The sequence below is a fragment of the Neorhizobium alkalisoli genome (assembly GCF_007829835.1).
Taxonomy (GTDB): domain Bacteria; phylum Pseudomonadota; class Alphaproteobacteria; order Rhizobiales; family Rhizobiaceae; genus Neorhizobium.
On record NZ_VIWP01000003.1, the window covers coordinates 677583 to 904475 of the forward strand.

The 226893-nt window shown below is 60.6% G+C and carries 217 protein-coding genes, 2 tRNA genes and 1 pseudogene (2 of these 220 running past the window's edge); 94 read left to right on the forward strand and 126 right to left on the reverse strand.

Going from position 1 to position 226893, the window contains the following annotated elements; genetic code table 11:
* Nucleotides 1-413 carry the end of a transglutaminase family protein gene (locus FHW37_RS14150; RefSeq protein WP_145637542.1) on the forward strand. Its footprint begins 415 nt before the window's first position, so the window shows 413 of its 828 coding nt (coding positions 416-828); its start codon lies beyond the left edge, outside the window; it ends in the stop codon at nt 411-413.
* A gap of 288 nt (nt 414-701) precedes the next feature.
* Nucleotides 702-1175, forward strand: a complete 474-nt coding sequence (locus FHW37_RS14160) for a hypothetical protein (protein WP_145637544.1) — start codon at nt 702-704, stop codon at nt 1173-1175.
* Between the two features lie 20 nt (nt 1176-1195).
* On the opposite strand, the gene FHW37_RS14165 is transcribed toward FHW37_RS14160, so the two are convergent.
* Together FHW37_RS14165 and FHW37_RS14170 are read right to left on the reverse strand one after the other, a co-directional pair.
* Nucleotides 1196-1405 (reverse strand): DUF3329 domain-containing protein, encoded by a 210-nt coding sequence (locus tag FHW37_RS14165; RefSeq protein ID WP_145637546.1) that lies wholly within the window; start codon nt 1403-1405, stop codon nt 1196-1198.
* Between the two features lie 4 nt (nt 1406-1409).
* Nucleotides 1410-2681: an ROK family protein gene (locus FHW37_RS14170; RefSeq protein ID WP_246690772.1), complete on the reverse strand. Its 1272-nt coding sequence runs from the start codon at nt 2679-2681 to the stop codon at nt 1410-1412.
* 221 nt (nt 2682-2902) lie between these two features.
* On the opposite strand from FHW37_RS14170, the gene xylF reads away from it, so the two are divergent.
* From xylF to FHW37_RS14195, 5 genes are all read left to right on the forward strand, one after another.
* Nucleotides 2903-3943 (forward strand): D-xylose ABC transporter substrate-binding protein, encoded by a 1041-nt coding sequence (gene xylF, locus FHW37_RS14175; RefSeq protein WP_145637548.1) that lies wholly within the window; start codon nt 2903-2905, stop codon nt 3941-3943.
* A gap of 128 nt (nt 3944-4071) precedes the next feature.
* Nucleotides 4072-5397, forward strand: a complete 1326-nt coding sequence (locus FHW37_RS14180) for a sugar ABC transporter permease (RefSeq protein ID WP_145637550.1) — start codon at nt 4072-4074, stop codon at nt 5395-5397.
* 17 nt (nt 5398-5414) lie between these two features.
* Nucleotides 5415-6200 (forward strand): ATP-binding cassette domain-containing protein, encoded by a 786-nt coding sequence (locus FHW37_RS14185; RefSeq protein WP_145637552.1) that lies wholly within the window; start codon nt 5415-5417, stop codon nt 6198-6200.
* A gap of 120 nt (nt 6201-6320) precedes the next feature.
* A tRNA-Arg gene (locus FHW37_RS14190) sits at nt 6321-6397 on the forward strand.
* A gap of 188 nt (nt 6398-6585) precedes the next feature.
* Nucleotides 6586-6891 carry a hypothetical protein gene (locus tag FHW37_RS14195; protein ID WP_145637554.1) on the forward strand — a complete coding sequence of 102 codons (306 nt, stop codon included), beginning with the start codon at nt 6586-6588 and terminating at the stop codon, nt 6889-6891.
* 68 nt (nt 6892-6959) lie between these two features.
* Here the strand turns inward: FHW37_RS14195 and FHW37_RS14200 are convergent, their stop codons facing one another.
* From FHW37_RS14200 to FHW37_RS14210, 3 genes are all read right to left on the reverse strand, one after another.
* Nucleotides 6960-7439 (reverse strand): ribonuclease H family protein, encoded by a 480-nt coding sequence (locus FHW37_RS14200; RefSeq protein WP_145637556.1) that lies wholly within the window; start codon nt 7437-7439, stop codon nt 6960-6962.
* A 70-nt stretch (nt 7440-7509) separates the two neighbouring features.
* Entirely contained in the window at nt 7510-8094 is a 585-nt protein-coding gene (gene recX / locus FHW37_RS14205) for a recombination regulator RecX (protein WP_281407253.1), read from the reverse strand.
* A 100-nt stretch (nt 8095-8194) separates the two neighbouring features.
* On the reverse strand, nt 8195-9100 hold the full coding sequence (locus FHW37_RS14210) for a LysR family transcriptional regulator (protein WP_145637558.1): 906 nt from the start codon (nt 9098-9100) through the stop codon (nt 8195-8197).
* Between the two features lie 220 nt (nt 9101-9320).
* On the opposite strand from FHW37_RS14210, the gene dctA reads away from it, so the two are divergent.
* The 3 genes from dctA to FHW37_RS14225 all read left to right on the forward strand — a co-directional run bounded on the left by dctA (nt 9321) and on the right by FHW37_RS14225 (nt 13017).
* Entirely contained in the window at nt 9321-10628 is a 1308-nt protein-coding gene (dctA, locus tag FHW37_RS14215) for a C4-dicarboxylate transporter DctA (protein WP_145637560.1), read from the forward strand.
* 34 nt (nt 10629-10662) lie between these two features.
* Nucleotides 10663-11826, forward strand: a complete 1164-nt coding sequence (locus FHW37_RS14220) for a mandelate racemase/muconate lactonizing enzyme family protein (RefSeq protein WP_145637562.1) — start codon at nt 10663-10665, stop codon at nt 11824-11826.
* A 144-nt stretch (nt 11827-11970) separates the two neighbouring features.
* Nucleotides 11971-13017 carry a tartrate dehydrogenase gene (locus FHW37_RS14225; RefSeq protein WP_145637564.1) on the forward strand — a complete coding sequence of 349 codons (1047 nt, stop codon included), beginning with the start codon at nt 11971-11973 and terminating at the stop codon, nt 13015-13017.
* Between the two features lie 10 nt (nt 13018-13027).
* Here FHW37_RS14225 and FHW37_RS14230 read toward each other — a convergent pair whose 3' ends face one another.
* Nucleotides 13028-13255, reverse strand: coding sequence for a hypothetical protein (locus FHW37_RS14230; protein ID WP_145637566.1), 228 nt, complete (start codon nt 13253-13255; stop codon nt 13028-13030).
* Between the two features lie 218 nt (nt 13256-13473).
* Between FHW37_RS14230 and FHW37_RS14235 the strand changes: the two genes are divergently transcribed.
* The 3 genes from FHW37_RS14235 (at nt 13474) to FHW37_RS14245 (ending at nt 14562) form a co-directional block, all read left to right on the forward strand.
* Nucleotides 13474-13671, forward strand: coding sequence for a hypothetical protein (locus tag FHW37_RS14235; protein WP_145637568.1), 198 nt, complete (start codon nt 13474-13476; stop codon nt 13669-13671).
* A gap of 125 nt (nt 13672-13796) precedes the next feature.
* Nucleotides 13797-14186 (forward strand): group II truncated hemoglobin, encoded by a 390-nt coding sequence (locus FHW37_RS14240; protein WP_145637570.1) that lies wholly within the window; start codon nt 13797-13799, stop codon nt 14184-14186.
* A gap of 55 nt (nt 14187-14241) precedes the next feature.
* Nucleotides 14242-14562 (forward strand): DUF423 domain-containing protein, encoded by a 321-nt coding sequence (locus FHW37_RS14245; RefSeq protein WP_145638058.1) that lies wholly within the window; start codon nt 14242-14244, stop codon nt 14560-14562.
* A 25-nt stretch (nt 14563-14587) separates the two neighbouring features.
* Here FHW37_RS14245 and FHW37_RS14250 read toward each other — a convergent pair whose 3' ends face one another.
* The 4 genes from FHW37_RS14250 to FHW37_RS14265 all read right to left on the reverse strand — a co-directional run bounded on the left by FHW37_RS14250 (nt 14588) and on the right by FHW37_RS14265 (nt 16424).
* Nucleotides 14588-14803: a hypothetical protein gene (locus tag FHW37_RS14250; protein WP_210249290.1), complete on the reverse strand. Its 216-nt coding sequence runs from the start codon at nt 14801-14803 to the stop codon at nt 14588-14590.
* Nucleotides 14784-15191, reverse strand: a complete 408-nt coding sequence (locus tag FHW37_RS14255) for a DUF2325 domain-containing protein (RefSeq protein ID WP_145637574.1) — start codon at nt 15189-15191, stop codon at nt 14784-14786. The genes FHW37_RS14250 and FHW37_RS14255 overlap by 20 nt, the downstream gene beginning before the upstream one ends.
* A 234-nt stretch (nt 15192-15425) precedes the next feature.
* Nucleotides 15426-15758, reverse strand: a complete 333-nt coding sequence (locus FHW37_RS14260) for a FliM/FliN family flagellar motor switch protein (RefSeq protein ID WP_145637576.1) — start codon at nt 15756-15758, stop codon at nt 15426-15428.
* A gap of 237 nt (nt 15759-15995) precedes the next feature.
* Nucleotides 15996-16424: a hypothetical protein gene (locus FHW37_RS14265; RefSeq protein WP_145637578.1), complete on the reverse strand. Its 429-nt coding sequence runs from the start codon at nt 16422-16424 to the stop codon at nt 15996-15998.
* A gap of 204 nt (nt 16425-16628) precedes the next feature.
* Here FHW37_RS14265 and FHW37_RS14270 point away from each other — a divergent pair, with 204 nt between their 5' ends.
* Nucleotides 16629-17993 (forward strand): NAD(P)-dependent oxidoreductase, encoded by a 1365-nt coding sequence (locus FHW37_RS14270; RefSeq protein WP_145637580.1) that lies wholly within the window; start codon nt 16629-16631, stop codon nt 17991-17993.
* 12 nt (nt 17994-18005) lie between these two features.
* The gene (gene preA, locus FHW37_RS14275) at nt 18006-19319 is read left to right on the forward strand and encodes an NAD-dependent dihydropyrimidine dehydrogenase subunit PreA (protein ID WP_145637582.1); all 1314 of its coding nucleotides are present in this window, start codon (nt 18006-18008) and stop codon (nt 19317-19319) included.
* A 15-nt stretch (nt 19320-19334) separates the two neighbouring features.
* Here the strand turns inward: preA and ftrA are convergent, their stop codons facing one another.
* On the reverse strand, nt 19335-20345 hold the full coding sequence (gene ftrA, locus FHW37_RS14280) for a transcriptional regulator FtrA (protein ID WP_145637584.1): 1011 nt from the start codon (nt 20343-20345) through the stop codon (nt 19335-19337).
* An 84-nt stretch (nt 20346-20429) separates the two neighbouring features.
* Here ftrA and FHW37_RS14285 point away from each other — a divergent pair, with 84 nt between their 5' ends.
* Together FHW37_RS14285 and FHW37_RS14290 are read left to right on the forward strand one after the other, a co-directional pair.
* Entirely contained in the window at nt 20430-20831 is a 402-nt protein-coding gene (locus FHW37_RS14285; RefSeq protein WP_145637585.1) for a rhodanese-like domain-containing protein, read from the forward strand.
* 398 nt (nt 20832-21229) lie between these two features.
* Nucleotides 21230-23134, forward strand: a complete 1905-nt coding sequence (locus FHW37_RS14290; protein WP_145637587.1) for a HAMP domain-containing methyl-accepting chemotaxis protein — start codon at nt 21230-21232, stop codon at nt 23132-23134.
* Between the two features lie 114 nt (nt 23135-23248).
* Here FHW37_RS14290 and FHW37_RS14295 read toward each other — a convergent pair whose 3' ends face one another.
* Nucleotides 23249-24130 carry a LysR substrate-binding domain-containing protein gene (locus FHW37_RS14295; RefSeq protein WP_145637589.1) on the reverse strand — a complete coding sequence of 294 codons (882 nt, stop codon included), beginning with the start codon at nt 24128-24130 and terminating at the stop codon, nt 23249-23251.
* Between the two features lie 348 nt (nt 24131-24478).
* Here FHW37_RS14295 and FHW37_RS14300 point away from each other — a divergent pair, with 348 nt between their 5' ends.
* Both FHW37_RS14300 and FHW37_RS14305 read left to right on the forward strand, forming a co-directional pair.
* Complete coding sequence (locus FHW37_RS14300; RefSeq protein WP_348642841.1) at nt 24479-24730, forward strand: hypothetical protein; 252 nt, start codon at nt 24479-24481, stop codon at nt 24728-24730.
* 156 nt (nt 24731-24886) lie between these two features.
* Nucleotides 24887-25933 carry a YeiH family protein gene (locus FHW37_RS14305; RefSeq protein ID WP_145637591.1) on the forward strand — a complete coding sequence of 349 codons (1047 nt, stop codon included), beginning with the start codon at nt 24887-24889 and terminating at the stop codon, nt 25931-25933.
* Nucleotides 25934-26037: 104 nt separating this feature from the next.
* On the opposite strand, the gene FHW37_RS14310 is transcribed toward FHW37_RS14305, so the two are convergent.
* Nucleotides 26038-26232 carry a DUF2735 domain-containing protein gene (locus tag FHW37_RS14310; RefSeq protein WP_145637593.1) on the reverse strand — a complete coding sequence of 65 codons (195 nt, stop codon included), beginning with the start codon at nt 26230-26232 and terminating at the stop codon, nt 26038-26040.
* Nucleotides 26233-26700: 468 nt separating this feature from the next.
* Here FHW37_RS14310 and FHW37_RS14315 point away from each other — a divergent pair, with 468 nt between their 5' ends.
* Nucleotides 26701-27741, forward strand: coding sequence for a glutamine synthetase beta-grasp domain-containing protein (locus tag FHW37_RS14315; RefSeq protein ID WP_145637595.1), 1041 nt, complete (start codon nt 26701-26703; stop codon nt 27739-27741).
* A 78-nt stretch (nt 27742-27819) separates the two neighbouring features.
* Here the strand turns inward: FHW37_RS14315 and FHW37_RS14320 are convergent, their stop codons facing one another.
* Entirely contained in the window at nt 27820-28458 is a 639-nt protein-coding gene (locus tag FHW37_RS14320) for a TetR family transcriptional regulator C-terminal domain-containing protein (protein WP_145637596.1), read from the reverse strand.
* 286 nt (nt 28459-28744) lie between these two features.
* On the opposite strand from FHW37_RS14320, the gene FHW37_RS14325 reads away from it, so the two are divergent.
* From FHW37_RS14325 to hydA, 5 genes are all read left to right on the forward strand, one after another.
* The gene (locus FHW37_RS14325) at nt 28745-29995 is read left to right on the forward strand and encodes a Zn-dependent hydrolase (protein ID WP_186458275.1); all 1251 of its coding nucleotides are present in this window, start codon (nt 28745-28747) and stop codon (nt 29993-29995) included.
* Nucleotides 29996-30044: 49 nt separating this feature from the next.
* Nucleotides 30045-30248, forward strand: coding sequence for a hypothetical protein (locus FHW37_RS14330; RefSeq protein ID WP_145637599.1), 204 nt, complete (start codon nt 30045-30047; stop codon nt 30246-30248).
* Between the two features lie 24 nt (nt 30249-30272).
* Complete coding sequence (locus tag FHW37_RS14335) at nt 30273-30497, forward strand: hypothetical protein (RefSeq protein ID WP_145637601.1); 225 nt, start codon at nt 30273-30275, stop codon at nt 30495-30497.
* A 60-nt stretch (nt 30498-30557) separates the two neighbouring features.
* Nucleotides 30558-31319, forward strand: coding sequence for a class II aldolase and adducin N-terminal domain-containing protein (locus FHW37_RS14340; RefSeq protein ID WP_145637603.1), 762 nt, complete (start codon nt 30558-30560; stop codon nt 31317-31319).
* 69 nt (nt 31320-31388) lie between these two features.
* Nucleotides 31389-32843, forward strand: a complete 1455-nt coding sequence (gene hydA / locus FHW37_RS14345; protein ID WP_145637604.1) for a dihydropyrimidinase — start codon at nt 31389-31391, stop codon at nt 32841-32843.
* Nucleotides 32844-32881: 38 nt separating this feature from the next.
* On the opposite strand, the gene FHW37_RS14350 is transcribed toward hydA, so the two are convergent.
* Nucleotides 32882-33295 carry a cupin domain-containing protein gene (locus FHW37_RS14350; RefSeq protein ID WP_145637606.1) on the reverse strand — a complete coding sequence of 138 codons (414 nt, stop codon included), beginning with the start codon at nt 33293-33295 and terminating at the stop codon, nt 32882-32884.
* Here FHW37_RS14350 and FHW37_RS14355 point away from each other — a divergent pair.
* The 9 genes from FHW37_RS14355 (at nt 33283) to FHW37_RS14405 (ending at nt 43946) form a co-directional block, all read left to right on the forward strand.
* A complete protein-coding gene (locus FHW37_RS14355; RefSeq protein WP_145637608.1) occupies nt 33283-33744 on the forward strand; it encodes a hypothetical protein in 462 nt (153 codons plus the stop codon). The two genes, FHW37_RS14350 and FHW37_RS14355, sit on opposite strands and share 13 nt — an antisense overlap.
* Nucleotides 33735-34532, forward strand: a complete 798-nt coding sequence (locus tag FHW37_RS14360) for an ABC transporter ATP-binding protein (protein WP_432442851.1) — start codon at nt 33735-33737, stop codon at nt 34530-34532. Before FHW37_RS14355 ends, FHW37_RS14360 begins: the two co-directional genes overlap by 10 nt.
* 198 nt (nt 34533-34730) lie before the next feature.
* Complete coding sequence (locus tag FHW37_RS14370; protein WP_145637611.1) at nt 34731-35066, forward strand: hypothetical protein; 336 nt, start codon at nt 34731-34733, stop codon at nt 35064-35066.
* A gap of 50 nt (nt 35067-35116) precedes the next feature.
* On the forward strand, nt 35117-35953 hold the full coding sequence (locus FHW37_RS14375) for an ABC transporter permease (RefSeq protein WP_432442860.1): 837 nt from the start codon (nt 35117-35119) through the stop codon (nt 35951-35953).
* Nucleotides 35950-37098, forward strand: a complete 1149-nt coding sequence (locus FHW37_RS14380) for an ABC transporter permease (RefSeq protein WP_246690773.1) — start codon at nt 35950-35952, stop codon at nt 37096-37098. The genes FHW37_RS14375 and FHW37_RS14380 overlap by 4 nt, the downstream gene beginning before the upstream one ends.
* A 53-nt stretch (nt 37099-37151) precedes the next feature.
* The gene (locus tag FHW37_RS14385) at nt 37152-38135 is read left to right on the forward strand and encodes an ABC transporter substrate-binding protein (RefSeq protein ID WP_145637614.1); all 984 of its coding nucleotides are present in this window, start codon (nt 37152-37154) and stop codon (nt 38133-38135) included.
* Nucleotides 38136-38538: 403 nt separating this feature from the next.
* Nucleotides 38539-39735, forward strand: a complete 1197-nt coding sequence (locus FHW37_RS14395) for an efflux RND transporter periplasmic adaptor subunit (protein ID WP_145637617.1) — start codon at nt 38539-38541, stop codon at nt 39733-39735.
* Between the two features lie 10 nt (nt 39736-39745).
* The gene (locus tag FHW37_RS14400) at nt 39746-43075 is read left to right on the forward strand and encodes an efflux RND transporter permease subunit (RefSeq protein ID WP_145637618.1); all 3330 of its coding nucleotides are present in this window, start codon (nt 39746-39748) and stop codon (nt 43073-43075) included.
* Nucleotides 43076-43241: 166 nt separating this feature from the next.
* Complete coding sequence (locus FHW37_RS14405) at nt 43242-43946, forward strand: Crp/Fnr family transcriptional regulator (RefSeq protein WP_145637619.1); 705 nt, start codon at nt 43242-43244, stop codon at nt 43944-43946.
* Between the two features lie 300 nt (nt 43947-44246).
* On the opposite strand, the gene ureG is transcribed toward FHW37_RS14405, so the two are convergent.
* From ureG to urtA, 16 genes are all read right to left on the reverse strand, one after another.
* Nucleotides 44247-44864 carry an urease accessory protein UreG gene (ureG, locus tag FHW37_RS14410; protein WP_145637621.1) on the reverse strand — a complete coding sequence of 206 codons (618 nt, stop codon included), beginning with the start codon at nt 44862-44864 and terminating at the stop codon, nt 44247-44249.
* A 41-nt stretch (nt 44865-44905) separates the two neighbouring features.
* Nucleotides 44906-45577 carry an urease accessory protein UreF gene (locus FHW37_RS14415; protein ID WP_145638063.1) on the reverse strand — a complete coding sequence of 224 codons (672 nt, stop codon included), beginning with the start codon at nt 45575-45577 and terminating at the stop codon, nt 44906-44908.
* Nucleotides 45578-45604: 27 nt separating this feature from the next.
* The gene (ureE, locus tag FHW37_RS14420; protein ID WP_145637623.1) at nt 45605-46111 is read right to left on the reverse strand and encodes an urease accessory protein UreE; all 507 of its coding nucleotides are present in this window, start codon (nt 46109-46111) and stop codon (nt 45605-45607) included.
* 11 nt (nt 46112-46122) lie between these two features.
* Nucleotides 46123-47832, reverse strand: a complete 1710-nt coding sequence (gene ureC / locus FHW37_RS14425; protein WP_145637624.1) for an urease subunit alpha — start codon at nt 47830-47832, stop codon at nt 46123-46125.
* Nucleotides 47833-47900: 68 nt separating this feature from the next.
* Nucleotides 47901-48323 carry a lysozyme inhibitor LprI family protein gene (locus tag FHW37_RS14430; protein ID WP_246690775.1) on the reverse strand — a complete coding sequence of 141 codons (423 nt, stop codon included), beginning with the start codon at nt 48321-48323 and terminating at the stop codon, nt 47901-47903.
* Nucleotides 48324-48364: 41 nt separating this feature from the next.
* The gene (locus tag FHW37_RS14435) at nt 48365-48724 is read right to left on the reverse strand and encodes a GFA family protein (protein WP_145637626.1); all 360 of its coding nucleotides are present in this window, start codon (nt 48722-48724) and stop codon (nt 48365-48367) included.
* A 2-nt stretch (nt 48725-48726) separates the two neighbouring features.
* Entirely contained in the window at nt 48727-49032 is a 306-nt protein-coding gene (locus tag FHW37_RS14440; RefSeq protein WP_145637627.1) for an urease subunit beta, read from the reverse strand.
* An 11-nt stretch (nt 49033-49043) separates the two neighbouring features.
* Entirely contained in the window at nt 49044-49295 is a 252-nt protein-coding gene (locus FHW37_RS14445) for a DUF1272 domain-containing protein (RefSeq protein ID WP_145637628.1), read from the reverse strand.
* Between the two features lie 9 nt (nt 49296-49304).
* The gene (locus tag FHW37_RS14450; protein ID WP_145637630.1) at nt 49305-49607 is read right to left on the reverse strand and encodes an urease subunit gamma; all 303 of its coding nucleotides are present in this window, start codon (nt 49605-49607) and stop codon (nt 49305-49307) included.
* A gap of 28 nt (nt 49608-49635) precedes the next feature.
* A complete protein-coding gene (locus tag FHW37_RS14455) occupies nt 49636-50460 on the reverse strand; it encodes an urease accessory protein UreD (RefSeq protein WP_145637631.1) in 825 nt (274 codons plus the stop codon).
* Nucleotides 50397-51653: an alpha/beta hydrolase family esterase gene (locus FHW37_RS14460; protein WP_210249291.1), complete on the reverse strand. Its 1257-nt coding sequence runs from the start codon at nt 51651-51653 to the stop codon at nt 50397-50399. Before FHW37_RS14460 ends, FHW37_RS14455 begins: the two co-directional genes overlap by 64 nt.
* Nucleotides 51654-51798: 145 nt before the next feature.
* Nucleotides 51799-52494, reverse strand: a complete 696-nt coding sequence (urtE, locus tag FHW37_RS14465) for an urea ABC transporter ATP-binding subunit UrtE (protein ID WP_145637634.1) — start codon at nt 52492-52494, stop codon at nt 51799-51801.
* A gap of 3 nt (nt 52495-52497) precedes the next feature.
* Nucleotides 52498-53259, reverse strand: coding sequence for an urea ABC transporter ATP-binding protein UrtD (urtD, locus tag FHW37_RS14470; RefSeq protein WP_145637636.1), 762 nt, complete (start codon nt 53257-53259; stop codon nt 52498-52500).
* A 4-nt stretch (nt 53260-53263) separates the two neighbouring features.
* Entirely contained in the window at nt 53264-54439 is a 1176-nt protein-coding gene (gene urtC, locus FHW37_RS14475) for an urea ABC transporter permease subunit UrtC (protein ID WP_145637637.1), read from the reverse strand.
* Nucleotides 54436-56046 (reverse strand): urea ABC transporter permease subunit UrtB, encoded by a 1611-nt coding sequence (urtB, locus tag FHW37_RS14480; protein WP_145637639.1) that lies wholly within the window; start codon nt 56044-56046, stop codon nt 54436-54438. The genes urtC and urtB overlap by 4 nt, the downstream gene beginning before the upstream one ends.
* Nucleotides 56047-56248: 202 nt before the next feature.
* Nucleotides 56249-57550, reverse strand: coding sequence for an urea ABC transporter substrate-binding protein (gene urtA / locus FHW37_RS14490; protein ID WP_145637641.1), 1302 nt, complete (start codon nt 57548-57550; stop codon nt 56249-56251).
* A 245-nt stretch (nt 57551-57795) separates the two neighbouring features.
* Between urtA and FHW37_RS14495 the strand changes: the two genes are divergently transcribed.
* Entirely contained in the window at nt 57796-58383 is a 588-nt protein-coding gene (locus FHW37_RS14495; RefSeq protein ID WP_145637642.1) for a dual specificity protein phosphatase family protein, read from the forward strand.
* A 55-nt stretch (nt 58384-58438) separates the two neighbouring features.
* Here FHW37_RS14495 and FHW37_RS14500 read toward each other — a convergent pair whose 3' ends face one another.
* The 3 genes from FHW37_RS14500 to FHW37_RS14505 form a co-directional block, all read right to left on the reverse strand.
* A complete protein-coding gene (locus tag FHW37_RS14500) occupies nt 58439-59170 on the reverse strand; it encodes a phosphatase PAP2 family protein (RefSeq protein WP_145637643.1) in 732 nt (243 codons plus the stop codon).
* A 94-nt stretch (nt 59171-59264) separates the two neighbouring features.
* The gene (locus FHW37_RS33560; RefSeq protein WP_186458256.1) at nt 59265-59408 is read right to left on the reverse strand and encodes a hypothetical protein; all 144 of its coding nucleotides are present in this window, start codon (nt 59406-59408) and stop codon (nt 59265-59267) included.
* A gap of 186 nt (nt 59409-59594) precedes the next feature.
* Entirely contained in the window at nt 59595-60350 is a 756-nt protein-coding gene (locus tag FHW37_RS14505) for an aspartyl/asparaginyl beta-hydroxylase domain-containing protein (RefSeq protein ID WP_432442852.1), read from the reverse strand.
* A gap of 401 nt (nt 60351-60751) precedes the next feature.
* Between FHW37_RS14505 and FHW37_RS14510 the strand changes: the two genes are divergently transcribed.
* The 4 genes from FHW37_RS14510 (at nt 60752) to FHW37_RS14525 (ending at nt 67114) form a co-directional block, all read left to right on the forward strand.
* Complete coding sequence (locus FHW37_RS14510) at nt 60752-64150, forward strand: hybrid sensor histidine kinase/response regulator (RefSeq protein WP_145637645.1); 3399 nt, start codon at nt 60752-60754, stop codon at nt 64148-64150.
* Nucleotides 64140-65063: a response regulator transcription factor gene (locus tag FHW37_RS14515; RefSeq protein WP_145637646.1), complete on the forward strand. Its 924-nt coding sequence runs from the start codon at nt 64140-64142 to the stop codon at nt 65061-65063. The genes FHW37_RS14510 and FHW37_RS14515 overlap by 11 nt, the downstream gene beginning before the upstream one ends.
* A 150-nt stretch (nt 65064-65213) precedes the next feature.
* The gene (locus tag FHW37_RS14520) at nt 65214-66419 is read left to right on the forward strand and encodes a hypothetical protein (RefSeq protein ID WP_145637647.1); all 1206 of its coding nucleotides are present in this window, start codon (nt 65214-65216) and stop codon (nt 66417-66419) included.
* 212 nt (nt 66420-66631) lie between these two features.
* Complete coding sequence (locus FHW37_RS14525) at nt 66632-67114, forward strand: chemotaxis protein CheD (protein WP_210249292.1); 483 nt, start codon at nt 66632-66634, stop codon at nt 67112-67114.
* A 48-nt stretch (nt 67115-67162) separates the two neighbouring features.
* Here the strand turns inward: FHW37_RS14525 and FHW37_RS14530 are convergent, their stop codons facing one another.
* From FHW37_RS14530 to FHW37_RS14565, 8 genes are all read right to left on the reverse strand, one after another.
* The gene (locus FHW37_RS14530) at nt 67163-67702 is read right to left on the reverse strand and encodes an MOSC domain-containing protein (protein WP_145637650.1); all 540 of its coding nucleotides are present in this window, start codon (nt 67700-67702) and stop codon (nt 67163-67165) included.
* A gap of 150 nt (nt 67703-67852) precedes the next feature.
* Nucleotides 67853-68974 (reverse strand): branched-chain amino acid ABC transporter substrate-binding protein, encoded by a 1122-nt coding sequence (locus FHW37_RS14535; RefSeq protein WP_145637651.1) that lies wholly within the window; start codon nt 68972-68974, stop codon nt 67853-67855.
* A 137-nt stretch (nt 68975-69111) separates the two neighbouring features.
* Nucleotides 69112-69465, reverse strand: a complete 354-nt coding sequence (locus FHW37_RS14540) for a DUF6867 family protein (RefSeq protein WP_145637652.1) — start codon at nt 69463-69465, stop codon at nt 69112-69114.
* Nucleotides 69466-69504: 39 nt separating this feature from the next.
* Complete coding sequence (locus tag FHW37_RS14545) at nt 69505-70233, reverse strand: ABC transporter ATP-binding protein (protein ID WP_145637653.1); 729 nt, start codon at nt 70231-70233, stop codon at nt 69505-69507.
* Nucleotides 70233-71096, reverse strand: coding sequence for an ABC transporter ATP-binding protein (locus tag FHW37_RS14550; RefSeq protein ID WP_145637655.1), 864 nt, complete (start codon nt 71094-71096; stop codon nt 70233-70235). The genes FHW37_RS14545 and FHW37_RS14550 overlap by 1 nt, the downstream gene beginning before the upstream one ends.
* Nucleotides 71096-72448, reverse strand: coding sequence for a high-affinity branched-chain amino acid ABC transporter permease LivM (livM, locus tag FHW37_RS14555; protein WP_432442861.1), 1353 nt, complete (start codon nt 72446-72448; stop codon nt 71096-71098). The genes FHW37_RS14550 and livM overlap by 1 nt, the downstream gene beginning before the upstream one ends.
* 35 nt (nt 72449-72483) lie before the next feature.
* Nucleotides 72484-73386 carry a branched-chain amino acid ABC transporter permease gene (locus FHW37_RS14560; RefSeq protein WP_145637658.1) on the reverse strand — a complete coding sequence of 301 codons (903 nt, stop codon included), beginning with the start codon at nt 73384-73386 and terminating at the stop codon, nt 72484-72486.
* 272 nt (nt 73387-73658) lie between these two features.
* Nucleotides 73659-76085 (reverse strand): GcvT family protein, encoded by a 2427-nt coding sequence (locus tag FHW37_RS14565; protein ID WP_145637660.1) that lies wholly within the window; start codon nt 76083-76085, stop codon nt 73659-73661.
* A 206-nt stretch (nt 76086-76291) separates the two neighbouring features.
* Between FHW37_RS14565 and FHW37_RS14570 the strand changes: the two genes are divergently transcribed.
* Entirely contained in the window at nt 76292-76558 is a 267-nt protein-coding gene (locus FHW37_RS14570) for a hypothetical protein (protein WP_210249293.1), read from the forward strand.
* Nucleotides 76559-76562: 4 nt separating this feature from the next.
* Here FHW37_RS14570 and FHW37_RS14575 read toward each other — a convergent pair whose 3' ends face one another.
* From FHW37_RS14575 to FHW37_RS14590, 4 genes are read right to left on the reverse strand one after another with little or no spacing between them, the layout of a single operon-like run.
* Nucleotides 76563-77114 (reverse strand): sarcosine oxidase subunit gamma, encoded by a 552-nt coding sequence (locus FHW37_RS14575; RefSeq protein ID WP_145637663.1) that lies wholly within the window; start codon nt 77112-77114, stop codon nt 76563-76565.
* 10 nt (nt 77115-77124) lie between these two features.
* Nucleotides 77125-80082, reverse strand: a complete 2958-nt coding sequence (locus tag FHW37_RS14580) for a sarcosine oxidase subunit alpha family protein (protein ID WP_145637665.1) — start codon at nt 80080-80082, stop codon at nt 77125-77127.
* Nucleotides 80079-80360 carry a sarcosine oxidase subunit delta gene (locus FHW37_RS14585; protein ID WP_145637666.1) on the reverse strand — a complete coding sequence of 94 codons (282 nt, stop codon included), beginning with the start codon at nt 80358-80360 and terminating at the stop codon, nt 80079-80081. The genes FHW37_RS14580 and FHW37_RS14585 overlap by 4 nt, the downstream gene beginning before the upstream one ends.
* 8 nt (nt 80361-80368) lie before the next feature.
* Nucleotides 80369-81619: a sarcosine oxidase subunit beta family protein gene (locus FHW37_RS14590; protein WP_145637667.1), complete on the reverse strand. Its 1251-nt coding sequence runs from the start codon at nt 81617-81619 to the stop codon at nt 80369-80371.
* A 297-nt stretch (nt 81620-81916) separates the two neighbouring features.
* On the opposite strand from FHW37_RS14590, the gene FHW37_RS14595 reads away from it, so the two are divergent.
* Together FHW37_RS14595 and FHW37_RS14600 are read left to right on the forward strand one after the other, a co-directional pair.
* The gene (locus FHW37_RS14595) at nt 81917-82945 is read left to right on the forward strand and encodes a DUF2793 domain-containing protein (protein WP_145637668.1); all 1029 of its coding nucleotides are present in this window, start codon (nt 81917-81919) and stop codon (nt 82943-82945) included.
* Nucleotides 82946-83210: 265 nt separating this feature from the next.
* Nucleotides 83211-83486 (forward strand): DUF1153 domain-containing protein, encoded by a 276-nt coding sequence (locus tag FHW37_RS14600; RefSeq protein WP_145637669.1) that lies wholly within the window; start codon nt 83211-83213, stop codon nt 83484-83486.
* A 90-nt stretch (nt 83487-83576) separates the two neighbouring features.
* On the opposite strand, the gene FHW37_RS14605 is transcribed toward FHW37_RS14600, so the two are convergent.
* On the reverse strand, nt 83577-84023 hold the full coding sequence (locus FHW37_RS14605; RefSeq protein ID WP_145637670.1) for a paraquat-inducible protein A: 447 nt from the start codon (nt 84021-84023) through the stop codon (nt 83577-83579).
* A 133-nt stretch (nt 84024-84156) separates the two neighbouring features.
* Here FHW37_RS14605 and FHW37_RS14610 point away from each other — a divergent pair, with 133 nt between their 5' ends.
* A complete protein-coding gene (locus tag FHW37_RS14610) occupies nt 84157-84438 on the forward strand; it encodes a GNAT family N-acetyltransferase (protein WP_145638066.1) in 282 nt (93 codons plus the stop codon).
* A 125-nt stretch (nt 84439-84563) separates the two neighbouring features.
* Here FHW37_RS14610 and FHW37_RS14615 read toward each other — a convergent pair whose 3' ends face one another.
* Nucleotides 84564-84914, reverse strand: coding sequence for a flagellar export protein FliJ (locus FHW37_RS14615; protein WP_145637672.1), 351 nt, complete (start codon nt 84912-84914; stop codon nt 84564-84566).
* Between the two features lie 420 nt (nt 84915-85334).
* Here FHW37_RS14615 and ctrA point away from each other — a divergent pair, with 420 nt between their 5' ends.
* Complete coding sequence (gene ctrA, locus FHW37_RS14620) at nt 85335-86033, forward strand: response regulator transcription factor CtrA (RefSeq protein ID WP_145637674.1); 699 nt, start codon at nt 85335-85337, stop codon at nt 86031-86033.
* 148 nt (nt 86034-86181) lie between these two features.
* On the opposite strand, the gene FHW37_RS14625 is transcribed toward ctrA, so the two are convergent.
* The 3 genes from FHW37_RS14625 to FHW37_RS14635 form a co-directional block, all read right to left on the reverse strand.
* Nucleotides 86182-86544: a response regulator gene (locus FHW37_RS14625; protein WP_145637676.1), complete on the reverse strand. Its 363-nt coding sequence runs from the start codon at nt 86542-86544 to the stop codon at nt 86182-86184.
* 148 nt (nt 86545-86692) lie between these two features.
* On the reverse strand, nt 86693-87340 hold the full coding sequence (gene chpT / locus FHW37_RS14630; protein WP_145637678.1) for a histidine phosphotransferase ChpT: 648 nt from the start codon (nt 87338-87340) through the stop codon (nt 86693-86695).
* 360 nt (nt 87341-87700) lie between these two features.
* The gene (locus FHW37_RS14635; protein ID WP_145637680.1) at nt 87701-88132 is read right to left on the reverse strand and encodes a hypothetical protein; all 432 of its coding nucleotides are present in this window, start codon (nt 88130-88132) and stop codon (nt 87701-87703) included.
* Nucleotides 88133-88613: 481 nt separating this feature from the next.
* Here FHW37_RS14635 and FHW37_RS14640 point away from each other — a divergent pair, with 481 nt between their 5' ends.
* The 3 genes from FHW37_RS14640 (at nt 88614) to FHW37_RS14650 (ending at nt 91328) form a co-directional block, all read left to right on the forward strand.
* A complete protein-coding gene (locus tag FHW37_RS14640; protein ID WP_145637681.1) occupies nt 88614-89204 on the forward strand; it encodes a DUF1134 domain-containing protein in 591 nt (196 codons plus the stop codon).
* A 178-nt stretch (nt 89205-89382) separates the two neighbouring features.
* Complete coding sequence (locus FHW37_RS14645) at nt 89383-90618, forward strand: hypothetical protein (RefSeq protein ID WP_145637683.1); 1236 nt, start codon at nt 89383-89385, stop codon at nt 90616-90618.
* A gap of 59 nt (nt 90619-90677) precedes the next feature.
* On the forward strand, nt 90678-91328 hold the full coding sequence (locus FHW37_RS14650) for a DUF938 domain-containing protein (protein WP_145637685.1): 651 nt from the start codon (nt 90678-90680) through the stop codon (nt 91326-91328).
* Nucleotides 91329-91343: 15 nt separating this feature from the next.
* Here FHW37_RS14650 and FHW37_RS14655 read toward each other — a convergent pair whose 3' ends face one another.
* Together FHW37_RS14655 and FHW37_RS14660 are read right to left on the reverse strand one after the other, a co-directional pair.
* Nucleotides 91344-92168 (reverse strand): TrmH family RNA methyltransferase, encoded by an 825-nt coding sequence (locus tag FHW37_RS14655; RefSeq protein ID WP_145637687.1) that lies wholly within the window; start codon nt 92166-92168, stop codon nt 91344-91346.
* Nucleotides 92169-92179: 11 nt separating this feature from the next.
* Nucleotides 92180-92569 carry a hypothetical protein gene (locus tag FHW37_RS14660; protein WP_145637689.1) on the reverse strand — a complete coding sequence of 130 codons (390 nt, stop codon included), beginning with the start codon at nt 92567-92569 and terminating at the stop codon, nt 92180-92182.
* A 32-nt stretch (nt 92570-92601) separates the two neighbouring features.
* Here FHW37_RS14660 and FHW37_RS14665 point away from each other — a divergent pair, with 32 nt between their 5' ends.
* Nucleotides 92602-93627, forward strand: a complete 1026-nt coding sequence (locus tag FHW37_RS14665) for an RluA family pseudouridine synthase (RefSeq protein WP_145637690.1) — start codon at nt 92602-92604, stop codon at nt 93625-93627.
* Here FHW37_RS14665 and FHW37_RS14670 read toward each other — a convergent pair.
* Nucleotides 93616-94506, reverse strand: coding sequence for a DMT family transporter (locus FHW37_RS14670; protein ID WP_145637691.1), 891 nt, complete (start codon nt 94504-94506; stop codon nt 93616-93618). The genes FHW37_RS14665 and FHW37_RS14670 overlap by 12 nt on opposite strands.
* Nucleotides 94507-94606: 100 nt before the next feature.
* Here FHW37_RS14670 and FHW37_RS14675 point away from each other — a divergent pair, with 100 nt between their 5' ends.
* The 7 genes from FHW37_RS14675 to FHW37_RS14700 all read left to right on the forward strand — a co-directional run bounded on the left by FHW37_RS14675 (nt 94607) and on the right by FHW37_RS14700 (nt 100279).
* Nucleotides 94607-95305 carry a helix-turn-helix transcriptional regulator gene (locus FHW37_RS14675; RefSeq protein WP_145637692.1) on the forward strand — a complete coding sequence of 233 codons (699 nt, stop codon included), beginning with the start codon at nt 94607-94609 and terminating at the stop codon, nt 95303-95305.
* Nucleotides 95306-95350: 45 nt separating this feature from the next.
* Nucleotides 95351-96181: a helix-turn-helix transcriptional regulator gene (locus tag FHW37_RS14680; protein WP_145637693.1), complete on the forward strand. Its 831-nt coding sequence runs from the start codon at nt 95351-95353 to the stop codon at nt 96179-96181.
* Nucleotides 96182-96275: 94 nt separating this feature from the next.
* Entirely contained in the window at nt 96276-96452 is a 177-nt protein-coding gene (locus FHW37_RS33565) for a hypothetical protein (RefSeq protein WP_186458257.1), read from the forward strand.
* Nucleotides 96453-96544: 92 nt separating this feature from the next.
* Nucleotides 96545-96886: a DUF1127 domain-containing protein gene (locus tag FHW37_RS34605; protein WP_348642842.1), complete on the forward strand. Its 342-nt coding sequence runs from the start codon at nt 96545-96547 to the stop codon at nt 96884-96886.
* A 235-nt stretch (nt 96887-97121) separates the two neighbouring features.
* On the forward strand, nt 97122-97907 hold the full coding sequence (locus FHW37_RS14690) for a class I SAM-dependent methyltransferase (protein WP_145637695.1): 786 nt from the start codon (nt 97122-97124) through the stop codon (nt 97905-97907).
* A gap of 218 nt (nt 97908-98125) precedes the next feature.
* On the forward strand, nt 98126-99028 hold the full coding sequence (gene rpoH / locus FHW37_RS14695; RefSeq protein ID WP_145637696.1) for an RNA polymerase sigma factor RpoH: 903 nt from the start codon (nt 98126-98128) through the stop codon (nt 99026-99028).
* Between the two features lie 195 nt (nt 99029-99223).
* The gene (locus FHW37_RS14700; RefSeq protein ID WP_145637697.1) at nt 99224-100279 is read left to right on the forward strand and encodes a 2,3-butanediol dehydrogenase; all 1056 of its coding nucleotides are present in this window, start codon (nt 99224-99226) and stop codon (nt 100277-100279) included.
* A gap of 66 nt (nt 100280-100345) precedes the next feature.
* Here the strand turns inward: FHW37_RS14700 and FHW37_RS14705 are convergent, their stop codons facing one another.
* From FHW37_RS14705 to FHW37_RS14720, 4 genes are all read right to left on the reverse strand, one after another.
* Entirely contained in the window at nt 100346-101758 is a 1413-nt protein-coding gene (locus tag FHW37_RS14705) for a PepSY-associated TM helix domain-containing protein (RefSeq protein ID WP_145637698.1), read from the reverse strand.
* Between the two features lie 160 nt (nt 101759-101918).
* A complete protein-coding gene (locus FHW37_RS14710) occupies nt 101919-102311 on the reverse strand; it encodes a hypothetical protein (protein ID WP_145637699.1) in 393 nt (130 codons plus the stop codon).
* Nucleotides 102312-102444: 133 nt separating this feature from the next.
* Nucleotides 102445-104982, reverse strand: a complete 2538-nt coding sequence (locus tag FHW37_RS14715; protein WP_145637701.1) for a hypothetical protein — start codon at nt 104980-104982, stop codon at nt 102445-102447.
* 58 nt (nt 104983-105040) lie between these two features.
* Complete coding sequence (locus FHW37_RS14720) at nt 105041-106336, reverse strand: adenylosuccinate synthase (RefSeq protein ID WP_145637703.1); 1296 nt, start codon at nt 106334-106336, stop codon at nt 105041-105043.
* 303 nt (nt 106337-106639) lie between these two features.
* On the opposite strand from FHW37_RS14720, the gene FHW37_RS14725 reads away from it, so the two are divergent.
* Nucleotides 106640-107527 (forward strand): DMT family transporter, encoded by an 888-nt coding sequence (locus FHW37_RS14725; protein ID WP_145637704.1) that lies wholly within the window; start codon nt 106640-106642, stop codon nt 107525-107527.
* A 52-nt stretch (nt 107528-107579) separates the two neighbouring features.
* Here the strand turns inward: FHW37_RS14725 and FHW37_RS14730 are convergent, their stop codons facing one another.
* Nucleotides 107580-108110 (reverse strand): transglutaminase-like cysteine peptidase, encoded by a 531-nt coding sequence (locus FHW37_RS14730; RefSeq protein ID WP_145637706.1) that lies wholly within the window; start codon nt 108108-108110, stop codon nt 107580-107582.
* Between the two features lie 275 nt (nt 108111-108385).
* On the opposite strand from FHW37_RS14730, the gene FHW37_RS14735 reads away from it, so the two are divergent.
* Nucleotides 108386-109174: a creatininase family protein gene (locus FHW37_RS14735; RefSeq protein WP_145637708.1), complete on the forward strand. Its 789-nt coding sequence runs from the start codon at nt 108386-108388 to the stop codon at nt 109172-109174.
* Between the two features lie 4 nt (nt 109175-109178).
* Here the strand turns inward: FHW37_RS14735 and FHW37_RS14740 are convergent, their stop codons facing one another.
* Together FHW37_RS14740 and FHW37_RS14745 are read right to left on the reverse strand one after the other, a co-directional pair.
* Complete coding sequence (locus tag FHW37_RS14740; protein ID WP_145637710.1) at nt 109179-109439, reverse strand: hypothetical protein; 261 nt, start codon at nt 109437-109439, stop codon at nt 109179-109181.
* Nucleotides 109440-109535: 96 nt separating this feature from the next.
* A complete protein-coding gene (locus FHW37_RS14745; protein ID WP_145637712.1) occupies nt 109536-110480 on the reverse strand; it encodes a LysR family transcriptional regulator in 945 nt (314 codons plus the stop codon).
* Nucleotides 110481-110669: 189 nt separating this feature from the next.
* Here FHW37_RS14745 and FHW37_RS14750 point away from each other — a divergent pair, with 189 nt between their 5' ends.
* The 6 genes from FHW37_RS14750 to FHW37_RS14775 all read left to right on the forward strand — a co-directional run bounded on the left by FHW37_RS14750 (nt 110670) and on the right by FHW37_RS14775 (nt 116832).
* Complete coding sequence (locus tag FHW37_RS14750; RefSeq protein WP_145637713.1) at nt 110670-111686, forward strand: ABC transporter substrate-binding protein; 1017 nt, start codon at nt 110670-110672, stop codon at nt 111684-111686.
* 191 nt (nt 111687-111877) lie between these two features.
* A complete protein-coding gene (locus tag FHW37_RS14755) occupies nt 111878-112702 on the forward strand; it encodes an ABC transporter ATP-binding protein (RefSeq protein WP_145637715.1) in 825 nt (274 codons plus the stop codon).
* A complete protein-coding gene (locus FHW37_RS14760) occupies nt 112702-113520 on the forward strand; it encodes an ABC transporter permease (RefSeq protein WP_145637716.1) in 819 nt (272 codons plus the stop codon). The genes FHW37_RS14755 and FHW37_RS14760 overlap by 1 nt, the downstream gene beginning before the upstream one ends.
* Nucleotides 113520-114833 carry a cytosine deaminase gene (locus FHW37_RS14765; RefSeq protein ID WP_145637718.1) on the forward strand — a complete coding sequence of 438 codons (1314 nt, stop codon included), beginning with the start codon at nt 113520-113522 and terminating at the stop codon, nt 114831-114833. Before FHW37_RS14760 ends, FHW37_RS14765 begins: the two co-directional genes overlap by 1 nt.
* A gap of 2 nt (nt 114834-114835) precedes the next feature.
* Nucleotides 114836-116242: an FAD-binding oxidoreductase gene (locus FHW37_RS14770; protein ID WP_145637720.1), complete on the forward strand. Its 1407-nt coding sequence runs from the start codon at nt 114836-114838 to the stop codon at nt 116240-116242.
* Entirely contained in the window at nt 116242-116832 is a 591-nt protein-coding gene (locus FHW37_RS14775) for an NAD(P)H-dependent oxidoreductase (RefSeq protein WP_145637722.1), read from the forward strand. The genes FHW37_RS14770 and FHW37_RS14775 overlap by 1 nt, the downstream gene beginning before the upstream one ends.
* A 6-nt stretch (nt 116833-116838) precedes the next feature.
* Here the strand turns inward: FHW37_RS14775 and FHW37_RS14780 are convergent, their stop codons facing one another.
* Nucleotides 116839-118137 carry a DUF3422 family protein gene (locus FHW37_RS14780; RefSeq protein ID WP_145637724.1) on the reverse strand — a complete coding sequence of 433 codons (1299 nt, stop codon included), beginning with the start codon at nt 118135-118137 and terminating at the stop codon, nt 116839-116841.
* A gap of 257 nt (nt 118138-118394) precedes the next feature.
* Here FHW37_RS14780 and FHW37_RS14785 point away from each other — a divergent pair, with 257 nt between their 5' ends.
* The gene (locus tag FHW37_RS14785; protein ID WP_145637726.1) at nt 118395-118970 is read left to right on the forward strand and encodes a transglycosylase SLT domain-containing protein; all 576 of its coding nucleotides are present in this window, start codon (nt 118395-118397) and stop codon (nt 118968-118970) included.
* A gap of 17 nt (nt 118971-118987) precedes the next feature.
* On the opposite strand, the gene FHW37_RS14790 is transcribed toward FHW37_RS14785, so the two are convergent.
* The 8 genes from FHW37_RS14790 to FHW37_RS14825 form a co-directional block, all read right to left on the reverse strand.
* Complete coding sequence (locus FHW37_RS14790) at nt 118988-119605, reverse strand: YceI family protein (RefSeq protein ID WP_145637728.1); 618 nt, start codon at nt 119603-119605, stop codon at nt 118988-118990.
* Between the two features lie 126 nt (nt 119606-119731).
* Nucleotides 119732-120160, reverse strand: a complete 429-nt coding sequence (locus tag FHW37_RS14795; protein WP_145637729.1) for a L,D-transpeptidase — start codon at nt 120158-120160, stop codon at nt 119732-119734.
* A 144-nt stretch (nt 120161-120304) separates the two neighbouring features.
* On the reverse strand, nt 120305-122197 hold the full coding sequence (locus FHW37_RS14800) for a diguanylate cyclase (protein ID WP_186458258.1): 1893 nt from the start codon (nt 122195-122197) through the stop codon (nt 120305-120307).
* A gap of 139 nt (nt 122198-122336) precedes the next feature.
* Nucleotides 122337-122729, reverse strand: a complete 393-nt coding sequence (locus FHW37_RS14805) for a RidA family protein (RefSeq protein WP_145637732.1) — start codon at nt 122727-122729, stop codon at nt 122337-122339.
* A complete protein-coding gene (locus tag FHW37_RS14810) occupies nt 122719-124143 on the reverse strand; it encodes an aldehyde dehydrogenase family protein (protein WP_145637733.1) in 1425 nt (474 codons plus the stop codon). Before FHW37_RS14810 ends, FHW37_RS14805 begins: the two co-directional genes overlap by 11 nt.
* Nucleotides 124144-124232: 89 nt before the next feature.
* Entirely contained in the window at nt 124233-125774 is a 1542-nt protein-coding gene (locus FHW37_RS14815; RefSeq protein ID WP_145637734.1) for a DHA2 family efflux MFS transporter permease subunit, read from the reverse strand.
* Between the two features lie 19 nt (nt 125775-125793).
* A complete protein-coding gene (locus tag FHW37_RS14820) occupies nt 125794-126957 on the reverse strand; it encodes an HlyD family secretion protein (RefSeq protein WP_145637735.1) in 1164 nt (387 codons plus the stop codon).
* Nucleotides 126954-127415, reverse strand: coding sequence for a MarR family winged helix-turn-helix transcriptional regulator (locus tag FHW37_RS14825; protein WP_145637737.1), 462 nt, complete (start codon nt 127413-127415; stop codon nt 126954-126956). The genes FHW37_RS14820 and FHW37_RS14825 overlap by 4 nt, the downstream gene beginning before the upstream one ends.
* A gap of 232 nt (nt 127416-127647) precedes the next feature.
* On the opposite strand from FHW37_RS14825, the gene FHW37_RS14830 reads away from it, so the two are divergent.
* Nucleotides 127648-128772, forward strand: coding sequence for a metallophosphoesterase (locus FHW37_RS14830; protein ID WP_145637739.1), 1125 nt, complete (start codon nt 127648-127650; stop codon nt 128770-128772).
* A gap of 32 nt (nt 128773-128804) precedes the next feature.
* Here FHW37_RS14830 and FHW37_RS14835 read toward each other — a convergent pair whose 3' ends face one another.
* The 5 genes from FHW37_RS14835 to galE form a co-directional block, all read right to left on the reverse strand.
* A complete protein-coding gene (locus tag FHW37_RS14835; RefSeq protein WP_145637740.1) occupies nt 128805-129428 on the reverse strand; it encodes an alpha/beta hydrolase in 624 nt (207 codons plus the stop codon).
* Between the two features lie 65 nt (nt 129429-129493).
* On the reverse strand, nt 129494-130423 hold the full coding sequence (locus FHW37_RS14840; RefSeq protein WP_145637742.1) for a VOC family protein: 930 nt from the start codon (nt 130421-130423) through the stop codon (nt 129494-129496).
* Nucleotides 130424-130568: 145 nt separating this feature from the next.
* Entirely contained in the window at nt 130569-131261 is a 693-nt protein-coding gene (ung, locus tag FHW37_RS14845; protein WP_145637744.1) for a uracil-DNA glycosylase, read from the reverse strand.
* Between the two features lie 11 nt (nt 131262-131272).
* Nucleotides 131273-131668, reverse strand: a complete 396-nt coding sequence (locus tag FHW37_RS14850; RefSeq protein WP_145637746.1) for a VOC family protein — start codon at nt 131666-131668, stop codon at nt 131273-131275.
* Between the two features lie 28 nt (nt 131669-131696).
* Nucleotides 131697-132686 carry a UDP-glucose 4-epimerase GalE gene (galE, locus tag FHW37_RS14855; protein WP_145637747.1) on the reverse strand — a complete coding sequence of 330 codons (990 nt, stop codon included), beginning with the start codon at nt 132684-132686 and terminating at the stop codon, nt 131697-131699.
* Nucleotides 132687-132803: 117 nt separating this feature from the next.
* On the opposite strand from galE, the pseudogene FHW37_RS14860 reads away from it, so the two are divergent.
* From FHW37_RS14860 to FHW37_RS14870, 3 genes and pseudogenes are all read left to right on the forward strand, one after another.
* Nucleotides 132804-133163: pseudogene (locus tag FHW37_RS14860) on the forward strand (type II toxin-antitoxin system RelE/ParE family toxin).
* Nucleotides 133153-133476 carry a helix-turn-helix domain-containing protein gene (locus FHW37_RS14865; RefSeq protein ID WP_145637749.1) on the forward strand — a complete coding sequence of 108 codons (324 nt, stop codon included), beginning with the start codon at nt 133153-133155 and terminating at the stop codon, nt 133474-133476. The pseudogene FHW37_RS14860 and the gene FHW37_RS14865 overlap by 11 nt, the downstream one beginning before the upstream one ends.
* Nucleotides 133477-133496: 20 nt before the next feature.
* Entirely contained in the window at nt 133497-133853 is a 357-nt protein-coding gene (locus FHW37_RS14870) for a YbaN family protein (protein WP_145637751.1), read from the forward strand.
* A 12-nt stretch (nt 133854-133865) separates the two neighbouring features.
* Here FHW37_RS14870 and FHW37_RS14875 read toward each other — a convergent pair whose 3' ends face one another.
* Genes FHW37_RS14875 through FHW37_RS14885 form a run of 3 tightly spaced genes read right to left on the reverse strand, consistent with a single transcriptional unit; the run spans nt 133866 to nt 136646 of the window.
* Nucleotides 133866-134648, reverse strand: a complete 783-nt coding sequence (locus FHW37_RS14875; RefSeq protein ID WP_145637753.1) for a heme ABC transporter ATP-binding protein — start codon at nt 134646-134648, stop codon at nt 133866-133868.
* A gap of 25 nt (nt 134649-134673) precedes the next feature.
* Entirely contained in the window at nt 134674-135759 is a 1086-nt protein-coding gene (locus FHW37_RS14880; protein WP_145637755.1) for a FecCD family ABC transporter permease, read from the reverse strand.
* The gene (locus FHW37_RS14885; RefSeq protein ID WP_432442862.1) at nt 135759-136646 is read right to left on the reverse strand and encodes a heme/hemin ABC transporter substrate-binding protein; all 888 of its coding nucleotides are present in this window, start codon (nt 136644-136646) and stop codon (nt 135759-135761) included. Before FHW37_RS14885 ends, FHW37_RS14880 begins: the two co-directional genes overlap by 1 nt.
* A 158-nt stretch (nt 136647-136804) precedes the next feature.
* On the opposite strand from FHW37_RS14885, the gene FHW37_RS14890 reads away from it, so the two are divergent.
* Together FHW37_RS14890 and hutX are read left to right on the forward strand one after the other, a co-directional pair.
* The gene (locus tag FHW37_RS14890; protein WP_145637758.1) at nt 136805-137152 is read left to right on the forward strand and encodes an antibiotic biosynthesis monooxygenase family protein; all 348 of its coding nucleotides are present in this window, start codon (nt 136805-136807) and stop codon (nt 137150-137152) included.
* A gap of 9 nt (nt 137153-137161) precedes the next feature.
* Nucleotides 137162-137692, forward strand: coding sequence for a heme utilization cystosolic carrier protein HutX (gene hutX, locus FHW37_RS14895; protein ID WP_145637760.1), 531 nt, complete (start codon nt 137162-137164; stop codon nt 137690-137692).
* A 288-nt stretch (nt 137693-137980) separates the two neighbouring features.
* Here the strand turns inward: hutX and FHW37_RS14900 are convergent, their stop codons facing one another.
* On the reverse strand, nt 137981-138169 hold the full coding sequence (locus FHW37_RS14900) for a DUF3008 family protein (RefSeq protein ID WP_145637762.1): 189 nt from the start codon (nt 138167-138169) through the stop codon (nt 137981-137983).
* Between the two features lie 159 nt (nt 138170-138328).
* Between FHW37_RS14900 and FHW37_RS14905 the strand changes: the two genes are divergently transcribed.
* The 5 genes from FHW37_RS14905 to treY all read left to right on the forward strand — a co-directional run bounded on the left by FHW37_RS14905 (nt 138329) and on the right by treY (nt 144869).
* Nucleotides 138329-138580, forward strand: a complete 252-nt coding sequence (locus FHW37_RS14905; protein ID WP_145637764.1) for a hypothetical protein — start codon at nt 138329-138331, stop codon at nt 138578-138580.
* 165 nt (nt 138581-138745) lie between these two features.
* The gene (locus FHW37_RS14910; protein ID WP_145638069.1) at nt 138746-139585 is read left to right on the forward strand and encodes a nucleotidyltransferase family protein; all 840 of its coding nucleotides are present in this window, start codon (nt 138746-138748) and stop codon (nt 139583-139585) included.
* A 68-nt stretch (nt 139586-139653) separates the two neighbouring features.
* Nucleotides 139654-140340, forward strand: coding sequence for a metallophosphoesterase family protein (locus FHW37_RS14915; protein ID WP_145638071.1), 687 nt, complete (start codon nt 139654-139656; stop codon nt 140338-140340).
* A 138-nt stretch (nt 140341-140478) separates the two neighbouring features.
* A complete protein-coding gene (gene treZ, locus FHW37_RS14920; protein WP_145637766.1) occupies nt 140479-142329 on the forward strand; it encodes a malto-oligosyltrehalose trehalohydrolase in 1851 nt (616 codons plus the stop codon).
* The gene (gene treY, locus FHW37_RS14925; protein ID WP_145637768.1) at nt 142326-144869 is read left to right on the forward strand and encodes a malto-oligosyltrehalose synthase; all 2544 of its coding nucleotides are present in this window, start codon (nt 142326-142328) and stop codon (nt 144867-144869) included. Before treZ ends, treY begins: the two co-directional genes overlap by 4 nt.
* 345 nt (nt 144870-145214) lie before the next feature.
* On the opposite strand, the gene FHW37_RS14930 is transcribed toward treY, so the two are convergent.
* Together FHW37_RS14930 and FHW37_RS14935 are read right to left on the reverse strand one after the other, a co-directional pair.
* Complete coding sequence (locus FHW37_RS14930) at nt 145215-145463, reverse strand: hypothetical protein (RefSeq protein ID WP_145637769.1); 249 nt, start codon at nt 145461-145463, stop codon at nt 145215-145217.
* A gap of 106 nt (nt 145464-145569) precedes the next feature.
* Nucleotides 145570-145968: a DUF983 domain-containing protein gene (locus FHW37_RS14935; protein ID WP_145637771.1), complete on the reverse strand. Its 399-nt coding sequence runs from the start codon at nt 145966-145968 to the stop codon at nt 145570-145572.
* A gap of 200 nt (nt 145969-146168) precedes the next feature.
* Between FHW37_RS14935 and FHW37_RS14940 the strand changes: the two genes are divergently transcribed.
* Nucleotides 146169-147062 carry a glycerophosphodiester phosphodiesterase gene (locus FHW37_RS14940; protein ID WP_145637772.1) on the forward strand — a complete coding sequence of 298 codons (894 nt, stop codon included), beginning with the start codon at nt 146169-146171 and terminating at the stop codon, nt 147060-147062.
* Here the strand turns inward: FHW37_RS14940 and FHW37_RS14945 are convergent.
* Nucleotides 147032-147310: a hypothetical protein gene (locus FHW37_RS14945; RefSeq protein WP_145637773.1), complete on the reverse strand. Its 279-nt coding sequence runs from the start codon at nt 147308-147310 to the stop codon at nt 147032-147034. The two genes, FHW37_RS14940 and FHW37_RS14945, sit on opposite strands and share 31 nt — an antisense overlap.
* Before the next feature lie 208 nt (nt 147311-147518).
* Here FHW37_RS14945 and FHW37_RS14950 point away from each other — a divergent pair, with 208 nt between their 5' ends.
* Nucleotides 147519-148859, forward strand: coding sequence for an amidase (locus FHW37_RS14950; protein WP_145638073.1), 1341 nt, complete (start codon nt 147519-147521; stop codon nt 148857-148859).
* Between the two features lie 91 nt (nt 148860-148950).
* Here FHW37_RS14950 and FHW37_RS14955 read toward each other — a convergent pair whose 3' ends face one another.
* Nucleotides 148951-150138, reverse strand: a complete 1188-nt coding sequence (locus FHW37_RS14955) for an ABC transporter substrate-binding protein (protein WP_145637774.1) — start codon at nt 150136-150138, stop codon at nt 148951-148953.
* Between the two features lie 226 nt (nt 150139-150364).
* Here FHW37_RS14955 and FHW37_RS14960 point away from each other — a divergent pair, with 226 nt between their 5' ends.
* Nucleotides 150365-151402 carry a transglutaminase-like cysteine peptidase gene (locus FHW37_RS14960; RefSeq protein ID WP_246690776.1) on the forward strand — a complete coding sequence of 346 codons (1038 nt, stop codon included), beginning with the start codon at nt 150365-150367 and terminating at the stop codon, nt 151400-151402.
* A gap of 49 nt (nt 151403-151451) precedes the next feature.
* Here FHW37_RS14960 and FHW37_RS14965 read toward each other — a convergent pair whose 3' ends face one another.
* On the reverse strand, nt 151452-152342 hold the full coding sequence (locus FHW37_RS14965; RefSeq protein WP_145637775.1) for a LysR family transcriptional regulator: 891 nt from the start codon (nt 152340-152342) through the stop codon (nt 151452-151454).
* A gap of 172 nt (nt 152343-152514) precedes the next feature.
* Between FHW37_RS14965 and FHW37_RS14970 the strand changes: the two genes are divergently transcribed.
* Nucleotides 152515-153411, forward strand: a complete 897-nt coding sequence (locus tag FHW37_RS14970; RefSeq protein ID WP_145637776.1) for a DMT family transporter — start codon at nt 152515-152517, stop codon at nt 153409-153411.
* Nucleotides 153412-153456: 45 nt separating this feature from the next.
* Here FHW37_RS14970 and FHW37_RS14975 read toward each other — a convergent pair whose 3' ends face one another.
* The 5 genes from FHW37_RS14975 to FHW37_RS34485 form a co-directional block, all read right to left on the reverse strand.
* A complete protein-coding gene (locus FHW37_RS14975) occupies nt 153457-154107 on the reverse strand; it encodes a ribbon-helix-helix domain-containing protein (protein ID WP_145637778.1) in 651 nt (216 codons plus the stop codon).
* Between the two features lie 10 nt (nt 154108-154117).
* Entirely contained in the window at nt 154118-155410 is a 1293-nt protein-coding gene (locus tag FHW37_RS14980; protein ID WP_145637780.1) for an HlyD family type I secretion periplasmic adaptor subunit, read from the reverse strand.
* On the reverse strand, nt 155407-157560 hold the full coding sequence (locus FHW37_RS14985; RefSeq protein WP_145638076.1) for a type I secretion system permease/ATPase: 2154 nt from the start codon (nt 157558-157560) through the stop codon (nt 155407-155409). The genes FHW37_RS14980 and FHW37_RS14985 overlap by 4 nt, the downstream gene beginning before the upstream one ends.
* Nucleotides 157561-157686: 126 nt before the next feature.
* The gene (locus tag FHW37_RS14990; RefSeq protein WP_145637782.1) at nt 157687-159042 is read right to left on the reverse strand and encodes a TolC family outer membrane protein; all 1356 of its coding nucleotides are present in this window, start codon (nt 159040-159042) and stop codon (nt 157687-157689) included.
* A 649-nt stretch (nt 159043-159691) separates the two neighbouring features.
* Nucleotides 159692-177898 (reverse strand): beta strand repeat-containing protein, encoded by an 18207-nt coding sequence (locus FHW37_RS34485; RefSeq protein ID WP_210249294.1) that lies wholly within the window; start codon nt 177896-177898, stop codon nt 159692-159694.
* 473 nt (nt 177899-178371) lie between these two features.
* On the opposite strand from FHW37_RS34485, the gene FHW37_RS15070 reads away from it, so the two are divergent.
* The 4 genes from FHW37_RS15070 (at nt 178372) to FHW37_RS34490 (ending at nt 179891) form a co-directional block, all read left to right on the forward strand.
* Entirely contained in the window at nt 178372-178587 is a 216-nt protein-coding gene (locus FHW37_RS15070) for a hypothetical protein (RefSeq protein WP_145637784.1), read from the forward strand.
* Nucleotides 178588-178747: 160 nt separating this feature from the next.
* The gene (locus FHW37_RS15075) at nt 178748-179215 is read left to right on the forward strand and encodes a hypothetical protein (protein WP_145637786.1); all 468 of its coding nucleotides are present in this window, start codon (nt 178748-178750) and stop codon (nt 179213-179215) included.
* Nucleotides 179216-179344: 129 nt separating this feature from the next.
* Nucleotides 179345-179581 carry a DUF4189 domain-containing protein gene (locus FHW37_RS15080; protein ID WP_186458260.1) on the forward strand — a complete coding sequence of 79 codons (237 nt, stop codon included), beginning with the start codon at nt 179345-179347 and terminating at the stop codon, nt 179579-179581.
* 178 nt (nt 179582-179759) lie between these two features.
* Entirely contained in the window at nt 179760-179891 is a 132-nt protein-coding gene (locus tag FHW37_RS34490; protein WP_281407254.1) for a hypothetical protein, read from the forward strand.
* A gap of 112 nt (nt 179892-180003) precedes the next feature.
* Here FHW37_RS34490 and FHW37_RS15085 read toward each other — a convergent pair.
* The 3 genes from FHW37_RS15085 to FHW37_RS15095 all read right to left on the reverse strand — a co-directional run bounded on the left by FHW37_RS15085 (nt 180004) and on the right by FHW37_RS15095 (nt 182957).
* A tRNA-Met gene (locus FHW37_RS15085) sits at nt 180004-180080 on the reverse strand.
* Nucleotides 180081-180226: 146 nt separating this feature from the next.
* Nucleotides 180227-181423: a tRNA 2-thiouridine(34) synthase MnmA gene (gene mnmA, locus FHW37_RS15090; protein ID WP_145637790.1), complete on the reverse strand. Its 1197-nt coding sequence runs from the start codon at nt 181421-181423 to the stop codon at nt 180227-180229.
* 415 nt (nt 181424-181838) lie between these two features.
* Complete coding sequence (locus tag FHW37_RS15095) at nt 181839-182957, reverse strand: mechanosensitive ion channel family protein (RefSeq protein ID WP_145637792.1); 1119 nt, start codon at nt 182955-182957, stop codon at nt 181839-181841.
* Between the two features lie 138 nt (nt 182958-183095).
* On the opposite strand from FHW37_RS15095, the gene FHW37_RS15100 reads away from it, so the two are divergent.
* The gene (locus FHW37_RS15100; protein ID WP_246690795.1) at nt 183096-183497 is read left to right on the forward strand and encodes a DUF1810 domain-containing protein; all 402 of its coding nucleotides are present in this window, start codon (nt 183096-183098) and stop codon (nt 183495-183497) included.
* Here FHW37_RS15100 and FHW37_RS15105 read toward each other — a convergent pair whose 3' ends face one another.
* The 3 genes from FHW37_RS15105 to FHW37_RS15115 form a co-directional block, all read right to left on the reverse strand.
* Entirely contained in the window at nt 183498-184559 is a 1062-nt protein-coding gene (locus tag FHW37_RS15105; protein WP_145637794.1) for a Tim44 domain-containing protein, read from the reverse strand.
* Between the two features lie 255 nt (nt 184560-184814).
* Nucleotides 184815-186410: a phosphoglycerate dehydrogenase gene (gene serA, locus FHW37_RS15110; protein ID WP_145637796.1), complete on the reverse strand. Its 1596-nt coding sequence runs from the start codon at nt 186408-186410 to the stop codon at nt 184815-184817.
* Nucleotides 186411-186497: 87 nt separating this feature from the next.
* Nucleotides 186498-187676: a phosphoserine transaminase gene (locus FHW37_RS15115; protein WP_145637798.1), complete on the reverse strand. Its 1179-nt coding sequence runs from the start codon at nt 187674-187676 to the stop codon at nt 186498-186500.
* Between the two features lie 325 nt (nt 187677-188001).
* On the opposite strand from FHW37_RS15115, the gene FHW37_RS15120 reads away from it, so the two are divergent.
* A complete protein-coding gene (locus FHW37_RS15120; RefSeq protein ID WP_145637800.1) occupies nt 188002-188739 on the forward strand; it encodes a hypothetical protein in 738 nt (245 codons plus the stop codon).
* Nucleotides 188740-188853: 114 nt separating this feature from the next.
* On the opposite strand, the gene FHW37_RS15125 is transcribed toward FHW37_RS15120, so the two are convergent.
* Both FHW37_RS15125 and FHW37_RS15130 read right to left on the reverse strand, forming a co-directional pair.
* On the reverse strand, nt 188854-189678 hold the full coding sequence (locus FHW37_RS15125) for an outer membrane protein (RefSeq protein ID WP_145637801.1): 825 nt from the start codon (nt 189676-189678) through the stop codon (nt 188854-188856).
* 196 nt (nt 189679-189874) lie between these two features.
* Nucleotides 189875-190774, reverse strand: a complete 900-nt coding sequence (locus tag FHW37_RS15130) for a LysR family transcriptional regulator (RefSeq protein ID WP_145637803.1) — start codon at nt 190772-190774, stop codon at nt 189875-189877.
* 264 nt (nt 190775-191038) lie between these two features.
* Between FHW37_RS15130 and FHW37_RS15135 the strand changes: the two genes are divergently transcribed.
* From FHW37_RS15135 to FHW37_RS15150, 4 genes are all read left to right on the forward strand, one after another.
* Entirely contained in the window at nt 191039-192541 is a 1503-nt protein-coding gene (locus FHW37_RS15135; RefSeq protein ID WP_246690777.1) for a c-type cytochrome, read from the forward strand.
* A 46-nt stretch (nt 192542-192587) separates the two neighbouring features.
* Nucleotides 192588-193115, forward strand: a complete 528-nt coding sequence (locus FHW37_RS15140) for a sugar dehydrogenase complex small subunit (protein WP_145637804.1) — start codon at nt 192588-192590, stop codon at nt 193113-193115.
* A gap of 13 nt (nt 193116-193128) precedes the next feature.
* Nucleotides 193129-194763 carry a GMC family oxidoreductase gene (locus tag FHW37_RS15145; protein WP_145637806.1) on the forward strand — a complete coding sequence of 545 codons (1635 nt, stop codon included), beginning with the start codon at nt 193129-193131 and terminating at the stop codon, nt 194761-194763.
* A 111-nt stretch (nt 194764-194874) separates the two neighbouring features.
* Nucleotides 194875-196710: a glycoside hydrolase family 15 protein gene (locus FHW37_RS15150; protein WP_246690778.1), complete on the forward strand. Its 1836-nt coding sequence runs from the start codon at nt 194875-194877 to the stop codon at nt 196708-196710.
* A gap of 171 nt (nt 196711-196881) precedes the next feature.
* On the opposite strand, the gene glmM is transcribed toward FHW37_RS15150, so the two are convergent.
* The 21 genes from glmM to ruvC form a co-directional block, all read right to left on the reverse strand.
* A complete protein-coding gene (glmM, locus tag FHW37_RS15155; RefSeq protein ID WP_145637808.1) occupies nt 196882-198237 on the reverse strand; it encodes a phosphoglucosamine mutase in 1356 nt (451 codons plus the stop codon).
* A 264-nt stretch (nt 198238-198501) separates the two neighbouring features.
* A complete protein-coding gene (ftsH, locus tag FHW37_RS15160; RefSeq protein WP_145637809.1) occupies nt 198502-200436 on the reverse strand; it encodes an ATP-dependent zinc metalloprotease FtsH in 1935 nt (644 codons plus the stop codon).
* Nucleotides 200437-200538: 102 nt separating this feature from the next.
* Nucleotides 200539-201927 carry a tRNA lysidine(34) synthetase TilS gene (gene tilS, locus FHW37_RS15165; RefSeq protein WP_145637811.1) on the reverse strand — a complete coding sequence of 463 codons (1389 nt, stop codon included), beginning with the start codon at nt 201925-201927 and terminating at the stop codon, nt 200539-200541.
* Nucleotides 201928-201946: 19 nt separating this feature from the next.
* Nucleotides 201947-203005 (reverse strand): tol-pal system protein YbgF, encoded by a 1059-nt coding sequence (gene ybgF, locus FHW37_RS15170; RefSeq protein ID WP_145637813.1) that lies wholly within the window; start codon nt 203003-203005, stop codon nt 201947-201949.
* A gap of 185 nt (nt 203006-203190) precedes the next feature.
* On the reverse strand, nt 203191-203721 hold the full coding sequence (gene pal / locus FHW37_RS15175; RefSeq protein ID WP_145637814.1) for a peptidoglycan-associated lipoprotein Pal: 531 nt from the start codon (nt 203719-203721) through the stop codon (nt 203191-203193).
* Nucleotides 203722-203895: 174 nt separating this feature from the next.
* Nucleotides 203896-205173, reverse strand: coding sequence for a Tol-Pal system beta propeller repeat protein TolB (gene tolB, locus FHW37_RS15180; RefSeq protein WP_432442863.1), 1278 nt, complete (start codon nt 205171-205173; stop codon nt 203896-203898).
* A 58-nt stretch (nt 205174-205231) separates the two neighbouring features.
* Nucleotides 205232-206452, reverse strand: a complete 1221-nt coding sequence (locus tag FHW37_RS15185; RefSeq protein WP_145637818.1) for a hypothetical protein — start codon at nt 206450-206452, stop codon at nt 205232-205234.
* 9 nt (nt 206453-206461) lie between these two features.
* Nucleotides 206462-206917: a protein TolR gene (gene tolR, locus FHW37_RS15190; protein WP_145637820.1), complete on the reverse strand. Its 456-nt coding sequence runs from the start codon at nt 206915-206917 to the stop codon at nt 206462-206464.
* A 27-nt stretch (nt 206918-206944) separates the two neighbouring features.
* Complete coding sequence (gene tolQ, locus FHW37_RS15195; RefSeq protein ID WP_145637822.1) at nt 206945-207664, reverse strand: protein TolQ; 720 nt, start codon at nt 207662-207664, stop codon at nt 206945-206947.
* Between the two features lie 297 nt (nt 207665-207961).
* Entirely contained in the window at nt 207962-208762 is an 801-nt protein-coding gene (locus FHW37_RS15200; RefSeq protein ID WP_145637824.1) for an endonuclease/exonuclease/phosphatase family protein, read from the reverse strand.
* A gap of 33 nt (nt 208763-208795) precedes the next feature.
* Entirely contained in the window at nt 208796-209245 is a 450-nt protein-coding gene (gene ybgC / locus FHW37_RS15205) for a tol-pal system-associated acyl-CoA thioesterase (RefSeq protein ID WP_145637826.1), read from the reverse strand.
* Between the two features lie 306 nt (nt 209246-209551).
* Nucleotides 209552-209992 (reverse strand): hypothetical protein, encoded by a 441-nt coding sequence (locus tag FHW37_RS15210; RefSeq protein ID WP_348642843.1) that lies wholly within the window; start codon nt 209990-209992, stop codon nt 209552-209554.
* Nucleotides 209985-210206, reverse strand: coding sequence for a DUF2945 domain-containing protein (locus tag FHW37_RS15215; RefSeq protein ID WP_145637828.1), 222 nt, complete (start codon nt 210204-210206; stop codon nt 209985-209987). Before FHW37_RS15215 ends, FHW37_RS15210 begins: the two co-directional genes overlap by 8 nt.
* A 75-nt stretch (nt 210207-210281) precedes the next feature.
* A complete protein-coding gene (locus FHW37_RS15220) occupies nt 210282-210809 on the reverse strand; it encodes an NUDIX hydrolase (protein ID WP_145637830.1) in 528 nt (175 codons plus the stop codon).
* Nucleotides 210802-211839 carry a Holliday junction branch migration DNA helicase RuvB gene (ruvB, locus tag FHW37_RS15225; RefSeq protein WP_145637832.1) on the reverse strand — a complete coding sequence of 346 codons (1038 nt, stop codon included), beginning with the start codon at nt 211837-211839 and terminating at the stop codon, nt 210802-210804. Before ruvB ends, FHW37_RS15220 begins: the two co-directional genes overlap by 8 nt.
* A complete protein-coding gene (locus tag FHW37_RS15230) occupies nt 211836-212240 on the reverse strand; it encodes a PIN domain-containing protein (RefSeq protein ID WP_145637834.1) in 405 nt (134 codons plus the stop codon). Before FHW37_RS15230 ends, ruvB begins: the two co-directional genes overlap by 4 nt.
* Nucleotides 212237-212524 carry an AbrB/MazE/SpoVT family DNA-binding domain-containing protein gene (locus FHW37_RS15235; RefSeq protein ID WP_145637835.1) on the reverse strand — a complete coding sequence of 96 codons (288 nt, stop codon included), beginning with the start codon at nt 212522-212524 and terminating at the stop codon, nt 212237-212239. Before FHW37_RS15235 ends, FHW37_RS15230 begins: the two co-directional genes overlap by 4 nt.
* A gap of 68 nt (nt 212525-212592) precedes the next feature.
* Nucleotides 212593-213207, reverse strand: coding sequence for a Holliday junction branch migration protein RuvA (gene ruvA / locus FHW37_RS15240; RefSeq protein ID WP_145637837.1), 615 nt, complete (start codon nt 213205-213207; stop codon nt 212593-212595).
* Nucleotides 213208-213229: 22 nt separating this feature from the next.
* Nucleotides 213230-213646 (reverse strand): type II toxin-antitoxin system VapC family toxin, encoded by a 417-nt coding sequence (locus FHW37_RS15245; protein ID WP_145637839.1) that lies wholly within the window; start codon nt 213644-213646, stop codon nt 213230-213232.
* Nucleotides 213647-213650: 4 nt separating this feature from the next.
* Nucleotides 213651-213899, reverse strand: coding sequence for an AbrB/MazE/SpoVT family DNA-binding domain-containing protein (locus FHW37_RS15250; RefSeq protein ID WP_145637841.1), 249 nt, complete (start codon nt 213897-213899; stop codon nt 213651-213653).
* 67 nt (nt 213900-213966) lie between these two features.
* The gene (gene ruvC / locus FHW37_RS15255; RefSeq protein ID WP_145637843.1) at nt 213967-214476 is read right to left on the reverse strand and encodes a crossover junction endodeoxyribonuclease RuvC; all 510 of its coding nucleotides are present in this window, start codon (nt 214474-214476) and stop codon (nt 213967-213969) included.
* A gap of 242 nt (nt 214477-214718) precedes the next feature.
* Between ruvC and FHW37_RS15260 the strand changes: the two genes are divergently transcribed.
* The 3 genes from FHW37_RS15260 to FHW37_RS15270 all read left to right on the forward strand — a co-directional run bounded on the left by FHW37_RS15260 (nt 214719) and on the right by FHW37_RS15270 (nt 218368).
* A complete protein-coding gene (locus FHW37_RS15260; protein ID WP_145637846.1) occupies nt 214719-215552 on the forward strand; it encodes a methyl-accepting chemotaxis protein in 834 nt (277 codons plus the stop codon).
* A gap of 134 nt (nt 215553-215686) precedes the next feature.
* Nucleotides 215687-216694, forward strand: coding sequence for an LLM class flavin-dependent oxidoreductase (locus FHW37_RS15265; RefSeq protein ID WP_145637848.1), 1008 nt, complete (start codon nt 215687-215689; stop codon nt 216692-216694).
* An 81-nt stretch (nt 216695-216775) separates the two neighbouring features.
* Complete coding sequence (locus tag FHW37_RS15270) at nt 216776-218368, forward strand: inorganic phosphate transporter (RefSeq protein WP_432442864.1); 1593 nt, start codon at nt 216776-216778, stop codon at nt 218366-218368.
* A 229-nt stretch (nt 218369-218597) separates the two neighbouring features.
* On the opposite strand, the gene FHW37_RS15275 is transcribed toward FHW37_RS15270, so the two are convergent.
* Entirely contained in the window at nt 218598-219344 is a 747-nt protein-coding gene (locus FHW37_RS15275) for a YebC/PmpR family DNA-binding transcriptional regulator (protein WP_145637853.1), read from the reverse strand.
* 191 nt (nt 219345-219535) lie between these two features.
* On the opposite strand from FHW37_RS15275, the gene FHW37_RS15280 reads away from it, so the two are divergent.
* A complete protein-coding gene (locus FHW37_RS15280) occupies nt 219536-220048 on the forward strand; it encodes a pyridoxamine 5'-phosphate oxidase family protein (protein WP_145637856.1) in 513 nt (170 codons plus the stop codon).
* Between the two features lie 27 nt (nt 220049-220075).
* Here FHW37_RS15280 and FHW37_RS15285 read toward each other — a convergent pair whose 3' ends face one another.
* Nucleotides 220076-220930 carry an MBL fold metallo-hydrolase gene (locus FHW37_RS15285; protein ID WP_145637858.1) on the reverse strand — a complete coding sequence of 285 codons (855 nt, stop codon included), beginning with the start codon at nt 220928-220930 and terminating at the stop codon, nt 220076-220078.
* A gap of 202 nt (nt 220931-221132) precedes the next feature.
* On the opposite strand from FHW37_RS15285, the gene FHW37_RS15290 reads away from it, so the two are divergent.
* Nucleotides 221133-221864, forward strand: a complete 732-nt coding sequence (locus tag FHW37_RS15290; RefSeq protein ID WP_145637860.1) for a dienelactone hydrolase family protein — start codon at nt 221133-221135, stop codon at nt 221862-221864.
* Nucleotides 221865-222107: 243 nt separating this feature from the next.
* Here the strand turns inward: FHW37_RS15290 and FHW37_RS15295 are convergent, their stop codons facing one another.
* The 6 genes from FHW37_RS15295 to FHW37_RS15320 form a co-directional block, all read right to left on the reverse strand.
* Nucleotides 222108-222437 (reverse strand): hypothetical protein, encoded by a 330-nt coding sequence (locus FHW37_RS15295; RefSeq protein ID WP_145637861.1) that lies wholly within the window; start codon nt 222435-222437, stop codon nt 222108-222110.
* Nucleotides 222438-222448: 11 nt separating this feature from the next.
* Nucleotides 222449-223273 (reverse strand): TIGR00282 family metallophosphoesterase, encoded by an 825-nt coding sequence (locus tag FHW37_RS15300; RefSeq protein ID WP_145637864.1) that lies wholly within the window; start codon nt 223271-223273, stop codon nt 222449-222451.
* An 11-nt stretch (nt 223274-223284) separates the two neighbouring features.
* Nucleotides 223285-223905 carry a 5-formyltetrahydrofolate cyclo-ligase gene (locus tag FHW37_RS15305; protein ID WP_145637866.1) on the reverse strand — a complete coding sequence of 207 codons (621 nt, stop codon included), beginning with the start codon at nt 223903-223905 and terminating at the stop codon, nt 223285-223287.
* Nucleotides 223905-225134: a hemolysin family protein gene (locus FHW37_RS15310; RefSeq protein ID WP_246690796.1), complete on the reverse strand. Its 1230-nt coding sequence runs from the start codon at nt 225132-225134 to the stop codon at nt 223905-223907. The genes FHW37_RS15305 and FHW37_RS15310 overlap by 1 nt, the downstream gene beginning before the upstream one ends.
* A gap of 395 nt (nt 225135-225529) precedes the next feature.
* On the reverse strand, nt 225530-226561 hold the full coding sequence (locus FHW37_RS15315) for a sensor histidine kinase (protein ID WP_145637870.1): 1032 nt from the start codon (nt 226559-226561) through the stop codon (nt 225530-225532).
* A 9-nt stretch (nt 226562-226570) separates the two neighbouring features.
* A protein-coding gene (locus FHW37_RS15320) for a response regulator (RefSeq protein WP_145637872.1) crosses the window boundary here: on the reverse strand, nt 226571-226893 show its 3' portion. The gene runs 121 nt beyond the window's last position; the window shows 323 of its 444 coding nt (coding positions 122-444); the start codon falls outside the window, past its right edge — the gene reads right to left on this strand; its stop codon occupies nt 226571-226573.

Below are 226893 nucleotides of genomic sequence, written 5' to 3' on the forward strand. Positions count from 1 at the left end.
AGACAGTTGCCTACACGCCCGGCACGACAACGACCGAAACCATGGCCGAGGAAGCGCTGGCGGCCCAGAACGGCGTCTGCCAGGACCACGCCCATATCTTCATCTCGGCAGCGCGACTGATCGGCATCCCGGCCCGCTACATCTCCGGTTACCTGCTGATGGACGGCGAGACCGAACAGGTGGCGGCACATGCCTGGGCCGAAGCCCATATTCCCGGCCTCGGCTGGGTCGGCTTCGACGCCGCCAACAAGGTCTGCCCCGACGACCGTTATGTCCGTGTTGCGTCCGGCCTCTGCTACCGCGACTGCGCCCCCGTCTCGGGCATGCGCATCGGCTCCGCAGGAGAAAACCTCAAGGTTTCGCTGACGGTGGAACCGAGTGGCGGGCAGAGCCAGACGCAGAGTCAGTCTTAGGCGCATCTCCAACCTCAGGATTGGCATCATCATAGGGGAGGAGCAAAATCCCCCTGACGGCGTGCCAATCCTCCGGATCGCAAGCCGGTGAAAAGGGATCATCGAAGCGAAGCACTGAGCCCTCCATCGCTCCAATGATGGTCTCGATGGTCTTGTTCTCATCCTCAGCCATTGCGCAGCCCCCGAAGCTCGTTTGCCTTTAGTCGCTTCAAGGGAAGAGCACACCACTCCGCAAGCCTTGCACCATCTCGGCATGATCCATTGCCGCCCCAGACAAGAGGGTAAGGCATGCTGTTTGGACAATCGGTCTTCCAGTCGGTCGTGACACGTCTGAAGGAAGAAAGCGACGAGGCTCAGAAGGAAGAGCCTGTCGTCGGTTTCCGCATCCATGGGCTCGCGACGGGTTTCGTGGCAGAAACCAGCGACGAAACGTTTACCGCCGGTACGAACACGGAAGCCTATTTCGATTTTCTGCCGGAAATTCAGCCCTTCGAACCCGAAAAGCCGGCCCCGGCGCCAGAACCTCCGCCCGCTCCAATTATTCCAAAACATCTGCTTCGGCTGACGACCGAAGAGATCGCCGAAGAACTGGCGCTCGACAAGGAGACGACGGAAGCGGCGCTCAACGAAAAACGCCGCAAGTTCGCCAAGGCCAACCATCCCGATGGCGTGCCGGAAGATTTTCGCGATAATGCCACCCGGCGCATGCAGATCGCCAACCTCCTGATCGACACCGCAATCAAGAACCTGTTCTGGCGATAATCAGAAATCCGGCCCGGCGTTTATTCCGGGGCTTCGTCGCGCGGCTTTGCCGGCGGATCGCGCTTTTCGATGAAAAGCTTGTAGGCTGCAAAGGCGCCAAGCCCACCGGAAATCGCCGCCCAGACGCCCGAACCGGCAAACAGCTCGAAAATGGCCCAGGCGAAGCAGACGGCCGGGATCATGATTCGACGCCAGAGCGGCTCGTAAAACGGGTGGTTCGGATCGATCATCGTTTCAGGCTCCTGCTGCCGCGGCGGCAAGGTTTGGCCGCGCCAGAACGATATCCCTGTCCACGAGCGAAAAAGCAAGGTTCTGGTGTCCTTCGAACACCAGGGAGGGTTCATCGGCCACAACCGTCAGCTTCGGCATGCCGGAAAGCCGAACGGTCTGCGACTGCGACAGCCCCTCCTCCAGACCGGCCTGCAGAAGGTCCTGATACCGCGTGCCTGGCCCAGTGAGAAAAACCGGCATGTGGCCATGCAGGCTGAACAGCCGCGACAGCCCGTTGCCGAACGCGACACCCGCCTGCCGGAAGGCGAACTGGGCACGGCGATGCCCTTGCCGGGCCTGCAGCGCGATCCTGTCGATCTCCACGACCGGCACGAATTTGGCCGGGATCGTGTCGTCAGGCACCTCGAAAGCGGCGCGCAGGATGGCGTAAAATCCGGCATAGGCCTCGATACAGCCCCGCGCACCGCAGCGACAAAGACCGCCCTGCGCCAGATGCAGCATATGCCCGAAATTCGGCGCCAACACCTCCGCCTCGCCGGATGCTGACTGTCGGGCAATACCGAGCCCGATACTGTGGCCGAGGGAAAGAGCCGCAAGCTCCGTCACCACCTCTCCGGATTTGGCCTGCCGGGCACGAAGGGCCTCTGCCACCAGCAACGTCTCATTGCTCAAGATAATCCGGGCCGCCCAGCTGGAACCCAACAAATCGGAAAAATCCACCGCCGCCGCACCGAGCACCGGCGACCACAAAAGCACCGGATGGGCCGCATCCACCAGCCCCTTGCTGCTGATCGAGATGGCAAGCACGGCGGCCCGTTCGATACGCGACCGCGTTACCAGTCGCTCGAGCGCCGCCGAGATCGCTTGACCAAAAGCCTGCACATCCGCCTGCCCTCGCGGCTCCGAAAACCGGTCGAGCAGCGTACCCGCATAATCGACCAGCGAATACTGGATCATGTCCGAGGAAATGCTGGCGGTGATGACATAACCGCAATCGCGCCGCTGTCCGAACAGAACGCGCGGACGGCCGCGGCCCGACGCGATGCCCGGCTGTGGCGGCTGCTCGCTCTTCTCGATGATCCCCGCCCGTTCCAAATCGGCAGTGATGGCGGAGACCGTGGCGGAAGCCAGCCCTGTGGCGGCTCCTATCTCCGTATGGGCAAGCAGTCCCTGACGGCGCAGCGCGGAAAGAACCAGCGCGCTGTTCTGCTGCCGCAGCTGTTCGGTCCCCGTTCGTGTCGGGCCCGTTTTTGCCAGCCCCATCCTTGTCAGCATCGCTGCCGATCCCTGCCCTGTTATGCCTTTGCCGGCCGCTTTGTACACATTTTCGACAGGCCGGAAACCGCATTTCAACTGCCGATTGACAGCCTTAAAAATCTCTGACATTTAATTTCTCGACTGTCGAGAAAAAAGCGGGAGGCGCCTTTTCCGACAGCGATCCGGCGGCGGGCAGCGTGGAGGATTCGCGCCCGTTTGCTGTCACCCGGGAGGACAATATGAGATCACTCGTCAAGCTGATGGCCGGCGCGGCCATCGTCGTATCCATGCATTCCGCCGCCATGGCGGCACAGACCGTCGTCGGCGTATCCTGGTCGAATTTCCAGGAAGAACGCTGGAAGACCGATGAGGCCGCCATCAAGAAGGCGCTCGAAGCCGCCGGCGCCAAATATATTTCCGCCGATGCCCAGTCGTCCGCCGCAAAGCAGCTGACCGATGTCGAATCGCTGATTTCGCAAGGCGCCAATGCTCTGATCGTGCTGGCGCAGGACAGTGACGCGATCGGCCCGGCCATCGAAAAGGCGTCCGCCGAAGGCATTCCGGTCGTCGGTTACGACCGCCTGATCGAAAACCCGGACGCCTTCTACATCACCTTCGACAACAAGGAAGTCGGCCGCCTGCAGGCGCAGGGCGTGTTCAAGGTAAAGCCGGAAGGCAATTACGTCTTCATCAAGGGCTCGTCCGCCGACCCGAACGCGGACTTCCTGTTTTCGGGCCAGATGGAAGTGCTGAAGGCCGCCATCGATGCCGGCAAAATCAAGAATGTCGGCGAGGCCTATACCGACGGCTGGAAGCCTGAGAACGCCCAGAAAAACATGGAGCAGTTCCTCACCAAGAACAACAACAAGGTCGATGCGGTCGTCGCTTCGAATGACGGCACGGCCGGCGGCGCGATCGCGGCCCTCGACGCACAGGGCATGGCCGGCACGGTTCCGGTTTCCGGCCAGGATGCCGACAAGGCCGCGCTCAACCGCGTCGCCCTCGGCACCCAGACGGTTTCCGTCTGGAAGGATTCGCGAGAGCTCGGCAAGAACGCCGCCGAAATCGCGCTTTCTCTCGCCGGCGGCAAGAAGCTCACTGAGATCAAGGGCGTGCAGGTATTCGAAGGCGGCCCGAAGAAGAAGAAGATGCAGTCTGTCTTCCTGAAACCCCAGGCGATCACCAAGGACAATCTCAACCTCGTCATCGACGCCGGCTGGATTTCCAAGGCGGAAGCCTGCCAGGGCGTCAAGGCCGGCACGGTCGCTGCCTGCAAGTGATGCCGCAGGACTGATCCCAAAATCATCCCGACGCCGTAGCGGTTTCGCCGCGGCGTCGGTTTCGGCATGAGGACGGCGCCATCGCCCGGTTCAGGGCAAAGGTACCGACAGAGAGGGAACGGCAGATTATGGCCGACACGGCGCATTCCACGACGAATACCGCAGCTTCGGCCAAGAGCGGTAAGGCAGAGGGTAATCCCCTCGCCCGCTTTTTCCGCGCCACCGAGATCGATACGCGCATGCTCGGCATGGTCGGCGCGCTTTTGATCATCTGGGTGGGTTTCCACATCCTGACCGGCGGGCTTTTCCTCACGCCGCGCAATCTCTGGAATCTTTCGGTCCAGACCGCCTCCGTCGCCGTCATGGCGACCGGCATGGTGCTCGTCATCGTCACCCGCAATATCGACCTTTCGGTCGGCTCCATCCTAGGCTTCACCGGCATGGTGATGGGCGTGCTGCAGGCGCGTTTCCTGCCGTCGCTGCTCGGCTTCGACCATCCGGCGATCTGGGTCATCGCACTTGCCGGCGGTCTTGTCGTCGGCGGACTGATCGGCACGTTGCACGGCATGATCATCGCCTTTCTCGGTGTCCCCTCCTTCATCGTCACGCTCGGCGGCCTGCTTGTCTGGCGTGGCGCCACATGGTTCGTCACGAGCGGCCAGACGGTGGCACCGATGGACGTCAATTTCCGCCTGATGGGCGGCGGCACGGAAGGTTCGATCGGCGCCACCTGGAGCTGGGTCGTCGGCATTATCGCCTGCCTCGCGATCATCGCCGCCATCATCAACGCTCGCCACCAGCGCAAGCGCTTTCATTTCCCGCGCCGGCCGATCTGGGCCGAATATGTGCTGGTCGCGCTCGGCTGTTTCATCGTGCTCGGCGCGGTCATGATCGCCAACGACTATTACTGGCCGATCAACATCGCCCGCCGTTATGCGGAGGCGAACAACATCCCCTGGCCCGAAGGCGGCCTCCTGATCTCGCAGGGCATAGCCATTCCTGTACTGATGGCGATCGGCGTCGGCATCGTCATGACCTTCATCGCCACCCGCCTGCGCTTTGGCCGCTACGTCTTTGCGATCGGCGGAAACCCGGAAGCCGCGGAACTCGCTGGTATCAAGACCCGCTGGGTGACGGTGAAAATCTTCGCGCTGATGGGCGTGCTCTGCGCCATTGCCGCGGCGATCTCGACCGCCCGCCTCAACGCCGCCACCAATGCCCAAGGCGAGCTCGACGAACTTTATACGATCGCGGCTGCCGTGATCGGCGGCACTTCGCTCTCCGGCGGCATGGGCACGATTGCCGGCGCCATGCTCGGCGCGCTCGTCATGCAGTCGCTGCAATCCGGCATGGTCCTGCTCGGCATAGACACGCCCTTCCAGCGCATCGTCGTCGGCGTCGTGCTTGTCATGGCCGTCTGGCTCGACACCGTTTATCGCGCCAGATCCAAGTAAGAACAGGAGATTTGACCGTGACGGACCAGACCACCGCACTCGTGGAAATGAAGAACATTTCCATCTCCTTCGGCGGCATTCATGCAGTCGAGAATGCTTCGATCGACCTTTTCCCCGGCGAAGTCGTGGCCCTGCTTGGCCATAACGGCGCCGGCAAATCGACGCTGATCAAAATCCTGTCGGGCGCCTATCGCCGCGATGCCGGCGACATCCTGATCAACGGCGAGGACGCCGACATCCGCAACCCGCGCGACGCCAAGAAATACGGAATCGAGACGATCTATCAGACACTCGCCGTTGCCGACAATGTCGATGCAGCCGCCAATCTCTATCTCGGCCGCGAGCTGCAGACCAAATGGGGCACGCTGGACGACGTTGCGATGGAGGCCAATACCCGCGAGGTGATGGGCCGGCTGAACCCGAATTTCAAGCGCTTCAAGGAGCCGGTCAAGGCGCTCTCCGGCGGCCAGCGGCAATCGGTGGCGATCGCCCGCGCCATTCTGTTCGATGCCCGCATCCTGATCATGGACGAACCGACGGCAGCACTCGGCCCCCAGGAAACGGCGCAGGTCGGAGACCTGATCAAACAGCTGAAACGCGAGGGCATCGGCATTTTTCTGATCAGCCACGACATCCACGATGTCTTCGACCTCGCCGACCGCGTCTTCGTGATGAAGAACGGAAAGGTCGTCGGCCATGCCAGGACCGGCGACGTGACGAAGGACGAGGTGCTCGGCATGATCATCCTCGGCAAGGTGCCGCCGGGCGCAGTTCCCGGACCGGGCGCGATGAAGTCCGCATGAAGGCAACATCAAGCCTGCCGATCAAATGCTTCTGCGATTTCGCAAAATGCCGATTGATGCGGCAGGCAACCTGGGTTAAGAACCCGATATCGGACGAAGCGAGTCATCGCTTTTCGGCATGCACCCGTAGCTCAGCTGGATAGAGTGTTGGATTCCGATTCCAAAGGTCACAGGTTCGAATCCTGTCGGGTGCGCCATTCATTTCACCTACAGTGTTGTTTTTTCTGAATTTCCGCCGCATTCCGAAGTCGCACGCTCGCCGCGCGAAGCCGATCGGAACGTCTCGGGCATTGCCGGAAAATCCGGTATTTCTCGCTGCCATCTGGGATGTTGGCGATGGCAACCTACCTATGGGGTCTGACCAAGAATTTCAGAGGAGAATTGGATGAGCGTTGAATTCGGCCCGTATATACAGATGCGCAAGCTCGCTCAGCAAATGGCTATTCAGTATCAAAAAGACGCGAAGCTCGCTCTGGCACCTCTTCTGGCTCATTTCATGGATGAGGTCGAAGTCAACGTCGCTTCCGATCAGTATGACCACGCAGGATTCATGGAAAGGATGCGCGCGCCGCTGCAGCTTGATGCCGAGGTGACATTGGATCCGCGCCGCAAGGAATTCCTCCAGGCTGTTGCAGATGCCCTGCAAGATCGTATCAAGCGCGAATTGGACGCGCCCACTCTTCCGGCCTGACACTCCGAAACATTTTAAGTCAGAATATCAGACCGACCCGGAGTCAAGTTTACGTTCGCCAGGATCGGTCAGCCACCAAGGGATCCAATGCGCGCAGCGCCCCGTGCCAAAATATCGGCCTGATCATTGCCTTCGACCCCGGAATGCCCCTTGCAGAGCTCGACCACGACCCGCGGATTGTTTTCGAGCAGCGCGTCGAGTTGCTGCCACAGCTTCGCATCCGGGATCGGTCGCCGTCGGGAGCGCGGGTTGGGATAGATCCGTTTCCAACCATTGTTTCGCCAGATGCTCCTCCACCGGCCACATCCTTCAAACACATGGTTGGAATCCGTATGGAGAATGGCGGCTCGCCCGTTTGCATGGATTTCGAGCCAGGATAGGGCTTTCACTGCAGCCAGCACTTCAAACGCGTTGTTCGACGGACCTTTATCGAAACCGCTGGCGGAATAGACCTGCCGGTCGCCTTCGAGCACCACGAAAGCCCAGCCTCCAGAGAGGGTTTTGGCATCGAAGGATCCGTCGGAGAAGATATCAAGCGTATCAGGCATGGCAAAACCTATACATCGATTCGAGCGCCTCTCCGCTGCCCCGACATCGCTCTAGGCAGCAGTCGCATCCTCAAATTCCCCGCCCCGCATCCAGCACCTCCTCCGCCTCCTCGATCGACATCGCCAGAACCCGCTTGCCGATCTCGAAGCCGAAGCCGCCTCTTGCAAAGGCCGAAAACTCCTTGGCCCGACGCGCCTCGTCCGGCTCCACCTTGCGAAAAGGTCCGAATGCCCGTTTGCGGGCAAGCACGACCGCCGCATAAAGATCATCGGCATCGGCGGTTGCGGTTTCCACCGTGTCGCGGGCAACGCCCTTCTGGGCCAGTTTTTGGGCGATTGCCCGTTTCGAGCGGCCACTGCGTATGCCGGATCGGGTGCTGATCTCGGCAAAGGCGCTGTCGTCGAGGGCCTTGTTATCATAGGCAAATTTCACGGCGGATTCCGCCAGTGCCTTCACCTGCGCCTCGCTGATATTTTCGAATTTCTGCCGAGCCTTGCGGGCGATCGCGTCAAAAAGCTGCTTTTCGGTATGCATGCGTTTTTCGACGCGATAGATCGTCGAGTTACGCGCCCAGGAAAACATCCGCGGCGTCGGCGTGTCGGAAGATTGCGTATCCGATGGGAAGCTGTCCGATATCTGCGTGTCGTCGTCCAAATCCGGTTCCTGCACAAGTCTCGTTTCTGCATGCGGCACACGGCCAAACTTGCGGCTTGTTTAAACCAGGATGCGCCGGCAATCGATCCCCGGCCGCATCTTAAAGCGCCCGCCCCTGCGCCAGCGTCCAGAAGCTTTCGGCAATATCCGCCATGCGCCCACGCGGCCGGATCAGCACGATTTTCACGCCGATGGCCCAGTCGTCCGATCCGGCCCGTGCCAACCGACCGGTATCGCCCATTTCGTCGGCCGCAAGGCTTTCGGGGATCCAGGCGACCCCCTTGCCTTCGATCGCCAGCGCCTTCAGCGCCATCGCCAGATGCGACGAGAAAACCGGCTGCAGTTGCAGGCCTTGCGTCCGGGCCGCAAGGCTGGAGGCCAATATGCGCCCCATGCCGGATTTCTCCTCGAAGCAAAGATGCGGCACGACCCCGGCGGTGGCGTTTTCGATATCGTAGAGCGCCCTGCCCTCGGCATCCCGGCCGCTCACCGGGATCAACCGGTCGCTGGCAAGCTCCACATGGCGAAAATCCTGCATGTCGAGGCGGATCCGGCTTTCTGCGTGATAATGGCAGAGCAGGAATTGCGCCCGCCCTTCGAGCATGATCCGTTCGCATTCGTTCATGTTGTCGGAGAGCAGCCTGACCGGCATGGTCGAGGCGATTGGCCCGAGCGTCTGGATCCAGTGCGGGAAAAAGATGAAGGAAAGCGCATGCGTGGCGGCGAAGGTCACGGTGGAGCTGGCGCTGCGCATCTGCTCGATATCCCGATGCGCCCGCTCCAGCCGACCACCGACGTCACCGGCCGCCGCCAGCATGATTTCGCCGGCCGCCGTCAGTTTCAGCCGATGGGTCGAGCGGTCGATCAGTTCCGCGCCGCACCAGTCTTCCAGCGACTTGATGCGCCGCCCGAATGCCGGCTGGGTAATGTTCCGCTTTTCCGCCGCACGCGAAAAATTCAGCGTCTCGGCCAGCGCCTGAAGGTCGGCAAGCCAGGCGGTATCCATCGGCAATCCTCCTGCATCGCAATGCCTTTCATGCACCATGAAAAAGACAGATCGGGAAAAAGATCAAATCATTTCCGTATTTTTGCAGTGCAGCAATAAAAGAGCAATGCCGAAACGGCATTGATACGGCCCGGATCGGCATTGGACCCCGGTCAGCCTTCAACCCTAAAAAAGCATGCACTCTGGGGGAGAGATGCATGAACCAAGGGAGGAAGGGTCCATGGCGCGACGGCTGCTCGGACAATTATACATTCAGGTTTTGATCGGCATCGCGATCGGCATTCTTGTCGGTCTGGTCGTGCCGGATATCGCAACGAAGCTGCAGCCGCTGGCGGATGGTTTCATCAAGCTCATCAAGATGCTGCTGGCGCCGGTCATTTTTGCGACCGTGGTGCTCGGCATCGCCAAGATGGGCGACATCAAGGAAGTCGGCAAGATCGGCGTGCGCTCGCTGATCTATTTCGAGGTACTGTCGACCATCGCGCTGGTGATCGGCCTCGTCGTCGTCAACATCATGCAGCCCGGCGTCGGCATGAATATCGATCCGAGCAAGATCGATGCGAGCGCCATCTCGACCTATCAGCAGACGGCCCAGGCCCAGGGCGGCGCCGTCGAATTCTTCATGAACATCATCCCGACGACGATCGTCGATGCCTTTGCCAAGGGCGCGATGCTGCAGATCATCCTTGTCGCCGTGTTGATGGGCGTGGCACTCGTCCAGCTCGGGCCGAAGGCCACGCCGCTGGTCGATGTGCTAGATACGATGCTGCAGGCGCTGTTCAAGATCGTTGCCATGATAATGCGTCTGGCGCCGATCGGTGCCGGTGCCGGCGTCGCCTATACGATCGGCAAATATGGCGTCGGTTCGCTGTTTGCGCTCGGTCACCTGATGCTCGGCGTCTACCTCACCTCGATCGTCTTCGTCGTCGTCATTCTCGGCGCGGTCGCACGCTGGTCGGGTTTCCCGCTGATGCATTTCTTCCGGTATTTCAAGGATGAGATCCTGATCGTGCTGGCCACCTGCTCGTCGGAAGCTGTGCTGCCGCGGATGATGGACAAGCTGGAAAAGCTCGGCTGCAAGCGCTCCGTCGTCGGCCTCGTCCTGCCGACCGGCTACACGTTTAATGCCGATGGCACCTGCATCTATCTGACCATGGCCGCCGTCTTCGTTGCCCAGGCCACCAATACGCCGCTCGGGTTCGAAGGCCAGCTGATCATTCTCGGCGTGCTGCTTCTGACCTCGAAAGGTTCGGCGGGTGTTGCCGGCGCCGGCTTTGTCACGCTTGCCGCGACGCTGTCCAGCTTCCACGCCATCCCGGTTGCCGGCCTCGTCCTTCTGCTCGGCGTCGACCGCTTCATGAACGAGGCCCGCGCCGTCGTGAACCTGATCGGCAACGGCATCGCCACGATCGCCATCGCCAAATGGGAAGGCGCGCTCGACCAGAACACCGTCAAGGCCGTCATCGCCGAACAGCGCGGCGAACGGCCGCGCGAGATCACGGCCGCCGCCGTCCAGACCCAACACTGACAAACCGCAATACCCATTCAGAACGGAGCATGAAATGCGTATCATTGATGTCTGCGAAGTCACGAAGCCGATCGCCTCGCCCATTCGCAACGCCTATATCGACTTCTCGAAAATGACGGCCAGCCTCGTCGCCGTCGTCACCGACGTCGTCAAGGACGGCCGCCGTGTCGTCGGTTACGGTTTTAATTCGAACGGCCGTTACGGCCAGGGCGGCCTGATCCGCGAACGGTTCAAGGACCGTATTCTTCAGGCCGATCCGGCCGAGTTGAGCAACGATGCCGGCACCAATCTCGACCCGCACAAGATCTGGGCGAAGATGATGATGAACGAAAAGCCCGGCGGTCATGGCGAACGCTCGGTCGCCGTCGGCACGATCGACATGGCGGTCTGGGATGCCGTCGCCAAGATCGAAGGAAAGCCGCTCTTCCGGCTTCTGGCCGAAATGAAGGGCCGCGAGGCCAATCCGAAAGTCTTCGTTTATGCCGCCGGCGGTTATTATTATCCCGGCAAGGACAATAGCGCCCTGCGCAAGGAAATGCGCGGTTACCTCGACCGCGGCTACAATGTCGTGAAGATGAAGATCGGCGGCGCCTCGATCGACGAAGACCGCGGCCGTATCGAATCCGTACTGGAAGAGATCGGCTCCGAAGCAAAACTCGCCGTCGATGCGAACGGCCGTTTCGATCTCGAAACCGGCATCGCCTATGCAAAGATGCTGCGCGACTATCCGCTCTTCTGGTACGAGGAAATCGGTGATCCGCTCGATTATGCGCTGCAGGCGGCAATCTCGGAATTTTACGATGCACCGATGGCGACCGGCGAAAATCTGTTCTCGCATCAGGATGCCCGCAACCTTCTGCGTTACGGTGGCATGCGCGCCGACCGCGATTTCCTGCAGTTCGACTGCGCCCTTTCCTACGGTCTCGTCGAATATCTGCGCACGCTCGATGTGCTGCGCCAGTTCGGCTGGTCGCCGTCGCGCTGCATCCCGCATGGCGGCCATCAGATGTCGCTCAATATCGCAGCCGGTCTCGGCCTTGGCGGCAATGAGAGCTATCCGGATCTCTTCCAGCCCTATGGCGGTTTCCCGGACGGCGTGAAGGTGATCGACGGTCATATCACCATGCCGGAGCTGCCGGGCATCGGTTTTGAAGGCAAGTCCGACCTGATCAAGGTCATGCGCGAACTGGCCGAATGAGTTTTTTAAAGGGCGGGCTGCACAGTCCGCCCTTGAAGACCGAAGAGAGACTTGCCTGACAGATTGCCGTCGTTACCTTGCGACGGCGCAATGATGGGACGAAGGGAAATACCGATGGCCGGCTAGGGTTCGAACGCCTACAGGATCGCCGTGATTGCCGGTGACGGCATCGGCAAGGAAGTCGTGCCGGAAGGCTTGCGTATTCTCGAAGCTGCGGCCTCGAAATTCGATATCGACTTAAAATTCGACACGTTCGATTTCTCCTCCTGCGACTATTACGAAAAGCACGGACGGATGATGCCGGAGGACTGGAAACAGCAGATCGGCGGTCACGACGCAATCTTTTTCGGCGCCGTCGGCTGGCCGGCCCGTGTGCCGGATCATATCTCGCTCTGGGGTTCGCTCATCCAGTTCCGCCGCGAGTTCGACCAATATGTCAGCCTGCGTCCCTGCCGGCTGATGCCCGGCGTCAAATCGCCGCTTGCCGGCCGCAAGCCGGGCGATATCGATTTCTACGTCGTGCGTGAAAACACCGAGGGTGAATATTCGTCGATCGGCGGCAAGATGTTCCCCGGTACCGAGCGCGAGGTCGTGGTGCAGGAAACGGTGATGACCCGCACCGGCGTTGACCGAATTCTCAAATACGCGTTCGAGCTATCGGCTTCCCGCAAGGGCCACCTCACTTCGGCCACCAAGTCGAATGGCATTTCCATCACCATGCCCTATTGGGATGAGCGGGTGGAGGAAATGGCGAAAAACTATCCCGGCGTGACATGGGACAAGTATCACATCGACATTCTCTGCGCCCAGTTCGTGCTGCATCCGGACTGGTTCGATGTCGTTGTCGCCTCCAACCTGTTCGGCGACATCCTGTCCGATCTCGGCCCCGCCTGCACCGGCACGATCGGCATCGCGCCATCGGGCAATATCAATCCGGAGCGGAACTTTCCGTCGCTATTCGAGCCGGTTCATGGCTCGGCGCCGGATATTGCCGGAATGGGCATTGCCAATCCGGTCGGCCAGATCTGGTCGGCGGCTATGATGCTGGACCATCTGGGAGAGGTTTCGGCGGCCAAGGCTATCCTGCAGGCAATCGAGACCGTGCTTGCAGACGACAGGCTGAAGACCCGTGATCTTGGCGGCAGCGCCAACACGGTCGAGTGCGGCAAGGCGATCGCCGCAGCGCTTTAAGACTGAACGATCAGGCTGCGGCGGAATAACCGCCCGCGGCTGCGGGACGAACCGCAGTCATCGGCTGCGCCGGTACGATAACGGCCTCCTTCATGCCGGCTTCGATCAGCGCGATCTCGTTCAGGCAATATTGCTCGTCATAGATCTGCTGGCGAATACGGCTCATGCGGGCCACCACGCAGACAATCAGATCGGCAAGCAGCAGCAAGGCAATGGTGGTCGAGAATAGAGCAAGCATTGGCATTCCTCCTTGAGGGTCTCCTGTCCCGACACCATTAGACACGACAAGCCGTAAGGTTCCGTTTCCATGCATGCATAAGGTTGTGTTGCGGGGCATGAATAAGAATTGGTCAACGCGACCTTCCGCCCGCCCTGGCGTCACGACTCGGAACCAGTCTGCTGGCGGCAACGTTTGTCCTTTTGCAAAAGCCGTGATCTCAAACAGGGAGGATGACCATGGCCGAAAGTGCAAAAGCAGTAGAAGACACCAGGGCTCGCATCGCCGTCGAAAAGGTCGACAAACCCGGCGTCACCGGCAACCATCCCGCCGCCGGCCCGCATGCGAAAGCCCATCTCACCGACAAGGACAAGACGCCGGGCACCGGCGCGCTTCCCGACGACAACGGCCCGGAAATCGACGCTGGCTCGGGCTGATATTTTCCATTGAAGGCCTGGCCTTCTCACGCTTCTCGAAAGCCGCCGCATCTGCGGCGGCTTGTCACTTGCTCCCGTGCTCCGGCAGCGCTACACCGCAACCTTGAGGATGCGGATTGACAGGCATGTCGGACGAAACAATCACTCTTTATGAAGCGATCGGCGGCGACGACACGGTGCGCGCGCTGGCAAAACGTTTCTACGAACTGATGGACACGCTTCCCGAAGCGGCACGCTGCCGGGCGATCCATCCGCCGAGCCTTGCCGGCAGCGAGGCGAAATTTTACGATTACCTCACCGGTTATCTTGGCGGCCCGCCCGTCTATGTCGAGAAGCACGGCCATCCGCGCCTGCGCTCACGTCATTTCGGCGCCGAGATCGGCCCTGTCGAACGCGACGAGTGGTTGCTCTGCTTCCGGCGCGCGATAGACGAGACGATCGAAAACCCGAAATTGCGCGACATCATCTGGCAGCCGGTCGAACGGCTGGCCCAGCACATGCAGAACAAGGAATAGGCCGTTGGAAAGACTCGTCAAACTGCGGCCGTTGATTCTGTTTGTGAGCGGCGTCATGGGTGCCTGCGGAGTGGCGCTTGCGGCAGCTGCAAGCCATGGCGGCGACGCGGTGTTTCTCGGCTCGGCCTCGACCATGTGTCTGGCGCATGCGCCGGTCCTGCTGGCGCTTTATCTTGGCGATAAATTCTTCAGGACGGCGACACCAGCCGCCCTCATTCTGGGGCTCGGCACCATCGTTTTTGCCGGCGATCTGGTGTCACGGCATTATCTCGGCGACCGGCTGTTTCCGTTCGCAGCCCCTTTTGGCGGCACGATGATGATGCTGGGCTGGCTGGTGGTCGCAGCAGGCGCCTTCTTCAGGTCGCCTGTACGCTGACATTCCGATGCGCAGGGCATGCGCCCTATTTGCGGAACATCAGAACCTTGCCGGCTTCGGCAGCCGGAACACTGGAGGCGCCCGGCTTCGAAGCCGAGCGGAAGGTTATTATATTACTCGCCTCGGCCTCTTCGCGCGCTGCAATCAGCGCATAAAGTTCCGGCACCAGTCCGTCGCCGCTGTGTTCGGCCAGTTTGTGCAGGCCGATCAACAGGCTTGCGTCACGACGGTCGTCTTTCATCATTTCTATCCCTGATCGTCTGAAGTGCCCGCTCAAGGCTGGATTTCGAACCGTTGCGCAACGGAATGAACTGAACACCGAACTTCTTGCAGCCGGTCTTCACCCTGAGGCAGGCATCGTGGCTGATACAGTCGATCGGGCAGAAAACGCAGTCGACCGATGGCAGGACCGTATCGATGCGCGATACCGCCTCGCGCAGGCCGCCATCATGATGGATCAGCTCTGCGCCATGCTTGCTGGCGATTTCACGCAGATGCGCAACCTGACAGTCACGGCCACCGACATAGAGGAAGCTGCGGATGTCGATCACATCACGGGCACCGATCTTTGCCGGCTGCTCGTTCTGCTCCTGGCTGTTTCCGTTCTTCCGCTTCTGTTTCTTCGCCATGACGCTCCCCATTTTCGGCAGAATCTTCCGGGGCGGCCCCGTCGATGGCGGCACCTTAGTTAAGTTGACTATTAGAGTAAAGATTAAAAGGTGATAATTTTGCTCATATTTCAAAGAGGCATTTCAGAACCTTCGAAAGCCTTGAAATCAAAGGAAAAACATGGGCATCCGAAAGGTGAAAGGCTGCTAAAGCCTATCTGACGGCATTCCATATACCGTGTAAAAGGCCCGATATCAGCGGGCCATTTCCAGCGCTGTCATGCGAATGCCGACGAAATTGTCGTGGTCGTCGGCAACGATTTCACCGTAACCGATCACCTGTCCGTTGACCTGCAGCTCCACCGGCTCGCCAAAATGTTTGTCCAGCCGGAAGCGGGCGCCGTCCTGCGCCGCCATCAGCTGCGCCACGGAAACCTTCGTCTTGCCGATCACCACCTGCACCTCGATCGGGATATCGTTCACCCGCTGCGGCGCCAGGTCCAGCTGCTGGACAAAGGAGGTCTTGCGTTCGGATGCAAAACCCGGAGGGACGGCGGAGGCTTGTTCGGCAGCCATATTATCACTCATGACAATCACCTTCTGAAAATGGATTTTCGTGCCGGTCAGGGCACATCATTAAAGACGATTGGCCCGAAGCCCTCTCTGCAGGAATCGGCCCATGCCCCTGCCTAGATCGCTCGGAATTCCAATGCGCCCTGCACCCGCCGTTAAACTTAACAGGTCCTAAACATCCACAGATCCTGGCAATTCGCACGGCCAAGACGATACATTGTCACAAAAATGTAGGCTGATCGGCGCGGGACTTTAAGCCTTGCGCGGGACCATGCGCGCCTGAATGACGGGCGGAACCGAATCACGCATCCGCTTCAGCGTCGCCAGCGGCAGGTTGATCTTGCTCAACGCCTCGATGAAGAACGTGTCTTCCGGCTTGGAGAAAGAGACGACCATTTCCGCCTTCATCACGTTTTTCTTGGCGCAGGTGAAAAAGATCTCCCCGTCCCCGAGGCAGAGATAAAAATGGTCCGGCAGAAACTCGATCGCGCTGGACTGGATGGTCGCGCCATTCTCATGCAGGCCGACGATACGGACCTGCAGGCTGGCAAAGGATTTGACCCCGCCCGCTTTCGGATAGATTGCCCGCGCCACGAGATTGGCCTTGCGCTGGCGGATGCCCGGATTGTCGTTCGCGCTGTAAAACTGCGCGAGATAATGACGTTTCTGGTTCTGCAACATGTGGCCGGCCGGAAAACTTGGTTAAAGGATCGTTAATTCCTAACCCGAGGACAAAACCCGTTCAATTATCAGATCTTGCACATTCCTTGCGTTTCCGCGGCCTGGACCAAGGCTCAGCGCCAAATATTTACCGTTTGATAAATTTTTTGACTGTGTTAGCCTGCCCTCAATAGTTGTCCATGACCATAAAATGAGGGAACTCGGATGGCACGACTGGGAAGCGGGATCGAGGCCGGACGCCTCTCTCCCGAAGAATACGCATCCAATTTTTCCGATCTTCACCCGCGCCTCGACAGGCATGAGGCGCTGGTGGCGGCAGACCGCTGTTATTTCTGTTATGACGCGCCCTGTATGGCGGCCTGTCCCACCGCCATCGATATCCCGCTCTTCATCAGGCAGATATCGACTGGCAACCCGCTCGGATCCGCCAAGACGATTTTCGACCAGAACATTCTGGGCGGCATGTGCGCCCGCGTCTGTCCCACCGAAACACTGTGCGAGGACGTCTGCGTCCGTAACACGGCGGAAGACCGGCCGGTCGAGATCGGCAGGCTGCAGCGTTATGCGACCGACATTGCCATGGATGCGGGCCGGCAGTTTTATGCCCGCAAACCCGAGAGCGGCAAGACAATCGCTGTGGTCGGCGCAGGCCCGGCAGGGCTGGCAGCCGCACATCGGCTCGCCTTGCACGGCCATTCCGTCACCATTCTCGAAGCCCGTGAAAAACCCGGCGGCCTCAACGAATACGGTATCGCCACCTACAAGGCGGTCGACGAATTCGCCCAGCGCGAGGTCGATTACGTCACCGCGATCGGCGGCATCACCTTCGACTACGGCAAGGCGCTCGGCCGCGACTTCTCGCTCTCCGACCTCACCGGCCAATATAATGCGGTTTTCCTCGGCATGGGACTTGCCGGCGTCAACGGCCTCGGCATCGAAGGCGAGAATCTTCTAGGCGTCGATGACGCCGTGGATTTCATTGCCGCGCTTCGCCAGACACCGGACAAGGGAAAAATCCCGATCGGCCGGCGCGTCACCGTCATCGGCGGCGGCATGACGGCGATCGATGCCGCCATCCAGGCAAAGCTGCTCGGCGCCGAGGAAGTGACGATCTGTTATCGCCGCGGCAAGGCCAGCATGAACGCCTCGGCTTACGAGCAGGATCTCGCGACCGCCAATGGCGTCATCATCCGCCACTGGCTGGCCCCGAAATCGGTGATCGAGAGGGATGGCGCGGTGGCCGGCCTCGAAGTGGCCTATACGGCACTCGGCGATGACGGCAGGCTGGTGATGACCGGCGAAACCGGCATGCTCGCCACCGACCAGATTTTTAAGGCGATCGGCCAGAGTTTTTCCGCCTCCGGCCTCGGCGCATTGCAGTTCGAGCGTGGCAAGATCGTGGTCGATGCCACGGGGCATACCTCGATCGAAAACGTCTGGGCCGGCGGCGATTGCACCGGCATCGGCGAAGATCTGACCGTTGCGGCCGTGGCGCAGGGACGCGACGCGGCCGAAAGCATCAACCGCATGTTCGCAGCCGGCGCGCGGCCGGCGACCGCCGTGGCGTGAGGGGGAAAGACAATGGCTGATATCCGCAACAATTTCGTCGGCATCAAATCCCCCAACCCCTTCTGGCTGGCCTCCGCACCGCCGACCGACAAAGCCTATAATGTCGAGCGTGCCTTCAGGGCAGGCTGGGGCGGCGTCGTCTGGAAGACGCTAGGCGAACAGGGGCCGCCGGTCGTCAATGTCAACGGCCCGCGTTACGGCGCGATCTGGGGCGCCGACCGCCGCCTGCTGGGATTGAACAATATCGAGCTGATCACCGACCGCGACCTCTACACCAACCTTCGAGAGATGAAGGAGGTGAAGAAGAACTGGCCGGACCGGGCGATCATCGCCTCGATCATGGTGCCCTGCGAGGAAAGCGCCTGGAAGGCGATCCTGCCACTCGTCGAGGAGACGGAAGTGGACGGGATCGAGCTGAACTTCGGCTGTCCACACGGCATGTCGGAGCGCGGCATGGGCTCCGCCGTCGGCCAGGTGCCGGAATATATCGAAATGGTCGTGCGCTGGTGCAAGCAATATACCCGCATGCCGGTCATCACCAAGCTGACGCCAAACATCACCGACATCCGCCACCCTGCCCGCGCCGCAAAACGCGGCGGCACCGATGCCGTGTCGCTGATCAACACCATCTCCTCGATCGTCTCGGTCGATCTCGACAGCTTTTCACCAAACCCTTCGGTCGGCGGCAAGGGATCGCATGGCGGCTATTGCGGCCCGGCGGTCAAGCCGATCGCGCTCAATATGGTCGCCGAGATCGCCCGCGACCCGGAAACCTTCGGCCTGCCCATTTCCGGCATCGGCGGCGTGACGACCTGGCGGGATGCCGCCGAATTTTTAGCTCTCGGCGCCGGCAATGTGCAGGTCTGCACCGCAGCCATGACCTACGGCTTCAAGATCGTCCAGGAAATGATTTCAGGTCTTTCCGACTGGATGGATGCAAAGGGCCACCAGACGCTGGATGATATTACCGGCCGCGCCGTACGCAACGTCACCGACTGGCAATATCTCAACCTCAACTATATCGCCAAGGCGCATATCGACCAGGATGCCTGCATCAAATGCGGCCGCTGTCACATCGCCTGCGAGGACACCTCGCATCAGGCGATTACGTCCATGGTCGATGGCGTCAGACATTTCGAGGTGAAGGAAGAGGATTGCGTCGGCTGTAATCTCTGCGTCAACGTCTGTCCCGTCGAGAACTGCATCACCATGGATGCGCTGGAACCGGGCGATCTCGACCAGCGCACGGGAAAGATCGTCGATCCGAACTACGCCAACTGGACGACCCATCCGAACAACCCGATGGCCCGGCAGGCGGCGGAGTGAAGCCTCCCCGCCCGGTTACTCGGCAGCGGCTGGGGCAGCACCGTTAAAGACTTTTTGATAGGCGCTCGGGCTCGTCCCGAGCCGCCTGCGAAAATGATGCCGCAGCGTTGCCAGCGTCCCAAAACCGCTGGCGACGGCAATGTCATCGAGCGGCAGCGACGCCCTGCCCTCCAGCAAGGTCCGGGCATGCCCGAGCCTCTCGCGCAAAAGCCACTCCCCGACGCTTTCGCCGGTCGTCTGTTCGAAGCGCCGCTGAAACGTGCGCTCACTCATGCCGGCCTTTGTCGCGAGGAACCGGATTGGCTGTTCCTGCCCGAGATTCTCGCGCATCCATTCGAGAAGCGGGCCAAGCCGCATGCCCTCGCGCGCCACCGGCACCGATGTGCGGATGAACTGCGCCTGTCCGCCTTCGCGATGCGGCGGCAGGACGAGCCGTCGCGCAACGCTGTTGGCGGCATCGACGCCGTGATCGCGGCGCACGACATGCAGGCAGAGATCGATGCCCGCGGCACTGCCGGCCGCGGTCAGGAGATTGCCCTCGTCCATGTAAAGGACATCGGCATCGAAGCTGATATTCGGGTAACGCGCAGCGATGCCCTCGACATAACGCCAATGGGTCGTCGCCCGCTGCCCGTCGAGCAGACCGGTTGCGGCCAGAACCGCGACGCCCGAGCAGAGCGACATCAGCCGCGCTCCGCGCGCATGCGCCTGCCGCAGTGCTTCCGCCAAGTCTTCGGGAACCTCAGCATTGATCGATCGCCAGCCCGGAACGACGATCAGATCGGCCTCGGCCAAAAGATCCAGCCCGCGATCGACGGAGACGGTGAGACCACCCGCGGCACGCAGCGGCCCCGGTTCGATGCCGCAGACCGAATAACGGTACCAGTCCTCGCCCATTTCCGGACGCGGCAGACCAAAGACTTCATAGGCGATGCCGAATTCGAAGGTGCAGAGCCCGTCATAGGCCAGCACGACGACATGAGGGCCGCGAAGCGCATTTGGCATGATCTTTACGCCTATCGTCATTATTGCCAATTTCGCCCATCGATATCAGAGGCGATGATGACCCCGCAAGATCATCAAAAGGCAGATCACCGGAAGGACTAAAAAATGCCGAGCCTCGCCGCCGAAACACCTGCAGCCTCCCCCGCCGAAACCGCCGCCTATTACGCCCGCAAACTGGCTTTCGAGACCGATTGCTGGGACGTGCATGCCTCGTTTGCGTCAGGCACCACCGATTTCGTGCTTCTCGACGTGCGTTCGCCGACGCTCTTTGCCCGATCGCATGTGCCCGGTGCGCTCAATCTGCCGCATGGTAAGATGACGGCGCATCGCATGTCCGCATGGCCGGCCGAGACGCTTTTCGTGGTCTATTGCGCCGGACCGCATTGCAACGGCACCGACAAGGCGGCCTTCCGCCTGGCGAGCCTCGGTTATGCGGTAAAAGTCATGATTGGTGGCATGACCGGCTGGGCGGATGAGGGCTTTGACACCGCATCCGGTTCCGATTGAATGCAAAAATCGCACTGCACGAACCGCGTGCAGTGCGATAAAAATTGTGTCTGCGCAGATTTCCCTCGATGGTTTTGACCAGAGAAACGTTGAAATAAAGCGGGAAACTCAAAATTGCCGCACCGCAACACAGTGGAACCATTCAACGCCTGAAATCGGGAAGTATACGACTTTAAAAGAGTTTTAGCGGAACCTTTACTGAGCAATTGCCCGACACTGATAATATTGATCGGCAAATCGCCGTTTTAGCCGCCTCCGCCTTAGACCATCAGGTCTGGCTGCGACATTTTAACCTGCAATTAGTCTAGATGTGGCAAGACCTTAGCCAGACATCCTGACGCGAACGATGAGACGCGCCATGGAGATGTGTGTTGGGCAGGAACAGATTGGTGCACACCATGGCGTTTAAAGATATATCCATTTCGAAGAAGATCGGCCTCGTCGTCGTTGTGATGGGCATTGCTTCATTGATCATCGCCGGCGTTTCCGGCACCGGTCTCTACGGCCTGCAGAAGGCGATGACGACCGTCGGCGGCCGCGAAGAGGTTGCCCGTGAGGCGATGGACCTTCGCGTCGACATCATCGCCATCAGCCGCATGACCTACCAGCTGGCTGCAGCGCCGGACAAGGCGAAGGATTTCCGCGCCGAGACCGACAAGCGCTCCTCCGAAATGCTGGCCCGCCTGCCAAAGATCGAATCCACGGCCGACGCCACCGAAAAGCAGCAGATCGCCACGATCAAGACTGCGCTCGACAGCTATTTCGGCATGATCCGCGCCATGGTCGACGTGGCTGAAAAGAACCCGACCGATGCTGCCGCGATCGGCGGCGCGCTGAAGAAGGCGCTTGATGGCCAGAAGGTCGTCACCGACACGGTCAAGGTCTACTCCACCTATTCCGGCAACACGCTGGCCGCCGCCCGCGCCGATGCCGTCGCCTCGTCGAACACGGCGATGATCATCGCAGGCCTCGCCACGATCGGCTTCATCATCCTCGGCTCGGCGATCAGCACGCTCGTCGCCCGCCGCGGCATTGTCGGCCCCATCCGCTCGCTGACCTCGGCCATGAGCCGCCTTGCCCAGGGCGAGATGGAAAACATCTCTGTCGATACGAACCGCAAGGACGAGATCGGCGAAATGGCCGGCGCTGTGGAAATCTTCCGCAGCAACGCGCTCGCCATGCGTGATCTGAAGGCCCAGGAAGCTGCCCTGCACGAACGCTCGAGCGATCTGCAGAGCAGCATTTCCACGGTCGTCGCCTCGGCTGTCGCCGGCGATTATTCCGGCCGCATCACCAAGGATTACCAGAACGGCGACCTCAACCGCTTCGCGGCCGGCGTCAACGAACTGGTTGCCAGCGTCGATCTGGCCGTCACCGAAGTGCGCCGCGTCATTGCTTCGCTTGCCGATGCCGACCTGACCCAGAGCATGGAAGGCCAGTTCCAGGGCGCGTTTGCCGAACTGCAGACCAATGTCAACACGACGATGGTGCGCCTGCGTGGCACGATGAACAATGTTCGCGCCGCCGCCGGCACGATCAACAACAACTCGGCCGAACTGAGCTCGGCTGCCAACGACCTCTCCAAGCGCACCGAACAGCAGGCCGCGGCCCTCGAGGAAACGGCAGCCGCTCTGGACGAGATCACCGCAACCGTCCGCGCCGCCTCGGCCCGCGCCACGGAAGCCCGCGACATGGTGCATGAGACCAAGCAGAGCGCTGCCAAGTCGGGCGAGATCGTCCGCAGCGCCGTCACCGCCATGGGCCGTATCGAGGACTCGTCCACGAAGATCAGCCAGATCATCAGCGTCATCGACGAAATCGCCTTCCAGACCAACCTCCTGGCATTGAATGCCGGTGTTGAAGCAGCCCGTGCCGGTGAAGCCGGCCGCGGTTTCGCCGTCGTCGCCCAGGAAGTTCGCGAGCTTGCCCAGCGTTCGGCAAACGCTGCCAAGGAGATCAAGACCCTGATCAGCACTTCGGCTGCCGAAGTCGAAGGCGGCGTCTCGCTGGTCCGCTCCACCGGTGATGCGCTTCTCGAGATCGAAAACCTCGTCAACCGCGTCAACGCCCATGTGGAATCGATCACCACCGCCGCCCGCGAACAGGCAACGGCGCTGGCCGAGATCAATTCCTCGGTCAACCACATGGACCAGATGACCCAGAAGAACGCCGCGATGGTGGAAGAAACCACCGCCGCCAGCGAGACGCTTGCCGAAGAAAGCCGCCAGCTGCAGTCGATCCTGCGCAATTTCAAGCTGGACAGCAACGAGCGCCCCGCCGCCCGCCACGCCCGCGCCGCCTGATCGGATCATGGCGGCCGGAGATCTCTGGCTATCTCGACCTATCAAGAAGCCCGGCATTCCCAAGGATGCCGGGCTTTGTTTTTACTAGACCGCCTCCCGCATCAGCGAGCCGCATCACGCCTCTTCCAGCAACTCGAGCATGCCGGAAAGCGCCCGCGTCACATGCCTTCTCGCGTGATGCAGCGCCCAGAACTGCCGCGGTGGCATCTGGAAATTGGCGATATGCAGCCGACCGGAGGTCGAGTGCGCTTCGGCCGCGCGACTGGAAATGACCGTTGCCGAAAGCCCCGCCTCGACAGCTGCCATAGCCGCCTCGTTGGAGGGCATTTCGAGGACGACCGAAAGCATGCCGGCATCGATGCCGAGACTGACGAGATGCGCCTCGAAGGCCGATCGTGTGCCCGACCCCTCCTCACGCATGATCCAGTTGCTTTCGGTCAGATCTTTTGGCGCGATCGGCCTGCCGTCCGCCCAGGCATGCCGGCTTCCGACGACCAGCACCAGACGATCTTCCGCCACCCGGTGACGCGTCAGTCCGTCGAGCGCGATATCGCCCTCGACGACGGCAAGTTCCGCCGCGCCTTCCAGCACCGCCTGGGCGGCGCTTTGCGTATTGCCGACAGTCAGTTTCAGATCCACGCGCGGCAGGCGCTCATGATAACTGACGAGCCGCGACGGCAGCCAGTAGCTCGCGACCGTCTGGCTGGCATGGACACGCAGCACGCCGGACGCAGCGCCGCCGAGATCAGCCAGCACATGTTCGGCAGCACTCGCCCTTTCCAGCACCGCCCTTGCTTCCGGCACGAAGAGCCGGCCTGCCTCGGTCAGCTCGATCCGGCGCCCGACGCGGTTGAAGAGAATGACCCCATGTCTGGCCTCAAGCGCAGAAACGGCAGCACTTACTGCCGACTGGCTGAGATTGAGCGCCTCGGCCGCCCGAGTCACATGCTCGCGCGACGCCACTTCGAGAAAGATCCGCAATTGTTCGAGCGTCACCCCGGATACTCCGTCTTCACGTGAAAGCCTACAGCTGGGAAGTTCAAAGTCCTTGCAGCGGGAAAGACCGCCGGATGCGCGTTGCCGCTCCGCAATTCACGATAGTTTGAGCGCGGATTGTACAATTCATCGCCGCAGCAACTGTTAGCATGCTGTCTCGGCATGCCTGCATCCCCACATTCATATCCGCCGCGACCATTCGGCCGGCTTCCATAGACAACCGATCCGGACCGGAGCCTTATCCGGAACGGAAACGGCAACCATATTTTTGCATCGCGCAGGCGGCGTACCACCCGCGGCCGGCAATCCCATGAGAGATGGCTCGAAACCCACGGAAAGATACAACCCATGACCATGAAACCCCTGATCTGCGCGGCCGCCCTTGGCCTGCTCGTCGCAACCCCGGTATTTGCCCTTGATCCCATTCCCGGCAGCCTCACCTATCAGGGCCAACAGCGGCAACACCTGCAGAAGGCGCCGGTCGGCAGCTCGTTCACCTACGATTTCTCCTATGCCGGCAGCGGTTATACCGAGCGCTATATCGTCCAGCCGGACAGATCCCTGAAACTGGTCGATCGGATCAAGCGCCACGACCATTGATTCGGCGCCGCAACAGCCTCCCTCGACCGCTTCGGCCGCGCGCGCAAAACAATCAATCTGTTTTATCGAACGATATCACCATATTTATCCGTTGGATTTGTTCTTTTGCAAGATCGAGAATGATCTTCGACAAAATGCATGAATGGCGGAACAAAAATGAAGTCGATCGATAGCGACACGCAACAGCGTCTCGGCCTCAATCAGCTTTCAGGCCTGCAGGCAGGCCACCTTCTGCCCGGGCTTCTGCTGACGGGTGCGATTGCCGCCATGGCTTTCGGCCTGCGCGGCCTGACGGGCATCACAGTGCTGAGCCCGCTGATCCTGTCGATCGTCATCGGCATGCTGATCCGCAACATCGCCTCCGTGCCTGCCACTTTCGAGCCCGGCGTCGAGTTTTCCGTCAAGCGCCTGCTGCGCTTCGGTATCGTCCTTCTCGGCCTGCAGGTGACGGTGGCACAGCTGCTGACACTCGGCGGCGCCGGCATCCTGATGGTGGCCCTGACACTCGCCTCGACCTTCATCGCAATCCGGCTGATGGGACGGGTGCTTGGCATAGACCGCGCCCTGACGGATCTGATCGCCGCCGGCACTTCGGTCTGCGGCGCCTCTGCCGTCATCGCGGCAAACACGGTCGTGCGCGGAAAGCAGGAACATGTCGCCTATGCGATTGCCTGCGTTACCCTGTTCGGCACGCTCTCCATGCTGGCCTATCCGCTTCTGGCCGCACCGCTTTCGCTTGATCCACGTGCCTACGGCCTGTGGACCGGCGCCACCATCCATGAAGTCGGCCAGGTGGTGGCGGCCGCTTTCCAGGGCGGCGACCTTGCCGGCCAGTTCGGCACGATCTCCAAGCTGGCACGCGTCGTCATGCTGGCGCCGCTGATCATGATCCTGGCGGTATCGCTGCGCTCCGGTGCTGACACTGCAGGTGGAAAGCGGCTTTCCGCCCCCATGCCCTGGTTCGTCATCGCCTTTGTCGCCATGATGCTGGTCAACAGCGCAGTCACGATCCCCGCCGGCATCAGCCACGGGCTGGCAAACGTCACCAACTTCCTGCTGTCCATGGCCCTCGCCGCTATGGGCCTGCGCACCGATATCGGCAAACTGAAGGCCGAAGGCTGGCGCCCGCTGGCGCTTGGCGCCTTCGGCTGGCTGTTTATCGCGATTTTCGGATTTACGATGCTGAGGCTTTTCGGCTTCTGATCGAAGCCCTCATTAGCGACAACAGCACAGGAACAAAAGGCGGCCTCCTCGCCGCCTTCGTTCCGTACTATGTCGATCCAGACTGCAACCAGCCCGGAGCGCCGTCAGCAGGGCTTCGGGCGCTCTTCCGACGCGACCTCGTCATGCACGGCCTCGTCGTGATACCAGCAGCTTTCGACAACGCTGACGGCAACCTCGTAACGTCCGGCCGGAACGGTCAGACCGCCCTCCATCCGACGCCGTGGCCGGATCGGAAACTCGATAATCTTGGCACTTTCCCGATGAATGTTGATAGCCATTGCATCGCCTCCTTCACTTTCCCGGTGCACACAAACACATAACGGCAGCGTATCTGCATATTTTTTGTGCTTATTGCCTGATTTTACATCATTTTGATGAATCGCGCTAGCCGATATTTCAGCAGGCGATCACAAAGAGCAGCGGCAAAACGCCGGGTTTGCGGGCAGATTGGCTACAAACACAACACAGCCGACATAGTGTCTCTTTTGAAACAGACCCGGATTTCTCCATAAGAATTCACTCATCTATCTGCAAAGCAACAGGTTTCCCCCTCGGGAGAAGCCCGCCGGAATGACTCCCGACTATGACATCTTTCGCCGCAGCCGATATTTTGGAGAAAGAAATTCGCCCGAGGGTACGAAACTGGCACGGTATGTGCGTTAGCTATTTCATCCCCGGGGCGTGGAGCGCTTGCGAGACGAGTTCCGGGATGGCTCACCATGAACTCACGGCCTGAGAGATAAAATATGACCAAGTTTAAGCTCGAGTACATCTGGCTCGACGGTTACACCCCAGTACCGAACCTGCGTGGCAAGACGCAGATCAAGGAATTCGACGTTTTCCCGACGCTCGACCAGCTGCCGCTCTGGGGCTTCGACGGTTCGTCGACCAACCAGGCCGAAGGCCGCTCGTCGGATTGCGTGCTGAAGCCCGTCGCCGTTTACCCGGACCCGGCTCGCACCAACGGCGTTCTCGTCATGTGCGAAGTCATGATGCCGGATGGCGTCACGCCGCATTCCTCGAACACCCGCGCCACCATCCTTGACGATGAAGGCGCCTGGTTCGGCTTCGAGCAGGAATACTTCTTCTACGAAAACGGTCGTCCGCTCGGCTTCCCGGAAACCGGCTACCCGGCTCCGCAGGGTCCGTATTACACGGGCGTTGGCTACTCGAACGTTGGCGCGGTTGCCCGCGAAATCGTCGAAGAGCATCTCGACCAGTGCCTCGCTGCCGGCATCAACCACGAAGGCATCAATGCCGAAGTGGCCAAGGGCCAGTGGGAATTCCAGATTTTCGGCAAGGGCTCCAAGCGCGCCGCCGACCAGATCTGGATGGCTCGCTACCTCCTGCAGCGCCTGACCGAGAAGTACGGCATCGACGTCGAATATCACTGCAAGCCGCTCGGCGACACGGACTGGAACGGTTCGGGCATGCATTGCAACTTCTCGACCAAGTTCATGCGCGAAGTCGGCGGCAAGGAATATTTCGAAGCCCTGATGGCGCAGTTCGAAAAGAACCTGATGGACCACATCAACGTTTACGGTCCGGACAACGACAAGCGCCTGACCGGCAAGCACGAAACCGCTCCGTGGAACAAGTTCTCCTACGGCGTGGCTGACCGTGGCGCCTCGATCCGCGTTCCGCACTCCTTCGTCAACAACGGCTACAAGGGCTACCTTGAAGACCGTCGTCCGAACTCGCAGGGCGACCCCTACGCGATCGCTTCCCAGGTTCTGAAGACGATTTCGGAAGTGTCGACCGAAGGCTACAAGTCGGCTGCGGCCTGATAACGTCCTCCCAAGACGACAAACGAAAACGCCGGCCTCGAGCCGGCGTTTTTGATTCAGGGCTGACTAGAGCGACGATCAGCGCAGCTTGAGCCCATCGAGAAACAGCTGTTCCAGAAACAGCGCCGCATTCTCGAACCGGTTTTCATCGGCCTTTGAGCGGCCAAGCACGGCGCGCACCTGAACGTCGAAATCCGCATAATGCTGGGTGGTCGACCAGATCGAAAAAATCAGATGGTAGGGATCGCATTCGGCGATTTTTCCGGCTTTTGCCCAAGTGCGGATGACTTCAGCTTTTTCGTCCACCAGTTCCTTCAGCGGCCCGGTCAATTCGTCCTCGATATGCGGCGCGCCCTGCAGGATCTCGTTGGCAAACAGCCGGCTCTCGCGCGGAAAATCACGCGCCATTTCAAGCTTCCGGCGGATATAGGAGCGGATTTCCGCCTCCGGGCTGCCCTCGGCATCCATCACCCGCAAGGGCTCAAGCCAGGTGAACAGGACGCGGTCGATCAGCTGCCGGTGCATCGCCTCCTTGGTGCGGAAGTAATAGAGGAGGTTCGGTTTCGACATCCCGGCCGCCTCGGCGATCTGGTCGATCGTCGAACCGCGAAAACCGTTGGACGAAAACACTTCGAGCGCCGCCTCCAGGATAAGCTCTTCCTTCTCCTCCTGAATCCGTGTCCGACGCTGGGTTTTCGCCGCCCTGGGTATCGCCATTCTGTCCTGCCTTGCCTGCCGTTGCGCTTACCCTGCCAACCCACGGAGAAAACGCCCAAGATCAAGGCATATGCCAAGAAAAACGGCGTGTATTTTTCGTGATTTACGTCTTGAGCAGCGCACCGGAAATTGTATGTTTTACCAACCGGTCAAATTATCGGCGACCAGAAAAAGAAACGCAATGCCGATGTCGCAAAGCCTGAAAACAAGGGCTGTGACGGACCGACGGGAACAAGCATGCAGCCATAAAATCCGGCTGCGCAAAACAGGTGAGGATGGAAACATGGTGGCAGCGCCAGGCGAAAACTTGCGCATCAATAGCGACCGTCTCTGGGACATGCTGATGGAGATGGCGAAGATCGGCCCCGGCATTGCCGGCGGCAACAATCGCCAGACCCTGACCGATGCCGATGGCGAGGGGCGACACCTGTTCAAGCGCTGGTGCGAGGCGGAAGGCATGACCGTCGCGACCGACAAGATGGGCACGATGTTCGCCACCTGCGCCGGCACCGATCCGGACGCCCTGCCCGTTTATGTCGGCAGCCATCTCGACACGCAGCCGACCGGCGGCAAATATGACGGCGTTCTCGGCGTTCTCGCCGGGCTCGAAGTCATCCGCTCGATGAACGATCTCGGCGTCAAGACAAAGCACCCGATCGTCGTCACCAACTGGGCCAATGAGGAAGGCGCCCGTTTCGCGCCCGCCATGCTAGCGTCGGGCGTCTTTGCCGGCGTGCATTCTCTCGATTACGCCTACGGGCGAAAGGATCCGGACGGAAAGACCTATGGCGACGAGCTGAAGCGCATCGGCTGGCTCGGCGACGAGGAAGTCGGCGCCCGCAAGATGCATGCCTATTTCGAATACCATATCGAACAGGGCCCGATCCTCGAAGCGGAAGACCGGCAGATCGGCGTCGTCACCCATTGCCAGGGCCTCTGGTGGCTGGAATTTACGCTGACCGGCCGCGAGGCGCATACCGGCTCGACGCCGATGGATATGCGTGTCAATGCCGGCCTCGCCTTCGGCCGTATCCTTGAAATGGTGCAGACGGTGGCAATGGCCGAACAGCCGGGCGCCGTCGCCGGCGTCGGCCAGGCTTTCTTTTCGCCGAATTCCCGCAACGTCCTCCCCGGCAAGGTCGTCTTCACCGTCGACATGCGCACACCGAGCCAGGAAAAGCTCGACCGCATGCGCGCGGCGATCGAAAAAGGCGCGGCCGAAATCTGCGAAACGCTCGGTGTCGGCTGTTCCGTCGAGGCCGTCGGCCATTTCGATCCGGTCACCTTCGACCCGACACTGGTCGGCCGTGTCCGCGCTGCGGCCGAAAAGCTCGGCTACAGCCACATGGACATCATCTCCGGCGCCGGCCACGACGCCTGCTGGGCGGCCAAGGTCGCACCCGCAACGATGATCATGTGCCCCTGTGTCGGTGGCCTGAGCCATAACGAGGCCGAGGAGATTTCAAAAGACTGGGCCGCCGCCGGCTGCGACGTGCTGCTGCATGCCGTGCTGGAAACCGCGGAGATTGTGGCGTGACTTTTTCAGCGCTATATTGCTGGCAAGCAGGATCCATGGAGATCAGTGCATGTCGCCAGCAACCGAAAATCTCGTTCTTGAGCATCTTCGCGCCATCCGCGCGACGGTCGATCGTTTGTCTGAAGATATGCAACACGTTAAAGCCCGTCTGGGAGTGCTTGAGCAACAATACGCCATCATCTCCAATCGGCTCGACCGAATGGATGATCGTATTATCCGCATTGAGAGACGGCTGGAACTCGTCGAAGCCTGAAGATCGAAACAAGGCGAATAGTTCATGTCTCCGGCAACTGAAGATCTGGTTCTCGAACATCTCCGGGCAATGCGGGGAACGCTTGATCGAGTCCAACAGGACGTATCGGATATCAAGAGCCGGCTCGGCATCGTCGAGACGCAAATCGGCGTCCTTACCGCGCAATATGCGGTCATCTCCAACCGCCTCGACCGGATGGATGAGCGTGTGCTGCGCATCGAAAAACGGCTGGAGCTCGCCGAGGCCTGACGGACACGAACAGCGCCTTACCCGCCCTGCGACCATCACCCAGCCTCATGGAGCACGCCCATGAACGTGATGGCCACCCCCTCCCCGGCGCCGGACGCAGACGAACGCCAGCTCCGCATCGATCTCGCCGCCTGCTTCCGCCTTGCCGCCCGCGCCGGCTGGCATGAGGCGGTTGCCAATCATTTCAGCGCAGCGATTTCCGCCGACGGCAAACGTTTCCTCGTCAATCCACGCTGGCGCCATTTCAGCCTGATCCGCGCCAGCGACCTTCTGGCGCTCGATGCCGACGACAAGGAAACGATGGCAAGGCCGGATGCGCCGGATCCTTCCGCCTGGTCGATCCATTCCGCCATCCACCGGCATGTGCCACATGCCCGCGTGGCGCTGCATCTGCACCCGCCTTATGCAACGGCGCTGGCAGGCTTGAAAGATCCGTCGATCAAGCCGATCGATCAGAACACGGCGCGGTATTTCAACCGCATGGCGATCGACCTCTCCTTCGGCGGCATTGCCACGGAAGAATCAGAAGGTGAACGGATCGCCGCAACCATCGGAAATCATTCGACGGTCATGATGGGCAATCACGGCGTCACCGTCGTCGCGCCAACCGTCGCCGAGGCTTTCGACAACATCTATTACCTCGAGCGCGCCGCCCAGACGATGATCCTCGCCTACTCCACCGGCCAGCCACTGTCCGTCATGAGCGACGAGATCGCCGAACAGACGGCCGCCGAATGGGATGCCTATGCGGGGGCCGCCTTTGCCCATTTCGAGGAGATGAAGCGCATCCTCGACCGCGAGGACCCGAGCTACGCCGAATAAGCCGCCACCGCCGCTCAAGGAAAAAGCGGTCGCAGAATGAAAAAACAGTAACGGGAAGAGAGGGAGCACATGTCGAAGGTCATCAAGAACGGAACCGTGGTCACCGCCGACCTCACCTACAAGGCCGACGTGAAGATCGACGGCGGCAGGATCATCGAGATCGGCCCCGACCTTTCCGGCGACGAAGTGCTGGATGCGACCGGCTGTTATGTCATGCCCGGCGGCATCGATCCGCATGTGCATCTCGAAATGCCCTTCATGGGCACCTATTCCGCCGATGACTTTGACAGCGGCACCCGCGCGGCTCTGGCCGGCGGCACGACCATGGTCGTCGATTTCTGCCTGCCCGAACCCGGCCAGTCACTGCTCGACGCGCTGAAGCGCTGGGACAACAAGGCGAGCCGCGCCCATTGCGATTATTCGTTCCACATGGCCGTGACCTGGTGGGGCGAACAGGTTTTCGACGAGATGAAGGCGGTAGTGCGCAATCACGGCATCAACACGTTCAAGCATTTCATGGCCTATAAGGGCTCGCTGATGGTGAACGACGACGAGATGTTCGCCTCCTTCTCCCGCTGCGCCGAGCTTGGCGCTCTGCCCCTCGTTCACGCGGAAAACGGCGATATCGTCGCCGCCATGCAGCAGAAGCTGATGGATGCCGGCAATGACGGCCCCGAAGCCCATGCCTATTCGCGGCCGGCCGAAGTCGAGGGCGAAGCCACCAACCGGGCGATCATCATCGCCGACATGGCCGGCGTGCCGCTTTACGTCGTCCACACATCCTGCGAACAGGCGCATGAGGCAATCCGCCGGGCCCGCCAGAACGGCATGCGGGTTTATGGCGAACCGCTGATACAGCATCTGACGCTCGATGACAGCGAATATGCCAACAAGGATTGGGATCATTCCGCCCGCCGCGTCATGTCGCCCCCGTTCCGTGACAAGCGCCACCAGGACAGCCTTTGGGCCGGCCTTTCCTCCGGTTCACTGCAGGTGGTCGCAACCGACCACTGCGCCTTCACGACGGATCAGAAACGTTATGGCGTCGGTGATTTCCGAAAGATCCCGAACGGCACCGGCGGGCTTGAAGACCGCTTGCCCATGCTCTGGACTTTTGGCGTCGCGACCGGCCGTATCACGATGAACGAATTCGTCGCCGTGACCTCGACCAATATCGCAAAGATCCTCAACTTTTATCCGCGAAAGGGCGCCATCCTTGTCGGCGCCGATGCGGATCTCGTCGTGCTCGATCCGAAGGCGTCGAAAACGATCTCGGCAAAAATCCAGCAATCGGCGATCGATTACAATGTCTTCGAAGGCAGAGAGGTGACCGGCCTGCCGCGCTTCACCCTGTCGCGCGGCAAGGTCGTTTATGCCGATGGCAAAATCCTGTCGAAGGAAGGCGACGGCCAGTTCGTCGCCCGTGAACCGCTCACCGCCCCCGCCAAGGCGCTCTCGACCTGGAAGGAACTGACCGCGCCGCGCAAGGTGGAACGGTCAGGCATTCCGGCAAGCGGGGTTTAAGCGTGAACGACACCCGAGCCGATCGAACGAAGCGGAATTCAGAGCTTCACCAGAGCATCCAGCTCCGGCAGAAGCACGACGCTTTCCTGTTCGTTCGGATCGGTTCGGGCAATGATCGCGCTGGAAGGGCCGTCGGAAGCGTTGGCCGGCAGATGCGGCACGCCGGCCGGGATATACATCATCTCGCCGGCATTGAGGATGACGTGGTTTTCCAGCCGATCGCCATACCAAGTGTGGGCCGCGCCGGAGAGGCAGTAGATCGCCGTTTCGTGCGACTCGTGCAGATGCGCCTTGGCGCGCGCACCGGGCGGCATGGTCAGGAGATGCATGCAGATACCCTTGGCGCCGACGCTCTGCGCCGAGATCCCCTCGAAATAACTCAGCCCTTGCTTTCCGTCATAGGCGGAGCCGGGCTTAACAACGTGGCAGGTGGGTTTCGATGACGCATCCATTGCTGATCTCCTCCGAACAGACTGATCCCGGTCAAACATACCATGGATTGTCTTCCTTACGGGAATGCAACAGCTTTTACGCTCGCTGCTTTCTGGCGCCCATTATCGGGCTGATCGCATTTACCGTCTCGCCCGACGCCCATGCCGCCAAATTTCTCGATGGCGCCTATGGCAGCAAGGAAGGCTGCATCTACGCAAAGACCGGCGATTCCTCCGGCGCAGACGATTTTCTGCTTCTGACGGACGAGCGCGTGACGACATCGGTCTCCGTCTGCGACTTCAAGGGAGCAGCGACCAAGACATCGACCGGCTTCACCATCAAGGCCGAATGTGATGCCGAGGGCGAAAAAGGTCCGGCCGAGACCGCAGCCATCACCAAATCCGCCAAGGGCTATACGGTCAGCTTTCCGGACGGCACGAAACTGGGACCCATGCCTAAATGTCATTGAATGAAAACAGCTTTTCCGTCGTCTCGGCCCAAAAACTGGGCCTGACCTTCGAGACCGGCGACGGACCCGTCCATGCCCTGTCGAATGTCGACCTGGAGGTAAAAAAGGGCGATTTCGTCTCCTTCATCGGCCCGTCCGGCTGCGGCAAGACGACGTTTCTGCGCGTCATCGCCGATCTCGAAAAGGCGACCTCCGGCGATATCCGCGTCAATGGCATGACGCCGGAAGAGGCGCGCAAAGCGCGCTCCTACGGCTACGTCTTCCAGGCACCGGCGCTTTATCCCTGGCGGACGATCGAAAACAATATCGCCCTGCCGCTCGAGATCATGGGGTATACGGCGGCTGACAGGAAGGCGCGCATCGAGCGTACGCTCGACCTCGTCAATCTCTCCGGCTTCGGCAAGAAATACCCCTGGCAACTGTCAGGCGGCATGCAGCAGCGCGCCTCGATCGCCCGCGCGCTGGCCTTCGACGCCGACCTCTTGCTGATGGACGAACCCTTTGGCGCCCTTGACGAGATCGTCCGCGACCACCTGAACGAACAGCTGCTGAAACTCTGGGCGCGGACACAAAAGACCATCTGTTTCGTCACCCACTCCATTCCCGAAGCCGTCTACCTCTCGACCAAGATCGTCGTCATGTCCCCCCGGCCGGGCCGGGTGACCGACGTAATCGAATCGACCCTGCCGAAGGAACGCCCGCTCGAAATCCGCGAAACGCCGGAATTTCTGGCGATCGCCCACCGGGTGCGTGAGGGTTTGCGGGCGGGGCATAGTTATGAGGAATAGAAGTTTGCGCGCCAGCGATACCCCCCTCTGGCCTGCCGGCCATCTCCCCCACAAGGGGGGAGATCCGCTGGAAGCGCCTATTCCGCTCAAATCTCGACATTTGAGATGGCCGCAAGGCCGCCACTTGCCGATCTCCCCCCTTGTGGGGGAGATGCCCGGCAGGGCAGAGGGGGGTGAGCCCCGGATTAGGATATCTCGATGAACCCCGTCTTCCTCCTCTGGCTCGCCGGTGCGATGGCGGTGTTCCTCTCTGCGGCGACGGCGTCGCGCGCCTATATCACCTCCAACAACATCCTCCTCCTCATCCTCTCGCTCTTCCTTTACTGCATCGGCAACCTCATGATGGTGAAGCTGATGCGCGAGGGCGGGCTGGGGCTCGCCATCTCCGCCTCTGCCGTGGCGCAGCTGGTGCTGATCAATGTCATCGCCTTCACCGTCTTCGGCGAACGCCCGAGCACGATGCAGCTCGCAGGCGTCGGGCTTGGCGTCCTCGCCATGGTGCTGATGCTGTTTCCGGTACAGGCGAAAAGCTGATGAGCCACGAAAAGCTATTCCCGCACCGCATCCTGCCCGTCGCGACGATCATGCTGATCATCGTCGCCATCTGGTATGTCGCCGCGATCCTGATGAACGCCCCCTTCCAGCGCGACATGGACCAGCGCGGCAATGTGGTGACCGGTGAGATGGAATTCATCGCAAGGACGCTCGCCCAGCCGAAACCGATCCTGCCGGCGCCGCATCAGGTGGCGCAAAACCTGTTCGACAATACGGTGATGCGCAGCGTCACCTCCAATCGCAGCCTGATCTATCATGGCTGGGTGACGCTTTCCTCCACCATGGTCGGTTTTGCCTTCGGCACGCTGCTAGGCATTCTGATTGCGGTCGGCATCGTGCATGTGAAAGCGCTGGAACGCAGCCTCATGCCCTGGATCATCGCGTCGCAAATGGTGCCGATCCTGGCCGTCGCGCCGATGGTCATCGTCGTACTCGGCGCAATCGGCATCACCGGCCTTCTGCCCAAGGCGGTGATCTCCACCTACCTCTCCTTCTTCCCCGTCGCCGTCGGCATGGTGAAGGGCCTGCGCTCGCCGGAACTGATCCAGCTCGACCTGATGCGCACCTACAATGCCAGCACCGCCCAGACCTTCTGGAAGCTGCGCGTACCGGCCTCCATCCCTTTCCTCTTCACCTCGATGAAGGTCGCGGTCGCGGCAAGCCTTGTCGGCGCGATCGTCGGTGAACTGCCGACCGGCGCCGTTGCCGGTATCGGCTCAAAACTTCTGGCCGGCGCCTATTACAGCCAGACGATCGATATCTGGGCGGCGCTGATTGCCGGTTCGGTTCTGGCGGCCGTGCTGGTTGCGATCGTCGGTATCGTCGCCGGCCTCGTCAACCGCGCCATGGGCGGGAGGCCGGCATGACTGCAATGAACAAGGCCCGCCTGCACTTCTGGTGGCAATCCTGGCAGGGCGCGCTTGCCCTCCTCCTGTCGCTCGCCGCTTTGGCGACGCTCCCGCTACTTGCCGACGCGCCGGAGCCTTACAACCCGATCACGATGTTCTCGGTCTTCCTGCTGACGATTGCAGCCGCGGTCTGCGCGCTCTTGCCGCTGCCCGGCATGCTCGTTGCCATCACGCTTTTCGTCTGCACCCATCTCTCTGCAGCCATGCTGATCGCCGGCCTAGCTGGAAACGAGGGGAAGGCGACCGGCGCGCTTTATATGCTCGTCGCCGCCGACTGGCTGCTTGCCTGGCGCTGCGTCAGCCTGCTCTCTTCCGTCAGGACGCGATCGAAAAGCCTCGACGGGCTGTTGCGCCTGATCATCCCTGCCATTTTCGGCGCCTGGATCCTGATCCTCTGGGAGGTCGCGACCCGCGGTGCCGGCATTCCCTTCATCCTCCTGCCGCCGCCCTCCTCGATCGCCGCCCGCATCGCAACCTCGCTACCGATCCTCTGGGCGGATGTGCAGCAGACGATCTTCAAGGCGGTGCTGGCCGGCTATATCCTCGGCAGCGGCGCCGGTTTCCTCACCGCCATCCTGGCGGACCGTTTCACCTTCCTGCGCCGGGGCCTGATGCCGATCGGCAATCTCATGTCGGCTCTGCCGATCATCGGCGTGGCACCGATCATGGTCATGTGGTTCGGTTTCGACTGGCAGTCCAAGGCCGCCGTCGTCACCGTCATGACCTTTTTCCCGATGCTGGTGAACACGGTGGCTGGCTTGTCCGCCGCAGGCACGATGGAGCGCGACCTGATGCGCTCCTACGCCGCCGATTATCGCCAGACGCTTCTCAAACTACGGCTGCCGGCGGCCATGCCCTTCATCTTCAATGCGCTAAAAATCAACTCGACGCTCGCTTTGATCGGCGCCATCGTCGCGGAGTTTTTCGGCACCCCGATCGTCGGCATGGGCTTTCGTATCTCCACCGAGATCGGCCGCATGAATGTCGACATGGTCTGGGCAGAGATTGCCGTTGCGGCTCTTGCCGGATCGGTTTTTTATGGTGTCGTGGCCCTCGGGGAGAGAGCAACGACGTTCTGGCATCCGTCTAACCGTGGTGGCTAGACGCTGATATCCGCGCCTCAAAAGAGGCGTGGCAACAATAGAGGGAAACGACAATGAAAAAGATGATGAAGGCATTGATGGCATGCGCCATTGCCGGTAGCGCGACGCTTGCCGCAGCCAATGCGATGGCCGCAGACAAGCTGACGCTGCAGCTGAAATGGGTCGCCCAGGGCCAGTTCGGCGGCTATTTCGTCGCCAAGGACAAGGGCTTCTACAAGGAAGAAGGCCTCGACGTCACGATCAAGCCGGGCGGCCCGGACATCGCCCCGGAACAGGTGATTGCAGGCGGCGGCGCCGATGTCATCGTCGACTGGATGGGCGGCGCGCTGGTTGCCCGCGAAAAGGGCGTTCCGCTCGTCAACATCGCCCAGCCCTACCAGAAATCCGGCCTCGAAATGATTTGCCGCAAGGACGGCCCGATCAAGACCGAAGCCGACTTCAAGGGCCATACGCTCGGCGTCTGGTTCTTCGGCAACGAATATCCGTTCTTCGCCTGGATGAACAAGCTCGGTCTCAAGACCGAAGGCGGCAAGGATGGCGTCACGGTTCTCAAGCAGAGCTTTGACGTGCAGCCGCTCGTGCAGAAGCAGGCGGATTGCATCTCGGTCATGACCTATAACGAATACTGGCAGGCGATCGATGCAGGCTTCAAGCCGGCCGACTTGACCGTCTTCAATTACACCGCTCTCGGCAACGACCTGCTCGAAGACGGCCTCTACGTGCTCGACACGAAGCTGAAGGACGAAAAGTTCAAGGCCGACATGGTGAAATTCGTTCGCGCTTCGATGAAGGGCTGGAAATACGCCATGGAACATCCCGATGAAGCCGCCGAGATCGTCATGGACAATGGCGGCCAGGATGAGAACCACCAGAAGCGGATGATGGGCGAAGTCGCAAAGCTGATCGGCAACGGTTCCGGCAAGCTCGACATGGCGACCTACGACCGTACCGTAAAGGCGCTTCTCGACCAGAAGATCATCACCAAGAATCCGGAAGGCGCTTACACGACCGCGATTACGGATGCGGCTGTGAAGTAGGCGTTTGAAACTGGGGCATTGCCCCTCACCCTAGCCCTCTCCCCGCTTGCGGGGAGAGGGGACGTGTCCCGATTGAGCTCCGAGGGTACGGCATATCCCTTCTCCCCGTCAGAACGGGGAGAAGGTGCCGGCAGGCGGATGAGGGGCGCCTCCCTGCGAACACATTCGACGCAAAGCAACGCCGCAACACTCTGCCCTCAATCAACGCCTCACCCTGCGTCCCACAGATTGATTTGCCCACCGCAACCCCGTAAAACTGCAACCGGATGGATCTTGTGCAGTCGAGCTTGTAACCTGTCGTTCTGGTTACCACTTCTGCCTCGGTCGCGCGTGGGGAGGAGCGTGGCGACTGGATGGTTCCAGGCGAAATGAAGACCTCTCGCTCAAGTCGGAAGTCATTCATATGGTTCGCATTCTGCCGGTTTTCGCTTCGCTTGCCGTCCTCATGTCGACGGTCACCCTGCCCGCCCATGCCGAAGAGACGGCACCGCCGGCAGCGGCCCAGCCGAAACTTCCCGCCATCATCGTCACCGAAGCGGTCAACCGCCCTATGACCGATCGCGTGATAGCGACCGGCACAGTCAAGCCTGTGGATGATGTCTATGTCATGCCGCTCGTCGATGGCTTGTCGATCCGCACGGTCGACGCCGATGTCAGCGACAGTGTGAAGGCGGGCGATGTGCTTGCGACGCTAAATGACGATGCGCTGGTGCTGCAGAAGAGCCAGCTGCAGGCCAACAAGGCCAAGGCGGAGGCGAGCGTCGCGCAATACAAGGCGCAGGTGCTCGAAGCCCAGGCCAATCTCGACGATTACCGCCGCCAGCGCGACCGGACGCAGAAGCTGAATCAGAGCGGCACCACCACCCAGTCGCAGCTCGAACAGGCAGAGGCCCAGGTCGAGGTTGGTGAAGCCCGCCTCAACGCCGCACGCCAGGCCGTGGCGGTCGGTGAATCCGATATCAAGGTGGTCGAGGCGCAGATCGAGGATGTCGACCTCAATCTCGCCCGCACCGGCGTGAAAAGCCCGGTCGACGGCGTCATTTCCGCCAAGAATGCCAGGGTCGGCGCGATTGCCAGCGGCTCCGGCAATCCGCTCTTCACCATCATCAAGAATGGCGCGATCGAACTCGTCGCCGATCTTTCGGAAACCGATATCCAGAAGGTCAAGGTCGGCCAGAAAGCGGTCATCACCGTCGCCGGTGGCACGACCAGGGTGGAGGGCAAGGTGCGGCTTGTTTCGCCCTCGGTCGATGCGACGACCCGCCTCGGTGCCGTCCATATCGTCATCGACGGCAAGAGCGGCGCCCGCGACGGCATGTATGCGCATGCCGATATCATCATTGAAGAAACGCAGGCCCTCGCTTTGCCGCTTTCGGCGGTTACGACCGGCCGCACCGGCTCCATCACCCGCAAGGTCGATAACGGTGTCGTCAAGCAGGTGAAGATCGAAACCGGCATCCAGGATGGCGGCTTCGTGCAGGTCGTGAGCGGCCTTTCTGCAGGTGACGTCGTCGTCGCCAAGGCCGGCGCCTTTGTCCGCGACGGCGACCATATCGCTCCGGTACCGGCCAAGCCGGAACCGGGCGCCGTTTCCAATTGAGGACAGCCAGATGAACTTTTCCGCCTGGTCCATCCGCAATCCGATCGCGCCGCTGCTCGCCTTCGCGCTGATGCTTTACGTCGGCATCCAGTCGTTCTATGCGCTGCCGATCACCCGTTTCCCGAATATCGACGTCCCCGTCGTCTCGATCACCGTCAACCAGAGCGGCGCCTCTCCAGCCGAGCTCGAAATGCAGGTGACGAAGGAGATCGAGGACGCGGTCGCCTCGATCAGCGGCATTGACGAGATCCAGTCGACCGTTACCGATGGCCAGTCGCAGACGGTCGTCGTATACCGTATCGAAAAGCCCACCAACGAGGCGGTGCAGGACACCAAGGACGCGATCGACAAGATCCGCGGCGACCTTCCGGCCGGCATCGACGAGCCGATCGTCAGCAAGGTCGATGTCGAGGGCCAGGCGATCCAGACCTTTGCCGTTTCCTCTCCCAATATGACGCTGGAAGAATTGTCCTGGTTCGTCGATGACACGGTGACCCGCGCCCTGCAGGGCCAGCCCGGCATCGGCCGCGTCGACCGTTACGGCGGCTCCGACCGTGAGGTGCGCGTCTCGCTCAACGCCGCCAAGCTCGATGCCTATGGCATTACCGCCGCCGACGTGAACAGCCAGATCCGCGGCACCAACGTCAATCTCGGCTCCGGCCGCGGCCAGGTGGCCGGCAACGAGCAGACGATCCGCACGCTCGGCGACACCCGCAACGTCGCACAGCTCGCCGATACGACGATCAGCCTGTCGAACGGGCGTTTCGTCAAACTATCGGAACTCGGCACCGTCACCGACACCTATGAGGAGCCGAAATCCTTCTCGCGCTTCAACGGCACATCTGCAGTCACCTTCGCCGTGTTCCGTGCCAAGGGTGCGAGCGAGGTCTCAGTCGCCGAAACCGTCGCGACCAGCCTTGATGAGATCCGCAAAGACAATCCGGATGTCGCGATCGAAATGGTCGACGATTCCGTCTATTTCACCTATGGCAATTACGAGGCGGCCCTTCACACGCTGATGGAAGGCTCGATCCTCGCCGTCATCGTCGTCTTCCTCTTTCTGCGCAACTGGCGTGCGACGCTGATTGCCGCGATCGCCCTGCCCCTCTCCGCGATCCCGACCTTCTGGATCATGGACATCATGGGCTTCTCGCTCAACCTCGTCTCCTTCCTGGCATTGACGCTGGCGACGGGCATTCTTGTCGACGACGCGATCGTCGAGATCGAAAACATCGCCCGCCATATCAAGATGGGCAAGACGCCCTACCGCGCGGCACTGGAAGCGGCCGACGAAATCGGCCTAGCCGTCATCGCGACCAGCTTCACGATCATCGCCGTCTTCGTACCGGTTTCCTTCATGCCGGGCATTCCCGGCCAATACTTCATCCAGTTCGGCCTGACCGTCGCCTTCTCGGTGTTCTTCTCGCTGATGGTGGCGCGTCTCGTCACACCGCTGATGGCTGCCTATCTGATGCGCGCCGAAGACGGGATGGAAGACCATCACGACAATGACGGCTGGCTGATGCGTGCCTATACGCGCCTCGTCACCGGCACGACGCGCAAATGGTACTGGCGTTATGCGACGCTGCTCGCTGCGATCGGCTTTCTCGCCGGTTCGATCGTGCTTCTCTCCAAGGTGCCGGGCAGCTTCCTGCCGCCGGACGACTCCTCGCGTGTCGTGCTTTCCGTTGAGCTGCCGCCGAATGCGACACTCGACGAAACGGCCTCGACCACCGACCGGATTTACGACGCGGTGCGTGGCATCAACGGCGTCGAAAGCGTCTTCATCCTCGGTGGCGCCTCGCCCAAGGGCGATCTGGAACTGCGCCGCGCCACCGTGCGCGTCATCCTGCAGAATATCGACCATTCGCTGGTCAAGACACTCGTCAACAAGGGCCTCGGCGGACTGCCGATCATTGGTGCGTATGTCCCGCATATCAAGGAAAACGGCCGCACGCGGCCGCAGTGGGATGTCGAGAAAGACATCTTTGCCGCCGTGCACGGCATTCCTGACGTGCGGATTTCCAAGGTCAACGACCGCGCCGAACGCGACCTCGCCTTCAACTTCCTGTCAAAGAACGAGGACGACCTGAACGAGGCCGTCAGCCTCCTGGAATCGCGCCTGCGCGCCTCGCCGATCCTCGCGAACGTTTCCTCGGAAGGCGCCCTGCCCCGGCCGGAGCTGCAGATTCGCCCCCGCATGGCGGAAGCCTCCCGGCTCGGCATCACGCCGCAGCAGATTTCGGAAACGGTGCGCATCGCCACGATCGGCGATATCGACGCCAACCTGGCAAAGATCTCGCTCGACGACCGGCAGATCCCGATCCGCGTCCAGACCTCGCTCGACGTACGGCGTGATCTCGCCGCGATCAAGGCGCTGAAACTGAAAACTTCGACCGGCGCCACCGTGCCGCTCACCACCGTCGCCGACGTCGATTATTCTGAAGGTCCAAGCTCGATCAAGCGCAACAAGCGCGCCCGCGTCGTGGCGATCGGCTCCGACGTGCCCTTCGGCACGGCGCTCGATACGGCAACGGCGGAGTTCAAGCGCATCGTCGCGGAAACCGAACTGCCGAAAAGCGTACATCTGGCCGAAAGCGGTGACGCCAAGGTGCAGGGCGAAATGGTCCAGAGTTTTGGCAATGCCATGCTGATGGGCCTGATGCTGGTTCTGGTCGTGCTGATCCTGCTGTTCAAGGATGTCATCCAGCCCTTCACCATCCTGTTCTCGCTGCCGCTGGCGATCGGTGGCGTGGCGGCGGCGTTGATCGTCACCCAGAACGCACTCTCCATGCCCGTGCTGATCGGCATCCTGATGCTGATGGGCATCGTGACGAAAAACGCCATCCTGCTCGTCGATTTCGCGATCGAGATGAAGCGGCATGGACTGGAACGCGTGCATGCCATGGTCGAGGCCGGCCGCAAGCGCGCCCGCCCGATCATCATGACCTCGATCGCCATGTCGGCCGGCATGCTGCCCTCGGCACTCGGCGTCGGCGAAGGCGGCTCGTTCCGCGCGCCGATGGCGATCGCCGTGATCGGCGGCATCATCGTCTCGACCGTGCTGTCGCTGCTCGTCGTCCCGTCCTTCTTCCTGATCATGGACGACCTGTCACGCCTGCTCGGCCGCATCTTCGGCCGCATGGTCGGCAAGAAAGAAGAGGAAGGCCCGACCTTCTCCAACGAGGAACTCAGCCGCAAGGCGGAGGACAATGCCCGTTCGATCGCTTCACTGCAGAAGCGTCTGGGCCAGGGCAATGGTGCAGAGTCGGAAGACACATCTGCCAGCGGACAGACGGGCGCCAAGGTGTTGCGACTGCCGCCCATGGCTGCCGAATAGCAACAACGGCATATCCAAAGTTTGAAACCGCCGGGCTTGAAAACCCGGCGTTTCTGTTTGCCCCACCGATAAGGTGTCGGAAAATTTCGCAAATTTGATTGATGTCAAAACGCGCTTTCCAGAAAACGCTACTTTAGCGTCAATACAACTTTTGGCGGCATTCGGAATGGAAGCGACGGCAATCATGATGAACAGCAATATCCAGCTTACGAGCCGCGACAAGGCGGTGCTGATGAAGGCCCCCTTCCTCAACAGCCTTGGGGGCAGTTCGCTGGTCAACATGCTGGCGACGATGGGTGTTCAGACCCTGGCGGCCCGTGCAACGGTGTTTCGCGAAGGCGAAAATGCCGAAGCCTTCTATTGCGTGCTGAGCGGTTATGTCCGCCTTTACCGGTTGAGCCGGGATGGTCGCGAGGCGGATATCCGCATCTGTGCGCCGGGCGACACCTTTGCCGAATGCCTTCTCTACACGGATCAGAAATACCCGTTCCACGCCCAGGCAACCGAAACCTGCACCATTGCGCATTTCGATCTCGAAGCCGTAAAGAGCCTTGCAGAGCATGATCCGGAAGTGGCGCGCGCCATCATGGCTTCGCTCTCCCGTCATCTTCTGAGCACGATGGAATGTGTCGCCAATGACCGCCTCTTCACGGCGCCGCAGCGGGTGGCGAATTATATTCTGAGCCGCTGCCCGGTTGATGGTGGTCCGGCCTCGATCCGCTTGCCCTTCCAGAAGAGCCTGCTTGCCGGCATGCTCGGCCTTGCGCCGGAAGCGCTCTCGCGCGCCTTCTCCAGCCTGCGCAAGACCGGCGTGACCGTGCGCGGGCGCATGATCCAGGTGGTCGACGTTCAGGCACTTCGGCAGATCTGAAACAAGTCTCCCAAGACGAGAAATTTGCAGAAAGGCCTACCTGGCGGCAGGGCCTTTTCGCAGACGCATGTCGCACCGCTGGCGGGCGGTGATGACAATGCAAAAACAGGCCGGCGATCCAACCCCCTCGGTATCGCCGGCCTGATATTTTTAGAGCCTGATATTTTTAGAGCCTGATATTTTCAAGGCGCTACAGCATGTCGCGCAAAAGTGTGCCGCGGTTTTGCGAAAACGACATGCCCAAAAGAACTAAAGCGTACGGAGCGAATCTGAAAGATCGCGACGCGCTTTAGGATCGCCTCAGGCGCCAAGACCGCCCTGCAATTCCAGAAACCGCACGACATGGTCGACGCCTTCGCCACGCTTCAGGTCGGTAAAGACATGCGGCTTCATCTCGCGCATGCGCGAAGCATCGCGGTCCATCACGTCGATATCGACATCGACATAAGGCGCGAGATCCTTCTTGTTGATGATCAGCAGATCCGAGCGGGTAATCCCCGGCCCACCCTTGCGGGGGATTTCCTCACCCTGGCAGGTCGAGATGACATAAATGGTGAGATCCGCCAGATCCGGCGAGAAGGTAGCGGCAAGATTGTCGCCGCCGGATTCGATGAAGACGACATCGAGATCAGGAATGCGCTCATTGAGGCCGGCGATCGCCTGCAGATTGATCGTCGCATCCTCGCGGATGGCCGTATGCGGGCAGCCGCCCGTTTCGACGCCGACGATCCGGTCCGACGAAAGCGCCTGCATGCGCACCAGCGCATCGGCATCTTCCTTCGTGTAGATATCGTTGGTGACGACGGCGACGGAATATTTTTCGCGCATCGCCTTGCAGAGCTTTTCGGTCAGCGCCGTCTTGCCCGAGCCGACCGGGCCGCCAATGCCGACACGCAACGGACCATTTGCCGATTTCATGAAAATATCCTTTCAAATTCAGATCCAGCTTAGACCTGCTCTCAGGAGCGGAAAAGCCGGGAATGCTGTGTTTCATGCCGCAGCGACGAAATCTCCGCCTGGATCGCGGCACCGCCGAGATCATCCAGCGTCAGATCTTTCGCACGCCCGGCAAAATTCTCGATTGCCGGCTCCAGTCCGGCAAGCACACCAAGCCCCTGCGCCTGACCGCAGACACCGAGCCGGATCCCCGCCGAAACCGCCTGCGAGACGGCCGCATGCAGATAGGCCGCAAGCGCCTGTTCCACCGCAATGCCATGCGCCGCCGCGACCGCACCGACAGCCACCGGAAACGGCACATCCTTCGGCATGATCGCAAGGACGGGAGCCGGCCATGCCGCGGCGGCAGCCGCAAAACCTCGCCCGAGCGACAGGGTTTCCGCATGGCGCTCGGCCGAGCCCGCAAGGGCTAACCCGAGCCCGGCAACGTCCGCCAGCCGCGCCGTATCCTGATGGCTCTGCCAGCCCTCGGCCAGAAGCACGCCATCGGTCCAGAGCGCACCATGGCCGATGAGAACAGTCAGCCAATGGCCAAGACCATTCGCATCCGTCACCAGACGATCATGCACGGCCCGCTCCAGCCCACCCGACCAGGCAAACCCGCCGATCGGAAAGGCCGGCGACAGCCATGCCATCAGTCGCAGAAGGGCCTGGGTCTGCATGCCGGAATTCATTCCTGCTGAATTCATACGATCCGGGTCTTAATGATCATGGCCATGATGATCATGATCGTGGTGATCGTGCCCATGATGGTCGTGTCCATGCGAATGGCCGCCATGCGAGTGGTAAGCGCCCCGCGCCGGCTGGAACGGTTCCTCGATATCGTAGACCGTGGCCCCCAGCCCCTGCAGCATCGAGCGGATGACGTGGTCGCGCAGGATGAGAATCCGGTCTTCCTCGATCTGCGCCGAGAGATGCCGGTTGCCGAGATGCCAGGCCAGTTCGATCAGATGCAGCGTATCGCGCGCCTTGACCTCAAACAGCTTTTCCGGCGCCGCCTGCACCTCGACCGTATCGCCATTGTCGAGCACCAGTCGGTCGCCGTGATGGAAAAGCACGGCTTCCTTCAGGTCGAGCATGACCATGTCGCCATTCGACAAATGCAGCAGCTTGCGGCGCAGATGCCGCAGGTCATGCGGCAAGGTCACGATATCGACCGGCGGATCGGTGATCTCGCCGGCGGGGCGGTAGGAATGGATATGCTGCATTTCGAAAAACCTCAGAACAGGAAGTAACGCTGCGCCATCGGCAACACGGTTGCCGGCTTGCAGGTGAGCAGTTCGCCATCGGCACGCACTTCATAGGTCTCCGGATCGACCTCCACATGCGGCGTTGCCGAATTGTGGATCATCGAAGCTTTGCCGATACCGCCGCGGACGTTCTTCACCGCTACCAGCTTCTTGGCAACGCCGAGCTTGTGGGCAAGGCCGCCATCGAGCGACGCCTGGGATACGAAGGTGACGGAGGAATTGGTCCGCAGCTTACCATAGGCGGCAAACATCGGGCGGTAATGCATCGGCTGCGGCGTCGGGATCGAGGCGTTCGGATCGCCCATCGGCGCTGCCGCGATCGAGCCGCCGAGCAGAACCATTTCCGGTTTCACGCCGAAGAAAGCCGGGCTCCAGAGCACGAGATCAGCGCGTTTGCCGACTTCGACCGAGCCAATCTCATGCGAGACGCCATGGGCGATCGCCGGGTTGATCGTGTATTTGGCGATGTAGCGCTTAACGCGAAAATTGTCATTGTCGCCGGTCTCGTCCTTCAGCTGGCCGCGCTGGCGCTTCATCTTGTCGGCCGTCTGCCAGGTGCGGATCGCCACCTCGCCGACGCGACCCATGGCCTGGCTGTCGGAGGAGATGATCGAGAAGGCGCCGATATCGTGCAGAATGTCTTCGGCCGCGATCGTTTCCTTGCGGATGCGGCTTTCGGCAAAGGCGATGTCTTCCGGGATGGACGGCGACAGGTGGTGGCAGACCATCAGCATGTCGAGATGTTCGGCAAGCGTGTTGACCGTATAGGGCCGCGTCGGGTTGGTCGAGGACGGGATGACGTTCGGATTGCCGCAAACCTTGATGATATCGGGCGCATGGCCACCGCCCGCCCCTTCCGTATGGAACGCATGGATGGTGCGACCAGCAATCGCCTTCACCGTATCTTCAACAAAGCCCGACTCGTTCAGCGTGTCGGTGTGGATCATCACCTGCACGTCGAATGCGTCGGCGACGGTGAGGCAATTGTCGATAGCCGCCGGTGTCGTGCCCCAGTCCTCATGCAGTTTCAGCGACGAGGCGCCGGCAAGGATCATTTCCTCGAGTGGCTTCGGCAGCGAGGCATTGCCCTTGCCGGCAAGCGCGAGGTTCATCGGGAAAGCGTCAAAGCTCTCGATCATCCGCTCGATATGCCAGGCGCCGGTGCAGGTGGTGGCCAGCGTGCCATGCGCCGGGCCGGAGCCGCCGCCGAGCATGCAGGTAATGCCCGACATCAGCGCTTCCTCGATCTGCTGCGGGCAGATGTAGTGAATGTGGGCGTCCATGCCGCCCGCCGTCAGGATTTTTCCTTCGCCTGCAATCGCCTCGGTCGAGGGACCGACGATGATCGTCACGCCCGGCTGCGTATCCGGATTGCCGGCTTTGCCGATCGCATGGATACGGCCGTCCTTGAGACCGACATCGGCCTTGTAGATGCCGGTATGGTCGACGATCAGAGCATTGGTGATGACCGTATCGACGGCCCCTTCGGTCCGCGTCGCCTGGCTCTGGCCCATGCCGTCACGAATAACCTTGCCGCCCCCGAATTTCACCTCTTCGCCATAGGTGGTGAAATCGCGCTCAACCTCGATGAAAAGCTCAGTATCGGCCAGCCGCACCTTGTCGCCGGTGGTCGGGCCGAACATGGAGGCATAGGCGGCGCGGGACATTTTGTAGGACATGGGCGGTCTACCTCGTCAGCTCGGTAAAATAAGAAATCTTCAAAGCGGCTTGATCGTGTTTGCGGACATCAGTTCCGGAATCCGTCTTCCAGGATCCTCAGTTCCGCCGTCCTCTTCTTCGTCAGATCGGCAAGGCATTCCAGGCCGAATTCCATCTCGAGCGATCCGCCATGCACCTGATAGGCAAAGGCATCGCAATGGGCGTCGCGATAGGCGATCCAGGCCCGCTGTCCCTTGACCAGAGCGGCATCCGCGCCCTGCTGGTCGGGAATACTTTCATTATCCGCGTCCCGTGCCTTCGCCGCTTTGCGGGTCAGGAGATACTGGACGTTCAATGCCTTGTCGGCCGTATCAAAACCTTTTTGCGCACAGATGTTCATGTCAGCCTGCGTCTGGGCATTTTTGCAGTCCGGCTTGTCGTCCGCCTCGACCGGCGCATCCATCAGAAGCACACAGCCGCAGAGCATGGGCAAAAGCAGAGCCTTCAGCATCGTCTCCTCCCCATTCCCGTCAAATCCATGCCTGCAATCGTTCAGACCGCTGCGCCGTCATAAGCATGCGACGAGAGTGCACGCGGATTGACGCCCTCGAGGCAGTTCACATTGATCGCCACCATCGGCGAACCGTCGGCCGGTGAATCGCCATAGGCAAAGCTCTCGATGCCGCAAGTCTTGCAGAACAGGTGCTGCAGCTTTTTCGTGTTGAACCGGTATTCGGTGAGATTGTCCTCGCCGGATTTCAGCATGAACGAACCGCGCGGCGCGAAAGCCAGCACGATGCCGAGCCGCTCGCAGCGCGAGCAATTGCAGGTGATCGTCTGGTCGAGATCGGTATCGGCTTCGTAGGAAACCGCACCGCACTGGCAGCTGCCGAGATAATGTTGCGTCGCCATGATCAGAGCGCTCCCATGATCTTCTGCTGGAAACCATAGACCTCACGCTTGCCGGACAGCGGGATCAGCGTCACGGCACGGGTCTGGCCCGGCTCGAAACGCACTGCCGTGCCGGCCGGGATATCGAGCCGCATGCCGCGCGCCTTGTCGCGATCGAAGATGAGACCGTTATTGGTCTCGAAGAAATGGTAATGGCTGCCGACCTGAACCGGCCGGTCACCGGAATTGGAGACCTCGATCGAGATCACTGGCGCACCGGCATTCAGCTCGATTTCGCCTTGAGCAGCAATAACTTCGCCCGGAATCATGATACTCTCCCTTATGCCGCTTTCGGCGCGCAGCCTTCGGCTTTCAGAACACGTTTGGTCGACGCCGGATTGTTGACGAGCTTGGCTGCCGGCCGCACGGGGCGGCGCACCAGTTCACCGCTGCAATTCGGGCATACGCCTTCGAGCACATCCGTCGCGCAGGTGGCGCAGAACGTGCATTCGAAGGTGCAGATCATCGCCTCCCGGCTTTCCGGGGGAAGATCCTTGTCGCAGCATTCGCAGTTCGGACGCAGTTCCAGCATGAAACCTCCTCAGCGGATCGGTTCGTGCACGGTGACAAGCTTCGTTCCATCCGGAAAAGTCGCCTCCACCTGCACGTCATGGATCATCTCGGCAATGCCCTCCATCACCTGGTCGCGGGTGACGACATGCGCGCCCGTTTCCATCAGGTCCGCGACAGAGCGGCCGTCGCGCGCACCTTCGACGACGTAATCGGTGATCAACGCGATTGCTTCGGGATAGTTCAGCTTGACGCCGCGCTCGAGACGACGACGAGCGACGATCGCCGCCATGGAAATCAGGAGCTTGTCTTTTTCTCTGGGCGTCAGGTTCATGGATCTACCGCTATTACTCGAATGAGATTCAGATGTTCCAGACTTTCGGCACTGGAGCGCCATTACGCAATACGGAAATTGCCGGTACCAGGATTTTTCTCAGGTCAAACCCTGTCGGGGCCGTCAGGCGGGCAATCAGCTTGCCGTTCCAACAGCTTGCACCACCGGCCGCATCTCCGAGGCATTCCCTGAGCTTCGGCAGCATCGCCTCCGCCAGCGGGCCGGTATAAAGCAACGTGGCAAAGGCGACCTGGCCTGAAAGAACGGCCGCGGACTGGGAAAGAAGATCGATCTCGCCATCGAACTTCATCTCTTCGGCATGGATCAGCTGCCCGGCACGACGGATGCGCCAGCGATCGCGGAAGAAACCGAGATTGACGACCTCCCCCATCGCCCTGCGGCCGAGCAGGACCGCTTCGACGGCCAGAAACTCGGAGTTTTCGGCAAGATCGACATCAATCCTGCGCGTCAGCGAGGCATGGTCGAAGAGGATGGTTTCCTGGGGAAGCCAATGAAGCGATGCGTCCTTACCGACGGTGATGCGGGTAGAGACGAACGCCGTGTCGGCAGACGCCTTGTAGATCTTCTCGTTGGCCTGGGTCGTGACGGAAAGCTTAGTCGAATCAGCGGCGGCGACGGACCATTCGATCACGTCGCCGCCCGTCAGTCCCCCTGACGTATTGATGAGAATCGCCTCCATTTCAGGCGAAAAGGTTTCCGGAAGGCGAATTTTTGCGCAGCCTTCCTGGAAGAATTCGGAAAGCCGCGTGCGCCCGCCGAACGCCTTGGTTACAAGGCGTCCTGCACCCCTTGCCCGCTGCGGCGCATATTGATCGGCTGACTGCTGGTGCACGAGGTTCCCTCAAGTTCGGCTTGCGTTGCGCAGTCCGAAGCAATGCTCGTGCCAGTCTTTGCACCTGCATTCGTCTTGGCCGGTGCGGCTGTGGCAACGAGGTCGGTACTGTCCGCCTTGCTGAAGAAATCCCACATCCGGAAGGCCGGATCAACATTGCTGTCGAAAGCGGGCTTGGCAGGCGCCACAGCCGAAACCTTGGTGACGCCGGCAGCAGCGCTTTCCTTTGCCGCAGCAAGCACAGCCTGCGCACCGGCAACCGGCTTTGGCCAGTCATGCGTGCCGTTTGCAAAGACGTAGGATGCGATGCGGGCGCCGTTCTTGCAGGTGCCGTAAATGCTGTAGGTCACGCCATCGACCGTCTTCGGATCGTCATTGCCCTTGCAGCCGTCGAGATCGGTCCAGCGCTGGATCGCCGTCTTGAAACCATATTGCCAATAGGCGCTGCCGCCGCCGGCATAGGGGTTCTGCTGGTCCTTGATACCGGCAAAGGCCATGATCGAGACCGGCTTGGCCGGGTTGCAGTTGGCCGCATCCGGGCCCCACTTGCCATCGACCTCGACCGGACGCCCGGCCCGCAGCGAATTGACGAAGCCGGCACCGGCAAAACCTTCGCCGCCCGAGCAGATATAGGCCGACAGCATGCGTCCGCCACCGGAATAACCGGAGGCAAAGACGCGGGCCGGATCGACGCAGAATTCCTGCTTCACGGTGTTCACCGCTGCGGAAATGAAGGCGATCTCATCCTGACCACCCTGGTCACCCGAGGGAAGGATGGACTTGGCAACCTGAACGAAAGGCACGTTCCAGCCAAAAGTGCCGGCGGCCTTGCCGGAAAGGCTGCCCTGCAGCGCAACGGCGATAAAGCCGTTCTTCTCGGCGACCTTGTCCCAGGACGAACGGGTGAACTGGCCGTCCGGATTGCTGTTCGAGCCATGGAAATCGAACACGACCGGAACCTTGTCCTTGCCGGTATAGGAGGATGGGATGAAATAGATGCCCTGGCGCGTCACACCGCCGACATCAAAACTGATCGCATGGCGACCCGGCTCGATTGTTTCTCCGCAACCCGCGGCAGAAGCGCTGCCTGTCATGGCTCCGAAAAAGGTGGTGGCTCCCACGAGAGCAACCAGTGTCGCGGGGCGGGAGAAAGCCGATCGAAACAAAATACCGGCCATGCGAGCAAGATCCATCAGCGCCTCATCATAGGTGCAAGAGGTGGTCAACAATGTGCGGAGTATTACTTCACTGGCCGCTTGATACCACAGCTCTACAGCATTTGACACGCCTGATTTGCTGCAATGCGATGCAAACATTCATATTGGATAATTAGTGGTATTAAACCGTGAGGTGGCGCCTTGCTTCTGCCGTATCCAGCGTTTCCGCCGGCCCCTCATGCACGATTTCGCCACGATCCATGATGTAGACCTGATCCGCCAGCTCGCGGCAAAAGTCGAGATATTGCTCGACCAGCAGGATCGCCATGCCGGTACTGTCGCGCAGATAGCGGATGGCCCGGCCGATATCCTTGATGATCGATGGCTGGATGCCTTCGGTCGGCTCGTCCAGCACGAGGATTTTTGGCCGCGTCACCATCGCCCTTCCGATCGCCAGCTGCTGCTGCTGACCGCCGGATAGATCGCCCCCGCGACGGCCGAGCATGGATTTCAGGACTGGGAACAGGTTGAAGATATCCTCGGGTATAAATTTGTCCTTGCGGGCAAGAGGCGCATAACCGCTCTGCAGATTTTCCTGCACGGTCAGAAGCGGAAAGATTTCCCGGCCCTGCGGCACATAACCGATGCCGTGCTTGGCACGCGCATAGGGCGGCAGGCCGTTCAGCGTCTCGTTCTGAAAACTGATCGTCCCGGCGCTGATCGCGTGCTGGCCGGTGACGGCGCGTAGAAGTGACGATTTCCCAACGCCATTGCGGCCGAGTACGCAGGTGATCTTGCCCATTTCGGCCGTGAGCGACACCCCACGCAAGGCTTGTGCTGCGCCGTAGTGAAGATTGACGTTGTTGACTGTCAGCATGGTTCAGCGCCCCAGATAATTCTCGATCACCTTCGGATCGCTCGATACGAAATCGATCGATCCTTCGGCCAGTACAGCCCCTTCCGCCAGACACGTCACCTTGACGCCGAGATCGCGGATGAAGCCCATGTCGTGTTCGACGACGACGACGGACCGGGTCTTGGCGATCTCACGCAACAGGATCGCCGTTTCCGCCGTCTCCGCATCGGTCATGCCCGCGACAGGCTCGTCGACCAGAAGCAGCTTTGGTTCCTGCGCCAAGAGCATGCCGATCTCCAGCCACTGTTTCTGGCCATGGGAAAGATTGGCGGCATATTCCTCCGCGCGATGTGTCAGCCGCACCGTCTCCAGGATTTCCTCGATCCGCGCCTTGTCCTCTGGCGTCAGCCTATAGAACAGCGTGCCGAACACGCCGCGGTCGCGGTTTAATGCAAGTTCCAGATTATCCCAGACCGTGTGGCTTTCGAACACGGTCGGCTTCTGGAATTTGCGGCCGATGCCGAGCTGGGCGATATCCGCCTCGTCCTTCTTGGTGAGGTCGATCGAATCCTCGAACAGGACTGTGCCACTGTCCGGCCGCGTTTTGCCGGTGATGATATCCATCATCGTCGTCTTGCCGGCGCCGTTCGGGCCGATGATGGCGCGAAGCTCTCCCGGTTCGACGACGAAGGACAGGGAATTGATCGCCTTGAACCCGTCGAAGGAGACGGAGACGTTTTCGAGATAGAGCAGACTTTTCGTGCGTGTTTCGGCAATCGTGTTCATGATCTTACTCCGCCGCCTGTGCTGCCGATGGGTTGACGGCATCCGTACCCACCCTGCCCTTTTCAGCCTCCGCCGCCGCCTTCATCGCCTTGCGGACGCGAAAACCATGCTGGATCGTGTCGACAATGCCCTTTGGCAGGAACAGCGTCACCGCGATGAACAGGCCACCCAGTGCGAACAGCCAGAATTCGGGAAAGGCACCGGTAAAGAAGCTTTTTCCGGCATTGACGAGAACTGCACCGATGATCGGGCCGATCAGCGTGCCGCGCCCGCCGACCGCCGTCCAGACGACGATCTCGATCGAATTGGCCGGCGCGAATTCGCCCGGATTGATGATGCCGACCTGCGGCACGAAGAGCGCACCGGCAATGCCCGCGAACATGGCAGAGACGACGAAGGTGAAAAGCTTGATGTTCTCGACGCGAAAACCGAGGAAGCGAACCCGGCTTTCCGCATCGCGCACGCCGACCAGAACCTTGCCGAATTTCGAGCGGGTAATGGCGGAAGCGACGAGAAGGCAGAGCGCCAGCATGATTGCCGAGAGCGCGAAGAGCACTGCACGCGTGCCATCCGCCTGCACCTGAAAACCAAGAATGTCCTTGAAATCGGTGAGGCCGTTATTGCCGCCGAACCCCATGTCGTTGCGGAAGAAGGCGAGCATCAGCGCATAAGTCATCGCCTGGGTGATGATCGACAGATAGACGCCGTTGACGCGCGAGCGGAAGGCGAACCAGCCGAATACGAAGGCAAGCAGGCCGGGCACGAGCAGAACCATGGCCATGGCGACAACGAACCAGTCCATGCCATACCAAAACCACGGCAGTTCCTTGTAGTTCAGAAAAACCATGAAGTCGGGCAGGACCGGATTGCCATAGACGCCGCGGGGGCCGATCTGACGCATCAGGTACATGCCCATCGCATACCCGCCGAGCGCGAAGAAGGCGCCATGGCCGAGCGAAAGAATGCCGCAATAGCCCCAGACGAGATCGAGTGCCAGGGCAAGCAGTGCATAGCAGAGATATTTGCCGAACAGCGCCATCGCGTAGGTCGGGATATGAAATGCGCTATCCGGCGGCGTCAGGAGATTGAGTGCCGGAACGAGGATCGCGATGCCGACGAGGACCACGATCATGGCGACGATCTTGCCCTCGAGGGCGCGCAGAATGAAGCCGGTAATCATGCTTCCACCGCCCTTCCCTTGAGCGCGAACAGGCCGCGCGGACGTTTTTGGATGAAAAGGATGATCAGCACGAGCACGAGGATCTTTCCGAGCACCGCGCCGACCGAGGGTTCGAGGAACTTGTTGAGGACCCCGAGCGAGAGAGCGCCCACCAGCGTGCCCCAAAGATTGCCGACACCGCCGAACACCACGACCATGAAACTGTCGATAATGTAGCTCTGGCCGAGGTTCGGAGAGACGTTGTCGATCTGCGACAGCGCCACCCCGGCGATCCCGGCAATGCCTGAACCCAATGCAAAGGTCAGCGCATCGACCCAAGGGGTGCGGATGCCCATCGAGGATGCCATGCGGCGGTTCTGGGTGACGGCGCGCATATTGAGCCCGTAGGCCGATTTCTTCATGACGACGAGCAGCGTGAAGAAGATCGTCAGCGAGAAGACCAGGATCCACATGCGGTTCCAGGTAATGGTCATGCCGCCGACCGGGAAGGAACCGGACATCCAGGACGGATTGCCGACTTCCTGATTGGTCGGGCCAAAAATCGAGCGGATCGTCTGCTGCAGGATCAGCGACACGCCCCAGGTGGCCAGAAGCGTTTCCAGCGGCCGACCATACAGGAAGCGGATGACGCAGCGCTCGATGACGAAACCGACAGCACCGGTGACAAGGAAGGCGACCGGAAGTGCGATAGCCAGCGACCAGTCGAACAGGCCGGGCGCATGGGTGCGGATGACCTCCTGCACCATGAAGGTCGAATAGGCGCCAAGCATGACCATTTCGCCATGCGCCATGTTGATGATGCCCATGACGCCGAAGGTGATGGCAAGGCCGATCGCGGCAAGCAGAAGCACGGAGCCGAGCGACAGGCCGTACCAGACGTTCTGAACCATGTCCCAGAGCTGCTGCTCGGCCTCGATCGAGCCGATGGCCGAGTCGAGATCGCTCTTGAGGCTCGGATCGATGGAACTCGAAACGGAATTCAGGATGCCGAGCGCGTTGCGACCACCGAGGCTCTTGATCGTCTTGATCGCATCGCGCTTTTCATCGACCGAGCGGTCGGAGGAAAGAACCGAAACAGCACGCGCTTCCTGCATGCGGGCTTTAACTTCCGAATCCGTCTCCTTGGCGAGTGCCGCTTCAACCAGTGCCAGATTTTCAGGGCTCGGAGATGCGAGCACGGCATCGGCAGCGGCAAGCCGCACGCCGCGATCCGGGCTCATCAGCGTCAGGCCGCCCTTGGCGGCGTCGATGACACGGCGCAGGTTGTTATTGACCCTGATCTTGGTGACGGCACTCTTAGAAGTCGGGCCAGCCGACGCGCCAGTCAACGGATCGATCAGTTCGAGGCCGGCATCGCCGGTCTTGCCGATGAAGACGGCGCTGTCGGATTTGCGGAAATAGAGATCGCCTTCCGAAAAAGCGTCGAGAGCCGGAACCACTTTCGGATCGCCGGTCGCGGCGATCTGCCCGATCAGCGTCTCGGCCTCGGCAAAATCGGCCTTGGCCAGCGCATCGATCAGCGGTTTTGGATCGGTGCCGGATTGCGCAAAGGCGGGTGCGGCGAAGGAAAGGATGATGAAAATTAGACTGATGATACGGATCAGCATGCTGTTGTCCCCCGGTTGATCGGACAGCCGACGGGCTTGGAAAGCCCCTCATCCGGCTGCCGCCACCTTCTCCCCGCTTGCGGGGAGAAGGACATTTGCCGCGCCCTCTCCGGTCTGCACCAGCGATCAGCATGGCACGTCCCCTCTCCCCGCAGGCGGGGAGAGGGTTAGGGTGAGGGGCAGGTTTGCCCAGCTAGGCCAGTTACATCCCCTTGCCGCCGCACTTGCCGGTGGCGACGTTGAAGTTGCCGCAGGACATCGGCTTGCGCCAATCGGAGATCAGGTTCTTGGAGTCCGGCAGGTAGTCGGACCATTCGTCGCCGACGACCTGGGCCGTCTGCTGCACGATGTCGAACTGGCCGTCGGCCTGGATTTCGCCGATCAGAACCGGCTTGGTGATGTGGTGGTTCGGCATGACGGTGGAATAGCCGCCCGACAGGTTCGGAACCGAGACGCCGATGATCGAGTCCAGAACGGCATCAGTCTTGGTCGTGCCGGCAGCCTCGACGGCCTTCACCCAGGCGTTGAAACCGATATAGGCGGCTTCCATCGGGTCGTTGGTGACGCGCTTCGGGTTCTTGGTGAATGCCTTCCATTCCTTGATGAATTCGGCATTGATCGGCGCATCGACGGACTGGAAATAGTTCCAGGCGGCGAGATGGCCGACGAGCGGCTTGGTGTCGAGGCCGGCCAGTTCTTCTTCGCCGACCGAGAAGGCGACGACCGGAATGTCCTTGGCCTTGATGCCCTGGTTACCGAGTTCCTTGTAGAACGGCACGTTCGCGTCGCCGTTAATGGTAGAGACGACGGCGGTCTTCTTGCCGGCCGAGCCGAAGGCCTTGATCTTCGAGACTTCCGTCTGCCAGTCGGAGAAACCGAACGGCGTGTAGTTGATCATGATGTCGCTTTCGGCGACACCCTTCGACATCAGATAGGCCTTGAGGATCTTGTTGGTCGTCTGAGGATAGACGTAGTCGGTGCCTTCGAGAACCCAGCGCTTCACGCCTTCGGTCTCGGCAAGGTAATCGACGGCCGGTATGGCCTGCTGGTTCGGCGCGGCACCGGTGTAGAAGATGTTGCGCGAGGATTCTTCACCCTCGTACTGGACCGGGTAGAACAGGATCGAGTTCAGTTCCTCGAAGACCGGCAGGACCGACTTGCGCGAAGACGAGGTCCAGCAACCGAAAACGGCCGCGACCTTGTCCTGCGAAATCAGCTGACGGGCCTTTTCGGCAAACAGCGGCCAGTCGGAGGCCGGGTCGACGACGACGGCTTCGAGCTTCTTGCCCAAAAGGCCGCCCTTCTTGTTCTGCTCGTCGATGAGCATCAGCATGACGTCTTTCAGCGTCGTTTCCGAAATCGCCATCGTGCCCGAAAGCGAATGGAGGACGCCGACCTTGATCGTGTCGTCTGCGGCAAAGGCGCCGGAAAGCGCGGTCGTGGACATGACGGCTGCAAGCAATGCGCCGCAAAATTTTGCCCCGATGGAAGATGTGAAAGTCATTGGTTCGAACCCCTCTTCTTGTTCGTTTGCAACCAGATCTTAACCGTTGCTTAAGCGACTATCGGTTGCTGCAGCGCGAAACCACATACGCAAAATGACGTATGCGAGGGGGAGAACCGGGAAGTTTTTGCGCATGTGGCAGGCGGGCCTTGTTGCGCCGCAAAGGCACGGCCCGAGGGGCGCTCGGACATTCAGCTTGCTGTCAGCTGACCGGGGAAATGTCTTCTCACAACGGGAAGACATCGATGAACTTCAAGAAAACGCTGAAAAGAACCGGTTATCTCCTGGCAGCCGCCGGCATCTCGGCCGGCGCTTATGCCGGCGTATTGCAGCTGACCGGCAATTTCCACGAAGTGGTCGCCAACCAGCTCTATCGTTCGAACCAGCCGAGCGCGGCTGAAATCGAGACCTATGCCAAGCAGTACGGGATCAAGACGATCATCAACCTGCGCGGCAAGAGCGAAAAGGCAAGCTGGTACGATCAGGAAGTGGCAAGTGCCGCCGAACTCGGCATCCAGCACGTCGATTTCCGCATGTCGGCCTCGAAGGAGCTCGACAGCGACGAAATCGCCGAGCTTGCAACGATCATGCGCGACATGCCGAAGCCGATCCTTATCCATTGCCGTTCGGGATCGGATCGTACCGGGCTCGCTTCGGTGATCTACCTGAACCAGGTCGCCGGCATGGATCCGGAAACGGCAGAAGGACAGCTTTCCTTCCGCTTCGGCCATGTCGGCATTCCCTACGTCTCCGCCGCCTATGCGATGGACGAGAGCTGGGAAAAGTTCGAACGCACGCTGAGACGGGCTGCGAAGGCCAAGAACGCCATCTGAGTGATCCTCCCGGTTGCGGGGCGGCAGGTTATCTGCCGTCCCGCACCACTCGCCTTCAATCGCGCTTCGCACCATCCTCTTTCGCGATGAAGCGGCGCGATACCAGCCAGCACATGGCAGCCCAGACCGCGCCGGCACACCAGCCTCCCAGCACATCCGACGGATAATGGACGCCGAGATAGATCCGGCTGAAACCGATCATGATCGTTAGCAGGGTGGCGACGGCAAGAACATAGATCTTCAGCGCCCTCGTCTTCTGCACCTCGCTCAACAACAGGCCGAGCGTCAGATAGGTCACGGCCGACACCATGGCGTACCCGCTCGGAAAGCTGAGATCATGAACCTCGATCAGATGCGGCACGATATCCGGCCGCGGCCTCGCAATACCGATCTTCAGAATATTGCTGAGAAGCCAGCCGCTTGCGACGGAGAACAGAACCGTAAGCGCCGCAATCCGCCGCCGGGCAAGCAGCAGGTAGAGGGTGACCAGCACAGTCATCAGCCCGAGCACTGTGATCCCGCCGATACTGGTGATATCGTCCATGGCATGGGTGAGCCAGCCGGGGCCGATCGGCAAGGCAAGATCCGATTTGTGGCGCAACGCCAGCAGGATCGAACGATCGAGAGGCAGATCCTCGCCCTCGAGCAGTTCCGACACCAGTTTCAGAAAAACCAGCCCAGCGCCGCCCAAAAGAACGGGCAGGACAAGCCGGACAGGCGTCAGCGTCCTGCAGAAATTGGAAACGACGAGAATGGCCTGGCGGGGAAAAGAGGAAGGATTATGCATCCCCACCCTATCCGGCGCCGGCCTGTCACGAGCCTGAACGTCTCCCGCGACCTTCAACGGCCGCGGTGAACATCAGGATCGGCGATAGAGGGAATTACTTGACGCTGGCGGTGACATAAGTGTCGGTCGACGGGCCGTGGACGGCCGCATAGACGCTCAGGGTACCATGGATGATCACCGCCCACATGCCGAGCGAGACTGCGACTGCAAAGGAGATATTGCGAAGGCGGCGGGTCATGGGAACTCCGATCTTGGGTGGCCATCAGATGCCACACAGATCTCACCCCGCCGTTGAGACGATCGTTAGGATTTTAGCGAAACGCCGAAATTTGCAAGAAAACGGGTCAGTTTCATGCAGATCAGCCGTGCGTTTCAAGCACGGCTGACATTTGGGGAGCGGCACCATCGGCGCCGCTCCAGAAGCTCAGTTCGGCCGGTTGCGGAAAGCTTCCGCCTCGGCATAGAACTTCTTTTCCCATTCCTTGTGGTTATCCAGGCCTTCCTTGATGAACGGCGTGAAGATCGCCATGTGCATCAGCATCCAGTTGACCAGACGGGCCGGGAATTTCAGCGGCTTGGTGAAATCGACGAACAGAACGACGCGGGTCTTGTCCGTGTGGTTCCAGGCCTCGTGCTCATAGGCGTCGTCGAAGATCAGGACCTTGCCCTCTTCCCAGTGGCAGATCTGGTCCTTGACGCGGATCGCCAGATTGTCGCCGGTGTTTTCCGGAACGATCAAGCCGAGATGCAGGCGCAGAACACCGTTATACGGGCCACGATGGGCCGGCAGATGTTTGCCCGGCTCGAAGATCGAGAACATCACGGTCGTGAGGCCAGGGATCTTCTGCATCGCATTCCAGGTATCCGGGCAGGCCTTGATGTTCTGCTCCGAACGGACGCCGAAACCGAGCAGGAAGAAGGTCTTCCAGCCCTTGTCGGTCGAGATCGTCTTCACGTCGGTCGAAATATCCTGAAACGTCGGCAGCTCGTCCTTACGCACAAGAATCTTGTTCAGCTCGGCGCGGATGGCCGGTGCTGCCTTTTCGATCTCGGCGGCCCAGGGGAAGGTCTTGTTGTCATAAACCGGCGGATTGCCGAGTTTGGCATATTTGAAATTCAGCCGTTCCGCCCAGGCGACAATGCCCATGAAGAAGCGGGTAACGCGGCTGGGGCGATCCATCGGGGCCATGCCCGTGGTGCCAAAGGTCTGTTCAGTGTTGGAAGCAACGGGCTGAGAAGCGGAGGGAGATGACGGTTCCACGGGAATGCGCCTGCTATTTATGTCTGGTTGATCTTTTATGGTGTCCCGGTCGGGTCGACAGGCGACCCCGGCTGGCGGCTCCGGTTTATACGCCGATGAATGGCGCACCAATGATGAGCTTGCAAGCACCTTTGTCATAGTTGTGGCAAAGATGAGAGACATCTGAAACTTTTGCGCCACAAGAACAGGTCATCCCCAGGTCGCTGCGCCGGCCATGACTTGCCACCTTCGCATCTGCAAAAGCGCGCTTGCCAAACGACGCGCCACAGAAGAGATTGCACAGAATTCAACCTCTTCTCGGAAGGCGCTAGAAATTAGGCATGGCAGCCCGGCAACGCATCATTCCCGTCCGGCGTGAATACAATCGTTGGGTCGCCAACCAGACGCTGGAAGACTATGCGCTGCGGTTTACCGCCAAAAGCGCCCGCCGCTTTTCCTCAAGCCGTATTTCGCAGACGGCGATCGGCGCGATCTCGTTTCTGGCGCTGGAAGCGATCGGCGGCGCGATCACCCTCTCCTACGGCACGACAAATGCGATGTTTGCAATCATCGCTGCCGCCATCGCCATGCTGGTCATCGGCCTGCCGATCAGCCGTTATGCAATTCGCCACGGCGTCGATATCGATCTTCTGACGCGCGGCGCCTCCTTCGGATATATCGGCTCGACCATCACCTCGCTGATCTATGCGAGCTTCACCTTCATGCTGTTTGCGATCGAAGCCTCGATCATGACCGGCGCGCTCGATCTCGCCTTCGGCATCCCGCCCTGGATCGGCTATATCATCAGCGCCGCGGTCGTCATTCCGTTGGTCATCTACGGCGTGCAGCTGATCTCGCGTTTCCAGCTCGCCACCCAACCCTTCTGGATCATCCTCAACGTCCTGCCTTTCGTTTTCATCGCCTTTTCCGACTGGGAAAAATTCGATCTCTGGCGCGCCTTTGCCGGCGTCAACCATTCGAATGCGCAAGTCGGTGGTGCCGCGCCCTTCGATCTCGTCGAATTCGGCGCGGCGTCGGCCGTCATTCTCGCCTTGATGCCGCAGATCGGCGAACAGGTAGACTTCTTGCGCTTCCTTCCCGCAGAAGGTTTGCGCAAATGGCGCCACCGCCTCGCGGTTTTTCTCGCCGGCCCCGGCTGGGTTGTGGTGGGCGTGCCAAAACTGCTGGCCGGCTCCTTCCTTGCCGTGCTGACGCTTTCTACCGGCGTGCCGGTGCGCGATGCGGGCGATCCGGCCCATATGTATCTCGCCGCCTTCGGTTACATGATCCCCAATCAGACGGCAGCCCTGATGCTGATGGCAGCCTTCGTCGTCGTCTCGCAGCTGAAGATCAACGTGATGAACGCCTATGCGGGTTCGCTCGCCTGGTCGAATTTCTTCTCGCGCCTCACCCACAGCCATCCGGGCCGCGTCGTCTGGCTGGTCTTCAACGTCGTCATCGCGCTCCTTTTGATGGAACTCGGCATCTACCGGCTCTTGGAACAGACGCTCGGCATTTTCTCCATCGTCGCCATGGCCTGGCTCTGCACGATTTCGGCGGATCTTTTCATCAACAAGCCGCTCGGCCTGTCGCCCGAGGGCATCGAGTTCAAGCGCGCGCATCTCTACGACATCAACCCGGTCGGCCTCGGCTCCATGCTCGGTTCGGCGACGATCGCGCTTGCCTGCCATTTCGGCCTGTTCGGCCAGCTGATGGCCTCGCTCGCCACCTATGTCACGCTGATCGCCTTCCTCATCTCACCCGCCATCGCCTTCGCCACCCGTGGAAAATATTATCTCGCCCGGAAACCGCGCCAGAGCTGGACGACGCTCGGCTCGATCACCTGCTCGATCTGCGAACATCCGTTCGAACACGAGGACATGGCCTGGTGCCCCGCCTATGCGGCGCCGATCTGTTCGCTCTGCTGCTCGCTCGACAGCCGCTGCCACGACATGTGCAAGCCGCATGCGCGCCTCAACACCCAGGTCGGCACGGTCGCCCGCTCCTTCCTGCCGGAAACCGTGATCGCCCGCCTGACCACGAGGCTCGGGCGTTACGCAACGACCGCCATCCTGTCGATCTCGACGATCGGCGCAATCCTCGCCATGATCGCCTATCAGGTCGGCCAGTCGACGCCATCCAATGCCGAAGTCATCTACGGCACCGTCTTCATCGTCTTTTTCGTCTTCGCCATCATCACCGGCATTTTTTCGTGGTTCTATGTTCTCGCCCATGACAGCCGCGTCGTGGCGGAAGAAGAATCCTCCCGCCAGAACACGCTTCTGCTCAAAGAAATTGCCGCCCACAAGAAGACCGACGCGGCCCTGCAGGACGCCAAGGAAACCGCCGAGGCGGCCAACCGCGCCAAAAGCCGCTACGTCGTTGGCCTCTCCCACGAATTGCGCACGCCGCTTAATGCCGTGCTCGGCTACGCCCAGATTCTTGAGCGAGACGAAACCATCCCTGCCCCGCGGCAATCGGCGATCAAGGTCATCAAACGCTCGGCCGACCATCTTTCCGGCCTGATCGACGGCCTTCTCGACATTTCCAAGATCGAAGCCGGTCGGCTGCAGGTCTATTCGAACGAGATCAACATCCAGGATTTCCTCGACCAGATCGTCGAGATGTTTTCGCTGCAGGCGCAGGCCAAGGGGCTGCAATTCGAGCATCTCCGCTCCCCCCTCCTGCCGCAATATGTCCGCACCGACGAAAAGCGGCTGCGCCAGATCCTCGTCAACCTTCTCTCCAATGCGATCAAGTTTACCGACGAGGGCAAGGTGCGTTTCGAGGTCGCCTATCGCAGCCAGGTCGCCACCTTTACCGTCACTGATACCGGCCGCGGCATCGCCGAAAAGGATCTCGGCCGCATCTACGAACCATTCCAGCGCGGCGAAGCGGAAAGTATCAAACCGATGCCGGGATTGGGGCTCGGCCTCACCATCACCCAGCTTCTGACCAATACGCTGGGTGGCGAGATTTCCGCCGCCAGCACAAAGGGCGAAGGCTCGATCTTCAAGGTGCGGCTGATGCTCTCTGCCGTCGAACGGCCGAATCGGGCGCCAGCTGCTGAGCGAAAAATCGTCTCATATACCGGCCCACGCCGCACCGTGGTCGTGGTGGACGACAACGAGGACCACCGCGACCTGATGCGCGAAGTGCTTGTTCCCATGGATTTTGTCGTGCTGACCGCCGGATCCGGCCCTGAATGCCTGACGATCATCGAAGGCGTCACGCCCGATCTCTTCCTCGTCGATATTTCCATGCCCGGCATGAGCGGCTGGCAGCTGGTCTCGCGCCTGCGCGAAAACGGCCTCACCGCCCCGATCGTCATGCTCTCCGCCAATATCGGCGATGGCGGCGGCGAACAGGCCGGTGAAGGTCATGATGATACGCTTGCCAAACCGGTCGATCTGCGCCGCCTTGCCGACAAGCTCGCCTCACATCTGGGGCTCACCTGGGTCTATGAGGACGAGGCGCCGCTGATCGATGCGATCCGGCCGAAACCGCCGATCAAAAGTCCGGGGACGAGCCATGTCGAGGACCTTTTGCGGCTCGGCGAAATCGGCTACGTCCGCGGCATCGAGGCAAAGCTCGCCGATCTCGCGACATCAGAAGAAAACCGGCCCTTCACGGAGGAACTCGGCGCCTATGTGAAGGCCTTCGACATTGCCGGATACATGAAGTTTTTGGGACGGCTGGAAGCCAGACAGGAAAAGGAAAGGACGAGCGATGGCCGATAGCATGATGCCCCGCGACATCGTCCTTCTGGTCGATGACAGCCCGGACGCCCTCGGCTTCCTCACCGAAGCGCTGGAAAAATCGGGTTTTTCCGTGCTGATCGCCACATCCGGCCGAGCGGCGCTCAACATCGTCGAGCGCATCACGCCCGATCTCATCCTGCTCGATGCCGTCATGCCGGGCATGGACGGGTTCGAGACCTGCCGCAGGCTGAAGACCAATGCCGCCATCGCCCCGGTGCCGGTCATCTTCATGACCGGCCTCACGGAAACCGAACACGTCGTCAACGCGCTCGATTCGGGCGGCGTCGATTATCTCAGCAAGCCGATCAATATCGACGAGCTTCGCGCCCGTATCCGCGTTCACCTCTCGAACGCCCGTTCGGCCCAGAGCGCCCGCGTCGCGCTCGATGCCGCCGGCCGCCATCTTCTGGCGGTCAAGAGCGACGGTTCGATCCGCTGGTCGACCCCGCAGGCGACGCGCCTGATCAATGCCGCGACGGAAAGCGACGACGGTATCGACATCGTCGCCCGCCGCATCTCATTATGGATGGAAGAGCGCTCCAAACCCGGCTTTGCCCGCGACGTGGCCTTTTCCCTGTCGGAAGGCGCCGGCGCCAGCCTGCAGCTCTCCTTCCTCGGTGCGATCGGTGCCGACGAATATCTGTTCCGCCTGACCGCAAGCAGCAAGCGCCCGGATGACGCGGTGCTGCGCCAGCATTTTCCGCTGACCCAGCGCGAATCCGAAGTGCTGATGTGGATCGCCAAGGGCAAGTCGAACAAGGATATCGGCGATATCCTCGGCCTGTCATCGCGCACGGTGAACAAGCATCTGGAACAGATCTACGTGAAGCTCGGCGTCGAAAACCGCGCCTCGGCCGCAGTCAGGGCCGCACACGTCCTCCACGGAGAATAACGGGCGCTTCTTCGTATCCGGACACATCGCGAATTGCCGATTCTTGACGTTTCGCATATACCGCCGCCGCATTTGCATGCTAGCGGGCGACCGAAACCATGTAATTCTCTCCTACACATCGAAAGCGGTGCAATAATTACAACAAATTCCATGCCGCTTTCGTCGGACATCAGCCCAGTTACAAGTGCCAGCGAGCAGAGCCCCGAACGTATCGCCAAACGTGTCGTCCTGCATTTTCCAGGTTTCGAACCGCTCGACGCCAAACTGCATCATGCGCGTTATGCGCGGGCGGCCAAGCAGAGCGCCGCAACCTGGGGCTTGGAAGTCAAAGTGGGCGACCTCGGCCCGAACGGCTCCGCCGGCTATTTCGATGTCGCCTGCGCTAGTGGCATGGACCGGACGGAAAGCCGCATCCACATTTTCGACCACGCAGCCCTGGTCTCGATGCTGACGGCAAGGCCGCTGACCACCCGCGTTCTCTCCGGTTATTGCAGTGCTGCCCGCGTCGCCCTGACCGGCGGCCTGACCGGCTATTTCCAGCATGCATGGCGTTTTGGCCTGTTCTTCATCTTCCCTTTCCTGCTGGTGGCACTTTCGATCCTTGCGACGATCGCCACCGCCGCCCTGCCCTTCATGGCGGGCCTTGGCGTCTGGCACTGTCTGTGGAGCCTGCCGCTCGCCGCCGCATTCTTCCGTTATGCCGTCATGCCCGTCTCATCCCGGCTGCATACGCTGCATCTGTTTGCCGACTGGGATCTGGCTGTCGACATGGCAACGCTCGGCAGGCCGGAGGTCAATCGCTGGCTGGCCCAATGCGTCTCGGAAGCCCGCAAGGCTCTGGCGGACGATGCGGATGAATATGTCATCAGTTCCCACAGCATGGGCTCGACCGTCGCCACCCATGTCATCGGCCAATTGCTCGAGGAAGACCCAAAGATCTTCGAGGGCAAGCGGGTGGTATTTGCGACGCTCGGCGGTGCCATTTTACAATGCGCGCTGCTGCGTTCGGCGACGCGGCTGCGGGAACGTGTCGGCAGGATTGCCCGAGTGCCAGAAATCTTCTGGCTGGAAATCCAGTGCCTGACCGACTGCGTGAATTTTTACAAAAGCCGCGTCGTTACCCTGACCGGCCATGCCGATGCGCCGCAGGCAAAGATTGCCTTCATTCGCGTCAAGGCCATGATCTCCGCCGACCGCTACAAGCGCATCAAGCTCGATTTCCTGCGCATCCACCGGCAATATGTGCTGGATTGCGAGCGGCGGTCGAATTTCGACTTCACGCTGATGACGGCCGGTCCGCTGCCGGCGTCCCGGTTCGTCGATTTTGCACCGACCGATCTTCACCCCGCCCCCTGAAAAGCAGCGCATGTCGCACTGGCGACCGGAGCCCCGGGCTTTCGTCCTTAAGCGATACAACCCAGAAAATTCAGTAGGTTGAGAAACGTGTTCTCAACCAGAATTCTTGCCATTCATATCTGGTGGACCGGTTCGTCATGCCGCGTTCATAGTTCAAGAGGAAGCTAAATCATCAGGAATTGAATTAGCGATAGATGGGAAACAGGCATCCGATGGACATTAGCGGCTTTCGCCCGATCCATGTCCTCGGCGGACAATTGACGCTGTCATCGCGTCCGGACACGATGCTGATCACGGTCCTCGGCTCCTGCGTTTCCGCCTGCATCTATGATCCTGTCGCCGGTATCGGCGGCATGAACCATTTTATCCTGCCGACAGGCGGCAATAGCGAGCCCGGTCAACGCCAGCGACGTTATGGCGACGTGGCAATGCGCAACCTCGTTGATGGCCTCTACAAGCGTGGCGCAGAGCCCGGTCGGCTGATGGCCAAGCTGTATGGCGGTCGTGCGCGAACAGGCGGTAGCGGCCAGGCCGGCTCTCTTAATGCCGCCTTCGCCCAGGATTTCCTGATGGAGGAAGGCATAGACCTGATCGATGCCAGCCTGGGCGAGGATTTTGCCCGCTGGGTGACATTCCATCCGGCCAGCGGCTGGGTCAGGCTCAAGGAACGGGCCGATCGGCAACATATCTTCTAAGTCAGGATTGCCTCTATCGGGCAAACCGCAGAAGCAGCCTGCCCTCTCTCAAACCCGCACAAGCGCCCGATGCGGGAGCGGCGGCAAAACGGTCTCGATCACATCGCCCGGCTCGACGCTGCCACCGGCGAGCACGATCGTCATGATGCCGGCCCGGCGCACGAGATCGCCGGCCTCGTCCTTGTAGACGACCTTGCCCAGCAGGCCTGCGCGAAAATTCTCGATCTGGGCACAAGGATTGCGCAGCCCCGTCACCTGCAGGGAGACATTCGGCCCGACCTTCAGGATCGTATCGGTCGGCAGATCGAGCAGCGCGATACCTTCCGTGAGGATATTCTCGCCCAGATCGCCGGCCTTCAGCTCGAAACCGCTTACGGCGAGTTCGTCGAACAATTCCCGCTGGATGAGATGCACCTGGCGCAGGTTCGGCTGGCTCGGATCGACCGCAACGCGGGAGCGGTGCTTGACCGTGACGCCTGCATGCGCGTCCCCCTCGACACCGAGATTTTCGACTATCTCGATCCGCTCGACCACCGTCTTGGAAAACTCATGGGTCTGGCAGCGCGCAACGGAGACGACGGACGGCATGCAAGGATCCTTTCGAGAGCAAGTCCACGCAGCGATACAAATGGTCTGTGAAGCTTCCGTGACAGCGTGCCAGCCATAACAGGTACGGGAGCCCAAAACGCAAGAAGCCCGGCAATGCCGGGCTTCCGCTGATCCAGAGGATCGAAAGGCTTACTGCGGGAAGTAGCTGTAGTTCCCGTCCGGACCCTTCTTCCATTCGTACATGACGTAGCCCGGCAGCTTCGGGTCGCCCTTGGCGTCGAAGGCCATGTCGCCGAGAACGGTCTTGAACGGACCCTTTTCGTGCAGCGTCTTGGCAACGGCTTCTGCGTCGTCCGACTTGCCGGTTGCCTTGATGCCAGCAGCGATGACCTGAACGGCAGCGTAGGAATAGAGCGTGTAAGCTTCCGGGTTGAAGCCGGCAGCCTTGAACTTGGCAACCAGGTCCTTGTTTTCCGGACGCAGCGTCGGATCCGGGCCGAAGGTGTTCAGCGTGCCTGCGACGGCGTCGCCGGCGATCGAGGCCAGTTCGTTCGAAACGATACCGTCACCCGATACGAGCGTTGCCTTGAGGCCCTGGTCCTTTGCCTGACGGATGATCAGACCGGCTTCGGTGTGGAGACCACCCCAGTAGATGATGGTGACGCCGGCCTGCTTCATCTTGGCGATGAGAGCAGAGAAGTCCTTGTCGCCGACATTGACGGCTTCGCGCAGAACTTCCTTGCCGCCCTTGGCGTTGAACGCCTTCTGGGTTTCGTTGGCGAGGCCCTGGCCATACGGGGTCTTGTCGTCGATGATGGCGACCTTGGCACCCTTGAACTTGTCGGCGAGGTAAGCGCCGGCAACGCCGCCCTGCTGGTCGTCACGACCGCAGGTACGGAACGTGTTCCACAGGCCGCGGTCGGTGAAGACCGGGTTGGTTGCAGCAGGCGTGATTTCGAGCATGCCGTTTTCGGCATAGACTTCCTGCGAAGCCGGGATCGAAACGCCCGAGTTGAAGTGGCCGACAATATACTTGACGCCGTCAGATGCGAACTTGTTGGCAACCGAAATACCCTGCTTCGGGTCCGAAACGTCGTCGCCGAGCGCGATCTTCAGCTTTTCGCCGTTGATGCCGCCAGCAGCGTTGATGTCGGCGATTGCCTGTTCAGCACCCTTCTGCAGCTGAGCGCCGAAAGCCGCGTTCGGGCCGGTCAGAGGACCGCCGACGCCGATTACGATGTCAGCCCACGCATTGCCGCTGAAGGCAACCATGGCCGTCAGCGCAACGGCGGAAAGAAGAGACTTCTTCATCGATATACTCCCAGTTTAAAGGTGAGTTGATTGTTGGGACCAGTCGCAATACCCACCACCATTGCGCCGGAAAGCTGTTCCACTCTAGGTTTGATCACCTTGATTAAAAGCAATCTGATTGCAGATTGCCTTGGGTGTCAATCTCTCTTCTTCCACGAAAAGGCCGAGGCCTGATCGTAAAGCCAATAATAGTTCTGAACCATCTGGCGCGTGCGCCGGATGCGGAATCCTGCAGTCGCAAAGATCAGCAGCAGGACAAAATCGATCACGTAATAAAACAGGTCGAGGAAGGGCCCCTGGAAGAGCGCAAAATGCAGGAAGCGCATGCCGATCGCCAGTCCGAGACTGTAAATGATGACGGTCGGATACTCCGCCCAGCCTTCGGCCGCAGCCTTGCCGGCACGCCACGCGGTCCACAGGCCGAGCACGAATACCAGGAAGCGCAGAACGTAACGAACGCCCTCATCACTTTCGAAAAACAAACCCTGCATCTCAATCTCTCCAGGCCGAAATCTGATCGGAAGACGTGCTCAATGCCGCCCCCCTTCGAGATAGGCTGCGCGCACTTCCGGATTGGCGAGAAGGTCCTTGCCGGAGCCCGACATGGTGACCTTACCGTTGACCATGACATAGGCCCGGTCGGACAATTTCAGCGCTGCAAAAGCGTTCTGTTCGACGAGGAAGACGGTCAGCCCCTCTTCCTTGTTGAGCTTCTTAATCGCCTCGAAAATGCCCTTGACGATCAGCGGTGCAAGACCGAGCGACGGTTCGTCGAGAAGCAGCAGCTTCGGACGTGCCATCAGCGCGCGGCCGATCGACAGCATCTGCTGCTCGCCGCCCGACAGCGTGCCGCCACGCTGGCTCTGGCGCTCCTTGAGGCGCGGGAAGAGGGTGAAGATCTTCTCCACGTCTTCCTTGAAATATTTCAGGTTATCGAGATTGGCCCCCATCTGGAGGTTCTCGAACACCGTCATGCGCGGGAAGATGCGACGGCCTTCCGGCGACTGTGCGATGCGCTTGCGGGCAATCAGATGCGTCGGCAGCTTGGTAATGTCCTCGCCGTCGAAAATGACCGAACCGGCGCGCGCCTGCGGCGAACCGCAGATGGTCATCATCAGCGTCGACTTGCCGGCGCCGTTGGCGCCGATCAGGCTGACGATCTCGCCCTTGTTGACTTCGACATCGACGCCGGCGAGTGCACGGATGTTACCGTAGAAGGTCTCGACGCCCTTGACGCTCAGGAGGGTTTCACCGGCCATCAGACCTTCCCTCCTTCGAGCTGTTCTTCGATCTGTTCAAGTTCTTCATCCTCGACACCGAGATAGGCTGCGATGACCTTCGGGTCGTTCTTGACGTGGTCCGGCGTGCCGTCGGAAATCTTCTGGCCGTATTCGAGCACCACGACATGGTCGGAAATCTCCATGACGACCGACATGTCGTGCTCGATCAGGAGCAAGGACGTGCCTTCGTCGCGGATGCTGCGCAGAAGCGTGTTCAGCGTCAGCGATTCCTTCGGGTTGAGACCGGCGGCCGGCTCGTCGAGGCAGAGAAGTTCCGGCCCCGTGCACATGGCACGCGCGATTTCCAGACGGCGCTGTGCGCCGTAAGGAAGGTCGCCGGCCGGATCGTCGGCGCGATCGATCAGATCGGCCTTTTCCAGCCAATAGGTCGCCTTCTCGATAGAGGCCTCGACCGCCCTTTTGTAGGCGGGCGAACCGAGCAAGCCGAGGATCGTGTAGCCGGAAGCCCGCATTAGCGCATTGTGCTGCGCAACCAGCAGGTTTTCGAGAACCGTCAGGCCGGAGAAAAGGCGGATGTTCTGGAACGTCCGCGCCACGCCGGCATGTTTGGTGATCTCGAAGTCCTTGAGGCGTTCCAGCAGGAACTCCTTGCCGGTCTTCCGCTTCAGCGTGATCATGCCCATCGTCGGCTTGTAGAAGCCGGTGATGCAGTTGAAGACAGTCGTCTTGCCGGCGCCGTTCGGGCCGATCAGCGCCGTGATTTCGCCGCGCTTTGCTTCGAGCGAGAGATCGTTGATCGCCATCAGGCCGCCGAACTTCATCGACAGGTGATCGACCTTGAGGATCGTATCCTTAACCATTGCAGTCGTACCCGGAGCCATCAGCCGTGGCCCTCCTTGGTGAAGCTTCCGGAAACCGCCCTGCGCTCCTTGAGGAAGGCGGTGGGTTCACGTGAGCCGACGAAACCGCGCGGCTTGAACAGCATGACGATGATCATGGCCAGGCCGAACAGAAGCATGCGGTAGAGTTCCGGTGTGAAGTCCGGTCCGAAGACCAGTTTCAGGAACGACATTTCACGCAGGACTTCGGTGCCGCCGACCATGACGACCGCAGCAATCGCGATGCCCGTCAGCGAACCCATGCCGCCGAGAACGACGATGGCGAGGATGACCGCCGATTCCAGGAAGACGAAGCTTTCCGGAGAAACGAAGCCCTGGCGGGCGGCGAAGAACGAGCCGGCGAAACCGCCGAACATCGCACCCGTTGCAAAGGCGGTAAGCTTGGTCGCGACCGTGTTGATACCGAGCGAGCGGCAGGCGATCTCGTCTTCACGCAGCGCTTCCCAGGCGCGGCCGATCGGCATGCGGCGCAGGCGGATCGTCACGTAAGCGGTGAGCAGGCAGAGCGCCAGGATCACGTAGAAGAGGAAGATCTTGTAATAGACCGACGAGCTGGCAAGGCCGAAGACTTTTGCAAAGTTGTTCGGTGCGCCGACATCGAAGGACCAGATGCCGAAGACCGAAGCCTTGGCAATGCCGGCAATGCCGAACGTGCCCTTGGTCACCACCGTCCAGTTGATCAGCACCAGTCGGATGATTTCACCGAAAGCGAGCGTGACGATCGCCAGATAGTCACCCCTGAGACGCAGCACCGGGAAGCCCAGCATGATGCCCCAGAGGGCGGCAAAGATGCCCGACAGCGGCAGCAGGACCCAGAAGGACAGGCCGAAATAGCTGGAGAGCAGCGCGTAGGAATAGGCACCGACCGCATAGAAGGCGACGTAACCGAGGTCGAGCAGGCCAGCGAGACCGACGACGATATTCAGGCCCCAGGCAAGCATCACGTAGATGAGGATCTGGATACCGAAATTGTCGACATATTTCAGCGAGCCCTGCTTGCCGACGATCAGCAGCGACAGGAACGGATAGACCAGCAGGAAGACCAGCGCGAACTTCAGGAAGTGGCGGTGGAAGAAGCTCTTCTTGTCGGAAATCTCGAGAACGCCGCTCTTGGCCTTGTTGAGCTTGCGGCGATCGATATGCGGCTTGATGAAGCCGACCGTCAGGAAGCGGCCGATCGCGGCAACGGCGACGAAAACGGCCAGCAGTTCCCAACGGGTGCGCCAGACCAGCGCATTGTTGATGTCCTGATAGGTTTCGATGCCGACATAAAGGAGGAACATGAAGAAGGCGATGATGCCCGCGAACACGCCCTCCCGGACGGCCTTAGCCATGCCGCCCGGATTGGTTTCGATTGGGTTTGCCATGATCAGACCTTCTCCACTTCCGGCCGACCGAGAATGCCGGTGGGCTTGAAGATCAGCACGATCGCGAGGATGGCGAAGGTCGCGACATCCTTGTATTCGATCGAGAAATACGCGGACCACAAGGACTCGATCAGACCGATCAGAAGCCCGCCGAGAACGGCGCCCGGCAGTGAGCCGATGCCGCCGAGAACGGCCGCGGTGAATGCCTTGACGCCCGGAATGAAGCCGTCGTTGAACGAAGCCACGCCGTAATACATCAGGTACATGCCACCAGCGACGGCCGCGAGTGCTGCGCCCATGATGAAGGTGACCGAAATCGTCCGGTCGACGTCAACGCCGAGCAGCGCCGCCATCTTGCGGTCCTGTTCGGTCGCACGCTGGGCACGGCCGAGCGGCGTCTTGTTGACGATGTACCAGAAGACGAAGAGCAGGACTGCAGTGATCGCGACGATCAGCAGCTGCTTCAGCGAAATGGTGATCTCGCCGATGTGATAGGTATCGGACACCAGCTGCGGGATCGGCTTGTTGCGCGGACCCTGCGTGACCTGGATGAAGTTCGACAGCGCGATCGACATGCCGATTGCGGTGATCAGCGGTGCGAGGCGAAACGAACCGCGGAGCGGCCTGTAGGCGACGCGTTCGATCGTCCAGTTCCACAGTCCCGTGACCAGCATGCCGACGAGCAGCATGACCAGCAGCAGGATTGCGACAGGAATGCCGGCGAACAGCGATGTCAGGATCAGGAAGACGATCAGCGCGGCAAAGCCGCCGAGCATGAAGATGTCACCATGGGCAAAGTTGATCATGCCGATGATGCCATAAACCATCGTATAGCCGATTGCCACGAGACCATAGATGGATCCAAGAGTCAGCCCGTTGATGAGCTGCTGGATAAAATAATCCATGTACTTTCCCCCGGATGCAGTCCGTCGTTGCGGCTACATCTCTTGTATTGGCTGTCCCATTTTTTTCATGGGCCTATTCCATTTTTCATAATCGTTTCGAAGGAAATGTGAAGTGCAAAATAAAGAGGCAGTGGAAAATACGTAGGCTTTTGCCCAGCAACGCGCCATTTTGCCCAGCGCTGGCGGATTTGCGCCATCAACGGTTTGAAATGCGACCGAAAATCGCAAATCTCGCGCCGGCCGCCTGTGGACGAACCGGCGCGAGATCAAGCTCAAGAGCGCATGCGCGACCCGTTGGCATCGAACAGAGCCTGCGGCTGCAGGCGCGCATCGAGCATTTCGCCCAAAACCTCGATCTGCCAGCCGTCGATCGCGGTCGCCTTCTCCTTCGGGACATATCCCATGGCAACGGAAACGCCGGACGCATGGGCATAACCACCGGACGTCACCCAGCCGCAAACCTCGCCATTGAGCGAGATCGGCTCGTCGCCCAGCACATCCGCATCCTTCGCCTCGACAACGAAGGTGACGAGCCGCAGGGCGCCGCCCTCCGCCTTCTCCCTCAGCGCTTCGGCCTTGCCGATGAAATCCGCGCTCTTGTTATAGGCGATGAAGCGGCCGAGAGCGGCTTCCTGCGGCCCGTAGAGCGGCCGGTATTCGCGCGACCAGCTGCCGAAAGACTTGTCGAGCCGCAATGCGTTGAGGGCCCGGAGACCGAACAGGCCGATACCGAACTCGGCGCCCGCTTCCATGATCAGGTCGAAAAGGTAACGCTGGTATTCCGGCTTCATCCAAAGCTCGTAACCGAGATCGCCCGTATAGGAGACACGGCCCAAAATGACCGGCGCCATGCCGAGATCGATCTCGACAATACCCATGAACGGCAGTCCCTTGTCGGACAGGTCGAGATGGGTCAGCTTCTGCAACAGCTCGCGCGACTTCGGACCGGCGATCGACAGGCCGACCAGGCCCAGATTGAGAGGATCGATCTCAACCGAACCGTCATCCGGCAGATGCTGCTCGAACCAGCGCATGTGATAGTCCTCGGCAATGCCGGAACCGATCAGCAGGAATTCGCCGTCGTCGAGATTGGCAAGCGTGAAATCGCCGATCAGTTTTCCCGCATCGTTGAGCATCGGCGTCAGCGACATGCGGCCGGCGACCGGCACCCGGCCGGCCAGGATCGTGTCGAGCCAGGCATGTGCCCCCTCGCCCGTCACCGCATATTTGGCAAAGCCCGACGTCTCCATCAGGCCGACGCTCTCACGCACGACCTTCGCCTCGCGGCCGACCGCCTCGAAATCCGTTGAGCGGCGCCAGGAGAATTTGTCCGTCACGCCTTCCGGCGCAAACCAGAGCGGCGTTTCCAGCCCGTAGGAAGCGCCGAACACAGCACCGGCCGCCTTCAGCTTGTCATAGATCGGCGTCGTCAGGAGAGGACGTGCGCCCGGCAGTTCCTCGTTCGGATAGCGGATCGAAAAGCGGCGCGAATAGTTTTCACGCACTTTCGCGTTCGTATAAGCGAGCGTCGCATAATCGCCGTAGCGGCTCACATCCATCGCGAAGACGTCAAAACCCGGATCGCCGTTGATGATCCAGCTCGCGAGCGCCAGACCGACGCCGCCGCCTTGAGAGAAGCCGGCCATGACCGCACAGGCCGACCAGAAATTCGTCATGCCGCGCACCGGGCCGACCAGCGGGTTACCGTCCGGCGAGAAGGTGAAGGGGCCGTTGATGATCTTCTTGATACCGGCATTGTTGAAGGCCGGGAAATGCCGGAAACCGACTTCCAGCTCGTTGGTGATGCGCTCCAGGTCTTCGGCCAGCAGCTCATGGCCGAAGGTCCAAGGCGTCTCGATCGGCGACCAGGGGCGGCAGTCCTTTTCATAGGTGCCCATCAGCATGCCGTTGCGTTCCTGGCGGATATAGATCTCGCCGTCGAAATCGACGCAATGCATGATTTCCTTGCCGGTCGTCTGGTTGAAGTCGATGACTTCCTGCATGTCCTCGGTGATGAGATACATGTGCTCCATGGCCAGAACCGGCAGTTCCAGCCCGACCATGCGGCCGACTTCGCGGGCCCAGAGGCCGGCGGCATTGACGACATGCTCGGCGCGAATCTCGCCCTTGTCGGTGAGCACCCGCCAGGTGCCGTCTTCCAGCTGCACCAGATCCTCGACCTTGGTGTGCAGGTAGATTTCCGCACCGTTCTTCTTGGCCGATTTCGCATAGGCATGTGTCGTACCGTAAGGATCGAGATGGCCTTCATGCGGATCGAACACGGCGCCGACGAACTGGGTCGGGTCGAGAAGCGGCATCATTTCATGCGCTTCCTTGGCCGAGATCAACGTCGCCTCGCCGCCGGCATATTTGCCCTTGGCCAGCAGCGACTTCATCCAGTCGAACCGCTCATTGGTGGCGGCCAGCATCAGGCCGGACGTCATGTGCAGTCCGATATCCTGGCCGGAATAATCCTCGATCTCCTTGTAGAGCTCGACCGTGTATTTCTGCAGCTTGGCGACGTTCGGATCGCCGTTGATCGTGTGCATGCCGCCGGCCGCATGCCAGGTGGAGCCGGACGTGAGCTCCGAACGCTCGACCAGCACGACATCGGTCCAGCCGAGCTTGGTCAGGTGATACAGCACCGAACATCCGACGACACCGCCGCCGATGACGACAACCCGGGCATGGCTTTTCATGAAAACAGTCTCCGTTGCGGAACGATGATTTGGGCCGAGCCTAGAGGGTCTCGCAATTGCTCAATAGGCTGTTCTGCGAAGCGGGTTTTGTCGTTTCCGACATACTCGATGTTCGGTTCGCGCCATCTTCCACCCGTTCCGTGAAACTAATTTTTCGCGCCCTGCGTATAGGCATACAAGAGCCGCAACACCGAAGGGATGGCATGATGTCGAACCCGCTGAATTTCGATGAACTGGTTGGAAATGTGCTGACGATGGCGCGCGATGCGTCGCCCAGAAAAACGATCGAATTCGGCGTCATCCACGGCTTCTGCCGCGATTTCGCCGAAGATCTGGCGCCGAACCTGATCGACCTCCTAAGCCGGGTCGAAGGCCTGCAAAGCCTCGTGCCGGCACTGGAAAGACGCCCGGACCTGATCGTTCCGGCCACCGACGAAAAGGCGCTCTGGTGCTTTGTTCGGGAGAGCTACTGAACGGTCAGTCGCCCGCAAACGCCGCCGTCAGCGCAAACTCCCGGCCCATTTCCATAAGCTCCTCGAAAACCGAGCCCGCAAACGAACGCGGCACGATGATCTCGAACCGGTCGGCACCGGTGCGGGCAAGATTGCCGGTGACATGGCCGATCAGCATGTTGGTCGAATGCCCATCTGCAAAAGCGTCCGGATGCAGATCGACGGCAACACATTTCGCCAGGATCTTGCGCACGCTCGGGCCGCTTACCGTCAGCAGAACCTTGCCGTCGCTCTGGTCGACGGAAGAGGCGTCCACTATCGCCGACAATTGCCCGGCGACGGTTTCCGATCCGCTCGTCTGCGACACGGCAAGCCATTCCCCCGGCGCGCAGGTACGGACCGCGATATCGGCGGCGGCTTCGAGTGCTGCACCGACCGCCCTCTCCTGCCCGACCTTCGCCAGCACGGAAAAGATCACCGGCCGCCGGAAGACGGAGAGATGGTTGGGATTGGCATTCGTCTCGAAACCCGAGATGTGATCATCGAGGACGTGCCGGTGAAGAAGAGTGAGTGCCATCGACCGACCTCTAGACATTCAGTTTCGTGTTGCCGGGATCGACAAAGACCGGCGCGCAGACTTCCGCCGGCACTTCCGAATTCCTCAGACCGTCCCAGACGATGATCCGCTCGCCGATCCGCTCGCGGCCGGATTTCAGCATGGCGAGACCGATATAATGGCCAAGCGTCGGCGAATAACAGACCGAGGAAACGAAGCCTTGGTCACTCGCCATCGACGGTGCGGCATTTTCCTTCAGAAGATGCGCGCCCGCCTTGAACTCCTTGTCGGCCTCGATCGGCTTCAGCCCGACGAGCTGCAGGCGGTCGGCGGCGGTCAGGCCGAAACGAGTCGACAGGTGCTTGCCGATGAAATCGGGCTTGTTCATGCCCATCATCTTGCCGTAACCGAGATCGTCGGCCGTAGCGCGGCCATCGATTTCGCTATGGGTGACAAAACCCTTTTCGACACGCAGCACGTTGAGCGCTTCGACGCCATAGGCGCAGATGCCGTCTTCGCGCCCGGCTTCCATGATCGCATCGGCGACTGCCTCGCCATAACCGGCCGGCACTGCAAGCTCGTAGGCGAGCTCGCCCGAGAACGAGATGCGGAACAGCCTGGCGGCAAGCCCGCCGCGCAGCGTGACCGTCCGTGCGGCAAGGAACGGGAAAGCCGCGTCGGAAATATCGTCCTCGACGATACGGCTCATGATTGCCCGCGCTTTCGGTCCGGCCAACGACATCTGTGCCCACTGGTCCGAGACGGAGGTGAAACACACATCGAGATCCGGCCACAGCGTCTGGGACGCGAATTCCAGATGCGTCATCACTTCGGTCGCATAGGCGGTCGTGGTGGTCAGCACATAATGGTTGGGGCCGAGACGGCTGGTCGTGCCGTCGTCGAACACCATACCGTCTTCGCGCAGCATCAGTCCATAACGGGCCTTGCCGACCGGCAGCTTCAGAAAACCGTTGGAATAGATGCGGTCGAGAAATTCGCCGGCATTGGCGCCAAAGATTTCGATCTTGCCGAGCGTCGAGACATCGCAGAGCCCGGCATTTTCCCGGACATTACGGACTTCGCGATCGACGCTGTCGCGCCAGGTCTTTTCGCCCTCCTTCGGGAACCAGGAGGAACGATACCAGAGGCCGGCCTCGACGAAGGTCGCGCCGTTCTTTTTCGCCCAGCCATGCAGCGGCGAGGTGCGGGTGGGAGCAGCATGTTCGCCACGGGAAGCCCCCGCCAGTGCGCCGAAGGAAACCGGCGTATAGAAAGGCCGGAACGTCGTCGTGCCGATCTCGGCGGGCGAGACGCCGCGCATGCCGGCGACGATACCGATCGTATTGACATTGCCGAGCTTGCCCTGGTCGGTCGCCATGCCGGCCGTCGTGTAGCGCTTGGTATGCTCGATATGGCGAAACGCCTCGCGCTGGGCGATGCCGAGGTCGCTCACATGCACGTCGTTCTGGAAATCGACAAAGGCCTTGTCCTTGGCGCCCGGCACGTACCAGAGCGGCGCAAAGCTGGCATCATATTCGCCCTCGACATCCGGGATATTCGCCTCATAGGCGGCAAAGCCGAGATCGCGGGCAAAGGCGGAGGCCTTGGCGGCGCCATCGCGCAGGGCAGCCGAAACAGTGTCCGTGCCGGCAGCGGAACCGGCAGCCACGAAGGCGGAGCCGACATCCGGCGCCATGAAGGCCTGCTTCTCTTCGGACCAGACAGGCTTCTGGCCGCGCTGGCACATCAGATGTACGATCGGCGACCAGCCGCCCGCCATCGCAAGCGCATCGCAGCTGATTTCTTCCTGGAAGCCGGCGCGCTCGACGACCAGCCCGTCGATGCGCTTGCGGCCCTTGGTGGCGACAACGGCACCGTTGCGGATCACCCGCACGCCGGCCGGCACGACATCCTCGGACGCAGCCCGCGCATCGACGATCGCGGCAATCTCGACACCGCGCGCGGCAAGATCCGCCGCCGTGCGATAACCGGAACCGCCATTGGTGAACACGGCGACCTTGGAGCCGACAGCAACGCTGTAGCGGTTGAGATAGGTTCGTACAGCCCCTGCCGTCATCACGCCGGGCTTGTCATTGCCGCCAAAAACCAACGGCCGCTCTTCCGCACCGGAGGCAAGGATTGCCCGCTTGGCGACGATGCGCCACAGGCGCTCCACGGCCAGATCCGGCGATGGCGAAGCGACATGTTTCTGAACCCGCTCGACCGCGCCAAAGACCATGTCATCATACCAGCCGAACACGGTGGTGCGCGGCATCAGCGTCACATTCGGCAGCGAAGCCAGTTCCGCGATCAGACCTGTGGCATAATCGGCTGCGGAAACACCGCCGATATTCAGATTTTCCGAGAGAAGCGAACCGCCGAACCGAAACCCTTCATCGGCAAGTATGACGCGGACGCCAGACCGCGCCGCCGTCAGTGCCGCCATCAGGCCGGCAGGGCCTGCGCCGACGACGAGCAGGTCGCAATGCGCCCAGCTCTTTTCATAACGGTCGGGATCCGCCTCCATCACCATCTTGCCGAGACCGGCTGCACGGCGGATTACGGGTTCATAGACCCATTCCCAGAATTTTGCCGGCCACATGAAGGTCTTGTAGTAGAAACCGGCGCCGAGCAGCGGCGAAAGGAGGCTGTTGACCGAGCCCATATCGAAGGAAAGCGACGGCCAGCGGTTCTGGCTGACGGCGGTCAGCCCGGCATAGAGCTCTGCCACGGTGGCGCGCACATTCGGCTCGTTGCGGGCGCCGCTGCCGATCGTCACCAGCGCATTCGGCTCGGAAGAGCCGGCCGTTACCGGACCGCGCGGGCGGTGATATTTAAAGCTGCGGCCCATCAGCATCTGATCGTTGGCCAGCAGCGCCGAGGCGACGGTATCGCCATCCAGCCCCTTAAAACTCTTGCCGTCGAAGGAGAAGGTCAGCGCATAGCTGCGATTGACGAGGCCGCCGGAGTCGAGACGGTAGGATGTCATCGGGCAACCTCCGCGTTCTTTGCGAATTCCGTGGCATCGGTCACGGCAAACACTTCATGGGTTAGATTGTCGCGATCGACCACCAGGAAACGCCGGCAACCGGCCGCATGGTGCCAGTATTCCTGGTACCGCCCCTTCGGATTGTCGCGGATGAAGACGTAACGATACCAGGCGTCTTCCTTGGCGCCCGGCTGCGGCCGCGCCACGACGGCGCCGCGGATCGAAAATTCTTCCTTGGGTCTGGTGCCGCAATGCGGGCAGGAGATCAGGCTTGCCATCGGATATCTCAATGAAGGTTGGGCTGGGGGCCTTTGCCGCTCTCATCGAGCGCATAACCCCGCTCGAAGCGGTCGAGACGCATGAAGCGCGAGACGCGATGCGTCTCGTTCTTGGCGATCAGGTGAGCAAAGCAGAAACCGGAGGCCGGCGTCGCCTTGAAGCCGCCGTAACACCAGCCGCAGTTCAGATAGAGATTGTCGATCGAGGTGCGGTCAATGATCGGCGAACCGTCCATCGACATATCCATCACACCGCCCCAGGCGCGCAGAACTTTCGCGCGAGACAGGCCGGGGATCATCGTCACCCCTTCCTGCATCGTATGCTCGACGGTCGCGAGATTGCCGCGCTGCGCATAGGAGGAATAATAATCGATATCGGCACCGAACACGAGGCCGCCCTTGTCCGACTGGGATATGTAGAAATGTCCCGCGCCATAGGTGATGACCTGGTCGATCACCGGCTTCAGCCCCTCCGACACGAAGGCTTGCAGCACATGTGTCTCGATCGGCAATTGCAGATCCGCCATGCGGCCGACCGTCGTCGTATTGCCGGCCGCCGCCAGCGCCAGCTTGTTGCAGCCGATAAAACCCTTGGTCGTCTCGACGCCGGTGACGACGCCGTTCTCGCGGCGAATGCCGGTCACTTCGCAATGCTGGATGATATCGACACCGCGCTGGTCAGCGCCGCGTGCATAACCCCAGGCGACCGCATCATGCCGCACCGTGCCGCCGCGCTTTTGCAACAGGCCACCCATGATCGGGAAACGCCCATGGTCGAAATTGAGGTAAGGCGCCAGTCGGCGCACCTGCTCGCGGTCGAGCAGTTCGGCATCGACACCTTCGATCCGCATCGCATTGCCGCGCCGGGCATATTGGTCGCGCTGGCCGTCCGAATGGAAGAGGTTGAGGACGCCGCGCTGCGACACCATCGCATTATAATTGAAGTCCTGCTCTAGCCCTTCCCAAAGCTTCAACGACAGCTCGTAGAACGGGTTATTGCCTTCCAGCATATAATTGGAGCGGATGATCGTCGTGTTGCGGCCGACATTGCCGGAGCCGATATAACCCTTCTCGATCACCGCGACATTGGTAATGCCGAATTCCTTGGCAAGGTAATAGGCGGTCGAAAGACCGTGCCCGCCACCGCCGACGATGATGACGTCGTAATGGGGTTTTGGCTCAGGCTCGCGCCACGCCGGCGTCCACAGCCGGTTGCCCGAAAGCGCCTGCTTTAAAATTGAGAATGCCGAATAACGCATGCACCGTTCCCGTCTCTTATTGCCCCCACATTCGCATATGCGGGAGAAAGGACAAGCGCAATCAGGACATCAATCCGCTTGTTTGCGACCAGCCGCCGCATGCAGCGGCAAGCGTTGCATGTCGATCACGCTGGATCCGCCCGCAGATGCCGCAAAATCCTGACGAAACGCCGAATAAGTGCGGGAAAATGGGGAAGTTTTCGCACACCGATCAAGCATTTCCAAACACTTGCACGATTTTACCTTCACCTGCCTCGCACCCGGCCGAGAATGTTCGCATTCGCAAGGGAGAGACCTATGGCCGACACGACTGCAAATCTCGACATGCCCTTCATCCTGCCCTCGCAGGCCCAGAAACACGTGACGCACAATGAGGCGCTGCAGCGTCTCGACGCACTGGTACATCTGACCATCGCCGCCGAACTCGCCGCACCGCCCGCCTCGCCCGTTGAAGGCAGCTGTTATCTCGTCGCCGCCAGCCCATCCGGCGCCTGGATCAACAGGCAGGGACGGATCGCGATCTGGCAGGATGGCGCCTGGGATTTTGCCGAACCGGCAATCGGCTGGCGCGCCTGGTTTACTTCTGCCGGACGCCTGAAAGTCTTTACCGGCTCTTTGTGGGCCGACATCCCTCTCCCCACTCAGGGAAGCTTCGACCGCCTCGGCATCGCCGCGACGCCGGACGAAACGAACAGGCTGGTCGTCTCCTCGCCCGCCAGCCTGTTCAACAATGCCGGCAACGGCCACCAGATCAAGATCAACAAGGCAGCGGCGACGGATACGGCATCCCTCCTCTTCCAGTCGAACTGGACCGGTTACGCGGAAATGGGGCTGGCCGGCGATACCAGCTTTTCGATCAAGGTCAGCGACGGCACCAACTGGCGCACCGGCCTGACCGTCAATTCTGCCGGACGCCTCTCCTGCCCCAACCAGCCCGCCGCCCGTGCCCGCCGCAGCGGCGCCAGTTTTTCGCCGGCATCCGGCAGCCAGAGCGGCTTTACCGATTACGATGTCAATCGCGGCGGCTTTACGCTCGGGGCAGCAACGGCTGGCGGCGGCAGCGCCATCCTCATCCCGGCCTCCGGACTTTATCTTGTGACCTTCAATCTTGCCGTCGTCACCTCGTCCGGCCATTCCGCGACGATCCTCCGCAACGGCTCCGAGGTCCTGCTGACAGCCGCCGGCCTCACCGGCGGTGCCCAGGCACAATCGGCAAGCGGTATCTTTTCGTTCAATGCTGGAGACACGCTGGCGATTGGCCATTCGGGCACGGCGCAGATCGATGTGGCCGCGGGAAAAACCGGGCTGTCACTCGCCATGATTTAGCCAGGGCACACGTTCGAAAACAAGGCAAAGGCGCCCGGATATGGGCCAAATGCTCACTTACGGGACGCCGTTAAACCGCATGACAAAAATATTTTCAATCGAACAGACGGAAATAAGCTATTGTTTTAAATTACATTTTTTGAATCGAAAAAACTCAAATGCGTGCTTTGCGCGTTTGGTCACAAATGATGCCACCCATTTAGTCAAATGTTAAAACTGCGGGGCTAGGCTCTCACCCGTGGTCTTGTGTTGTGTAGAGAGTCCAATGACCGAAATGATACGTCCCCGGGTTAAATATGTCATCGGCCCCGATGGCAGCCCCCTTACGATTGCCGATCTTCCGCCGGCCAATACGCGCCGCTGGGTCATCCGCCGTAAGGCCGAGGTTGTCGCGGCAGTGCGCGGTGGCTTGTTGAGCCTGGAAGAAGCCTGCGACCGTTATACGCTTACCGTCGAAGAATTCCTGTCCTGGCAGGCCTCGATCAACGATCACGGCCTCGCCGGCCTGCGCACCACCCGCATCCAGCAATATCGCCACTAGGCGCAGACGCGGCTCATCCGCCGCTCTTTCCTTTCGAGGTGCCCCTGTCCGACCGACAAGGGCACCTTTCGCTTTGCCATGGAATGGCACCTATTGCCGGAATGACCACACAGACGGCAGGATACCAGCGATGATCGCCGAGCCCGCGTAGAACCACAGCCCGGGCTGGGCGACCGCCGCCGCCATTCCACTGCTCTTCGCCGCAAAGACGACGATCGCCACCAGCATCACATCCATCATCGACCATTTGGACAGATGCGGCATCACGCGGTGGAAGAGACCTCCCTCCCCGGATCCGGTGAATGCCTGGAGACCGATGCCGGCAAGTTTTACCGTCGGAAACAGGATCGAGAACGATCCGACCAGCAGCGCAAGCAGGATGTCTCCCTGCTGCCACAGCGCCGCGACCAGTTCGACAAGCGACGGCGTCTCGCTGAAAAAATAGAGCCGCTCGAAGCGGATGATCGGTAGAAACAGGCCGAGCGCCAGAAACAGGCAGGCCGTCGAAAACAATAGCGGCCAGACATACCGTCTCATGCAACCCCACCATCCAATTCCGTGGTCAAATCCCGCGACCCGATGCCATCGGAGAATTCCGAGCCACCCGTTTGATCGGCTGGCCGTCATGCCTATATCATCTGAAGACCAGGATCGGCAGAATGGTGGCGATATGATCAGGATAACCGAAGAAATCCACGAATCGAATGGGCGTTACCTCGCCGAACTCGATGGCCACACGGCCGAAATGACCTTTGTCAGAAGATCGCCGGAGCTGATCGCCGTCAATCACACGGGCGTTCCGGAAGAATTGCGTGGAAAAGGTGTCGGACAGGCTTTGGCCGTCCATGCCGTCGAAGCGGCGCGCGCGGGCGGATGGAAAATCTTAGCGCTCTGCTCTTTCATGCGGGCCCAGGCTGAGCGGCATCCCGACTGGCAGGACGTCATCGCCTGATTCTCGGGCGGCCTGTCGAGACCAATCCCCGAATCGCAGATGCGAATCGCCCTGAACGCAAACGGGGGCCGCCCGCTCTCGCGGGGCCCCGTTAACGATTGACGCTATCCCTTGGTCAGGCTGAATTAAGCCCGGGCGCGCATTCCACCATCGCGCTCTTCGAGCGCCGAGGCCTTGGCAAGTTCGCTTTCGGCCTCTTCCAGTGCCAGTTCCGCACCTTCCTGCTGGCCCCGCAATTCGCGGATGGAGACCTGCAGATTGTCGGCACGCTGGCGCGCCGCCTTGGCAAAAGTGGGATAAGCGAAATGATTCGGGTCCGTAATGCCCGATTTCTTCTCTTCCAAGGTGATCTGGTGCTCCAGTTCCTTGGCCATTCTCTCAAATTCCGCCATCATCATCTCCAGCTGCTGGAGCTGACGGCGTTTTTCGTTAACCTGAAAACCCTTCAGGCGCACTAGGTTGTCACGCGACTTCATACGCAATACTCCGTGGATAGCGAGACCCCGGCCCGTGTCTCCGGATTGTTACACTCCGGACCAAAAATATTTCCGCGACGTTAATAAAATTCCCTTCGCGTTAACTTTTCGTTTACGGGCATCATTAATGATAAACCGGATCGTTTAAGGGTCGGTAAATGCCAGGGCCATATTGGCCGCGACGATGTGCAAGTCGCATGAATCGCTTAGCGGAGTTTCCTCGCCCGCTGATTCATCCCGGTGATGGCTGATCCACGAAGCAAATCAGGCTACTACTAATTTTGCTTAACGAATTGATGCACCTTGCCAGGCTGAATCATAATTTGTTAACCATTTGGTGGCAGCTTCCAAATCAGGCACAGTCTGGATCCGTATCGAGTAGGGGGCGTTAAACCTTACGCGGCGGTAAAGGGGATAAAAATGCGGGTTCTACTCATCGAAGATGACAGCGCGACGGCCCAGTCCATCGAGCTGATGCTGAAATCGGAAAGCTTCAATGTCTACACCACCGACCTCGGTGAAGAAGGGGTCGATCTAGGCAAACTCTACGACTACGACATCATCCTTCTCGATCTTAACCTGCCCGACATGTCGGGTTACGAAGTGCTCCGCACCCTGCGGCTTTCGAAGGTGAAGACGCCGATCCTGATCCTTTCGGGCATGGCCGGCATCGAGGACAAGGTTCGTGGTCTCGGTTTTGGCGCCGACGACTACATGACCAAGCCCTTCCACAAGGACGAACTCGTCGCTCGCATTCATGCGATCGTCCGTCGCTCCAAGGGCCATGCCCAGTCGATCATCGTCACCGGCGAACTGATCGTTAACCTCGACGCCAAGACCGTCGAAGTCGGCGGCCAGCGCGTTCACCTGACGGGCAAGGAATACCAGATGCTGGAGCTTCTTTCGCTCCGCAAGGGCACCACGCTCACCAAGGAAATGTTCCTGAACCACCTCTACGGTGGCATGGACGAACCGGAACTGAAGATCATCGACGTCTTCATCTGCAAGCTGCGCAAGAAGCTTGCCAACGCTGCCGGCGGCGCAAACTACATCGAAACCGTCTGGGGCCGTGGCTACGTGCTGCGCGAGCCTGAAGGCGAGTTCGCCGAAAGCGCCTGAGCCTATTCCCCCTTTACCAATTAAAACCCCGTCTGAGCGATCAGGCGGGTTTTTTCGTGCCCGACATCGGACAGGAAACAAAAAGACCGAGCAGTCGACTGAGCGATCGCGCGGTCAATTAAAACGAAGATTTAGGGGCCGGATCGCGTCAGGCGGCCGCAGCGAAACCGCCAAAGACGGAGGTCAGGATCTTGCGATCGAACGGCTTGAGCAGGAAATCGTCCGCCCCTGCCCGCTTGCCGACCATCATCTTCTTGAGATCCGCCTCGATCACACAATAGAAGATCCGCACGGTCTTGCCCTGCGGCATGGCGCGGACGGCAGCGATGACATCGAGTGCGCCTTCGAGGGCCGCATCGACGATCAGGAAATTGGGGAGCTGTGCCTGGCAGCGCATGATCGCCTCGCGATCGCTGCCGGCCTCGACCACGAGGAAGCCGAGCTCGGAAAGAATGCGTTTCCCGACCTTGCGGACAATATCCGAACCATCGGCAATCATCAGCCTCTGCATGGCAATCCCCTTCACACCGCCTTCCAGGGCGGATTAAAGGACGATCATGCGGCAACGGCGCTAAAGAATGGTTACCTGAAAACGAGAATCGCGCGGCCCCTCACAACAAGGTCCGCGCGATCCGTTAAAGTCCCGACTGCAAAAAGAATCAGGCAGGCACGACCTGAGCCGTGAAAACGATCTTGTCCTCGGAAAGCTCGTGGCTGAGTTCCATGCCGCATTCATCGGCCAAAAGCACCGTGTAATAGGGCTGGATCGAATGGGCATCGACCGCCTCTTCCAGCGTGCCGGACAGGATCTCGATGAATTTCGGCGGCACGCGCATCATGCGGCCCTTCACGGTAATCGTGAATTTCGCGTCATATTCCGGGTTTTCCAGAACGACATCGAGCGAGCCGCCGCGCGGAATGCCGCCATAGGCGACAAGGAACAGGTTGAGCAGCAGCTTGACGCGGTTCTTAGGGATGATCGCCCGCGGGCCGCTCCAGCTGATCTCAGTCTTCTTTTCGGCAACCGCGAAATCCCTGGCAGCCTTTTCGGCCTCGCCCGTATCGATAGAAGCACCGACGGAGCCCGAAGCACCGAAGGCGAGCCGTGCGAATTTCAGGCGAACCGAAGCATTCAGCGCCGAGGTGCGGATGAGATCGAGCGCATCGCCATCGGCCGAGCCCTCGTCCATCAGTTCCAGCCCGTTATTGATCGCGCCAACCGGCGAGATCACGTCATGGCAGACCCTGCTGCACAGGAGAGCCGCCAGATCCGGACCGCTAAGGGTAAGATTGGGGTTTTTGGGCATTCAAGTCTCCTGCTGGATGGTTTTCCGCGCCCGCGGTTTGCCATCTCAAGATTGCGCGTGGATGGTGCGATTATACCGTCATAATGACACCATATTTGGTAAACCGATTGTTAATTGTAACGCATTGAAAAATCGAGCCTACGCTATTTTCCACATCACTCGCGTTGCTATTTTTGTCGTTGCGTTCTGGATAGAATGGTTGGCTTTATGACGCTACCTAGCCAACGTGACAACGGTGGGGCTTCAGCTCTATTGTGAGGTAATCGTGAGGATAGGCTTGCTCTGGCTGAGAAAAAGAGCGGGCGGAGCACTTGCGCTTTTCTAAAGTTCGCGATTATCGAAAATGAGCTGGTACCGTAGCTATTTGGTCTGACGACCAAACCAGAAGCCCAGAACTGTCGTAAGTGCGGTTGCTAGCATCTTGGTCGCTTCCGTTTGCGCGCGAGCTTCGTCTAAAGCTAAAAAAATGAAAGAGCCTACGAGCATAACAGTCACAATCGCTGTTACGAAGTCGGCGGAGACAATTTTTGCAATCACGTCCGCCTGCTTAGATCCGACCCGCATAGCCATTGCGTAGTCACTGTAGACCCAAGCGGTGCCATCTTTGACATGTACAAAGTACTCGTGACGCTGCCCATTGCTGCTTTTATTAGTGAACTCGGCTAACATCATTACGCCACCGCCGAACTCAGGGACAATTGCATAAATATTGACCTGTTGGGCTTGCGGATCATACCGGCTAATTGCCTGAAGTGCCAAATTTTGCTGCGCCTGTAAAATCGCCTGCGACATGATTTCCCCCTTTTTTTGTCGCGGTCAGTTTAGCAATCAATCCTAAGTAGTAAATATTGCCGCCACCGCATGAAGCGCCACAAGAGCGGACTATATGAATCTTTTACCTGGGGGGCGCGTCGCTAGGCTGTTGCCCTGCGCTCATCGGGATAGCCTCGCGATCTGTAGGCAAGCATCACAGTCACGAGGCTAGAATTGGCGCGGATGACACCGCCAAAATTGCAAATCATGCCTCAACAAAGACAACTTCCGACGTGTACGACAAGGCAACACTCCAAGCATGAGGATGATTTGCTGAAGCGTGCACGAAAAAGCGCAAAAAGAATTCGCAATGCCTCGGGTAAGACAGCGAAATACGCATCAATAAAATCAATCGGTTAACAACATAAATGCTTAACCGATTGTTAACATCATGCCGCCAAGATAACGCAGGCTTAAGCATGACGCTTGACAGTTGGATGATTATCAAACGGACCTGAAGATGCGCCGCTCAAAAATTTCGACTCTTGCCCGTTTCGCATGGGCTTTGCTGACGATAGCACCCGCCTTCTGGCTTTCCGCCGCACCGGCTTCCGCCCAGCAGGGTGCCTCGCAATATTCGATGCAGGAGATCATCGATTCCGGCAACGGCTTTTTCGGCTCGACCAGTGGCGGCCTCGCCAAGGTCGTCGAGAACGCCTTTGCCAAATACGGCCTGCCGAACGGCTACGTCCTCGGCCAGGAGGGCTCGGGCGCCTTCATCGCCGGCCTCACCTATGGCGAAGGCCAGCTTTACACCAAGAATGCCGGCCAGCACCCTGTCTATTGGCAGGGCCCTTCGCTCGGTATCGATTACGGCGGCCAGGGCACCCGTGCCATGATGCTGGTCTACAATCTGCCGACGGTCGATTCGCTCTATGCCCGCTTCGGCGGCGTCTCCGGCTCGGCTTTTGTTGTCGCCGGCGTCGGCATGACCGTGCTGCGCAATGACAATGTCGTGCTCGTGCCGATCCGCACCGGCATCGGCGCCCGTCTCGGCATCAATGTCGGCTATCTGAAGCTGACCCGTGACGCGACCTGGAACCCCTTCTGATCGAAAAGACTGCCGCCCCTTACCGGGCGGCAATCCTTGAAGGATGATCGCCTCCGGTGATCGCTTGGATCGCTTGCGACGCGCATTTGCCTATGCTTAAACACCGTCAGCACTCCCCTTCAGGCTGGAAAACAGCCTGAGAAACGGCCCAGAGAATGGCCCGAGGTACGGCACTGTCGTGATCCAATTCGCTCTTCTATTTGGCCTGGGATTCCTGAGTGCCGCCCTGCTTGCCATTCTGCTAGCACCGGCCGTGCACGGGCGGATCGTCCGTTATACCGAAAACAGGATCATGGCGACGCTGCCGATCAGCCCGTCGGAACTGCGCGCCCAGCGCGACATGGCCCGCGCCGTCTACGCCGCCGAAAACGCCCGCACCAGGCAGGAGCTGATCCAGGCGCGCGACAACAATACCGAATTGCGTCTGAAGGCCGACAAGCTTTCCGAAACACTGCGCCAGCTCGAAGGCGAAAAGCTCGACCTGAAAATGCAGGTCGACAGCCTCGATACCGAAGCAGCCGGCTCTCGCACACGACTGCTCGAAGAGAGTAGCCATACGGAAGAGCTGAAGGCAGCGCTGGAAACATCCGGCGCAGAGGCGGCAAACCGCACGGCCGAGATCACCGAACTCAGCCAGCGTCTTCAGCGCGGCGCGACCGATGCCGACAACCTGCGCATCGATCTTTCCTCCCGCGACGCCGAGCTCGAAAACACCAAGTCTCGCCTCGGCAATCTGCGCGACGAACGCGAGGTCCTGCGCACGGAAATCCGCACCCTGACGACCCGGGCCAAGGATGCCGAAGCGCGCCTTGCCCAGGAAGAACAGCGTGTCGCCCGCCTGAACGAGCGCCTCGCACAGGAAACAGCCGAAAGCGCCGACAAGTCGGAAGCACTGGAGCGCCGCGCCCAGGAAATGGCCCGCCTCAGGGACAAGCTGAAACTGGCGACGACCGAGGCCCGTGAGGCGAGCCGCGCCATGCGCAACGCCATTCCAGGCCAATCGCCGCCAAAGGCCGCCGCCGCGCGCCGAAAGATTGGCGATGAGATCGCATCGGACGATGCAGAGCCCGGCGACACAACGGCTCTAGAGCAGACAATCGCGATGACTTCGGCCACGGCCGCAGCATCGTCGCAGACATCAGAGGAAGTGACCCCCGCCATGGCAGCGCTTGCCGAAGAGGCGCGCAATCGCGCCACAGCCCTTTCCGAGCGTCTTGCGAAGAGCAAGGACAGCACCAACGATGCCGCCCTGCGCGAAGAGCTGGCGATCATCGCCGCGAGCCTCGTCGCCGTCACTGCGGCAGAAGAAGGCCGCTCGTCGCCGATCCGCGCCATCCTTTCGGGAAAATCGGGCAATGGCGAGCGCGAAAGCCTGTCGGCAAGGGTAAACAAGGTGATCGCCGATCTCGGCTGAGGGTTAGCATCTCTCCGCACGATCTTGCGCGCCAACGCGACCGTAACAGGAAACGGACCATGTCATCCGAACCGACACCAGCAGCAAAGCCGTGGCTTGCATCGGAGGCCGAAGGTGGGTCGCGAAAATTCGCACCCGCAGTCGAACGCAATCGCGATGTGATCGCTTCCGTCCTGAGTGACATTCTGCCGAAACAGGGGCTTGTTCTCGAACTTGCCAGCGGCAGCGGCGAACATGCCGTGCATTTCGCAAAACGCTTTCCCCAGCTGCAATGGCAGCCAAGTGATGCCGATCCGCATGCGCTCGCCTCGATCGAAGCGTGGCGCGAGCATGAAGGCCTTTCCAACATCAGGAAGCCGATCGCCATCGACGCCTCGGCTCCGGCATGGCCGATCGATAGAGCCGATGCCGTTCTCTGCATCAACATGATCCATATCAGCCCATGGAGCGCCACTGAGGGGCTGATCGAGGGTGCGCGCCGGCTGCTGACGCCCGGCCAGCCTCTGTGCCTCTACGGCCCGTTCCTGCAGGCAGGCGTCGAGACCGCATCAAGCAATCTCGCCTTCGACCAATCCCTCAAGGCACGCAATCCCGAATGGGGCCTGCGCGCAGTCGAGGATGTGATCGCGCTTGCCCACCGCCACGGCTTTGGCCACGAAAAGATCGTCTCCATGCCGGCCAATAATCTGTTCGTGGCTCTCTACGTTTGACGAATAGGATGCGGCTCAGAGCCGCTTCTGCGCCATGGCGATTTCGTAGAGCGCAATCCCCGTCGCCGTCGCCGCATTGAGGCTGTCCAGCCCCGGTGCCTGGGCAATGCGCGCCGTTTTGACGGCCGAGAGGATATGCGCCGGCAGACCCTCGCCTTCGGTGCCGGTGATCAGCGCCATGCGCGGATGAGACGGCACCTCGCGGATCTCCGTCGTACCGGCCGGAGAAAGACCCCATATCGCGAAATCACGGTCAGCCAGCGTCGTCAGCAGATCGACCGCTTCCGCCCGCGCATAAGGCACGGAAAGCACAGATCCGACGGAAACCCGGAGCGACTTGCGGTAAAGCGGATCGCAGCAGCCGGCATCGAGCAAGACCGCATCGGCACCGAAGGCGGCGGCATTGCGGAAGATTGAGCCGATATTGTCGTGATTGGCAATGCCGAAGGCTGCGACCACCAGCGCTTTTTCCGGCAGCGAGGCCAAAAGGTCCTTGGCCGAAGGTTCGCGATGCCGGCGGCCGAGCGCCAGCACGCCGCGATGCAGGTGAAAACCCACGATCCGGTCGAGCACATCCGAGGAGGCGACATAGACCGGCACGTCCTCAGGAAACGCTTCAAGAATCTCGCCGAGACCCGCGACGCGGTTTTCCAGAAGCAGAATCTTTTCCGCAACGAAATCGCCAGTCTCTGCTTTGGCGTGCGCTGCCGCCAGCATGCGCAGCACCACCGTTCCCTCGGCGATGAACCGCCCTCCCCGTCCCGTCAGGTCCCGGTCGCGGATCGCGTGGAACTCGGCGATACGGGGATCGTCCGCATCGCCGATGCGGATCACGTCCATCGCTGGCCCCCTCACTGACCCGTCGTGACCGTCACGTCGGCGATGATGCGGCCGAGCGCGATGTCGAAGATCAGAACCTTCGGCTTGCCCTCAAGCGTGCCGAAGAAGGTCAGCTGGCTGCCGGAAGACGAAACGCTCTGCACGGCAAATCCCGCCGGGAGTGCGGCGGTGACGGCGAGCGGCTGGCCGGAGGGCACGGAGAAGCTGCCCGAAGAAACGACCGTTTCCGGTGTCCCGGCCGGACGCTGCTTGACCTTGTAGACAACGGCAGCGAGGACCGCCATAAAGCAGAGAAACAGGATACCGCCCGAAACGAGTTGCAGGAGCACCATTTTCCGGCGGATTCTATCCATTGCCGGATCAAGCGGCGCTTCCTTTTCCTCGATTTCTGTCTGGGGCATGGAATGTCCTTGGCGTTACATCGGATGATTGAATGAACGACCCCTTTAAACAAGCAGACGCCCCGAGGAAAGTCCTCACCGCCGGAGAAGAGGCAGAGGGGCGCCTGGATGCATGGCTGACGCAGGTTCTCGGCGGCGAATTTTCGCGCAATCGCATCAAGGCGCTGATCGAACAGGGCGCCGTGACGCTAAACGGCAAGACCGTCACCGAACCGAAAAAGAAGGTTTCGCCCGGCGACAATCTGGAAATCGTGTTGCCCGAACCGGAGGATCCGGAACCCAAGGGCGAGGATATCCCGCTTGAAGTCCTCTATGAGGACGAGGACCTGATCGTCATCGCCAAGCCCGCCGGCCTCGTCGTGCATCCGGGCGCCGGCAACTGGACCGGCACACTGGTCAATGCGCTCATCCATCATTGCGGCTCGAGCCTTTCGGGCATCGGCGGCGTCAAGCGCCCCGGTATCGTCCATCGTCTCGACAAGGAGACGTCGGGTGTCATGGTCGTCGCCAAGAACGACATTGCCCACCGCCACCTTGCGGATCAGTTCGCCGACCACGGCCGCACCGGCCCGCTGGAACGCGCCTATATGGCCGTCGTATGGGGCCGCCCCAATGGCCTGAAGGGCACGATCGATGCTCCCCTCGGCCGCTCCAGCGCCGACCGCACCAAGCGCGCGGTGAAGAAGGAAGACACCGACGACGCCCGCCACGCCGTTACCCATTACGAGGTTATGGAGCGTTTTCACGAAAAGCCGGATGCGACCTCGCTGGCCGCCCTGATAGAATGCCGGCTGGAGACGGGCCGCACCCATCAGATCCGAGTGCATATGGCTCATGTCGGCACGCCGCTGATCGGCGACCCGGAATATGCCGGCGGCTACAAGACCAAGGTCAACCTTCTGCCGGAACAGGCCAAGGCAGTTGTCAGCCGTTTTCCGCGCCAGGCCCTGCATGCCTACCTGCTCGCCTTCGAACATCCCCGAACCGGCGAAGTGATGGAATTCGAGGCGCCGCTGCCGGAAGACATGGAAGAACTGATCGGGGCGCTACGGGCCTGACGCGACGGCCGCAGTACTGCGCGTATTGCGGCCCCGCAGATCCGACAGGACATGCAGAAGGACGGCAGCCATGACGATGCCGCCGCCGGTCAGTGTGGCGCCGTCCAGCGTCTCCGCGAAAAACAGCCACACCCAGAAGGGCGCAAGCGGCGCATCGAGCGCGCCGATCAGCGCCGTCTCGACCGGCGGCAAAAGCCGGGCGCCGTAAAGCAGAAGCGCGATGCCGAGCGTGAAGGCAAAGGCACCGAAAACCGAGACGACCACGATATCGTGGAGCGGGCTTGTCAGTGGCGTCGCAAAGGGCAAGGCGGCATAGGCGCTGATGAAGGCCGCAAGCCCGGCAATGACCAGTGCTGGCTGATCCGGATAGCGCCGCACCAGAACCGATGACAACGCGACGCAAAACGTCATGCCGAGCGCAAGCAGATCGCCCACCAGACTGCCGCCTGTGCCTGTTCCAACCATGATCACTACGCCGACCAGCGCGACGCCGCTCGCAACAAGTGCGGCACGACCAGGCCGTTCGCCGAGCACGACAAACCCGAGCCCTGCCGAGATGAACGGGCAGACGGCGAAGATGATCGACACATGCGCGACGCTCGTCGTTCTGAGCGCCGCGATGAAGAACATCATGCCGATGGCCGTCACCACCGCCACGCAAAAACCTGCGCGACCGAGCCCCTTCAGCCGCGTAAGGTTCATGCGAGGTGCCGTGACGGCTAGAAACAGCAACAGTGCCACTCCACCCGCAAGCCCACGCCAGAAAACGATCGTGGCGCTGTCGATCGAGACCAGCCGCGCCATCACACCCGCGGTGCTGAGAACGATCGTCGAGATGAACACGAGAACGAGGCCGTTAAGATAGCTGGAAGGTGTCATCGAAGCCCCCGAGAATGTTTGCCGGAAGACCGCCTATCAGATCGCTGCTGACAACAGCCCGTCAGCAGTGTTGACTGGCGGCGTTGGAGGGAGATGGCCCATGCCGAATTCGGGACGCATGTTCGAGATCGTTCAGCTGCTTCGCACGGCCCGCTTTCCGCTGACCGCCACGGCGATTGCAGCAAAACTCGAGGTGACCACCCGAACGGTCTATCGCGACATCGCCGCTCTGCAGGCGGCCCGTGTACCGATCGAAGGCGCCGCCGGCATCGGTTATGTCATGCGCAACGGTTACGACCTGCCGCCGCTGATGTTTTCTCCCGAAGAACTGGATGCGATCACGGTCGGCCTCGCCCTGATCGGCAGGACCGGCGACCATAGCCTGGAGGCCGCCGGCGAAAGCGCCATGGCAAAAATCGCCGCCGTCGTGCCGAGGCCCGGCCTTTTACCACAGGAACACCGGCTGTTTGCCTCGTCCTGGCATGCCATTCCCGATCCGGTCGTCGACATGCGGCTGCTGCGTGACGCGATCCGGCGAGAGAGAAAGCTGAAGCTCGCCTACCGCGATGGCGCCGGCAATCTCACGGACCGCATCATCCGTCCACTTGCGCTTTTCTACTATATCGATGGGGTGATCCTCGCGAGCTTCTGCGAGCTGCGGCAGGGTTTCCGGCATTTCCGCCATGACCGCATCGAAAGCTGCGAACCGCTGGAGGCCTTCTTCTCCGACAGCGCCGCCCGGCTTCGCGCCGAATGGCGCCTGCTTCCGGATTTCCTCGCAACCGACGGGGCTGGTTGAATGCGCGCCTGACGCGTATTGTGCCGGCAATCCCACGGAGCCGCCATGAGCCATCTCCATGCCACCACGCTACTCGAAACGGATCTCGTTGCCATCCGCGACGTGATCTGCGATGGCGCGTGCCGGCACAGGAGCCCGGAGGAGGCTGCGCAGTCGACCTCGCTTGTCTTTCCGTATCGCGGCGTCTTCATGCGGCATCTGGGCGATGACGAGGCGGTGGCGGAAGCAAGCCAGGTCGTTTTCTTCAACCGCGGCGATGTCTACAGCATCAGCCATCCCGTCGAAGGCGGCGATGCCTGCCTCAGCCTCTCCTTGCCGGAAATCCTGCTCGACGAACTCGTGCCCGATATCCATCGTCGCCCCGGTGAAACCTTTGCCTTCAACAAGCAGCGGCTGGGGCTCGATGCCCGCGCCCAAGTGCAGGTGGCGCTTCTGCGCCACAGCCTGATCAGCCGCACGGCCGAACCGCTGGAAGGCGAAGCGTTGGCGATGACGCTGGTGCGGCGGGCCGTCGGCGAGCGCACCACCCGGCCGCCGGTCTCGGGCTTCAGCACCCAGAAGCTGGTGAACCGCACAAAACTGCTTCTCTCGTCCGACCTCGCCCGCCGCTGGACGCTGACGGAAATCGCATCGGAAACCGGCGTTTCGCCCGTCTATCTCACTCAGGTCTTTCGCAAGATAGAGGGCATGCCGCTTTACCGTTACCAGCTGCGCCTGCGGCTTGCGCGGGCTCTCGATCTTCTCGGCAGTTACGACGATCTGACTGACCTCGGGTTGGAGCTTGGCTTTTCCAGCCACAGCCATTTTTCTTCCTCCTTCCGCCAGGCCTATGGCCGCACACCCGCGGAATTCCAGCGGTTTGCCGGGCTGCGGTAACGGCCGCTGAAAATCGCTAAAGATTCTGACAGCGGCACATGGGCGAAACGTGGTCTTGTTCTCCTTGTGAAGTCCACCACAGGGAGAAGAGATCATGAAGGAAAACACCTGCGCCGCCTGCGACTGCGATCTGGACGAGACCCGCATTGCCGTGCGCATCGGCGGCCGCGTCGTCGAAGTCTGCTGCGAGGAATGCGCCGAAGTGCTGCGTGAGGCCGAGGCGACGACACGCGCCGCGACAACCATCCGCACCTCGTCCCGCGCCGGCTGATAAGCGCCTGTCGCCGTCCCAAGGGGATCGGCACCGGAGAACGACCAGACTCGGCCGTTCTCCCCAAAACCAATATTTCCAGGAGAATATCGATGAGAAACGAGAACCGGGCGGTCTTCGACCGCGCTTCGGAACCCTATGACCTTGCCATGAATTCGGTGGTGCCGGCTCTGCCGCACCCTGCGCCGAAGGCGGGTCGCGAGGAAGTCGAAACGGATGAGGCTGCAGAAATCGCTGCTTCGCCAAAATCCTTTCTGCCCACTTTACTGAGAAAATTTGTCGCCCGCCTCCGCGCCCGCCGCAACCGGCTTGCCCTGCTCGAACTCAGCGAGGAGCAGCTGAAAGATATCGGATTGTCACGCAGCCAGGCCTATGGAGATCCCTATCGCGATCGTTTGGAGGCATCACACGGGCTGGAAAGGCGATGCCGCTAAATGATTACAAAGTAACGACATAAGCATATCAAATGAAATCATGAGCAAAACTCGGAATCCGCCAAATAATTACGCAGAGATACGGCGTCAAAATTTTGCTCTATTTCAGATTTTTGCTGCAATGCGAGATATCACGTCGCCGTATCACTGAGTCCGGCACGAAACATCTGTTCCGCGTTGAACGCCCTCCTTCCTCCACGCTCACAAAGCTCAAAGAAAAAGGGACATGCAGCCAATGAACTCCAGCATCCGCAAATTCATATTCGATGACCTCCAGCAGATCGACGGTTATATCGATCCACCGGATGCCCTGGTATTCCTGTCCCTGCTCCAGGCGCAGACAGGCCACGGTTTTACCGGCGGCCTTGCGGAAATTGGTGTTTTCTACGGACGCTCCTATTTTCTCCTGAAGAAGATCGGAGGGGACACGGATCGCGTGCTGGCGATCGATCTGTTCGATATGGACCAGAATATCGAAGGCGAGCCCGGCCAGTACCAGCGCTTCATCGACAATGGCGTGCGCCTTGGTCTCGGCGTCGATGAGGATCTCGTCATCAAGGGTGACAGCACGCGGCTGAGACCACAGGAGATTACCGACAAGGTCGGCCGCATCCGTTTCTTCAGCATAGACGGCGGCCACATGCTGCATCACGTCGCCTCGGACAGCGCGCTGGCAACCGAAACGCTCGCAGACCATGGCATCATTGCCTTCGACGATACGTTCAATCCCGCCTGGCCGGAAGTGACGGTTGGCGTCGCGGATTTCCTGCGTGAACGCAAGGACACGTTTTCCGCCTTCTGCATGACGAAATACAAGACCTATGTCTGCCGCAGGGAATTCCACGATCTCTATTATCGCGCCATCACCGATGCACCGGACCTGATGGCCTTCGACCATGTCGAAACGGAGTTTCTTGGTTCAAGGACGGTAAGATTGCACAATCCCATGGGCAAGCGCATGGTCTATGAACTGATGGTGCATACAGGCATGCGCGGACTTTCAGAACGCGTTTACCGATAGCGGCAAAGGGAATAATTGGCGCGATAGCATTACGGAATCGTAATGATATAACGCTTCCGTGAAGCCCTTGAATCACCCTTTTGCCGCACTTATCTGTCACTTGGACGGGTGCGGGATCGGGGACGATCCGCGCCTTCTTCGGTTCGCCTTCCAGCACGCATCGAATACTTCTGCGTGAAATTTACAGGGAGCCGACAACGATCGGAAAGGGGTGCTACATGGCCCGCAATACTCTGCCTTCCATTACAGCCGGCGAAGCCGGTCTGAACCGCTATCTCGACGAGATCCGCAAATTCCCGATGCTTGAGCCGCAGCAGGAATACATGCTCGCCAAGCGTTATGCCGAACATGGGGATCGCGACGCGGCCCATCAACTGGTGACCAGTCACCTTCGTCTGGTGGCGAAGATCGCCATGGGTTATCGCGGCTACGGCCTGCCGATCGGCGAAGTCGTGTCCGAAGGCAATGTCGGCCTGATGCAGGCCGTCAAGAAATTCGATCCCGAACGCGGCTTCCGCCTGGCAACCTATGCCATGTGGTGGATCAAGGCCTCGATCCAGGAATATATCCTGCGATCCTGGTCGCTGGTGAAGATGGGCACGACCGCCAACCAGAAGCGGCTGTTCTTCAACCTGCGCCGCCTCAAGGGCAAGATCCAGGCGATCGAGGACGGCGATCTGAAGCCGGACCAGGTCAAGGAGATCGCGACCAAACTGAACGTATCCGAGGAAGAGGTCGTTTCGATGAACCGCCGCCTGACCGGCGACGCATCGCTTAACGCGCCTCTCCGCGCAGCCGAAGGCGAAGCAGGTCAGTGGCAGGACTGGCTCGTGGACGACCACGACAGCCAGGAAGAAGTGCTGATCGAACAGGACGAGCTCGACACCCGCCGCCGCATGCTCGGCAAGGCACTGAGCGTCCTCAACGACCGCGAACGCCGCATCTTCGAAGCCCGCCGTCTGGCCGAAGACCCGGTCACGCTGGAAGAGCTGTCGTCGGAATTCGACATCAGCCGCGAGCGCGTCCGCCAGATCGAAGTCCGCGCCTTTGAAAAGGTGCAGGACGCCGTGCGCAAGGAAGCTTTGGCTCAGGCCCAGGCACTCCGTGTGGTTGACGCCTAAGCGACGGAAACTATTGCGAATTGAAAGAAGCCGCGGCACCGAACGCCGCGGCTTTTTTGTCTCTGCTTTTGTCTCAGGGATGCGACAGTTTGCGGGAATTTCGAACCTTGGACAGGCTGACCTAAATCAAGTTCTCCCTTCGAACCGGCTAGTACGGTCTGGCAGAAAAGCCAGAACCAAAAGGAGAATGGCAAGATGAAAGCAGCCCGCTGGTACAGCGCCAAGGATATTCGCGTCGAGGAAGTCACCGAGCCGAAGCCGGCAGCCGGACAGGTCAAGATCAAGGTCAAGTGGACCGGCATCTGCGGCAGTGACCTGCATGAATATGTGGCTGGCCCGATCTTCGTGCCGGTCAAGGCCCCTCATCCGGTCAGCCATGACGTGGCGCCGATCATCATGGGCCATGAGTTTTCCGGCGAGGTCGCCGAGATCGGCGAAGGTGTCGAACGCGTCAAGCCGGGCGACCGCGTCGTTGTCGAACCGATCCTCGCCTGTGGCAAATGTGATGCCTGCCTGCATGGCAAATACAATCTCTGCGACAATCTCGGCTTCCATGGCCTGTCGGGCGGCGGCGGCGGTTTTGCCACCTACACGACGGTCGGCGAGCGCTGGGTGCACAAGATGCCAGAAGGCCTGTCCTTCGAACAGGGCGCCCTTGTCGAGCCAGCAGCGGTCGCCCTGCATGCCGTCCGTCTCTCCAGCCTCAAGGCCGGCGGCACGGCAGCCGTGTTCGGCGCCGGTCCGATCGGCCTTCTCGTGGTCGAGGCACTGCGGGTGGCGGGCGCTTCGGCGATCCATGTCGTCGAACTGTCGCCGCAGCGTGGCGCCAAGGCGCTCGAACTCGGCGCGACCAGCATCATCGATCCGTCCAAGGAAAACGCCGCCCAGAAAATCCGTGAGCTGACGCCCGGCGGTGTCGATGTCGCCTTCGAAGTCACCGGCGTGCCGGCCGTCCTGCAGCAATGCATCGACGCCACCCGTTATGAAGGTGAAACGGTGATCGTCTCCATCTGGGAAAAGGAGGCACCCTTCCAGCCCAATACCGTGGTGCTGAAGGAAAAGAGCCTCAAGGGCACGATCGCCTATCGCGACGTTTTCCCGGCCGTCATGAACCTGATGGTCCAGGGTTATTTCTCGGCCGAGCGGCTCGTCACCAAGCGCATCGAGCTCGACGATATCGTTACGGAGGGTTTTGACACGCTGGTCGCGGAGAAAAGTCAGATCAAGATTCTGGTCCGCTCTCCGGACTGACAATGTTCCGCATTCACGGAAGCTGGAGCCCGCGGTCATGCCGCGGGCTCTTTTCGTTCCAAGCCTTTATCGCGAACCGGAATGCAGGCCGCGGCGACGGTCCGCGGCGATCATCTCGGCAAGTGCGGAGCGCATCAGGTCGATCAGCAGGAAGACCACAAGGCTGATGCCCATCGCAGGCAGGGCAAGCCCGAGTGCGATCGCCACGACGAGGACGATCATCTTCACTGGCGTCGAAAGATGCGAGAATGCCCGGCCAAGCGTGCGCGGAGATCCGCCAGCTACGGGCCGTCGCAGCCACCACATGCGATAGCCATACATGATCATCGCCATCAGGCCCAAACCGAAGGCCGCCATCAGGATCTGGTTTGCCACACCGAACAGCACGCCCATATGGGTATCAATACCCCAGCGGATCAGTTTTGCGACAAGCGGAAACGTCGCAAAGTCCGCACGGCTGACCACCGTCATGCTGGACGGATCGACGGCGATCGTATCGACCTGCGTCGGCCAGCTGCGGTCATATTCGCTGACCCGGAACGCCTGCTCGACAGTGCGGGGCGGACGCACCTCGATCATGGGTGAATCGATGCCAACGGCCCGCGCCGTTTCGACGACACGATCGATAGCGGCAAGCGTATCCGCTTCAGTGAATGGCGCCGCCACGGGCGGTGCAGCCCCGCCGCTCTGGTGCTCGGCATGCTCGCCCAGAGGCTGCGCCGGCTTGGCGCCACCGAGATCGACGGAAACCGATGGCGTGATCCAGCCGACGACATTGCGAAACTCGTCGATATTGCCGCCTGCCCAGCGCGACCATGTCAGCCCGGTGACGGAGAGGAAAAGCAGGCCGAGCGCCATCCAGATGCCGATCAGCCCGTGCAGCCGCCGCTCGCGCGCCGCCTTGCCAAGATTCTTCGGCAGGCCGAGACGCCACAGCCAGAGCAGCACGCCACCCAGAACGGCGATCCACAGCCAGGAGGCCGCAAGCTCGCTGTAATTGCGGCCGATATCGCCGAGCAGCAGATTGCGATGCAGGTAATCGAGCGCGATGCGGAAAGGCAGGATACCGCTCGTGCCATAGGTCACGAGCTCGCCTTGCGTCTTCAGCGAGGCCGGATCGACGAAGATCGTGCGTGTTTCCGATTCGCCGAGACCCGGCTCGGTAAACATCACCCGCGTCGTCTTACCTTCCGCAATGGCTGGACGCACGGCGAACAGTCTTGGCCCCTCACCCATCACTTGGCGAGCGGCAGCGACCTGCTCCGAAAGCGGCCTTGCCGGCCCCTGCGTCGCAGCCACCAGCTGGTCGCGATAGAGCCAGCCTTCGATCTGCGGCGTCAGCACGTAAAGCGTGCCGCTCAGCGCCGCAAAGAAGATGAACGGTGCGACGAACAGGCCGATATAGAAATGCAGCCGGATCATGAACAGCCGGAAGGCGCCTTTCGTCTCGGCGCTGCGGACGGCAGTCTCAGCAGCCATGACCGGCCTCCATGAATGAGGCAGCAGGGTGCAGAGTGGATGTTTCGGCCAAAAGCCTGTGAAGAGCCGGCAGCATCGGCCAGCAAGCGATCGAACAAGCGACCATCATTGTCTCCTTGAAAATGAACGGACCGGCAGCGAAGCCGGCATGCGTGCAGAATCAGGAGAGGCTTGGTGGCCCCCGGACATCGCCGCTCAAGCCCAGCAGCCGTGGCGTCTCGTGGACCGACGGCAGAAGAGCGACGGTCTCGCCGATGACGATACGCGGCGCAAATACAGGACCGTTATCGCAAGGCAGACCGGGCGTGATCGAATGGGCAATCTGGCAGGCGGCCTGACAGCAAGGCTGCGGCACACCATCGAGCGGGCTCTTGCCCTGATGCTCTTCAGCCCCCGACGACGAACAGATGACTTCGAGCGCGCCATCCAGCGACAGCATCGAGGCCTGGGCATAACCACTGATGCCACCCTGCAGCAGAAGCATCACGGCGATGAGGCCGGCGAGAACGCCGCCGCTCATGGCATCGCGAATGATCTGTCTGAAAAAGCGCATAACCTTCCCATAGGGGAAGGTTTGGCTTTGTCAACTATCGGTCGTGGTGAAGACCTGCGACACTTTCTCATCAACGAAAAATCCCGCCTGCGTTTCCGAAGGCGGGATTTTGAAATTCGGCTTTAAAAACCGCTTACTGGCTGCCCGGCGAAGCGGGCATCTTGGCCCATTCGGCGATTGCCTCGTTAAAGGCCTTTTCGCCTTCCGGACCCTTCTGCAGTGTCAGCAGTGCACGACGGCCGTTGCGATAGGCAACCGGAATATCGATCCAGTTGCGGGTCCGCAGCAGGTCGAGATTGGTGTTGCGGGCATCCGGGAAATCGTTGAGCGCGATCATGTGGAAATCGTCGGTGATCTTGGCCGGAACCGCGATCAGCGCGTTGCCACGATCCTGCTCGGTCGTCTTCATCGCGATGCGCTGGACGCTGTCGATCGCGCCGCCTTCAAAGCCCGGAGGCACGGCGAAAACGATCTCGATCAGATGGCTGGCGGGCAGCGACGGATCGGTATTGCGCTTCAGCGTCATCAGCGCCGTCAGGCCACGGCCGGGCACGGTGATACGGCCCTGCACTTCCGGCTCCGGCGGTCCGCCATTGGCACCCGGTTCACGCAGCAGCGACCAGGACACGGTCCCGTCGATGGCAGTCGGTGCGGTCTGGCCGAGACGCTCTTCGTAGAGGAACATCTTTTCGCCCGAGGCGGCCGGCGTATTGGCAATATTGCCGCTCGGCGTGGCCGGTGCAGGCGTTGCCGGTGCATTGGCTGCTGGCGGGGTGGTGCCGGCAGCTGGTGCTGTCGGAGCAGCGGTACCGGGTGCAGCAGGCGCCGGCGTTGCCGGCGGCGAATTGAGCTGCGCAACCGACTGGCCTTCGGCATTCTGTGCCAGCGTGCCGGCGGCGCCCGGACCGTCATCGGTCTCGCTGCCATCCGCCATCAGGCGCTGGGTGAATTTCGGATTGGCTGCAGAACCATCGGCCGGCGCCGGCGTGGTCGCTGGCGTCTGCGGACGATTGGCGGCCTGCTGGTTGGCTGCAGGCGGCGTGGCAGTGGTCGTCGCTGCACTGGAGGCAGGGTTCGCTGCCGGCGGCGTGCCATTATTGGCCGTCGATGCGGCCGGGGTCTGCTGTGCCGTAGAAGTACCGCTGGAGTTCGACGAGATCAGGCCACCGACGAGTTCGTCGAGCGAATCGCGGTTGATCCAGACAGCATAGGCGCCGCCCGCCACGACGAGCAGGCCGACAATGCCGAGCACGAGGCCGGCATAGCTGCGCTTGCGCACCGGTGTCACCCGATAGGGCTTTGCCGGGCTTGGCATCAGGTCTTCGAGATCGTCATCATTGCGCGATGCGGCACGGGCCTCGGAACGCGGCTGTTGCTGCTGTTCCTTGGTATAGCCGATCAGGTCTTCGAGATCGCTCCACGGATCCCGGTCGGCCTGCTTCGCATCATCCGCCTTGGCGGCACCGGCCTTCCCATCATCGACCTGCGACAGGTCGGACGGGACGTAATCGGCAAAGAAGCTTTCGGCGTCATCGGCCTTGTGGCTGCCCTGCACGGCGGACAATTCGCCGACGGGCGGCATCCGCACGGCATCGGCCGCGACATGCGTCTCTTGGTCGAAATGGGCATCGACACGCTCTGCCGAAGCATGACGGCCGATCGGTTCGACGGGGCCTGCGGGAATAAGTTCGGGAACATCGTTCCAGGCAGAATCAAGCTCGGCCTGCTTGCGGGCATGCTCGTCCTGCGACCAGCCATCGTGCTGTTCGAAGGCAGACGCCGCCTCGGCAGCGCTGTCGCCGGCACGCCAGTCACGATCGGCATGGCCGGAAAGCTCACCCGAAAAGCCATAAGGTGGCTCTTCATGGGCTCTTGCCTGTTCCGGCTCGTAGCGGGCAGGCTCTTCATAGGCAGGTTCGTGGACCGGCTCATCCGGTGCCTGATAGGCCTCGGGAGCCACATAGGCCGTGTCTTCTTCCCGGCTTTCCGCATGCTGCGTGAAGCTGGGCTCGGCATGGGCTTGGAACCGGTCTTCCTCGACGCGTGCACCAGCCGCTTCTTCGAAAAACGCCCGCTCGGCAAGAGCAGTGCGCTCATCATGATGCGGTTCTGGCTCGACAGGCTCCTCATAGGCAGGAACGGCAGCCGGCGCCTCTTCCTCAATCTGCTCGTCGCGGGTCTCATAGGCGACCGGTTCGTCGACCTGATCCCAGGCAGGCGTTGCGTGTTGAGGCTCGGCGGCAGCATGGACAGGTTCGTGAACCGGCTCATACCGTTCCTCGACCTCTTCCGCCGGCTCATAAGCCTGAGCCGGAGCCTCGGCATGATCCTGTTCGGGTTCGTCGCGATAGACGGGAGATTCGGCTGGCTCGGGATCCGCTGCATAGGTGGCTGCGGCAGCGACGGGCGCTGCTGCAACCTCTTCCCCCGGATAGGGGAAGCCATCGTCGACGGGTGCGGCCTCGGCATGCTCCGCCTCGACCTCGGTGATGGCCAGCTCCAGCTTGTCCATCTGCCTACGAAGCATTTCCTCAGGCGGGCGCGGCTTCATGTTCTCGAGCTGCCGCTGAACGGCGCCACGAGCCTTCTCATACACTTTCGCACGCGTATCAGGCGTGTTGGTGGTAAGCCCGTCTACAGCGCGGCGGATCACCGCTACAAAATCAGCCATCAGCACTTCTCATAATCACCGACTCGTCGCCGGCAGAATGGATAATCAGTTCTAAACTTTAATCTTCAAACGGGTCCGTCACAAGTATGGTGTCGTCCCGCTCGGGGCTGGTGGACAGAAGCGCGACCGGAGCACCGATCAATTCCTCGACCTGGCGCACATATTTGATCGCCTGCGCCGGCAGTTCGGCCCAGGAACGGGCACCGACGGTCGATTCCTTCCAGCCTTCCAGCGTCACGTAGATCGGCTCTACACGCGCCTGCGCCGCCTGGCTTGCCGGCAGGTGGTCGATGCGCTCGCCATCCAGCATGTAGCCGACGCAGATCTTCAGTTCTTCGAGGCCGTCGAGAACGTCGAGCTTGGTCAGCGCGATGCCCGTGATGCCATTGGTCGCGACCGACTGGCGCACGAGCGCCGCATCGAACCAGCCGCAACGGCGCTTGCGACCCGTAACCGTGCCGAATTCATGGCCCTTTTCGCCGAGGAACTGGCCGATCTCGTCGGTCAGCTCGGTCGGGAACGGGCCTTCGCCGACGCGGGTCGTATAGGCCTTCGTGATGCCGAGGATATAGCCGAGCGAACCCGGGCCCATGCCGGAACCGGCAGCAGCCTGGCCGGCAACCGTGTTGGACGAGGTAACGAACGGATAGGTGCCGTGGTCGATATCGAGCAGCGAACCCTGCGCACCTTCGAACAGAAGGCGCGAGCCCTTGCGGCGCTCCTTGTCGAGCAGTTCCCAGACGGTTTCGCGATAGGGCAGAACCTTGTCTGCAACCGACGTCAGCTCTTCCATGATCGTCTCATAGGAGACTTCCGCCTCGCCAAGACCACGACGCAGGGCGTTGTGGTGGGTGAGCAGGCGATCGACCTTGAGCGCGAGGGTTTCCGGATCCGCGAGGTCCATCACGCGAATCGCACGGCGGCCGACCTTGTCTTCATAAGCCGGGCCGATGCCGCGGCGGGTCGTGCCGATCTTGGTGCCGCTGTTGGAGGCCGCGTCTTCGCGCAGGCCATCCAGTTCGCGGTGCAGCGACAGGATCAGCGTCGCGTTGTCGGCAATACGCAGCACGTCCGGCGAGATCTTGATGCCCTGGGCTTCAAGCTTGGCGATTTCAGCCACGAGCGCATGCGGATCGACGACGACACCGTTGCCGATGACCGAAAGCTTGCCGCGCACGATGCCGGACGGCAGGAGCGACAGCTTGTAGCTGACACCATCGATGACGAGCGTATGACCGGCATTGTGACCGCCCTGGAAGCGCACGACGATATCGGCGCGTTCGGAAAGCCAGTCGACAATCTTGCCCTTGCCCTCGTCACCCCATTGCGAACCCACGACCACTACATTCGTCATCTTTGCTTCCCTGCCTCTTCGGCATGTTGCCACCGGCAATCCCGCCATCGCAGCGCTCTACAGGCGCGGCAGCGGCATAGTGCCGAATCCAATCCCACACCGCCGTGCGATAGAACCTATCCGATTGCCCGGCCGTGCAAACGGGCGCATCTATAATGCCTTGGCCTGCGGAAAGCGACCTGTTTGTGATCTTCCCGTGGTTTTTGCGTGACAAATGGCAAAACACCGCGTTATTGCCCCGCCGCTGGGGAAAAACCTGCCCCGAAGCGCTCTAGCCAGAGGGGCTCGGGGGAGGAAAGCAGTTTGTACCGCAGCGCATACCTTTATCTCGTCATCGCGACTCTCTGCTGGGGCGGCAATGCCGTCGCAGGAAAGCTTGCCATCGGCCATATCAGCCCGATGATGCTGACCTTCTGGCGCTGGGGATTTGCAACCACGATCATCTGCGCGATCTCCGTGCCGCAGCTCGTCCGCGACTGGCCCGTCGTCAAAAAGAACCTGCCGATCCTGATCTTCCTCGGGCTTGTCGGCTACGTCGTCTTCAACGGCGCGCTCTATACGGCCGTCAACTATACGACAGCGATCAACGTCACCGTCGAGCAGGTGGCGATCCCGATGTTCATCTTCATCATCAATTTCGCGCTGTTTCGCATGCGTGTCAGCTGGCTGCAGATTTTAGGCTTCACCCTGACCTTTCTCGGCGGCCTCCTGACGGCCGTGCATGGCGATCCCCGTGCGCTGGTGACGCTGACCGTCAATTTCGGCGATGCGATCATGATGATCGCCATTCTCGCCTACGCGCTCTACACCGTGGCGCTACGCTGGCGGCCCAAGATCGACTGGCGCACGCTGATGGCCGTGCCCGCCTTCTTCGCCTTCCTTTTCAGCATTCCGCTGGTCGGCTGGGAATATTCGACCGACAGGCTGGTCTGGCCGGATGCGAGCGGCTGGGCCATCACGCTTTATACCGCCATCTTCGCATCGCTGGTGGCGCAGGTCCTGTTCATCAAGGGAGTCGAGCAGATCGGCGCCAACAGGGCCGGCCTGTTCATCAATCTCGTCCCCGTCTTCGGTACACTGCTCTCGGTCCTGGTTCTGGGCGAAAGGCTGCAGATGTTCCACATCGCAGCACTTGCGCTGGCGCTCGGTGGCATCGCCATCGCCGAACGCGGAAAACCCGCCTCCGGCTAGGAAAGGCGGGCATCGCTTCGGGACAAGCGAATTTATATTCCGGGATCTTTGATCAGAGCGGATGAAAAACCGGCGCGATCGCACGGCGCGGTTCATCGGCAATGGCTACCATCTCGATGATCGGGCTGCGGTCACCAAGCGTCACTTCGCCGGCCGCGGTCTTCACGACCAGAACGCGGTCGATCTGGCCTTCAGCCGTCACAAGATAGCTGAGCTGCAGGTCGTCTGCCGACCATCCGAGCGAAAGCAGCTGGTCGCGCTTCAAGGCAGCGCAGTCGAAGCAGCTTTCGCGCGACGGGATTGCCGAAGCGGTCTTGTCAAAACTTCCGAGATAGGTGTCGAGGTCATAGACCGTGCGGTTGACCCCGGCATTGACCTGCGAGAGCTGTTGCTGCTTCGCGAAATCATCTGCCGCTCCGGCGCCGTCATGGCGCACGGAAGCGCTGTCTTCGGCGACCGGTGCATGGATCGCCGCCGAGCCGGAAAGCACGAAGGCGAGACCGCTCGGGCCTGCCGCATGGGCTTCCTTGCTGATGATGAGGGCTGCCAGAATGGCCACTGAGACGATGAGCTTCCTGATCATTACGCCGACCCCTTCTCTGGCCCTGTCTGCCGGGCGGCGCTTGCGTAACGGCCGCCTCTTCTGTTCATGACAAAAGCCTACGCCGACAGGTTTTCGGGGCGCTTAAGCGAAAAGATGCAATTTTATTGAAATCCATCTTTTTCTCGCCATGGCACAGATAAACCGGTTCTGCGCGCGCAAAAAGGCAGCGGACCAAGCGGAAATTGATGCTTTTCGAGATGCCCCCCATCTCCTAACCCTTGGTCCAAAGACAACAAAGGGAAGGCAGGCGACCGATGGGCAAGCCGTTTTACTGGAACGAACTGAACACGCTCGACTTCGCCGACCTCTCGCCGGACAGGACGATCGCAATCCTGCCGATCGCTTCAACAGAGCAGCATGGGCCGCATCTGCCGATCGCGACTGACGTGGCAATCGCCAACGGCATGCTGGCGGAGCTGAAAACCCAGCGCCCGGAAGAACTCGACATCCTCGTCTTGCCGACCCAGGAAATCGGCAAGGCCAACGAACATATCTATGGCCCCGGCACGCTGTCCCTCGGCGCCGACCTGCTCATCCCCGCCTGGACCGCGATCGGCGCCAAGGTGGCCGAGGCCGGCGTGAAAAAGCTGGTGATCGTCAATTCCCATGGCGGCAATGTCGACATCATGAGCATTGTCGGCCGCGAATTGCGGGTGCGTTACCAGATGGCCGTCATCGGCACCCAATGGGGCCGCTTCGGCCATCCGGAGGGACTGATCTCCGAACACGAGCAGAAATACGGCATCCATGGCGGTGAAGTGGAAACCTCGCTCATGCTGCATTTCCGCCCGGAACTGGTGCGGATGGAAAAAGCCCAGAATTTTGTCTCGGCCGCCGAAAGCCGCTCGAAATTCATGCAGCCGGCGCCGCCGCATGTCCTTTCCTGGATCGCTCACGACCTCAACCCCAACGGCGTCGTCGGCGATGCTTCGAAGGGCACGGCGGAAAAGGGCGCCACGATCTGCCGCCATCAGGTGGCGGGCTTCGTCGAGATGCTGCGTGAATTCGAAAAGTTTTCGCTGAGCGAGCTTTATACCCGCTGAAGGCCTATTCGACAGTGTCTTCGAGCGCCGCCAGCGCCTTGACGACGTCTGGCGGTCCCTTCCGATATTTGGCCTTGAGCTTCTTCAGGGCCGCATCCGTTCCCTTGCAGTATTTGTCGAGCGCCTTGTTGATCTCCGCGCCGCGCGCTTCGTCATAAGCTTCTTCCCCTCGAAAATGGTCGCATTGCTCCCGGTTGGCGAGGAAGGTTTTGACATCCGCGGGAAACTCGGCGGCGGATACGGTGGTCCCCGCTCCTGCCGCCATGGCCATCACCAAAAACCCGATTGTCGCCGCACGTCGCATTGCCGATTCCCCCCTGAAACTATGATCTTGTCAGCTTAGGCCCGCTGCATACCGGTTTCATGTCTGCCCCTGCGCCGGCAAATGCCCCTTGCCCTGTAGCTCGGCCACCATGGCGGCAAGCTCCGACAGCAAAAATTCCACGAACAGGCTGGTCGCCGTATCCAGCGTCGCCCGCGACCGCGCCACGAGCTTCATCGGCTGGTGGCGTTGATGCGGCGTCGCGATCGGCCGAAAGATCAACTCGCCACGCCGGCATTCCGGCAAAACATCGAGCGGATTGAGCAGCGAAATTCCGGTTCCGCATTTCACCAGCTGTTTCAGCATGTCCGACGCATTCGTCTCGACGATCGGCTCGACGGCGATCGAAAGCTGCGATAGGGCGAGGTTGATGATGTTGCGCAGGCTGGTGCCCGGCTGCGCCAGAAGCAGCGGCTCATGGCAGACATCGGCGAGATCGATCGGCCCCTCGCCCGCCAGCCGGTGGCCTGGTGGAATGACGGCGCCGATCGGCACGTCGAACGTCGCAAGCGTACGAATACCCGGCGTTGCGGGCATATTGAAGCCGAGACCAATATCGACCTCGCCCGCCACGACCGGATGAATGGTGGTCGAGCCGCCATCGTTGCGCAGATGAATGCGCACCCGCGGATGCTTGGCAACGAAACGCGCGATGATTTCCGGCAGCGGCCCCGCGGCAAGACCGACGGTTGCCACCATCGTCACCTTGCCGAGCTGCGGCATTTTCAGGCCGCGAATGCGCGCCTCCATCCGCTCATAGGCCTTCAGCGTCTCGCGGATATGCTCGATGCAGAGTTCGCCGGCCGCCGTCAGTTTCAGCCCGCGCGGCATGCGTTCGAAGATCGGCGCGCCGATTTCCTCTTCCAGCGCAAGAATCTGCCGGTTGATCGCCGACGACGCGACATTGAGGTTGGCAGCCGCCTTGCGGATCGAACCGCAGCGGGCGATCTCGTCGATATATTGCAGTTTGCGCGAATGAAGCATGCTGCCGCGGTTCCGTTTGCTTAAATCTTGATCGCATCGCACAATCGCAGCGACCGCATTTTGAGCGCTGCCTCAAAGGCATCGCTGCGGGCGAATTTTGATGCTTTTCAAGGCGCAAGGCAACCGCTCAAATACTGCTTATAAAATACTCCCACGATGCCGCGTGGTTTAACAGGGGAACGAAGCGACATGTCCAAATCATTGACGATCAAAGCATTTATGGCCGCTGCCGCAATTTCAGGCGCCGCCCTTGCCGCCCAGCCGGCAGCCGCCCTCGACGAAGTCTCCTACGGCACCAACTGGCTGGCCCAGGCCGAACATGGCGGCTTCTATCAGGCCGTCGCCGATGGCACCTATGAGAAGCATGGCCTCAAGGTGAAAATCATCCAGGGCGGTCCGAACGCCGCCAACCGCGCGCTTTTGATCGCCGGCAAGGCCGATTTCTACATGGGCGGCCAGCTGGGTGACATGGACGCCGTCAAGGAAGGCATTCCGCTGATCAGCGTCGCCTCGATCTTCCAGAAGGATCCGCAGGTTCTGCTGGCTCACCCGGATGCCGGTGTCGAAAAATTCGCGGACCTCGCCAAGCTCAACACGATCTTCATGGCCAAGGAAGGTTTCGCCACCTATTTCGAGTGGATGAAGAAGAACTATACCGGCTTCAAGGAAGACCAGTACAAGCCCTACACCTTCAACCCCGCTCCGTTCATCGCCGACAAGAAGTCCGCCCAGCAGGGTTACCTGACCTCCGAGCCCTATGAAATCGAAAAGCAGGCCGGCTGGGCGCCGAAGGCGTTCCTGCTCGCCGATGCCGGTTATGCCCCTTATTCAACGATGATCACCACGACCCAGAAGATGGTCGACACCAAGCCTGACGTCGTGCAGCGCTTCGTCGATGCCTCGATCGAGGGCTGGTACAACTATCTCTACGGCGACAACAAGGGCGCCAACGATCTGATCAAGAAGGACAATCCGGAAATGACGGATGGCCAGATCGCCTTCTCCATCGCCAAGATGAAGGAAGCCGGCATCCTGATCTCCGGCGATGCCGAGACCAAGGGCATCGGCTGCATGAACGACGAGCGCTACAAGAAGTTCTTTGACGCCATGGTGGCAATCAAGGTCGAGCCGGCCGATCTGGATTTCAAGAAGGCCTATACGACCAAGTTCGTCTGCAAGGGCGTGGGGATGAATTTGAAGAAGTAAAGGGCTTCGCCTCCGCAGCCCTTCACCCTACCCTCTCCCCGCATGCGGGGAGAGGGGACCTGCCCCAAGACGGAATAGAGGCTGAGGCAAGCCGGCGCGGCATATCCCTTCTCCCCGCAGGCGGGGAGAAGGTGGCGGCAGCCGGATGAGGGGCAGCGCAGGTCTCAGAACATGCATTTACAAGGCCAGTAATGACCCCAACCCAAGCCCCAACGACGCCAACTTCAGTAGACACCCGCAAACGTGCGCTCGTGACCATGCGCGGTGTCTCGAAACAGTTTTCGAGCGGCACGCTGGCTTTGTCCGACATGTCGCTGACGGTGGAAGGCGGCGAGTTCGTGAGCCTGCTCGGCCCATCCGGCTGCGGCAAGTCGACGGCGCTCAGGATCATTGCCGGCCTCGGTGACGTCACCTCCGGCACGATCGACTGGCCAAGCTCCCGCATCAATTCAAAGGGCCTGCCGGAAGGCGATATTTCCTTCGTCTTCCAGGAGCCGACCCTGATGCCCTGGCAGACGGTGTTCGGCAATGTCCACCTGCCCCTGAAACTGCGCGGCATTTCGAAATCCGCAGCGCGCGCCGATATCATGGCCGCGCTCGAAACCGTCGGCCTCAAGGATTTTGCAGAGGCCTATCCGCGCGAACTTTCGGGCGGCATGAAGATGCGTGTTTCGATCGCCCGCGCCCTCGTCACCAAGCCGAAACTGCTGCTGATGGACGAACCCTTCGCGGCGCTCGACGAAATCACCCGCCAGAAGCTGAACGACGACGTGCTGCGGCTGTGGCAGGAGACGGGCATCACCGTCATCTTCGTTACCCATTCCGTCTTCGAAAGCGCCTATCTGTCGAACCGCATCGTGGTGATGAAAGCCCGCCCCGGCCGCGTCCATGCGGATTTTCCGCTGGTCACCAGCCTCGAGCGCGATGCCCATTACCGCACCTCGGAAGACTACCGGCAGGCCTGCGAAAAGGTCTCGACCATGCTGATCGAAGCCATGGGAGGCGAGGAACACTGATGGCCAATCCGTCCGAAAAAGCCGGTTTTCTCAACCGCGATATTCTTCTCCGCACCCTGATCCCGATCGGCGTCGTTGCCTGTCTCATCCTCGCCTGGCAGTTGATCATCCTCGCCTACGAGATCCCACAATATATCCTGCCCGGCCCGGTGGCCGTTGCCAATTCGCTCTACAAGGACTGGGGCACGCTTGCTCCCGCTTTGTGGGTGACGACGCAGATCACCATGCAGGCCTTAGCGCTGGCGCTGATCGGTGGCGTCGGCATCGCCGTTTTCCTCGTCCAGTCGAAATGGATCGAGATCGCTTTCTACCCGATCACCGTCATCCTGCAGGTCACCCCGATCGTCGCGATCGCACCGCTGATCCTGATCTATGCGCCGACGACCCAGGTGGCGCTGCTGATCTGCGCGTTCCTCGTCGCTTTCTTCCCGATCCTGTCCAACATGGTGCAGGGCCTGAAAAGCGTCGATCACAACCTGCTCAACCTTTTCGACCTCTACGGCGCCTCGCGCTGGCAGACACTGATCTTTCTGAAACTGCCGGCCTCCCTCCCCTATTTCCTCACCGGCCTGCGCATCGGCGGCGGCCTGGCGCTGATCGCGGCGGTCGTCGCGGAATTTGCAGCAGGTTCTGCCGGCGCCGGCTCCGGCCTCGCTTTCCGTCTACTTGAGGCGCAATACCGCCTGAACATTCCGCGCCTGTTCGCAGCCCTAGTGCTCCTGTCGCTGCTCGGCGTGGTGATCTTTGCGATCACCTCCTTCATCTCCTGGTTCTTCCTGCACCGTTGGCATGAAAGCAGCCTAAGGAGGGAAAACTGATGGCAAACGAATTTTTGACACTTCCCGAGGCCGGCCGCTTCGTACTGGCGAACGCCACGCTGCCCGCCATCCTCGTCAAAGGTTTCGCCGCGCCGGCCAGGGAAGGCCTCGTCTCGGCCGATCTCGTGATTGCCGACGGCAAGATCGAGGCCATCCTGCCGCACGGCTCGGCGCCGGTAGATCTCCCAAAGGCCGATCTGCGGGACGGCATGGTCTGGCCCTGCTTCGTCGACATGCACACGCATCTGGACAAGGGCCATTTTTGGGACCGTCGCCCGAACCCGGACGGCACGTTCATGGGCGCGCTCGAAAACGTCCGCGCCGACCGTCTCGCCAACTGGTCGGCCGAGGACATGCGCGCCCGCATGGAATTCGCGCTGAAAAGCGCCTATGCCCATGGCACAAAACTGATCCGCACCCATCTCGACAGCATTCCGCCCCAGGAAGACATTTCCTTCCCGCTGTTTTCCGAAATGCGCGCGGAATGGAAGGGCCGCATCGACCTGCAGGCCGTCGCCCTCCTGCCGCTCGAAGCGGTGCTCGACGAAAAGGCGTTTGGCGGTATCGTCTCGACCGCGAAAAAGCATGGTGGCCTCCTTGGTGGCGCCACCCGCATCCTGCCGGATTTCGAAAAGATCCTCGACACGCTGTTCCGTGCCGCCGCCGATAACGGCCTCGATATCGACCTGCATGTCGATGAGACCGAGGAACGCGAAGTGCTGACGCTGGAGGCCATCGCCGACACGAAACTGCGGCTCGGCTTTACCGGTGCAGTCACGGTCGGCCATTGTTGCTCGCTGGCGCGACAGGACGAAGAGACGGCAAAACGCGTCGTCGACAAGGTCGCCAAGGCCGGCATCTCGGTCGTCTCCTTGCCCATGTGCAACATGTATCTGCAGGACCGCCATGCCGGCCGCACCCCGCGCTGGCGCGGCGTCACCCTGTTCCACGAACTGACGGCAGCCGGCGTAAAAGTCGCCGTCTCCTCCGACAACACGCGCGACCCCTTTTACGCCTATGGTGATCTCGACGCCGTGGAAGTCTTTCGCGAGGCAGTCCGCATCCTGCATCTCGACCACCCCTTGAGCGAGGCTGCCCGCGTCGTCACATCGACACCCGCCGAAATCCTCGGCCGCCCGGATGTCGGCGTGATTACGGAAGGCGCCCCCGCCGATCTCGTTCTCCTCAGCGCCCGCCGCTGGAGCGAATTCCTTTCCCGTCCGCAGGCCGACCGCATCGTGATGCGGAATGGCAAGGGCATCGACCGTCGCCTGCCGGATTATCGTGACCTGGACCCGATCTTGGATAAATGAGCATGGCAGATTACGCGCAGATCAAGAAAGACCTTGAAGGCATCGCGCTGGAAGACAATCCGGCTTTGGTGCGCCAGAAGAGCCGCGATTTCTACTGGTATTCGCCGATCCTCAAGCGGGAACTCGAAAACGTCACCGCCGATCTCGTCGCCTCGCCGAAGAATGAAGCGGAAGTGATCCAGGTGCTGAAGGTCGCCTACGCCCATGGCGTACCGGTGACCCCGCGCGGCGCCGGCACCGGCAATTATGGCCAGGCCATGCCGCTCTCGGGCGGCATCGTGCTCAACCTCGCCAACATGAACCAGGTCAAGGAAATCCATCCCGGCCGCGTCATCGCCGAGCCCGGCATCATCATCGCCGAACTCGACCGCCAGACAAAAGCCCATTCCGGCCAGGAACTGCGCTTTCACCCCTCGACCGCCCAGACGGCGACGATCGGCGGCTTCATCGCCGGCGGCTCCGGCGGCGTCGGTTCGATCCACTGGGGTGGCCTCCGCGACCTCGGCAACATTCTTCGCCTGCGCGTTGTTACCATGGAAGCCGAGCCGCGTGTTCTCGACCTCACCGCCTGGGACCTGCAGAAGGTGACCCACGCCTATGGCACCAACGGCATTATCGTCGAAGTCGAGATGCCGCTCGCGCCCGCCTATGACTGGGTGGATGTTCTGGTCGGTTACGACGATTTCATGGATGCCGTCCGTTTCGGCGATGCCGTCGCACACAAGAACGGCATTCTCGTCAAGGAAATCGCCCCGATCGCAGCCCCGATCCCCTACGATTATTTCCCGCGCCACAAGCCTTTCATCCGCCACCGCGATCAGTCGATCTGCGTCTTCATGGTGGCACCGCATTCCATGGATGCGTTCACCGCCTTTGCGGACAAGAGCAAGGCGGAAATCCTGTTCCGCTCCGACAAGGTCGAGAGCATGAAGGGCATTCCGCATGCCTATGAGCTCGCCTGGAACCACACGACTTTGCGTGCCCTGAAGGTCGATCCGAACTTCACCTATCTCCAGGTCCAGTATCCCGGCCCCGACCATGTCGAAAAGGTGAAGCTGATGACCGAGATCTTTGGCGACGAAGTGCCGGGCCATCTCGAATTTTTGAAATTCGACGGCCGCATCCAGTGCTCCGGCCTGCCGCTTGTCCGCTTCACGACCGAGGAGCGGCTGGAGGAAATCATGCAGATCCACCGTGACAACGGCTGCCCGATCTTCAATCCGCACCGCTACACGCTGGAGGAAGGCGGCATGAAGCAGACCGACGTGGTCCAGCTCGCCTTCAAGAAGGAAACCGATCCGAAGGGCCTGCTCAATCCCGGCAAGATGATCGCCTGGGACAATCCCGATTTCGATTTCTCCGCCGGCAAGAACTATCTCTTTCCGGGTCTGGCAGCGGCAGGTGGCTGATGAAGGTTCTGCTGCTCCACTCCCATCCGGTCGAATCGAGTTACGGCGCGGCGCTGCATAAAGCGGCGCGCGAAAGCCTCGAAAAGGCCGGGCACATCGTCGATGACTGCAATCTTTATGCGGAAAAATTCGACCCGGTCCTCTCCCGCGAGGAGAGGCTCGGTTATCACACCGTGCCCGACAATATCGCGCCGGTGAAGGATTACGTGGAGCGGCTGCGGGCAACGGATGCGATCGTCATCGTCACGCCGATCTGGAACTTTGGCTGGCCGGCGATCCTCAAAGGTTATTTCGACCGCGTCTGGCTACCGGGCGTCACCTTCGACATGGACGAAGGCGACCGCGGCCGCCTCACCCGCAAGCTCACCAATATCAAGAAGCTTGCCGTGGTGACGACCTATGGCGGCAATCGCTGGCGGGCTTTCCTCGCCGGCGACCCACCGCGCAAGCTCGCCACCCGCGTCCTGCGCGCCACCATCAACCCGGCCCGCGGCGTCACCTATCTCGCCCATTACGACATGAACAACTGCACGCCGGAAACGCGGGCAACCTTTCTCGCCAAGGTGAGGAAGGAAATGGAACGGTTTTAGTCCCCGTCAGCCGCGCGGCTTGCCGCCGCCCTGCACGTTATCGTCGCTATGCTTGTTGCGGATGCGCCGGACGGTGAGCCACACGCCGAGGACGACGAACGGCACCGAAACGCCCGTCAGCGTCTCTGACGAGATATCGAGACCGACATTGTGGATGAGCTTGGCGAGATAACCGACAAGCCCGATCACGTAATAGGAAATCGCCGCCACCGACAGGCCTTCGACCGTCTGCTGCAGTCGCAGCTGCAGATGCGCGCGCTTGTCCATCGAGGCAAGGATTTCCGTATTGAACTTCTGCAGATCGACATCGATCCAGCTGCGCAACAACGCCGTCGCGCGGGTCAGTTTGCGTGACAGGTTGACCTGCCGCTCCTCGACCGACTGGCAGGTACGCATGGCGGGTGCCAGACGCCGCTGCAGGAAGGCGCCGAGCGTTTCGTTACCCGGCAGTGCCTTTTCCGCCATCATCGCCACGCGTTCGAGCACAATGTTGTAATAGGCGCGGCTGGCGCTGAAACGGTAGAGGCTGAGCGCCGCATTGGCTTCCAGATCGGCAGCAAGTCGGGTGATTTCGGCCAGCATCGCATCGGCCTCGCTGCGCGCATGCTGCTTCATCCGCTGCGTGACGCGGGTAAAGGCGGTCTCGATCCGGCGGATTTCCGGCGACAGAGTCTGTGCCAGCGGCAGGCCCATCATCGCCAGCGTCCGGTAGGTCTCGATATCGAGAATACGCTGAACCAGCATGCCGCGCGCCGCATCGGTCACGCCACGGTCGAGGATCAGGAATTTCGTCAGCCCGTCGCCATCCTGGCGGAAATCGGTAACGAGGGTCGCATGCCCGTCCGCAACCGTGCTCTGACAGAGGCTGGTCGGATCGAAATGCGAAATGACGTCCGAAAAATCCTGCGATGCCGGCCGGATCTCGATGCGAATGCCCGAGATGAACGGACCCGGCGCCACGAAGCTTGCACCGAAGGGATTGACGGGAACTTCTGCGCCGAAGGCACCCGAGGCAGGCGTATCCCAGAAATAGGTCGAGAATTCCGTATGCCTCTCCCAGCGCAGCGTACCGCTGCCCCAGGTCATCGTATGATGGCTGGTATCCGGTGCCGGCGCCGGCACGCCCTGCCCCAATGACAGTTCGGCCAGGATCGCATGGTCGGCCGCGAAATTGGCCTCGGTCAGAAAGGCAACCTGGAAGATGACGCGCGGCAGCGAGATCAGCGTATAGGGCCGCGAATGAACCTCGCCGAGCGCACGCGCCCGCATATCTGCGACCGGAAACGAAAAGCTGCGCTTCGACATTCAAGGCTCCTGCGGCACCAGCGCCGTAATTTTACACCTTGCGTCATATCAAATGCACGTGACTTGTCCCCTGCCTCGCTCGGCGACTGTTTGCCGCAGCAATCCGCCGCTATCGCCGCATAGGCAGGAGAAAGCGCCTTCCGGTGCCGCACCGCGCACAGCTTCACGCAGATCCGATCTCTGGGGATGCGCGCCAGTTCGTTAAACTTTTCCTTAATTTTTAACCCTATCATCGCTGGAAACCGAGAGATCGAGCGATGCGTATTGCGTTTTTCATCGCCCTTCTGGCGTTATCCCTGACCGCTTGCGCCTCCACGCCGAAGCGGATCAACGACGCCTGCGCGATTTTTGATCAGCGCGACGGGCTCTTCAACAACTGGTCGCGGCAGGCGAGATCTGCTTCGCGGGAATATGGCGTTCCGGTGCCGATCCTGATGGCAACGATCTATGTCGAATCCGGCTTCCAGGCCCGTGCCAAGCCGCCGCGCAAATATGTGCTCGGCTTCATTCCCTGGGGACGCGTCTCGTCGGCCTATGGTTATGCCCAGGCGCTGGACGGCACATGGAGCGCCTATCAGAAGGATACCGGCCGCTGGGCAGCCAGCCGCAGCGACTTCGGCGACGCGATCCGCTTCGTCGCCTGGTATCACTACCAGAGCCATGTCCGGAACGGCATTCCGCTCGACCACACCTACAATCTCTACCTCGCCTATTATACCGGCCAGGCAGGGTATGCCCGCGGCCAGTTCGGCAGCGGCGTCAAGCAGACGGCGCAGAAATCCGCCGCCATGGCGGAACGCTACGAGTCCCAGCTGCGCCGCTGCGGTTACTGAAGAGAGACATCAGACCGTCAGTTGGCGGTCTTTTCCGGCGGCGCGAATTCGGTTTCGACGATCACCGTGATCTCGTCGCCCAGCGACTTGATCTTCGGCGCGACACCCCAGTCGCTGCGCTTGAACTTTGCGACGGCGGAGAAACCGACCTTCGGCACTTTTTCCATCGGCTGCTCGGCCATCGAGCCATTGAAGGTCACGTCCAGCACGGCCGGATGGGTCTCGCCGCGAAAGGTCAGGTCACCAGCCACTTCACCACGATTATCGCCCGTCACCTTCACCGAGGTCGAGACGAAACGGATCGGCTGGCCTCCGAGAAAGTCAGGCCGCGTGCCGATTTCCTGGTCGAAATTTTCCTTTTCGGGAAACGGAAAATCCGTCCGCACCGAGAGGGGATCGATATCGACGGTCACCTTGGAAGCGGTCGGGTTCTGCGTATCCCACACGAGTTCCGCCTTCATCCGCGTAAAACGGGCCGTGTAATTCGAAAGCCCGAGATGGCTGATCTTCCATGTCACGCTCGAATGGCGCGGATCGGAAACATAGGTGCCGCTCGGTGCGGGAGCGGGCTTGTCGGCGGCGAGCGCCGATGTCGACAGGAGGGCGGCAAGAGCAAGAAGACCTAGATATTTCATGAGGATCAATCCAACGGCTGAATCAAATTCGAAACGACTTAAACGCCTACAGCATCGGCCAAAAAACCGGAACGGTTTTCGGAGGGCCGATGCGGCAGATCGTCAGACTTTGCAGGAAATCGACGTTTATTGGCTGACGACGATACGGGTGTTCGACAGCCCGTACTGGCTGGTCAGCGCGAAGAAGGTCGCCGCGTCTTGCGGATGCAGACGGATGCAGCCATGTGATGCCGGGCGCCCGAGCCGCCGCGTCTCGAACGTGGCGTGCACCGCATAACCGCCATTGTAGAAAACCGCGAACGGCATCGGCGCGTCATCATATTTCTTCGAGCGGTGATCGCGCGAAAGCCACTTGGCGCTCCAGCTGCCCATGGGCGTGGAATAACCCGGCCGCGCAGTCGAAACCTTCCAGCGATGGACGGCGACACCATCCTGCATGACGGTCATCGTCTGCGTCGACAGACTGACGCTGGCAACGAGGCTGGATGAGAATGCTTGCGATGCGAAAAACTGACCACACAGGAGCAAGGCTGCCCCCATCACAAAACGGCGCATGGAACGACCCCTAGCCCCCTAGGATAACAATTCCAGCATCATCGCATCAAACATTCAATATAAATTGGAATGGCGCCGGCGCTTTATCTTTAAATTTTACCTATACAGGCCAAATCGGCACAAGACAGAATACATAGTTACTTTTTATTGGACGACACGAAGCTTCGGCTGTTCCCAGAGCCTGACCGTATCACGCCCTTCCTTCTTAGCAACGTAAAGCGCCTCGTCTGCGCGCGTGACCAGCCGGTTGGCGTCCATGCCCGGCATGGCAGGCGTCATGATCGCCACCCCGACGCTTGCCGTGACGATGCCTTTCTCGCTGCCGGAATGTTCGATCTTCAACGCGCGGAGGCTTTCGCAGAACTGTTTGGCAATCGCCAGTGCCGTTTCCTGATCGGCATCGGGAAGCACCAGCGCCATCTCCTCGCCGCCGTAACGGACAGCGTGGTCGAGCGAGCCGCGCACGGTCGCCTTGAGGCAGTTTGCCACGGCCTTCAGGCATGTGTCGCCCACGCCGTGCCCATAGGTATCGTTGAACGCCTTGAAACGATCGACGTCGATCATCAGAAGACCGAGCGTGCCGCCGCCCTTCTCGACGCGAGCAACCTCTTCGTCCATCAGGGCATCGAAGGCGCGGCGATTGAGAAGACCCGTCAGCCCATCCGTTTCCGCCAGAACCGACAGCCGGTCATTGAGATCACGCAGCTCCAGTTCCTTCTGCTTGGTATCGGTAATGTCGGAGCAGATCACGAAACAGGCGCCATCCGGCGTCGGGCGGGTGCGGGATTCGATCCAGCGCCCATCCGCAAGCTGGAACTGCACGGTGCCCGCCTGCTGCAGCCGCGACAGGGCCGTTTCCACCCATTTCCCCACCTGATCCTGCGCGATACCAACCAGTTCGCCGCGCGCAATCGAGGCGTAAAGAATGGAAGCGGCAGCCGTTCCCGGCACGCGAAGGTCGGCGGTTACCGAAAACATCGCGCGGTAGCGCTCGTTGCAGAAAACGAGGTTGAGATGCCTGTCAAACATCACCATGCCGTCGGACATGCCCGAAAGCGCCTCGACCGCATTGCGGTCCCGCTCTGCAAGCGCCAGTTCGAGCAATCGACGGTCCGTCACGTCACGGTTATGGGTGATCACGCCGAACAGCCCGCCCTCCTGGCAGACAAGCGGCGCCTTCAGGGTCGATAGCCAGATCGTCGTACCGTCGAGATGATGCACCTGCTGCTCGGCAACGGAGGCAACCCGGCTTTCGACGACCTTCAGCTCGTCCGCGCGAAAAGCTTCCGCGACCTCTTTCGGGTAATAGTCGAAATCGGTCTTGCCCATCAGCGCCTCGGCGCTTTCGGCCTTGAGCAGCGTCGCCGTTGCCGGATTGGCGATCACGAACCGCCCTTGCTCATCCTTGATATTGAGAGGCTCCGGCAGACTGTCGATCGCCATGCGGTAGACATGGTTGGTCTGCTCCACCTGCCGGCGGCGCAATTCACTTGCGACAGCAAGGCACGCCATCAGCGTCGTCACGAAGACCAGAATGACGACCGGCAGCTGGATATGCGGAACGACGAAGCCGGAATTGGGCATCAGCAGGCTGGAAGCGATGGTCACCAGCGGCAGCGCCGCGGAAAGAAGGACGCTTTCGCGCAGGCTCGGCACTGTGCCCTTCCGGGAGCGATAGGCCAGGAACGACACCAGGGATGTCAGTGAGATGGCAAAGAGGCCGATCGGTGCACCGGCGCCACCCCAGTAAAGGCGGAAAAGCGCCGCCATCACGGCCGTGATCATGCCCGGCACCGGTCCGCCGACAAAGAAGGAAATCGCGATCATCGTCGACCGGAGGTCGATGAAGACACCTTCATCCAGCTGGAACGGGAGCGACATCAAAATGATCGCGCCAATGCCGAACAGAAGTCCGAAGCCGATCTGTCGGACGCGTGGCGAATAATCCGAAACGCGCAGACGGACATTCGACCAGAGGGCAATCACGAGCGCTACGATTGCCGTGTTGGCAAGCAATCCATGCCAGAGAGTAATCAAAAACACAGCCTCCTCGGCCGGATCGTCAGAACGCGGAACAAAAACGACTGGCGACGATCATACGCCGAGGAACATAACGATTGGTAATCACAATCGGGTGTCACAAACAGGCCAGTTGCGACACCCGTCCCGTCATGGGTCAGAACACCTTGGCGGCTGTCACTTCGACCTCGACCAGAAACTCCGCCCGCGTAAAACCGCCGACCACGATCAGCGTCGAAACCGGCTTCGGGTCGAGCGTGAATTTGTCGCGCACCGCCATATAGGCCGGAAAATCCTCGCGGCTGGTGACGAAGCCGGAAATGCGGATAACATCCGCATAGGTCATGCCCGCCTCTTCCAGGATCGCGCCGATCGCCTTGAAGCAGAGCTCGGCCTGGCTGGTCACATCCGTCGGGATTTTTTCCTCGGTCGAGATGCCGAGTTGGCCGGAAGTGACGAGCAGGCTTGCACCCGGCGGGATCAGCAGGCCATGGTTATAGGCGCCGAACGGCTTGCGGACGGAAGGTGGATTGATCGGTTTATGCGCCATAGCCGACGATGCCCTTGATTTCGAGAAAATCGTGAATGCCCCAGTCGGCATATTCGCGGCCGTTGCCGGACTGCTTGTAGCCACCGAAAGGTGCGAACAGATCCCAGTCGGGATAATTGAGATAGACAGAACCGGCTCTCATCTTCGCGGCAACCTTGCGCGCATGGGTGACTTCGCCCTGGATATAGGCGGCAAGCCCATAAGGCGTATCGTTGGCAATCTCGATCGCCTCCTCCTCGCTGTCATAAGGCAAGATGGAGAGGACCGGCCCAAAGATCTCCTCGCGGGCGATGGTCATGTCGTTGGTGACGTTTCCGAAGATGGTCGGGCGGATGTAATAACCGCGATTGAGGTTTTCCGGGCGGCCCGGGCCACCGGTGACGAGCGTCGCTCCCTCGGCAATGCCGGCCTCGATCAGCTTCTGGATCTTGTCGAACTGGACCTGGCTGACGACCGGGCCGAGATTGGTGTCGTCATTGCGCGGATCGCCGGTCGTCATCGCCTCGGCCGCGGTCTTCGCCACGGACAACGCCTCGTCATGGCGATCGCGCGGCACCAGCATGCGGGTTGGCGCATCGCAGGACTGGCCGGAATTGCCGAAGCAGGCCGTGACGCCATCCGAGACCGCCTGGGCGAGATCGGCATCCGGCAGGATGATGTTGGGCGACTTGCCGCCAAGCTCCTGCGCAACGCGCTTGACCGTATCGGCAGCGGTCTTGGCGACAATGATGCCGGCTCGCGTCGAGCCGGTGAAGGAGACCATGTCGACATCCTTGTGGCCGGCCATGACCTGGCCGACATCCGGACCGGTGCCGTTGATCATGTTGAACACGCCCTTCGGCGTGCCGGCCGCTTCCATCACCTCGGCAAAGATGATGCCGGAGATCGGCGCGATTTCGGAGGGTTTCAGCACCATGGTGCAGCCGGCGGCGATCGCCGGGCCGACCTTGCAGGTGATCTGGTTGAGCGGCCAGTTCCAGGGCGTGATCAGTGCACAGACGCCGATCGGCTCCTTGACCACCAGCGTCGAGCCGCGCTGTTCGGTGAATTCATATTTTTCCATCGCCTCGATCGTGGCGGTGAGATGTCCCTGGCCGGCGGCGGCCTGCGCATCGCGGGCAAAGGCGAGCGGCGCCCCCATTTCGCGCGAGACGGCCTGGGCGATATCCTCGTAGCGCTTTTCATATTCGGCAAGGATGCGCTTCAGAAGCGCCAGACGCTCGGCATGCGGCCAGACCGAAAAGGTCGGGAAAGCCGCCTTTGCCGCCGCCACCGCCTTGTCGACATCGGCAGCAGAGCCGACCGCGATCTGGGTATAGGCCTCTTCCGTGGACGGATCGATCACATCGAGCGCGACCGGCACGACCGGCGGCACCCAGGCCCCGTCAATGAAGAATTTCAGGTGGTTGGACATCTGCGCCTCCGGGCTCGAGCTTGCGGGAACGGGGGCACTATCGACGATGCCCTTGCCGACCGCAAGCCTTCGAGAAGGCCTGCGCTCACCTATTCCATGGCGGCGCTGTGGTCGATCTCCGGCGGCTTTTCCGGTTTGCGCAACACGAGGATCAGCGGCATCACCACCAGCGACATGATCATCAGCAGCTTGAAATCGTCGATATAGGAAATGATCGTTGATTGCAGCGTGATGATCTCGTCGAGTGCTGCCCGTCCGGCCGCAGTCATCGGGTCAAGCGCGGCTGCGGCCTTCGCCTGAAAAGCATGGTTGAACGGCGTCACATAGCTTGCAAGGTCGGCATGATTGCGCTGGGTGTTCTCCACCAACAGCGCCGAGACGACGGCGATGCCGACGCTGGAGCCGATATTGCGCGACAGATTGTAGAGGCCGGTTCCATCGCCGCGCATATGGGCGGGCAGCGTCGAAAACGCCACCGTCGTCAACGGCACGAAGAGGAAACCGAGACCGGCGCCCTGGATGAAGCCGACATAGATGATCGTCCATTGCGAGACATCCGGCGTCCAGCCGGTCATGTCATACATCGCCCAGGCGGTGATCGCGAGACCGACGAACAGCAGGATGCGCGTATCGACCTTGCCGATCAGCCGTCCGACCACGAACATGCACAACATCGTGCCAAGACCGCGCGGCCCCATGACGATACCGGCGGTGATGACCGGATAGCCCATCAGCGACTGCAGATAGGGCGTCATCAGCGCCAGCGACGCCAGATAGGTGACGCCGATCACGAAGATGAAGACCATGCTGACGGAAAAATTCTGATCGAGGAACAGCCGCGGATTGATGAACGACTTTTCCGTCGTGAACGTATGCACGATCAGCAGGTAGAAGGCGCTGGCGCAGACCATGGCCTCGATGACGATCTCGCTCGACGAAAACCAGTCGAGCTGCTGGCCGCGGTCGAGAAACAGCTGCAAGGCACCGATCGCGACCGAGAGCATGCCGAAACCGAACCAGTCGAGTTTCGCGCCGGAATCGACCTTGGTTTCTGTCACGAAGACGCTGATGCCCATGAAGGCGATCACGCCGATCGGCACGTTGATATAAAACACCCAGCGCCAGCTGATATTGTCGGTGAGCCAGCCGCCGATCACGGGCCCGAGCACCGGCCCGACCATGACCGAGACGCCGAACAGCGCCATGGCCGATCCGCGTTCCTCGACCGAATAGATATCGAGCATGATGCCCTGCGACAGCGGCACGAGCGCCGCCCCGAACAGGCCCTGCAGCAGGCGGAAACCGACGATCTGCGGCAGCGACTGCGCGAGACCGCAAAGAACCGAGGCCGCGACGAATCCGAAAATCGCCGTCAGCAGAACCCGCTTTCGGCCGAATTTCGCGGCCAGAAAACCGGAAGGCGGCGTCATGATCGCGGCTGCGACGATATAGGAGGTCAGCACCCAGTTGATCTGGTCGGCGCTCGCCGCCACGCTGCCCTGGATATAGGGCAGCGCCACATTGGCGATCGTCGTATCGAGCGCCTGCATGATGACCGAAAGGATGACGCAGGCCGTGATGGCGCCGCGGTTTGCGACGACACCTGCTGCGGCACTACCGGAAGTGCTCATAACCGTTACCCTCGGGCCGTTACTCGTGCGCCTGCGCGGTCGGCATGTTGAACAGCTTCTGGGCGAATTGCGGCAGGCCGCGCTTGTGGCCGGTATCGACCTCGATCACCGTACTCATGCCGGCCCGAAGCGGCGGCTTGCCCTGGGCGTCGGCATCGTCGATCGTCACGCGCATCGGAATGCGCTGCACGACCTTGACCCAGTTGCCCGACGTGTTCTGCGCCGGCAGCAGCGCGAAACTGGCGCCCGAGGCCGGGCTGACGCTCGCAACCGTCCCCTTCCACGTTACATCCGGATAGGTATCGACGGTGATCGAGACCGGCTGGCCGGGCTTGATATAGGTGAGCTCTGTTTCCTTCGGATTGGCGGCGATCCACATATTGTGGGTGGAGACCAGCGAAAAGCCCTGCTCCGCCGCATCGAGATAACGACCGACCTGCAGCGCGCTCACATTGGTGACGACACCGGCATAAGGCGCCTTGACGACGGTATTGTCGAGCTGGCGCTGCGCATCGTCGACAGCGGCCTTGGCTTCCAGATAAACGGGGTTCTCCTCGATCGGCTGGTCGATATTGCCACCGAGCTCGGCGAGCGTCGCGGCAGCCTGCGCCTTGGCCACCGCCACCTTTTCGCGCGCCGCATCGAGATTGTGCTTGGCGTCGTCATAAGCGCCCTGTGTGGCCGCCGAGCCGGAGATCAGCCGCTGCTGCCGCTCCAGCACCGTCTCGTAATAGGGAATGTCGGCTTCCGTCTGGGCGATCTGGGCCAGCATCTGCTTGTAGGAAGCCTGCAGGTTCAGAAGCTGGTTGCGCGCGGCACCGAGCTTTGCCTTGGCGCCATCCAGAGCGATGCGAAAACTGTCCTGCTTCAGGGTGAAAAGAACCTGGCCCTTGGTCACTTCCTCGTTCTCATGCACGTCGATCGAGGCGACGGTGCCGGCGACATCCGTGGAAACGCCGAGAATATCGGCCGCCAGATAGGCATTGTCGGTCGCCATGATCTGGCCGCCCTCGACATAATAATAACCGCCGACGACAAGCGCGACCGGCAGAAGTGCGAAGAGCAGCGGCCGCTTCAGGCTGCGCTTCTTGCGCGGCTTTCCGGCACCCGATGCGGCGTTGGCGCCGGTATCGAGAACGGTGACATTGCTGTTTTCAGAGGGACGTGCAGAATTTTCGCTCATGGCAGTGGTTCTTCTTCGACCGGCGCGCGGCAGGCCTCGACGAGGTTGGATTTCATGACTTCGAGAATTTCGAAAAGCTTTTGGCGCTCTTCGGCGGAAATGCCTTCGAGCGCCTCATTGCGGGTGGTCTCGCCGAGCTTGCGCCCGTCATCGAGAAGCGCCCGCGACGTTTCCGTCGTATAAAGCAGCGTGATCCGCCGGTCGGTCTCGTGCGGCCGCCGCTCGACCATGCCGCGCTCGACAAGATTGTCGAGCACCCGCATCAGCGAGATCGGCGTGATTTCCAGAAGCTCGGCCAGCGCCTTCTGATGAATGCCTTCGCAGCGCGAAAGATAGGCGATCGTCTGCCACTGCGCCCGCGTCAGTCCGATATGCTTCGCCCGCTGCTCGAAACGCTTTCGAAGCAGGCGCGATACGTCGTGCAGAAGGAAACCAAGGGTCGGGGCGGGCTTGAGCATAGACTAGAACGATAACATGCTGATGATTAGCATGTATATCATTTGCATGCAGTGCACAAGAAGATCGGCGCTGCGAAACGTTACAAATTCGTCACATTGGTTATTGAAACGTAGGCCGAGACCCATCGCAGAATGACGGGTCACGCCTTGCGGAGAGACGGCGGCATGGCCATCTTCAAGCCACCCCAATTATGCCCGCAACCTTCATACGGCCCTTCTTTCAAGGACATTCATGTTCCATTTCATCCTCGGTCTTCCCTGGCTGGTCGTGGTCTTCCGCTTCATTGCCCCGCTTCCCTGGATCCTGCCGCTGAAGATCATTCTCGCAGGCGTCCTGCTCGTCGCCTCGCAGCATCTGCTGATCAGCCGCCTCTCATCCGGCTCGGTCTTCGCGCCGGAATATCCGCGGCCGCTGATCATTCTCTTCAACGTGCTGTTCGGTGCGATGGTGCTGCTGGCCGTCATGCAGATTGCGCTGGACGTGGTTTCGATCGTTCTCATCCCGGTCCTGCGCCATTTCCCGGCCGTTCCGCCGGAACTGCGTTATGCGATGGGCGTGCTCGCCATCGGGCTGGCCTCATGGGGCGTGGCGCAGGCAGTGCGCGTGCCGCCGGAAAAGAACGTCGAGATCGCCATCAAGAACCTTCCGCCGGCCTTTGAGGGGTACCGCATCCTGCAGCTCACCGACCTGCATATCAGCCGCCTCTTCCCGAAATCCTGGGCAGAAGCGGTGGTGAAAGAATCGAATGCGCTGAATGTCGATCTGATCACCATCACCGGCGACTTCATCGACGGCAGCGTAGAGTCCCGCCGCGAGGACGTCGCGCCGCTTGCAGGGCTGCGCGCCCGCGACGGCGTGCTCGGCATTCCCGGCAATCATGAATATTTCTTCAGCTACGAGGACTGGATGAAGCGTGACACCGACCTTGGTGTCCAAATGCTTCTCAACCGGCATGCAGTGATCGAACGCGGCGACGGCCAGCTGGTGATCGCCGGCGTCACCGACCTTGCAGCAACCCGCAGCAATTACCCCTCGCCCGACCTGTCCGCCGCGCTTGCCGGTGCCCCGAAGGACGCCCCCGTCATCCTGCTCGACCATCAGCCGCGCATGGCACCCCGGTCCGCCGAGGCGGGTGTCGCATTGCAGCTCTCGGGTCATACCCATGGCGGCATGGTGCAGGGTCTCGACCGGATCGTGGCCCGCAGCAATAACGGCTTTGTTTCAGGATTGTACCAGGTTGGCCGGTTGCAGCTTTACGTCAACAACGGCACAGCGCTGTGGCCGGGATTTGCGCTGCGCCTCGGAAAACCGTCGGAACTGACGGTGTTCACGTTGCGCCGGGATACAAACCCCTGAAAACAGGACTGGGGGCAAAAGCCCCCAGATCATCAATTTGCAGACGCCCCATAGGGTGCCAAGAACGTTTTCACCGCATCGATCTCGTTCGGCCTGATTTCGTGGCCACCCGGATGCCATTCCAGCGTCACCGCATCGTTCTGGCGCTTGAAATAATCGGCAAGCTCGACCGTCAGCGGCACCGGGCAGATCGGATCGCGCTCACCTGCCGTGATCAGCACATGCGCCTGCGCTTCCACCTTGCGGTCGGCAGGCCTGAACGGGATGAGCGGATGCATCAGAACGCCCGCTTCGAACAGACCGGGATTCTCGATCATCACATTGGCCAGAATGTTGGCGCCGTTCGAAAAGCCGAGGCCGAGCACGGTAGAGGATTCGTAGCGGTCGCGATTGGCCGTCACGAACTCGCTCATCCGCTGCGTCGCTCGGTCCAGATCGTCGAGGTCATAAACGCCCTCGCCCGTGCGCCGGAAAAACCGGGCCGCGCCATGTTCGGAAACATCACCGCGCGGCGAGACGATCGTCGCGCCCGGCAGAAGCCGGCTGCCGAAATCGAAGAACTGGTTTTCATCGCCGCCCGTGCCGTGAAAGACGAACAGGATCGGCGATCCGGGAGCACCGGGCCGCACCCGGTGCACATAGCTGTCGTAACTCATGATCTTCTCCTGAATGCGTTTGAGCGGAGCGGCTTCTGCCGCCCCGCGATACCGTTGGCCGAGGCTTAAGCCAGCGGCTCCAGATGTTCTTCGAGAACCGAGCGCAGATGCGCATGCTGCTGCGGCAGCTTCAGCGCTTCACCGAGATGCGCCGTATCCTCGTCCCGGTCGAAGCCCGGTTCGTTCGTGGCGATCTCGAACAGTACGCCGCCCGGCGTGCGGAAATAGATCGCCCAGAAGTAATCGCGGTCGATGACCGGGGTCACCTGATAACCGGTATCCATCAGCGCCTTGCGGACTTCGAGCTGCTTTGCGCGGTTTTCAACCGCAAAGGCGATGTGATGCACCGAGCCGGCGCCGAGATGCGCATGGGCGATGTTCGGCATGGTCTCGATATCGATGAAATCGGCACCATTGCCGCCCGGAATGGCGAGACGCGTGACACCGTCCTTGGCATCGACCTGCTCATAACCCATGAACTTCAGCAATTCCGAAGTCGCACCCTCATCACGAAGCCGCAGCGCTGCGGAATGAAAACCACGGATCGCATGATCGGTGCCGACACCGTTGCCGGTCCACTGGGCACGGGCATCGTCGCGAACTTCGACAAGGGCAAAACCATCGCCATCCGGGCCTGCGAAATGCAGCTGCTTTTCACCGAAGGCGCTATCGGCCTTGAGGCCATCGACGCCGGCTTTGGTCAGGCGGTCAGTCCAGAAGCCGAGCGCCCCTTCCGGAATGGAGAAGAGCGTCGTGCCGACTTCACCGGTGCCGGGACGGCCCTTGGCAATGTGCGGGAACGGGAAATACGTCATGACCGAACCGGGCGTGCCGACTTCATCGCCGTAATAGAGATGATAGACATCCGGCGCATCGAAATTCACCGTCTTCTTGACGCGGCGCAGGCCGAGCGTGTCGGTGAAGAACTTGTTGTTGGTGCTGGCACTGGCAGCCATCGAGGTGACGTGGTGCAGGCCCTTGATCTGGTCGAGCATTTTAAAACTCCTTGGTTCAAGGCCGCCCTGTGCGGCCCGTCTTTCTGGAGTGATATTTGGTCGATCAGGGACCGATTGGATAGACAGTCACATCCGAACGCATTGTTCAATTATTGGAAACGACAAATACCATGTCGTTCACAAATCAGACCTTTTCAGGAAGCTGCCAATCGATCGGTTCGCGATCATGCTGCTCCAGATAGGCATTTGCCTTGGAAAAGGGTTTTGAACCGAAAAAGCCGTTATGGGCCGAAAGTGGCGACGGATGCGGCGCCTTCAGCACGCAATGCCGCGTCGTATCGACAAAGGCCGCCTTCTTCTGGGCATAGGAGCCCCAGAGGATGAAGACGACGTTTTCGCATTCCTCGTTGACGGTACGGATCACGGCATCGGTAAACTGCTCCCAGCCCTTGCCCTGATGCGCCGCCGCCCTGCTCTCTTCGACTGTCAGCACGCTGTTTAAGAGCAGCACGCCCTGTTGTGCCCAATGTTCAAGGAACCCGTGCCGCGCCGGCGGAATGCCGAGATCGCTCTCCATCTCCTTGTAGATGTTGACGAGCGAAGGCGGGGTGCGCACCCCCGGCTTGACCGAAAAGCATAAGCCATGCGCCTGTCCGAAACCGTGATAGGGATCCTGGCCGAGAATGACGACCTTCACCTCGTCGAGCGGAGTGAGATCAAGCGCACGAAAATATTCGGACCCTTTTGGAAAGATCTGCTTTCCCGCCTGCTTTTCGGCAACGAGAAACTGCTTCAGCTGTGCCATATAGGGGCTGGCAAATTCCGCTTCGAGCGCAAACTTCCAGCTGTCCTCGAGCTTCACTTCGCCTTCGGCCATGCCCTTGTCTCCTACTGAAAACGCCCGCCGCGCTGGATGACCTCGGTCTTGTAGCCATCCGGATCGGTGACAAAGAAGAACTTTGCGAACGGCCTGCCGTCATGCGGCATCTCGACAAGCTTGCCAACGGTAAGCCCGAGATCCGTAAACCGCTGGTACTCGGCCTCAAGGTCCTCGACGGTCACCGCCAGATGGCCATAACCATTGCCAAGATCGTAAGCCTCGTCGCGGCCCGCATTGACGGTCAGTTCCAGTTCGAAGCCGGTGTCCGGATTGGACATGTAGATCAGCGTAAACCCGTCGAAGGGCACGCGATCGGCCACCTTCAGCCCAAAGGCCTTTTCATAGAAATCGACCGACCGCGCCTCTTCGAGAACGCGGATCATCGAATGGACCAGCTTTGCCATTTGCGGCTTCCTTACTGCGTGATGTGCTTTACTGGGTGATGTGGTTCGACTTGGAATGCCAGGCCCAGGCCGACTTGATGATATCGGCCAGTGTATATTGCGGCTCCCAGCCGAGCACGGCCTTCGCCTTGTCATTGTTGGCGACGAGCGATGTCGAATCACCTTCGCGCCGGCCGACATACTCAACCGGGAAAGGCTTTCCGGAGACATCCGAAATCGCGCCAAGCAGTTCCTTCACCGTCGTGCCGGTTCCGGTGCCGAGATTGAGTTCGACCGTCTCACCGCCGGCGAGAAGATAATCGACCGCCCGCACATGCGCATCGGCAAGGTCGAGAACGTGGATATAGTCGCGGACGCAGGTGCCGTCGCGTGTGTCGTAGTCGTCGCCAAACACCTTGAAACCCTGGCGGCGGCCGAGCGCGGCCTCGATCGCCAGTGGGATCGCATGGGTTTCCGGCGTATGCCATTCACCGATCCGGCCTTCGAAATCGGCACCGGCAGCGTTGAAATAGCGCAGCATCACCGACTTCAGGTCCTTGTAGGTGCCATAATCCTTGAGCGCCTGTTCGATGATGAATTTGGTGCGGCCATAAGGGTTGATCGGCGCCTGCTTATGCGTCTCGTCCATTGGCACGCGATCCGGCAGGCCATAGGTGGCGCAGGTCGAGGAGAATACGAAAGCTTTTACACCCGCATCCATGGCAGCCGACAGCAGCGTCAGCGCGCCGATGACATTGTTATCGTAGAAACCGACCGGGTTCTTGACCGATTCACCGACCTCGATCAGCGCCGCGAAATGCAGCACGGCATCCGGCTTATGCTTGGCAAACACCTCGTCGAGTCGGGCGCGATCACGGATATCGCCCTGTTCAAGCTCGCCCCAGCGGACGAATTCCGCGTGGCCATTCGAGAGATTGTCGAAGACGACGGGCTCATAGCCCCGTTCCGCCAGCACCAGAGACGTATGGGACCCGATATACCCGGCCCCGCCCACGACAAGCACTTTTTTCTTCGACATCCTATCCCCGGACACTGTTGAAGTTGGCGGCAATATAATCGCCAAGCCGGGAAAAGCCAGCCAAGTGGGTGAAGATCAGAATATTGCAAAGTGTAGCACCAGGTGCAATATTCACTCATGACCGCACGGAGATTCAAAACATCATGGTTCGCGAAAGCGGCTAAAAAGGCCCGGATCAGCGACCATGCTTTGCATTCCGCGATCGATCAGGTGGAGCGAGGCCAGGCCGATGACCTCTGTGGAGGCGTCTTCAAGAAAAGGCTGAACGAGAACCGGCACCGATCGATCATCCTCGCGAAAGCAGGCCAGTTTTGAGTGTTTACCTATCTTTTCGCCAAGCAGGACAGGGCCAATATTGACGACGATGAACTGATCGCATTTCGGAAACTGGCCGAACTTTATCGGAAAAAAACCGAAGCTGACCTGTCGGCGGAATTGAGAAGCGGCGCATTGGTGGAGATTTCGAATGGCGACTAGGCGGAAATTCAAGAGCGAGGCTTTCGAGGCGATACACAGCGCCGTCGAAGACATGTACCAAGCAGGGACTATCGACAAGGAAACGATGCGAACCTTCGACGAGACATGCCTTACGATCCCTACCGAATTGTCAGCTTCCGAAATCAAGGCCTTGCGTGAGGACAATCATGTCAGCCAGCCGGTTTTTGCACGTTATTTGAACACCAGCGAATCGACGGTCCAGAAGTGGGAGACGGGCGCCAAGAAACCCAGCGGACCAGCCTTGAAGTTGCTGGATATCGTGCGAAAACATGGGCTTCGGGTTTTGACCTGAATCAACCTCGAAAGCACTTCATGCGGTTTGTCTTTCTCTGTCTCGGCTGGCTGTTCGTGGGCCTCGGGGTGATCGGCGCCTTTTTGCCGGTCATGCCGACGACGCCTTTCCTTCTGCTCGCGGTCGGCTGTTTTGCGCGGTCTTCGCCGAAGCTGGAGGCGTGGCTGATGAACCACAAGACCTTTGGTCCGCCGCTTCGCAACTGGCGCGAAAAGGGTGCGATCTCGCGTCGGGCCAAGATCATGGCGATTTCGCTGATGGCAATCAGTTATGCCGGCTTCTGGTTCGGCTCTCATCCGTCCGCATGGCTTGCGGCGCTGGTCGCAGCCCTGATGATCGGGCCGGCAATCTTCATGCTGACCCGGCCCGATGCCTGACGATAAATACGATCAGCGATACCGCGACTGCGGCAGGACGTAAGGGATATGCGCCGCCGGCAATCGCCCCACTGTGCCGGTAATGCCATAGACGGCGGCGATCGTTTCGTCATTCACCGTATCGGTGCAAGGCCCTTCGGCGACGACGCGTCCATGGTGCAGGACGACGAGATGATCGGCGAATTCGGCAGCCAGATTGAGATCATGCAGGATGGCAAGCACCATGCCGCCGGCCGAGGCAAAATCGCGGGCAATTTCCAGAACGGAAATCTGATGGCCGAGATCGAGGCTTGCGGTCGGCTCGTCGAGGAAGAGCGCGCAGGGCGTTTCGCCATCGACCGCCTGCGGCACCTGCGCCAGCGCGCGGGCAAACTGCACACGCTGCTGCTCGCCGCCTGAAAGCGACGGATAGGGCCGGCTTTCGAACCCGCGCAGGCCGACGCGCGACAATGCCTTGCGCGCCTCGTCGCTCGGATTGAGAGCGCCTTTGGCAACGGCGCCCATACGGGCGATCTCGAGTGCCGTGAACGGAAAGGCAAGCTGCACCGCCTGCGGCAGCACCGCCCGGCGCTTGGCAAGCTCGGCCGTCGACCAGAGGCCGACGCTGCTGCCGTAATAGGAGACATGTCCCTGATCCGGCTTCATCTCGCCGGACAGCACTTTCATCAGCGTCGACTTGCCGGCGCCGTTCGGGCCAATCACGACCGTGAACTTTCCAGGCTCGAGCGTGATCCCCACCCGGTCCAGAAGTTTGCGTCCGCCCCGGCTGACGGTGATGTCGTCGGCGATGATCATTTTGGGTTCCTGACCAAGTGAATTCTCATCCCATGTCCCGCGTGCCGGAATTGCGGCCGATCAGCAGGAACAGGAAGACGGGTGCGCCGAACAGCGCCGTCACGACGCCGATCGGCAGTTCGGCGGGCGCGGCAATCGTCCGCGCCACGCTATCGGCGACCAGCAGAAGCACGCCGCCGCCCAGCGCCGAACCCGGCAGCAGAAAACGGTGCGACGGCCCCATGGCGATCCGCAAAAGATGCGGCACGATAATGCCGACGAAACCGATCGAGCCGGTGACCGCGACGGTCGCACCGCAGGCGGCAGCGACGGCAACGATGATGACCCGCTTCAGCTTCTGCACCGGAACGCCCATGTGATAGGCCGCCGCGTCACCGAGCATCAAGGCATCGAGCCCACGCGCGACGAAGGGCATGATGACGATCACGGACAGCGTAAACGGCAGGACAGACCAGACGCGCGGCATCGTCGCCCCGCCCAGCGAACCCAGCTGCCAGAAGGTGATATCACGCAACTGGCGGTCATCGGCCATGGTGACCAGCAGACCGATCAGCGCCATCGACAGCGCGCTGATGGCGATGCCGGAGAGGATCAGCGTCGTGGTCGATGTCTGTCCCTGACGGGTCGAGATGGCATAAAGGATCCAAGTATTGATCAGGCCACCACAAAAGGCCATCAGCGGCAGGAATTCCGGACCGAGCCAGAACGAGACCGGCGCCAGAATGCCATTGCCAAGCACGATCGCCATGATCGCAAACAGGCTCGCCCCGGTTGTCACGCCGACAATGCCGGGATCGGCCAGCGGATTGCGGAAAAGACCCTGCATCATCGCGCCGGAGACGGCGAGGCCAGCACCAACCACGAGCCCAAGCGCCGTGCGTGGCAGGCGGACGGCTTCGAGGATCACCCGTTCCTGCACGGACAGCGCATCACCTCGGCCGGTCATATAGGCCCAGAGATCGGCAAGGCCGACACCGGTCGGCCCAAGGCCAAGCGAAAGCAGGCAGGCGGCAACCAGCATCACCACCAGAACAGCGATGACGACAATGCCCCTGCCCGTCCGGTCACCTTCGCCGGACGATTTGAAGGGCATCGTGATGGACCTCGACATCAGTTCAGCGCGCCGGGATAGATCTTTGCCGCAAGCTCGCGGGCGGCTTCCGGAGTACGCGGGCCAAAACCGAGCAGCAGCAGGCCATCCATGGTAACGAGCGACTTGTTGGCGGCAGCCGGCGTCGTCTGCATCGACGGTAGGCCAAACACCTTCTCAGGCGTGATGGCGCGTTCGCCGCCGGCCTGCATGGCCAGAACGAAGTCCGGCTGTGCGGCGATCACCGCTTCATCCGAAAGCGGCTTGTAGCCATTGACCGAAGCGGCGGCGTTTTCTGCGCCCGCCATGGCGATGATCTCGCCGGCACCGGTATTGGCGCCACCGGCCAGAACCCGGCCATTCGCCATGGAAAGGACGAACAGGACCTTCTTCTTTGCGGTCGAAATCTTTGCGATCTTGTCGGCGAGGTCCTTGACGCTTTCGTCCGTCTTTGCGGCCAGCGGTTCGGCCTTGTCGGAAAGCCCGACGGCAGCGCCGATATTGCGGATCTTTTCGCCGATCTTCTTGCCATCCGGCGGCGACGGGATGACGACGACCGGCACTTCGCTGGCCTTCAGGATCTCGATCACCGGCGGCGGGCCGGAGCCTTCTTCCATCAGGATCAGATCCGGCTTCTGGCCCAGAATGCCTTCGGCGGAAAGCGCCCGCATGTAACCGACATCCGGCTTGCCCATGGCTTCCTGCGGGAAGGAGCTGGTCGAGTCGCGGGCGACGATGCGGTCTTGGGCACCGAGGTCATAGAGGATTTCGGTGATCGTGCCGCCGATCGAGACGATGCGCTTGGCTTCCGGATTGCCCTTGTCGGCCGCCGCCGCACCGCCTGCAAAACCGACGCCAATAATGACCGCCGCACACAGCGTCCGGATGCTCAAGCGATAAATCATGATCCAGTCCCTTTTCATCGAAGCGGAACGTCGCAAAAATGCCGTCATACGGCTGCGCCGACCCAATAACTTGAGTTGACTACGCAAGTTTTTTCGGGTTTTCAAGGGCAGCCACCGCCAATATCTTGAATGAAAAATGAAACTTAAGTGAGGATCGATCCATGTATATCGCCATGAACCGTTTCCGGGTCGTTCCCGGCTTTGAGGAAGCTTTCGAAACGCTCTGGAAAAGCCGTCAGGGCCGTCTGGCCGAACTGCCTGGCTATGTCGAATTCCACATGCTGAAAGGCCCGAAGGCAGAGGATCACACCCTCTACGCGTCCCACACCGTCTGGGAGACTTTCGAACACTTTCAGGCCTGGACGAAGTCGGAACAGTTCCGCGCCGCGCATGCCAATGCCGGCCAGAGCCACAGCAAGGTCGAATATCTCTCCGGCCCGCATTTCGAAGGGTTCGAAGTGATCATTCACGAAGACAAGAACGGCGTGCGCGCCGCCGACGCAGCCTGAGGCCGGCCGATGGACGCGCATAATACGGGTGGAACGGAAGCCGAGCGTCGCGAACGCGCGCTGGCGGCCCTTGCCGAAAAGCCGGACGGCATTGTCGAGTCGATTGCCGCGACCGCCGAAGTCACGCCCGCGGAAATCCTGGAAATCCTGCCAAAGGGCTCGGCCGTGATCGCGCCGAAGGAAAGCTTTCTCGATATCTGGAACGAGCTTGCTACCTGGGGCATCGTCCTTTTCCTCGTCCATACCGAGGATGTCGTTGCCGAGATCGATGGCAGCCTGCCGATCGGCTCAGAGAGCCACGGCTGGTTCAACATCCATGGCGACAGCCCGATCGGCGGTCACATCAAGAAGGACAATTGCGCCTCGATCACCTTTGTCGACCGCGCCTTCCACGGCCGCCGCTCCTGTTCGATCTGGTTCATGAACCAGAAGGGCGGCGCCATGTTCAAGATCTTCGTACACCGCGATGAGGCCCGCGAACTGGAAGCTGACCAGCTGGCAAAGTTCGAAGCGCTTCGCGATCGCTACGCAGCGCTTTGACGACAATGGCCCGGCGAACTGATCGCCGGGCCATCTCCCAACTCAGGTTTTTTTCCTGGCACGCGATTTTTTTTGGAACCATCCGCCCGCCTGGACGTTATGGCGAGTGAAGGGCTATTCTGGCCCGCTTTGCGACGGTGCCCTTCGCCCGTAAGCTTGAGCGCCTTTGTCCTTCACCAAGAGAGGCTGCGCCGCTCGATGGCGGATCGGTCGCTTTATCACGACCGTGGAGGAGGCGATCTTCGACGCGGCGCGCCTCCTCTTTAATTTCTCCACAGGATCAATGAACTAGTGGCGTGCCACATGCTCCGGCATGCCTTTGCGCTTGGTCGATGCCAGTTCATCCAGCTCTTTTTCGGTCATGGATTTCTCCATACTTTTCGAGGCGCCTTTCAGGGCGCTTTTCTTGATCTCGCCGCGCTTGGCTGCAAGGGCAGCCCCTGCGGCCTTCTGCTGTGCCTGGGATTTTGCCGGCATGTTCGCCTCCTCATGATTGAACAAGCAATCCAACCGGCAATCTGCTGAATTGGTTCCACAGGGCGTTTGAACTCTCGTCTCTTGCGGAACCGCAAAGCGTTTTCGCGGGTTGTCTGTTCAAGATCCGCTTCTCCAGTCCGCGACCAGAAAGGAACCATCATGCAATCCCAGAAGACGACTGAAACCAAGCCTTCCAATGCCGATGCCAAGGAGCGTCAGCACATGGATGAAGCGCTGAACGCGCAGGATGATTCCACCAATCTGGACGCTGTCCGCGAAGCCGCCCGGCTCGGCACGATCGACACGTTCATGGTCGATGCAGATCTCGAGGACGAAGACCAGCGCCAGGACACCGACCAGCCGGACGGCCGCCCAAGCCCGATGGCAAACGCCGACAATCAGGAAAAGTAGGCCATTCCGCTCATCCCGGCCACGCCTTTGCGGCACCGGGATCAGCGGCCTTGGAACTTCCGGTCGTGTTCAAGGGTTCACCTTCACAACCATGATCGGAGCGTTTCGATGATTGCCGAAGGACATGTAACAAAGACATTGCCGGCCACAGCACCGCCCGCAGCCATGACCGGCGAAAGGCTCCTGCACCCTGTCGAGACCATGCCGGGAATGGAAGTGAAGGCCGCACCGACCCTGGCCGATGCGGACGCGGAAGCTTTTGTCGCCGCCTCGCTGGAAGAACTGGTGCAATGCCACATCCCCTTCCTGCTGGCCGGTACATTTGCCGTCAGCGCCTATACCGGCATCACCCGCCCTACCAAGGATCTCGATATCTTCTGCAAGGCCGGCGATTACGCCCGCATCCTCGCCCATTTCAAGGAAAAGGGCTACGAGATCGAGGTCGAGGACGACCGCTGGCTCGGCAAGGTGAAAAAGGGCCGGCATTTTTTCGATGTCATTTTCGCAGCCTCGAACGGCACGATGCCGATCAGCGACGCCTGGTTCGAAAACGCCCGCCAGATCGAGATGAACGGCCACAAGGTGCGGATCATCGCGCCGACGGAACTCATCTGGTCAAAATGCTTCGTGCAGCTGCGCCACCGTTACGACGGCGGCGATGTCGTCCACATGATCCTGCGCGCCCATGACCAGATCGACTGGCAGCGCCTGCTCAACCATATGGAAGTACATTGGGAAGTGCTGCTGATCCACCTCCTGAACTTCCGCTGGATCTATCCGACCGAGCGCGACAAGGTTCCCGACTGGCTGCTGGACGAGCTTCTGGATCGCCTGAAAGCGCAGCGCGAACTGCCGCTGCCGCAGATGAAGATCTGCCGCGGCCGCATGTTCAGCCGGGTGGATTTCGAGATCGACGTCAAGGAATGGGGCTTTGCCGATGTCGGCGGCGAAGGCGACCTGCGCGACGGCGTCGATGAAGCATCATTGCAAGGAGGCCCGCTGTGAACAGTGCGACAGATAAAGACAAACCCGTCGAAAAGAAGAAGGCCAATAGCAAGGCCCGTATCGCCGCCATGGGTGACCTTCATGTCAAGGAACACGGCACGGCATCCTACAAGGATCTTTTTGCCGAGATTTCCCAGACTGCCGATATCTTGGTCCTGACCGGCGACCTTACCGATCTCGGCAAGGTCAAGGAAGCCGAGCTTCTGGCCGCCGACCTGCGCTCCTGCTCCATTCCCGTCGTCGGCGTTCTCGGCAATCACGATTACGAATGCGGCTGCGTCGAGGAGGTCACCCATATTCTGAAGGATGCCGGCGTGCATCTTCTCGAAGGCCAGGCGGTCGAGATCAACGGCGTCGGATTTGCCGGCGCCAAGGGTTTTGCCGGCGGCTTCGGCCGCCATATGCTCGGGTCGTTCGGTGAGCCGGCGATCAAGGCGATGGTAACGGAAAGCGTCGAGGAGACGATGCGGCTCGAAAATGCCCTGCGGCAGGTCCGCTCCGAACGCGCCATGGTGGTTTTGCATTATGCGCCGATCCGGGAAACCGTGGCCGGCGAACCGGAGGAAATCTTTCCGTTTCTCGGCTCCTCGCGCCTTGCCGAAACGATCGATCGTTTCCCGGTCAAGGCCGTGGTCCACGGCCATGCCCATCGCGGCACCTATGAAGGCCGCACGCCGGGCGGCGCCCCCGTCTACAACGTCGCCTCGCATATCGAAAAGCCGACGGGGAAACCTTACGCCCTACTGGAGCTTTAAGATCACGGCCGGTTTCCATCCAAGCCGGCCGTGACTGTCACGAACGCTCCAAATTTCATTTGAAGAACATGTTCCACAATGGAACCTCCCCCGTCCCTCGACCGTTTGCCGGTCTCTGACAAAGGGGGACGAAAAAGAATGCCGCCCAGCCTGCCGTATGCTGACGCTGACACGGACCATGCCGACCTCGAATTCCGCGCCTTTCCAAAAACATGGGGCGCCGAATATGTCGCGGCCGGCGAGGTGCGCTTCCGTCTCTGGGCCCCCGGCCAGAAGATTGTCTCCCTCCGCCTCGGTGGCAGTGATACGGAAATGTCCCACAGCGACGATGGCTGGTTCGAAATTCTGGCAACCGGCGTTACCCCCGGCGCCGAATACGCCTATGTGCTGGCCGATGGGATGACCATTCCCGACCCCGCCTCGCGCGGTCAAAAGGATGGCGTCAACGGCCCCTCGCTGGTGATCGACCCGACAAGCTACGACTGGCAGCATCCGCAATGGAAAGGCCGCCCCTGGGAAGAAACGATCGTCTATGAACTGCATATCGGCACGTTCACGCCCGAGGGCACGTTCCACGCCGCGATCGAAAAACTCCCCTATCTCGCCGAACTCGGCATCACGATGATCGAGGTCCTGCCACTCGCGCATTTCGGCGGCAATCGTGGCTGGGGATATGACGGCGTCCTTCTTTACGCGCCTCACGCAGCCTATGGCGCACCGGAAGATTTCAAGGCTTTTGTCGATGCTGCCCATGGCCACGGCATATCCGTCGTCCTCGATATCGTGCTCAATCATTTTGGTCCGGAGGGCAATTACCTGCCGCTTCTGGCGCCGCACTTCTTTCACAAGGAACGGATGACGCCTTGGGGGGCCGGCATCGCCTATGATGCCGACGCGGCCCGCCGCTATATCGTCGAATGCCCGCTCTACTGGCTGGAGGAATTTAATCTCGACGGCCTGCGCTTCGATGCGATCGACCAGATCGAGGACATATCGGAACGGCACATCCTGATCGAGATCGCCGAACGCATCCGCACCGAGATCACCGATCGGCCGATCCATCTGACGACCGAGGATTGCCGCAACGTCACCTTCCTGCATCCGCGCGACGAGAATGGCGGCGCGCCGCTTTTTACAGGTGAATGGAACGACGATTTTCACAACGCCGTCCACGTTTTCGCGACCGGCGAGACCCACGCCTATTACGGCGATTTCGCCCAAAACCCCGAAAAACTGTTCGCCAGAGCGCTTGCCGAGGGCTTTGCCTATCAGGGCGAGGTGTCGCCGCAGAGCGGTGAAAAGCGCGGCGTCGACAGCATTGGCCAACCGCCCGCAGCCTTCGTCGATTTCATCCAGAACCACGATCAGGTCGGCAATCGCGCCCAGGGCGAGCGCCTGATCGAACTGGCTGGAACCGATAGAACAAAACTCCTGCTCGCCGCCCTCCTCACCTCCCCGCATATCCCGCTGATGTTCATGGGCGAGGAATATGGCGAGACCAATCCCTTCCTGTTCTTCACCGATTTCCATGGCGATCTTGCCAAGGCAGTGCGCGAGGGTCGCCGGCGGGAGTTCGAAGGCCATTCCGGCCATGACGGCGAGACCGTCCCCGACCCCAACGCGAAAACGACGTTTGAGGTCTCGAAACTCGACTGGGCGAAACCGAAATCCTCCGGCGGCAAGGACTGGCTGGATTTCACCAAACGCCTTCTGGCGCTTCGCCAGAGCCATATCGTGCCACTCCTTGCCACCGCCAAGGGTGGCAGCGGCAGGATCGACCGGACGGATCAGGGTTTCCTCGCCGTCACCTGGGCCTTCCCGAAAGGCATACTTTCCATGGCGCTGAATATTGGCGAGGCGCCGCAGGCGCTGCCCGATCAGCAGGGCGACATCATCTTCGCCTGGCCGGAAGGCGAGTCGCCTGACGCCAAAAAGCTCGCACCGAATTCCATCATCGTCCGTCTTGCCCCCATCACAGAGGCCCAATGACCGTTCCGACCGCGACCTACCGCATCCAGTTCCGCAACGGCATGACCTTCGATCGTGCCAGCTCCCTCGTTCCGTATCTGAAACGCCTCGGCATCAGCCACCTTTACGCCTCACCCATCTTCACCGCCACGTCCGGCTCGCCCCACGGTTACGACGTCACGAACGCCAACGAGATCGACCCGGATATCGGCGGCCGCGAAGGCTTTGACCACATGGTGCGGGCGCTCAAATCCGCCGGCCTCGGCCTGATCCTCGACATCGTCCCCAACCACATGGCCGCCTCGCTCGAAAACCCGTGGTGGCACGATGTGGTCGAGAACGGCGAAAACAGCCGTTACGCCCGTCATTTCGACATAGACTGGTCGCGCCGGCTGACCCTGCCCTTCCTCGGAGATACGTTTGAAAACGTGCTCGCCGCTGGCGATATCGCGGTAAAGCCGGATCCGAATACTGGAAAGCCGGCCCTTGCCTATTACGAAACCTTCTATCCGCTTTCCCCGCAGACCTATGAAGGCCGTGAAGCAGAGATACTGGCGATCACCGACAAAGTCGGGATCGCCGCCCTGCATGAGCGCCAACCCTACCGGCTGATCTCCTGGCGGGATGCGCGCCGGGATCTTTCCTATCGCCGCTTCTTCGAGATCACCGGCCTTGCCGGCATCAGGGTCGAGGACAAGGCGGTGTTCGACGATGCCCACCGCCTGATCCTCGAGCTCGTCCATTCTGGCGCCGTGGATGGGTTGCGGGTCGATCATGTCGATGGCCTTGCCGATCCCAAAGCCTATCTCGAACGGCTTCGGCAGGAGGCGGGCAGCGCCTGCCACATCACGGTCGAAAAGATCCTCGGCGAAGGAGAACAGATCCCCGCCGACTGGCCGATTTCGGGCACGACCGGATATGAGTTCATCGCGGCCTTGTCCGATGCGCTGGTCGACAATTCCGGCGTGGCAGCGATGCGAAAGGCTTATGACGCCTTCATCGGCAGGCCGGTCGAGATGTCGGCGGAATTGCGCAATGCCAAATTGCTGATGGCAGACAACAATTTCGCGGGCGAATTTGCCAGACTTCTGCAACTCGCAGCCGAGATTGCCAGGCTCGAAGGAAATGAGCTCCCGTCATCGCAGGAGGACATGAAAGCAGCTCTGCGCGAATTGCTTGCCGCTTTTCCCGTCTACCGGACCTATGGCACAACCGCAGGCCTTCCGGCGGAAGGAACTTCCCTGCTTGAAACAATCCTCGAAAAGATCCGAACCGGCTCGACTGCGCCGCGGCCGCAAGCGCTTGATTTCTTGGCACGCATCCTGAAGGGCGATGTATCACCTGCTGCTGCCGGAGAGGCCTCGACCTTCCGGACGCGTTTTCAGCAACTGACCGGCCCGCTGATGGCAAAATCGGTGGAGGACACGCTGTTCTTCCGTCATGCGGCAGTCCTGGCGCTCAACGAGGTCGGCGCCGAGCCGCTTCCGCGAACATTCTCGCTCGACCGTTTCCATGCGGAAATGACGGAACGCCGTAACCGGCAGCCGGACGCCCTTTCCGCCACCACGACCCATGACACGAAACGCGGCGAAGATGCCCGCGCCCGGCTTTATGCCCTGACCGAGGCACCGGACCGTTGGGCTGCAAGTGTTGCCCGCTGGCAGGCGATGAACGGCAAGGCTCTTACCACCCTCGAAACCGGCCCTGCGCCGGAGCCGGCGGTGGAATGGATGATCTACCAGTCCCTCGCCGGTGTCTGGCCGACAGACCTTGCGATCGACGATGAAGGTGGGCTGAAGGCACTCGAAGATCGCTTTTTGCCCTATCTGGAAAAGGCATTGCGCGAGGCAAAGCTGCGCACCAACTGGGGCGATGGTGACGAAGCTTATGAAAAGGCCGTGCTGAACTATGCCCGCCACCTCCTGTCCCCCGGCAATCAGGATTTCCTGGCGGATTTCACCAAAACCCTTCATCCCTTTGTCGAGGCAGGTCTCGTCAACAGCCTGACCCAGACGATCGTAAAACTGACTGCGCCCGGCGTGCCGGATATCTATCAGGGCGCGGAAGGTCTCGATTTCAGCCTCGTCGACCCCGACAATCGCCGCGAACCGGATTTTTCGCATCTCGAAACACAGCTTATGGAACGAGGCCCGCGGCTGTCCTCATCCAGCGAGGCGTCCTGGCAGAGTGGAAGTCTGAAACAGCACGTCATCGCGTCACTGCTGCGGCTTCGCCAGGAGGCGCCATCCCTGTTTCGCGAGGGCGATTATCTGCCGCTTCAGGCGAATGGCGGCCGTTCGGTCAACCTGCTTGCCTTCGCCCGTGCCGATTTCGATGATGCCGTCATCGTCATAACACCCCGTCTTGTCCTCGGCGCTCTGCACCGTGATGTCGCAGCCCGTTCGGAACAGTGGGTCGAAACCGAGGTCAATCTGCCGCCAAGGCTGGCCAATCGCCGCTATCTCGACCTCTGCAGCGGCAAGACTTATGACGCACGCGACAGGATCGGCATTGCCCGCGTTTTCGTCGACCACCCTTTCGCTATCCTCGTCGCAAGCTAGTGCGCAGCGCGTCCTATTGGGCGCGCAAGGGAGGCCTCTGCATTGTCGTTTGATAGCCTCACCCATCACCCAAAAATCAAGGCGCCGCTCCATCATGGAGCGGCGCCTTGAATCTTTACCTGAGCTTCATGTCAGGCTGAAACTCGAATGAAATCAGGCAAATCCGACGAGATTCAGAACTGCGATAACGATGACCACGGCTCCAACCAACCATACGATGCTGTTCATTTTGCTCTCCTTTAAATCTCGTGAAGTGAACGGTGCGGCGCGGGAAAAGTTCCACCGAAACGTGATGAGGATTGTCGAGGCCGTGATGCCAAATGCCCGGCCGGACAAAGCCCCGTATCAGGCTCCCGGCGTGGCGGTGCCATCACCCCGGCGCAGCTGGCGCAGGTGACTGACGATGCGCAGTGAACTCGACGCGCGCTGGGCGGAGTAATCGGAAGCCTTGGAAAGAATGTGCAGCATGTCTTCCGCTTCATCGGCGGAAATCGTACCGCGCGCTGCCAGACCATCGACCAGCATCAGCACGACGGCCTCGACCGCCAGCGCCCGCCGCCGCATTTCCGTTTCGATCTGCTCATTGTCATGCATTTCAGGCTCCTTCGTTGATTGTCGAATGTTTTCAGGAATGAATTGTTCCTGATCGACAACCGACGACCGCGAATGGAGCAGTGAGGCAGTGGGCTATACTGTGCGGCTAGGACCGCGTCGGAGGCACGCCGCGGTCCAGCTTTCCCTGCTCCGCCTTGTAGAAATACTGGCTCGCGACCAGCCATCCCTTGAGCGGCCTGAGAGGCAGGATGCAGGTGAGCAGCAGGAATGGCAGCGATACCAGCAGATGCACCCAGAACGGCGGCTGGAAGGTAACCTCGATCCAGACCGCAAGTGCCACGGCCGGCACGCAGGCAAAGCAGATGACGAAGAATGCCGGCCCGTCGGCCGGATCGGCAAACGAATAATCGAGCCCGCAGACCTCGCAACTCGGCCGCATTTTCAGGAAACCGTCAAACAGGTGTCCTTGGCCGCAGCGCGGGCATTTGCCGTGAACGCCGGTCTTGTAGGGTGACAGGGGTGGCCAGTTCGCTTCGTATGCCATGCAACCCACCTTTCGTGGTCGCCGAGAAACTCCCGCTGAGATAGTGAATATGACTGGTTCCGGCAAGCCGCAGGCATGCCGCGCGTCAATCTGTCTCTCCCCCGGTTGCAACACGACAGCGTTCTGCGCGATAGGGGAACGACAGTCGGATACGGGCTCATCGAAGCGGTCCAAACGCATCCGCCGTACAAGGAATGGTCATGGCCGAACAGCATCACGGATTGGCGATACGCGCCGCAGACCGGACGATCAGGTTGAAATGGCATCGTCTGCGCCGAAGCCTTGCCGATCCGCTCTTCTCCAGCCCGATCCTGCGCCGCGGCGCCGAACTTGGCGCATCGATGGAACTCGATTTCCGCATCCGTAGAGATCACGGCTTCGTCGCGCTTCATGATGAAACGCTTGCCCGCGAGACGACGGGGAGCGGGCTTGTCAGCCTTGCGACGGCCGATGATCTTCGCCACATCCGGGTCCTGCCGGGAAACCATCCGCCGATGCTGAGCGAGGATATTGCCGAAATGCTGGCCGGCGCGCATCCGCAGGCTTTGCTGCAACTCGACATGAAGGACAATCTGGATGCGATCGGTCCAAGGGGCATCGACCACCTGCGCTACCATTTTGCCGATGCGACCGCCTCGCTGATCATCAGCGCCCGCGATCTCGACCTGATTGTCGCGGTGAAGAAAAGCCTGCCAGACCTGCGCCGTGGCATCGATCCAACCAGCCCGCTCCTGCGAATATTGAAGGATGAGGGCGCCGCTGCTGCCGAGGCGATGTTGCACCAGGATATTCTCGGCCCAAGCGAGCCGGACACCATCTACCTCTCCTGGGAACTGCTGCTTGCCGCAGCTGATCAGGGACTGGACCTGATCAGTGTCGCTCATGATCTTGGCCGGGCCGTCGGTGCATGGACCTTCAATCTCGCCGATCCCCAAAACGGCTTCGACGCCGCCGAAGCGAAAGACTTTTCGCGCCTCGTCTCCCTGCAGCCGGACCAGATCACCACTGACGAGCCGGATGCCACCGAACGCGCCTGGACAAAACTTTGCGGCGGGGCCGAAACTCAGTCGAAGATCGGTTCGGGAATGACGTGACGCTCGACCAGCTTCAGGCTGCGGTCGGGCTGGATGATGTAGGTTTCCAAAGTCCGCTCACCCCATTGGTTGCGGAATTCATGCGGCACCTGGCTGCCGATCGGCGCCTTCATCAGCCGCGTGCGCGGCTGGCCGCCATAGGTGATGCTGCCGGGGATCGGTTCGAGGCCAGGCCTGCTGTCAGAATTGCCCGTAGTGCAGCCCGCCAGCGCGAGACCGAGGACGGTCAACAGAGCAATGCTTTTCATGATCTTTCCTTCCGAATCCCGTGTCATCGGCACCGATCGTTCAACCCGCACGGAACGACTGGGTTCCAGAGCGAGCGGGTGATTGCTGCGAAAGCCGAATGGCTCTTCCAAATCTGCCGAAACATCCGCTACACCAAGACACGATATTATTGGAACAAGGAATAAGCGTGTGACGAATTCTTTTGGAGCCCCCCCGTCTTTCGGTGCAATGTCGATTGCCGAGCTGTCCGGCCTTCTGCAGACGGGCAAGCTCGATGCGGTCGAGCTGACGCAGTCCATTCTCGAAGAGATCGGCCGCCATCCGGACAAGGCGATTTTCACCACCCTTCTTTCCGAACGCGCCCTTGAGGAAGCCGCAGCCTCGGCGAAACGTCTTCGCGAAGGCCGCTCGCTTGGCATTCTCGACGGCATTCCGATTGCATGGAAGGACCTGTTCGACATCGAGGGAATTCCGACCACTGCCGGCTCCTCCGTCCTGGCCAAGGCGGCACCTGCTGCCAAGGACGCCGCCATCGTCGACCTTCTGAAACAGGCCGGCATGATTGCGGTCGGCCGCACCAATATGAGCGAATTCGCCTTTTCCGGCATCGGCATAAATCCGATCTACGGCACGCCGAAAAATCCCTGCTCGACCGATACGCCGCGTATTCCCGGCGGATCCTCGTCCGGCTCGGCAGTTGCCGTTGCCGCCGGCCTCGTGCCGGTTGCGATGGGCACCGACACCGGTGGCTCGATCCGCATTCCGGCCGGGTTCAACGGTATCGTCGGCTACAAGGCAACCCGTGGCCGTTATCTGATGGATGGCGTCTTCCCGCTTGCGAAAAGCCTTGATGCGCTGGGTCCGCTCTGCCGCACGGTGCAGGATGCCGTCTGGATCGATGCCGCGATGCGTGGCGTCGGCACGCCGATCACGCCGCGCAAACCCGCCCGCCCGCTCGAAATCGTCATCCCGACCAATGGCGTTTTCGATGGCGCCGAACAGGGTGTGATCGATGCATTTGAGGCTGCTGTCGAGCGGCTTGAAAAGACCGGCGCACGGATCACCCGCCTCGCCTTCCCTTCCTTCGACCGCCTGCCGCAGCTCGTTGCAGCTTATGGACCTCTGGTCACCGCCGAAGCCTTTGCGCTGCATCGCGAACGGCTGGCCGGCCCCGATGCCGCCGGCATGGACCCGCGCGTCGTCGCCCGCACCAAGCTCGGCGAGCGCACGACGACGGCCGATTATCTGGCCATTCTCGACGCTCGCCGCCAGATGACGGCTGAAACCGAGGCGCTGGTCGGCGACCGCCTTGTTGCCTTCCCGTCCGTTGCCCATGTTGCCCCGCCGATCGCGCCGCTTCTGGCCGATGACGAAACCTTCTTCGCGGCAAACGGAAAAACCCTGCGCAATACCGGCTTCGGCAATTTCCTCGATTGGTGCGGCGTCTCCATTCCCTGCGGCACCGGCGATGCCGGCATGCCGGTCGGCTTCCTCCTCTCGGCAATGGCCAATCAGGATGAAGCACTGCTGGCCGACGCCATGGCACTCGAGGACGTCATCCGCGGCTGATGAAACCGTGAAACATCTGCGGACGGCCAGCTCAGGGCCGCCCGCAGGCTACCTGTCCCAGGATAACAGGTATCTTGGAGACACGCCGGCCTCAGAAACCGGCCGGCTTCGGCTCAAGCGGCGTCAGATGGCCGCCGTCGATCTTGTAGAGGCCGATCTTGCGCTCCAGCGCGCCGCTCTTGGCAAACCGGAACAGGCCCGTGACGCCACGAAAACCCGTCTTGTTGGTCAAGGCATCCGGCGTCAGAGCGCCGCCCCCCTGACCACGGACAATGCCCGCAACAATGCCGACACTGTCATAACCATAGGCGGCATAGACCGAGAGCGGCCGCCGGTTGAAACGGTAATAACGTTCTCCGATCAGCCCCGTGCCTTCCGGATCGAAAGCGGCGATGATGACATTGGCAGCGGCGGGCTCCGTATAGATCTGCTGCGGCCAGCTGCTGGTGCCGATGATCGTCAGCTGCGGATAGGAGGCGCGCAAACCCTTGACGGCAAGCCCTACCCCACCACCATCACCCATGACGATCGCAGCTCCGGCATCGGCAAGCAGGGCCTTGTTGGCAGCGAGCAGATCGGTCAGCGCAATGGCACCCGCATCATACCGGACGACGCCGGAAAGCGCACCGCCGGCCTGCCCGATCAACCGGCGCAGCCGATCTTCGTTCGGCGTCGAAAAACCTGAAGGCGCGAGCAGCGCGATCTTCTTGCGGCCGGAGGCGATGGCCGAGCGGGCGCCGCGCGCGGCGCTCTCCACCTCGTCGATTTCGAAATTGAACACCTGCGGCGCGACGATGGGCTGCGCAAGGTTGAGGATCATCGGCCGCTGGTCGGCCGGGATGGCGGCAAGCGCGGCAACGGTAGCCTGCGGTGCATAGGTGATGATCATCGCGGCGTTGCGGGCGCGGGCAGCAGCAACGGCCGGCGCAACCGCGGCCGGACCGGCGGCGAGATCAACGACCTTGATCTTCATCAGGCTGCCATCGTCGAGTTCGCCGACCGCCAGGGCGGCGCCATCACGAATATCGCGTCCGGTCGCGTCGTAATAACCGTTCGGCGCCTTCGCCATCATCAGCGTGATTTCGATATTGCCGCGGCCAAAGGTTTCTTCCACCAGCGAGGGCGGCGGCTTCAGCTTGGTATCCTTGGGTGCGTCCTCCGCCATGTCATCGGACTGGCAGCCTGCAAGGGCAGCTGAAATGAAAAGAAGGGCGGCAATGCTCTTCAGCGGCAATCTGAAGCGCGGTGCCCGGCCGAATTGGAGAAGATCGAGAAGCATGTCTGAAGACTGAAGCCCGATAATGCCGAGGCAATTGCATGGACCATTCCATGGCCTTCTGGTTGTGTTCCATGCTAGCCGAAGGCCATAGCCTTAACAAGCTATTCTATGGAACATAAAATTTTATACGTTTTTTCCGAAATAACTTATACGAAGATTATCTATATAAAACAACGAGATATTGAGAGCGTCTTGGTAGTCTTCCTTTCAACAAGGGAGATAAACCGTGGCAAACAACAAGAATAAAGCAAAGACCATAGTTCTTAGCGCCATGCTTCTGTGCACGGCGCCGCTCGCAGCGCAGCCGGCACCTTTCCTGGTGCCGAAGCCGGGCGTCGCTGCCACGGCCGCCACGATCGGCGCACGGATGCTCGGTTATCTTCCCCAGCCTGCGTCCCTGTTTGTCACCCTGTCCATGGCGGGCATCCGCTCGGCCCTCCCGGCTTCCTTGCCGACTGCCAACCCGGCAGCCGTCGCATACACGCCGGCACCGCAGGTCCCGAAGAAGCAGCCGGTGGTCGATGTCGCCCTGAGACCGAGCGATCTTTCCGCTATCCGGCCGCAGCTGCAGCCGACGCCCTTCCCCGTGGCACCGCCTTCCACAATCTCGCCTTCGGTTGCCCCGTCCAACGGCGCGGCCTTTGACAGCGTCGCCATTCCCTTCAAGCGGCTCGCTGCTCTGAAGAAGCTCGCACCGGCCCTTGAAGAAATGCAGAACGGCACGGCGCTCGCCTGCAGCGGCAAGGCCTGCTCTGCAGCCTTCACCACGCTCCAGCCGATCCTTGTCAGCAGCGCCCAGAGCTCGATGCGCGACAAGCTGAACATGGTCAATGCCATGGTCAACGGCGCCATCCGCTACCGCCCCGATATCGAGACCTACAAGGTTGCCGATTACTGGGCCACGCCGAGCGAAACCCTTGCCAGACAGCAGGGCGATTGCGAAGATTTTGCGATCCTGAAAATGGCAGCCCTGCGCGCAGAAGGCATCGATCCGTCAAAAATGTCGATCGTCGTCCTGTTCGACCAGAAGCGCCGCTTCTACCACGCCGTCCTTTCGGTCGATGTCGGCGGTCGTTATTTCATCCTCGACAACATGCGCAACCAGGTTCTCGAAGATACCCAGCTTCCCGATTACCAGCCGCTCTATTCCATCCGTGACGGCAAGGGCTTCCTGCACGGCTCGCGCCGCAAGGACCAGAACGTTGCCGCCGTCACCTCGCTGGAAAAGATCGCACCGGGCGAAGGCGAATATTCCGGCCTGTAAGACGAAACGGCCAAGCACCGAACAGGAGCGCCGGCCCAGAACCGGCGCCTCAGCTTGCGAGCGTCAGCCCTCCATAACGGCTGATCTCGTTCTCGATTTCCGCAACCAGCGTATCCAGCGCTGGATTGCGGACTTTCCGACTGCGGCGAACCACATAGGCAAGGTCCGGCGGCACCGGCAGCTGGCGGGTGACGATCACCATATCGGGCCGCAAATGCCGTTCGTTGAGAAGCGCCACACCGAGGCCGGAGATAACGGCTGCGACAATCCCGGCAGCACTCGAACATTCGAACACGGTTTCGAGCAGAAGATCGCCATCCTGCGCAATATCCAGTGCCCAGGTTCGATAAAAACAGGCGTCGTCAAAAGACAGGAATGGCACCGGCCCCTCTTGAGGAACGACGAAATCCCCATTCCTGACCCAGTGAAGCTTTTCGCGAAACAGCAGGATATCGGTCGGACGAACCTCATGGGCGAAAACCTGGACGATCGCGGCGTCGAGTTCGCCCCGTTCCAGCATGGCCCGCAGGACAAGGCTCATCCTGACCTTGGTACGCACGCTGACTTGCGGATGCAGTCGCCGGAACCGCCCGAGGATGCGGGCAAGATCCGTACAGGTCGTGTCTTCCGTCAGCCCCAAGGAGATCCGCCCGGCAATCGCCGTCTTCGTCAGGCTGAGCAGCGCTTCGTCATGCAGGCCAAGGATCCGCTCGGCATAATCGAGCAGGTCCTCGCCCGCCGCGGTAAACATCGAGGCTCCCGGTTTGCGGCTGAGGATATCGCAATCGAGACTGGTCTCCAGCCGCTTGATCTTGTGGCTGACGGCCGATTGCGACAGGCCGAGCGCCTCGGAAGCACGCGTAATCCCGCCATGGTTTCTGACCGCCCAGAGCACGCGCAGCGCATCGATTTCCAGCCGCCGGTTGTTGAGTTCGCTCACGCAAATCCTCTCTCGCTCGTTCCTGCTCAACTTTATGCACGTAGCAGAGAGAGCCGACAAGTTTTCATCGATATTACGACTGAAATGTCATGACCTGATCGAAATTTGTCATGTGCCGAAAACCCGGCTTTCCCCTATGGCTGGATGGTAATCCCGTCTCCAAGAGCATGCCATGACCGAACAGACCCTTCACCAGGCCGAACCAGGCCGGCACCCTTTCCTCTGGCCGCTTCTGGCAACGCTGCTCATCATCGGCTGGAGCTCGGGTTTCGTCGGCATCCGCTTTGCCAGCGAAGAGGCAAGCGTCGCTCTGCTGCTGTTCTGGCGCACGCTTCTGTCTGGCCTGATCCTTCTGCCTTTCGCCATCCTCATCGGCCCGCGCCTGCGGCTGCGGGGCGTTCTGGAACAGGCAGCCTTCGGCGTCATGTCGGTCTTTCTTTATCTCGGTGGCTTTGCGCTTGCGATCGAACAGAGGGTGCCGACCGGGCTGGTGGCGCTGATTTCCGACCTTCTGCCGCTTGCCATCGCCTGCCTGTCGCAGCCTGTGCTCGCTGAACGCCTGTCCTTGCGGCAATGGATCGGAACCGCGATCGCCGTTTCCGGCGTCCTGATCGTCTCGCTCGAAAGCCTGACGTTTGGCGAGGCGCCGCTCTGGGCCTACGGCGTGACGGTCGGCTCGATGCTGATCTTTGCGCTGGCCTCGGTCATCTACCGCCGGCAACGCGCGCAGTCGCTGCCGATCCACCAGAGCTTGTGCATCCAGACCCTGACCGGCTCCGTCCTGTTCGGGCTCTGCGCCCTGTGGCAGGGAAGCCTTGCGCCGCCGCTCACGCTGAATTTCGGGATCGGCATGGCATGGCTGGTGCTGATCGCCACCTTTGCGGCCTATTGGGTCTATTATACCAGCCTGCGCCTGTTTCCGGTCGCACAGGTCAGCGCGGCGATCTATCTCAGCCCGCCGGTGACCATGCTCTGGGCCTGGGCACTGTTTTCCGAACCGCTGACGACTACCATGTTCATCGGACTGGCCGTGACATTCGTCGGAGTCTGGATGACCTCGCGCGCCTGACGCGGCACAGACGAAAACCGGCAGCGAGCGAAACGTCGAGATTTCTCAGTAACGGGAAATATAGCCGATCAGCATCGGCTTTTCATGCGCCGGGGCAAGCGCAAGATTGATCTGCCCCTTGATCACATGTCGGCCGCAGGTGATGGTGAAACCGGTATTCAGCGTCTTGCCGCGGTTCGACTGCAGCGTTTCGAGCGCGTCCTCGATCTGGGTATCGATCAGGAATTTCAGGCTCTTCATCACCTGCAGCGGGTCCTCGCCGATCAGCTTGTGACGCAGCATGGTGACAAAAGGATCGTTGAAATATCTGAGGCGCTTTTCGAGTGTCAGTACCACGGTCGGCGATGGCGAGGCCTGGACGAGCGCATTGAGATTGTCGGTCGAGGAAATATCCTCAACGGCCGCAAGCCGTCCCAGCGCCCATTTGAGGCTCAGAACCCGCAGAAGCGAGGTGAGATTGCCGGCCTCCTGCATCTGGCTTGCCGCATATTGCACCACGTCACCGGTCGTTACCTTGCCGGCGGTCGACATGCGGCCGAGGCCTTCCCAATAGATCTTTTCGAGCCGAATCCCGCGTCTTTCGCCATTGCGATCGACGACCGCACGGAAACGGGGCTCGACCTCTTCCTGATCAATGACAGGAAGCGGCTCGTGCTCCGGATCGACGGCGGCCGTCGGCAGGATTTCGGATTTCATGTGTTTGCCCTTATCGCTCGGTCAGCGCTTCGGAACGCGCCCGGTTGATCGGCTTCATCAGATAGCTGAGCACGGTCTTCTTGCCGGTCATGATTTCCGCAGAGGCGATCATGCCCGGAATGATCGGATAGGATTTTCCGTTGCGCTCCAGTTCGGACTTGTTGGTCTTGACCTGCACGAGGTAATAGGTCTCGCCCTTTTCCTTCTCGACGATACTGTCGGCGGAAACATTGGTCACCTCGCCTTCGAGGCCGCCGAAGATCGCGAAATCATAGGCCGTAATCTTGACGATTGCCGGCTGGCCACGGCGCACGAAGGCGACATCGCGCGGCGAAATCTTGGCTTCGATCAGCAGCGTATCGGCAGTAGGCACGATGCCGGCGACGACACGGCCCGGATCGACATAACCGCCGATCGTGTTGACTTCGAGCGTATTGACGATGCCATCGACCGGAGAGCGGATGTCGGTGCGCTTGACGCGGTCGGAAGCGCCGCGGATCGTCTCGTCGATGACCGACAGTTCGGCCAGCGCTTGGGCCTTGTCGGTAAGCGCCTGCTGGCGGATTGCCAGCAAGATTTCGCCGACCTGGAGCTTGGCTTCGTCGATCGCGCCGCGCAGGCGCGGCAGGCTTTCCTGATAGACCTTCAGCTGGCCCTGCTGATCGGTCAGCTGGCTTTCGACGGTCAGAAGCTGTGTCTGGGCAACGAGGCCCCGCTTGGCGAGCGGACCATAAAGATCGTGCTGCTTCGTGGAAGAAGCGATGTTTTGCTCGAGGCGATCGATATTCGCATTCGCCTCATTAAGCTCGTTCTGGCGCTGCATGACGCGGCCCTGCAGAACATTGAGCTTGTTTTTGTAGCTGTCCTTGTTGATGTTAAACAAGTGTTCTTCGTTGCTGCAGACATTCTGTGCAACGTCCATCACTTCCTTCGGGCAGACGAAGGGCTGGTCGTATTCGCCCTTTTCTTCCATCTGCAGCCGGGCAACCTTCGCACCGAGTGCGCGCGCCTTGGCAACGGATTCACCGAGCGTCGATTCCGTCGTCGTGTTGTTGAGCTGCACGATGAGATCGCCCTTGCGGACGATCTGGCCGACCTGAACGGCGATTTCCTGCACGATGCCGGCTTCGGACGACTGGATGATCTGTGTCTTGGAAACCGGAATGACCTTGCCTTCGCCGCGGGCGATCTCGTCGATATCGGCAATCGCCGCCCACGAGATCAGCACCGTCATACAGGCCGCAACGAGGCCGATCAGCATTCGTGCGAAGAAAGGCGGCTTGTCCTGAATATTTCCGCTCATGCCCGTCCTCCCTTCTGCATTGCCTCGATCACCTTCGCCTTCGGTCCGTCCGCGACGATCTTGCCCTTGTCGATCACGACAAGCCGGTCGACGAGGTCGAGCATGCTGTATCGGTGCGTGGCGATCACCAGCGTCGTATCGCGGCTGAACGCGGTCGACAGCTTGTTGAGCAGATGGCGCTCGCTGGCGAGGTCCATCGCGCCCGACGGCTCGTCGAGGAAGACGATCTTCGGCTTGGTCAGAAGCAGACGCGCGATTGCCAGAGCCTGCCTCTGGCCGGCCGAAAGGTTGTTGCCACGCTCGCCGACAGGCATGTCGAAACCGCGCGGATGGTTGGCGACAAATTCCTCGACGCCGGTCATGCGGGCAACCTCGAGCAATTCCTCATCCGTCGCATCGGCCCGGCCGATCAGAAGGTTTTCCTTCACTGTGCCGGAGAAGAGGTCGGAAGACTGGCCGGCAATTGCCACCGCCGAACGCACCTCGGCCATGTGATATTGACGGATATCGACGCCATCGATCATCATCCGGCCGTCGGACGGCAGGAAGAGCCCGTCGAGAAGCCGGCCGAGCGTCGTCTTGCCCGAGCCGATGCGGCCGATAATGCCGACCCGCTCGCCCGGCGCAACGCTAAGCGACAGCTGGTTGATGACGGGATAATCCGAGCCCGGATATTGGAACGAGACGTTCTGGAAGCTGAAACCGCCGCGGGTGATCTGGCGATTGACGAAGCCGACCGTCGAAGGCCGATCTTCCGGCTGCTTCATGATCTGGTCGAGAATGTTGAGCGACATCATCGCCTGGCGGAAACGGGCAAGCGCCATGGCGATCTGCCCGAGCGGTGCCCCGGCGCGGCCGGCCAGCATCACGGTCGCGATGATCGCGCCCATTGCCAGATGGCCCTCCGAAAACTCGTAGGTGCCGGCGATGACGATCAGCACGCTGACCATCTGCTGCACGAGATTGGTCATGTTCACGGCATTCGAGGATATGTGTTTGATATCCTCGCTGGTGCGGCTGGAAAGCTTCATCAGCTCCTGCCAGCGGCGCAGCATGCCGGCTTCGGCGCGCAGCGATTTCAGCGTCTCGATCGTCGAGATCGTCTCGACAAGCAGCGACTGACGGCGCGAGGCCTCGTTTGTGGCAGCCGCCATGCGGTGGCCGATCTTCGCCTGGGCATGCAGGCCGATCAGCACGGAAAGGACGAGCGCTACCGCCGGAATAACCACCAACCAGCCCGAAATCAGATAGATCACGGCAAGGAAGATGAAGACGAAGGCCGTATCGATGAAAAGGCCGATCGTGTTCGACGTGAAGAATTCACGCACGAACTCGTATTGCGTGACGCGGTTGGCATATTCGCCGGTCGACATCGGCCGCGACGCCATCGTCGCATTCAGCACCTTGTCGAAGATCATCTGCGACAGGCGCAGGTCGGCATTACGGCCGGCATAATCGATCAGCGACGAACGCGCGGTTTTGAGAAGGAAATCGAACGTATAGGCAAGCGTGATGCCGAGCGCGAGGACCCAGAGCGTCGGAAACGCCTTGTTCGGCAGGACGCGGTCATAGACGTTCATCGTGAAGAGCGGCGATGCCAGCGCGATCAGGTTGATGAACAGCGCCGCCAGGATCACCCGCATATAGGTGCGCCAGTAGGGAACCAGCGCCCGCATCAGCCAGTGACGCCGCTCGAATTCGCCCGCGGCGCCGACAGACGCGTTTTCGGAACCGTTCTGATAAAAAAGCGTGAAGGCAAAGCCGAGTTTTGGCCTGAGCGCGACGAATTCCTCGCGGGTCAGCGTTCCGGCACCTTCAGAGGAGGTCGAGATATCGGTGACGTAATTGCCCCCGTCATCGACTTCGAGCAACGGTAGCACGCCGCCATTTTCGAAGACGATGATTGCCGGACAATCGAAATTGCCGTCCTGACACTCGCGTTCGCCATGGCGCATGACTTCGAGGCCGATACGCTGGGCAAGATGTTCGACATCGTCCAGCTCAAGCGATTCCGAAATCTCGTCCGGCAGGCCGGAGAAGAGGACGATGTCCGATGTCGGGCGCCCGTAAAAGCTCGCGACGGACCTGAAGGCAGTTTTAAATGTCCTAAACGACCTTGTTTCTGCTTGGTCCAGCTTTACGTTCAGCATCATCCTCGCCAATCCAGTCTACGGCATCGCCATGCCCGAAAATCGGACTCGACTTTCGGGGAGCACGATGCTGCAGTTCAAAAGATCTAGCGCGTCCTGTGTGCGTCCGAATGGACGCACGACGCACTAGCGGATGGGCGCCAGGAGATCCATTGGCAGGCCGGCCTTCTGACGCGAGTCAAACTCCGTATAGCCAGGGTTCACAACGCCACCCGGTACAACAAACTCACTCCGGGCATAAGCCTCGGCCTGCGCGACGGGCTTCATCTTCATCGATTGAAGCAGACTGCCGGACGCAGCGAGGATCTTATATTCTGCGAAAAGCGACGCGAACTTCGCGGTTTCCGCAAGAATGCTGGTATTGAAGCGCGTGTTCTGCGCGTCGAGAACGTCGAGCAGCGAGCGCTGGTTGACCTTGAACTGCTCGCGGTAGGAGCTGACAAGGTTCGCATTGACCGAGGCCTGGCTGCCGAGAATGCCGGCCAGCTTGGCCCGGCTCACACGCTCGTTCCAGGCTGAACGGACGGATTCCTCGACTTCGCGATGCGCCTGGGCAAGGCCATAACGCTGCTCGCTGGCGCGGCGGATCTGCTCCTGTTCGCGGGCGGTATCGATGCCGCCACGATAGAGGTTCCAGCGCGCACGGACGCCGACCTGAAAGTCGTTCGTATTGCCCTTGTCGCCATCGACGTCGTTGCCGACGCGAGCGCTACCCTGCAGGTCAACCTTCGGCAGGTAAGCCGACTTTGCACCACGCACACCGGCATCCGCCGCATCGACGTCAGCATCGGCCGCATGAACCTGCGGGCTGTTCGTCTTGGCGATCGCGACGGATTCGTTGAGCGTCTTCGGGATATACTTTGCCAGCGAGATCGGCATCTTGACCGAGCCGATCGGCTCGCCGACGGTCTTCAGGAAGCGGATCTTGGTTGCTTCGAGTTCCTGCTGGGCTTCGACGAGGCGCGCACGTGCAGCCTCAAGCCGCTCACGACCCTGCAGCCGGTCAGCGTCGGTCAGCGCCCCGCCTTGGATGCCCTGGCCGATATCGCCGACGATCTGGTTATGCGCGGAGACGTTCTGCTGCGCGATGCCGACGATCTTCGACTGGAGAATGTATTCGAGATAATCCTGCGTAGCCTGCAGGGCCAGCGATTCCGACCGTTCGACGACACGGAACGAGGCACCATCGACACGCGAGGCCTGCTCCTCGACCTGCGCACGACGATTGCCGCCGTCGAACAGTGTCTGGGTGACCGTCAGGCTCGTATCGGAAGAGGTGAAGTATTCATGGTCCTTTGTCAGCGTGCCCGTCGAGCTGTTCGACAGGCGCCGGCGGCCCACCCCCGCTTCAAGATCGATCGACGGCAGATAGAGGCCACGAGCCTGGCGCAGTTCGAATTCGACCGCTTCCCGGTTCTGGACGGCCTGCATGATCTGCGGGTTCGTCTTCAAGGTTTTCGCAACAGCTTCATCAAGCGTCATCGCGTTCGCAGGTGCACAAAAAGCACCCGTCAAAGCTACAGTCGCCAACAGCGCCGCGTAAATTCTTTTTCGCTTAAACAATCTGACGCCCCTCGCCGAATTAAGTCCCACGGCGGTATTCATATACTGCAGCGAAATTCTTGGGAAGTATTATCACCTTGGCTTCAGCTTCCAAGCCCTACTTAATATATTCCGCAATCCAAGGTTAATCACGCAAAGATTCCTCTGCATCTATATGTTTTCAATAAGATTTTTTTTCATCTGAAAAATCGCCCAAAAAAGCACCCAAAAATGGTTCCTGCATCGAAGCGATACATTTGCCCAAAGTGTAGCCGCCGAGCCACAATTGGAGAGCATTCGCCCTCTGGTAGAAAGTGTAAATCGGGATCGCGCAAACATACCGAAGCGCATTTTGGACGCTAAGACAGGCATCTCGGGCAAGACTATTGCAGGATCGATTCGCCCGCAGCTGCGAACACGGCTTCGCCTTTAACCGCCCTCGCGACACCTGAAGCGGTATCCTCTTGCCGCACATTTGGGCGCGCCGTGACTGCCGGAGGTTCGGCCATTCGATCTAACCTGAAGCCATAAAATCAGAAAAGGCGCCGAAGCGCCTTTTCGATGATAAAAAGAGATCTGTTCTCTTCCATTACACGTGATTGATGTCAGTCGAGTGCTTCTGATCGTCGAACAGGATTTTGACCGCCTCGGTATGCCCTTGAACTACGGCAATGTCCTGCCAGCTGTTGGCAGCGACCTGGGCGCTGATGACCGTATTTCCACCGCTAACAGAAGCGTGGATGTTCGCCGTAGCCTCCGCCTGCGATGCTTGGTGGCCCAGCAGCGTATCGAGAAGCTTCGAGACATCAACGGCATCACCTTCGTTCGAATGGTAGTCCGTAATGATGTCCTTGATGCCAAGGTTATTAAGTGCCGTTGCATCGAACACGAAAGTGTCCTTGCCACCTCCACCGGTCAGCGTATCCATACCGGCGCCACCGGCAAGGATATCGTCGCCGTTCTCGCCATAGAGACGGTCGTCGCCGGCATTGCCGATCAACGTGTTCGAGGACGAATTGCCCGCGAGGTAGTCGTCGCCAAGGCCACCTATCAGGCCTTCAATGCTTAACAACTGGTCGCCAAGAGCGTCACCTTTCAGCTGGCCATTACCGGGGTCACCCTGGCCACCGTGATTGTTCGTCGCATTCCCGCTGTCGTTTAGATTGATGAAGACAGCTGAGGCACTACCCGAATAATCGGCGAAGTCGAAGCCAGCGCCACCATTCAAGGTATCCGCACCAGCGCCGCCGACAAGAATATCATCGCCATCTTCACCGTTGAGGACATCGTTTCCGCCTCGGCCATAAAGGACATCATTGCCCCTGCCGCCATAAAGTCCATCGCTGCCGGTGTCAGAGCCGATCAGAAGATCATTCCCAGTTCCGTCACCGGCGTTCGTATATGGACCATCACCGAAGAGATTGCTGCCACCCGATGTGTTCGACACCAGAATATCGCTTCCAGCACCACCGATGATATTTTCTCCGGCCGCAGAATTATCGATAAGGAAGTCCGCACCTGATGTCCCTGCCGCAGCGGCATTGGCGACGAGATTAATTGTCGCAGTCGCTGTTACGTGATTGACGCCGTCGAACACCGTGTAATCGAAGCTTCCAGCCGAGTTGTAGGGGAACAAGACATATTTGTGGTCTGCGGACAATGTTGCACCGCTTACCGACGTCACGGAAAGCGCATCCCCTTCGGCATCGGTCGCTCCCTGCAAAAGTGCCAGCACAGGTATCGAAAACTTTGTAGTGCTGCCGTTCGGATCTGCGAATGCCGCCAAGCGATTGGCGTCGTAATCGACGACAATGGTCTTATTAGGAACAACCGGTGCCGCATTCTCTTGCACGTCACCGATGGCAATTGTCATCGTCTGCGATGAGACCAGCGTTCCGTCTGAAGCCTGTACCGTGATCTGGTGCGATTGCGCCGTCTCATAATCGAGAACAGCTCCAGTCGCGACAGTCACGACACCAGTCAGCGCATCGATGGTGAAACGCCCACCAGCATTATCAGTCAGCGAATAGTGGATCGTGTCGCCATCCCGATCGGTGGAATGAGCGGTAATTCCCACGACTGTACCAGCTACGGCATTCTCATCGACCTTGTTCGCCGCGCCATCCGTATCGACCGGTATTGTCGGAGCATCGTTTGTCCCCGTCAGCCTGACGACGACATCCTGGGTCGTGAAGCCGCCATGACCGTCTGCAATCTTGATCTGATAGGTCTGGTCGACAATCTGTCCGGCAGTCAGATATTGCAGTGAGCTTTCGTCCACTGCGAAGTGCCAGGACACCTTGCCGGAACCGTCGCCTGTCGTATCGTCGGTCACCGCCGCCACGAACGTGCCAAGATAGCCGCTGGCAGCCGGAACCGTCGTCACGGTATGCTGATCGGTGAGATCAACATCTGTAAAGTTGATGACGCCATGAGTGCCCTCGCTAGGCACAGCCTTCACGGAGATATTGTCGAGATTGATCCCGCCGGTTACACCGTAGCCGGCAAAGGTAAGCTTTGTGGAAGCAGATGTAGCCACTGCCATGAAGCTAAATTCGACGAGAGGTGCCGCGTCGCTGCCGGTGTTCGGAATGTCCGCTCCGGCCTTGGCGAAATAGGTCTGTCCATTCCAGGTCACGGTCATACCGGTATCGATCCAGCCATAGGATCTGCCGATCTGGAAGCGAACCTCATAGAGTCCGCCTTCTGCAGTCTGAAGCGTTTGCGACAATGTATCGGGCGTCGTGGAGTGTGAATAGAACTGGTAGACATTACTGCCGCCGACGGAACCGCCGCCACTCCAACTGCCTTCGCCCTTCACGATTTCCCAATTCGCGTAGCCACCGAAAGTGCCGTCCTTGACCAATTCGACAGATGCCGGAGCAGGTGTCGCATCTTCGATGACAGTACCGGCAAAATCACCGGAGCCAATGACCGGATCATCGTTAACCGGAGTGATATGCACAGTGATTGTCTGGCTGACTTCCTTAGCATCGAGACCCTGGTCGCCCAGATCGCTGTAGGTAAGCTTCACCGTGGCGTCGCCGTTATAGTTCGCATCCGGCTTGTAGCTGATTGCGGTACCACTGTCGGCATCGATGATCTGATCGAGTGGGCCGTTATTGCCAGCCATGCCGGTCAGCACGATCGTTGCACCGGCATAGATCGGCCCATTGCCGGCGGCATGACCGTCGACAGAGACGACCGTCAGACCAAGGCTTGCATAGTGGGTGAGATCAAGAGTGATCGTCCCATGCGTCGCGGAAAGCGTTAGCTGGCCGGGAGCATCGCCGTCGCGATCCTCGAAGGTGATCTTCGTGTCGCTGAAGGTCGGGTCGTTGAATTCCAGCTTGCCGTCTTCGTCGATCGTCACTTCCATCGTCCGATCGCCGGTCGTGTTGGTGGCGGCTGTCGGCGTATCGTTCGTGCCGCTGACATTGTAGGTCAGCGTCAGCGGAGCGCTTGATGCGCCGCCATCGTCGGTGACGACGACCGAGACGTGATGGGTCTCGCTCACAGCCGTCTGTTCGGCCGAGTGGAAGATGACCGTCTTGAGGATGGCATTCAGTTCGGCCGCAGTGAACGTGCCGCCGCCAGCCTTGGTGATGATCAGCTCGCTGCCCGCCTTTTCACTCTGGGTGATGGTGATCGAGCCATTGTTGAGCACCAGGCCGGTCTGGTCCGACTGGCGGATGAACAGCGTGTCACCGGGCTTGTCCGAGGTCAGCTTGATCGAGGCGTAATGGTCGCTGTCGACGTCCGTTACCGTCAGGTTGGTGCTTGCCAGCAGCTTGTAACCATCGAGCTTCGAATAGTTCGTACCGTCCGGCTCGACATAGGCGATCGTCGTGTTGGTCGCCGCCAGTTCCGGCGCGTCATTGACGGCCGTCACGTTGATGTCGATCGTCTTGGTCGCTTCCTTTGCCGGGCCGATGCCGAGATCGCCCTGATCGTTCATCGTCAGCGACAGGTGGTCGGGGCCGTTGTAGTTCAGGGTCGGCGTATAGGTAACGCCGCTGGTCTTCGCTCCGTTGTCAGGCCCCTTCAGCAGCAGGTCGTCCATGACCGACTTGTTGATGGCGGTAAGCACGACCGTGCCGGTGTCCTGACCGGAAACGATCGAAATATTGTTACCGAAGCCGGTCAAATCGATATGCAGCGTTCCGTGCTGGACGGAAAGCGTCAGCGTGACCTGCCCGTCGCCGTCGCGATCCCTCGCTTCGATATCGCTGTCCTTGAGGCCGGCATTGGCCAGATTGAGCGGCGTGTCTTCGGCAGTGGTGATGGAAAGCTGGGTGTTGCCATCCCAGGTCGGCGTGTCGTTGGTGCCGGTGACATCAACGGTCACCTTCAGCGGGGCGCTGGCCGAGCCGCTTTCGTCGTAAACCGAGATGTTGACATGCCGGTCCGGCGTGTCGGAGGCAACCTCGTCGCCGGTCACGAAACGGACCAGCTTGATCGCTTCGGCAACCTGGGCTGCCGAAAGCGTGCTGCCATCAACCCGGCTGACGGTAATTTCCGATCCGTGTCCGCCGACGCTGTTGTTCTGGTTGACGAACTGCAGGACGATACCACCGGCCAGCGTGCGGCCACCGGCCGACGTGGACATGTTGAGGAGATCGCCGGCCAGCGGGTCGGAGATCGTCATGACGATCTTGGTGAAGGCCGTGCTGTCGACATCCGTCACCGTGACGCCGAGATTGGCGAAGATGAAGGACCCGTTTTCGTTGGAACCATCCGGCTCCGTATAGGCCGTTGCCGTCGAGACTGCATGCAGGACCGGATCGAAGAGATCGTCCAGCTTGATGGTCGTGCCGTCGGTGAAGACGAAATTCTCGAAATTCGTGAACTTGTCGGTGACGGAGGCACCATTGATCATATGAGTGATCTCGGCGCCGATCACGGTCGTGCCGTCGGCCGCATAGACCTTGGTGTAGACGTCGTTCGCCGCATCGTAACCGAAGCCGAGGATGACCTTGTCACCCGCAGTTTCCGATCCGTTGCCGCCGTCGGCCACGACGCGGTGCGCCGAAAGCCGGCCGGAAACATCCAGCGTGTCGTCACCCTCGCCACCATTGAAGGTGATCGTGTTCTGGGCGAGACCGGTGCCGTTCAGGTTGCCGGAGACGGTCAGCGTGTCGTTGCCGGCACCACCGTTGATGACGATCTCTTCGACATTGGTGACCGAAGAGGTCGAGCCGTCGACGCCGACTTCCAGCTTTGCATCACCGTCATTGTTGCTGATGGTGAACACGTTGTTCGCCGCCGAGCCGGTGACATTCAGCGTATCCGTGTCTGCGCCGCCGTCGATCGTGTCGACGCCGTCGCCGGTCGTGTAGTTGAACGTGTCGTTGCCGGCGCCGCCATAAAGCGTGTCGTTACCGGTTCCGCCGACCAGCGTGTCGTTTCCATCATCACCGTAGAGCGTGTCGTTGCCGGCACCGCCCATGATCCAGTCGGCACCGCCGCCGCCGTGGATGACGTTGTCGCCGCTGCTGCCGTTGATGATATCGGCATAATTCGTGCCGGTGATGTTCTCGATGCTGACCAGCGTGTCGTGTTCGACCGTGCCGTTGTTTACGGCAGTCGCAAGATCGGCGTAGCTCATCGACTGCGCTGCAGCGATTGAGGTCTGCCAGCCCGAGCCGAGCTGAACATAGATGCCAGCGCTTTCGCCGGCATAGTCGGCCGTATCGATACCGTCGCCGCCATCGAGAAGATCGGAGCCTGCACCGCCGACCAGCGTATCATTGCCGGCCTCGCCGTAGAGCTTGTCGTCACCCGCGCCGCCCGAGATCCAGTCGGCACCGCCGCCACCCTTGATGACGTTATCGCCGCTGCTGCCCTGGATGATATCGGCATAGTCGGTACCGGTGACGTTTTCTATGCTGACCAGCGTGTCATGCTCGACCGAACCGTCGTTGATACCAGCCACGAGACCGGCATAACCCAAGGCCTGTGCATCAGCACGTGAAGTCGCCCAGCCCGAACCGAGCTGGACATAGACGCCTGCAGCGTCGCCGGCATAGCTGACCGTATCGATGCCGTCACCGCCATCGATCAGATCGCTGCCCTTGCCACCGGAAATCGTGTCATTGCCGGCACCACCATAGAGCTTGTCGTCTCCGGCCGAGCCGATGATCGTGTCATTGCCCTCGCCACCGTCAAGCGTGACGGCAACCTGCGGGCCGCTGGTGTTCAAGAGGTGGGCATCGATCGTATCGTCGCCGCCCTTGCCTTCGATCGTGAGTTCGCCGGTGCTGATCGCGTAGATCGACGGAATGCCGCTGCCATAGATGCTCAGCAGATTGGAATTGCCCTCGACATTGATCGTTTCGCCGGTTCCGAGACCGGTGAGCGTCAGCTTGTCGGCGCCATCCGCCTGGTTGAGCGTGATGTTTTCAACGCTCGTCGCGATGATATCGACGATGCCGTCGCCATCGATATCGAGCGTGAAGCCGCCAGCGGTCAGCGTCATGACCGCCTTGTCATCGCCGGCACCGCTGGTCACGTTCAGATAGTCGCTGTCCGCACCACCGTCGATCGTGTCGACGCCGTCGCCAACCGTGTAATAGAAATTGTCGTAACCTGCGCCGCCGAAGAGCGTGTCATTGCCCTTGCCGCCGATGATCGTGTCATTGCCGGCATCGCCGTAGATCGTGTCGCTGCCGTCACCACCCCACAGCTCGTCGCTGCCGTTGCCGCCATGGATCTCGTCGTCACCGCCGAGGCCCGAAATGACGTCATTGCCGTCGCCGCCGAGAAGCAGGTCATTGCCCGCACCGCCGCCGATATGGTCGGCGCCTGCGCCGCCATCGATCTTGATGCCACCGCCAACGGCGTCGCTCACATAGTCGGAGCGCATCAGGATGACATCCGCACCGGACGTACCGACAATCTCCTCGACACCGGTAAAGGTGTTCGATGCATTGAGGTTGTCGAGCACGAAGCCGGCAGAACCTTCGGCGTTGAGCACGACCTTGTCGTAGCCGCTGCCGCCTTCGATATTGTCGCCCGTGCCGGCCATGCCGGTCAGTGCCACCGCAACGGTCGAGCCGTCGCCGAGCAGCATGTTACGCGGGCCATAAGGCGTCGCATCCGAGAGATCGGCACCGAGGACGAACGTGTCGTTGCCTGCACCGCCCTTCATCGTGTCATTGCCGGTCTTGCCGGTAATGACGTTGTCGCCGTCATTGCCCTGGACACCGTTATTGGCGTCATTGCCGATGACATTGATCGGAGCCTGGCCGCCGAGCGTGATGTTCTGGACACCGCTCAGCGTCAGCGTGATGCCGGTATCGTCGGCGCCGCCGACGACGGTGAGGCCTTCCTTGGTGATCGTCGCGGATTCGTTGACGATCGTGCCAACCAGCTCGATCCGGTAGCCGGCGAGCGTCGAGGACGCGTTATTGGCCTCTTGGATCGTGTCATACGTGCCGATCAGATAGTTGCCGTCGAAGACGCGGACAGCATCATTGAGGTCGAGCACGACACCGTTGGCAAACTTGATCAACTCGATACCGTAGAGATTGTCGGTATTGCTGGTCGGGCCACCGCTCATGAATTCCGGCGCGCCGGAAAGGGTCTCCACCTGCCAGAGAGCGAGGCCGGCGTAACCGGGCGCACTTCCGAAGGCAGGGTTGAAGAACACGCGGTAATTGCTCGAAGCGCTCTGATAGTTGGCGCTGTCGGATTCCCCGACGGTCGCATTGATGTCAGAACCGATATTGCTGGTGCCGTTGCCGAACAGGTTGTCGGAACCCTTGCCGCCCCAGAGCGCGTCATTGCCGGCGCCGCCCTTCAGGATGTCTGCACCCGAACCGCCGAAGAGCGTGTCGTCGCCCTCGCCGCCGTCGAGCACGTCATTACCGGCACCGCCGACGATGAGATCCTTGCCCGCGCCGCCTTCGATGGTCGTGCGGCCTGCAGCCTCGTCGCTCTGATAGTTGGCCTTGAGAATGATGATGTCATCACCACTCGTACCGACGATCTTTTCGACGCCCTTGATCGAGGTCGTGTTGCCGTCGAGCAGGAAGCCCTGGCTGTTGGAGGTGACGAGATTGATCGTGTCACCGATATCCGCGCCGCCATCGATCGTGTCCAGCGTGCCGGCCTTGTCGGCGAGGCTGGCGTTGAACGTCGTGCCGCCTTCAACCGTCACGCTGATGTTTGCACCGTTGCCATAGGTCGTGTCGACGCCGAGATTGATCGTGTCGCTGCCGGCACCGCCATCGATCGTGTCGGCACCGAGGCCGCCGGTGATCGTATCGTTGCCGGTTCCGCCGCGCACGACATCATTGCCGGCGCCGCCGATGAACACGTCATTACCGTCATTGCCGTCGAACACGACCGAGACCGGGTTGCCGGCCAGAATGCCGCTGGCATCGACCACATCGCCCGTCGTCGAATTGCTACCGGTGATGTGGATCGTGTTCGGCAGAACTGCTGTGTCGTTGAGATTGCCGATATTGACCGTGATCGCGCCAGTGCCGGCGACGATGTCAATGCCTTCGATCTCATCGGCGCGGATGGTTGCGCCGTTCGGGCCGGTATAACCGACCGTGATATCCTTGGACTGCGAAGAACCGATTTCCGAGCCGCCAGTGATCGTCCCGATCGTGAAGGTCCGCGCCGTATCGTCGCCTTCGATATGAAGGATGTCATAATCCGGGAAGGTCGTTCCGGTCTCGGTGCCGCCATTGATCCGGTCATTGCCATCGCCGACCTTATAGATGAACAGGTCGTTGCCGGCGCCGCCGTCGAGCGTATCGTTGCCGAGGCCACCAATGATGGTGTCGTTGCCGGCGCCGCCGCTGATCGTGTTGTTGCCGTCGCTGCCGACCAGGATGTCGTTACCGGCACCACCGGTGATGTTGACGATGCCATTCATCTTGTCGATGCCGAGCACCTTGTCGCTGACCGAAGCAATGTCGGTCGCGGTGTCGCCGGCAACCGTCTGGCCATTCACCGTGACGGAATTGTCGCCGAGGTTGACGAAGACGCCGGAGCTGACATCGCCATAGCTGATGTTCTGACCAAAGTTGCTGATATCGCCGGCCGCATCGACGCGGACCGTGAAGCTCGCATTGCTGCCGTCACCGTCGCTGTCGATGGCGGTGTAGAGGAAGCGCAGGTCGAGATAGTCGCTATTGCCGCTCGGAATGCCGTGGTCGAGCGGCTGGTGCAGCGTGAACGTGTAGCTGCCGCTGTTGTTGTCGCTGAGCGATACTTCGAACACCTTGTTCGCGGCAACGGCCGGATCGCCGTTGATGTAGGCGACAAGCACGCCGGCCACCAGCGCGTAGGACAGGGTTTGCCCGTTCGAGGTCAGCGTCAGAGGCTGGCCTGCTGCATTGACGACATTGGCGGCAGGCGTTGCGCTGGTGAACTTCACCGAACGATCGGCCGTGCTGTTGCTGTCATTGTTGTTGTCGCTCTTCCAGTCGATGCCGAGCGAAACATCGCTGACGGCCGGGCTGCCGCTTGCCTCTTCGAGACCGCTGCGCGCCGGCGTGCCGGCAACCGGCACATCGTCGATGATCGTAACATTGAACGAGCTGGTTGCCGTGTCGCCGTCGCTGTCCGTCGCCTTGAAGCCGAAGGTCAGCGTTGCGCTGGTGCCGTTATTGCCGGTGTGATCGATATTGTCGAGGAGCGTGAACGTATAGGTGCCGTCACCGCTGTCAGACAGCGACACCGTGAAGACGGTCGTATTGCCTGCCTTGCCGACCAGTTCGGTTCCGTCAGCCGAGAGGACATACTTGATTGCCACGCCATCATGGGTCAGGCCGGAATCTGCACCGTTGACGATGCCGTCGAAGGTGACGGAGCGGTTCGCCACACCCGAATTATTGTCGTCGGCACCCCAGTTGATGTTGAGATCGCCGCGCTGGATTGTCGAAAAATCGGTGTCCGCGAGGATAACGTCGCCGAGATCGGTCGGCAGGTTGCTCTCGTTGACGGTCTCGTTTTCAACCCTGCCGATCGACGGGCCGCCGTCGACGATGGTGACCGAGAAGCTACTGCTTGCCGAGTCGTTGTCGCTGTCCGTGGCAGTGAAGCCGAAATTGAGCGTCTTGCTGGCGCTGTCGTTACCGAGATGATCGATATTGCCGTAGAGCCGGAACGTGTACTGGCCGGAGCCGCTGTCGCTGAGCGATACGGTGAAGATGATCTGGGTGCTGAAACCACTGCCGGTCGAGGCGGTCAGAACAGTACCGTCGGCACTGAGGCTGTACTTGATGGCATTGCCATCGGAGGTCAGCCCTGCCGGAGCAACGATATGGCTGTCGAAGCGGACGGAAATATCCGGACCGGTAAGCGCATTGCGGTTGTCGGCGCCCCAGTGGATATCGAGATCGCCGCGACGGACGACGGAGTTCGGACCATCGGCATTGGCCTCGTCATTGCCGGGTCCGATCAGGGTGTAGGGAAGATTGACTTCCGAGATGGATTCCGACTCTGGCGAGCCGATATAGGGCGCGTCGTCGTTGATCGTCACCTGGACGGTGCCGCTCGCCTTGTCGCCGTCACCATCCTGGATGGTGAAGTTGAAGTCGAGCTTGATATCGTCTTCCTTGTTCACGCCGGCAGTGGTGCTGTGATCCAGCGGCCGCTCGAGCGTAAACGTGTAGGCGCCGGTGGCGACATCCGTCACCTTGAGCGTGAAGACGGTCTGGACGTTATTGCCGGTGCCGACAGTCGCCGTCAGCGTGTTGGTCGTGTCGTTCCAGCTGTAGCTGATGGTCGAGCCGAGCGACTTCAGGCCGAGAGCAGTAAGGTTGTTCGTCGCGAAGACGATGTCGGAAGCAGCCGAGGCTGCGCCGTCCGTGCCGAAGCTGTAGGACAGGTTGGCGCTGGCGGACTTGGCATGCGCCGCCGTATCGCCGTCGTAACCATCGTTATAGGCGCCGTTGCCGGTCGCAAGGCCGTCTTCGTCAACGGTGACACCCGTCTGGATCGCGGAAACGGTCGGTGCGTCGTCGCGCACCTTGATGTCGAGCTGCGAGGTCGTCGTCGCCGTGGTCGTGTCGTTTTCGCGGTCGGAGATCGTGGTGGTGACGTAGACGCCGTTCAGCGTCGAGGTTTCGTTCGTGCCGTTCGCAATCGTCGTGTCGAAATGCTTGATCGCCTGGTACTGGACCATGGAGACTGTGCCGCTGCCGTCGATCGACAGGGCGAACACAACCGCACCGTTTGCCGTGCCGAGCACGATATTGCCGTCGGTCTGCAGCATGATATGCGTGCCGTTCAGCGTCTGCAGGCCCGAATCTTGGGTCCCGTTGAACGCTGCACCGGTCGAGGTAGTGAGTGCGAGCGACTGCGAGCCGGCACCGTCAGCACCGTAATTGCTGCCGGCGGTCGTGACCATGTTGGCCTGCTGCGACCAGCCGATGGCCGTGAGGCCGGTCAGGCTGGAATGCTGGGCCGCCGAGAAGATCGCAGGCACAACGCCGCTCTGGTCATCCGTGCCGGCATCCGCGCCGGCGGTCTCGTCGCTGAGAAGCGCGTTGGCGGAGACGACATCGATCTTGGCGATCGGAGCATCGTCATCGACGGTGACGGTGAAGCTGCCGCGGCCGGTAGAGTCACCATCCGAGTCCGTTGCACGGAAGTTGAAGGTCAGGTTGATGTCGTCTTCGGCATTGGCGACGCTGTGGTCGAGATTGCCGAGGAGGTCGAACTTGTAGCTGCCGTGATCGGCAGTCGGATCGATCGTGACCTTGAAGACCTGGTTGGCCGCAACGGTCGCGTCCGTACCGTCCTTATAGGCCGTCAGCACATAACCGCCGTTCCAGTGACCGGCGCTGTCGCGCAGGTAGTCGATACGGTAGTCGAGCGAAACACCGTCGGACTTCAGGCTTGCGAAGGTCGAGCCGAGGTAGTTCGAAACGTTGTTGTCGCTGATCTTGCCAGTGCTGATTTCAACAACCTGATTACCGTTGGCGCGGACGAAGGCCACTTCACGGCCGATCGGATCATCGGTGGCATTGGTGTTGAGGTTTTCAGACTTGAGGTCCGCATCCGCACCCCAGTTGACGCCGAGGCTGACGGCACCGGTCGAGGTTGCCTTGCCGGGCAGGTCGGCGTTGACACCGATCAGACCCGTATAGGTATCGCCTTCATTGCCGCCCGGCAGGCCGTCTTCGTCGACGGCGGAATTGGCGACGCTGGTGAGCGAAGGCGTATCGTCATTGACCGAAACGACAAAGCTGCCATTGAGGCCATCGCCATCGCCATCGACCGCCTTGAAGCCGAAGCCGAGGGTGACCGTGCCGCCCTGGAGCAAACCGTCATGGTCGAGATTGTCGATCAGGGTGAAGGTGAACGAGCCGGAATTCTGGTCGGACAGGGAGACCGTGAAGACGGCAGCGCCGGCCTTTTCCGTTCCGAGATTCTCGCCGTTGACGCCGACATAATGGCCGCCTTCGAAGCGGTAGGCCGTCAGCAGCGTGCCATTGGCAGTGACTTCGTAAACGATCGCATGACCGTTCGAGGTCAGGCCGTTCGGAACCGGATTGCTGTTGAACACGACATAACGGTCGCCCTGCGCGCTGGTCGTGCCGCCATCAACGACGGCATTGCCCTGGTCTGCGCCCCAGGAAATGTTGAGCGACTGGGTCGTGCCGGTCGTGACCTGGGTTTCCGTGTTGATATTGTGTTCGCTGACCGAACCGGAAGCCGGGAAGATCGAGGTGAAGACCGGCGTATCGTCGTCGATCGAGACCGAGAAGCTCTTCGTGACCGCATCGCCATCCGCATCACGGGCAACGAACTGGAAGTTCAGATCGGTGTTATTCTCTTCGTTGCCACGGGCGTGGTCGATATTGTCGAGCAGCGTGAACGTGTAGGAGCCGGAGCCGACGTCGGACAGCGTCACCTTGAAGACGGCGGCACCAGCCTTTTCGGCTCCGAGATCTTCACCATTGGCGCCGACATAATGGCCATCCTGATAACGGTAGGCATTCAGTTCGGTGCCGTTGGCGCTGACTTCATAAACGATCTTGAAGCCGTTGGAGGTCAGGTCCGAAGGAACCGAATTGGTGCCGAACACGACCGAACGATCGCCCATGACCTGGGTGCCGTTATAACCGCCATTGACGCTCTTGTTGGCATCATCCGCACCCCAGGAAATGTTGAGGCTACGGGTGGTGACCGTATCAACGAGGGGGGCATCGCCCGCGCCGAACAGCGGACCGGGATTGCCGGCGCCCGAGACGAGCTGCGGATAACCGTCTTCGTCAACTTCGCCGCTCTGCGGATTGCCGACAACCAGCTGGTCGTCAGCGATGGTAACGGTCGCAGTGCCGAGAGCTGCCTTGTCGCCATCGGCATCGGTGCCGCGGAAATTGAATGACAGCGTTGCGGAGTCGGAGTTCGCCAGGTGATCGAGTTCCTTGAAGATCTCGACCGTGTAGGAGCCGTTCGACGTGGTCGGATCGAGAACGATCTGGAACACCTTCGTCGTGCTGTCATGGATATAGGCGGTGAGCGTCTGGCCGCCATTGGCGCCGACGGTCAGGGTATAGACAAGGGATTCGCCGCCGGAGGTCAGCGTGCCACCGGTGATCGCAAGACCGAACAGCGAAGCGTCGGTCGTGGTCGTGGCGGAAGCGATCGTGCCATCAGCCTTGGAGAAGCCAACGGTACGGCCATAGGTGTCGCCGTTCGTCTCGCCGCGGATGTCGTCATCCGCGCCCCAAGAGATGCCGAGGGACGTTGCACCGGTCTTGGTGACATTGCCCGGCGTTCCGTCCGTTGCCGGATAATGCGAAACGTTGTCTTCGTTGAGCGTGATGGCAGGAACGCCGACCGTGCCCTGAACCGGCGCATCGTCGGCGATCTGCACGATGAAGGTCGCGCGGTTGCCGGCATCGCCATCGGCATCCGTGCCGCGGAAGGTGAAGGTCAGCTTGAGCGGATCCGTGCCGGCGGCATGGTCGAGTTCGCCCTTGAGCTCGAACGTGTAGCTGCCATTGGTCGAGGTCGGATCGAGCACGACTTCGAAGATCGTCGCGCCGGTCGCAGTGCCCTTGTGGGCAGTCAGGATCTGGCCGCCATTCTCGGTATCGGTGATGACATAGACGAGCGAGACGCCGCCGGAGGTCAGCTTGTTATCCAAAGCGCCAGCGAACGAGAGGCCGATCGTGGATGCCTGATTGGACTGGTAGGTCGCAGCGCCGACATCGCCGATTGCCGTCGCGAAATGCACGGTACGGCCGAACGTGTCGCCAGCGCCGCGGATATCGTCATCCGCGCCCCACGAGATGCCGAGCGAAGTCGGATCCGTCTTGGTCTTGTCGACATCGGGCGTCGCATCCGTTGCCGGATAGGTCGAGATATCGTCTTCGGTCAGGCTGCTGCCGACGGCCGTGCCCTGAACCGGGCTGTCGTCGAGAACCGAGACCGTGAAGGAGCCGTTGACGCTGTCGCCATCGCTATCTGTCGCGGTGAAGTTGAAGCCGAGATCGATCTTGTTTTCGCCGTTACCGGCAGGATGATCGAGCGTCGCATTGAGCGTGAAATCGTAACGGCCGGCGCTGAGAAGACCGCTGTCGCTGAGGGCAACAGTGAAGACCACCGTGCCGCCTTCGCCGGTCTGGCTGGTGGAGCCGATCAGGGTCTGGCCGTCGGCAGACAGGTGATAATAGACCCCCTTGCCGTCGGAGGTGAGCTGCGAGCCGCCGACCATGACGGCCGAACCTTCGGTGATGCCGCTGAAGACGACCGAACGGTCGGCAACGATCGAGCCATCGCTCGGACCGGTCCCACCGGCGCTCGGGTTCGCATTGTCGGCGCCCCAGGAAATGCCGAGCGTGCCGAACGAGCTCTTGCCGATCACATCGACCAAGGTGCCGATGAACGGAATGCGGAAGTCGGCATCGCCGGTACCGTTGGTATCCTCGTTACCGCCCGGAAGGTTTTCTTCCTCGACAGTGCTGTTGGTTGCGCCAAGCCAGACCGGCTTGTCGTCCTTGACGTCGATCGAGAAGCCGCCATTGACGGTATCGCCGTCGCTGTCGGCAGCCGTGAAGCCGAAGTTCAGCGTCAGCGTATCAACATTCGTATTGCCGCTGTGGTGGTCGAGATTGCCGAGAAGCTCGAACTTGACGCTGCCATTCGCGGTGGTCGGGTCAAGCGTCAGCTTGAAGACGGCATCGCCATGGGTGTTGTAGACAGTGACGGTCTGGCCGCCATTGGCAAGCGTCGTGACCGTGCCGGCCTGCAGCGCATAACCGTTCGAGGTCAGACCCGTCAGCGAGTCGGACAGGCCATTGAAGCTCAGCGTGCGGTGCGTTACCGCACCTTCGTCGCCAACCTTGGCATTGTCGGCACCCCAGGAGACGCCAAGCGAGGCGGAGCTGCTGAGCGATTCCTTGATCAGATCATTGCCAAGCAGGAGATCGTCTTCGTTGACGCTATTGAGGACGACATTCTTGCCGACGGTCGGCGTGTCGTCGTCGACATTGATCGTCAGAGTGCCCGGCGTTGCGGCGGAATCGCCGTCGTGATCGGTCGCCTGGTAGGAAACAGTGAAGGAGACGTTGTCTTCGGTGCCGGCAACCGTGTGGTTGATCGGTGCCAGCTGCTTCACTTCATAGGCACCGGTGACGGTGTCTGTAATCGTCAGCGACAGCACGGCGCGGTTGCCCTGCGAGATGGTCATGATGGTGCCATCTTCGGAAACCTTGGCGGAGAAACCTTCCGGCAGGTTCAGGCCTTCGGACAGCCACAGGACGGAGCCAGGGCCATCGGCGCCATAGCTGTGCGCCAGGATGCCGGTCGCATTGGCGGAGTCGACATCATCGCCCTCGCCGCCGGCATTGCCGCCGGTCAGCGCGTCGTCATCGAGCAGGACGGTCGCATTTTCGGAAACGGTAGGCGTGTCGTCGTTAACACTGATCGTCAGCTTGCCGGGCGTTGCAGCGGCATCGCCGTCGTGATCCTTGACCTGGTATGAAACCGTGAAGAGGACATTGTCCTCGAAGCCAGGGGTCGTACCCTTATGGTCGATCGCGGCGAGCTGCTTGACTTCATAGGCGCCGGTCACGCTGTCCGTGATCGTCAGGGACAGAACGGCCTTTTCGCCCTGCGAAATGGTCAGAACCTTACCGTCTTCGGAAAGCTTGGCGGAGAAACCTTCCGGCAGCGTCAGACCGTTCGAAAGCCAAAGGACAGATCCCGGACCGTCCACACCATAGCTATGCGCCAGAATGCCCGTTGCATTGGCGGAGTCGACCTCGTCGCCATCGCCGCCCGGATTGCCGGTCGAGCCTTCGGCACGGAGCAGAGCGACTTCACCACCGCCCTCGCCACCGCTGTTGCCGCCGAGCGCGTCGTCGTCCAGTCGAACGATGGCATTTTCGCCGACGGTCGGAATGTCGTCATTGACAGTGATGGTCAGCTTGCCGGGAGTAGCCGCCGTGTCGCCGTCCTTATCAGTTGCGTGGTAGGACACCGTGAAGGAGAGGTTGTCTTCGAGACCCGGTGTCGTACCTTGCGGGTGATCGATGGCGGCCAGCTGCTTGACTTCGTAGGCGCCCGTTACCGAATTGGTGATGGTCAGCTGCAGGACGGCCTTGTCGCCCTGCGAAATCGTCAGGACCGTGCCTCCTCCAGAAATGACTGCGGTAAAACCGGAAGGCAGCGTCAAGCCACTTGAAATCCAAAGGACCGAGCCGGCACCATCGGCTCCGTAGCTGTGTGAAAGAATTCCGGTCGCATTGGCGGAGTCGACATCGTCGCCATTGCCGCCCGGATTGCCGCCGTCCAAGGCATCGTCATCGAGCTTGACCATCGCATTTTCGCCAACGGTCGGGATATCGTCATTGACGCTGATCGTCAGCTTGCCAGGAGCGACAGCCGTATCGCCGTCCTTGTCGGTGACCTGATAGGAAACCGTGAAAGCAAGATTGTCTTCCGTGCCGGGCGTCGTGCCCTGCGGATGATCGATCTGGGCAAGCTGCTTGACCTGATAGGCGCCGGTTGCCGAGTCGGTGATCGTCAGCTGCAGGACGGCGCGGTCGCCCTGCGAAATCGTCAGAACCGTGCCGTTGGCAGAAACAGTAGCGGTGAAGCCGGAAGGCAGCGTCAGGCCGCTGGACAGCCAGAGAACCGAACCGGTGCCGTCAGCGCCGTAGCTATGCGCCAGAATGCCGGTCGCATTGGCGGAGTCGACCGTATCGCCGTTGCCGCCGGCATTGCCGCCATCGAGTGCATCGTCGTCGAGCAGAACGGTCGCATTGGCGGCGACGGTCGGGATATCGTCTTCGACGGAAATCGAGAAGCTGCCGCCGACGGAATCGCCGTCGGCATCGGTCGCGGTAAAGCCGAAGGTCAGCGCCATCGTATTGCTGCCGGCCGCGTGGTCGAGAACGCCCGTCAGCTGGAACGTCGCCGTGCCGTGTTCGGAAGTCGGGTCGAGCGTGATGGTGAAGACGGCCGGGCCGTTTGCGCCCTGGAAGGCGGTGATCGTAACCGTGCCGTTGGCAGAGACCGTCGGCGCGCCATAAACGATCGCGATACCGCCGGAGGTCAGGTTCTGCGGCAGGCCATCGATGGAGATCGACCGGCCGAACGTATCGCCGGCGCTTTCGCCCTTCACATTATTATCTGCACCCCAGTCGATGTTGAGCGAGGCGGAGGAGACGAGGCTTTCGCGGGAATCGCCATCGTCATTGCCGGTTGCCAGATCGTCTTCGTTGACGGAAGCGAGCGTGACCGAGCCGCCGACCGACGGGCCGTCATCGGCGATGTTGACGGTGAACGTGCCGGTCGAGGCGTCGCCATCCTTGTCGGTGACCGTGAAGCTGAAGCCGAGGCCGAGAATGTCATTTGCGCCGACCGCGCCGATGCCCGAGTGATCGAGCGGCAGCGACTGTGTGAAGGTGAACTCGCCGGTCGAAATATTGGTGACATGCAGGGTGAAAACGGTGCTGGTGACGCCACCAACCGTGATCGTGCCCGTAATTGTCAGGCCATCGGCCGAAACGGCGACAGCAACCGTGTGACCGCCGGAGGTCAGTTCAGCTTTGCCCGTATAGGCGATCGACGAGATCACGCCATTGTCTGCGCCCGGATCGAAAATCAGCTGGCCATTGATCGTCTCGTTATCGGCAACGCCATCGGCGAGCAGCGATTCGGACAGTGCGAACGGCGTCGCAGAGGAAACGGCAGTCGGCTGACCGTCATTGGTCGTCTGCGCATCCGCCGGACCACCGTCGCCGAAAGTCGTGTCGCCGAGGAGCGATGCGAGCGTGATCGGGGCGCCGTTGTTCTGCTCGATCGAATCCTGGAAGTCGGCGCCGGAGCTGCCCGGACGGGCGCTGCCGCTATAGGAACCATCCGGACCGGCCGCGACGTTGATGCCGCTATCTCCGAGCGCTGCGAACAGAACCTGCTGCTGCACTTCGACTTCGCCGATCAGCATGGTCGGGATCTTGGCCGCACCGCCGATGATGACGATTTCCGTTCCGTCGGCCTGGACGAGGACGAGGTCGGCGCCTTCGATCTTGATATCGTCGATCGAAACATTGGCCGGGAGATGGGCGATATTGCCGGCGTCCGGGGTTACTTCGGTACGGACCGGAGTGGTCGGAGCGGCAGGGGCGCCATTATCAGCCGGAACGCGACCGGTGGTCGGCGTGCGGGTGTCGCCAGCCTGTGCAACCCGGATCTCTTCCGCAATTGGGGAAGTATCCGACGACAATGCAATCTCTTCCTGAATGTCGGACAAGAAATTCTCGCCCATGTTTTCTTCGGAAATGCTCGACAGGCGCGGATCTTCAACGGACATGACTCTATCCCCAAAACAAGAACTGTGCCGCAATGAACTCCGCACCCGGTTATAAAGCAAGACTTCCTTAACCTTGCAGATATACCCGGTTATGCAGCCCCAGCGCTTTTATTGACGAACGGTTAATTTGGCCGGGGAAAGACCTTCTGAATGAAAGCTGAAACGCACTAAACTGCCTCAAGTATCGCAATAAAGAACGGCACTGCCGCACGTGAAAATTGCTGCAGATTCGCGATATCGACTGTAAAAGCCGCCAATATAAGCTTCCCGGCATTCAATATTTTTACAGAAAGGCCCTGCGCCGGTGCTTGAACGCCTTGCCATTCCGGCGGTGAAATCGAGCCTCTGGAATCGCTGCGCGCCGGCCTGCCAATAGCCCGTTGGGGGTTGCCGGAAGCATCTCGCCTCATCGCCACTTGCCGAAACTTCACGAAGTACTAATTTGCATTCGGGGAGCTGAAGGAGGAACTGCAATGAGCGACGATGTAAAACTGGACCGCAAGGATGGCGATGAAATTGCCACCATCCAGGCCATGACGACCCTCTCGGAAATCGCAAATCAGCTTCGGGAACTGGCCGGCGTCCTCTCGGATCTCTCCAAACAGCCCCTCACCCATCCTGTTGCTCAAGGTGACGATCAGGATACGGATCACCCGCAATCGGACCAGACAGTGCCGACACTGCACTGACGGTTTTCATCGATACACCCTCGACGCTTTCATCTGCAGCTTTTCGCCATGAACGGCCGGCTGTCGCTTGCTGCATCATGACGGCGCAACGAAGATACGCTTTCCGGCATCCGTCGTGTTACAAGCGGCCTTTATCGAATTTTGCGTCGGGGCCTGTTTCTTGAAACGACATGTGTATCGGGCAGCCACTCTGCCAGTCAGGGTGATCGTCGTTACCGTTTCGCTCGTGGAAGCGATTCTGAGGCCCGCCTACCGGCCGATCGTCAATGCGATCATGACGCTCGGCGTCGTCACCCGGCTCGAAGCCTGGATCGCCACCCTGCCCCGCCTCGCCATACTGCTTCTTCTCGCCTTCCCCTTTGCGATCGCCGAGCCGATGAAGGTGGTCGCCCTGGTGATCATCGCCCGCGGGCACGTGGCAATCGGCGTCGTGACGCTGATTGCCGCCTATCTCGCGACCTTCCTGATCGTCGAGCGCATCTACCATGCCGGCCGCGAAAAGCTGCTCACCTATCGCTGGCTCGCCTGGGTCATGCGTTACGTGGCGCTGGCGCGCTCCTTATATGACGGCATCAAGCTGTCGGCAGTCGGCTGGCTCCGCGCCATGAAGGCGAGGTTTCTGCCTTAGCGGTCCTCGCAGCCCTCCCAAAGACCGGCCGATCCTCCCAAAAATAAAGCGATTCCAGCCATGTGTTTCCATGTGGCGGAACGTTATCCTGCTTGCGGCCTCAATCTCGGGGCCTGTGAGGACACATCCATGAAAACCGCATTCAAGACAGGGCTGGCCGCCGTGGCGCTGTCGGCCGCCTTCATCGCATCCAACACGACCGCATTCGCCTGGGGCTGCATCGCCGTCTCCGACGAGGGCACTTACGGCTACAGCTACAATTTCAACAACGAGAACGGCGCCCGCAAGCGTGCCCTCAATGAATGCGCCGCCCGCACCACGGAAGATTCCGATTGCGAAATCACCGAATGCGACGAAGATCTGTAATGCCACGACAGCAAGACTAAGCCTGCCGTCACCGCTGCAGGCCTGACCGCACCGCTTCCCACACGAGCGGGCGGAACCAGATGAAAAATGCCGCTGGCTGCATGGCGTGAAAGACGAAATCACTTGCAATTCGCGCGCCGAAAGCGGCTAATTCTTCACATCACGGGAGGATAGGACGATGGCCAAAGGTCAGGTACGCAGCAACAAGGAAGCCAGAAAGCCGAAGAAGGACAAGGCCGTCGACAAGTCCCCGGCCGCCACTCTGGGCTCTCAGGTCAAGAACAGCGAAAGCTCGGTCAAAAAGAAATAAGACAGGCAGGCCAAGGCCTGCCTTGCGACGTCAAGTCGTCTCGGCTCGAAAGCCAGTTCGCAACGCTGGACAAGTCGTTGCGTTCAGAACCTATGAAAATCATCGGGAAATTTGGTAGCGGGGGGCGGAATTGAACCGCCGACCTCAGGGTTATGAATCCTGCGCTCTCACCAACTGAGCTACCCAGCCACACTGGAGGGAAGACCGTTAGATCGTCCCGCCGTTTTGATGAGCGGCTTATAAAACCCGTGTCACCGAAGTGTCAAGCAGGCTTTGGCCAAAAATCGGGGAAGATGAAAATCCTTGTGATTTCCGTCCTGCCCTCGCCCTTTGCCTCAGGCCGCGACAGGCGCAGCCAGCAAGGCCTTCAAGGCCAGTTCGGCCTCGGCAGCCCGTTCCGAGCGCTCGATGAAACCACCGCCATAAACCCGCGCATCCGCGCCTTCGGCGGAATAAAGCACGCAGGCCTGGCCCGGCGCGACGCCGGCTTCGCCGATGGCGAGATCGACATAGATGCCGTTTTCGTCGCAATGGACCGTGGCCGGTGCCGGCGGACGGGTCGAGCGAACCTTGGCGAAACAGGAAAAGCCGTTGCGGGCGTCGTCCTCGAGCGCCGCGTCACCGATCCAGTTGACGTCGCGCAGATAAACGCGATGCGTATCCAGCGCCTCCTTCGGGCCGACGACGACACGGCGCGAGCGGGCATCGAGATAGATGACATAGAGCGGCTCGCCGGTCGCGACGCCGATGCCGCGGCGCTGGCCGATCGTGTAATGCAGAATGCCTTCGTGACGGCCGAGCACGCGCCCGTCCATATGGACGATATCACCGGCCAGCGCCGAGTTCGGCTTCACCTTGGCGATGATGTCGGCATATTTGCCCTGGGGCACGAAACAGATGTCCTGGCTGTCGGCCTTCTTGGCGACGACGAGGCCCATTTCTTCCGCCAGCTCGCGCACCTGCGCCTTGCCCATGCCGCCCAGCGGAAAACGCAGATAGTCGATCTGCTCCTGGGTCGTCGCAAACAGGAACCAGCTCTGGTCGCGATCGGCATCGATCGGCCGGAACAGCGCACGGCGGTTCGGATTGTCGGCGGAGGGATTGGCAGACGAGCGGATGTAATGACCCGTCGCCAGCGCATCTGCGCCAAGTTCCTTGGCGGTCGCCAGAAGATCGGCGAACTTGACCGTCTGGTTGCAGGCGACACAGGGGATCGGCGTCTCGCCCATCGCATAGGCTTCGGCGAACGGGTTGATCACCGTTTCGCGAAACCGCTTCTCGTAGTCGAGAACATAATGCGGGATGCCGAGCGTTTCGGAAACACGACGCGCATCGTCGATATCCTGGCCGGCGCAACAGGAGCCGGCGCGGTGCACGGCCGCGCCGTGATCGTAAAGCTGCAGTGTGATGCCGATGACGTCATAGCCCTGGCGTTTGAGCAGGCCGGCCACGACGGAGGAATCGACGCCCCCCGACATGGCGACGACAACGCGCGTATCTTCCGGCCTCTTGTCAAAATCCAGCGTATTCACGGGGTACTCTCTTAAAGTCTCTTCGCCGCCGAAAATAATCGGGCTGCGGACGCTCCTGCCTCAGCGCGGGATCGTCCGCGCACAGGCATCGTTCTGCCGGATATAGAAAGGAATAGGCTCCAGTGCAAGGACAAGCGCTCAGCGCTTCTCTTCCCGGCCCATATCGTAAACCACCCACCGGAAAAACCAGTAGATGGCGTAGAAGAAGACGCAAAGCGGTACGAGGTTCTGAACAGTATCCATGCGGGCGTCCGGCGACTACTTCCCTGTATTCCCAACGGGCCTTCCCATCGCGAATACCATGACCATCAGACCCGACAATTATTAAATCACATTTAACTAAAAAGCGAAGGATCCACAAAAAAGGATCAGATATCGGAAAATCCGTTAAGGGCTTTTCGCTGCCACACCCCGGTCAGGACTGCAGCGCCTGTTGTCGCACGGCATCGGCTGCACTGCCGTTGAGATTGGCGGCACCTTCCGCCCGCACCCGCGGCAGGCTGTTCGGATACTCTCTCTGGATGAAATCGATGATCTTCTCGCGAACCTCGCAGCGCAGATCAAAGGTCTTCGGCGCATTGTTGGCCGAAACGAGAATGCGGATTTCCATGACGTTTTCCTTGAAATCCGTCACCTGCACCGCGACCACCCGCTTATCCCAGAGTTTGGATGCCGCTGCGATCTCTTCCACCTTCTTGCGGATCACCGTGACCGGCACCGAATAGTCGAGATAGATCATGACCGTGCCGATCAGCGCCGAGCTTTCCCGCGTCCAGTTCTGGAACGGGTTTTCGATGAAATAGGACAAGGGCAGGATCATCCGCCGCCAGTCCCAGAGTTTTACCACGACATAGGTCGAGGTGATTTCCTCGACATTGCCCCATTCCCCCTCGACGATCAGCGCATCGTCGATGCGGATCGGCTGGGTGATGGCAAGCTGGATGCCGGCAAAGATGTTCTTCAGCACCGGCTGCAGCGCAAGACCGAGCACGATACCGGCGACACCGGCGGAAGCGAAAAGGCTGACCCCGTATTGCTGCACGGCCGGAAAAGTCATCAGCATCGCAGCGACGGTAATGATGACGATCATGAAGCCGGCGATCCGCTCGGCAATGCGTGATTGCGTCACGTGGGCACGGGCAAGCAGGTTGTCTTCCGCGTCCAGCTTGAAGCGCCGCAGATAGACCGTCATCCAGATATGCAGCGCCGCCTTCGCCGACCAACCGAGCACCAGAATGAAGCCGATCAGGAGAATATGACGGATCACCTCCGCCGGCCGCTCGGCGAGCGGCGCAATCGTCGCCGCAAAGGACAGCGTGAAGGTGAGGACGGCAAGCCGCATCGGCCTTCGCCCGCGCGAGACAAGCGAGCGCCAGAACAGATCCTTGTTCGCCACCATCCGTGTCAGGAAGCGAAAGGTGAAACGATGGATAGCCAGCCCGACCATGAAGGCAGCGACGATGACACCGATACTGACCAGCCAGTTCGGCAGCCAGGCGGTATAGGCGTGAAACTCTTCGATCAAACGGTCCATGTCTTCGGAGCTAGGGTGCAATGCAGCATGGTAAAGGCCAGCCGCAAAAATTTCATGTTTGAGGAGCCTTTATGGCATGAGGGACAATGGCGGACGGAGGTGGCAAACGTGGCGGCGGAGAATCTTCATTTCGATCTGATGCGGTTCGTCGATGCGCAGGCGCCGGTTTATGACAGGGTCCTTGCCGAGCTGCGCGCCGGCAGAAAACAGTCGCACTGGATCTGGTATGTCTTCCCGCAGGTCGCCGGTCTCGGCATGTCGATCATGTCGCAACGCTTTGCGATCGTCTCCAGATCCGAAGCGCAGGCCTATCTCGACTTTCCTATTCTCGGCGAACGCCTGCTCGAATGCACCGATATCATGCTCTCCCACCAGAACCTCTCCGCCCATGCCATTCTCGGCTCACCGGACGATATGAAATTCAAGAGCTGCATGACGCTGTTCGATGCCATCACGCAAAAGGGCTCGCCTTTTGAGCGAGCCCTTGAACAGTTTTACGATGGCGAGCGCGACGAAATAACCGCCGCGCTGCTTCAATGATCAGGCAGCAGACTGGATTGCCGAGACCTTCCAGTCATTGGCCGGCTTGCGCACGAAGGTCCAGACTTCGACCGTTTCGGACGCATTGTTCGGATCGCCATCGGCAACGGCGCCGGTCTTGCGGTCGCTGAGATAATCGACGCTCGAGTAACGCATCGCGACGGTCGCATATTCCTGGCCGTTTTCGCGCCAGGCTTCCGCCAGATCGCCCTGCAGCAACTTCACGTCCTTGACCTCGTTCTTGACGCCATTTGTGGCGTTTTCACCAAGCTCTTCGGCAAGGTAGGACATGGCTTCCGGCGTCGTCAGGCTGCGAAGCTTCGAATAGTCTTCGGCACCATAGGCAGCCTGAACTTCCGTCAGCATCTTTTCGAACTGGCCGAGGTCACGGTTGGTAATGCCGATCTCGTCGGTTTCCGGGCCGGCCTGGCGCGGAGCGGCATTATAGCCGCCCGGGGCAGCTGCACCGCCGCCGATCTTCGGGATCTGGAACGAGGAGCCGCCCTGCTGCTGGCCGCCGTTGGAGCCGCCAAAACCGTTGTCGGACTGACGCTGCGAATAATTCGGCTGGTTATAACCGGAAGCCGGGCCACCGGCCGACTGCTGCTGACGACGTGCGAAGAAGCGCATCGCAAGCATGGCAAGACCACCGATCAGCGCGATCTGCAGCAACATGCTGAGCATGCCGCCCATACCGCCAAAGCCCGTGCCCATCAGCATGCCGAACAGGCCGCCAAGGGCGAGACCGCCAAGAAGACCGCCGGCCATACCGCCGAACAGGCCGCGACGCGGCTGCTGTGCCGTCTGCTGGCCAAAACCGTTGGAAGGCGTGGTTGCGTTCTGCGGCGTGTTGGGCGTCATCGAACGCTGGATGCCGTTGGCAGCACCGGGCGCCGTGCTGGTCGTCGGCGGTGCCGAGAATGTGCGTGTGCCACGGCTGCCGAAACTGGAACCACCGCTTGCACGACGTGCCTCGGCCAGGTCCACGGCCGTCAGCGAAACCGCCATGCCGATCGCTGCGATCGCAAACAGTTTCTGGAAACGCCGAAGTTTCGAAAGCATTCTTTTCTCCTTGTGGCCGCACCATGCGGGTTCTGCATCGATATAGAGATTGCCACCCGGCAATTTTAGGGGGGATGGCAATTTTTCCCGCTGAAGTGGATATCGGACGAAAAAGACGCCGCCAAGCTCTGAAATTGCAACCCACGGGAAAGTGACCATCTGAGCCGGAAAGTGACCAAACAGAAAAAAAGCCCGATACACACGGTACCGGGCTCTGGAGGCTCCTGGGAGGAGATTTGAATTTTTGGTTTCGCCTCAGTCGACGTTGAAGGCGAGCGGCTTGGCCTGGCGGATCGCCGGGTTGGCGGTCAGCTTGTCCAGTACCTCGTCCGAAACCGGACCGTCGACGTAAAGAAGCGCGATGGCGTCGCCGCCTTCCTTGTCACGGCCGAGATGGAAGTTGGCGATGTTGACCCCGGCATTACCGAGCGTCGTGCCGATGAAGCCGATCATGCCGGGAACGTCGGTATTGGCGATATAGACCATGTGATTGCCGACATCGGCGTCAAGGTTGATGCCCTTGATCTGGATGAAGCGCGGCTTGCCGTCCGAGAAGACGGTACCGGCAACCGAACGGGTCATCGTGTCGGTCTTGACGGTGAGCTTGATGTAACCATCGAAAATGCCGGTCTTGTCACGCTTCACTTCCGAAAGGACGATGCCCTTTTCCTTCACCATGATCGGCGCCGAAACCATGTTGACGTCGGCGACCAGCGGGCGGATCAGGCCGGCCAGCAGTGCCGAGGTCAGGGCGCGGGTGTTCATCGTCGCCGTCTGGCCATCGTAGAGGATCTCGATTTCCTTGATCGCATCCTCGGTGACCTGGCCGACAAAGGCGCCGAGAACGTCGGCAAGCTTGATGAACGGCTTCAGGAGCGGCGCTTCTTCCGCCGTGATCGACGGCATGTTGATGGCGTTGGAGACGGCGCCCTTGACGAGGAAATCCGACATCTGTTCGGCAACCTGCAGTGCAACGTTTTCCTGAGCTTCCGTGGTCGACGCACCGAGATGCGGGGTGCAGACGACATTGTCGAGGCCGAAGAGCGGGCTCTCGGTCGCGGGCTCGACTTCGAACACGTCGAAACCGGCACCGGCGACATGACCGGACTTGATGGCGTCGGCAAGCGCTGCCTCATCGACCAGACCGCCACGGGCGCAGTTGATGATACGGACGCCCTTCTTGGTCTTGGCGAGGTTTTCCTTGCCGAGAATGCCGCGGGTCTTGTCGGTCATCGGCACATGCAGGGTAATGAAGTCGGCGCGGGCGAGCAGATCGTCCAGCTCCACCTTCTCGACACCCATTTCCTGAGCGCGTTCAGCCGACAGGAAGGGGTCATAGGCGATGACGTGCATGCCAAGGCCGATTGCCTTCTTGCAGACGATGCCGCCGATATTGCCGGCGCCGATGACGCCAAGCGTCTTGCCGGTGATTTCGACACCCATGAATTTCGACTTTTCCCACTTGCCGGCCTGGGTCGATGAATCGGCCTGCGGCAGCTGGCGGGCGACGGCGAACATCAGCGCGATGGCATGTTCGGCGGTCGTGATCGAATTGCCGAACGGCGTGTTCATGACGATGATACCGCGCTTGGAAGCGGCCGGAATATCGACATTGTCGACGCCGATGCCGGCGCGGCCGATGACCTTCAGATTGGTCGCGGCAGCGATCAGCTTTTCCGTCGCCTTGGTGGCCGAGCGGATGGCAAGACCGTCATAATTGCCGATGATCTCGGCAAGCTTGTCCTTGTCCTTGCCGAGCTTCGGCTGGAAATCGACTTCGACGCCGCGATCGCGAAAGATCTGGACGGCGGTTTCCGACAGTTCGTCGGATACGAGTACGCGAGGTGCCATGAGAGGCCTCCTGAAAAAGAGCGGAAATGTTTTTATGATGCGAGGGCCTCGCCTACGGGGCGAGGCCGAAATCGGATCCGGATCGGATCAGGCAGCAGCCTTGGTGAGCGCGGCCTTCTGCGTTTCGAACGCATAGGTCAGCCACGGCATCAGCGCCTGCATGTCGGCATCCTCGATCGTGGCGCCGGCCCAGATGCGCAGGCCCGACGGGGCATCGCGGTAAGCGCCGGCGTCAAAGGCAACGCCTTCCTTTTCGAGGATCGAGACAACACCCTTGGCAAAAGCCGCCTGGGCATCGGCATCGAGCGCGGTCACGGCCGGATCGACGATCTTAAGGCAGACGGACGTGTTGGAACGCGTCGCCGGATCGACGGCGAGATTGGCGATCCAGTCGTTCTTCTCGACGAAATCGAAGATGGCCTTGGCATTCGCATCGGCACGGGCGATCAGCGCATCGAGGCCGCCGATCGACTTTGCCCACTGCAGCGCATCGATATAGTCCTCGACGCAGAGCATGGACGGCGTGTTGATCGTTTCGCCCTTGAAAATGCCTTCGGAAAGCTTGCCGCCCGAGGTGAGGCGGAAAATCTTCGGCAGCGGCCAGGCCGGAACATAGGTCGTCAGACGTTCGACAGCGCGCGGCGACAGAATGATCATGCCATGACCGCCCTCACCGCCCAGAACCTTCTGCCAGGAGAAGGTGACGACGTCGAGCTTGGCGAAGTCCATGTCCTGCGCGAAGGCGGCGGACGTGGCGTCGCAAATGGTCAGGCCCTTGCGGTCGGCCGGGATGAAATCGGCATTCGGAACGCGGACGCCAGAGGTCGTACCGTTCCAGGTGAAGACGACGTCGCGGTCGAAATCGACTTCGGCAAGGTTCGGCAGCAGGCCATAGCCGGCTTCGAACTTGCGGACATCCTTGAGCTTCAGCTGCTTGACGACATCGGTGACCCAGCCGGCACCAAAGCTTTCCCAGGACAGCATGTCGACGCCGCGCTCGCCGAGCAGCGACCAGAGCGCCATTTCGACGGCGCCGGTATCGGAGGCAGGAACGATGCCGATGCGGTAATCCGCAGGTACGTTCAGAATTTCACGGGTGAGGTTGATGGCGAGAGCCAGCTTGTCCTTGCCAACCTTCGCGCGGTGCGAACGACCGAGCGGGGCATCGGAGAGAGCGTCAAGCGACCAACCGGGGCGCTTCGAGCAGGGGCCAGAAGAAAAATTGGCATTATTCGGACGTACGTCCGGCTTCGCGGCAGTGGCCATATGTATACCCTTCCAGGTAATTGGCTCCTCGTTGGGGAGGAGTGTCCCGCCGCCGCTTTTATGGGAAAGCAAATAAAGGCGCAAGGCGGAATTTTACCGGCCGGCTTTTTCACTTGTTTTCAGCCCCGCGGATGGACCGGGGCGATGCGTGAGACACACCGCAGCCCGCGCCACGCGATCCCGCGCCCGCTCGAAGCAAGCCCGAGAGCAAGCCTCACTCCATCCCCGCGCCCTATGCGTTGCGGGCCAAGCTGGCCTGTGCAGTCGGCGCAGGCCATCAAGAACAATCGAGATCGAAGATTTACGCCTTTTCTGGAGTGAACTTATGAAGGTAGCTGTCCTCTTCACCGGCTTTTTGCGTCAGAAAGAGCAAACGAAACAGAATTTCGAAACCCTCCTTCTCGCCCCTTTCGAGGCAGACGTCTTCGTCGCCACTTGGGACATCCACGATATAGCAAGACCCCTGCACAACCGGACCGAGGAACTCCGTATCGAGGCCGAGGTGGCCGGCTCCGACATCAGGAATTTCTTTGCACCGAGATTGAGGGACTATCTGGTCCTGTCCTACGACCTGTTTCGCCAGTCGACGCCGACGATCAACGAAATTGACCGCCCCAACGATCTGCTGAAGACGAACCAGCGCGCCGCATCCCACGGGACAGTCTGGATGAACAGGCTGTATTCCCAATGTTACATGGTCCGGCGGGGCCTTCAGATGATCCGGGAATATGAAGAACGCACCGGCATCAGGTATGACGCGATCGCCCGCACACGCACCGACATGCTCTTCATGTCACCGTTTCCTGAACCGCAACTGGACAAGCTCATGTATCCGTCGACCTATCACGACGGAAAGCCCGTACCCCAGGGATGCGTTGCCGACCACTTCTATTGGGGCGGCCGCGACACGATGATGAAGCTCGAGGATCTCTGCTTCAACATCGAAACCATGTATCGCCGCCAGAATGTCGATACGACCTATGCGGAGATCCTGTTCCACTCCTATGCGCTGAAACAGGATATCTATCTGCAGCCGTTCGACATCGCCTACAGACGGGCCTGATCCGCCGCGCAGAAAAGCATTCGACCCGAAAATCCGGCTGGATTTTCGGGTCGATGAGATATCTTTCATCCGCAGCCGACAGGCAGCTCGCCGGCGTAAGCGCCGGTCATGCGGTCACTTGTAGACGATCGGCTGCGGCGGCGGCTCGTAGGCCGGCGGAGCGTCGCAACCGCCAAAGGTGTAGCGGGCGCCGATGCGGGCTTCATGCGAATCGAAACCCTTGTCCTGGCCAGGGCCGCCATTGGCGTTGTAGCCGAACATGTCGCCACCAGCGATGTGGCGGAAACGGTAGCCGATATCGGCCTTCAGGTTGCAGGTGATGTCGATCGACGCACCGGCCATGAGGGCATAAGTCAGGCGCCACTTGCCTTCGTCGCCATGCTCGGTCGTGTAGCAGCCGGGAACACTCGGATCGTCGCAGATCGTGTTGCGCAGCTTGTCCCACTTGACGTAGGAGCCACCGATACCGGCACCGACGTAAGGCGTGAAGTAACCGTAGGTGCCGAGATCGACATAGGCATTGGCCATGATCGAGTAGGCGCGCATGTCGGACTTATCGGAAGACGTGCAGGCGACAGTGCCGCAATAACCGCTGGTGCCACCGCGGAAATCCGACTTGTTGAGATAGTCGAACGTCACGTCGGTGCGCAGGTAGTTGTTGATCTGGTAACCGACACCACCGCCGAGCAGAAAGCTGTCCTTCAGCGAGGCACGGTCGAAATCGACCAGGTTCGAATTGGAACCCTGATAATACTGGGCGCCACGCATGTGGTTGAACGAATATCCGACGTCGCCGCGCAGATACCATCCGCTCGACTGCTGGATCTCGACTTCAGGCGCATCCTGCATCATCGGCGGAGCCGGCTGATAAAGATCGGCGGAATGGGCAGCGCTGACCATCAGGAGCAGCGCGGTTGCGGCAGCCAAGCACTTCTTCATGGCTCATCTCCAAGCTCGTGTCGCATGGCAGAACCTTCCCCCGCCATCGTCGTGTGAACGGATGATGAAGGATAATGGTTAAGTGCAAATTAACGCTGTTTGCTAACCAAGATTGCCGGAATTACTCAACCTATACAGGCGGGCATCCGCCGGAGCCCGGTTACTCCTTAATTCCGCCGCGCCTCAATACCGCGAATCACGCCCCGAAAACCTGCGCATACTCATTCAGATGATGCAGCAGTTTGCGCGCATATCCGGGCAGTTGTGCTTCGCTCTTGACGCAGAGATAGAGCTCCCGGTCGGCCCAGCCCTCGTCGATCTGCACGATCCGCAATTCCATGCTCTTCGCGAACCGCACCGCCGCCGTTTCGGGGATGATCGCGATGCCGGCGTTGCATTCGACCATGCGACAGATACCTTCGAAACCATCGAGCCGCATGCGCACATCCACCTCACGTCCGAGTTCGCGCGCAAGCCGCCGCTTGAACTGCGACAGGGCAACGTTTTCCGGCATGCCGATCATCCGGAAATCGAGGATGTGCGAAAACTTCATGCGCTCGGCGGACAAGGGAAAATCCCGGCCGACGACCACGACCAACTTGTCCGGCACGAATCGCCAGCGCTCCAGCCCGACCATGTCCGCCGACGCAGCAACGATGCCGATATCAGCCTCGCCGTTCTTCAACAGCGCCGTCACCTCAAAACTCGGCTTGTCGACCACGCTGACGCTGATCTCCGGATTGGCGGCAAGGAAAGTCCCGAGCGCCTTCGGCATGTGTTCGGCCAGCATGTTGGTGTTCGACAGAAGCCTCACCCGGCCCCGGCGACCATCGGCGAAACCATCGAGCTCGGTCTCGACCCGCCGCGCCTCCTCGACCAGCCGGCGGGCATGCCGTGCCAAAATATCGCCGGCAAGCGTCGGCTTGATGCCGCGGCCGGTCCGCTCGAACAGTTCGAGCTTGAACCCTTCCTCCAGCCGTCGCAGCCGCGCGCTGACGGCGGCCACCACGATATTGTTGCGGGCGGCGGCGGCCGTCAAGCTGCCGCCATCCACTGCCGCGAGAAATATCCGCAAATCCGTCAGGTCGAATTTCATGAAAGGCCTTTCACTTTTCGTGAAATCAGCTTGTAGAATAAACCGACTTCCGAGACACGATTTCGCCGCGTATGACCTGTGTCAAGTCGCGCTCGCGACACATCGACACAGAGTAGGGTCGGCTCTGATTTGACCCTATAGAGCAATATCAGTCGTTTTCGACAAGATTTTCGGCTTTTTCTTCGATGTGATCAGCCGGTGTCGTGACGACATGGATCAGCGTGCACGAGGAGGAGCGTGTGGGTTCGATTTAACGAATTGTTCATGCTTGATGAAAGCACGTCGATGATGCCCGCTTCCTCCTCCCGGCGCTCCGCAAGGCGTTCCCTTGCTGCCAAGCTTCTCTCGCACTGTTCCCAGCCCCTGGCGCTCGGGCTTCTCTGTCTTTCCGCGCTGGCAGCCATTCCAGGCACCAGCGCGGCCCAGGATGCATCGGCCGCTTCCGCAGAGCTGATCGCCAAGGGACGTTATCTCGCAACCGCTGCCGACTGTGCCGCCTGCCACACCGCCCCGCATGGCGGTACTCCCTTTGCCGGGGGCTATGGCATCGAATCGCCGCTCGGCACGATCTTTTCCACCAACATCACCCCGTCGAAGCAGGATGGCATCGGCAATTACAGCGAAGCCGATTTCGCCCGCGCCGTGCGCGAAGGCGTCGCCAAGGATGGCAGCCATCTTTATCCGGCCATGCCCTACACGGCCTATGCAAAGATTTCCGACGAGGACATGCATGCGCTCTACGCGTATTTCATGAACGAGGTGAGGCCGGTCGATCACGTTCCGCAGAAGACCGAACTGCCCTTCCCCTTCTCGATCCGCACCTCCATGGCCGCCTGGAACCTGCTGTTCCTCGACAACAGCCGCTTCAAGCCGGATGCCTCGAAATCGGCCGAGTGGAACCGCGGCGCCTATCTTGCCGAAGCGCTCGAGCACTGCAGCACCTGCCACACGCCACGTAACGTCTTCATGGCCGAATCCGGCAGCGAGGCCCTGTCCGGTGGCTCGATCGGCTCCTGGTACGCACCGAACATCACCTCCGACAAGACAAGCGGCATTGGCGGCTGGTCCGACGCAGAGCTGACCCAATATCTGAAGACCGGCCATGTTGCCGGCAAGGCGCAGGCAGCAGGCCCGATGGCAGAAGCCGTCGAGAACAGCCTCCAGCACCTGAACGACGACGACATCAAGGCGATGGTCACCTATCTGCGCGACGTCAAGCCGATCGCTTCCGGTGAAACGACGCCACGTTACGCCATCGACAACCCGTCGGTCGCCGAAGCCACTCTGCGCGGCCTGCCCGGCCAGGGGCTGGATGAAAACGGTTTCCACGTGTTCAGCGGCAGCTGCGCCACCTGCCACCAGAACGACGGCGGCGGCAACAAGCATTATCCGTCGCTGTTCCACAACACGGCAACGGGTGCGGATCGTCCGGATAACCTGGTCGCCACCATCCTGTTCGGCGTCAGCCGCACCGTCGATAACGTGCCGACCTTCATGCCGGCCTTCGGCCCGGCCGCATCCTATACCGACAAGCTGTCCGACAAGGACATTGCCGATGTCAGCAATTACGTGCTGAGCCAGTTCGGCAACGCCGCGGTCAAGGTTACTCCGGCCGATGTCGCCCGCATTCGCGAAGGTGGGGAAAAGCCGTTCCTGGCGGAGGTTGCTCCGTTCATCGTACCGGCCGGCATCGTTGCCGCCCTGATCGTGCTGCTCGTCATCGCCCTGCTCATCAGCCGTCGCCGGCCAAAAGCCGCACACGCCTGACCCGCAAACCCTTTCAATTCTGACGACCTCATCGAGGATATCAGCAATGCCAATCGACACCCATAATTCCGGCTCCCTGACGGGCCTCCCTCTCCACCGGCGCGACCTCCTGCGCGCCACCGTCGCGGTCGGCGGACTGGCAGTGCTTTCGAGCCTTGCCGCACCCCTGTCCGCCGCCGCTGCGGACAATGACGTCCAGGACTTTACCCAGCTCTCCGAATTCCTGACCGGCTACAAGCTCGATCCGGTTCTCGGCGGCCGGTTCCTGACCGCACTTGCCAAGCGCAACGCCACCCTGAAGGCCGACATGGCGGCACTTCAGCAGGTCATCAAGCAGTCGGGCGTCGCCAATATGGACGGGTTCCTTGCCCTGAAGGCCGATCCGGCCCTGATGAAGACCGCAACCAAGATCGTCTCCGCCTGGTATCTCGGCGTCGTCGGCGAACCGGAAGACGCGGAACTCATCACCTATGCCGAGTCGCTGATGTATCGGCCGACCAAAGGCATCCTGACCATTCCAAGCTACGGCCCGGGCCCGAACGCCTGGGGACCGAAGCCAGACAGCAAGATTTGATAGGAAGACGACAATGGCAAATGACGCATATGATGCGGACGTGATCGTCATCGGCTCCGGCGTTATGGGCGGGATCGTCGGTGCAACGCTGGCCAAGGCCGGCAAGAAGGTCATCATTCTGGAAGCCGGCCCGCGTGTCGATCGTCGCGAGATCGTCGAGACCTATCGCAACGCCCCGGTCAAACTGTCGCTCGCCAATGCAAAACTGCAGGGCGCCGGCTCCCCCTTCCCGAGCCTGCCGCACGCGCCGTCAACCTATGGCGACTATCTGCAATACGAAGGCCCGGTCAAATACAACACGTCCTACTTGCGTGTCGTCGGCGGCACGACCTGGCACTTCGGTTCGGCGCTGTGGCGCATGATCCCTAACGACTTCAAGATCCAGACCCTGTACGGCCGCGGCCGCGACTGGCCGATCGGTTATGACGACCTCGAACAGTATTACAACAAGGCCGAACTGGAACTGGGCGTTACCGGCACCGACGGCCAGGACGAAAGCGGTCAGGGCGGCGGCCCGATGCCGCCCCGCTCCATGCCCTTCCCGATGAAGCAGCTGAACACCAGCTACATGTTCGACAAGCTGACGGAAAAGCTGCTGGTCGGCGGCTTCAACCCGGTTCTCGAGCCGCATGGCCGCGCCTCGCGCCCCTATGGCAACCGCCCGATCTGCGCCGGCAACAACAACTGCAACCCGGTCTGTCCGATCGGCGCCAAGTATGACGGCTCGATGCATATCGACGAAGCCGAACGCCATGGCGCCAAGCTGCTCGACAACTCGCCCGTCTACAAGATCGAAGCCGGCGACGACGGCAAGATCACTGCGATCTGGTACAAGAAGCCGGACAATTCCGAGCATAGGCTGACGGCAAAGTATTTTGTCCTCGCCGCCTACGGCATCGAATCGGCCAAGCTTCTGCTGATCTCGACCTCCGACAAATATCCGAACGGCATCGCCAACTCTTCGGACCAGGTCGGCCGCAACCTGATGGACCATACCGGCATCAGCATGAACATGCTGACCAAGGAAGACATGTGGCCGGGCGAAGGCCCGACCGAACTTCTGGTCTATCTGAACCAGCGCGACGGTGCTTTCCGCAAGGATTACCCGAGCTACAAGATCAAGGTGCGCAACACCGTGCCGACCGCGCAGATGACCGAAGGGTTCATCAAGAAGGGCATCTTGGGCTCCAAGCTGGACGCCGAGATCCGCAAATATTCGGCCCGCTCGCTCAACTGGGCGATCGACTTCGAACCACTGCCGCTCGCCGAAAACCGCGTCACCCCGTCGAAGACCAAGTTCGACTCGGTCGGCATCCCGGTTCCGGTCCTCTATTATTCGGTCACCGATTACTGGAATGCCGGCCGTGACCGCGGCCTGCAGGACCTCAACAAGATCGCAGAACTGCTCGATGCCGAAGTCCTGTCGACCGACGTGAAATGGCAGAACCGCCAGCACGTCATGGGCACGACACGCATGGGCGACGACCCGAAGGATTCGGTCGTCGACCGCGATTGCCGCACCCACGACCACCAGAACATGTTCATTGCCGGCACCAGCGTCATGCCGTCGGCAACCTGCATGAACCCGACGCTGACCGGTGCGGCGCTGAGCGTGCGCATCGCCGAACAGCTGCTCAAAGAAGTCTGATCGCATCCGGGCGCCGCGGCGCCCGGCATCACGATCTCTTCATTCCCCCCTTTCGCATGGAAACCGATCGCCCTTCGGGGCGTTAAAACCTTCCATGCGAAAGGGCTTCTCTTGAAACACCGCAAAGACGACGTCGGCAAATCCGCCGCCCGCCAGTTCGATGTCCCCCGCCAGATCGCCGATCACGGCGTCGTCGGCAATCTCCGGACCATGGCGCTGGTCGCCACAGATGGCGCAATCGATTTTCTCTGCTGGCCGTACTTCGACAGCCCCAGCATTTTCGCAGCCCTGCTCGACCCTGAAAAAGGCGGCGCCTTCGAACTGGTGCCGCAGATCGAAAGCGCCCGGCCGCTGCAGATGTATATTCCGGAAAGCAACGTGCTGCTCACCCGCTGGCTCGGCCAGCGCTCAAGCGCCGAAGTGGTCGATTTCATGCCGCTTCCGAAGGATGACGATACGCCCTCCTTGCTGATCCGTCGCGTCGCCGTCACCCGCGGCGAAGTCTCCTTCAAGCTGCGCTGCTGGCCGCGCTTCGATTATGCGCGCAACAAACCGAAGGTGCATCTCAAGGGCGGAGAGGCATTCTTCGATTGCGGTGACTTCACGCTGCGGCTTTCCGCAGCCGTCAAACTCAAGAAGGAAGATGGCGGCGTCACCGCCGAATTTTCCCTCAAGGCCGGCGAAACGCTCGATCTGTTCTTCGATTGCAGCGATGGTGACGTGCCGGACAAACAGGCCATCGACGGCATCCTGCACGAAACGATCGATTACTGGCAGCGCTGGGCAAGGCGCTCAAGCTACAAGGGCCGCTGGCGCTCGGCCGTCACCCGCTCGGCGCTGGTCCTGAAACTGCTCACCTCGCAAAAATTCGGATCGATCGCCGCCGCCGGAACGTTCGGCCTGCCGGAAGCGCCGGGCGGCGAGCGAAACTGGGATTATCGCGCCACCTGGATCCGCGACGCCTCCTTCACCGTCTATGCACTCATGCGGCTCGGTTATCTGGAAGAGGCCAATGCCTTCACCCACTGGATCACCGACCGCACCGATGCCGCGCGACAGGGCCGCATGCTGATCATGTACGCGCTGGACGGCAGCCGCATGGAAGAAGAAATCTCGCTCGATCACCTCTCGGGTTATGGCGGCGCGCGACCGGTCCGCGTCGGCAACAACGCGGTCGACCAGATCCAGCTCGATATCTACGGCGAGCTGCTCGATACGATCTATATCAGCAACAAATACGGCGAGGCCATCTCGCACGACAACTGGAACGGCGTGCGAAAAGTCGTCGATCGGGTTTGCGAGGTCTGGCAGGATGTCGATGCCGGGATCTGGGAAGTGCGCAGTGAACCGCAGGAACACCTGCATTCCCGGCTGATGTGCTGGGTTGCTGTCGACCGCGCCATTCGCCTTGCGGATAAACGCTCGCTCGCCGCCCCCTTCGGCCGCTGGATCGAGGCGCGCAATGCGATCAGCGAGGATATCTGGGCCAACTTCTGGAACGAGGAACTCGGCCATTTCGTCCATTGCAAGGGCGGCAGGGACCTTGATGCGTCGATGCTGATGATGCCGCTCGTGCGCTTCATCAGCGCCACCGACCCGGCCTGGCTGAAAACGCTCGACGCGATCTCCGACAAGCTCGCCGACGACAGTCTCGTCATGCGCTACAAGCGCGAGGACGGACTGGACGGCGACGAAGGCTTTTTCGCCGCCTGCTCCTTCTGGTTCGTCGAATGCCTCGCCCGCGCCGGCCGGCTCGAAGAGGCACGGATCAACATGGAAAAGCTGCTTCTGTTCGGCAACCACCTGCAGCTCTACGCAGAGGAATTCGACACCCGCGGCGAGTTTCTCGGCAATTTTCCGCAGGCCTTTACGCATTTGGCGCTGATCAGCGCCGCGTTCTATCTCGACGGCGCGTTGGACGGAAAATTCAGCCAGTGGCGGCCGTAGAGGGCGGCCACTGCCCCTCATCCGCCTGCCGGCACCTTCTCCCCGCTTGCGGGGAGAAGGGCAAATGCCGCTTGCTCATCGGCTCAATCAGGGCAAGTCCCCTCTCCCCGCAAGCGGGGAGAGGGTTAGGGTGAGGGGCAAATCTGGAGATCAGCTAAGAGACAGCCCCGCTTAAGCAGCAGCCGTCCGCACGTTGGCGATCACATCCACCAGCCCGTCGACAATCCGCTCCACCTGAGCCCGGTCGTCGCCCTCCGCCATAACGCGGATCAGCGGCTCTGTGCCGGAAGGGCGGATGACAAGGCGGCCCTTGGTCGCCAGTTCCGCTTCCGCATCGGCGATCGCCTGCTGCACGACGGCATCTTCCAGCGGTTTGCCGCCGGAGAAGCGGACATTCTTCAGAAGCTGCGGCACAGGCTCGAAGCGGCGGCAGACTTCGCTGACCGGCTTACCGAGACGTTTTGCGCGCGCAAGAATCTGCAGGGCTGCGACGAGGCCATCGCCGGTCGTGCCGAAATCCGAAAGCACGATATGGCCGGACTGCTCACCGCCGACATTGAGGTCGTGGTTGCGCATATGCTCGACGACATAACGGTCGCCGACCTTGGTGCGATGCAGGTCGAGCTTCTTGCCCTTGAGGAAACGCTCAAGGCCGAGATTGGACATCACGGTCGCAACGATGCCGCCGCCGCGCAGCTTTTCGTCCTCGGCCCAGCCTTCGGCAATGACGGCCATCAGCTGGTCGCCATCGACGATCTCGCCGCGTTCGTCGACGATGATGACGCGGTCGGCATCGCCATCGAGCGCGATACCGATATCGGCGCGCACTTCATGCACCTTGCGCTGCAGCCGTTCCGGCGCAGTCGAACCGCAATCGAGATTGATATTCGTGCCGTTCGGCTCGTTGCCGATCGTCACCACTTCGGCACCAAGTTCCCACAGCGCCAGCGGCGCGACCTTGTAGGCGGCACCATTGGCGCAGTCGATCGCAACCCGCAGGCCATGCAGGGTCACATCGCGCGGAAGGGTGCGCTTCACATGCTCGATATAGCGATAGATGTCGCCTTCGACGCGCTTGGCGCGGCCGATGTCGGCCGACTTGGCCAGCTGCGCCTGCATGTCCTTGTCGAGCAGATCCTCGATCTGGCTTTCCAGTTCGTCGGAGAGCTTATAGCCGTCCGGACCGAACAGCTTGATGCCGTTATCTTCGTAAGGATTGTGCGAGGCCGAAATCATCACGCCGACATCGGCGCGCAGCGACGGCGTCAGCATGGCGACGGCCGGCGTCGGGATCGGGCCGAGCAGGAAGACGTCGAGGCCCGCAGCGGTAAAACCCGCCACCATGGCGTTTTCCAGCATGTAGCCGGACAGGCGCGTATCCTTGCCGATCACGACGCGGTGGCGGTGATTGCCGTTGCGGAACATGGTCCCGACCGCGATCCCGACCCGCATCGCCAGATCCGGCGTCATCGGGAAGATGTTGGAATGTCCGCGAATGCCATCAGTCCCAAAATAACGGCGTGCCATAAAAACTCCTTGGTCATCGCGCCGCCATCGGCGCGGTCTTGTGCGGGGATCAAACCCGCTTCTATTGCATGGCCCCGTCTATTGCGTGGAATGCAAGGCCATTTCCCGGCTCTTGCCACAGTTCACCAGTGCCAGCACATAAATTAGCGTCAAAATGGCTTATATCCCGTTACCAAAAATAAAGCGCTAATATACACCGAAAGGCCGCCGGCTTTTCGGACCGGCGGCCTTTCTCAAGATTGCAGTGTCACAAGCGGCACAAGATCAGTGCGGCTGCGGCTCCAGACCGCTTTCGGGCTCGCCACCCTTCGGCTCGTCCTTCTTGGAACCGGTCGAAGGCACGGCCGAACCGCGGCTCGGGGTCGAATCGTCACCGAGATCGCGAGCCGGCTTCTGGCCCTTGATCAGCGCCTTGATTTCCTCACCCGACAGCGTCTCGTATTCGAGCAGGCCTTCGGCAATCGCCACGAATTCATCGTGGTAATCGGTGAGGATCTGGCGGGCTTCGGTATAGGCCTCGTCGATCAGGCGGCGCACTTCGTTGTCGATCTTCTGGGCAGTTGCCTCGGAGACGTTCTTCGACTGCGAAACAGAGTGACCGAGGAAGACTTCCTGCTGGTTTTCACCATAGGCGACCTGGCCGAGCACGTCGGAGAAACCCCACTGGGTGACCATGGCGCGGGCAAGCTTGGTGGCCTGCTCGATATCCGAGGATGCACCGGACGTGATGTTTTCCTTGCCGAAGGTCAGTTCCTCGGCAACGCGGCCGCCCATCATGATGACGAGACGCGACACCATCCACTTGTAGCTCATGGAGTAGCGGTCGCCTTCCGGCAGCTGCATGACCATGCCGAGCGCACGGCCGCGCGGAATGATCGTCGCCTTATGCAGCGGATCGGCAACCGCGACCTTGAGCGCCGTGATGGCGTGGCCGGCTTCGTGATAGGCGGTGAGCTTCTTTTCGGCTTCGGTCATGGCGGACGAGCGGCGTTCCGCGCCCATCATGATCTTGTCCTTGGCGTCTTCGAACTCGGCCATGGTGACGAGGCGCTTGTTGCGGCGCGCAGCCATCAGGGCAGCTTCGTTGACGAGGTTCATCAGGTCGGCACCGGAGAAGCCGGGCGTACCGCGGGCAAGCGTCTTCAGATCGACATTCGGCGCCAGCGGAACATTGCGGGCATGAACCTTGAGGATGCGCTCGCGGCCGACGATATCCGGGTTCGGCACAACGACCTGACGGTCGAAACGGCCCGGACGAAGCAGCGCCGGATCGAGAACGTCGGGACGGTTGGTCGCAGCGATCAGGATGATGCCTTCGTTCGCTTCGAAGCCGTCCATCTCGACCAGCAGCTGGTTGAGCGTCTGCTCGCGTTCGTCGTTACCGCCGCCGAGACCGGCGCCACGATGGCGACCGACGGCGTCGATTTCGTCGATGAAGATGATGCAGGGCGCATTCTTCTTGGCCTGTTCGAACATGTCGCGGACGCGGCTTGCACCGACGCCGACGAACATTTCAACGAAGTCCGAACCGGAAATCGTGAAGAACGGCACGTTGGCTTCACCGGCAACCGAGCGGGCGAGCAAAGTCTTACCCGTGCCCGGAGGGCCGACGAGAAGGACACCGCGCGGAATACGGCCACCAAGGCGCTGGAACTTTTGCGGATCGCGGAGGAATTCGACGATTTCTTCCAGATCCTGCTTGGCTTCGTCGACACCGGCAACGTCTTCGAACGTCACGCGGCCATGCGCTTCCGTCAGAAGCTTGGCCTTCGACTTGCCAAAGCCCATCGCGCCGCGCGAGCCACCCTGCATCTGGCGCATGAAGAACAGCCAGACACCGAGGATCAGCAGCATCGGCAACAGCGTGCCGAGATAGCTGAGGAAGCCGGAAGAACCGTCGGTCTCCGGACGAGCCATGATCGAGACGTTCTTCGCCTGCAGCTTCTCGATCAGCGTGTCATCGATGACCGGCGAATAGGTCTGGAAATTGGAGCCGTTCTCGGCATAGGTACCAAGCACACGATTGCCCGTCACGACGACGTCACGCACCCGCCCGGAATCCACATCACGCAGGAACTGCGAATAGGGAATTTCCCGTGAGCTGGTCTGCGAAGGCGCCGTCTGGAACATGCTGAACAGAGCGATCAGCAAGAGGGCTATGATAGCCCAGAGGGCAAAATTACGAAAATTTGGGTTCATCGAACTCCCCGACTGCGCGGCCTGCTTTTTTGGCGACCGCCTCTGCTTGCCGTTAACATAGGAGTGCCGCTCGTCCTTGCCAAGGTAAGCCGGTGATCGAGACTAGCTTTTCCGTATGGAAACCTTAATTGGCAGCCGGGGAAAATGGTCGCATCCGAGCAAAACGGCAAACTCGGTTGCAAGACTAAGGTCGAACTGCGGCAAAAAGCGGTCGAAGGGAGCAAGGATCGGCTCGACCACGACCTTCGCCGCCCCAACCTCCTCTTGGCCGGCAATGACTTGCTCTATCCTCTTGTCATCGAGAATCACCAGACGCGGCATCACCGCCATTGCACGCAGCGCAACAGCAGGCGGCGCCTCGGGGAAAAGAGCCATGGCCTGACCTCTGTCCGCAGGCTCGGCCCCGACGATCACCTCGCGGTCCAGACCGTTGTGGATCCGGTAGCGCCCGTCCCAGACGGTCATCACATCGGGAGCAACATGAAGCGACGAGAGGTCCCGGTTTTCCCGCGCTGCGAAAAGCCCGTCGCGGCGGCGGTCGAAGATAACCCGGCCGGCCGTAATCCTGCCGGGCTCACCGAGCGCGAGCATGGCCATCACCTTGTCCATGGAAACGCTTTTCGCCCCATGCGCCCTCCCCCCGAGCACGGCGCCGAGCATGGCGAGCAGATGGCGGAGAACCGGCGGCTCAGCGGACAGCGCTTCCGGCGCCAGATGCGCCAATACGCCATGGCGGATCGTCAGGTGATGCACGGCAAGCCTCGCAGCCGCCTCCGAGAGGCTGGCACGGCGGCCGGCAGCTTCTGCGATGGCCGCCTTATCCGGCATTGCTATCGAGGCGGACTGATCGGCAATCGCCAGCCTGGTCCGCACCCGCTCGTAATGGCTGTCGAGATTGCTCGGATCATCGATCCAGGCAATGCCTTCGCTGGTGAGGAAGGTACGGATATCCGCTCTCCGCGCATCGAGAAAAGGCCGCAACAGCCATGTCCGGCGATCGAGCAGGACGGCCGGTGCCATGCCGGCAAGGCCGAGATTGTCATCCCGGTCACTGCGGGCCGTGCGCATCGCAACCGTTTCGATCTGGTCGTCGAGCGTGTGCCCGGTCAGGACGGCGGTGGCAGAGAGTTCATCCGCCACCTCGATCAAAAGCCGATAACGGGCGTCCCGTGCCGCAGCAGAAACACCGGATACCGGCTTCTCGCCTTCCCATCTGCGAATGACGTGGTGAATGCCGTAGGAGCGGCAGAGCGCTGCAACGCCCTCGGCCTCGCCGGCTGCTTCCGGCCTCAGGCCATGATCGACGGTGACCGCGAGAACCTCGACATCCCCGGCAGAACGAGCCTTCCGCCACAAAGAAATCAACAGCCCGGTCGAATCGCTGCCGCCGGAAACGGCAACGAGCAGCCTTGCGGGCCGCTCGATCCTTGAGAGAAGGTCGTCGATCGCCTGCTCAGGCGAAATCGACGACGATTGGGAAATGGAGGTCACAACGGCGCCTCGGCACCCGTCAGCAGGACAGCCGTTTTTCTTCGCTGGTCACCTTGCCGAGAACAGCCTTCGAGGCATTCGGATAACGCTTCGGCACTTCGCGCAGCGTCGCGCAGGCCGTCTCGGTATTGTCGAGTGCGGCAAGCGACATGCCGAGCTTCAGCAGCATTTCCGGCGCCTTTGCCGACTTGCCGTAGCTCTGGTGCCCGTTGAGGAAGGTCTTCGCCGCCTCATTGTATTTCCCCTGCGAGAACTGCGCTTCGCCGAGCCAGAAGCTGGCATCAGGCGCGCGCGCGCTCTTCGGGTAGCTTGCGAGATAGCCGGAAAACTCCTTCTCTGCGAGCTGGTAGTCGCCCGAAAGAACATGGTCATAGGCGATCTTGTAGCTGTCGCTCTCGCTACCGAGCGAGGCTGTCTGTTGCGGGTCCTGCGAAGCGGGCGCGGTGCCGGCAGGGCGTGCCGGGGCAGCGCCGGTCGTGACACCGGGCAGACCTGAGGAATTCTTGGCATTGTCGTTGCGGGTCGCACCGCGCGGATTGCCGTTCTGGTCGAAATCCATCGAACCGAGCGTGGTTGGCGGCGGTGCCGAGCGGCTGCCGGTCGAGGGCTGGGGTTCACCCATGCCGTCGGTTGTCGGCGCATCGATGATGCGCGCCACATCGTCGCCGCTCGACGCCGGCGGGGTGGCAGAGCCGGAATTGGCCGAGGGGCGATTGGCCGCCACGGCCGGTTGCCCGGTCGTGTCGCCCAAATCGCTTTTCTTCTTCGGCTGCTTTTCCAGGTCCTGGAAGCGGAATTCGTTATCTTCCTGCGTCTTGCGCATCTGCTCCTGCATCTGCAGCAGCTGAAAACTCATTTCCTCGATCCGGCCATTGAGTTGCCGGACTTCTTCCTGGAGCTGCTGGATACGGACAGCATCATTGCTCTGCTGTGCAAGCACCACCGGCGCATCCTTCACCGACGGCTGTTGCTGAGCAGTGCTCTGATCGTTCTGGAAGAGTTTCGGCAGCGAGAACGCCCCAGCCGGGCTCGTCATCACAGCCAGCCCCAGCATCGCTGCCAAGACAATTTTCTTCATGTCGTCCGTCCTGCTCTCTGATTTGCGCCGGGATGGCGCGCGAGGAGATTTTTACAACTGGGCCGAAATTGCAACCAACCAGCTATCAAAATCTCGGGAAACAGGGCCAAACTAAGGAAAAAACAAAAGGGCGACCAGAAGGCCGCCCTTTCTTACCAAGATTTCATGTATCGCCGGATGGCAGATCACATGCCGGCACCACCGAGAACGGTAACGGCGCGGCGGTTCTGCGACCAGCAGGAAATGTCGTCGCAAACTGCAACCGGGCGTTCCTTGCCGTAGGAGATCGTCTTCATGCGGTTGGCCGGAACGCCACGCGAAGCAAGATATTCCTTGGCAGCGGCAGCGCGGCGCGCACCGAGAGCAAGGTTGTATTCGCGGGTGCCGCGTTCGTCGGCATGGCCTTCGACGGTGATTGCATATTTCGGATAACGGGCAAGCCACTGAGCCTGACGGTCGAGCGTCTGCTGAGCGTCTGCGCGGATCGAGGTCGAGTCGGTATCGAAGAAGATGCGGTCGCCGACATTGACCGTGAAGTCCTGTTGCGAGCCCGGCGTTGCAGCGCCGCCGTTGAGGCCGAGATCACCTGCATTGTTCGGCAGGTTCTTCTTGTTGGCGCAGCCGGCAAGCGCCAGCGCCAGCGTGAGCGCGATAACGGCAGGATTGCGTGCGAGGGTCTGCATGCGGCTCATCGCCGGGGTAACGGTACGGCTCATGGCCGGTCTCTCCTTGATCAGTAAACTTTCAGAGTTGCCAGATTCTAACCGGTTTCGGTTAACCATGATCAAATGCTTATGGTTAATGAAGTGTACCGGCGTCCCAATTTCGCCCTTTCCACGCAGAATAGGGCAGCAAAGAGGCGGAAACCCGCCTCCCGACATCATTCACCCCTATTCGAGGAGCGGTGACCAGGCCGGGTCGGAGCCGTAGGCCGGGGTCTTGATCTGCAATTCGTTGTAACCGGTCAGGTCGATGGAATAGAGCTGCGGGCCGCCGGCGCCGGCATTCTGGCGGAAGAACATCAGCACGCGGCCGTTCGGCGCCCAGGTAGGGCCTTCATTGTGGAAGCCCGAGGTGAGGATGCGCTCGCCCGAACCGTCCGGCTTCATCACGCCGATCGAGAACTTTCCGCCCGACTGCTTGGTGAAGGCGATCAGATCGCCGCGCGGCGACCAGACCGGCGTCGAATAGGAACCGTCACCGAAGGAGATACGCGTCTGGCCCGAACCGTCGGAGCCCATGACATAAATCTGCTGGCGGCCGCCGCGGTCGCTTTCGAACGTGATGCGCGCACCATCCGGCGAATAGGACGGAGCGGTATCGATCGCCGCCGTCGAGGTCAGCCGCGTCGTCGTGCGCGAGCGCAGGTCCATCGTGTAGATATTGGCATTGCCTTCCTGCTGAAGGCTCATGATCACCTTCTGGCCATCCGGCGAGAAGCGCGGCGAGAAGGTCATGCCCGGGAAATTGCCGACCACTTCGCGCTGCCCGGTTTCCAGCTGCAACAGATAGACGCGCGGCTGGTCGCCTTCGAACGACATGTAGGTGACTTCCTGCCGGTTCGGCGAGAAGCGCGGCGTCAGAACGATGTCCTTGCCATTGGTCAGCATGCGGACGTTGAAACCGTCCTGGTCCATGATCGCCAGCTGGCGCTGACGGGTGGTCTTCGGTCCGCTCTCGGAAACGAAGACGACGCGGGTATCGAAATAACCCTTCTCACCGGTAATGCGCTCGTAGATCGCATCGGCGATGATATGGGCGAGACGGCGCCAGTTCTCCGGCTGGGTGAAGAACTGCTGGCCGGTCATCTGGCTGCCGGCAAACGTATCCCAGAGGCGGAATTCGGCGCGCAGGCGACCATCGCCTTCGCGGCTGACACGGCCGACGACCAGCGCCTGGGCATTGATCGCCGTCCAGTCTGGGAAGCGCGGTGCCTTGCCCGGATCGGCGATCTTTTCGATGAAGGCCTGCTTGCTGATCGGCGCGAAAAGGCCGGAACGCTGCAGGTCGGCTGCGATCACCTGGGTAATCTGCGGGCCGAGATCGTTGTTCGACAGGAAGTCGGTGATCGCGATCGGCATGGGCTGGACATTGCCCTTGTTGATGTTGATCACCACTTCCGATCGCGCCGGATCGGAAAGGGCTGCCACGCTGGCGCCGGCCATCATGAGGCCGAGGAATGAACGTCTGATCATGGTATCAAAGCCTTTCAGCTAAACTTTCTTTTTAGAGCCCCAATTCGCTGGGGTCGAAATTGACGACAACGTCGCTCCACGCGTCATATTTGTCGGCAGGCAGATTCTTGAAGGGCGAGGACCGCAGAACCGCGCGACGGGCGCTGGCTTCCATCGTCCGGCGCGCCGTGTCGGATCCACCGGTCGATGTCACTTCCGGCTCGCCGACGATCGCGCCCGACTGGTCGAGCTTGATCTTCACGCGGATGACCATGCCCTGCAGACCTTCGATACCGGCGATCGTCGACCAGTTGTTCTGGATCTGGCCGCGAAGCGCGTCCATCTCGCTGAGGCTGAGCTTCGAGGCCGAAGACGGCTTCGTGCTGCCGGTCGAAGCCGGCGACGTCGACCGCTTGGCACCACCGCCCGATGCCTCCTGCTTGTTGAGCAGGGCCGAGATCTGGTCGGCATTGAAATCGCTCTTCTGCGACGAGGCGGACTTTGCCGTCTCCTGCTTCTTGCCATCCTTCTTGTCGGTCGGCTTTGCGCTTTCGGTTGCCTTGGCATCGGCCTTGGCGGTTTCGGTCGGCTTCGGCGTATCCGGCTTCTTCTCCGGCGGTTTTTCCGCAGGCTTTTCGACCGGCTTCGCCTCTTCCTTCGGCGGCTCTGGCTTCGGCGGCTGCGGACGCTGCGCCGGAACCGGCGGCGTCTGCGGCAATTCACCGGTCTCGGACTGGTTTTCGCTCTGCACCGGCGCCGGGGTCGGCTTCGCAGCCTCAGGCTTCGGCGGGGTCGGTTCAGGCTTGGGCGGAGTCGGGGTGGGCTTCGGCGGCGTCGGCTCAGGCTTCGGCGGCAGGGCAGCCATTTCCTGCGGCTTCGGCGCGGTTTCTTCCGGAGCGACTTCCTTGACTTCGTTCTGCTCAGGTGTCGGGGTCGGCGTCGGGCGCTCGACCGGCTTCGGCGCGGCAGCGGTTTCTGTCGGCGGCTTCTTCGACGGCGTCGGCGGCGTCTTCAGGTCGATATCTTTTTCGCCAGCGTTCTCAGCCTTGTCGATCACCTTCTTGTTCTCGGTCGGCTTCGTCGACGGCTTGTCGTTCGGCTTGGCCGTCTTGTCGCCCTGCTGAAGCTGGGTGAGTTCTTCGACCGACACCATCTCGACCGGAATGGCTTCCGTATCGGCAACGTTGAGCGGTTCCGGCGCGCCGAGCGTGACCATTGCCCAGGCGAGAACCAGAATGTGAAAGACCAGCGATGTGCCGAGACTACCTCTCATGGCGCCCGATCACTTCTCCTGCTGCTGAAGTGTGACGAGGCCGATGTTCTTGTAACCGGCAGCCGAAATCTTGGCCATCACCTTCATCACCACGCCATAGGCGGCAGCAGTGTCACCACGCACATAGATACGTTCGCTGTAACCGGTCGTCGCGATTGCCTGCAGCTTGGGCAGGACCTCATCGAGCGCGATCGGCGTTTCCTGCAGATAGATTTCTCCCTGCGGATTGACGGAAATCGTGATCGGCTGGGTTTCCGAATTCATCGCATTCGCGGACGTTTCCGGCAGATCGATCGGCACGCCGACCGTCATCATCGGTGCTGCCACCATGAAGATGATGAGCAGCACGAGCATGACGTCGACGAGCGGCGTCACGTTGATTTCGCTGATTGCACCCTTGCGACGTCCACCGCGACGGCGGCGACCGCCGCCCGATGACTGTGCTCCTCCAGCCGACATGCCCATATCGAAGAACTCCTAACGGTGGATGAGTTACTGAGCCGCCTGGCGGGGCTGCAGCTTTTCGTCGATCTGGCGCGACAGGATGGCCGAGAACTCGTCTGCAAAACCTTCCATGCGTGCGGAAAGCTTGCCGGCATCGGCCGTGAACTTGTTGTAGGCGATAACGGCCGGGATAGCGGCAACGAGGCCGATCGCGGTTGCGAGCAGAGCTTCGGCAATACCGGGAGCGACAACGGCGAGGTTGGTGGACTTGGAACCGGCAATTGCCTGGAACGAGGTCATGATACCGACGACCGTACCGAACAAGCCGATGAACGGACCGGCAGAACCGATCGTCGCCAGCGAGCCGAGGCGGGCTTCATAGGTTTCGCTTTCACGCGCCATGGTGACATCCATCGCCCGGTCGATGCGCATCTGCAGACCGATCGGCGAACGCGCACCGCGCTCGAAGCTCTTCTTCCATTCGCGCATCGCGGCAACGAAGATTGCGGCGAGACCAACATTCTGCTTTTCAGACAACGCCCGGTATAGTTCCTCGAGCGACTGGCCAGACCAGAACACCTGTTCGAACTGGTCGAACTGGCGGCGCATCCGGCCGAAATTGACGTATTTGTCGATCACGATCGCCCAGGTCCAGATCGACGCTCCGAGGAGCCCGATCATCACCAGCTTGACGACCCAACCGGCCTGCATGAACAGCGCCCAGAGGCTCACCTCGCTCGTCGCCGCCGCCAATCCTACCTGTTCCATCTATCCACTATCCCCGAATCCAAACGCCCGGTTTTTCATGACCGGGCGGGTTCAAAGCGCTCTTGCGAGAATATGTCTGATCGCTGGAGGCGCTTAGCCCAAACCCCAAGACGTCCTGAGTTTCCAGCTTGGCTTCTCGCTTTCAAATTTGGTCAAAGGAAGGCGTGCGTTGCACAAATTCCTCACCTGCGAGTAAGACATCATTATCGTTAATAATGCGTTACAATGACGCGATCCATCCGCCTGAAATGACTCACGAAGTTGCGATTGGCCGACACAACCGGAAGAGCGCAGCCGTCAGATCTCGAGAAGCAGCGGACAATGGTCCGAAACCTCAGGAGCGGAAACGACATCGAAACGCAGCACATCGACTCGTGCGTTCACCAGCATGTAATCGGCAAACCGCCCCGCCTTGGCATAATGCGATGACCGCGTGCCGGCGAAACCGCGCGACGTGACGAGGTCGCTCAATCCCAGCTCGGCGAGGACGCCAAAAGTCTCGCTGTCCGGCTCGACATTGAAATCACCGCAGACCACGAGTGGCTCCTCCGGATCGGCAACACTGCGGATCATGCCGGCAAAACGCTGTGTCTGCACGAGGCGCTCGGGCGTATCCATCTTGCCGGCAAGATCACGCAGCCCATGCATATGCGCGATCGTCATGCCGCGATCACCCGCATGGTCGTAAAGCCGGACGGCATGGGCCACCCGCGATCTCGGATGATCCCCATAACCATGCGGCGAATAGGCCTTGTGGACGAAAGCCTGCGCCTGGCCGATCACGGGCAAGGCGCGATGGACGAAGGTGGCAAGCCCCCATTGCGAAGGTATGGAAACATCTCCATCCCACAGGACGCCCTGCGCGGCAGGGCAGAACTGCGCTACATGCTCCGGCAGGGCCGCTGCAACGTCGCGGAAGAAATTGGCCCGCTGCGGCAGGACATGATCGCCATCCCGATAGGTCAGCCAGTCCTTGGTCGTTTCAGGACTGTGGACCACCTCCTGCAGGCACAGCACATCCGGTTGTTCAGCCGCGAGATAGGCGATCAGTTCCTCATGCAGCTTGCCGCCCCAGCCATTCAGGCAGATGATCTTCAAGGCGCCCTCCCCGGCATGCGATCCCTGCCGTTTTCAGAGCGGATGACCCAGAAACTTTTCAGCGATCGTTTCCGGCAGCCGCCTCGGCCGACCATGCTTGTTGATGACCGCGATCACCACCTTGGCGGCGATCAGCAGCGTCTCGCCACGGCGGATTTCCTGATTGAGCACCATCTTGGCGCCGCCTGCCTTTTCGGTCACGGTCTGGATCGTCAGAATATCATCCATGCGGGCCGGCTGCTTGAAGTCGATTTCCATACGGTGAACGACGAAAACGAGGCCTTCCTCATCGGCATTCAGAAGCGCACTCTGCTCGCAGCCAAGGCAGCGCAGATAATCCGACCGACCGCGTTCGAGGAAATGCAGATAGCGGGCATGATAGATGAGGCCGGAGAAATCCGTATCCTCATAATAGACCCGCTGCACCAGCCGATGCCCACCTTCGATCAATTCACCCGACAACAAAAAAGTGTTTTCAGTCATACGCTTGCCTTGAAACTCTATCTTTACCCGGAAGACAGACATGGAATATCGCCCGAATATTCCACTCCTGTCATACTTCCTGAGCTTCGGCAAACCTGGGGGACGGGCAACGGCACAGCACGGATGGGGCTGATCAGCTCCGCTGTCTTCATCATCAACACGATACAGCTTTGATGGAAGAGCAGCCCGCCTGAACCGGCAAGCAGGCCGCCGGCGCGGATGCACGAGCAAGGCTTAGCACTGCTCGAATGCCACGCCGACGGCCGCCCCCTCAATAGCGAAAGACAAAAAGACAGCCCGCATCCATCAATGCGACGGCTTGAAACGGCGCATGCGGGCGTCGGTCTTCGCCTGTTCGATCTGCTTCATATGCTGCTCGGCCCATTTCTGGCCGGCATCGCCGCCCCAGAGCAGCCAGGCGATGTAACCCGAGGATGGATTGGCGTCGTCACCAAAATGGTCGGCCCGTTTGTCGACATTGTGCCGTTTGAAATAGCTCACCATCCGCTTGACCGTCTGGTCGGACAGGTTCTTTCGATGTTGCAGGTCACGCGCTCGGGCGATGCCGACCGTCGTTCCACCGCGGCGGAATTCTGCCCTCAATTTCAGCCCCTTCTCCGCAGCGGCTGCGACTTCCAGCGGCGGGCGGTGATCAAGCTGCGTGTCGCCGTTTTTCGGATGCTCGGTGCGCTTGCCGGCAATATCGCCCTGGCCGGCGCGGGCGTGATCGTAATGTCCGTCAGCCATGGGCTTTCCTCAGCTCCGACTGGCTCTTCAGCACTCGATCGCCATCCTCCTGGCGGACCAGGAAAGCCGGTTCCTCGGTATCCGCCTTGCGTTTGATCGTCTTGCCCTTGATCCGTCTTTCGACGTCATGGGTGAATTTTTCGGCGACCTTGCCTTCGGCCTTCGACCGGCCCCATGTCCATTCGACGGTATTTCCGACGCTGATCTTCTGCATGGATAAACTCCTTTCCGTCGTCAAAACGGCAGGAGTCAAAGGATGTTCCCGAATTCAGGGGGGATGTTCCCGAATTCAGGCTTTCAGATCGAGATCGCCATCGCGCCAGATGACGTGGCGAGGGCTTTCCGGCAGGGTCTCGATCTCTTCGGCGATGAAATAAGGCGGAATGTCGAGCGCCCTGAGCGATGCCGTTGTCGCCGGCACCCATTTGAATTCGAGCTCGCTGCCATCCTGTACGCGATGCACGATATCGCTCGGATGGAAGGGGAAACTTTCCGGCAGTTCCATCAGATAATAGAAGCCGAGCTCGTGGCAGTCATGCCCCTCGTAATGAAAGAAATTCTCGACCACCCAGAGCAGCCGCCCGACCTCGGCCGTCACGCCTAGCTCTTCCATCATCTCGCGGGCGAGCGTTTCCTCAGATGTCTCGCCCATTTCCGCCCGGCCGCCCGGAAAGGTCCAGAAGGGCTCGTGAACGGCGCGATGCACGAGGACATGGCCATCGCGAAAGGCAAGCCCGGCGATCCGCATCTGGAACACACGTTTCGGCTTGAACTTCTTGCGGATACGCAGGTCCTGCGGTTTTGTATCCTTACTCATCGTCGAGGTTCATCCGGAACTGCGCCGCTTCCAGATCTTTTGGCGGCTGCATGCCCAGATGTTTCCACGCCACGCCCGTCAGCACGCGCCCGCGCGGCGTGCGCTGAATGAAGCCCTGCTGGATCATGTACGGCTCGATAATGTCCTCGATCGCGTCCCGCGGCTCCGACAGGCCGGCGGCGATCGTCTCGATCCCGACCGGACCGCCGCCAAAGTTCACGGCGATCATGTTGAGATACCGTTTGTCGAGCTGGTCCATCCCCATATTGTCTACCAGCAGACGCGTCAGCGCCTCGTCGGCAATTTCCTTCGTCACGGCCTCGGCACGCGCCACCTCGGCGAAATCCCGCACCCGGCGCAGAAGTCGGCCGGCAATACGCGGCGTACCACGGGCGCGCCTCGCAATCTCGCGGGCACCGTCATCGGTCATCGGCAGGTTCATCAGCCGCGCGCCACGGCGCACGATGCCTTCAAGCTCCTCGACCGAATAGAAGGACAGCCGCACCGGAATGCCGAAACGGTCACGCAGCGGCGTTGTCAGAAGGCCGAGACGTGTGGTTGCCGCAACCAGCGTGAATTTCGAAAGATCGATCTTCACCGACCGCGCCGCCGGCCCCTCGCCGATGATCAGGTCCAGCTGAAAATCTTCCATCGCCGGATAGAGGATTTCCTCGACCGCCGGATTGAGCCGGTGGATTTCATCGATGAACAGAACATCGCGTTCTTCGAGATTGGTCAGGAGCGCCGCCAGATCCCCCGCCTTGGCGATGACCGGACCGGAAGTGGAGCGGAAATTGACGCCAAGTTCCTTCGCCATGATCTGCGCCAGCGTCGTCTTGCCGAGACCAGGCGGGCCGACGAAAAGCACGTGATCCAGCGCCTCGCCACGGTTTTTCGCCGCCTCGATAAAGATCTTCAGATTGGCTCGCGCCTCCGCCTGGCCGGTAAAATCGTCCAGCGTCTGCGGCCGCAGCGTCGTATCGAGATCCTCGCCGCGCTTTTCCGGGGTGATCAGACGGGCATCAGTCATGCGAGAAGTTCCATTCCGGGCACGCGGGTTGCGGCTTTTTTGTCGAAGGTTTTTATCGATTTGCAGCCCACATCAAGAGAGCGGGCTGCAATGAGAGCATCGGCCAGATCGGCATTTTCGCGGGAAGCAAGCCTCACCGCCTTAACCACAAGATCATGATGCTCAATGATCAAGCCGCGCGTCTGCAGCAATTGTCCTATCGCCGACAAGCTATCTTTTTTGGAATAGCCAAGCCTTGATCGCAAGGCCCAATCGAGCTCCACAATGCCGATCAGCGTCAGGAAAGCCGCATAGGAGTGCCCCAAACCCTCAGCAAATCTCAGCGCCGCTCGTCGTTGCTGAGGATCGTCATCGGTCAGCAGGCGAATGACGACATTGGTATCAAGACCGATCATCTTCATTCCGCAGCTTCTGACGTTCCGTCATCACCCATATCGAAGGCAGCGGCACCAGCGGCGGCAACGACCGCCGCATCTATCTCTTCCAGTGTGGCAGGCCCCTTCGGCGGCTTTCCGAGAAAGCCGGCAAGATCTTTCAGGTCGATGTTTTTGGGCGTCACGATCACCTCTCCATCAACCACGCTGTAGATCAACTGGTCACCGGGACGCAGATTGAGCGCCTCCCGCATTTCCTTCGGGATGGTGACCTGCCCCTTGGCCGACAATGTTGCTTCCCAAACACTCATCGAATTGTTTCCAGCAAGTATCGTCGGAATATAGCAGCTTTTTCCGACAATCGAAAAAACTTCGGATTTTACCGCGCCAGCTCCTTCAAACCCAACCGGATCAACTTGGCGCTATCCGCCCCTTCGCCCGCTGTCTTCATCGCCGCCGCCACCGCATTGGCAGCTTGGTCACGCGAATAACCGAGATTGGTGAGCGCAGAGACGGCATCCGCGACCGGGGCAGAAGCAACGCCTTCGCCGAGCTCCTGCTTGAGCCCGATATTGGTAGCTGCCTCACCGGCAAAAGCCGGCGCCTTGTTCTTCAGTTCCGTAACCAGACGCACCGCCACTTTCGGCCCAACGCCCGGCGCGCGCGAAACGGCTGTCTTGTCCTGCAGCGCGATCGCGTTGGCGAGTTCACCCGGCGTCAGTGTCGAGAGAACGGCCAGCGCCACCTTGGAGCCGACACCCTGCACGCTCTGCAAGAGATTGAACCATTCCCGCTCCAGTGCCGAAACGAAACCGAACAGTTTTAGCTGATCCTCGCGGACATAGGTCTCGATGAACAGCACCGCTGCTTCGCCGACATTCAGCCGCGACAGGGTTCTCGACGAGCAGAAGGCTTCGTAACAGACGCCATGCACATCGATGAGAACATAGTCGTCGCCGATTTCGTCGATAGTGCCTTTGAGCTTGCCGATCATGAATGCGTCCGCCGATCAAGAATTACAGAGGATGGGTTTCGGGAGAGATGATGGAAAGAAGCGGGAAGTAAGTCCGATATTTTGCAGCATCGCGGCTGAGCAATCGATAGTCCCGCACCATCGCGTGAGCACCGATGTAAAAATCAGGTAACGGCGAACGCTTGTCACCGCCCGAGCGCCGATATTGCAGAAAGGCATGTCCGGCAGCAAAAGCGGCGTCCCAAGGAAGCTCTTCCCGACGAAACAGGCTTGGTGCAAGTGCAGATTCCAGATCCTCGCTGGTGGCATAGCCGGCAGCCATTTCCGCGAAAATCAACGGGTTTATCAGCAGAGGACCATTGGCCCGTGCAGCAGCAAGTTGCGCCGTTGACCACTCGGTAAAGGCGCTGGGAGTATGGAAAACGTCGATCAGAACATTCGTATCGACCAGGGTCGCCATCGGCTCAATCCCTCAACAATCGATAGAATTCTTCACCGCTCATCTCGCCGAGAAACATGGAACCCTGGTGACGCCTCAAGTGATCGATGAGGTCACGAACGTCACGTTCCACTTCGTCGCGCGAAGGCTCGACGCGTCGAAGCACCACTTCGTCATCGCGAAGCACGAATTCCACTTCGCTTCCTGCCTCGATCCCGAGATTGGAGCGAATGTTTTTCGGGATGGTAACCTGACCTTTTTCGGTGACACGCATGGTAATACCTCTGGGGTATTACTTATTTCCACCAAGGGAACAAGTCAAGAACAAACTGGTCGCATGCTTAGCCCGCCAACGCCTGCCGCATCCGCTGCCCGCCCCGGTTATGGGCATGGCAGATGGCGATCGCCAGCGCATCGGCAGCGTCATTCCCCTTGAATTCGGCCTTGGGCATCAGGATCTTCAGCATCATGTGGATCTGCTGCTTTTCGCCGTGGCCGACGCCGATCACCGACTTTTTCACCGCGTTCGGCGCATATTCGGCAACCGGCAGCCCGGCCCGGGCCGGAACCAGCATCACGACACCGCGTGCCTGGCCGAGCTTCAGTGTTGCAACCGCGTCCTTGTTGACGAAAGTCTGCTCGACGGCGGCCTCGTCCGGCTTGTAGGCATGTACCACTTCGGCAAGCCCGTCATGCAACTGGCAGAGACGTGAGGCGAGGTCGAGATCGCCGTCCGAAGTGACTGTGCCGGAGGCGACGAAACGCAGGCTGTTGCCGAGCGTTTCGATAATGCCCCAGCCTGTGCGGCGAAGCCCCGGGTCGATACCGATGATGCGAATCGTCTGTGTCATGTCGTGATTCTACCGGTGAGTGGCGGGAGGCGCCATTGCCAATCGGCCTGTCGCCTTGCAGGGCGGGTATGCATCCATCGGCGTTAACCATGTGTAAAAGCTTTTGGGCAGAACTGTCGGGAAACAGGCAACATCCTTTCCCTGAATGCGTTGCTCGTCCAGAAAGGTGATCACAAGCAGGACATTGAGTCGGAACAGGATGTTTCGTCTCTGCCAAGACCGCAAAACAAGGAGGCGCCCGAATGATACGGGACTTTGATCGGAATGAAACCGAATTGCGCGATCTGCGCTCCGTCGTCGACATGCTGGATGGTGGCCTGCGGCGCTTTGCGACCGGCGATATCCATAACACGCTCGACCATGCTTTCCCGCTGCGCCTCGAGGGCCTGCGGCGCGATTTCAATCGCGGCCTCGGCGGCATGACCAAGGCGATCGACAGCGTGCTCGACGGCACCCAGAGCCTGCGCTCGGATGCCGAAATTCTCCGCGAGGCCCTGTCCAACAGCGCCGATGCCAAGGCCGCCCGCGCCGAAAAGCTCGCCAAGCTCACATCAGCTGCAGCAGCCGGCACGCATTCGGCCAAACAGCAGACGATTGCAAGCCAGCACGTCGCGACCATTGCCCAGAATGCCCGTTTCGACATGCGCCGCCCCAAGGAAGCCGTCGCCGCCGCACTGAAAATGATCGCGGCAATCGAAACAGCCAAAAGCGAAACCGATGATGCAGATCGCATGTCTGCCCTCAAGGCCAAGGCTGAGGAAATCGGCCGCGAGCTGGATGCGATCGGCCTTTATGTCGATGCGCTCGCAGATCACGTTTCGGATCTGACCACGTCCGCCGAAAAGCAGACCGCCGCCACGTCGGCGCTCCATGCCGGGCTTGATGACCTGAGCAAGACGGAACGCGCCGGCTCGGCGGATGCGATCACGGCATCGCTGACACTGGATCGCATGAGCCGCAGCGTTGCGGATATCGACCGCGAGGCAAGCCGCTTCATGAAGGTGACGGTCGTCACGCAGCCGCCGTCGCCCCCATCCGGCGAACACCGCCCCTTCCTGCGCCTCGTCAAGAGCTGACAGGATACCAGGAGCTCATCGAAAAGGTCCCGGCAGAACGTGTCGGGACCTTTCGACCGGCCATGGGGTCGTATTTCCGAAACCGGCTGCCTAGATAAGGAGGATATTTTCCATAATCCTTTCAGGACAGGCCGATGATCCCCTTTTCCATTCTCGATCTTTCGCCGATTGGCGAAGGTTACTCCGTCCGCGAAGCGCTCGATCAGTCGCGCCGCTTGGCGATAAAGGCTGAGGCGGAAGGATATAATCGCGTCTGGCTGGCGGAACATCACGGCATGCCCGGCATAGCCAGCGCCGCAACCTCCCTCGTCATCGCCCATGTCGGTGCTGCAACAAAGACGATCCGCGTCGGCTCCGGCGGCATCATGTTGCCAAACCATTCTCCGCTCGTCATCGCCGAACAGTTCGGCACGCTGGAAGCGCTGCTTCCCGGCCGCGTCGATCTCGGCCTCGGCCGCGCGCCTGGCACGGATATGCGCACGGCGGGCGCACTCCGCCGCAATATGGAGGCCGGTGCCGAAAACTTCCCGCATGACATCATGGAACTGAAGCATCTGCTTGGCACGCCAGTCGAAAACCAGGCGATCCTCGCCGTGCCCGGCACGGAAGCGAATGTGCCGATCTGGCTGCTCGGCTCCTCGCTCTACAGCGCCCATCTGGCCGCAGCGCTCGGCCTGCCTTACGCCTTCGCCTCCCATTTCGCGCCCGACATGCTGCTTGATGCGATCGCCATTTATCGCGAACGCTTCCAGCCCTCGGCCGATCTCGACAAGCCTTACGTCATGGTCGGTGTCATGGGTGTTGCGGCCGACACGGATGCCGAAGCGGAAAAGCTCTTCACCTCCTCACAGCAGCAGTTCGTCAACCTTCGCAAAAATGTCCGCACCCGTTTTCCGAAGCCGGTCGACAGTATGGAAGGCCACTGGACGCCGATGGAAAAGATGAATGTCGAGCACACGCTGCGTTACGCTGCCGTCGGCTCGCCCAAAACCATCGAGGCCAAGCTCTCCGATTTCCTCGGCGAAACCCAGGCTGACGAACTGATCGTCTCCATGCCGATCCACGATATCGACAAGAGACTGCACTCGGTCGAACTCCTCGCCTCCCTGTCTCTGATGGAAAAGCCCGCAAAGGCGGCCTGATCTCCTGTCACAACAAGTTCATTTGCCAGAGTTAGCTTTTGTTAACTCTGGTGAAAGAGGAACTCTGCTGTGACAGACGCCATTGCCCCTGGCTCCACCCCCTCCCATTCCTATCATCCGCTGGAACATCGAAGCTCAATCGGCAAGTATTTCCTGCCGATCTTCGCGATCATCCTCATCGCCGGTCTCGGTTATGTCGGATATGCGCTGAGCCAAGATCTTGAGTCCGCAGCCTCCGTGCCGTGGTTCCTGCTTGGCCTCGCCCTGCTGATCGCGCTCGGTTTCGAATTCGTCAACGGCTTCCATGACACCGCCAATGCGGTCGCGACCGTCATCTATACCCGCTCCATGCCGGCAGAGATCGCCGTAGTCTGGTCCGGTTTCTTCAATTTCCTCGGCGTGCTCTTCTCAACCGGCGCCGTCGCCTTCGGCATCGTCGCACTTCTACCGGTCGAGCTTATCCTGCAGGTCTCCTCCGGCGCCGGCCTTGCCATGGTGTTTGCCCTTCTCTCCGCGGCAATCATCTGGAACCTCGGCACCTGGTATCTGGGCTTGCCCTCCTCCTCGTCCCACACGCTGATCGGCTCAATCATCGGCGTCGGCCTGGCCAACCAGTTCCTGGCGCCGCAGGGCACCGCCACGAGCGGCATCGACTGGTCGCAGGCCTCGAATATCGGCATGTCTCTGCTCGTCTCGCCGATCGTCGGTTTCGGCCTCTCGGCCCTGCTGCTTCTCGTCATGAAGGTCCTTGTCAAGAACAAGGCGCTCTACGAGGAACCGAAGGGCAACAAGCCTCCGCCGGCCTGGATCCGCGGCCTGCTGATCTTCACCTGCACGGGCGTGAGCTTTGCGCATGGCTCGAATGACGGACAGAAGGGCATGGGCCTGATCATGCTCATCCTGATCGGCCTCGTGCCGACCGCCTTTGCGCTCAACCGCACGCCGGATGCGCAATATGTAAAAGCCTATCTCTCTGCCTCGCAGAATGTCGAAACGGCGCTGCAGAAATATGTGAAGCCGGGCGTCACGGTGACCGATGCCCGCGCGGAAGTCGCCAAGGCCGTCAAGTCAAAGACCTGGACCGACCAGACGACCCCTGCCCTGCAGCAGTTCGTCCACACGTCCAGCGAACAGATCGCCAAATTCCCGACGCTGGAATCCGTCCCGACCTCGCTGGTCGGCAATATCCGCAACGATGTCTATCTGATCGGCGAAGCGCTGAAACTGATCGACAAGAGCAAGCTCCTGACCGTGGAGGCCGCCGATCTCGATGCGGTCAAGGCCTATCACGGCGCCGTCGACAATGCGACGAAGTTCATCCCGCTCTGGGTCAAGGTGGCGGTCGCACTGGCGCTCGGCCTCGGCACCATGGTCGGCTGGAAACGCATCGTCGTCACCGTCGGCGAAAAGATCGGCAAGACGCATCTGACCTATGGCCAGGGCGCGTCTGCGGAAGTCGTCGCCATGCTGACCATCGGCGCCGCCGACCATCTCGGCCTGCCGGTCTCGACCACCCACGTCCTCTCGTCCGGTGTCGCCGGCACGATGGCGGCGAACGGGTCCGGCCTGCAATGGTCGACGGTGCGCAATATGTTGCTCGCCTGGGTGCTGACCCTGCCCGCCTCGATCGGTATCGCCTTCCTGCTCTTCGTGCTGCTGCGGCAGGTTTTCTAAGGACTGTCATCGCTTTCGGCCTGCCCCTCACCCTAACCCTCTCCCCGCATGCGGGGAGAGGGGACCTGCCTCGATTGAGCCAAGGAAAGCGCGGCTTGCTCCCTTCTCCCCGCGAGCGGGGAGAAGGTGCCGGCAGGCGGATGAGGGGCAGCAACCCGCTCGATATCCCAAAACAAAAAAGGCACCGCATCGCTGCAGTGCCTTTTTCAATTTGTCTGAGCCGGAAAAATCAGGCCGAAAGCTTGGCCAGGACTTCTTCCGAGACTTCGAAGTTGGAATAGACGTTCTGGACGTCGTCATCGTCTTCGAGATTGTCGATGAGCTTCATCAGCGACTGAGCGCGTTCTTCATCGACTTCGATCGTGTTCTGCGGGCGCCAGATCGCCTTGACGGTTTCGGCTTCGCCGAGAACCGCTTCGAGCGCCTTCGACACTTCGTTCATGTCTTCGAAGCCGCAATAGATAGTGTGGCCGTCTTCGTCGGAAACGACGTCTTCGGCACCGGCCTCGATCGCCGCTTCCATGACCTTGTCGGCATCGCCGACGGAAGCCTTGTAGGTGATTTCACCGACATGGTCGAAGGAGAAGGATACCGAACCGGTTTCGCCGAGTGCGCCGCCGGCCTTGGTGAAGATCGAACGGACGTTGGAAGCCGTGCGGTTGCGGTTGTCGGTCAGCGCTTCGACGATGACCGCCGTGCCGCCCGGACCGTAACCTTCGTAACGGACGGAATCATAGACTTCCGCATCCGCACCCGAGGCCTTCTTGATGGCGCGGTCGATATTGTCCTTCGGCATCGATTGGGCCTTGGCGTTCTGCACGGCAAGGCGCAGCGCCGAGTTCATCGCCGGATCCGGCAGGCCCGTCTTGGCAGCAACGGTGATTTCGCGCGCAAGCTTGGAAAACAGTTTCGAGCGGATCCCGTCCTGCTTGCCCTTGCGGTGCATGATGTTCTTGAACTGTGAATGGCCAGCCATGGACCCCTACACCTATCTATCGTTTGGGAATGGCGCCTTATAATTTCGATGGCCGGCCCGTTCAAGGCATTTTCCGGCGGCTATGACAGCATTCGCGCCCGAGATCCCGCCCCTCAAGCGACAGCGACGGAACAAAGACCGCAGGTCGCCGGTTGTCTTTCTGAAAACAGCAAGAACAAAGGAGATCAATCATGGCAAGCCTGACCGACGCCCGCGAAGCCCCCGAGCGCCAGCTCTGGGACGAGATCCACGCCATTCATGCCGGCATGCTCGGCATCGAAGGCGCGCATATGCACTTCCAGCCGATGGCGCCGAATGTCGATGTGAAGACCAGCACGATCTGGTTCTACACCAAGAACGACACCGATCTGGTGCGCGCCATCCGCGCCGATACGCGGGCGCATTTCTGCGTCGTAGGCAAGAACCATGACTATCACGCCTGCCTTTCCGGCCTTCTCGAAGTCCGCCGCGATCCGGCAAAGATCGAGGAATATTGGAGCACCGTAACCTCGGCCTGGTATGAGCACGGCAAGCAGGACCCGCTTCTCGTCATGCTGGCGCTGCGTGTCGATGATGCCGAAATCTGGGCTTCGACCGACAGCACACTGAAATTCGGCTGGGAAATCGCCAAGGCGAACCTGACGGATGAGAAGATGCCGGATGTCGGCGTCAAGCAACACCTGACCTTCCCGCATTATCATTGACGCTGATTTTGGAAGTCGCAGGGGGTATCAAAGCCCCTGCGGCACCAGGATCGTCGGCTTTTTCGGCAGGTTCTTCAACGAAACCGTGATGACCGGCGATTTCGCATAGGCGATATCGAACCGACCGTCGAACATGGCGAGAAAACTGTCGAGCGGCGGCCCCCAGCGATGCATCGGCAGGATCAGCGATGAGCGCAGCCGCTGCACCACCCGGCTCATGCTGTCGGCCCCCATGGTTAGCCCGCCATCGACAGGCACCATCAGCACATCCAATCGCCCGATCTCGGCGTATTGGTTTTCGTTCAGCTCGAAATGCAGATGGCCGAGATGACCGATGCAGAGGCCTGCAACTTCAAAGATGAAGATCGAATTGCCGTTCTCCTCTATGCCGCCACCCCAGTTGCGAATGTCGGAGACGACATTGCGGATATAGACATCGCCGACCGTCAGGTGATGAACCGCCTTTTCGCCCGGCACGTCACTCCAACCGTGCAGGACATGGGCGATGCCGGGATCAGGCGTCAGCGTGTAATGGGTCGAATGCGCCTTGTTCATCGTCACCACATCCGGCAGACGCGGCGGCTTGAAGACGCCGCTATAATCCGTGGCGATCCCCACACCGTCCGGCGTCTCGATGAAATAGGTCGAATGGCCGATAAAGCTGATCTTCACCTCGCCCATGTCGGTCGCTGCCATGGCGGTCTTCACGACGGGCAGTGCAGAAGGCGAGAAGCTGGCGAAGGTCGCGCCCGGCAGGCGTTGAGCAATGGCCTGGCACTGGCTCGGCAATGGTTCGCTCTGCGCCGCCGCTTGCTGCGCGAATGCCGGCAGCGCCGACAGGATGAGAGCCGAAATACCCAATGCCAGAGCCTGCAGCATCATGCCACTCCCTGAAATCCGCGTTCAATCGTATTCCCGTGGCAAAAGGATGCTGTAAGCCTTGAAGCGCGTAAAGCTGCGATTGTCGTGAGAGGCCTCACAATCCTGTCATCCGTTTCCGTCATGAATTTGACGATTGACAAGTCCGGCGATCAGCGAAAAGCCTCGGACTCTCAAGACTTCAGGCCGGATCGGAGAGATGCCCATGCAATACGAGATCGATATCAAGACCGCAGACGGAATGGCCAAGGGCATGATCGTCAAGCCGCAGGATGGGAGCACGCCGGACAAGGGCGTCATCATCTACATGGACGCCTTTGGTCCGCGCGAGGCGCTGTACTGGATGGGCGAGCGTATCGCCGAGAGAGGCTACACGGTTCTGGTGCCCGATCTCTATTACCGGTCCGGCAGCTACGGTCCCTTCGACGCCCGCACCGCCTTCACCCAGGAAGACACCGGCAACCAGATCCGCGCGCTGATGAAGGCGACCGGCCAGGCGCTGACCGCCCGTGACGGCGAGGCCTTCATCGCCGCCCTGACGGGCGAAGGTGTGAGCGGTGCAATCGGCGCCGTCGGGTATTGCATGGGCGGCGGGCGCGCCATCACCGCGGCCGCCCATTATCCGGACCGGATCAAGGCAGCCGCCAGCTTCCATGGCGGCAATCTGGCAAGCGACGCCGAAGACAGCCCGCATCGTCTGGCAGACAGGATCAAGGCCCGCATCTATGTCGGCGTCGCCGGCGTCGACAACAGCTTCCCGCCGGAACAGTCCGCCCGCTTTGCCGAAGCTTTCCGTATCGGCGGCGTCGATCACGCGGTCGAGAACTATATCGGCATGGCGCATGGCTGGACGGTGCCGGACCATGGCGTCTACGACCGGGAGGGCTCCGAGCGCCATTTCAAGCGGCTGCTGACGCTGTTTGAAGAGACGCTTTGAGCGCGTTTGAGCAAGTGGCCTTTGCAGTTGTCAGCTGAGATGAGTTTGCGCATCGCCGTTGCTTGGTCGAAGGCATAATATCCACGACCTCATTCCTGTGCTCGTAACAGGAATCCTTCCAGCCCAAGTCCTTGGGCTGGAAGGACTTCTTTCGCCGCGCAGACGCGCGTCGGCTGGATCCCTGTGACAAGCACAGGGATGAGGTCGGAGAGGCAAGAGGCCGTCGCGTGCGCCCTCGCAGAATTACCCCTTATGCGGCTGCCGGCAGACGAAGGGCAGGAAAGAACTGGCCGTGCCAAAATTCATCGCGGCCATGGTCAACTTATTGGCGAGATCGATATCGGCCTTCGATTCCGGGCAGGCATCCGCGCCGTTCGAGCAGCCTGCCGCGATGAAATCTTCATTGCCCTTGATAAAGCCGGCGGTAATGCCGTCGCGACCGGACAGATCGAGCAGTTCGCGCCAGGCCTTGGCATAGAATTCGCATTTGCGCTCCGGCCAGGTCTTTTGCGCCGCCTCTGCCTTCCCGGCGGAGGGCAGCGCGGCGCAGGCCAGCGCCGACGCGAAAAGCACGCCGCGCGCGATCATCTCCAGAAAGACGGAATGGTTTCCGCCAGCCGCGGGCCGATGCGCAGCGGCTCGATCTTTTCCGCCAGTCCCGTCGCGTCGGAAATCTCGACGCCGACGCCGCAGATCGTCGCCGGCCCGGAAGCGACCTCGAAACGGCCCTTCGGCATTTTCGAGATGAACCGGTTGAGCGGCTCTTCCTTGTCCATGCCGAGCGAGGAGTCGTAGTCGCCGCACATACCGGCGTCGGACATATAGGCCGTGCCGCCATTGAGGATCTGGTAATCGGCGGTCGGCACATGCGTATGGGTGCCGACGACGAAGGAGGCGCGGCCATCGACGAAATGGCCAAAACACTGCTTTTCGCTGGTCGCCTCGGCATGGAAATCGAAGATGATCGCGTCGGCCTGATCCTTCAGCGGCGCGGCATCCAGAATGGCCTCGGCGCTCTTGAAGGGATCGTCGAGCTCCGGATGCATAAACACCCGCCCCATGATGTTGGCGACGAGGATGCGGGCGCCGTTACGGGCGTAGAACAGGCCGGATCCCTTGCCCGGCGTGCCAGCCGGATAATTGGCGGGCCGCAGGAACTGGTCGTGGCGGCCGGCAAAGCTCACCGCTTCCTTCTGGTCCCAGACATGGTTGCCGGTCGTGACGACATCGGCACCGGCATTGATCGTTTCGACAAAAATGTCTTCGGTGATGCCGAAGCCGCCGGCGGCGTTTTCGCCATTGACGATCACGAAGTCGAGTTTCAGGTCGGAGACGAGGCCGGGTAGTTTTTCCCAGACGGCCGTGCGGCCGGTCTTGCCAACCATGTCACCCAAAAACAAAAGGCGCATTCTGATCCTATCTATGCGCTGGCTTCGCCCGCAAACGAGCGATAGCCGCTTTCCGTCAGGACTGCATCGAGCCTGATATCATGTGGTTCTTCAGGCACTGATGCCACTTCCTGGCAGTCGAATGCAATGCCGACGAGAAGCGGGTTCAGGCCTTTTTGATGAAGACGGTGAATGGCACGGTCGTAATAACCGCCGCCGTAGCCGATCCGGTGGCCTCGTCCGTCGAAGGCTGCAAGCGGCACGAGCATGATTTCGGGGTCCAGCTCCGCCGCATCCGGTCCAGGCGCAACCGTGCCGAATGTGCCGGCCACCAGCTCCGCATCGGAAACCTGTTCGCGAAAAACGATCGTCTCCTTGTCGAGGATGGCGGGCAGGCAAAGCCTTGCACCACGATCGGCAAGCAGCGCAATCAGCGGCCGGATATCAGCCTCGGAGCGGATCGGCAGGAAACCGGAGATCACCGCTCCCTTGGCAAAGGTCAGCGCGCCGGTGCCATGCGAGGCGATCGCAAGGCTTTTTTCGGCGCGCTCTACAGGAAGAAGCGCATTGCGCAGGGCCAGACGCTCGTTGCGCAATCCGGCTTTGATCGCCGGATCGCCAAGGCGATGCTCTGCACTTACGCCGCCGCTCATCAGGCCTTTTCCGTCGCCCGCGATACGAGCAGCTTGTCGATACGGCGGCCGTCGAGATCGATCACCTCAAAAGTCCAGCCGTGGCTGGTAAACTTCTCGCCGAGATCCGGCAGGTGTTTCAGCTCGTCCAGCACGAAGCCGGCGACGGTCTCGTAACCCGGATCTTCCTCGATCGGCACACCCATCTGGGCGGCGAACTCGTCCACCGGCATCCAGCCGGCCACCAGATAGGATCCATCGTCGCGCGGTACGATCGGCGGCTCTTCCTGCTCGTCTTCCTGGAAGACGCCGGTGATCGCCTCGAGAACGTCGCCCGAGGTGATGATGCCTTCGAAATGGCCGTATTCGTCATAAACGAGAACCATATGCGCCGGGGCCTTGCGCAGCGCCTGGATGACGTCGAGAGCACCGGTCAGGTCGGAGACAACAGGGCCTTCGCGCATGACGGACGTAATGTCGAACGACTTTCCACCCGCCATGAAGTCATAGGCGTCCTTGACGAACAGAACGCCGATGATCTCGTCCGAAGAACCCTTGCGGACCGGCAGGCGCGAGCGCTGGGTGGCGCGCAGCTGGGCACGCATCTGTTCCGGCTCGTCATCGGTATCGATCACCTCGACATCGCGCCGCGGCGTCATCAGGCCGCGTGCGGTGCGGTCTGCAAGCCGCATCACGCCCGAGATCATCGCCGATTCATCGCTTTCGATGACGCCGGCGCTCTGCGCCTCGGCAAGCACGGTGCGGATTTCCTCATCCGTGACCTTCTCGCCGGACTCACCCTTCTGGCCGAGCAGTCCAAGAACCAGACGGCCGGAAATATCGAGGAACCAGACGACCGGCGCGCCGATAATGGCAAGCAGGCGCATGGCCGGCGCAACACGCGCGGCAACGGCTTCCGGTGCCCGAAGCGCAATCTGCTTCGGTACCAGTTCGCCAACGATCAGCGACAGATAGGTGATGACGACGACAACCGTACCAACGCCGATCCAGTCGGCTGCGTTTTCCGGCATGCCCTGGGCTTCGAGCCAGGAGGTCAGGCGCGAACCGAGCGTCGCGCCGGAGAATGCGCCCGAGAGGACACCGACAAGAGTGATGCCGATCTGAACGGATGAAAGAAAGCGGCCCGGATCTTCGGCCAGCCGCATGGCGACGGCTGCACCGCGATTGCCCTGTTCTGCCATGACTTTCAGGCGAACCGGACGGGAGGAAACAACGGCAAGTTCCGACATTGCCAGCACGCCGTTGACGACGGTGAGGGCAATGACGATGAGAATTTCGATTAACAAGAGAAGCTCTTTGGCTGGGACGATATTCTGTAATCACGAGCCGCCGCCTGATGGCGCAATAATGCCGCCAGGCGATTGCACGTCCGAAAACGTCTCGGCGTGGCTCGTGTACAGTTCCAAAAACCGGGACCGGTTCTTCGAACTATACACCTTCACGTGCAGGCCAAAGCATAAGGTTCGCACGGACGCATTGCAATGGCTGGAACAAATGAACTTGAGCAAAAGGATGAGATTGACTATCGGAAAGCTCGCAATTCAAGCCAGACAATTGCGGCAAGCTTTTGCTTTTAAATATGAAAATTTGAGATGCGGATGACTTGGATCATCTTGATCCAAACTTACACCTGCATGTCGAGCAGAAGCTCCGCCCGCGTTCCCGGCACGCGCGGCACATAGTGGATCGCCGATCCGAGGGTTGCTGCCATCGATTTGACGATGCGGCTTCCGAGCCCGGTCCCCTTCGGCACATCGCCTTCGGTGAGGCCGATCCCGTCGTCTTCGACCGACAGAAGAGCCTTGCCGTCCGGCTGGCGCTTCAGCAGTACCCGCACTTCGCCGTCACCACCGGTGGGATAGGCATATTTCAGCGCATTGGTCAGGAGTTCTGTCACGATCATGCCGACCGAGACGGCCCGGTCGGAGGTCAGCGACAGCGGCTCCGCTTCGAGCTTGATCGACGGACCTTGGGCATCGCTGACCGAGCCCTGCACTTCCTTGACCAGCGTCTCGAGATATTTGTCCATCTCGACATGACGGACGTCGTCGGACGTGTAGAGGCTGCGATGCATGCCGGCGATCGCGGTAATCCGCGCCTGCGTTTCCGACAGCGCCGCCTTCACGTCATCATTCTTGCTGCTCGACACCTGCAGGCGGATCAGCGCCGCAACGAGCGCAAGACTGTTGGCGACACGATGATTGACTTCGGCTAGCAGAACTTCTGCCCTCTCCTTGCCGATCCGGATCTCCTGATCGGCCTTTTCCTTGGCGCGGCGCAGTTCGGCAGTGGTGATACCCTGCGCCAGTGCGCTTTCGAGAAGCGGCCAGAACTCGTCACCGACGGTCTTGATCACATAATCGGACGCGCCGCTTTTCAGCGCGTCGATCGCGATCGTCGCATCGCTCGATCCCGTCACATAGACGACCGGCAGCGCCAGCTGACGCTCGGTGATCTGGCGCAGAATGGTCAACCCCGTCTCGGTCCTCAGATAATGGTCGAGGACAACCGCAGCGATCCCGCCTTTTTCGATCGCCGCCATGGCGGACTGGCAATCGATGGCGTGGACGACAGTATAACCCGCCCGGCCGAGATTGCGTTCAGCAAGTCTCGCCAGTGCCAGGTCGTCGTCCACATAGAGGATCGTTTGCGGCATTTCTTCCCGTTATTGACCCGGTATCTGCATCACTGAAAAGAACAGGCCAAGCTGTCGTATCGCATGGGCGAAACTATCGTAATCCACCGGCTTGGTGATGTAGACATTCGCGCCAAGGTCGTAGCAGCGCTGGATTTCGCGCTCATCATCCGTGGTCGTGAGGATCACGACGGGCAGGCGCTTTGAATGGGGGTTGGACTTCACCTTCTCGAGGATGTCAATACCCGACATATCGGGTAGGTTGAGGTCGAGAAGAATGAGGAGATAACGGTCGCTATTGGCCGCTCCGGAACGATCCGCGCCGAGAATATAGTCAAGCGCGGCAGTGCCGT

Coding starts and splice junctions, on each gene's coding strand:
- FHW37_RS34490 (WP_281407254.1), top strand. CDS start 179,760: ATGGCCAAAGGTCAGGTACGCAGCAACAAGGAAGCCAGAAAGCCGAAG.
- FHW37_RS14510 (WP_145637645.1), top strand. CDS start 60,752: ATGGCAGCCCGGCAACGCATCATTCCCGTCCGGCGTGAATACAATCGT.
- FHW37_RS14525 (WP_210249292.1), top strand. CDS start 66,632: ATGGACATTAGCGGCTTTCGCCCGATCCATGTCCTCGGCGGACAATTG.
- FHW37_RS15235 (WP_145637835.1), bottom strand. CDS start 212,524: ATGAGTGTTTGGGAAGCAACATTGTCGGCCAAGGGGCAGGTCACCATC.
- FHW37_RS14165 (WP_145637546.1), bottom strand. CDS start 1,405: ATGATCGATCCGAACCACCCGTTTTACGAGCCGCTCTGGCGTCGAATC.
- FHW37_RS14520 (WP_145637647.1), top strand. CDS start 65,214: ATGCCGCTTTCGTCGGACATCAGCCCAGTTACAAGTGCCAGCGAGCAG.
- preA (WP_145637582.1), top strand. CDS start 18,006: ATGGCTGATATCCGCAACAATTTCGTCGGCATCAAATCCCCCAACCCC.
- FHW37_RS14540 (WP_145637652.1), bottom strand. CDS start 69,465: ATGCAGGGTTTGTTTTTCGAAAGTGATGAGGGCGTTCGTTACGTTCTG.
- FHW37_RS14745 (WP_145637712.1), bottom strand. CDS start 110,480: ATGCTTCATTCGCGCAAACTGCAATATATCGACGAGATCGCCCGCTGC.
- FHW37_RS14545 (WP_145637653.1), bottom strand. CDS start 70,233: ATGGCCGGTGAAACCCTCCTGAGCGTCAAGGGCGTCGAGACCTTCTAC.
- FHW37_RS14975 (WP_145637778.1), bottom strand. CDS start 154,107: ATGAAATCCGAAATCCTGCCGACGGCCGCCGTCGATCCGGAGCACGAG.
- FHW37_RS14305 (WP_145637591.1), top strand. CDS start 24,887: ATGAAGTCGATCGATAGCGACACGCAACAGCGTCTCGGCCTCAATCAG.
- FHW37_RS33565 (WP_186458257.1), top strand. CDS start 96,276: ATGAAGGAAAACACCTGCGCCGCCTGCGACTGCGATCTGGACGAGACC.
- FHW37_RS14780 (WP_145637724.1), bottom strand. CDS start 118,137: ATGTCGAAGCGCAGCTTTTCGTTTCCGGTCGCAGATATGCGGGCGCGT.
- ftsH (WP_145637809.1), bottom strand. CDS start 200,436: ATGAACCCAAATTTTCGTAATTTTGCCCTCTGGGCTATCATAGCCCTC.
- FHW37_RS14735 (WP_145637708.1), top strand. CDS start 108,386: ATGGGCAAGCCGTTTTACTGGAACGAACTGAACACGCTCGACTTCGCC.
- FHW37_RS15260 (WP_145637846.1), top strand. CDS start 214,719: ATGATACGGGACTTTGATCGGAATGAAACCGAATTGCGCGATCTGCGC.
- urtA (WP_145637641.1), bottom strand. CDS start 57,550: ATGACTTTCACATCTTCCATCGGGGCAAAATTTTGCGGCGCATTGCTT.
- FHW37_RS14435 (WP_145637626.1), bottom strand. CDS start 48,724: ATGGCGACGCAACATTATCTCGGCAGCTGCCAGTGCGGTGCGGTTTCC.
- ftrA (WP_145637584.1), bottom strand. CDS start 20,345: ATGACGATAGGCGTAAAGATCATGCCAAATGCGCTTCGCGGCCCTCAT.
- FHW37_RS14330 (WP_145637599.1), top strand. CDS start 30,045: ATGTCGCCAGCAACCGAAAATCTCGTTCTTGAGCATCTTCGCGCCATC.
- hydA (WP_145637604.1), top strand. CDS start 31,389: ATGTCGAAGGTCATCAAGAACGGAACCGTGGTCACCGCCGACCTCACC.
- FHW37_RS14445 (WP_145637628.1), bottom strand. CDS start 49,295: ATGCTGGAACTGCGTCCGAACTGCGAATGCTGCGACAAGGATCTTCCC.
- FHW37_RS14340 (WP_145637603.1), top strand. CDS start 30,558: ATGAACGTGATGGCCACCCCCTCCCCGGCGCCGGACGCAGACGAACGC.
- FHW37_RS14730 (WP_145637706.1), bottom strand. CDS start 108,110: ATGATCAGGAAGCTCATCGTCTCAGTGGCCATTCTGGCAGCCCTCATC.
- FHW37_RS14940 (WP_145637772.1), top strand. CDS start 146,169: ATGGCCGAACAGCATCACGGATTGGCGATACGCGCCGCAGACCGGACG.
- FHW37_RS15125 (WP_145637801.1), bottom strand. CDS start 189,678: ATGAAGAAGTGCTTGGCTGCCGCAACCGCGCTGCTCCTGATGGTCAGC.
- FHW37_RS14990 (WP_145637782.1), bottom strand. CDS start 159,042: ATGACGCTTGATGAAGCTGTTGCGAAAACCTTGAAGACGAACCCGCAG.
- FHW37_RS14300 (WP_348642841.1), top strand. CDS start 24,479: ATGACCATGAAACCCCTGATCTGCGCGGCCGCCCTTGGCCTGCTCGTC.
- FHW37_RS15285 (WP_145637858.1), bottom strand. CDS start 220,930: ATGATGCTGCAGGCTCTGGCATTGGGTATTTCGGCTCTCATCCTGTCG.
- FHW37_RS15310 (WP_246690796.1), bottom strand. CDS start 225,134: ATGTCGGAACTTGCCGTTGTTTCCTCCCGTCCGGTTCGCCTGAAAGTC.
- FHW37_RS14405 (WP_145637619.1), top strand. CDS start 43,242: ATGGAAGCGACGGCAATCATGATGAACAGCAATATCCAGCTTACGAGC.
- FHW37_RS14655 (WP_145637687.1), bottom strand. CDS start 92,168: ATGGACGTGATCCGCATCGGCGATGCGGACGATCCCCGTATCGCCGAG.
- FHW37_RS14235 (WP_145637568.1), top strand. CDS start 13,474: ATGGCCGAAAGTGCAAAAGCAGTAGAAGACACCAGGGCTCGCATCGCC.
- ruvB (WP_145637832.1), bottom strand. CDS start 211,839: ATGACTGATGCCCGTCTGATCACCCCGGAAAAGCGCGGCGAGGATCTC.
- FHW37_RS14870 (WP_145637751.1), top strand. CDS start 133,497: ATGCGGTTTGTCTTTCTCTGTCTCGGCTGGCTGTTCGTGGGCCTCGGG.
- FHW37_RS15315 (WP_145637870.1), bottom strand. CDS start 226,561: ATGCCGCAAACGATCCTCTATGTGGACGACGACCTGGCACTGGCGAGA.
- FHW37_RS14835 (WP_145637740.1), bottom strand. CDS start 129,428: ATGAGTTACGACAGCTATGTGCACCGGGTGCGGCCCGGTGCTCCCGGA.
- FHW37_RS14810 (WP_145637733.1), bottom strand. CDS start 124,143: ATGTCCAACCACCTGAAATTCTTCATTGACGGGGCCTGGGTGCCGCCG.
- FHW37_RS14560 (WP_145637658.1), bottom strand. CDS start 73,386: ATGGATTATTTTATCCAGCAGCTCATCAACGGGCTGACTCTTGGATCC.
- FHW37_RS14625 (WP_145637676.1), bottom strand. CDS start 86,544: ATGCAGAGGCTGATGATTGCCGATGGTTCGGATATTGTCCGCAAGGTC.
- tolQ (WP_145637822.1), bottom strand. CDS start 207,664: ATGGAACAGGTAGGATTGGCGGCGGCGACGAGCGAGGTGAGCCTCTGG.
- FHW37_RS14660 (WP_145637689.1), bottom strand. CDS start 92,569: ATGCCCCAGACAGAAATCGAGGAAAAGGAAGCGCCGCTTGATCCGGCA.
- FHW37_RS15115 (WP_145637798.1), bottom strand. CDS start 187,676: ATGGCCACTGCCGCGAAGCCGGACGTACGTCCGAATAATGCCAATTTT.
- FHW37_RS14955 (WP_145637774.1), bottom strand. CDS start 150,138: ATGCTTCTCGATCTTCTCCAATTCGGCCGGGCACCGCGCTTCAGATTG.
- FHW37_RS15275 (WP_145637853.1), bottom strand. CDS start 219,344: ATGGCTGGCCATTCACAGTTCAAGAACATCATGCACCGCAAGGGCAAG.
- FHW37_RS15280 (WP_145637856.1), top strand. CDS start 219,536: ATGGCAAGCCTGACCGACGCCCGCGAAGCCCCCGAGCGCCAGCTCTGG.
- FHW37_RS14315 (WP_145637595.1), top strand. CDS start 26,701: ATGACCAAGTTTAAGCTCGAGTACATCTGGCTCGACGGTTACACCCCA.
- FHW37_RS14865 (WP_145637749.1), top strand. CDS start 133,153: ATGGCGACTAGGCGGAAATTCAAGAGCGAGGCTTTCGAGGCGATACAC.
- FHW37_RS14875 (WP_145637753.1), bottom strand. CDS start 134,648: ATGATCATCGCCGACGACATCACCGTCAGCCGGGGCGGACGCAAACTT.
- FHW37_RS14675 (WP_145637692.1), top strand. CDS start 94,607: ATGCCGAATTCGGGACGCATGTTCGAGATCGTTCAGCTGCTTCGCACG.
- FHW37_RS14285 (WP_145637585.1), top strand. CDS start 20,430: ATGCCGAGCCTCGCCGCCGAAACACCTGCAGCCTCCCCCGCCGAAACC.
- FHW37_RS14375 (WP_432442860.1), top strand. CDS start 35,117: ATGCTGATCATCGTCGCCATCTGGTATGTCGCCGCGATCCTGATGAAC.
- FHW37_RS14565 (WP_145637660.1), bottom strand. CDS start 76,085: ATGAAAAGCCATGCCCGGGTTGTCGTCATCGGCGGCGGTGTCGTCGGA.
- urtB (WP_145637639.1), bottom strand. CDS start 56,046: ATGCTGATCCGTATCATCAGTCTAATTTTCATCATCCTTTCCTTCGCC.
- FHW37_RS34605 (WP_348642842.1), top strand. CDS start 96,545: ATGAGAAACGAGAACCGGGCGGTCTTCGACCGCGCTTCGGAACCCTAT.
- FHW37_RS14830 (WP_145637739.1), top strand. CDS start 127,648: ATGTTCCATTTCATCCTCGGTCTTCCCTGGCTGGTCGTGGTCTTCCGC.
- FHW37_RS14440 (WP_145637627.1), bottom strand. CDS start 49,032: ATGATTCCGGGCGAAGTTATTGCTGCTCAAGGCGAAATCGAGCTGAAT.
- ureG (WP_145637621.1), bottom strand. CDS start 44,864: ATGAAATCGGCAAATGGTCCGTTGCGTGTCGGCATTGGCGGCCCGGTC.
- FHW37_RS14985 (WP_145638076.1), bottom strand. CDS start 157,560: ATGCTGAACGTAAAGCTGGACCAAGCAGAAACAAGGTCGTTTAGGACA.
- FHW37_RS14670 (WP_145637691.1), bottom strand. CDS start 94,506: ATGACACCTTCCAGCTATCTTAACGGCCTCGTTCTCGTGTTCATCTCG.
- FHW37_RS14415 (WP_145638063.1), bottom strand. CDS start 45,577: ATGAATTCCGGCATGCAGACCCAGGCCCTTCTGCGACTGATGGCATGG.
- chpT (WP_145637678.1), bottom strand. CDS start 87,340: ATGCCCAAAAACCCCAATCTTACCCTTAGCGGTCCGGATCTGGCGGCT.
- FHW37_RS15130 (WP_145637803.1), bottom strand. CDS start 190,774: ATGAAATTCGACCTGACGGATTTGCGGATATTTCTCGCGGCAGTGGAT.
- FHW37_RS14790 (WP_145637728.1), bottom strand. CDS start 119,605: ATGAAATATCTAGGTCTTCTTGCTCTTGCCGCCCTCCTGTCGACATCG.
- hutX (WP_145637760.1), top strand. CDS start 137,162: ATGGACGCGCATAATACGGGTGGAACGGAAGCCGAGCGTCGCGAACGC.
- FHW37_RS14665 (WP_145637690.1), top strand. CDS start 92,602: ATGAACGACCCCTTTAAACAAGCAGACGCCCCGAGGAAAGTCCTCACC.
- FHW37_RS14580 (WP_145637665.1), bottom strand. CDS start 80,082: ATGACATCCTACCGTCTCGACTCCGGCGGCCTCGTCAATCGCAGCTAT.
- FHW37_RS14360 (WP_432442851.1), top strand. CDS start 33,735: ATGTCATTGAATGAAAACAGCTTTTCCGTCGTCTCGGCCCAAAAACTG.
- ruvA (WP_145637837.1), bottom strand. CDS start 213,207: ATGATCGGCAAGCTCAAAGGCACTATCGACGAAATCGGCGACGACTAT.
- FHW37_RS14600 (WP_145637669.1), top strand. CDS start 83,211: ATGACCGAAATGATACGTCCCCGGGTTAAATATGTCATCGGCCCCGAT.
- FHW37_RS15120 (WP_145637800.1), top strand. CDS start 188,002: ATGAAGGTAGCTGTCCTCTTCACCGGCTTTTTGCGTCAGAAAGAGCAA.
- glmM (WP_145637808.1), bottom strand. CDS start 198,237: ATGGCACGCCGTTATTTTGGGACTGATGGCATTCGCGGACATTCCAAC.
- FHW37_RS15265 (WP_145637848.1), top strand. CDS start 215,687: ATGATCCCCTTTTCCATTCTCGATCTTTCGCCGATTGGCGAAGGTTAC.
- FHW37_RS14640 (WP_145637681.1), top strand. CDS start 88,614: ATGCGCCGCTCAAAAATTTCGACTCTTGCCCGTTTCGCATGGGCTTTG.
- FHW37_RS14550 (WP_145637655.1), bottom strand. CDS start 71,096: ATGGCTCCGGGTACGACTGCAATGGTTAAGGATACGATCCTCAAGGTC.
- FHW37_RS14495 (WP_145637642.1), top strand. CDS start 57,796: ATGAACTTCAAGAAAACGCTGAAAAGAACCGGTTATCTCCTGGCAGCC.
- FHW37_RS14260 (WP_145637576.1), bottom strand. CDS start 15,758: ATGAGTGATAATATGGCTGCCGAACAAGCCTCCGCCGTCCCTCCGGGT.
- FHW37_RS14570 (WP_210249293.1), top strand. CDS start 76,292: ATGTCGAACCCGCTGAATTTCGATGAACTGGTTGGAAATGTGCTGACG.
- FHW37_RS14770 (WP_145637720.1), top strand. CDS start 114,836: ATGGCAGATTACGCGCAGATCAAGAAAGACCTTGAAGGCATCGCGCTG.
- urtD (WP_145637636.1), bottom strand. CDS start 53,259: ATGAACACGATTGCCGAAACACGCACGAAAAGTCTGCTCTATCTCGAA.
- FHW37_RS14255 (WP_145637574.1), bottom strand. CDS start 15,191: ATGGCGAAGAAACAGAAGCGGAAGAACGGAAACAGCCAGGAGCAGAAC.
- FHW37_RS14750 (WP_145637713.1), top strand. CDS start 110,670: ATGTCCAAATCATTGACGATCAAAGCATTTATGGCCGCTGCCGCAATT.
- FHW37_RS14890 (WP_145637758.1), top strand. CDS start 136,805: ATGTATATCGCCATGAACCGTTTCCGGGTCGTTCCCGGCTTTGAGGAA.
- FHW37_RS14815 (WP_145637734.1), bottom strand. CDS start 125,774: ATGAGCACTTCCGGTAGTGCCGCAGCAGGTGTCGTCGCAAACCGCGGC.
- FHW37_RS14930 (WP_145637769.1), bottom strand. CDS start 145,463: ATGCATGACAATGAGCAGATCGAAACGGAAATGCGGCGGCGGGCGCTG.
- FHW37_RS14710 (WP_145637699.1), bottom strand. CDS start 102,311: ATGCGCTTTTTCAGACAGATCATTCGCGATGCCATGAGCGGCGGCGTT.
- FHW37_RS15210 (WP_348642843.1), bottom strand. CDS start 209,992: ATGGCTGACGGACATTACGATCACGCCCGCGCCGGCCAGGGCGATATT.
- FHW37_RS14380 (WP_246690773.1), top strand. CDS start 35,950: ATGACTGCAATGAACAAGGCCCGCCTGCACTTCTGGTGGCAATCCTGG.
- galE (WP_145637747.1), bottom strand. CDS start 132,686: ATGTCGAAGAAAAAAGTGCTTGTCGTGGGCGGGGCCGGGTATATCGGG.
- FHW37_RS14720 (WP_145637703.1), bottom strand. CDS start 106,336: ATGACGAATGTAGTGGTCGTGGGTTCGCAATGGGGTGACGAGGGCAAG.
- FHW37_RS14715 (WP_145637701.1), bottom strand. CDS start 104,982: ATGGCTGATTTTGTAGCGGTGATCCGCCGCGCTGTAGACGGGCTTACC.
- FHW37_RS14825 (WP_145637737.1), bottom strand. CDS start 127,415: ATGCTCAAGCCCGCCCCGACCCTTGGTTTCCTTCTGCACGACGTATCG.
- urtC (WP_145637637.1), bottom strand. CDS start 54,439: ATGATTACCGGCTTCATTCTGCGCGCCCTCGAGGGCAAGATCGTCGCC.
- rpoH (WP_145637696.1), top strand. CDS start 98,126: ATGGCCCGCAATACTCTGCCTTCCATTACAGCCGGCGAAGCCGGTCTG.
- FHW37_RS14950 (WP_145638073.1), top strand. CDS start 147,519: ATGTCGATTGCCGAGCTGTCCGGCCTTCTGCAGACGGGCAAGCTCGAT.
- xylF (WP_145637548.1), top strand. CDS start 2,903: ATGAGATCACTCGTCAAGCTGATGGCCGGCGCGGCCATCGTCGTATCC.
- dctA (WP_145637560.1), top strand. CDS start 9,321: ATGGCGCGACGGCTGCTCGGACAATTATACATTCAGGTTTTGATCGGC.
- FHW37_RS14910 (WP_145638069.1), top strand. CDS start 138,746: ATGACCGGCGAAAGGCTCCTGCACCCTGTCGAGACCATGCCGGGAATG.
- FHW37_RS14160 (WP_145637544.1), top strand. CDS start 702: ATGCTGTTTGGACAATCGGTCTTCCAGTCGGTCGTGACACGTCTGAAG.
- FHW37_RS14740 (WP_145637710.1), bottom strand. CDS start 109,439: ATGGCGGCAGGAGCGGGGACCACCGTATCCGCCGCCGAGTTTCCCGCG.
- FHW37_RS15135 (WP_246690777.1), top strand. CDS start 191,039: ATGCTTGATGAAAGCACGTCGATGATGCCCGCTTCCTCCTCCCGGCGC.
- FHW37_RS14905 (WP_145637764.1), top strand. CDS start 138,329: ATGCAATCCCAGAAGACGACTGAAACCAAGCCTTCCAATGCCGATGCC.
- FHW37_RS14700 (WP_145637697.1), top strand. CDS start 99,224: ATGAAAGCAGCCCGCTGGTACAGCGCCAAGGATATTCGCGTCGAGGAA.
- FHW37_RS14795 (WP_145637729.1), bottom strand. CDS start 120,160: ATGCGCCGTTTTGTGATGGGGGCAGCCTTGCTCCTGTGTGGTCAGTTT.
- FHW37_RS15140 (WP_145637804.1), top strand. CDS start 192,588: ATGCCAATCGACACCCATAATTCCGGCTCCCTGACGGGCCTCCCTCTC.
- FHW37_RS14610 (WP_145638066.1), top strand. CDS start 84,157: ATGATCAGGATAACCGAAGAAATCCACGAATCGAATGGGCGTTACCTC.
- urtE (WP_145637634.1), bottom strand. CDS start 52,494: ATGCTGACAGTCAACAACGTCAATCTTCACTACGGCGCAGCACAAGCC.
- FHW37_RS15185 (WP_145637818.1), bottom strand. CDS start 206,452: ATGAGAGGTAGTCTCGGCACATCGCTGGTCTTTCACATTCTGGTTCTC.
- FHW37_RS14805 (WP_145637732.1), bottom strand. CDS start 122,729: ATGGCGCATAAACCGATCAATCCACCTTCCGTCCGCAAGCCGTTCGGC.
- FHW37_RS15100 (WP_246690795.1), top strand. CDS start 183,096: ATGCGGTTCGTCGATGCGCAGGCGCCGGTTTATGACAGGGTCCTTGCC.
- pal (WP_145637814.1), bottom strand. CDS start 203,721: ATGAGCCGTACCGTTACCCCGGCGATGAGCCGCATGCAGACCCTCGCA.
- FHW37_RS14820 (WP_145637735.1), bottom strand. CDS start 126,957: ATGAGCGAAAATTCTGCACGTCCCTCTGAAAACAGCAATGTCACCGTT.
- FHW37_RS15290 (WP_145637860.1), top strand. CDS start 221,133: ATGCAATACGAGATCGATATCAAGACCGCAGACGGAATGGCCAAGGGC.
- FHW37_RS15245 (WP_145637839.1), bottom strand. CDS start 213,646: ATGGCGACCCTGGTCGATACGAATGTTCTGATCGACGTTTTCCATACT.
- FHW37_RS15105 (WP_145637794.1), bottom strand. CDS start 184,559: ATGCTTTCGAAACTTCGGCGTTTCCAGAAACTGTTTGCGATCGCAGCG.
- FHW37_RS14535 (WP_145637651.1), bottom strand. CDS start 68,974: ATGAAGAAGTCTCTTCTTTCCGCCGTTGCGCTGACGGCCATGGTTGCC.
- FHW37_RS14220 (WP_145637562.1), top strand. CDS start 10,663: ATGCGTATCATTGATGTCTGCGAAGTCACGAAGCCGATCGCCTCGCCC.
- FHW37_RS33560 (WP_186458256.1), bottom strand. CDS start 59,408: ATGACCCGCCGCCTTCGCAATATCTCCTTTGCAGTCGCAGTCTCGCTC.
- FHW37_RS14760 (WP_145637716.1), top strand. CDS start 112,702: ATGGCCAATCCGTCCGAAAAAGCCGGTTTTCTCAACCGCGATATTCTT.
- ureC (WP_145637624.1), bottom strand. CDS start 47,832: ATGTCCTACAAAATGTCCCGCGCCGCCTATGCCTCCATGTTCGGCCCG.
- ybgF (WP_145637813.1), bottom strand. CDS start 203,005: ATGAAGAAAATTGTCTTGGCAGCGATGCTGGGGCTGGCTGTGATGACG.
- ruvC (WP_145637843.1), bottom strand. CDS start 214,476: ATGACACAGACGATTCGCATCATCGGTATCGACCCGGGGCTTCGCCGC.
- FHW37_RS14370 (WP_145637611.1), top strand. CDS start 34,731: ATGAACCCCGTCTTCCTCCTCTGGCTCGCCGGTGCGATGGCGGTGTTC.
- FHW37_RS14290 (WP_145637587.1), top strand. CDS start 21,230: ATGGCGTTTAAAGATATATCCATTTCGAAGAAGATCGGCCTCGTCGTC.
- FHW37_RS14650 (WP_145637685.1), top strand. CDS start 90,678: ATGTCATCCGAACCGACACCAGCAGCAAAGCCGTGGCTTGCATCGGAG.
- livM (WP_432442861.1), bottom strand. CDS start 72,448: ATGGCTAAGGCCGTCCGGGAGGGCGTGTTCGCGGGCATCATCGCCTTC.
- FHW37_RS14310 (WP_145637593.1), bottom strand. CDS start 26,232: ATGGCTATCAACATTCATCGGGAAAGTGCCAAGATTATCGAGTTTCCG.
- FHW37_RS14915 (WP_145638071.1), top strand. CDS start 139,654: ATGGGTGACCTTCATGTCAAGGAACACGGCACGGCATCCTACAAGGAT.
- FHW37_RS14850 (WP_145637746.1), bottom strand. CDS start 131,668: ATGGCAAAGCTGGTCCATTCGATGATCCGCGTTCTCGAAGAGGCGCGG.
- FHW37_RS15300 (WP_145637864.1), bottom strand. CDS start 223,273: ATGCGCCTTTTGTTTTTGGGTGACATGGTTGGCAAGACCGGCCGCACG.
- FHW37_RS14265 (WP_145637578.1), bottom strand. CDS start 16,424: ATGTTGCAGAACCAGAAACGTCATTATCTCGCGCAGTTTTACAGCGCG.
- FHW37_RS14400 (WP_145637618.1), top strand. CDS start 39,746: ATGAACTTTTCCGCCTGGTCCATCCGCAATCCGATCGCGCCGCTGCTC.
- FHW37_RS15080 (WP_186458260.1), top strand. CDS start 179,345: ATGAAAACCGCATTCAAGACAGGGCTGGCCGCCGTGGCGCTGTCGGCC.
- FHW37_RS14515 (WP_145637646.1), top strand. CDS start 64,140: ATGGCCGATAGCATGATGCCCCGCGACATCGTCCTTCTGGTCGATGAC.
- FHW37_RS15220 (WP_145637830.1), bottom strand. CDS start 210,809: ATGAGTAAGGATACAAAACCGCAGGACCTGCGTATCCGCAAGAAGTTC.
- FHW37_RS14270 (WP_145637580.1), top strand. CDS start 16,629: ATGGCACGACTGGGAAGCGGGATCGAGGCCGGACGCCTCTCTCCCGAA.
- FHW37_RS15145 (WP_145637806.1), top strand. CDS start 193,129: ATGGCAAATGACGCATATGATGCGGACGTGATCGTCATCGGCTCCGGC.
- FHW37_RS15215 (WP_145637828.1), bottom strand. CDS start 210,206: ATGCAGAAGATCAGCGTCGGAAATACCGTCGAATGGACATGGGGCCGG.
- FHW37_RS15250 (WP_145637841.1), bottom strand. CDS start 213,899: ATGCGTGTCACCGAAAAAGGTCAGGTTACCATCCCGAAAAACATTCGC.
- FHW37_RS14575 (WP_145637663.1), bottom strand. CDS start 77,114: ATGGCACTCACTCTTCTTCACCGGCACGTCCTCGATGATCACATCTCG.
- FHW37_RS14335 (WP_145637601.1), top strand. CDS start 30,273: ATGTCTCCGGCAACTGAAGATCTGGTTCTCGAACATCTCCGGGCAATG.
- tolR (WP_145637820.1), bottom strand. CDS start 206,917: ATGGGCATGTCGGCTGGAGGAGCACAGTCATCGGGCGGCGGTCGCCGC.
- FHW37_RS14970 (WP_145637776.1), top strand. CDS start 152,515: ATGACCGAACAGACCCTTCACCAGGCCGAACCAGGCCGGCACCCTTTC.
- FHW37_RS14355 (WP_145637608.1), top strand. CDS start 33,283: ATGACGCATCCATTGCTGATCTCCTCCGAACAGACTGATCCCGGTCAA.
- FHW37_RS14765 (WP_145637718.1), top strand. CDS start 113,520: ATGGCAAACGAATTTTTGACACTTCCCGAGGCCGGCCGCTTCGTACTG.
- FHW37_RS14395 (WP_145637617.1), top strand. CDS start 38,539: ATGGTTCGCATTCTGCCGGTTTTCGCTTCGCTTGCCGTCCTCATGTCG.
- tolB (WP_432442863.1), bottom strand. CDS start 205,173: ATGATGGCCGGCGCCAGCGTGGCAGCCCTTTCCGATCCGGCGCGATCG.
- ctrA (WP_145637674.1), top strand. CDS start 85,335: ATGCGGGTTCTACTCATCGAAGATGACAGCGCGACGGCCCAGTCCATC.
- FHW37_RS14880 (WP_145637755.1), bottom strand. CDS start 135,759: ATGTCGAGGTCCATCACGATGCCCTTCAAATCGTCCGGCGAAGGTGAC.
- FHW37_RS15305 (WP_145637866.1), bottom strand. CDS start 223,905: ATGAGCGGCGGCGTAAGTGCAGAGCATCGCCTTGGCGATCCGGCGATC.
- FHW37_RS14500 (WP_145637643.1), bottom strand. CDS start 59,170: ATGCATAATCCTTCCTCTTTTCCCCGCCAGGCCATTCTCGTCGTTTCC.
- treZ (WP_145637766.1), top strand. CDS start 140,479: ATGCCGCCCAGCCTGCCGTATGCTGACGCTGACACGGACCATGCCGAC.
- FHW37_RS14590 (WP_145637667.1), bottom strand. CDS start 81,619: ATGCGTTATTCGGCATTCTCAATTTTAAAGCAGGCGCTTTCGGGCAAC.
- FHW37_RS14785 (WP_145637726.1), top strand. CDS start 118,395: ATGCGTATTGCGTTTTTCATCGCCCTTCTGGCGTTATCCCTGACCGCT.
- FHW37_RS14450 (WP_145637630.1), bottom strand. CDS start 49,607: ATGAACCTGACGCCCAGAGAAAAAGACAAGCTCCTGATTTCCATGGCG.
- serA (WP_145637796.1), bottom strand. CDS start 186,410: ATGGCACCTCGCGTACTCGTATCCGACGAACTGTCGGAAACCGCCGTC.
- FHW37_RS15095 (WP_145637792.1), bottom strand. CDS start 182,957: ATGGACCGTTTGATCGAAGAGTTTCACGCCTATACCGCCTGGCTGCCG.
- ureE (WP_145637623.1), bottom strand. CDS start 46,111: ATGCAGCATATCCATTCCTACCGCCCCGCCGGCGAGATCACCGATCCG.
- FHW37_RS14980 (WP_145637780.1), bottom strand. CDS start 155,410: ATGAGCGGAAATATTCAGGACAAGCCGCCTTTCTTCGCACGAATGCTG.
- FHW37_RS14615 (WP_145637672.1), bottom strand. CDS start 84,914: ATGAAGTCGCGTGACAACCTAGTGCGCCTGAAGGGTTTTCAGGTTAAC.
- FHW37_RS14195 (WP_145637554.1), top strand. CDS start 6,586: ATGAGCGTTGAATTCGGCCCGTATATACAGATGCGCAAGCTCGCTCAG.
- FHW37_RS14680 (WP_145637693.1), top strand. CDS start 95,351: ATGAGCCATCTCCATGCCACCACGCTACTCGAAACGGATCTCGTTGCC.
- ybgC (WP_145637826.1), bottom strand. CDS start 209,245: ATGACTGAAAACACTTTTTTGTTGTCGGGTGAATTGATCGAAGGTGGG.
- FHW37_RS15070 (WP_145637784.1), top strand. CDS start 178,372: ATGAGCGACGATGTAAAACTGGACCGCAAGGATGGCGATGAAATTGCC.
- FHW37_RS14430 (WP_246690775.1), bottom strand. CDS start 48,323: ATGCTGAAGGCTCTGCTTTTGCCCATGCTCTGCGGCTGTGTGCTTCTG.
- FHW37_RS14840 (WP_145637742.1), bottom strand. CDS start 130,423: ATGCTCGACCAGATCAAGGGCCTGCACCACGTCACCTCGATGGCTGCC.
- FHW37_RS14230 (WP_145637566.1), bottom strand. CDS start 13,255: ATGCTTGCTCTATTCTCGACCACCATTGCCTTGCTGCTGCTTGCCGAT.
- FHW37_RS14900 (WP_145637762.1), bottom strand. CDS start 138,169: ATGCCGGCAAAATCCCAGGCACAGCAGAAGGCCGCAGGGGCTGCCCTT.
- FHW37_RS14350 (WP_145637606.1), bottom strand. CDS start 33,295: ATGGATGCGTCATCGAAACCCACCTGCCACGTTGTTAAGCCCGGCTCC.
- FHW37_RS14200 (WP_145637556.1), bottom strand. CDS start 7,439: ATGCCTGATACGCTTGATATCTTCTCCGACGGATCCTTCGATGCCAAA.
- FHW37_RS14635 (WP_145637680.1), bottom strand. CDS start 88,132: ATGTCGCAGGCGATTTTACAGGCGCAGCAAAATTTGGCACTTCAGGCA.
- FHW37_RS14945 (WP_145637773.1), bottom strand. CDS start 147,310: ATGAAAAGCATTGCTCTGTTGACCGTCCTCGGTCTCGCGCTGGCGGGC.
- FHW37_RS14595 (WP_145637668.1), top strand. CDS start 81,917: ATGGCCGACACGACTGCAAATCTCGACATGCCCTTCATCCTGCCCTCG.
- FHW37_RS14240 (WP_145637570.1), top strand. CDS start 13,797: ATGTCGGACGAAACAATCACTCTTTATGAAGCGATCGGCGGCGACGAC.
- FHW37_RS14705 (WP_145637698.1), bottom strand. CDS start 101,758: ATGGCTGCTGAGACTGCCGTCCGCAGCGCCGAGACGAAAGGCGCCTTC.
- FHW37_RS14320 (WP_145637596.1), bottom strand. CDS start 28,458: ATGGCGATACCCAGGGCGGCGAAAACCCAGCGTCGGACACGGATTCAG.
- FHW37_RS14385 (WP_145637614.1), top strand. CDS start 37,152: ATGAAAAAGATGATGAAGGCATTGATGGCATGCGCCATTGCCGGTAGC.
- FHW37_RS14775 (WP_145637722.1), top strand. CDS start 116,242: ATGAAGGTTCTGCTGCTCCACTCCCATCCGGTCGAATCGAGTTACGGC.
- FHW37_RS14180 (WP_145637550.1), top strand. CDS start 4,072: ATGGCCGACACGGCGCATTCCACGACGAATACCGCAGCTTCGGCCAAG.
- FHW37_RS14170 (WP_246690772.1), bottom strand. CDS start 2,681: ATGCTGACAAGGATGGGGCTGGCAAAAACGGGCCCGACACGAACGGGG.
- FHW37_RS14605 (WP_145637670.1), bottom strand. CDS start 84,023: ATGAGACGGTATGTCTGGCCGCTATTGTTTTCGACGGCCTGCCTGTTT.
- FHW37_RS14245 (WP_145638058.1), top strand. CDS start 14,242: ATGGGTGCCTGCGGAGTGGCGCTTGCGGCAGCTGCAAGCCATGGCGGC.
- FHW37_RS14505 (WP_432442852.1), bottom strand. CDS start 60,350: ATGGATCGCCCCAGCCGCGTTACCCGCTTCTTCATGGGCATTGTCGCC.
- FHW37_RS14250 (WP_210249290.1), bottom strand. CDS start 14,803: ATGAAAGACGACCGTCGTGACGCAAGCCTGTTGATCGGCCTGCACAAA.
- FHW37_RS14755 (WP_145637715.1), top strand. CDS start 111,878: ATGACCCCAACCCAAGCCCCAACGACGCCAACTTCAGTAGACACCCGC.
- FHW37_RS15230 (WP_145637834.1), bottom strand. CDS start 212,240: ATGAAGATGATCGGTCTTGATACCAATGTCGTCATTCGCCTGCTGACC.
- FHW37_RS14690 (WP_145637695.1), top strand. CDS start 97,122: ATGAACTCCAGCATCCGCAAATTCATATTCGATGACCTCCAGCAGATC.
- FHW37_RS14585 (WP_145637666.1), bottom strand. CDS start 80,360: ATGGCAAGCCTGATCTCCTGCCCGCATTGCGGCACCAGACCCAAGGAA.
- FHW37_RS14530 (WP_145637650.1), bottom strand. CDS start 67,702: ATGCCGTCCGTCGTCTCCGTTGCGCGCTGCCAGACCCATGAGTTTTCC.
- FHW37_RS34485 (WP_210249294.1), bottom strand. CDS start 177,898: ATGTCCGTTGAAGATCCGCGCCTGTCGAGCATTTCCGAAGAAAACATG.
- FHW37_RS14460 (WP_210249291.1), bottom strand. CDS start 51,653: ATGGATCTTGCTCGCATGGCCGGTATTTTGTTTCGATCGGCTTTCTCC.
- FHW37_RS14210 (WP_145637558.1), bottom strand. CDS start 9,100: ATGGATACCGCCTGGCTTGCCGACCTTCAGGCGCTGGCCGAGACGCTG.
- ung (WP_145637744.1), bottom strand. CDS start 131,261: ATGGCCGAAGGCGAAGTGAAGCTCGAGGACAGCTGGAAGTTTGCGCTC.
- treY (WP_145637768.1), top strand. CDS start 142,326: ATGACCGTTCCGACCGCGACCTACCGCATCCAGTTCCGCAACGGCATG.
- FHW37_RS14935 (WP_145637771.1), bottom strand. CDS start 145,968: ATGGCATACGAAGCGAACTGGCCACCCCTGTCACCCTACAAGACCGGC.